This is a genomic window from Variovorax sp. YR750, from assembly GCF_900109805.1.
In the GTDB taxonomy this organism is placed as follows: Bacteria; Pseudomonadota; Gammaproteobacteria; order Burkholderiales; family Burkholderiaceae_C; genus Variovorax; species Variovorax gossypii.
Genome location: NZ_FOBJ01000003.1, coordinates 223411 through 450506, shown reverse-complemented (window position 1 = coordinate 450506; position 227096 = coordinate 223411). Strand labels below are relative to the sequence as shown.

The window sequence follows — 227096 nt, the reverse complement described above, 5'->3', positions numbered from 1 at the left end:
TCGCGCTGGCGCTGTGGCTCACGCAGCTCGACGTCGACGCCGGCGGGGTGCAGCGACGCGTGGGCATCTATCTCTGGGCCGCGCTGGCGGAGATCTTCTGGGCGGCGCGCATGGTCGACGGCCTGATCGCCGAGCCGCCGCTGTCCTGGGGGCCGTGGGGCGTGCTGATGGCGGCCTGCTATGCCGGCTGGGCGGCCGCCTCCATGATGTTCGTCTACCACCTCGCGGGCTGGGCCAACGAGCGCGGCCATCGCTGGGTGCGCTGGCCGGTGGCGGGCATCGTGGTCGGAACGGTGATCTTCAGCGCGCTGTCGCTGCAGCGGGACGAGCCGGCGTGGTTCACCGGCTGGCTCGCCGTCGAGCTCGTGTTCGTCGCCGCCTTCGTCGGCGCCTTCGCCGTCGCCACGCTGCGCAACCCGAACGACGACCGCCTGCTGATGGCCGGCGCGGCGCTGGTCACGGTGGCCCTGGCCGCGCGCGACTGGCTGGTGATCCGCCTGAGCGACGCCTACGGCGAAACCACCTGGGTGCGCTATTCGTCGGTGTTCTTCGGCGCGGTGCTGCTGCTGATCGTGCTGCGGCGCTTCCGCGCGGCGACGCTGCAGGCGCGGGGCTCGGTCGCCGCCCTGGCCGAGCGGGTGGCGCAGCGCGAGCGCGAACTGGCGGCCACCTATGCCGAGCTCGAGGCGGCGGCGCAGGTGCAGGCTCGCACCCACGAGCGCGAGCGCATCCTGCGCGAGATGCACGACGGCGTGGGCTCGCACATCAGCTCGGCCATCCGGCAGCTGCAGTCGGGCCAGAGCAGCTCGGGCGACCTGCTGCGCACGCTGCGCGATTCGCTGGACCAGCTCAAGCTGCAGATCGATTCCATCCACCTGCCGCCGGGCGACGTGGGCGCGTTGCTCGCGGCCGCACGCTACCGGCTGGAGCCCCGCCTGGCGTCCGCCGGCATCGAGTTCGAATGGGCGGTGGACGAGGTGGAGCCGGTGGCCGGGCTCGACGCGCACGGCATGCGTCAACTGCAGTTCCTGCTGTTCGAGGCCATCTCCAACGTGCTGCAGCACGCCGAGGCCACCGTGCTTCGCTTCGAGGCCGGCATGCAGGGCAAGACGGTGCAGCTGCGGGTGATCGACAACGGCAAGGGCTTCGACGCGGCCAAGCACAGGCCGCGGTCGCTGGCGGAGCGCTCCGGGGCCATCGGGGCCCGGCTGACGGTCGAAAGCCGACCGGGGCGCACGGTCGTTCAGCTCGAATTCGATTGAGGCGGCCGGCGGGGCGGAGATAATCCGCCTTCATGTCCGCCGTGTTCAATCAGCCCTCCCTGGCGCGTCGAATTGCGCCCATCTTCCAGGGCTTCGACGGCTTCCTGGCCTTTGCCGTCCTGCTGCTCGCCTTCGCCGGGCTGCTGACCATGTATTCCTCGGGTTACGACCACGGAACCCGTTTCGTCGACCATGGCCGCAACATGCTGCTGGCCGGTTTCATCATGTTCGTGGTGGCGCAGGTGCCGCCCCAGCGGCTGATGCTGGCCGCCGTGCCGCTCTACACGATGGGCGTGGCGCTGCTGGTGGCGGTGGCGCTGTTCGGCATCACCAAGAAGGGCGCCCAGCGCTGGATCAACGTGGGCGTGGTCATCCAGCCCAGCGAGATCCTGAAGATCGCCATGCCGCTGATGCTGGCCTGGTGGTTCCAGCGGCGCGAAGGCCAGCTGAGGCCGCTCGACTTCGTGGTGGCGACCGCGCTGCTGGCGGTACCGGTCGGGCTCATCATGAAGCAGCCCGACCTGGGCACCTCGCTGCTGGTGCTGGCGGCGGGGCTGTCGGTGATCTTCTTCGCCGGGCTGCCCTGGAAGCTGATCGTGCCGCCGGTGGTGATCGGCGCGGTGGCCATCACGCTGATCGTCGGATTCGAGTCGAGGCTCTGCGCCGACGGGGTCGACTGGCGCGTGCTGCACGACTACCAGAAGCAGCGCGTGTGCACGCTGCTCGACCCGAGCAAGGACCCGCTGGGCAAGGGCTTCCACATCATCCAGGGAATGATCGCCATCGGCTCGGGCGGCGTGGGCGGCAAGGGCTTCATGCAGGGCACGCAGACGCACCTCGAATTCATCCCCGAGCGCACCACCGACTTCATCTTCGCCGCCTATTCCGAGGAATTCGGGCTCATGGGCAACCTAGCGCTGATCTCGGCCTTCATCCTGCTGATCTTCCGGGGGCTGGTGATCGCGGCCAACGCCGGAACGCTGTTCTCGCGCCTGCTGGCGGGGGCGGTGACCATGATCTTCTTCACCTACGCCTTCGTGAACATGGGCATGGTCAGCGGCATCCTGCCCGTGGTGGGCGTGCCGCTGCCCTTCATCAGCTACGGCGGCACCGCGATGGTGACGCTGGGGCTGGGGCTGGGCATCCTGATGTCGATCGCCCGGGCCAGGAGGCTGGCGCAGAACTAGCGCCGGAGTGTCCTTCGGGGCAGCGCGGAAGAGGGTGGCTGCCTAGAATGGGGGGATGATCTCCCGCGAACCCACCATCGAGCGCCTCGCCACGGCGCAACAGCTCCTTCTCACGCCGTTCGGCCTCGACGAATCGCACCTGAGCAAGGCCCTGGCCGAGATCACCGCGCACCGGGTGGACGACGCCGACCTGTACTTCCAGTACACCCGCAGCGAGGGCTGGAGCCTCGAGGAAGGCATCGTCAAGACCGGCAGCTTCAGCATCGACCAGGGCGTCGGCGTGCGCGCGGTCAGCGGCGAGAAGACCGCTTTTGCCTATTCCGACGACATTTCCGAGGCCTCGCTGCTCGACGCGGCGCGCACCGTCCGCTCCATTTCTTCAGCCGGCCGTGCCGGCAAGGTGAAGACGGCGGCCCGCAAGATCGCCTCCAGCCGCTCGCTCTACCAGGGCATCGACCCCATTTCCACGCTCGACAGCACCGCCAAGGTGAAGCTGCTCGAGAGGGTCGAGAAGCTCGCCCGTTCGCGCGATCCGCGCGTGGCGCAGGTGATGGCGGGGCTGGCCAGCGAGTACGACGTGGTGCTGGTGGCCCGCGCCGACGGCACCCTGGCCGCCGACGTGCGGCCGCTGGTGCGCCTGTCGGTCACCGTGATCGCCGAGCAGAACGGCCGCCGCGAGATCGGCTCCGGCGGCGGCGGCGGGCGTTTCGGCCTGGCCTATTTTTCCGACGAGCAGATCGCCGAGTACGTCGACCATGCCGTGAAGGCCGCCCTGACGAATCTCGACGCCCGTCCGGCTCCGGCTGGCGAAATGACCGTGGTGCTCGGCTCCGGCTGGCCCGGCATCCTGCTGCACGAAGCCATCGGCCACGGGCTGGAGGGCGACTTCAACCGCAAGGGCTCGAGCGCCTTCTCGGGCCGCATCGGCCAGCGCGTGGCGGCCAAGGGCGTGACCGTGCTCGACGACGGCACCATCGCCGACCGCCGCGGCTCGCTGAACGTGGACGACGAGGGCAACGCCAGCCAGCGCAACGTGCTGATCGAGGACGGCATCCTCAAGGGCTACATCCAGGATGCGCTCAACGCCCGCCTGATGAAGGTCAAGCCCACCGGCAACGGCCGCCGCGAAAGCTATGCCCACGTGCCGATGCCGCGCATGACCAACACCTACATGCTCGGCGGCGACAAGGAACCCGAGGAGATCGTCGCAAGCATCAAGAAGGGCCTGTACGCCACCAATTTCGGCGGCGGGCAGGTCGACATCACCAGCGGCAAGTTCGTGTTCTCGGCCAGCGAGGCCTACTGGGTCGAGAACGGCAAGATCCAGTACCCGGTGAAGGGGGCGACCATCGTGGGCAACGGCCCCGACGCGCTCACCCGCGTGACCATGATCGGCAACGACATGGCGCTCGACTCGGGCGTCGGCACCTGCGGCAAGGAAGGCCAGAGCGTGCCGGTCGGCGTCGGCCAGCCCACCCTGCGCATCGACGGCCTGACTGTAGGTGGAACGGCTTAGGACTTTCGGCACTTGCCGGCTGTTTCCTTCGGTTGCTAAGCTGCGCTCCTTTTTTTGCGAACGACGAATCAAGGAGCATTTCAATGGGGAACAGGATCAATTCGCCCGCCGTGCTGTGGGCCGCGACCGCCATGGTGGTGCTGGCCACCGTCGGTTGCGCATCGCGCGGCAGTTCGGGCAGCCAGCCTGAGGCGGCCCCCGCGGCCGCTGCTCCGGCACCCGCCGCGCGTGGCGGTGCCAAGGCCGGCATGGATGCCCAGGGCAACGTGACCGATTCGTCCAAGGTCGAGGCCGGCAGCGGCCGCACCGTCAAGGGCCTGAACGGCTACGAAGGCGAGATCACCGGCAATCCGGCGCGCAACAGCAAGTTCGCGCGCCTGCAGATCGGCATGAGCGCCAGGCAGGTCACCGACATCGCCGGCCAGCCCACCGACCAGGGCGCATATGTAACCGGCAAGGCCTTCATTCCCTTCTATTTCGGCAGCGACCGCCATCGTTTCGAGATGACCTACAAGGGCCAGGGCCGCCTGATCTTCGCGGGTGGCGGCATGGGAGATTTCTCCTCCGGCAACCTGATCTGGATCATCCACAACGCCAACGAATCGGGCTACCGGTAAACAACAGCGAGCCCGGTTCCTTGACCGGGTTTTGCTTTTCCGTGCTACATTGCCAACCCATGTCCGCTCTCCGCGCTTACTTTTTTGCCTACTTTTGGTTCCCGGTTTCCGGCGGACGAGAGGCGAGCGCGTAAAAAGCACACACGAATACCCTCCCAAAACCGCCGGTGGCCTCAAGCCCCGGCGGTTTTTTCTTGGCCCCTCGATTCCAACTCCAGCACACAAGGAAGAAGCACCATGAGCACGAACAACTCCCCCACCAGCGACAGCTGGTATGCGCGCGTCGAAAAAACCAGCAAGACCGACGACGAACGCATCAAGGACATCAACGTGCTCCCCCCTCCAGAACACCTCATCCGCTTCTTCCCCATCCGCGGCACCGCGGTCGAGACGCTGATCGAGGACACCCGCCGGCGCATCCACAACATCATGGCCGGCAAGGACGACCGGCTGCTGGTGATCATGGGCCCGTGCTCGATCCACGACCCGGCCGCCGCGATCGAATACGCCCGCCGCCTCAAGGTCGAGCGCGAGAAATACGCCGGCACGCTGGAAATCGTGATGCGCGTGTACTTCGAGAAGCCGCGCACCACGGTCGGCTGGAAGGGCCTCATCAACGACCCGTACCTGGACGAGAGCTTCCGCATCGACGAAGGCCTGCGCATCGCGCGCCAGCTGCTGATCGACATCAACCGCCTGGGCCTGCCGGCGGGCAGCGAGTTCCTCGACGTGATCTCGCCGCAGTACATCGGCGACCTGATCTCCTGGGGTGCCATCGGCGCGCGCACCACTGAAAGCCAGGTGCACCGCGAACTCGCCTCGGGCCTGTCGGCGCCCATCGGCTTCAAGAACGGCACCGACGGCAACATCCGCATCGCCACCGACGCCATCCAGGCTGCGGCGCGCGGCCATCACTTCCTTTCGGTGCACAAGAACGGCCAGGTCGCGATCGTGCAGACCAACGGCAACCGCGACTGCCACGTGATCCTGCGCGGCGGCAAGGCGCCCAACTACGACGCCGCCAGTGTCGAAGCGGCGTGTAAAGACCTCGAGGCCGCCAAGCTGCCGCCCACGCTGATGGTCGACTGCAGCCACGCCAACAGCTCTAAGCAGCACCAGAAGCAGATCGACGTGGCGAAGGACATCGCCGGACAGATCGCAGACGGCTCGAAGCGGGTCTTCGGCGTGATGGTCGAGAGCCACCTGCTGCCGGGTGCCCAGAAGTTCACGCCGGGCAAGGACCAGCTCTCGGGCCTCGAATACGGCAAGAGCATCACCGACGCCTGCCTGGGCTGGGACGATTCGGTGCAGGTGCTGGACACGCTCTCGCAAGCGGTCAAGCGTCGCAGGGGCTGAAAAACGGGCTAGAGCAGGCCAGCCAGGTCGGGCCAGTGGTGCCGCATCGACGCAGCCTCGTCGCTGTCGGGCGGCACTAGGGAAAAATCGGCGAAGTCGAAGCCCGGCCCAACCATGCAGGCGACCAGCGTGTAGTCGCCCGAGCTGTGACCCTGGATCGGCTGCGCCGCCTGCCACTGGCCGGCCGGCACCACGTGCTGGGGGCGGGTGCCATGCACGTCGACCGGGCCCAGCCGCACGTGGGCCGGCGCCGTGCGCATCGCGGCGTCGCAGGTCCACAGCGCGAGCGGCACGCCTTCCAGGTGAACCCAGACCTCGTCGGACAGCACGCGATGCCAGCGCGAATGCTGGCCCCCCTCGAGCAGGTAATAGATGCTGGTCAGCGCACTGCGCGGAGCGCGCCCATCGGCAGGCGTGACGCTCGACGCGGAGCGGAACACTTCGCTGTACCAGCCGCCCTCGGGGTGGGGCTGCAGCTTCAGGGTCTCGACCAGTTCGCGCGCGCGTGCGATGGGCATGGCGGTCATGATGCCGTCGGCGCCCGTAGCGCCGCAAGCAGTTTGTCGTGCACGCCGCCGAAGCCGCCGTTGCTCATGCAGACGATGTGATCGCCCGGCCGGGCGGCGGCAACGACCTGCTCGACCAGGGGTTCGATGGCTCCGGCGACCTTCGCGCGCTCGCCCATGGGCGCGAGCGCCGCGGCGGCGTCCCAGTCGAGTCCGGCCGTGTGGCAGAACGACAGGTCCGCCGATTCCAGGCTCCAGGGCAGCTGCGCCGCCATGACGCCCAGCTTCATCGTGTTGCTGCGCGGCTCGAAGGCAGCGAGGATGCGCTCACTTTTTCGGCCGGCGGCGTCCAGCTTCTTGCGCAGGCCGTCGAGCGTGGTGCGGATCGCGGTGGGGTGGTGGGCGAAATCGTCGTAGACCGTGATCGCGCCGCCTTCGCGCTCGACTGTGCCGCGCAGTTCCATGCGGCGGCGCACGTTGCGGAAGCTGCCGAGCGCACGGGCGGCATCGGCCGGCGCAACGCCCACATGCTCGGCCGCGGCGATGGCGGCCAGCGCGTTCATCTGGTTGTGCAGGCCGGAGAGTTCCCATTCGACCCGGCCGACTGTCTCGCCGCGCAGCAGCACGTCGAAGGCGTCGTGCGTGCCGCTGGCCTGCCATTCGCCCTTGGCGCCGAAGCGCGCGAGTTCGCTCCAGCAGCCCCGGGCCAGCACGCGCTGCAGGCTTTCCTCGGTGGCATTCACCACCAGCCGACCCGTGCCCGGCACGGTGCGCACCAAGTGATGGAACTGGCGCTCGATGGCGGCCAGATCGTCGAAGATGTCCGCGTGATCGAACTCGAGGTTGTTCAGCACGGCGGTGCGCGGTCGGTAGTGAACGAACTTGCTGCGTTTGTCGAAGAAGGCCGTGTCGTACTCGTCGGCCTCGATCACGAAGGCGGGGCCGTCGCCCAGCCGGGCCGAGACGCCGAAGTCCAGCGGCACGCCGCCCACCAGGAAGCCGGGGGCCTTGCCTCCTTTTTCGAGGATCCAGGCCAGCATCGAGGTGGTGGTCGTCTTGCCGTGCGTTCCGGCCACCGCCAGGACATGGCGGCCCAGCAGCACATGTTCGGCCAGCCACTGCGGGCCGCTGGTGTAGGGCTTGCCGGCGTCGAGGATGGCTTCCATCAGCGGGAACTTTGGGCTCCCGTCGGGCAGCCGGGCACGCGACACCACGTTGCCGACCACGAAGATGTCGGGCGCGAGCGAGAGCTGATCGGCGCCGAAGCCTTCGATCAGGTCGATGCCGAGGGCGCGCAGCTGGTCGCTCATCGGGGGGTACACGCCGGCGTCGCAGCCCGTGACCCGGTGGCCGGCTTCGCGAGCCAGGGCGGCCACGCCGCCCATGAAAGTGCCGCAGATACTGAGGATATGAATGTGCATCGGTCGATTCTAGGGAAGCGATGTGCGGCACCCTTGGCTCGCTCGCGCGCTTGTCCCGGGCTTCGTACTGATGTTCATGTGAGGGGCGCCTACTGCGGGCAAAATGCCCCGATGGACACGTCCAAGCGCGAAATCGCCGCCGCAGCAGCCCGCCTCGTCGTCGAGGAGGGGCTCGAGTACGGGCCGGCCAAGCGCCGGGCCCTGCGCGACCTGGGGCTTCCGACGCGCACCGCGCTGCCGAACAACGACGAGGTCGAGGCCGAGGTCCGCGAGTACATCGAGCTTTTCTGTGCCGACACCCAGCCGCAGGAATTGCATGCATTGCGCCTGCTCGCGCTCGAATGGATGGAGCGCATGGCGGCCTTCCGCCCTCATGTGGGTGGTGCCGTGTGGCACGGAACGGCCACCCGCCTGTCGGACATTTATATTCAGTTGTTCTGCGATGATTCCAAATCGGCCGAGATAGCGCTGATCGATCACCATGTGGACTACGAGCCGCGCATGGTGACCGGCTTTCATGGCGAGCAGGTCGAGGCCCTGAGCGTGCATGCATCGAGCCGGGCGCTCGGCGAGGAAATCGGCGTGCATCTGCTGGTGTACGACCTCGACGACCTTCGCGGGGCCCTGAAGCCCGACGCGCAGGGGCGCGTGCCGCGCGGCGACCTGCCCGCACTGCGCCGACTGATTGAACGAGAAAAGGACAAGTGAATGACTTCTTCGCCCACCCGACGCGGCATGCTCTATGCCGGCGTGGCGGCTGTGGCCGCGGCCGCCGGGGTCGGCGGCGCCTGGTGGAAGGAGCGCGGTGGCAGCGCGGGCGGGGGCGAGATGCTCGACGCGGCCTTCTGGGCCCAGAGCTTCGAGCGTCCGGAGGGCGGTAGCCTCGTCCTGTCCAGCCTGCGCGGCAAGCCGCTGCTGCTGAACTTCTGGGCGACCTGGTGCCCGCCATGCGTCGAGGAAATGCCGATGATCGACGCCTTCTTCCGCCAAAATGGCGCGAATGGATGGCAAGTGGTCGGATTGGCCATCGATCAGCCCAGCGCCGTACGCAAATTCCTGCAGCGTACGCCGGTCAGCTACCCGACCGGCCTGGCTGGCCTGCAGGGCACCGAGCTGGTCAAGAACCTGGGCAATACGGGTGGCGGATTGCCCTTCACGCTGGTCCTGAATGCGAACGGCTCCGTGGCCGCCCGTAAAATGGGCAAGCTCGAGACGACCGACCTGGACACTTGGCGGCGTGAACTGGTTCATGGTTAGAATCAGTCGCTTACGCTGGCGTTAGACGCCGAACGCCGAAAATCACCGATTTTCGAACAAGTTATGCCCTGAAGACCGGCACAGCCGGCACTGGAGTCTCATGGATCTGCGCAAACTCAAGACACTGATCGATCTGGTGTCCGAATCGAATATTTCCGAACTGGAAATCACGGAAACCGAAGGCAAGGTTCGCATCGTCAAGGGCGGCGGTGCTGCTCCGGTGCAGTATGTGCAGACCCTGGCCGCTCCCCAGGCCACCGCGGCGGCGCCCGTCGCGACTGCCGGCGCTCCGGCGGCTGCAGCCGTGGCCAGCGCTCCGGCGGCCGAGGCCGCGCCGGCCGGCCATGCCGTGAAGTCGCCGATGGTCGGCACCTTCTACCGTTCGTCGAGCCCGGGCGCCCCGGCGTTCGTCGAGGTCGGCAGCAAGGTCAACGAGGGCGACACGCTCTGCATCATCGAGGCGATGAAGATCCTCAACGAAATCGAGGCCGACAAGTCCGGCACCATCACCCAGATCCTCGGCGAAAACGGCCAGGCGGTCGAATACGGACAGCCGCTGTTCATCATCGAGTAAGCATGTTCAAGAAGATCCTGGTTGCAAACCGGGGGGAAATCGCCCTCCGGATTCAGCGCGCCTGCAGCGAGCTCGGCATCAAGGCCGTGATGGTCTATTCCGAGGCTGACCGCGACGCCAAGTACATCAAGCTCGCCGAAGAGGCCGTGTGCATCGGCCCGGCCCCCTCGTCGCAGAGCTACCTCAACATGCCGGCGATCATCTCGGCGGCCGAGGTGACGGACGCCGAGGCGATCCACCCCGGTTACGGCTTCCTGAGCGAGAACGCCAACTTCGCCGAGCGCGTGGAGCAAAGCGGCTTCCAGTTCATCGGCCCGACGCCCGACAACATCCGCACGATGGGCGACAAGGTGTCAGCCAAGCAGGCGATGATCAAGGCCGGCGTGCCCTGCGTGCCCGGCTCGGAGGGTGAGCTCTCGGACGACGCGGCCACCAACAAGCGCATCGCGCGCGCCATCGGCTACCCCGTCATCATCAAGGCGGCAGGCGGCGGCGGTGGTCGCGGCATGCGCGTGGTGCACACCGAGGCTGCGCTGGTCAACGCGATCCAGATGACCAAGGCGGAGGCCCAGGCGGCCTTCAACAATCCGGCCGTGTACATGGAGAAGTTCCTCCAGAACCCGCGCCACATCGAGATCCAGGTGCTTGCCGACAAGCACAAGAACGCGGTCTACCTCGGCGAGCGCGACTGCTCCATGCAGCGCCGCCACCAGAAGGTGATCGAGGAATCGCCTGCGCCCGGCATCCCGCGCAAGCTGATCGAGAAGATCGGCGAGCGTTGCGCCGCGGCCTGCAAGAAGATCGGCTACCGCGGCGCCGGCACCTTCGAGTTCCTCTACGAAAACGGCGAGTTCTACTTCATCGAGATGAACACGCGCGTGCAGGTGGAGCACCCGGTGACCGAGTTCACCACCGGCATCGACATCGTCAAGACGCAGATCATGGTCGCCGCCGGCGAGAAGCTGCCGTTCACGCAGCGCCAGATCCAGATGCACGGCCACGCCATCGAGTGCCGCATCAACGCGGAAGACGCCTGGAAGTTCACCCCCTCGCCGGGCCGCATCACCATGTGGCATCCGCCGGGCGGCCCGGGCGTTCGCGTCGACTCCCACGCGTACACCAACTACTTCGTGCCGCCGAACTACGATTCGATGATCGGCAAGATCATCGTGTACGGCGACACGCGCGAGCAGGCCATGGCCCGCATGCGCACAGCGCTGAACGAGACGGTGATCGAAGGCATCCAGACCAACATCCCGCTGCACCGCGAGTTGATGGTCGACGCCAAGTTCATGAGCGGCGGCACCAATATCCACTACCTCGAAGAGTGGCTGGCTGCGCACAAGCGCTGAGCCTGGAATATCGCGATGTTTGAACTCCGCCTGATGGCGCCGGAAGACCGGGTCGATACGCTGTGCGAGGCGCTCGATGCACTCGATGCATTGAGCGTGTCGGTGGAAGACGCCGACGCGCAGACCGACGCCGAGCAGGCGCTGTTCGGCGAGCCGGGCATGCCGCCGCCGAAAGAGGGCTGGCAGCGCTCGCGCGTGATCGCTCTGTTTCCCGACGAAGCCCAGGCGAAGGAAGCCTCGTCCGTGCTCGCGCTGCAGGATTTCTTCGAAGGCTGCGAGGTGCTCGGCATCGCGCCGGTGCCCGAGCAGGACTGGGTGCGCCTGACGCAGTCGCAGTTCGCGCCCGTCGAGGTCACTCCAGAGTTCTGGATCGTGCCGACGTGGCATGAGCCGCCCGGGCAGGCGAAGCAGGTGATCCGGCTCGATCCGGGCCTGGCTTTCGGCACCGGCACGCATCCCACCACGCGCATGTGCCTGCGCTGGATCGCGACCCAGGGCGAGGGCGCGCTGGCCAACCTGCGCGTGCTCGACTACGGCTGCGGCTCCGGCATCCTGGCGATCGGCGCGGCGAAGTTCGGTTCGACGGACATCGACGCCGTCGACATCGACGAGGCGGCGGTTTCCTCGACCGTGCTCAATGCCGAGGCCAACGGCGTGAAGCTGAAGGCCGGGCTGCCCGAAGCCGCCAAGGGCGAATACGACATCGTGCTCGCCAACATCCTGGCCACGCCGCTCAAGGTGCTCGCGCCCCTGCTGCGCAGCCACGTGAAGGCGGGCGGATCGCTCGTCATGGCCGGCATCCTCGAGCGCCAGGCCGAGGAGCTGAAAGAGGCCTACGCGCCGTACGCCACGCTCGAAGTCAGCGACGCCGAGGACGGCTGGATCCTCATGACCGCTCGCTGCTGAGCGGCCGCTGCGCGCGGCTGGCCGGCTTTTTGCGTCGCCTTGCAGCCCTCCCGCGGCGAGGGCGCAACCCTACAATCGCCCGGTCATGAGCCTTGTCACGCGCTGCCCCGCCTGCACCACCACCTTCAAGGTGGTGCGAGACCAGCTTCGCATCTCGGATGGCTGGGTGCGCTGCGGCCGCTGCAGCAATGTGTTCGATGCCACGCTCGACCTGCACGAGACGGGCGACGGTTCGCCGGCACCGGTGCAGGGCAGCGGCTACATGCCGGGACTGGTCGAGCAGCAGCCTGCCCCTGAGTCCGCGCCACCCGCGTCTCTGCCTGAGCCCCCGATCGAAGAGAAAGAGCCGGCACCCGCTGCGTCGACGACCGAGGACGCGGATTTCTTCGACGACGAGCCCGAGCATCAGCATCGGTCCCGTGAGGAAGAGGATCTGCTGCCGCCGGATGCCCTGGTGCTCGCGCCGGCCCCGGCGGTCGTGTCGCCCCCGGCGCAAGACCGCCCGCCACCGCCACCGTCCGCACCGCTGCCTGCGTTCTCGCTGACCCTGCCCGAGCACGGCATCGCCGCCGACGAGCCGTGGTCCGACCTCGATGTCAGCGAGCCTGCCTGGAGGCCGCCGCCGAGCACGCTGCCGCCGTTCCCGAACATCGACCTGAATCTCGCGGCGCCGCCTCCTGCACCGCCACCCCCGGCTCCGCCGCTGCCTGTCGCTTCGCGCGCCAAGGCGACGACGATGCGCACGCTGATCGAGCGTGCCAGCGACGAAGGCGAAGATGCGGAGCGGGAGAGGGCACGCGAGCAGCAGGAGAAAGAGCACGACCAGGTACAGATGCAGAAGGCGTTGCGCCGTGCACGCGCCAAGTCGGCCAAGATCGCGAGCGCCAAGGCGCGCGAGGAGCGCGTTGCTGCGCAGGCTCCGGCCATCGTGGTGCAGGCGGAGAGCGAGCCCGAGCTGAATGCGCGCGCTTCGGATTTCGAACTGCCAGTGGGGCATCCCTTTGCCGACGAAGACGATTCCGCGGAAAAGCCGACGGGCTTCTGGCAACGCAAGGGCGTGCGCGTCGTGCTGGTCCTGCTGGTGGTGCTTGCCGCGTTGCTGCTCGTCCTGCAGATCATCCACCACGAGCGCGACGGCATCGTCGCGCGCCAGCCCAACCTGCGGCCCGCGCTGGCGGCGCTGTGCCAGTACACGGGCTGCGAACTCGGCGCGCTGCGCCAGATCGGCGACATCGTGATCGAAGGCGCGGCCTTCGCGCGCGAGAAGAGCGGCGGCAACGACTACCGCCTGAGCTTCACCCTGCGCAACGGCGCCACCGTGCCGCTTGCGATGCCGGCCGTCGAACTCTCGCTGCTCGACACGCAGGAGCGCGCCGTGGTGCGTCGCGTGCTGATGCCGGCGGACTACGGTGCCCCGGCGGTGCTGGCTGCGCGCGCCGATCGCGCTGCCTCGCTGCCTCTCTCCCTGTCTGCCTCCGAAGCGGCGGCACTACCGCCTGTCGCGGGTTATCGCGTCGAGGCTTTCTATCCCTGAGCGGGGCGCGTGCACGCATGCGTCCCTCTCGTTTTCATCCACTCAACACAACCAACGGCTAACCATGGCAGCAGTGATTTGCGGTTCCCTCGCATTCGACACCATCATGACTTTCGAGGGCCGGTTCGCCGACCAGATCCTTCCGGACCAGCTGCACATCCTCAATGTGTCTTTCCTGGTGCCGACGCTACGCCGTGACTTCGGCGGCTGCGCGGGCAACATCGCATACAGCCTCAATGCGCTGGGCGGCGCCGCGCTACCCATGGCCACGCTCGGCAGCGACGGCGCCACGTACCTCGAGCGCATGCGCTCGCTGGGCATCAGCACGGAGTTCGTGCGCCAGCTCGACGACACCTTCACCGCGCAGGCGATGATCATGAGCGACGTCGACAACAACCAGATCACCGCCTTCCACCCCGGCGCGATGCAGCAGGCGCACATCACCAAGGTGGCGGCGCGCGACGACATCAAGCTCGGCATCATCGCGCCCGATGGCCGCGACGCCATGCTGCAGCACGCGGAGCAGTTCGCCGCCGCCGGCATTCCCTTCGTGTTCGATCCGGGCCAGGGCCTGCCGATGTTCGACGGCGAGGCGCTGCGCCATTTCGTCGAGCTCGCGAGCTGGGTGGTGGTGAACGACTACGAAGGCAAGATGCTGTCGCAGCGCACCGGCTGGAGCCTGGCCGAGATCTCGAAGCGCGTGCGCGGCCTGGTGGTCACGCTGGCGGCCGAGGGCTGCGAAGTGTGGACGAACGGCAAGCGCGAGCACGTGCCGGGCGTGGTGGCCACCGAGGTCGTCGAGCCCACGGGCTGCGGCGACGCATGGCGCGGCGCGCTGCTCTTCGGGCTGGAAAAGGGTTGGTCGCTCGCGCAATGCGCGGCGCTGGGCAACAAGGTGGGTGCGATCAAGATCGCGCAGCGTGGCCCGCAGAACTACGAGATCGATCGCAAGGCGCTGGGTCTCTGATACTTCTTTCCACCAGCGTCCCGGCGAGGCTGGGGCGATGAGGGAATAAAAAAAGCCCGGCACCGTGAGGTGCCGGGCTTTTTGCCTTCAAGGCCGCTGAGAAGCTCAGGGCTTGCTGGCCGTGGGGAACGGCCAGGCTGCCTGGGGATTCAGCGTCGTTTGCGCCGCAGGGGCAGGCGCTACGGCGGCAGCCTTGGCAGGGGCAGCGGCCTTGGGAGCCTTCTTCGCAGCAGGCTTCTTGGCAGCAGGCTTTTTCGCGGCTTTCTTGGCCGCAGCCTTTTTGGCAGGGGCCTTCTTGGCAGCAGCCTTCTTCGCAGGCGCCTTCTTGGCAGCGGCCTTCTTCGCCGGGGCCTTCTTGGCAGCAGCCTTCTTCGCAGGCGCCTTCTTCGCTACGGCCTTCTTCGCCGGAGCCTTCTTGGCAGCGGCCTTCTTGGCCGGTGCTGCCTTCTTCGCTGCTACCTTCTTGGCAGGAGCCTTCTTGGCAGCGACCTTCTTGGCCGGTGCCTTCTTGGCGGCTACCTTCTTGGCAGGAGCCTTCTTGGCGGCCACGGCCTTCTTTGCCGGAGCCTTCTTTGCAGCGGCTTTCTTAGCCGGAGCTTTCTTTGCAGTTGCCATTTCTATTTCTCCTTGATCAAGTTGAAAAAATCAACCTATTGAAGCACTCCACGCACGTTGGGTAACGTGAAGCGATTCATGGTGTTGGAATCTTTGCTCCAGCACCATGAACACCTGAGCCCTCGTCCATGCCGCGCTCTTCGGCGCGATCGGTGGCAAGGGCAATTCTTGAATTCATTAATTCTTGTCGAAAGATTCAATCCCAGGAGAGCGCGCCACCCGACTGGTATTCGATCACGCGGGTTTCGAAGAAATTGCGCTCTTTCTTCAGGTCAATCATTTCGCTCATCCACGGGAACGGATTTTCTTCGTTCGGGAAGAGCGTTTCGAGGCCGATCTGCTGTGCACGCCGGTTGGCGATGTAGCGCAGGTAGCCCTTGAACATGGAGGCGTTCATGCCGAGCACGCCACGGGGCATGGTGTCTTCGGCGTATTTGTATTCGAGCTCGACGGCGCGCAGGAAGAGCGCCTTGATCTCCGCCTTGAACTCTGCCGTCCAGAGGCCGGGGTTCTCGAGCTTGAGCTGGTTGATCAGGTCGATGCCGAAATTGCAGTGCATCGACTCGTCGCGCAGGATGTACTGGTACTGCTCGGCGGCGCCGGTCATCTTGTTCTGGCGGCCCAGCGCGAGGATCTGCGTGAAGCCGACGTAGAAGAAGAGGCCTTCCATCAGGCAGGCGAACACGATGAGCGACTTGAGCAGCTTCTGGTCGGCCTCGGGCGTGCCGGTCTTGAAGTTGGGGTCGCTGATGGCGTCGATGAACGGGATCAGGAACTGGTCCTTCTCGCGGATCGACGGCACTTCGTTGTAGGCGTTGAAGATCTCGCTCTCGTCCAGGCCGAGCGACTCGACGATGTACTGGTACGCGTGCGTGTGGATCGCTTCCTCGAAGGCCTGGCGCAGCAGGAACTGGCGGCATTCGGGGGCCGTGATGTGGCGGTAGGTGCCCAGCACGATGTTGTTGGCGGCCAGCGAGTCGGCGGTCACGAAGAAGCCGAGGTTGCGCTTGACGATGCGGCGCTCGTCTTCGCTCAGGCCGTTCGGATCTTTCCACAGCGCGATGTCGCGCGTCATGTTCACTTCCTGCGGCATCCAGTGGTTGGCGCAGGTGGCGAGGTACTTCTCCCACGCCCACTTGTACTTGAACGGCACCAGCTGGTTGACGTCGGTCTGGCCGTTGATGATGCGCTTGTCGGAAGCCTTGACGCGCTGGGTGGATTGGGTGGTGGTGGCGGCAGGCGTTGCTGCTGCCGCTGCAACCGGGCGCACTGCAGCGCCGTCATCGAGCGTGCTGAATGTGCGGAGTGCGGGTTGCGCGATCGACGAAGTCGGAGCGTCCACCGAACGGCCTGCGGGCAAGCCGCTGGTCGATGCGTTGTGGTGCTGCAAACCTTGTTGCATATCCTTTGGTAAGGAGGGCTTGACTTCTTCGTCCCAGGTCAACATAGAAAAATCCAATGCTCAAATTATCGGAGTAACGATGTGAGTTGCAAAGTGCCCGTTCACATCGCACGCCATTTATGTGGTTGTTATGTTGCTCGCATGCATCGCGCGATGTCAGTCGATGGCTTCATTGAATGAACGTCGCGCGATTTTTCGCATGCACCTCACTGACTGACTGTCGCGAGCATCGACGCGTTTATTGGCACGCTTCGCAGGTCGGATCGTCCACGCCGCAGAACGCGATGTCGGTAGCGGGAATCGCGCTCATCTGAGCCTTCGCTGCAGCCGCTGCTGCTTCGAGTGCGCTCATGCCCGAGGGTGCGTCGCCGCTGCCCGACGACACCGCGTTGAGGCGGCCCGACTGCACCGTCGACTTCTCGGCGTGCGTCGCGCTCTGCGTGCGCAGGTAGTAGGTGGTCTTCAGGCCGCGCAGCCATGCGAGCTTGTAGGTGTCGTCGAGCTTCTTGCCCGATGCGCCGGCCATGTAGATGTTCAGCGACTGCGCCTGGTCGATCCACTTCTGGCGACGCGCGGCGGCTTCCACCAGCCAGGTGGTCTCGATCTCGAACGCGGTGGCGTAGAGCGCCTTCACGTCCTGCGGCACGCGGTCGATGGGGCGCAGCGAGCCATCGAAGTGCTTCAGGTCCATCACCATCACGTCGTCCCACAGGCCCAGGCGCTTCAGGTCGCGCACCAGGTAGTGGTTGATCACGGTGAATTCGCCCGACAGGTTCGACTTGACCGAGAGGTTGCCGAAGCAGGGCTCGATCGAGGCGTCCACGCCGATGATGTTCGAGATGGTCGCGGTCGGGGCGATGGCCACGCAGTTCGAATTGCGCATGCCGTCGGCCTTGATCTTCGAGCGCAGCGCGTCCCAGTCGAGGGTGGCCGAGCGGTCGACCTCGACGTAGCCGCCGCGTTCCTTTTCCAGCAGATCGAGCGAGTCGATCGGCAGGATGCCCTTGTCCCACAGCGAGCCCTTGTAGCTCGAGTACTTGCCGCGTTCCTTGGCCAGCTCGGTCGATGCCCAGTAGGCGTGGTAGCAGATGGCTTCCATCGACTCGTCGGCGAACTGCACGGCTTCCTGCGAGGCGTAGGGAATGCGCAGCTCGTACAGCGCGTCCTGGAAGCCCATCAGGCCCAGGCCGACCGGACGGTGGCGCAGGTTCGAGTCGCGCGCCTTCTTCACGGCGTAGTAGTTGATGTCGATCACGTTGTCGAGCATGCGCATCGCGGTCGACACGGTCTTCTTCAGCTTCTCCTGGTCGACCTTGCCGTCCTTCAGGTGCTGCAGCAGGTTCACCGAGCCCAGGTTGCACACGGCGGTTTCGGTGTCGCTGGTGTTCAGCGTGATCTCGGTGCAGAGGTTCGACGAGTGCACCACGCCGGCGTGCTGCTGCGGCGAGCGCACGTTGCAGGCGTCCTTGAACGTGATCCAGGGGTGGCCGGTCTCGAACAGCATCGTGAGCATCTTGCGCCACAGGTCGGTCGCCTGGATGGTGCGGCTCGGCTTGATCTCGCCGCGGGCAGCCTTCTCTTCGTAGGCGACGTAGGCCTTTTCGAAGTCGGCGCCGAACAGGTCGTGCAGGTCAGGCACGTTCGAAGGCGAGAACAGCGTCCAGGTGCCCTTTTCCATCACGCGGCGCATGAACAGGTCGGGGATCCAGTTGGCGGTGTTCATGTCGTGCGTGCGGCGGCGGTCGTCGCCGGTGTTCTTGCGCAGCTCCAGGAACTCCTCGATGTCGAGGTGCCAGGTTTCGAGGTACGTGCAGACGGCGCCCTTGCGCTTGCCGCCCTGGTTCACGGCCACGGCCGTGTCGTTCACCACCTTCAGGAACGGCACCACGCCCTGCGATTCGCCGTTCGTGCCCTTGATGTGGCTGCCCAGCGCGCGAACGCGGGTCCAGTCGTTGCCCAGGCCGCCGGCGAACTTCGACAGCAGCGCGTTTTCCTTGATCGACTCGTAGATGCCGTCCAGGTCGTCGGGCACGGTCGTCAGGTAGCAGCTCGACAGCTGCGAGCGCAGCGTGCCGGCGTTGAACAGCGTCGGCGTGCTCGACATGAAGTCGAACGACGACAGCACTTCGTAGAACTCGATGGCGCGCGCTTCGCGGTCGATCTCATTGAGCGACAGGCCCATGGCCACGCGCATGAAGAAGGCCTGCGGCAGCTCGATGCGGGTCTTGCGCACGTGCAGGAAGTAGCGGTCGTACAGGGTCTGCAGGCCGAGGTAGTCGAACTGGTTGTCGCGCTCGGGCTTCAGGGCCGCGCCCAGGCGGGCCAGGTCGTACTGCAGCAGCTTCTCGTCGAGCAGGTCGTTGTCCACGCCCTTCTTGATGAACTGCGGGAAGTAGTCGGCGTAGGCGGTGGCGCGGTCGGCGGGCAGCACTTCGCGGCCGATGATCTCCTTGAAGATCGTGTGCAGCAGCAGGCGCGCGGTGGCGAAGGTGTAGTCGGGGTCCTTCTCGATCAGCGTGCGGGCAGCGAGGATGGAGGCCTTGTAGACCTCGTCGAGCGGCACGCCGTCGTACAGGTTGCGCATCGTCTCGGCGACGATGGGCGCGGCCGTGATGCTGTCGCCCAGGCCCGTGCAGGCGGATTCGATCAGGCCCTTGAGCTCGTTCAGGTCGAGAGCGACCAGCTCGCCGTTGTCCAGCACGTGCAGCGCGGGCGCGGCCGGCACTTCCTGCTCGCCCTGCTTCGAGCGCTCCTGGGTGCGGCGCTCGCGGTACAGCACGTAGGCGCGGGCGATCTCATGATGGCCGCCGCGCATCAGGCCGAGCTCGACCTGGTCCTGCACGTCCTCGATGTGGAAGGTGCCGCCGCCCGGACGCGAACGCACCAGCGCGCGGATCACGCCCTGCGTGAGCGTGTCGACCGTCTCGCGCACGCTGGCCGAGGCCGCGCCCTGGGTGCCGTGCACGGCCAGGAAGGCCTTCATCATCGCGATGGCGATCTTGTTCGGCTCGAAGGGAACGACGGCGCCGTTGCGGCGGATGATCTGGTAGTGGGCCAGGTTCTGGCCGGAGGGAGAGCCAGCAGTGTCTCGCTGCTGTTGCGGTGGCGTCGAGGGAACGGCACGCGGGGTCGATTGGGGGTTCAGGGCTGTTTGCATTCGCTTCCTCTCGGTTGGCAATTCTTGTTGGATGGCGGCACCTGTTCCAGCGCCGCACCGGTGTACGGGACCGGACGGAGGACACTATATCTAGGGTGCAGGGGGCATACAACCCACTAGATGTAGCGTTTTCCAATGGATACACGGATTGCCGGTATTACTTCCGCAATAGGCCACGGGCGAAGATGCCGCGTGAATACTGGCCTATGGTCACGCAACCCGCATGGGGCGTGGCTTGCAGGCCGATTTGGGCCTGCAGGGCGCATGGTTGCTGCATCGCGCGTTTGCGATTTTCGCATTGTTGCGCCGCGGGAACGGCGCATCGCGAGGCGTCGCGCGATTGAAAAAATTAGAGCTGCCTGACCTGCTCAGGGAACATCTGTGGATTCCAGCCCAGTTGTTCGCGCAGCAGACGCCAGTCGAAGCCCGCGCCCGGGTCTTGCTTGCGGCCCGGCGCGATGTGCTCGTGCCCGGCGACGTGGGCGACCGGAAATCGCTGTGCGATGGCGGCGCACAGGCTCGCGAGCGTCTCGTATTGCGGCTCCTCGAAGAGCTGGCCTTCGAGGCCCTCGAGCTCGATGCCGATGGAGTCGTCGTTGCAGTTGCCGCGGCCGCGCCACGACGACACGCCGGCATGCCACGCGCGGTCGTCGCAGCTCACGAACTGCCAGAGCTCGCCGTTGCGCCGCACGTAGAAATGCGACGAAACCTCCAGCCCGCGGATCGACTGGAAATAGGGATGCGCATCCCAGTCGAGCCGGTTGGTGAAGAGCCGCTGCACCGCGTCGCCGCCGTATTCGCCGGGCGGCAGGCTGATCGAGTGCAGCACGATGAGGTCGATCTGCGCGCCTTGCGGCCGGGGCCCGAAGTTGGGCGAGGGCAGGGCCTTCGCGAAGCGGTACCAGCCGGCCTGCCAGAGTCCGTCTTCGGCTCGGGCTTCTTCAGTCGTCGGCATGGCTGCTGCTCGCGCCGTCGTCACCGTTGGGCGTGGTGATGCCCAGCCGCGCGATGCGGTAGCGGATCTGGCGCAGGCTCATGCCGAGCCGCGCGGCGGCCGCTGTGCGATTGAAGCCGCTCTCGTGCAGCGCGCGCACGAGGATCTCGCGCTCCTGCTGGTCGAGGTAGGCCTGCAGGTCGGAGGGCAGCGGCGGGGGCGCGACCTTCGCAGGCGCGACCGGTGCGGCGATCGGCAGCGCAGCCGCGGGGACGACGGGCGCGTCGGCAGCGGGAGAGAGCGGAGCCGGCGCGGATGCCGCTGCTTCGGCCGCGGCCGTGAAGCCACCCATCAGGTCGAGGTGCAGCTCGTCGCCGTCGTTCAGCGCCACCGCGCGGTGCAGCAGGTTCTCGAGTTCGCGCACGTTGCCGTTCAGCGGATGCTGCGCGAGGCGGCGCAGCAGGTCGTCCGACAGGTGTGGCACCGGCAGCCCGCCGTCCTGCGCGATGCGAGAGAGCAGCGCGTTGCACAGCGCGGGCAGGTCCTCGCGGCGGTCGCGCAGCGCGGGCACCGCGATCTCGATCACGTTGAGGCGGTAGAAAAGATCCTGGCGGAAGCGGCCGGCCTGCACTTCGGAGTGCAGGTCTTTATGAGTGGCGCTGACGATGCGCACGTCGACGGCGTCTTCCTGAGTCGAGCCGATCGAGCGCACGCTGCGCTCCTGGATCGCGCGCAGCAGCTTCGACTGCATGGCCAGCGGCAGGTCGCCGATCTCGTCGAGAAAGAGCGTGCCGCCGCGCGCGGCCTGGAAGTAGCCGTCGCGGTCCTGCGACGAGCCGGTGTAGGAGCCCTTCTTCGCGCCGAAGAACTCGGCCTCGAGCAGGTTCTCGGGAATCGCGCCGCAGTTCACCGCGACGAAGGGGCCTTCGCTGCGCTGGCTGCAGGCATGCACCGCGCGCGCAACCAGTTCCTTGCCGGTGCCTGATTCGCCGCGCACCAGCACCGGTGCCATGCCGCGTGCCACCTTGGCGATGCGCGACTTGACGAGCCGCATCGGCTCCGATTCGCCCACGAGGCGGTCGAGCGCGGCGATGCCGGTGCCGGAAGTGACCGGCGCTGCCTCGCTTGCCGCGTTGCCGGTGTTCGCAGGCGCCGCCTGCGCGGGCTTGACCACCGGCTGCGGCGCCGTCCGCGCCTGCACTGCGGAGGCCACGACCGCGCGGAACTGCTTCAGGTCGACCGGCTTCGTGAGGTAGTCGAAGGCGCCGGCCTTCAGCGCCTCGACCGCGTTCTCGGCCGAGCCGTAGGCCGTCATCACCACGCAGCGCTCGCTGCGCTGGTCCTTCTGGATGCGGTGGATGATCTCCATGCCCTGCCCGTCGGGCAGCCGCATGTCGGTGATCACCGCGTCGAAGCGGCCGGCCTCCAGGTGCTGCCAGGCTTCGGACACGCTGCCCGCCGCCTCGACGCGATAGCCCTCGCGCAGCAGCGTCAGCTCGTAGAGCGTGCGCAGGTCGGGCTCGTCGTCGATGACCAGGATCTGCGCCGGTCGCTGGGTGGAAGAGGAGGTCGGGGTGCTCACGGCGCTATTGTGTCAGCCGGTTTTCGCTGGCGGCGAAGCTGACGAAGAATTCGTTGCCCTCGGGCCCGCCCGGCACCAGCGCGCGCCGCTCGTAGCCGATGGTGGCGCCGTGCCGCCGGCACAGTTCGCGGCAGAGGAACAGGCCGAGCCCGCTGGAGCGGCTCTCGGAAGAAAAGAAGGGCTCGAACAGGTGCCGCTGCACCGCCGGCTCCAGCGGCGCGCCGTCGCTCCACACCATCAGGCTCGGGCGGCTGCTGCCGCTTCGCTGCTGCGCGGTCAGCACCTGGATCGCGCCCTCGCGCGTGCTGGCGTAGCGCGAGGCGTTGTCCAGCAGGTTCACGATCAGGCGGCGCAGGTGCTCGGCGTCGAAGCGCACGTCGCAGTTGGGCGCGTCGAGCGACACCAGCACGCCCTTGCGCTGGGTCTGGCGCACCCATTCCTCGGCCAGCACCTGCACGGCCGGGTCGAGCACCAGCTGCTCGCCCAGCGACAGCACGCGCTGCTGGCGCGCGCGGGAAACGTCGAGCACGTCGTCCACGATGCGCGCGAGGCGCTGGGCGTTGTGCTGCACCATGCTCGTGAGCTTGCGGTGGGCCGGGTCGGTCAGGTCCTCGTTGAGCAGCGCGCTGGCCTGCGTGATGGCGGCCAGCGGGTTGCGGATCTCGTGCGCCACGGCCGCCGACATGCGGCCCATCGCCGCCAGCTTCTCGGTGCGGATGCGGGCCTCGAGCTCGCGCAGGTCCTGCAGGAACATCACGCAAAGGCTGTCCGCGCGCTTCTCGCTGGTGGGTGTGAGCCGCGTGCGCACGCGCACCTCGCGCGCCGCGCCGCGCGCCTGCGCCACCGGGATTTCTTCCGACTGCGGCGCTCGCCGCGCGAAGGTCTGCCGCGCCAGCGCCGCAAGCGCATGCCAGGCGGGTTGGGCATGCAGCGGGAACGGCAGCGTCAGCTTCGCCAGCCCCTGGCCGAGGATGGCGTCGGCTGCCGGGTTGGCCGCATGCACCAGGCCCTCGGCATCGATCACCAGCACGCCTTCGCTCAGCGTCTCGATCACCAGGTCGTTGACCTGTGCCTGCATCTGCGCGCTGCTGCGGTTGCGCTGCGCCACGGCCTCCTCGCGGGCCAGCCGGCGCGCCATCTCGTGCGCGAGCAGCGCCACCACGAAGAAGCCGGTGCCGGTGAGCGCCGCCTGCACGAAACGCGGCGACGAGTCGCCCGACTGCTGCAGCCAGTGCCAGCCCGCGTCGGCGAGCAGCAGCAGCGTGACGGTGGCGGAGGTGCCAAGGCTCACGATCATGGTGCCCAGCACCGCGCTCATGAGCACCGGCAGCGCGAACAGCGGCGTGTAGTTGACGTTGCCGCCCTGCAGCACCTGCAAGGCGGTGAAGGCCGCCAGGTCGATGCCGATGGTCAGCAGCCACAGGGTGGTGAAGCCGCGGATCGGCGGCTGGAAGCGCGTGTAGCGCATGCCCAGCCAGGCCGTGGCCAGATACAGCGCCGAGGTGGCGATGGCCGCCGGCTGCATCGTCTGCCCGATTGCGAAGGCCACGCCCTGCAGCAGCATCAGCACCAGCGCGACGAAGCAGCGCGCGCCCATGAAGCCGCGCCAGAGCCGGCCCAGCGCCGTGGTTTCGCCGGGGCCCTGGTCGAGCACGTCCCAGTCGGTGACCGGCTCGCCGCGCGACCAGATCGGGGAGCTCATTGCCTTGCTGCGGCTTCGCGGTGCGCGGTGCTGCAGTAGACCGCGCCGCCGGGTCCGGCGATGGCCTCGGTCGCGGGCAGGTGCAGCCCGCAGTGGGCGCAGCGCACCATGGCCTGCGGCGTGCCGGCCGCCGTGCGCTGCTGTTGTTCCTGCGCCTTGGCCGCGCGCTCGCGCATGGCGTCGCGCATCTCTTCGCGCCGGTTCTTGCGCCAGAGCCAGATCGCGACCCATAGCACCGCGAGGACGAGTAGGTATTTCATTTCAACTGGCCATTGCGCTTTCCGCCGCTTGCACGCCATGGAACCGGCATGGCCAGTTCAAGGGACAACGCGGAGCCGGCTTTGCCGGGCCGCAGGTGTCGCTCCCGGTGAGGGGGGTGGCGAAGCGACACGCAGTGCGCGGAGCCTGGGGGAGTTTCATACAGGAGGGCGCGCAAGGACGACTTCGAGCACGAAGCGTGAGCCCACGTAGGCCAGCAGCAGCAGCGCCGAGCCGGCGTAGAGCACGCGGCGCGCGGTACGGCCGCGCCAGCCGAAGCGGGCCCGGCCGATCAGCAGGATCGCGAAGGTGATCCAGGCGAGCACCGAGAAGATGGTCTTGTGGTCCCACTTCCAGGCGCGGCCGGCGGAGCCGTACAGCTGCTCGCTGAACAGCAGGCCCGCCAGCAGCGTGGCCGAGAGCAATACGAAGCCCGCGGTGACGAAGCGGAAGGTGAGCCGCTCGAGCGTGAGCAGTGGCACGCCGCCCTGCGGTTCGGCGGCAGCGGCCAGGCGGATCTGCTTTTCGGCGCGGGTGATCAGCCAGGCATGCACCACGGCCGCGCCGAAGAGACCATACGAGGCGATGCCCAGCGCCAGGTGCAGCGGCAGCCACGGCGAGGCCGTGACATGCAGCGGCGTGCCCGGAAACAGGATGGCCAGCAGCACGGCGGCCGCGCCCAGCCAGGCGAGCGCGCGCCGCACCTTCAATTGGGGATACATGCGGCTTTCGACCGCGTAGACAGTGAGCACCAGCCATGCCGTGACCGACAGCGCGGGGGCGAAACCGAAGCGCGGCTGGCTGCCGATGAGGCCGTGGCCCAGCGCGGCGGCATGCAGGAGCCATGCGATTCCCAGGGCCCACTGGGTCGATTGGCGGCTCAGTCGGGTGCCCGCGGCGGCTACGAATCCGTAGGCAACCGCGGTGGCGATGCCCAGTGCCACGCCGAGCGGGGAGGGGATCGCTAAAATCATCGGCCGGAGTTTAGCGTCTCGCTCTTGCGTTCCCGGCGCCCGGCTTCAAGTTCTTTCCCGTCTCCCAGGCTTCTCATCCGGCCCGCACCGCAGCGGGCAGCAAGGCATTCCCCTCATGGCCACCGCCCTCACAGAAAAGTTCTCCCGCCTCGTCAAGACGATGAGCGGCCAGGCCCGCATCACCGAAAGCAACGTGCAGGACATGCTGCGCGAGGTGCGCATGGCGCTGCTGGAAGCCGACGTGGCGCTGCCCGTGGTGCGCGACTTCGTCGCCCGCGTGAAGGAAAAGGCGCTCGGCCAGGAAGTGCTGGGCTCGCTCAAGCCGGGCCAGGCGCTGGTGGGCATCGTCAACCGCGAACTCGCCGCGACCATGGGCGAGGGCGTGTCCGACATCAACCTCGCGGCCCAGCCGCCAGCGGTGATCCTGATGGCCGGCCTGCAGGGCGCCGGCAAGACCACCACCACCGCCAAGCTCGCCAAGCACCTGATCGAGAAGCGCAAGAAGAAGGTGCTCACCGTGTCGGGCGACGTGTACCGGCCCGCCGCCATCGAGCAGCTCAAGACCGTCACCAAGCAGGCCGGCGCCGAGTGGTTCCCGAGCACGCCCGACCAGAAGCCGCTGGACATCGCGCGCGCCGCGCTCGACCACGCCAAGCGCCACTACTTCGACGTGCTGCTGGTCGACACGGCCGGCCGCCTGGCCATCGACGAAGTGCTGATGGCCGAAATCAAGCAGCTGCACGCGGCGCTCGACCCGGTCGAAACGCTCTTCGTGGTCGATGCCATGCAGGGCCAGGACGCGGTCAACACCGCCAAGGCCTTCAAGGAAGCGCTGCCGCTGACCGGCATCATCCTGACCAAGACCGACGGCGATTCGCGCGGCGGCGCGGCGCTGTCGGTGCGCCAGGTGACGGGCGTGCCGATCAAGTTCGCCGGCGTGAGCGAGAAGATCGACGGCCTCGAAGTGTTCGACGCCGAGCGCCATGCGGGCCGCATCCTGGGCATGGGCGACATCGTCGCGCTGGTCGAGCAGGTCACGGCCGGCGTCGACGTGGCGGCGGCCCAGAAGCTCGCGGCCAAGGTCAAGAGCGGCGCGGGCTTCGACCTCAACGACTTCCTCGGCCAGCTGCAGCAGATGAAGCAGATGGGCGGCCTCTCCAGCCTGATGGACAAGTTGCCCACGCAGATGGCCGCCAAGGCCAGCGAGGCCGACCTGAGCCGCGCCGAGCGCGATATCCGCCGCAAGGAAGGCATCATCAACAGCATGACGCCGCTGGAGCGTCGCAAGCCCGAGCTGCTGAAGGCCACGCGCAAGCGCCGCATCGCCGCCGGTGCCGGTGTTCAGGTCCAGGAAGTGAACCGCCTGCTCAACGAGTTCGAGCAGATGCAGGGAATGATGAAGAAGATGAAGGGCGGCGGCCTCATGAAGATGATGAAGCGCATGGGCGGCATGAAGGGCATGGGCGGAATGGGTGGCCCCGGCGGGCCCAAGCTGCCGTTCTGATCGGACGCCACACACATATATATAAGCAAAGCAAGAAGGCCCGCCGGGATGAACCGGCGGGCCTTCTGTCTTTCAGGTCTGCATTTCAGGTCGATACCTCGTAGACCGTCTCGTGCGCCTCGACCGGCGCCGGCAGCTCCCAGCGATGCAGCATGCGCTCGATGCCCGCGTTCGACAGCGTGGTGTCGCGCTCGCGGTTGCGACGCATCAGCTCCGCGTGCGGCACCTCGAGGTACACCAGCTCGATATGCGCGTGGTAGGCCCACAGCAGGTCGAGCGTCTTGGTGCGCATCTGCTGGCTCAGGTGCGTGGCGTTCCAGACGAAGCGCTCCTGCCTGCGCAGCAGCGCCTTCGCCTGGTCGACCGCGTGGTGCGCAGCGAGCCCGTCGTTCTCGCCGTGCTTCAGGCCCAGTTCGGCGCGCGCATCGTCGAAGGACACCACCGGCCAGCCCTTGCGGTGCTGCGCCACCCAGTGGTTCTTGCCGCTGGCAGGCAGGCCGCACATCACCGTCACCTGCGAGCCCGCGTTCTGGAACAACGCGTAGTCGGGGCTGGTGTCGGCGCCGCGGAAGTAGGCCAGGCGCGTATGGGCGTCGGCCATCTTTCTCGGGCCTTCCCAGCAGCCTTCCTCCTGCGCCAACTGCTCGAAGAGCGCGATGTCGGCCATGCTGTCAGCACGCTTCTCGTAGTGGCGGCCCAGCATGTCGCAGCGCGCCACGCAGCACAGGTCGGGCAGGCTCAGCTCCCACGAGAGCTTGTGCACCAGCCACTCGGGCCGCACGCCCTTGCGCGAGGCGAAGGCATGGAAGGGCACCTGGTGCACCGCGATGATCCGGCACACCGCCTCGCGCAGCGCGAAAGGCACGCGGGCCTTCCACATCAGCACGCGCACGTCGACTGCGCCACGGCGCGAATGGCCGGGCTGGCCGATGCGGCCGCTGGCCTCGTCGATCACGGTGGTGTCGGGCTTGGCGATGTCGTGCAGCAGGCAGGCCATGAACAGCACGAAGCGGCCGTCGGCATCGGCGCGCTGGTAGTGGTCGTCCTGCATGAGCGCGTCGAGCACCATGCGCGTGTGGATGCCGACGTTGCCTTCGGCGTGGTAGTACGGGTCCTGCGGCGTCTCCTCGAGGCGCAGCAGGGCCGGCAGCAGGTCGCAGCATTGCGCCCAGTCGGTGTCCTTGCCGGGAGCTGGCACCAGGGAGCGCAGATCGTCGTATGTCATCGCTGCCTCCCTTGGGTTGCCAGTTCGGCGGGATCGCGCAAGGTGCGCAGGCCCAGGTCCTGCCATGTCAGCCGCGGCGCCGGCGCGTAGAGGTCCACGCCCGGCGCGAGCTGGTTCGGCAGCACCGGCCGGCGGCTGTGATGCGAGCCCGAATCGAGGATGGTCTGGACGAAATCCGGGCGCACCCACTTGTAGCGGCCCGTCACCCGGCCGTCCGATTCGGTCTTGAGGTACAGGCCCTCGGCGAGGTCCGACAGATCGGTCTGCTGCCGCACGAGATCGAGCGGCTGGCCTTCCTGCGTCACGGCCTGCTCGAAGGCCGTCTTCCAGTCCGCGCTGCGCGCCAGCGAAGGCCGCACGAGCGAGCGCAGAGCCTTTGCATGGCGCGGTATTTCGCCCTCGTAGAGCACGGGCACCGGCAGCACCGGGCCGCCGTCGAGCAGCGCGTGCCGCGCCGGCGTCGAGAGAAAGCACTGCGACTGCCGGTCGTAGATGTCGAACTCCAGGAAGAAGGCCGGCAGCCGGTCGTACCAGCAGCTGTGCTTGGCGAAGCACCATTCGCCGTACATCACGTAGCGGTCTTCGAGCCGCTCCAGCAGCGCCGCTTCATGAGCGGCGGCCCAGTGCTTGAACAGGTTGAACTGGCGCTCGCCGGCCCCGCCCGCGAGGTAGTGGCCGCGCGACTGCAGCAGCAGTTCGCCCGCCGAGGTGAACGACACGGCTGCGTTGGCGCCATCGAGCTTTTCCTCGATGACGACGTGCATGCCGTGCAGTTCCGACAACGGCGTCTGGCCGTCGTCGCTGTCGCCGGCCTGCAGCCGCGAGTCTTCCAGGTGCGCAGTACGCGGGTACTTGAGCAGCGGAATCGATGAAAGAGAAGAGAGAGGAAACACGTTTGTTCTCCGGATGGAAACCAGGAAGAACCGACAACGTGCGGGAGCGAAGCTGGAAGCTGGGGAACGGATTGCGGTCAGCGGAAAGCGCAGCTTGGCGCCCGACATGACCGGCAATGAAGCGGTGTTGTCGGCGTCAGAGAGTGATGACGGCGAAACGGGGCACTTGGCGCTCCTGTGGATCGAAGGGATCCGTGGGTGGATGAAAAAAGAAGTGCGCGATTCTAGCCACGCGCCATGAAAAAAGCCGGCCCAGGGGCCGGCTTTTCGAGGCGGTGTGTCTTCAGCGCATCAGGCGGTTGCCAGCGCTGCCGGACGAGCCAGGCGCAGCGCGTGCATCCATGCGCGGCGCAGCACGGCCGGCGAGCGCGATTCCTCGGGAATCAGAAGGTAGCCGCGGTCGCGCAGCGTGGTGCCCAGCGCGATCTGGCTGGTCAGCACGGTCAGTGGAATCGCCAGCAGCAGCGGCAGGCCGACAGGCATGAGCCAGACCAGCGCGCTCGGATCGATCATCGCGACGCCGACGGCCAGCATGGCGATCACCAGCGTCATGGGAGCCAGCTGCGAGGCAGCGACCTTCCACGGCACGGCGGCGGCTTCGCGGGGAGGCGACTTCCAGTCGAGCTTGATGCCGGTGAGGGCGACCAGCACGAAGAGCGAATGAGCCAGCATGCGGACCGGAGCCTGCACGATGGCCAGGCCGGCTTCCATCGCCGAGCTCTTCACCAGGCCCCACAGGCCCCCGTACTGGCGTTGCTCGCCGCGCATCAGCACGGCGGCGATGCCCAGCACGCGCGGCAGGAACAGCAGGCACAGGGTCCAGACCCACAGGCCGGCCAGTTCGGCGGGCAGCACGTTCCAGCTCGAAACCAGGCTCGAACCGCTTAGCCACAGGGCCGTGCCCAGCGTCAGGAACGCGAGCCACAGGGGGGCCGAGACGTAGGCCATGGTGCCGGTCACGAACATCGCGCGGTGCACCGGGTGGATGCCGGGCTCGGCCATCAGGCGGGCGTTCTGCAGGTTGCCCTGGCACCAGCGGCGGTCGCGCTGCAGTTCGGCCAGCAGGTCCGGCGGTTGCTGCTCGTAGCTGCCGACCAGGTCGGACACCAGCCACACGTTGTAGCCGGCACGGCGCATCAGCGCGGCTTCGACGAAGTCGTGCGACATGATGCCGCCCGACATGCCGCCGGTGCCCTTGATCGGGGCCAGCGCGCAGTGCTTCATGAAGGGCTCGACGCGGATGATCGCGTTGTGGCCCCAGTAGTGCGACTCACCCAGTTGCCAGTACTGCATGCCCAGCGTGAACAGGCGGCCGGTGACACGCGAGGCGAACTGCTGTGCGCGGGCGTGCAGCGTGACGTGGCCGATGGCCTGCGTCGCGGTCTGGATGATGCCGGCGGTCGGGTTGGCTTCCATCAGCTTGACCATCGAGGTCAGGCAGTCGCCGCTCATCACGGAGTCGGCGTCGAGCACGACCATGTAGCGGTAGTCCTTGCCCCAGCGGCGGCAGAAGTCGGCCACGTTGCCGGCCTTGCGGTGCGTGCGGCGGGTGCGCAGGCGGTAGTACACCTCGACCTGCGGCTGGTTCGGGCTCTCGGCCAGCGCGGCGCGAAGGTCTTCCCAGGCGGCGCGCTCGGCGGCGGCGGTCTCGGGGTTGTAGCTGTCGGACAGCACGAACACGTCGAACTGCTTCGCGTGGCCGGTGGCCGCGACCGATTCGCAGGTGGCGCGCAGGCCGGCGAACACGGTGGCCACGTCCTCGTTGCAGATCGGCATGATGATCGCGGTGCGTGCCTCGGGGTTCATCGGGTGGTGGGCCACCTGCTTCGCCGAGAGGGAGTACTTGTCACCGCGCACGGAAACGTAGAAGCCCATGAGCGCGGTCACGAAGCCGGTCACGACCCAGCCCGACAGCAGGCCGTACAGGCCGATCTGGCCGTATTCGAGCCAGAGGTTGTCGTAGTCGGGTTGCACGCTGGCGAAGAGCGAGGACGCTATCACGGTGCTCAGCAGCGTGAGCATCATGAAGGCGAAGCGGCGGCGCGCGGCGGCGCGCTGCCAGGGCTGCTTGGCTTCGGTGGTGGGGTGAGCGCCGGCTTCGGCGTCACGGCCCGCGCCGAGCTTGACCAGCGCGGCGGTGCCGAGGCTGTTCCAGAAACCGCGCCAGGGGCGGGGCGTCATGGAGCCGCGGTTGACCGGGGGGGCGGTGACGGAGTTGGGGTGGCGTTCTTCGCGAACCTGGCTGCGGCGCGAGAAATCGGTGTCGGCCAGCACGTTCAGTTGGGAGAAGTCGTTCGGCTTCATGCGGTTTACCAACGTTGCTTGTCGAGGGAGGGGGTGTCGCCAATGGCCGGAAGGCGCTTGAAGACGCAATCCGTTGCGGCGCCGCCAGCGCTTGCGAGCGCGGCCAGCGAATGGCCCGCGGCGCGGGGCCGCGAGGGGGAAAACTGCTTTTGACGCAGGCCGTCGCGCTGCTGGCGCAGTGCGAAAGATGGGCTGGTAAGTGCTGTCATGCCAGTACAGGGGCAAACCCTGTGCCAGGCTGGAAAAACGCTTTCAGATCAACAGCTTAGGGCGATCCGAAGGCATTTTTCGGGGGCTGGACCCGCCAGAGGGCCTCAAAAACCCTGTTTTTGTCGCCGAATCCCGACAAGCCGCCAGGGCAGGTGGGCATACGCCATACAAATCAACGACTTAGAGGCGTCGCTACTCGGCGACAGCGTCGTTGCCCCCAGCGACAGCGTCGGCCTTGAAGTGTCCCGGGGTGAGCTCGTGCTTCTGCAGCAGCCGGTAGAACTCCGTGCGATTGCGGTCGGCCAGGCGGGCGGCGTCGGCCACGTTGCCGTCCGTCAGTTTCAGCAGGCCGACGAGGTAATCGCGCTCGAAACGCTGCTTGGCCTCGGCATAGGTCTGGACCTCCACAGTCGGCACGCGCAGTGCCCGCTGCACCAGCGCCAGCGGGATCAGCGGCGAGCTCGACAGCGCGCAGACCTGCTCCACCACGTTGTAGAGCTGGCGCACGTTGCCCGGCCAGGCGGCCATGGTCAGCGCCTTCAGCGCCTCGGGCGCGAAGCCCGACAGCCGCTTGCCGTACTTGGTCGACAAGCGCTGCAGGAAGTGGTTGGCCAGCAGCGGAATGTCTTCGCGGCGTGCCGACAGCGGCGGCAGCGTGAGCGTCACCACGTTCAGCCGGTAATACAGGTCCTCGCGGAACTGGCCGGCCTCCATTGCGGCGTCGAGGTCGCGGTGCGTGGCCGAGACGATGCGCACGTCGACCTGGATCGACTGGCTCGCCCCCAGCGGCCGCACGGCGCGCTCCTGCAGCACGCGCAGCAGCTTGACCTGCAGCGCGGGCGGCATGTCCCCGATTTCGTCCAGCAGCAGCGTGCCGCCGTCGGCCTGCTGGAACAGGCCCTTGTGATTGGCGTGGGCGTCGGTGAAGGCGCCCTTCATGTGGCCGAAGAGTTCCGACTCGAGCAGCGCCTCCGGAATGGCGCCGCAGTTGACCGCCACGAAGGGCTTGTCGGCGCGCGCGCTGGCCTTGTGGATGGCGCGCGCCAGCATTTCCTTGCCGGCGCCGGAGTCGCCGCGCAGCAGCACAGATGCGTCCGACTTGGCGACCATGCGCGCCTCGGCCAGCAGCTCGGCCATGCGGTTGCTGCGGCTCACGATCTCGGAGCGCCAGCTGTCGTCCCCGGCCTTGCTCGGCGTGGCGGCGGGGGCGCCGAGTGCCAGCGCCTGCGCGATCTTGTCGAGCAGCTCGCGGCCGTCGTAGGGCTTGGTGAGGTAGGTGAAGACGCCGCGCGCGGTGGCCTCGACCGCGTCGGGAATGGTGCCGTGCGCGGTCAGCAGGATCACCGGCAGCGAGGGATGGCGCTTGCGGATCTCGTCGAAGAGCTGGAGGCCGTCGCGCCCCGGCAGGCGGACGTCGCTCAGCACGAGCTGCGGATGTTCGATCTCGAGCTGGGTGAGCGCTGTCTCGGCCGAAGTGACGGCCGTGACCTGGTAGCCCGCCGAACTCAGCCGCATCGACAGCAGCCGCAGCATGTCCGGGTCGTCGTCGACCACGAGAAGGCGGGCGCCGGTGGTACTCATCGAAAAACCTCCGTGCTTCGCACTGCGGTGCGAGCTTGCTTGGGGCGGCCCGGCGCTGCGCTCATTGATTCGGTTTGCCTGTGTTGGGCGGCGCGGCAGGCATGGCCGGCGCCGGGTTGGTGTTGGGCCGCGCGAAGCTGCGCTCGATGGCGCGCAGGGCTTCGATGCGGTCGTTGAGCTGGTCGATGCGGCGCTGGCTGTCGCGCAGTGCCTGCACCTGCTTGTCGCGGTCGTCCTCGACGCGGCGCTGCTCCACGTAGCGTGCGGCCAGCGCGCGCGCCAGCGGCTGCAGCGCCTGCGCCTCGGGCGCGGGGTTGGAGATCACGCGCTGCAGCAGGCCCAGCGCGCGGGCCAGGTCGGCCGGCACGCGGGTCTGCGAGAGCAGCAGCGCCACCTGCATCTGCGCCGTGGGCGAATCGCCGGGGTCGCCCACGCGGGCGATCTCGGCGCTCAGGTCGGCGCCGTTGAGCGGGCGCACCTTGTCGGCGTACGACAGCATCGAGGCCACCGGCCCCTGCGTCATCAGCGTGAAGAGCGAGGCCGCGGGCTGCGTGGCCGGCGCCTTGGGCTCGGCCTCCACCGGCATCACGCGCGGCATGACCGGAGGCGGCGGCAGCGCATCGGCCTCCGGGGGCGGCTTGGGCTGCGAGGCGCAGGCGGCCAGCAGCAGGACGAAAGGCACGGTCATCGCCCCGGCGAAGGAGGAACGGCGGACGAACGGAAAAGACATGGGTCGAAGAAAGGACGCGAGGCGGTCGGACAGTATCTGGAGGGGGACGCCGGGGCGGTCAGGCCGTGCGCGGCAGTTCGATGCGAAAGCGTGCACCGGGACCGCCGGGCTGCAGGGTGATGCGGCCCCCGTGGGCTGCAATGTACTCCTGCACGATGGAAAGTCCGATGCCCGTGCCCTTCACGGTGTGTTCGGGCTGGCGCTCGCCGCGGAAGAAAGGTTCGAAGATCCGGTCGCGGTCACCCTCGGCGATGCCCGGCCCGGCGTCGTTCACGTCGATGTGCACCGCTTCCGGCGTCTGCGACACGGCCAGCGTGATGACACCGCCCGTTACCGAAAAGCGGATGGCGTTGCTCAGCAGGTTGGCGATGGCGGTGCCGAGCTTGGAGCGGTCGACCGTGGCCGTGACGGGGTCGCCCTCGGCCCGCACGCGCAGGCCGTGCGACTGCCACTGCAGGCGCTGGGCCTCGATCTGCTCCTCGATCAGCGGCAGCAGCTCGGTGCGCTCGCGGCGCAGTTCGCGCGCCTCGAAGGCGGCGGCGTTGAAGCGCAGCAGCGCCTCGATCTGGCCCTGCAGCGACACCGTGTTCTGGTTCAGGATCTGCGCCACTTCGAGCTGCGCCGGGTTCAGCGGGCCGGTCACGCCGTCTTCCAGCAGCGAGACGCCCTCGCGCAGTGCAGCCAGCGGCGTCTTCAGCTCGTGCGACACATGGCGCAGGAAGCGCGCCTTGTCGGCGTCGAGTTCGGTCAGGCGCAGCCGCAGCCATTCGAGCTGCTGCGACACGCGCCGCACGTCGGCCGGGCCGCGGATGTCGATGGGCTCGTCGAGCCGGTTCTGGCCGAGGCCGACGATGGCCTGTTCCAGCCGCTTGAAGGGCCGCGCCAGCCAGATGCCGAAGGCCAGCGCCAGGGCCGCGGCCAGCACGCTGGCGGCCACCACCTCGCGCATCAGCCGGCGGCGCGCGTTCTCGATGCGCCGGGCCAGCGCGTCGTTCTGCGTCTCGATGAGGAACTGCGCCTGCTGCGCGATGTTGGTGTTGAGGGCGTCGAGCTCGCGGAACTGCATCGCCATCGTGCTCTCGCGGGCGAGGGCGCTGTCGGCGCTGCCGCTCATCAGGCCCTCGATCACGCCGAGCTGGTTGCGCCACATGTCGATGCCGGCGGGCGGCAGGCCGTTCTTCTCGAGGCGCTCGAGCACCTGGTGCGCCTCGCGCGCGGCGTCGTCGAAGCGGCGGCGCAGCACGGCGTCGTTCAGCACCAGCGACTGGCGTCCGGCGCGCTCCATGGCGGCGCTGCGCTCGGCCAGCGACTGGGAGGCGCCCGACAGGCGCAGCGCGCGCGCGGCCGCGTCGCGGCTTTGCGTCATGAGCGCGTCGTACTGCAGCACGGAGCGCAGCGCCACGCCGACCAGCAGCGCGGTGATCAGGAGAAAGGCGAAGAGGAGGAGCTGCTGGAACGAGCCCCGTATGGACGGTCGCTTCGCCATCAGTGGTGGGCGAGCGCCATTGGCGATTCGTTGGTCGCTACCTCGCCGCGCAGCGTGTAGGCCAGCGAGCGGGTGATGCGCAGGTCGATCATCCGGCCGACCAGCCGGGCGTCGCCCTCGAAGTTGACGACGCGGTTGCAGGCGGTGCGGCCCATGAGCTCGTTCGCGTCCCTGCGCGAGGCGCCTTCCACCAGCACGCGCTGCGTGGTGCCCACCAGCGCCTGGCCGAAGCGCTTCACGTTGACGTCGATCACGGCCTGCAGCTTCTGCAGGCGCGCGAGCTTCACCTCGTGCGGGGTGTCGTCGTGCAGCGCGGCGGCCGGCGTGCCGGGACGCGGGCTGAAGATGAAGCTGAAGCTGGCGTCGAACTGGCAGTCGTCGATCAGCTTCATCATCTTGTTGAAGTCGTCCTCGGTCTCGCCGGGGAAGCCGACGATGAAGTCGCTGCTCAGCGCGAGCTCGGGGCGGATGGCGCGCAGCTTGCGCACCGTGCTCTTGTATTCCATGGCGGTGTAGCCGCGCTTCATGGCCATCAGGATGCGGTCGCTGCCGTGCTGCACCGGCAGGTGCAGGTGGCTCACGAGCTGCGGCACCTTCGCGTAGGCCTCGATCAGGCGCGGCGTGAACTCGTTCGGGTGGCTGGTGGTGTAGCGGATGCGCTCGATGCCGGGGATCTCGGCCACGTACTCGATGAGCAGCGCGAAGTCGGCGATCTCGGCGGTGTCGCCCATCTTGCCGCGGTAGGCATTCACGTTCTGGCCCAGCAGCGTGATCTCGCGCACGCCCTGGTCGGCCAGGCCGGCGATCTCGACCAGCACGTCGTCGAGCGGGCGGTTCACTTCCTCGCCGCGGGTGTAGGGCACCACGCAGTAGCTGCAGTACTTGGAGCAGCCTTCCATGATCGACACGAAGGCGGTGGCGCCTTCCACGCGCGCGGGCGGCAGATGGTCGAACTTCTCGATCTCGGGGAAGCTGATGTCCACCTGCGGGCGGTCGAGCCGTTCGCGGTCGCTCAGCATCTCGGGCAGGCGGTGCAGGGTCTGCGGGCCGAACACGATGTCGACGTAGGGTGCGCGCGCGATGATGGCCTCGCCCTCCTGGCTCGCCACGCAGCCGCCCACGCCGATCTTCACGCCCTTGGCCTTCAGGTGCTTCACGCGGCCGAGGTCGGAGAACACCTTTTCCTGTGCCTTCTCGCGCACCGAGCAGGTGTTGAACAGGATGAGGTCGGCCTCGTCCACGTTCTGCGTGGGCTCGTAGCCCTGGGCGGCGTTCAGCACGTCGGCCATCTTGTCCGAGTCGTACTCGTTCATCTGGCAGCCGAAGGTCTTGATGAATACTTTTTTCATGGGGAGCTCTCTCTCGTGGCCCGGCGCGGCGGCGGGGCGCAACGGCATATGGCGCGCAGCGCAAGAGGCTGCGCCGCCACCCGTCTCTTTCTTACTGCGTGTTGAGGGTGTCGTTCGAGGTGAACGGCCAGACGTTCAGGAACGGCTTGTTCAGCGATTCGCGGCTGGCGGTGGCTTCGTCGGGCGTGAGGATCCACACCTCGCGCAGCAGCCCGGCGGCGTCGCGCGTGTAGTTGACGAGGTACTTCTGGCCAATGATGGCGCCGGGCATCACCAGCATGTTCTGGCCGCTGCGGATGCGCGCGCCGGCGCCCAGGCGGTCGGGCTTGCCGTCGAGCTCGACGTCGGGCGCATTGGTCACCATGAACTTGCCGCGCAGGGTGCCGACGGGGAAGACGCGGCCGCCCACGAGCGATTCGTTCTGGGTCTGGGGGCGGGGCACTTCGTCCTGGGCACTGGCGGCGAGCGGGAAAAGGCCCATGGCCGCCATGGCTGCTGTGCAAAGCGCTATGTAAGTGAGAGCATTCGTAGGTTTCTTGCAGCGGTTCATGGGGTTTATCCAGAGGCTGTGGACCGGGGATTTTAGCGAGGGGGTGTGTTTCCTCGCGTCGGCCACAGGGTGTTGAGCGGGCTTCGGGTTGACCTGCTTTACATTTCTTTACAGAGGGCGTGATCCTCGGAAGTCAGCTGCTGATTCAATAGCTGCTGTCAGCCCAAAGTGCACAAGAACCCATGAAGAAAAGTGTCGCCGTCGCCCTTTCGGGCGTGTTGATCGTAGCCGTCGCAGGCGGGTGGTGGAGCATGTCCGCGGACAAGTCCGCCACAAAGAGCGCCAAGGCCCCGAACGCGGGTGCCGGCGGCGGCATGCCCGCGCTGGTGACGCTGGCCACGGCGAAGAAGCAGGACGTGCCCGTGACCGTGCAGGTCAACGGCAGCGTGGTGTCCCTCAACAGCGTCGACCTGCGCCCGCAGGTGACCAACACGGTGAGCGCGGTGCATGTGAAGGAGGGCCAGTTCGTCAAGGCCGGCCAGCTGCTCTTCACGCTCGACGACCGCAACGACCAGGCCAATCTCGCGCGCGCCCGCGCCCAGCAGCAGAAGGACGAGGCCACGCTGGCCGATCTCGAGCGCCAGTACAAGCGCAGCCAGGACCTGGTGGCGCAGAACTTCATCGCCAAGAGCGCGGCCGACGCCACGCTCTCGCAGCTGGAGGCGCAGCGCGCCGCCGTGGCCGCCGACCGCGCGGCCGTGCAGTCGGCGCAGGTGGCGTTGGGCTACGCCACGCTGCGCGCGCCCATCGCGGGGCGCATCGGCGCCGTGAACATCTATCCGGGCACGCTGGTGCAGCCGACGCTGTCGCTGGTGACCGTCACGCAGCTCGACCCGATCGCCGTGAGCTTCCCCGTGCCCGAAGGCAACCTGCAGGACCTGCTGGAGGCCGCGCGCTCGCGCTCGAAGGTCGAGGCGGTCGTCACCGGCCGCAAGGAATTGCTGACGGGCACGCTCGATTTCGTCGACAACACCGTCGATCCGCAGATCGGCACGGTGCGCGCCAAGGCCGTGTTCGCAAATGCCGACCAGAGCCTGTGGCCCGGCCAGTTCGTCGGCACGCGCATCACGGTGCGCACGCTCAACGGCGCCACGGTGGTGCCGGCCGCGGCGCTGATGATGCTGTCCGATGGTGCTTCGCTCTACGTCGTCGACGAGGCCAAGACCGCCACGCGCCGCAAGGTGAAGGCGCTTCACACCTTCGGTACGCAGGTGGCCGTGAGCGGCGTGGAGCCCGGTGAGCAGGTGGTGATCGAGGGCAGCCAGAACGTGCGACCCGGCGGCAAGGTGCGCGTGGATGCGAAGGCTCCCGTCGCGGCGCCGGGCGCTCCCGGTGCTCCGTCCAACGGCACCACGGGCGTCACGCCCGGCAGCGCGGCGTCCTCCGACGGCACCGACATCAAGCCGCCGCGCAAGGAACGCGCATGAACATTTCCGAGCTCTGCATCCGCCGTCCGGCGATGACGGTGCTGCTGTCCGCCGCCGTGGTGGTCATCGGCATCTTCGCGTACTTCAGCATCCCCGTCGCCGCGCTGCCCAGCTACAACACGCCGGTCATCAACGTCAACGCGCAGCTGCCGGGCGCGAGCCCGGACACCATGGCGTCGTCGGTGGCGCTGCCGCTGGAGAAGCAGTTCTCGACCATCCCGGGCCTGCAGACCATCAGCTCGGTGAACACGCAGGGCGTGACCTCGCTCACGCTCGAATTCGTGAGCAGCCGCGACATCGACGCCGCCGCCGTCGACGTGCAGGCCGCGCTGCTGCGCGCCCAGCGCCAGTTGCCGCAGGAGCTGACGCAGCTGCCTTCGTACCGCAAGGTGAACCCGGCCGACGCGCCGGTGCTGTTCATCGCGCTGATCTCGCCGTCGATGAATCCGTCGGAGCTCAACGACTACGCCGAGAACCTCATCTCGCCCACGCTCTCGACCATCGACGGCGTAGCGCAGGTGGGCGTGTACGGCCGCAAGGCCTTCGCGGTGCGAATCAAGGCCAATGCCGACCTGCTCAACGCGCGCAACATCACGCTCGATGAGCTTGCCAAGGCGGTGAACTCGGCCAACGCCAACACGCCGGTCGGCGTGCTCGACGGCCCGCGCCAGACGCTCACCATCCAGGCCAACCGCCAGCTCATGAAGGCGGCCGATTTCGCCAAGCTGATCGTCGGCCAGCGCAACGGCGCGCCGGTGCGGCTCGACGAAGTCGCCACCATCGAGGACAGCTTCGAGTCGGTAAAAACCGCCAGCAGCTTCAACGGGCAAGACTCCATCTCGCTGGCCGTGCAGCGCCAGCCCAATGCCAACACCGTGCAGGTGGTGGACGCGGTGCGCGCGCTCATCCCGCGCTTCAAGGCCGAGCTGCCGCAGTCGGTCGAGATCCAGATGGTGAACGACCGCTCGCTGTCGATCCGCGAGGCGGTGCACGACGTGCAGCTCACGCTGCTGGGCACCATCGCGCTGGTGGTGCTGGTGATCTTCCTGTTCCTGCACCGGCTGGTGGCCACGCTGATCCCGGCCGCGACCATCCCGATCTCGCTGATCGGCGCGGTGGCGCTGCTCTACGCCTTCGGCTACAGCCTCGACAACATCTCGCTGCTGGGCATCACGCTGGCCGTGGGCCTCGTGGTGGACGACGCGATCGTGGTGCTGGAAAACATCATGCGCTACGTCGAGAAGGGCATGGACCCGTTCGCCGCCGCGCTGCGCGGCGCGCGCGAGGTGGGCTTCACCATCGTGTCGATCTCGATCTCGCTGGTGGCCGTGTTCATCCCGATCTTCTTCATGCCGGGCGTGATCGGCCTGCTGTTCCACGAGTTCGCGGTGGTGGTGGCGCTGGCGGTGCTGGTGTCGGCCGTGGTGTCGCTCACGCTGGTGCCGATGCTCGCGAGCCGGCTGCTCAAGCAGGTGCCGCGCAAGGAAGGCGCGATCGACCACGAGGAAGAACACCCAGAGCCCGGCACCGCCATCGGCCGTGCCTTCGAGCGCGGCTACCGCAAGGTGCATTCGACCTACATGAGCACCCTCGACTGGACGCTGATGCACCGCAAGGTGATGCTGCTGGCGGCGGCGCTGACCTTCGTCGTCACCGGCTGGCTGTTCGCGACCATCCCGAAGGGCTTCTTCCCCGAGGAAGACATCGGCCAGATCCAGATCACGACCGAGGCCGCCGAGGACATTTCCTTCACCGCCATGAAGGCCCTGCAGGACCGCGTGGCCGCCGCGCTCAAGGACGACCCGAGCGTCGACTACGTGAGCTCCTTCGTCGGCGTGGGCGGACCCACGGCCACGCAGAACTCCGGCCGCCTGTTCGCCGTGCTCAAGCCGCGTAGCGAACGCCCGCAGATGTCGAAGGTGCTCGAATCATTGCGCCAGCGCTTCCGCGAGATCCCGGGCATCGCCGTCTACATGCAGCCGGTGCAGAACCTGCGACTGGGCGGCCGCCAGAGCAAGGCGCGCTTCCAGTACACGCTGCAGAGCGTGAACGCGGGCGAGATGGTGCCGTGGGCCACGCGGCTCATGGAGCGCATGCGCGCCGACCCCGACTTCCGCGACGTGACCAGCGACTCGCAGAACCGCGGCCTGCAGGCCACGCTCGACATCGACCGCGACAAGGCCGGCGTGCTCGGCGTGGCGGTGGGCGACCTGCGCACCGCGCTCTACAACGCGTACGGCGACCGCCAGATCGGCAGCATCTACGGCTCGAGCAACACCTACCAGGTGATCCTCTCGGCCGCAGACAACGACCGCCAGTTCGAGGAAGACGTCTCGCGCCTGTCGGTGCGCAGCACCACCGGCAAGCTGGTGCCGCTGTCGGCTTTCTCGACGGTCAAGCGCACCGTGGGCCCGACCGCGGTCAACCACCAGGGCCAGTTGCAGGCGGTGACGGTGTCGTTCAACCTCGCGCCCGACGTGCCGCTGGGCAACGCGACCGCGAAGATCGACCGCTTCAAGGACGAGCTGAAGATGCCGCAGTCGATCATCACCACCTACGGCGGCGATGCGGCGGTGTTCCAGAGCTCGCAGTCGAGCCAGGCCGTGCTGCTGGTGCTGGCGGTGCTTGTCATCTACGTGCTGCTGGGCGTGCTCTACGAGAGCTACATCCACCCGATCACGATCCTGGCGGGGCTGCCGTCGGCGGCCGTGGGCGCGCTCATTTCGCTGAAGCTCTTCGGCTTCGACCTCACGCTGATCGCGACCATCGGCATCCTGCTGCTGATCGGCATCGTGAAGAAGAACGCGATCATGATGATCGACTTCGCCCTCGAGGCGCAGCGCACCGAGGGCATGAAGCCTGTCGAGGCGATCCGCGAGGCCTGCCGCCTGCGCTTCCGCCCGATCCTGATGACCACGCTGGCCGCGCTCATGGGCGCGCTGCCGCTCGCGCTGGGCCTGGGTGCCGGCGCAGAGCTGCGCCAGCCGCTGGGCGTGGCGGTTGTGGGCGGGCTGATCTTCTCGCAGGTGATCACGCTGTACATCACGCCGGCCATCTACCTTGCACTCGACCGCTACAGCGGCACCGGCCCGATGGTGGACCTGCCGGGCGAGGAGAAGACGCCGCAGGCGAGCCAGGGCCCGGGGCACGCTGCCTCGCACGCCTGACGGCGCCTTGCGCCGCGCACCTGCCGCTCACTCGCCGGGCGTCAGGCCGGTGGCTGCGCGGCGATGCCCAGCTTGCGCAGCAGGCGATGGAAGTTGCTGCGGTCCATGCCGGCCTGGGCAGCCGCCCGGCTGAGGTTGCCGCCGTGACGGGCCACGCAGGCGGCCAGCCACTCGCGCTGGAAGGCTTCGGTGGCCTCCCGCAGCGTCACCGGCGTTCCGGTTTCGGCAGCCGCCGCCGTGGCCGGCAAATCGACGGGCGACGGCTGCAACGGCGCTTCCTCCAGCAACAGGTGCCGCGGCTCGATCGCCACCCAGCGCGCGCGAGGCGCGTGCTCGCGGTAGGCGCGCAGCGCGGCACGGCTGATCGTGTGTTCGAGTTCGCGCACGTTGCCGGGCCATGAATGCGCCAGCAGCGCGGTCCGCGCGGCGGGCGACAGGCGCAGGTTGCGCGCGCCCAGCCGGTGCTGGTTCTCCTCGAGGAAACCGCCGGCTAGCGCGAGCACGTCGCGGCCGCGCGCGCGCAGCGGCGGCACCACCAGCGGATAGACCGACAGCCGGTGGTACAGGTCGGCCCGGAACCGCCCCTGCGCGATGGCGGCGGGCAGGTCGCGGTTGGTGGCCGCGATCACGCGCACGTCCACGCGCAGCGTGCGATCGCTGCCCGGGCGTTGCAGCTCGCCGCCCTGCAGCACGCGCAGCAGCTTGGCCTGCACGCCCAGCGGCAGCTCGCCGACCTCGTCGAGGAACAGCGTGCCGCCGTCGGCCAGCTCGAACTTGCCGGTGCGGTCCTGGATGGCACCGGTGAAGGCACCCCGGCGATGGCCGAAGAGCTCGCTGTCGGCCAACGTCTCGGGCAGCGCCGCGCAGTTCACCTGGACCAGCGGCTGGGACCTGCGCCGCGAGCACGCATGCAGCCGCTGCGCCACGAGGTCCTTGCCCACGCCGGTCTCGCCCAGCAGCAGCACGGTGAGGTCGGAGGCACCCACGGTGTCGATCTCGCGGCGCAGCTGCTGCATCGCCGCGCTGGTGCCCACCAGTTCGCGCACGGCGGCGCGGCCGGACTGCCAGGCCTCGGCCAGCACCTGTTCCTGTGCCGTGCGCCGGGCCATGTCGCGTGCCGCATGCGCAGCCTCGATGCCCGACTCGACCAGCCGCACCAGCGCTTCCATCCGCGCGGGGCCGACGGCGTCGAAGGCCGAAGGCTCCAGCGCGTCGAGCGTGAGCAGGCCCCAGGTGTCGCCGCGCAGGCGCAGCGGCGCGCCCATGCAGTCGTGCACCGGCAGGATCTCGGGTTGGCCCGAGACGAGCCCGTCGTAGGGATCGGGCAGATCGCAATCGGGCGGAAAGCGCACGCCCGCCGGACTCTCGAGCAGGCGGGCGAAACGCGGGTGCGCCGCCACCGCGAAGCGGCGTCCCAGCGCCTCGTCGCTGAGGCCGTCGACCGCGACGGCGCGCAGCATGCCGTCCTCCAGCCGCAGCAGCGCCACCGCGTCGCAGCGCACGAGTTCGCGCACGGCCTTGAGGAGGGCGCCGAAGCGCTCGCCCTCGCTGGGGTGGTCGGGCCCCTCGGATGTGGTCATTTCTACGCTCATGGTGGTCGATTTGACAACATTTCTTGTGGTCGATTTGACTGTGTCGGAAAAAAAATGTTCAAAAACAAGGGCTTGCGAAGGCACGACGGCAGGCACGCTTCATGAGAAGGAAGAACGTTCCTTCACTACCTTCGAGTTTTCCAGCCATGTTTTCCGAACGCACCATCGCCCTCGTCAAGGCCACCGTTCCGCTGCTGCAGACGCAGGGGGAGGCGATCACCTCCCACTTCTATCGCGTCATGTTCGCGAACCATCCCGAGGTGAAGACCTTCTTCAACGAAGCGCACCAGGCCAGCGGCACGCAGGCGCGCGCGCTGGCCGGCGCGGTGCTCGCCTATGCCGCGAACATCGACCGGCTCGAGGCGCTGGCGGGCGCGCTGCCGCGGATCATCCAGAAGCACGTCGCGCTCGGCGTGCAGCCCGAGCACTACCCGATCGTCGGCAAGTGCCTGCTGCAGGCCATCCGCGAGGTGCTGGGCGACGTCGCGACCGACGAAATCATTGCCGCCTGGGCAGAGGCCTACGAGGCGCTGGCCGGCCTGCTGATCGCCGCCGAGGAAGATGCGTACGGCGCCAACGAGCGGCGCCCCGGCGGCTGGCGCGGCACGCGCCGCTTCGTCGTGGCGCGTCGCGAGCCGGAGAGCGAGCTCATCCTCTCGCTGTACCTAGAGCCCGAGGACGGCGGCCCGCTGCCCGCGTTCCTGCCGGGCCAGTACCTCACGCTGGTGCTGGAGATCGACGGCGAGACCGTGCGGCGCAACTATTCGCTTTCCGATGCGCCTGGCAAGCCCTGCCTGCGCATCAGCGTGAAGCGCGAGGAGGGCGGGCGCGTGTCGAACTGGCTGCATGCCCATGCCCGCCCAGGCACCGTGCTCGACGTGCTGCCGCCCAGCGGCGACTTCGTGCTGCAGCCCGCGCCCGCCGAAGGCCGCCCGCTGGTCCTCGTGACCGGCGGCGTGGGCATCACGCCGGCGATGAGCATGCTCGAAACCGCAGCGCCCACGGGGCGGCCGATCCGCTTCATCCATGCTGCGCGCCACGGCGGCGTGCATGCCTTCCGGGCGCGCGTCGACGCACTGGCGGCCGCGCATGCGAACGTGGAGGCGCTCTACGTGTACGACGCGCCGCGCGACGCCGACCGGCCGCACGCGACCGGCTTCGTCACGAAGGAGCTGCTCGCGCAGGCCTTGCCGCCGGACCGCGACGTGGACTTCTACTTCCTCGGCCCGAAGCCCTTCATGAAGGCGATGTACGCGAACAGCGTGGCGCTGGGCGTGCCCGCGCAGCAGATCCGCTACGAGTTCTTCGGGCCGCTGGAGGACCTGAGCGCGGATTGCTGATGCGGGGCGGGGAGCGAGGCTTCAGCTCGTGGTTTCGTCGAGCGGGCTGCCGGCCGAGAGGTGGGCGGTGTCGCTCCAGCCCACGAGGCTGAAGCCTTCGGGCGTCCACAGCATGCGGTTGATGGCCGCGTTGCCGAGCTGCCAGGTGCGTGGCGCCTGCAGCTCCTGGCGGGTGGCGGCGCGGTAGAGCACGTCCATCACGCCGCCGTGCGCGACCAGCACGACCAGTTCGCCCGGATGGCGCGCCGCGAGTTCGGCGGCCACGCCCGTCACGCGGTCGCGGAAGGTGAGAAGGCTTTCGCCGCCCTCGGGCTCGAATTCGGGATCGCGTTCGCGCCAGAGCCTGGCCTGCACGGGCAGAGTGGCCTCGATCTCGGCGAAGCTCATGCCCTCGAAGGTGCCGAATGCCCGCTCGCGCAGGCGCGGCTCGGGTTGCACGGCCAGGCCATGGGGCTCGGCGATGGCCTGCGCGGTCTGCCAGGCGCGCGACAGGTCGCTGGCATAGACGACGCCGATGGGCTCGTCGGCCAGCGCCGCGCCCGCGCGCTGCGCCTGCCAGACGCCGGTGGCGTTGAGCCCGATGTCGAGCTGGCCCTGGATGCGGGTGTCGACGTTCCAGGCGGTCTCGCCGTGGCGAACGGCGATCAGGCGGGTGGGTTCTTCCATCCGGGGAATTTTAAAAGCCGCTATTTCCGGGCCTGCGCCGTCGGCAGCTCGATGTTGACCCGGCGCTCGCCCTGCGGCGGGTTCGGGAAGCCCTGCAGCGCGGCCTGGAACATCACCGGCAGGATCGCCGCGCTCGAGGTGTAGGGGCCGTCGTTGCGGGCGCGGGTCTCGTAGACCACGCGGTTGGAGCCTGCCTCGCGAAGCACGATGCTCACCTCGCGCTCGTACCAGGGGTTGGCCGGTGGCGCGAACATGGGGCCGCCATACCAGCCGCCGCCGTACCAGCGCCGGCCGTAGTAGCCATAGCCGCCGTAGCCGTAGCCCCCGGGGCCGTTGTAGAGCCACGGGTCGGCCCAGGGCGAGAGGCCGGCCGTCACGCGCGCGCCGATCTGCGCGATGTACTGGGCCTTGGCATCGTCGCGGCGCAGGCCGACCTTGTCGAGCGCCGCGCCGGCCATGGCTTCGAGCGATTCCTGCCGCGCGCCGTCGGCCTGCTGCGAGGGCAGGCGGTCGAAGCGGTAGGTGGCGCCGGGCGCGATGGCGCCCGGGGAGGCGAAGCTCTTCACGTCGCTGTCGACCACCCAGGAGGTGGCGCAGCCTGTCAGGGTTACTGCAAGAAGAAGAGCCGGGATCGCAGATTTCATGAGGGTCTCCGGGCACTGTTGCCCAAAATTCCCCTGGGTTGCCCGTTCAGCCCTGGACGATGCGCAGGGCGGCAGGTGCCTGGGAGAGCAGATCGAAGGAAGGCGGGTCGAAGGCCTTGTCGCCCTCGTCGTCCGCCACGCCGGTCGCCTTCAGACCCTTGAAGTCGTGCCGCGTTCCGTCGAGCAGGTGCGAAGGCACCACGTTCTGCAGCGCGGTGAACATGTTCTCCACGCGGCCGGGATACTTCTTGTCCCATTCGTGCAGCATTTCTCCTACCTGCTTGCGCTGCAGGTTCTCCTGGCTGCCGCAGAGCGTGCACGGAATGATCGGGAACTCGCGGTGCTGGGCCCAGCGGATGGTGTCCTTCTCGGACACGTAGGCCAGCGGGCGGATAACGACGTGCCTGCCGTCGTCGCTCACCAGCTTGGGCGGCATGCTCTTCAGCTTGCCGGCGAAGAACATGTTGAGGAAGAAGGTCTGCAGCATGTCGTCGCGGTGGTGGCCCAGCGCGACCTTGGTGGCGCCCAGCTCGTCGGCCACGCGGTAGAGGATGCCGCGGCGCAGCCGGCTGCACAGGCCGCAGGTGGTCTTGCCCTCGGGAATCACGCGCTTGACGATGCTGTAGGTGTCCTGGTTCTCGATGTGGAAGTCCACGCCCAGTTCGCTCAGGTACTTGGGCAGCACTTCCTCGGGAAAGCCGGGCTGCTTCTGGTCGAGGTTGACCGCCACGATGTCGAAGTGGATGGGTGCGCGCGCCTTCAGCTTGAGCAGGATGTCGAGCAGCGCATAGCTGTCCTTGCCGCCCGAGACGCACACCATGACCTTGTCGCCCTCTTCGATCATGTTGTAGTCGACGATCGCCTGCCCGACCTGGCGGCACAGGCGCTTCTCGAGCTTGTGCGTCTCGCGCTCGATCTTCATGGAATTGGCGGGAGAGGAGGCGGTGGCGTCGGCGGTGGCGGGCGCCTCGTCGATCCAGACGGCGTTCATGGGCAGGCTGCTTCGGGGAGTCGGGGGAAGGGGGTGATTGTCCCCGATCCCCATTTCACCCGCCATCGGGCCCGTTTACGGTTGCTCCGGCTACCCCGATCACCCCGGCCGCGGGCAACGGGGATTCCGGGAAGGCCTGCCGCATCGCCTCCACGAAGAGCCGCAGCCGCGCCGGATAGAAGCGCGCGTACGGATACACGATGTACACCGGCGCGGGCGTGCCGTGCCACTGCGGCGCCAGGTGCACCAGCCGCCCCGCAGCCAGCTCCTCGGTGAGCATCCAGGCCGACGACACCCCGACCCCCACGCCCAGCACGGCCGCGCTGCGCAGGGCGTAGAGGCTGTCGGTGATCATGCGCGGGCGGATCGGCACCCGGCACACCTCGCCGGTGCTCTCGTGCGTGAACACGACCTCGGTCCGGTAGAAGTTGCGCGCCGCCAGCCAGGGCAGGGCTTCGAGCTCTCTGGCGTGCACCGGCAGCGGCGTGCCGGGCCCGAAGAGGGAGGGCGCCCCGACCGCGATGCGTGGCACGTCGAACAGGCGGATCGCCACGGCGTTGGGGTCCGTCACCTCGCCGACGCGGATCGCGCAGTCGACGCCCTCGGCGATGAAGTCGGGCGTTTCGTCATGCGGGCTGTCGTGCAGCAGCCACTCGACCGTCACCTGCGGATGGCGCTGCAGGTAAGAGGCCAGCGGCCCGACCAGCAGCTGCTGCCCGAAGGCATGCGGCGCCACCACGCGCAGCCGGCCCTCGGGCTGGTCGCCCACGCCGCGCAGCTCGGCCTCGAAGGCGCCCCAACTCAGGATCAGCTCCTTGGCGCGGTCGAAGCAGCGCTCGCCGTCTTCCGTGAGCTTCATCGCGTGGGTGGAGCGCTGCAGCAGCCGCACGCCCAGCGAGCGTTCGAGCGCCTGCAGGCGGCGGCTCACGGTGGGCTGGGTGGTGCCCATCTGGGCGGCGGCGGCCGACAGGCTGCCGGCCTCGACGATGCGAACGAAGGTCTGCATCAACTCGATGCGGTCGGCCGGAGGCGGGGGTGGGAGTGGCTTGGCCATGCGCCGAGCGTATATCAATTGTTCGACACGCAGGCCTACCTTCAGAGTGGAGGGGCCCGCAAACTCCAGCCTTCGTTTCTCGAATCCAAGGGTTTACACCATGTCTTCCATTCAAAACACGCATGAAAAGCTGCCAGGGTCGCTGATCCTGCTGCTGGCCGCCAGCGCCGGCTTCGGCGTGGCCGCGCTGTACTACAGCCAGCCCATGCTGGGCGTGCTCGGCCCTGACATCGGCGCCTCGGCCCGTTCCGTGGGCTTCGTGCCCACGCTCACGCAGCTGGGCTACGCGCTCGGCATCCTGCTGCTCGCGCCGCTGGGCGACCGCTTCGACCGGCGCCGCATCATCCTCGTCAAGGCTTCCGTGCTGGTGCTCGCGCTGTTGGGCGCGGCGTTCTCTCCTTCGGTCGCGCCGCTGCTGGCGGCGAGCCTTGTCATCGGCCTCGCGGCCACGATGGCGCAGGACGTGGTGCCCGCCGCCGCCACATTGGCGCCCGAGGCGCATCGCGGCCGGATCGTCGGCACGGTGATGACCGGGCTGCTGCTGGGCATCCTGCTGTCGCGCGTGCTCGCGGGCTTCGTGGCCGAGCACTTCGGCTGGCGCGCGATGTTCGTCGTCGCGGCAGTGAGCATCGCGCTCATCGGCGCCGCTGCTGCGCGCGGACTGCCGCGCCTGCGCCCGACCACGCACCTGGGCTACGGCGCACTGCTGGGTTCGCTGGCCGGCCTGTGGAAGCGCCATGGCGCGCTGCGCCGCGCGACCTTCGCGCAGGCCCTGCTGTCGGTGGGCTTCAGCGCCTTCTGGTCGACGCTGGCCGTGATGCTGCATGGCGCACCGTTCCACCTGGGCAGCGCGGCAGCCGGCGCCTTCGGCCTTGCCGGCGCGGCGGGTGCGCTGGCCGCGCCCATCGCCGGGCGCCTCGCGGATCGCCGCGGTCCCGAGTTGGTGATCCGCATGGGTGCCGCGCTGGTCGCCGTCTCCTTCGCGGCGATGCTGTTCGCGCCGCTGCTTGCGGCTCCGGCCGCGCGGCTGGGGCTGATCGTGGTTGCCGCCATCGGCTTCGACTTCGGCCTGCAGGCCGCGCTGATCGCGCACCAGACGGTGGTCTACGGCATCGACCCCGGCGCGCGCAGCCGGCTCAACGCGGTGTTCTTCACGGGGGTGTTCGTCGGCATGGCCACGGGCTCCGCGCTGGGTGCCCTGGTGCTGGCGCAATGGGGGTGGTCGGGCGTGGCGGCGATGGCTTCGGTATCGGCGCTCGGCGCGCTGGCCGTGCGCATGTGGCCGGCGGCAAAGAGGTCCGCGGTGGCCTGCGGCTCAGCGGCCTGAGTGCCGCGGATGGCTGCGGCTCAGCTCACCACTCGCCGGCTTCCATGCGGATCGCCACTTCGCAGTCGTCGAAGATCTCGAGCTTGGCGATCTTCACGCGCACGCCCAGCACGCCGGGCAGCTGCAGCAGGCGCTGCACCAGCTTGCCGATCAGGCTCTCGAGCAGGTTGACGTGCTCGGCGGTGCACTCGTCGATGATGATGAGGCGCACCTTGCCGTAGTCCAGCACATGGAAGATGTCGTCGTCCTGCGGCAGCAGCGGCTGCTCCCCGAGGTTGAGTTCCGCATCGACCTGGATCGGCTGCGGCGCGACCTTTTCGTGGTCGAGGATGCCGAGGTTCGCGTCGAAGCGCAGGCCCATCAGGGTGAGGGTCTGGTGGCCGTGGGTGTGCTTGGTGGAAGACATGGAGGTGCTCACATGAGCGAGAAATCGCGCTCGAATTTCATCAGGTGCTGGCCGCCGTCCACCAGCAGCGTGGTGCCGGTGATCGAACGGTTCTCCAGCGCGAACTTCACCGTGGCGGCCACGTCCTCCGGAGTGGACGAGCGGCCCAGCGGCGACAGCTTGTGCAGTTGCGCGAACTTGTCGTCGTCCAGCATGTGGCTCGCCAGCGTGAGGCCGGGCGCCACGCCCACCACGCGCACGCGCGGCGCCAGCGCCAGCGCCAGCATCGGCGTGGCGGCCTCGAGCGCGGCCTTCGACAGCGTGTAGCTCAGGAAGTCGGGGTTCGGGTTCCAGAGTTTCTGGTCGAGCAGATGGACCACCGCGCCCTGCGCATCGCGCGCCGCCAGGTGCTCGTGCAGCGCCTGCGCCAGCAGGATGGCCGCGCCGGTGTTGCTGCGCGCATGGCGTTCCATGAGCGCGTAGCCGAAGGTGGCGGCCTCGTCGTGCTCGAAGAGGGCGGCGCTGTGGACCACGGCATCGATGCCGCGGAAGCGCGCGACCACGCGGGGCAGCAGCGCGCGCGTGGCCTGTTCGTCCTCGAGGTCGGCCGAGAACAGGGCCGAGTCGCCCGAGAGCGCGGCGCAGTCGGCGACCGTCTGCTCGGCCTCGGAGCGCGAGTTCCGGTAGTGCACCGCCACCTGCCAGCCGCTCGCGGCGAGCGCCAGCGCAATCTCGCGGCCGAGCCGACGGCCTGCGCCCGTAACGAGGACCGTGCGGGGAGAGGTGGAGGCTGGGGAGGCGGGGCTCATGCGGGGAGAGAGGGGAGAATGGCGCTGTGACGACAAAGACGACCCCCAGCAGTTTACCCACCGCCCTCGACCATCTCATCGCGCGTTCCGTCGAGCGCGCGGGCGGCTGGATAGGCTTCGACCGCTTCATGGCGCTCGCGCTGTACGCGCCCGGCCTGGGCTACTACGCCAACACGCTGGCCAAGTTCGGCCACATGCCTTCTTCGGGCAGCGACTTCGTGACCGCGCCCGAACTCACGCCCATGTTCGGCCAGACCCTGGCGGTGCAGGTGGCCGAGGCACTGGAGAAGACCGGAACCGACACGGTGTGGGAATTCGGCGCCGGATCGGGGGCGCTCGCGGTTCAGCTGCTGCATGCGCTCGACGAGATGGGGCGCGGCGACGTGCGCTATCGCATCGTCGACCTGTCGGGCACCTTGCGCGAGCGGCAGCAGCAGGCGCTCGCTCGCCATGCAGGCCGCGTCGAATGGCTCAACGAGCTGCCGGAGGCGATGGAAGGCGTGGTCGTCGGCAACGAAGTGCTCGATGCGATGCCGGTGCAACTGCTGGCCCGCGTGGGTGGGCAGTGGTTCGAGCGGGGTGTCGTGCGCAATGTCGCCGGCGATGGATGGGCCTGGGCCGACCGCGCGACAGAACTGCGTCCGCCGGTGGAGGTGCCTGGCGCGCACGATTACCTCACCGAGATCCATCCGCAGGGGAAGGCCTTCATCGCGACCCTGGCGGACCGGCTGAAGAAGGGGGCCGCGTTCTTCATCGACTACGGGTTTCCCGAGGCCGAGTACTACCACCCGCAGAGGCACATGGGGACTGTGATGTGCCATCAGGGGCACAAGGCCGATGGCGATCCGCTGGCTGATGTCGGGTTGAAGGACATCACGGCGCATGTCGACTTCACCGGGGTTGCGCTGGCTGGGCAGGATGCGGGGCTTGCTGTGCTTGGCTATACGAGCCAGGCGCGGTTTCTGTTGAATTGCGGGTTGCTTGCCAGGATGGAGCAAGGGTCTGTTGGTGAGCGGGGGATGGCGGCTCGGCTCATTCATGAGCATGAGATGGGGGAGTTGTTCAAGGTTTTGGGGTTTGCTGTGGGGGAGGGGTGGGATGCGATGGGGTTTGTTGAAGGGGATCGCAGTCATACGCTTTGAGTGGCTGCTCTTGGTTTGCTTTCCGAGGCCGGGACTCGCCCCGGCGGGCGACCTACTTTCTTTTGCTTCGCCAAAAGAAAGTAGGCAAAGAAAAGGCGACCCCACTGTCTGCGACCCTTCGCTTCGCTACGGGCAACCTGCGGTGCTCGCGTTTCGCGGGGTCTCGCAGAACTCGCTTCGCTCAGACAGCTGCGAGCCCTGATCCGCGAAACGCTGCGCTCCTCGGCGCAGCCAGAGGGGAGGGGGAACACCCGGGCCATCGCTTTGCTCGGCCCCCAAGGCACTGCAAGCGCTTCGCGCCTGCAGTGCTTAGAATGAGGTGCTGGGTTCGCTAAAACCGTCGCGATTGAATTGAGATTCCGGGCCGAGCGAAGCGAAGGCCAGTCCAGGCAGTTCGGTAGCCGAGCGCAGCGATGGCCTGTTCGGTCTCCAACTCCCTTCTGGCTGCGCCGAGGAGCGCAGACGTAGGAGGGACAAGGGCCGCAGCTGTTTGAGCGAAGCGAGTTCTGCGGACCCCCTCCTACGTCGAGCACCGCAGGTTGCCCGTAGCGAAGCGAAGGGTCGCAGACAGTAGGGTCGCCTTTCTTTTGCCTACGTTTCTTTGGCGAAGCAAAGAAAAGTAGGTCGGCCGCCGGGCCGAGACCCGGCCCCGGAACCCAAACCAAACTCCGGCGAAATTACATAGTCATAAGCTAGCAACGAAGAGTTCGTTGGCGAACGACACCCCGCCCCCTACATTCCCGGCATGACTGCCGTCCCCTCCAGCAGCGTTGCCAACACCGCAGCGCAGCACTTCGAGATCCGCCCCTTCCCCGCCCCCGTAGGAGCCGAGGTCGTAGGCCTCGACATCTCGAAGCCCATCACCACCGAAGACTTCGCCCGAATCCACAAGGCCCACCTCGACCACCACGTCCTAGTATTCCGCGACCAGCAGATCACCCCCCAGGAGCACATCGATTTCAGCCGCCGCTTCGGCCCTCTCGAAATCCACGTCCTCCATCAGTTCCAGCTCAAGGACCACCCCGAGATCCTCATCGTCTCCAACATCAAGGAGAACGGCGAGCCCATCGGTCTCGGCGACGCCGGCGTCTACTGGCACTCCGACATCTCGTACAAGCCCAAGCCCAGCCTCGGCTCGCTGCTGCACGCGCAGGAGCTTCCGAGCGAAGGCGGCGACACGCTCTTCGCCGACCAGCATCTCGCATGGGAATCGCTGAGCCCCGAGCTGCAGCAGCGGATCCTGCCGCTGAAGGCCGAGCACAGCTATCTCGCCAAGTACGAAGAGCTGCGCGCCAAGAACCCGTGGCGGCCCAAGCTCTCGCAGGCGCAGATCGATCAGGTCGCACCTGCGGTGCAGCCCGTGGTGCGCACGCACCCGGAGACGGGGCGCAAGGCGCTCTTCGTCAGCGAGCATTTCACGACGCGCATCGTCGGCCTGCCGCAGGACGAGAGCGACGCGCTGCTCGCGGAGCTGTTCGCGCACAGCGTCAAGCCCGAGTTCGTGTATCGCCACACATGGGCGCCGCACGACCTCGTGTTCTGGGACAACCGCTCGCTGATGCATCTCGCGGCCGGCACGCCCGACCACCTGCGCCGCCGCCTGAACCGCACCACCATCGTCGGCGACACGCCTTTCTGATTCTTCTTCTCTCTCGATTCCCAATCCAATGAACCGCTTCACCCGCAAAGCCGCGGCGCTCGTCGCCGGCCTCGGCCTCCTGGCCGGCAGCCTTTCCGCGCATGCCGAAGGCCAGATCCGCATCGCCGAGCAGTTCGGCATCGTCTACCTGCTGCTGAACGTGGCGCAGGAGCAGAAGCTCATCGAGAAGCACGCGAAGGCCGCGGGTGTCGATGCCAAGGTCGAATGGGTCAAGCTCTCGGGCGGCTCGGCGGTGAACGACGCGCTGCTGTCGGGCAACATCGAGATCGCAGGCGCCGGCGTGGGGCCGCTACTCACGCTGTGGGACCGCACCAAGGGCAAGCAGAACGTGAAGGGCGTGGCCTCGCTGGGCAACTTCCCGTACTACCTGGTGACCAACAACCCGAACGTGAAGTCGATCGCCGACTTCACCGACAAGGACCGCATCGCGCTGCCCGCAGTGGGCGTGTCGGTGCAGTCGCGCGTGCTGCAGTTCGCCTCGGCCAAGCTCTGGGGTGACAAGGAGTTCAACAGGCTCGACAAGATCAGCGTGGCGGTGCCGCACCCCGATGCGGCGGCGGCCATCATCAAGGGCGGCACGGAGATCACGGGGCATTTCGGCAATCCGCCCTTCCAGGAGCAGGAACTCGCTGGCAATCCGAACGCGCGCATCGTGCTCAACTCGTACCAGGTGCTGGGCGGCCCGTCGTCGGCGACGGTGCTCTACGCCACGGAGAAATTCCGCAGCGAGAACCCGAAGACATACAAGGCTTTCGTCGATGCGCTCGACGAGGCGGCGAAGTTCGTCACCGCCAACCCCGAGAAGGCCGCGGACATCTACCTGAAGGTGAGCAACGCGAAGCTCGACCGCGACCTGCTGCTGAAGATCATCAAGAACCCCGAGGTGCAGTTCAAGACCACGCCGCAGAACACCTATCCGCTGGCCGAGTTCATGCACCGCGTCGGCGCGATCAAGAACAAGCCGGCTTCGGTGAAGGACTACTTCTTCGACGACGCGCAAAACGTGTCGGGGAATTGAGTGAGCACGGCAGCGGTTCTGGATTCGCGGGTTGACTCCCTCTCCCATCGGGAGAGGGCGGGGGTGAGGGGGGAGCCCCCGGCATCGCCGCCAGCCCTCACCCCGAGCCTCTCCCGCGAGCGGGAGAGGGAGCAAGACAGTGCACCGCTGCTGCAGGTTGACAACGTCAGCCTCGAATACCGCACCCCCGAGCGCGTCGTGCGCGCCACGCATCGCGTGAGCTTCGATGTCCATGCCGCCGACCGCTTCGTACTGCTCGGCCCCTCGGGCTGCGGCAAGTCCACGCTGCTGAAGGCGGTGGCCGGTTTCATCCCGCCGGTCGAGGGCGAGATCCGCCTCGACGGCCGGCGCGTGGCGCAGCCCGGGCCCGACCGCATCGTCGTGTTCCAGGAATTCGACCAGCTGCCGCCGTGGAAGACGGTGAAGCAGAACGTGATGTTCCCGCTGCTGGCCTCCCGCACGCTCGGCAGGAAGGAAGCGGCCGAGCGCGCGCTGCACTACCTCGACAAGGTCGGCCTCTCGAAGTTCGCCGACGTGCATCCGCACCAGCTTTCGGGCGGCATGAAGCAGCGCGTGGCGATCGCGCGTGCGCTCGCGATGCAGCCGCGCGTGCTGCTGATGGACGAGCCTTTCGCCGCGCTCGATGCGCTCACGCGCCGCAGGATGCAGCAGGAGCTGCTCGAGCTGTGGGACGAGGTGCGATTCACGCTGCTGTTCGTCACCCACTCCATCGAGGAGGCGCTGGTGGTGGGCAACCGCATCGCGCTGCTGTCGCCGCATCCGGGGCGCATGCGCGCCGAGATCAATAGCCACGCCTTCACGCTCGACAGCCTGGGCGGCGCCGAATTCCAGGGTACGGCGCAGCGCATCCACGACATGCTGTTCGAGGAAGAGAAGCAGGCAGTAGAGGAGACCGTGGCATGAGCGCCATCGTCCCGCCCATCCGCCCCGAGTACGAGCGCACGCTCGAGCCCTTCACCGAAGTGCCGCTCGAGCGCCGGCTGCCGCTGGGCGAGCGCATCTGGTCGCAGGCATGGCTGCGCAAGGGCCTGATCCTCGCCGTCATCGCCGCTCTGTGGGAGCTGGCCGCCCGCTGGCAGAACAACGACCTGCTGCTGCCCACCTTCACCGCCACGGCGGCGGCGCTGTTCGACGGCCTCGCGAGCGGCGAGCTGATCGAGAAGGTGCGCATCTCGCTGGCCGTGCTGCTGCAGGGCTACATCGCCGGTGTGCTGCTGGCCTTCGCGCTCACCACGCTCGCCGTGTCCACGCGCATCGGCCGCGACCTGCTGGACACGCTCACTTCCATGTTCAACCCGCTGCCCGCCATCGCGCTGCTGCCGCTGGCGCTGCTGTGGTTCGGGCTGGGGCGCGGCAGCCTGGTGTTCGTGCTGATCCACTCGGTGCTGTGGCCGCTGGCACTCAACACCTATGCGGGCTTCCAGGGCGTGCCCGACACGCTGCGTATGGCGGGGCGTAACTACGGGCTCAGGGGCCTGCGCTACGTGCTGCAGATCCTGGTGCCGGCGGCGCTGCCGTCGATCCTGTCGGGGCTGAAGATCGGCTGGGCCTTTGCCTGGCGCACGCTGATCGCGGCGGAGCTGGTGTTCGGGGCCTCGTCGGGCAAGGGCGGGCTGGGCTGGTACATCTTCCAGAACCGCAACGAGCTCTACACCGACCGCGTGTTCGCGGGCCTCGCGCTGGTGGTGCTGATCGGCCTGCTGGTCGAGAGCCTGGGCTTCAGGACGCTGGAGCGGCTGACGGTGCGGCGCTGGGGGCAGCAGCGCTAGCTGTTCGGCTAGCCGCCCGTCTTCTTCGGCCCTGCGGCCTGCCGCAGCGCGCGCAGCTCGCCGTTGAGGAATTCGTTGGCGTCGCGCACCGTGCCGTTGGTGAGCTTCACCTTGTAGGCCTGCCCGGTCATTTCCGAGCGCGAGGCGCAGCGCTCGATGAAGTCCTCGGCCGTGAGCAGTTCCTTTTTGAAATAGTCGTACTTCGCCTGCATGTGCTTGGCGGCGTCGGCGGCGTTGTATTCGCTGCCGTTGCGCAGGAAGATCATCGAGCTCATCCTCGAGACGCGCTGGATCAGCGTGTCGATCAGTTTGTCTTCCGTATCGGAGGGCGTGGCGTGGGCCAGCAGGGTCGAGGCGCCGAGCACGAGGGCCAGCAGCGCCGAGCGAAGGTGGGGGAAAGAAGCCATTTGTCGTAGTCCCTGGCAAATTTCGGGCCATGCTAGGGCTGGCCGGCCCGGCGTGTCAAACCCGGCCCGGCTCGGGTCTAATTGCACGTTTTGGCACGCGTTTCCCACTCTTCCATGAGCTCTTCCATTTCCGACCTCTCGCCGATCGCCGAAGCGCTGGCCGATGCCGCCGCCGCCAAGTCGATGCACTACTTCCGCACGCCGCTGGACATCATCACCAAGGCCGACGAAAGCCCCGTCACTCTGGCCGACCGCGCCGCCGAGACGGCCATGCGCGAGATCCTCGGCGCACGCGTGCCGGCCGACGGCATCTACGGCGAGGAGCACGGCCCCGAGCGGCTCGATGCCGACCGTGTCTGGGTGCTCGACCCCATCGACGGCACGCGCAGCTTCATCACCGGCTCGCCGCTGTGGGGCACGCTGATCGGCGTGCTGCAGGGCGGTCGCGTGGCGCTGGGCATGATCGACATGCCGGTGCTCAAGGAGCGCTGGATCGGCGTGGCAGGCCAGGGCGCCACGCGCGACGGCCAGCCCGTGCGCGTGAGCGGCTGCACCGAAGTGGCCAAGGCCCGCATCGTCACCACCTCGCCCGACATCTTCGCGCCGGCCGACTGGAGCGCCTTCGACAGGCTCAGCCGCCAGTGCGCGATGCGCCGCTTCGGCGGCGACTGCTACGGCTACGCCCAGCTGGCTGGCGGCACCATCGACCTCGTGGTCGAGACCGGCCTGCAGCCCTACGACTACCTCGGCCCGGCCGGGTTGATCGAGGCGGCCGGCGGCGTCATCACCGACTGGCAGGGCCAGCCGCTGGGCCTGAAGTCCGACGGACGGGTGATCGCCGCGGCAACACCCGAACTCCACCGGCAAGCCATGGCCATTCTCTCGGCCTAGACTGTCGCCTTATGTTCCGCTGGCTGATCGTCGTCGTCCTCGCGCTGGTGCTCATGAGCGGCCTGACCGCCTGGCTGCGCCGCTTCGGCTTCGGTCGCCTGCCGGGCGATTTCGAGTTCCGTGCCTTCGGGCGCGAGTGGCAGCTGCCGATCGCGAGCACCATCGTGCTCAGCATGATCGCGGCGCTGGTCGCGCGCCTCCTGTAGAGACGAGAAACAAGGAAAAGACAAACTGCGATGAGAGCCTGCGTAGACATCGGCGGCACCAAGGTGGCCGTGAGCCTTTCCGCTTCGAGCGACGCGCCGCTGATCGGCCGCCGCAGCGAGCCCACGGCCAAGACCGGCGACAACGACGCGGTGGCTGTGCAGATCATGCGGATGATCGACGAGGTCTGCGCGGAGCAGGGGGTCGATGCTGCGTCCATCGACCGCGTGGGCGTGTCGTCGGCCGGACCTTTCGAGCTGCGCGACGGCAAGGTCGAACTGGCCACGCCCAATATCTGTGGCGGCATCGCCGGCCCGGCTCGGGGCCTGCCCAACAACTGGATGACCGCGCTGGTCGAGGCCCCGCTGGCTAAACGCTTCGCCCGCGTGCGGGTCGAGAACGACGCGGTGGCCGCGCTGGAGGCCGAGCGCCACTGGGGCGCGCTCAAGGGCATGGACGACTGCGCCTACGTCACCTGGAGCACCGGCGTGGGCGTCGGCCTGTGCGTGGACGGCCGCGCGCTGCGCGGAAAGAACGGCAATGCCGGCCACGCGGGCCACAGCTTCGTGGTCGACGACGCCAGCGGCGCGCTGTGCGGCTGCGGCAACGTGGGCGACGTCGAGGGGCTGATCGCCGGCAACTCGATCGCGCGGCGCTTCGGCCAGCCCGCGGCCGATCTCTTCAGTTCGGCGGCGGCCGGCGAGCGGCATTCGCTGGAAATCGTCGATGCGCTGTGCCGCGTGATGGGCCGCATGCTCTACAACCTGATCGCCACGCTCGACCTGCAGCGCATCAGCCTGGGCGGCAGCGTGTTCTGGCACCACCGCGACTTCCTGCTGCCGAAGCTGCAGGCGCAGGTCGACGGCAAGCTGCCGCCGCTCACGCAGGGCGTGCGCCTCGTCCCGGCGGGCCTGGGCGACAAGGTCGGCGACTACGCGGCGCTCGCGCTGCTCGACTGACCGGCACCGGCGGCACGCAACACCAGAACCATCGGCGGAACCATGACCCCGTCGCCTCGCCGCTCCTCCTTCGCCTGGCTGCTGTGGCTGGTGGGAGGCTTCATCGGAGCGCATCGCTTCTATCTGGGGAGCTACCTGGGCGGCGCGGCGCAACTGGGGCTGCTGCTCTACGGGCTCGCGGGCCTGCCGGGTTCGCGCTTCTGTCTCATGGTGCTGCTGCCGTGGCTGTTGTTCGATCTCTGGTGGGTTCACCGGCGCCTGAAGCAATTGAAGGAAGGCGGAACCGGAGCAATGGACGGCGATGGCGATGAGGCCCCCGCCGCGCGCCAGGCCACCCGCCGCCCCGCGCCGAGGGACGCAGCAAAGGACTTCGACCTCGCCGCCCTGGCCGAAGCCAACAAGCTGCAGGAGCGCTTCGTGGCCGCCGCCGAGGCTGGCGACTGGGGGCAGGCCGTCGCCATCGGCGAGCAGATCGTCACGGCCATGCGCCGCGTGTTCAGGGGGCCGCACCAGAACCTCGCCATGACCCTGTGCATGCTCGGCCAGGCCTGCTACCGCGTCGATGCCTTCGACAAGGCGCGGGCCAGCCTCGAGGAAAGCCTCTCCATCGGCCGCAAGATCGGCATGCCCGCCGAGGACATGGACGTCGCCCGCAAGGCACTCGACCTGACGCTGGTCGGCATCGAGCAGCGCAAGGCGCGCGGCGCGACCTCCGACGAACAGGGCGCGCTGCTGAACCTGCTCGACGATCGCGAGGCGCGTTACCGCGATGCGCTCGCCCAGGGCGACCTGCAGAGCGCCGAGAAGCTCTGCGCCGAAGCCGTCGCCGCCAGCCGGCGTCTGCACGGCGGTCCCGACAAGACCGTGGTGCTGCACCTGTCCAGCCATGCCGAGCTGTGCCGCCGGCTGCGCTGGAACGAAAAGGCCCAGGCATCGGCGGACGAAGCCATCGCGATGATCGGCCAGCTGGGCCTCGACGACAGCTGGCGACGCGGGCCGACCAACACGCTCGCGCTGCTGCACGCCGCGGCCGGGCGGGCCGACGAGGCCGAGGCGCTCTACAAGAAGACCATCGCCATGGCGGTGTCCGAGGCCGGGGGCGGCTCCAGCGACGGCGTGGTGCGCGCCTTCAACAACCTGGCGTTCCTCTATGCCGAGTCAGGGCAGGACGTGAAGGCCGAGCTCTGCTATGCCCGCGCCCTGGTGCATCTCGACAAGCTCCCGCCGGGCGAGGGCGACACCGAACTGCACTCCGACATGCTCAACAACTTCGCCAGCCTGCACATGTCGCGCCGCGACTTCGTCCGGGCTCGGGAGCTGTTCGAGCGCTCGCTCGACATCCAGCAGCGCAGCTGCCGCGGCATTTCCGCGACGGCCGCCAATGCCCACAACGACCTGGGCCTGATCGCGCAGGAAGAGGGCGACCTGCGCCAGGCGCTGCTGCACTTCAAGCGCACGCTGCTGCTCAACCAGATCTGCACGCCCGATCATTTCCGGAACATCGACAACGCGCAGCGCAACATAGAAAGCGTGAGCATCGCGCTGGCGGCCGTGGCGCGTGCGGCGCGCATGGAACCGAGTACATGAGCATCGGCGCCGCCTTCTACGCCCTCGACCGCTACCGGCTGCGCGCGCTGGTGATCGACCCGTCCACCGTCTCCGGCTTCCTGAACTCGCCCGCCGCGCAGGGCGGACCGCACGACAGCCAGACGGTGGAGCAGGCCTGGGACGTGGTGCGCACACTGATGCCCGAGGCGATCGACGGCGAGGAACTCGACGGCACCGACGGGCTGGGCTGCATCTATCTCACGGCCGCCCACGTGGAGCGCGCGGCGGCGCGGCTCGCGCAATGCGACGTCAGCGAACTCGTGGGCCGCTTCACGGGCGAGCCGGCGAAGTTCGGCGAGCTTTACTGGGCCAAGGTCTGGCAGGACGGCGCGCAGGACCTCGCGGACTTCATGGAAGGCGTCAAGCGCTTCTTCGCCGGCGCAGCCTCGAGGCGCGACGCCGTGGTGTTCTACATCGTCTGAACGGGGTTAGCCGGGTCGACCGGCCCTAGCTCGCCGGCCGCACGGCCGACACGATCTCGCCGAGCCGCCGCAGCCCGGCCTCGACGGCATCGGAATACGGCCAGCCGCAGTTGATGCGCAGGTAGTTGTCGAAGCGCCCCGAGTTCGAGAACTGCGCGCCCGGCGCCACCAGCATCTGCTCGCGCAGCGCGGCATCGAAGACGTTCACCGACGAGCGCTGCCCCGGCAGCTCCACCCACAGCTGGAGCCCGCCGCGCGGCAGGTTCATGCGCGTGCCCGCCGGGAAGTACCTGGCGATGGCGTCGGCCGTCTGGTCGCGCTGCACGTGCAGCCGCTCGCGCAGCCGGCGCAGGTGGCGGTCGTAGGCGCCGCCCGCGATGTACTCGCCCGCGGCGATCTGCGCCAGCGCCTCGTTGTTGCGGGTCTGGGCGTACTTGAGCATCTCCACCTGCGCGTGCCAGCGCCCGGCGGTGATCCAGCCCAGCCGCAGCCCCGGCGCCAGCACCTTGTGCAGCGAGGCGCAATAGATCACGTTGCCCGTGCGGTCCCACGACTTCAGGGCACGCAGCGGCGCGTCGCTCTCCACGAGGTCGCTGTAGGTGTCGTCCTCGACGAGCGCGATGCCGTGGCTCTCGCACAGGTGCGCGAGTCGCTGCTTGTGGCTGTCGGGCATCACGCTGCCGATGGGGTTCTGCAGGTGCGGCACCACCACCACGGCCTTGATGTCGTCGTAGGTGTGGATGGCGAGGTCGAGCGCTTCCAGCGAGATGCCGGTCTGCGGGCTGGTGGGAATCTCCAGCGCGCGAAGGCCCAGGCTCTCGAGCACCTGCAACAGGCCGTAGAAGGTGGGCGATTCCACGGCCACCGTGTCGCCGGGCTTCGCGATGGCGCGCAGCGCGAGGTTCAGCGCCTCGATGCAGCCGTTGGTGACGAGCACCTCGTCGGGCGGCACCGTCATGCCGATGCGCAGGCTGCGCTGCGCCACGGCCTCGCGGAACTGCTCGTGGCCCTTCTGCGACGAGGCGGTGGTCAGCAGCTCGGGCCGCTGGCGCAGCGCGCGCGTCATCGAGTTGCGCAGGGCCTCGGCGGGATACAGCTCGGGCGCTGCGCGGGCGATGGCGAAGTTGAGCTTCACGCCGGTGTGCCGGCCGCGCGCCATGAAGTTGGCCATGCGCGCGCGCATGCTGACGAACTGCGCCGGATCGGGCGGCACGTCGGCCACGGGCTCTTCCATGGGCGCGATGGCCAGCCGCTGCGGCCGGCGCACGAAATACCCGGAGCGGTCGCGCGCCTCGACCCAGCCGTCGCTTTCCATGGCGCGGCAGACCTGCAGCGCGGTCGACAGGCTGATGTCGTGCAGCCGCATCAGGCTGCGCAACGACGGCAGCTTGTCGCCCTGCTTGAGCGAGCCGGTGTGGATCGCATCCACGTAGTGCGCGGAAAGCTGGCGGTAGAGCGGTAGCGAATCCATGGCGTCGATGTTCCCCGCATCGGGCATCCGAAAACAGATGCAGTTGGCTGGGAAAACGACCATAACAGATGCGTTTCCAGCTCGGCTGTTACGGCTGCAATAGCCGCTGCGTGTGCCTGTTTTTCGGGCGCCCGGATTCCTACGATGAAGCCTCGTTCTTCCGAGGTCCGCCATGATCACCACACTCTCCCAAGCGCCCGATTCCATCGTTCTCGAGCCAGGCCAGTCCCTGCGCCTGCCGGTCGATGCCGGCGCATGGCTGCACCTGGCCGAAGGACGCGCCCGCGTGGTCTCGCCGCCCGGCTGGCTGGGCGAGACCGTGTTCATGACCGAGACGCCGCTCGAGGAGGGCGACGTGCACCGGCTGCCGCACGGCGGCTGGATCGAGGTGTCGGCGCTGACGCCGGTGCACCTGAGGGTGCACGCGCCGCTGTCCGTGCAGCGGGCGCCGAGGGCAGCGGTGGCCGAGGCGCGGCCCGTGATGCGGTTCGTGCGGCTGCTGACCGGCTGGTAGCCGGCGAGGGGCTCAGCGCTCGCTCGCCGCCTCGCGCAGCGCATCGAGAAAGCTGCGCCGCCACCAGTGGATGTCCTGCTCGCGGATGCGCGACAGCAGCTTCTGGTGCCGCTCGCGCCGCTCTTCCAGCGGCATCTGCAGCGCCTGCTGCACGGTCTCCGCCGTACCGTGCGTGTCGTAGGGGTTCACCAGCAGCGCTTCCCTCAGCTGCTCGGCCGCCCCCGCGAAGCGCGACAGCACCAGCACGCCCGGGTCGGCCGGGTCCTGCGCCGCGATGTATTCCTTCGCGACGAGGTTCATGCCGTCGCGCAGCGGCGTCACCAGCCCCACGGCCGCCGCGCGGCACAGGCCCGGCACCCGCTTGCGCGCCACCATGCGGTGGATGTAGCGCACCGGCATCCAGTCGAGCTCGCCGTAGTCGCCGTTGATGGCACCGCACAGCGATTCGAGCTCGCGCCGGATGTCGGCATACGCGTCGACCGTCTCGCGCGTGGGCGAGGCGATCTGGATCAGCGTGGCGCTGCGCCGGTTCTCGGGGTAGTTCGCCAGCAGCTCGCGGAACGAGCGCACGCGCTGCGGAATGCCCTTCGAATAGTCGAGCCGGTCGATGCCCAGCAGCAGCCGGCGCTGCGAATACTCGCGCTTCATGGTCTCGTACATGTCGCGCGACTCCTTCGCATGCGTGAGCGCAGCGAACTCGTCCACGTCGATGCCGATGGGGAAGGCGGCGGCGCGCACCGTCTGCCCGTAGGCTCGGTACATCTCGTCGCCCAGGTACTCGCCGTTGGCCTCGTTGCGCACGTAGTGCTCGAAGTGCTGCACGTCCTGCTGCGCCTGGAAGCCGATCAGGTCGTAGGCGAACAGCGAGCGCATCAGCCACTCGTGCTGCGGGATGGCCGCGGTGATGATCTGCGGCGGCAGCGGAATGTGCAGGAAGAAGCCGATGCGCTGCCTGCAGCCCATGGCGCGCAGCTCGGCCGCCAGCGGGATCAGGTGGTAGTCGTGCACCCAGATGATGTCGTCGTCCTTCAGCAGCGGCAGCAGCTTGCGCGCGAACAGCTGGTTCACGCGCCGGTAGCCGCCGACGAAGCCGGCGTCGAAGTGCGCCAGGTCGAGCCGGTTGTGGAACACCGGCCAGAGCACGTCGTTGCTGTAGCCGAGGTAGTAGCTGTCGTGGTCCTCGCGGCTCAGGTCGAGGGTGGCGAGCGTGACCTTGCCGGCCTGCTGCCTGTGCAGCTCGCCTTCGCCGGTCGGGCCGCCCTCTATGACCTGTCCGCTCCAGCCGAACCAAAGGCCGCCGCTTTGCTGCAGGCTCTCGCCCAGCGCCACGGCCAGGCCGCCGGCGGCGGGCTTGCGCGGGTCGGCCACGCGGTTGGAAACTACGACGAGACGGCTCATGGAGCCTCCTTGCGGCCGCCGCCGGGCCGCCCCAAGGCGGGCCGTGCCTCCCCTCCGGGGGGTGGAGTTGCACGAGCGAAGCGAGTGAAAAGCCGGGGGGCCTGTTTCATATGCAAGAGTCCCAGGGAGCGGACAGTCGCACGGCCGCGTTGATGATGCCGACCATCGAATAGGTCTGCGGAAAGTTGCCCCACATCTCGCCCGTGACCGGGTGCGTGTCCTCCGACAGCAGGCCCAGCGGGTTGCGCGCCGCGAGCATGGTCTCGAAGATCTGGCGGGCCTCGGCCTTGCGGCCGATCTTGGCCAGCGCGTCGATGCGCCAGAAGGTGCAGATGTTGAATGCGGTCTCGGGCTTGCCGAAGTCGTCGGCGGCCTCGTAGCGGCGCATGTAGGGGCCGTCGCACAACGACTTCTCCATCGCGTCGACGGTGGAGATGAAGCGCGGGTCGCGCGCGTCGATCAGGCCCACTTCCACCATCAGCAGGATGCTCGCGTCGAGCTCGTGCCCGCCGAAGCTCTCGGCGAAGGCCTGGCGCTCCTCGCACCACGACTTGGCGAGGATCTCTTCCTTCATGCGCGAGGCATGGCCGTGCCAGTAGGCGGCGCGCTCGGGCAGCTGCAGCGTGCGCGCGATCTTCGCGAGCCGGTCGCAGGCGGCCCAGCTCATCAGCGCCGAGCTGGTGTGCACGCGCGCGCGGGTGCGCAGCTCCCACATGCCGGCGTCGGGCGTGCCGTAGACGCGCACCGCCCGCTCGCCCACCGCCTCCAGGTGCGGGAACTCCGCCAGTCCCGCGCGGCTGAGCAGCCGCTGGTCGTGGAAGGCCTGCGCCGCGCCGAGCACGATGTTGCCGTACACGTCGTGCTGGAAGTGCTCCTGGGCCTGGTTGCCCACGCGCACCGGGCCCATGCCGCGATAGCCCGGCAGCCCGTCGACGAAGGACTCGGGCAACTCGCGCTCCAGTCCGATGCCGTACAGCGGCTGGATGTGCTCGCCGTGCGAGCCGATCACCACGTTGCCGAGCCAGCGCAGGTAGTCCTCCATGGTGCCTACCTCGCTGAGCGAGTTGAGCGCGCGCACCACGAAGAAGGCGTCGCGCAGCCAGCAGTAGCGGTAGTCCCAGTTGCGCTGGCTGCCCGGCGCCTCGGGAATGCTGGTGGTCATGGCCGCGACGATGGCGCCGGTGTCCTCGTACAGCGAGAGCTTCAGCGTGATGGCCGCGCGGATCACCGCGTCCTGGTACTCGAGGGGAATGGCCAGGCGCTTGCTCCAGGTGCGCCAGTAGGAGATGGTCTCCTGCTCGAAGCGGCGCGCGGTGTCGGCGATGCCGTCCATCAGCGTCTCGTCCACGCCGAACATGAAGTTGTACTCGCGCGAGAGCACGAAGGGCTGGCGCGAGAGGATGTGCGAGATCGACGCGTCGGTGTTCAGCCGCAGCGTCACGTCGGGGCCGACGTAGCGGATGTGGTTGCTGCCGCGCGTGACCTCCACCGGCGCCGACGAGCCCCACTGGAAGCGCGGGTCGAGCGACACGCGGATGCGCGGCGCGCCCGCGATGGGCCGCACGCGGCGCACGATCATCAGCGGGCGGAAGTAGCGCGAGCGGCTGTAGAAGCGCGGCGCGAAGTCGGTGATCTCGATGCCCTGGCCCGCGCTGTCGAAGAGCTGCGTGCGCAGCACGGCGGTGTTCGGCTCGTACCACTGCTTCGCCTCGGCGAAGTTCTCGATGTCGATGCTCCAGGCGCCGGCATCCTCGCCGGGATGCAGCAGGGCGTTGAACACCGGGTCGCCGTCGAAGCGCGGCAGGCAGCACCACACGGCGCGGCCGCGCGCGTCGATGAGCGCGCTGTAGGCGCAGTTGCCGATCACGCCCACGTCGAGAGAGGGCTCGGCCGGCGGCGCGAATCCTCGCGGTCCGGGGGCGGCGGCCGCCTGCGCGTCGACCGGCGCGCGATCGTCCGGGCCGGCCGCGCCAGCCAGCGCCTGGCCGGCGCGGTCCTCGGGCGCCACCGGCAGTTGTTGTTCGCTCATCGGGGGCTCCTCGGTGATTCTTCGGGTTGGCTTGCGGTGTCCTGCGGCCGTGCAGCGAGCATGTCGCGTGCCTGCACGAGCCATTCGTACACGGCGCGCGGCGATTCGAGGCGGTGCAGCGCCAGGCTCGGCCCCGAGCCGACCTTCACGGCGATGCCTCCGCGCGGCTGCACCACGGCGAAGCCGCTCTCGTCGGTGGTGTCGTCGCCGAGGAAGACGGGCGTGCGGCCCGCGAAGGGCGCCTCGGTCATGAAGGCGTCGATGGCGATGCCCTTGTTGACGCCCGCGGGCTTCACCTCGAACACGAACTTGCCGTGCATCAGCTCCAGCTGCGGATGGTTCGCGATGGCGCGCGACATCGCGTCGCGGCACACCGCCTCGAGCTGCGGCGCGAGCCGGTAGTGCAGGGCGATGGCGGCGTGCTTGCGCTCCACCAGCAGGCCTTCGTGCACGCGCGCGAGTTCGTTGGCGACGTCGAGGATGGGCACGAGGTCGGGCGGGCGCTGCTCCTGCATGCGGCCCTCGGCGTCGCGTCGCTGCACGCCGTGCTCGCCGGCAGCGGGCAGGCGCAGCGGCGCGAGGAAACGGTCGATGGAATCGATCTGGCGGCCCGAAACCACGGCGAGCGCGCCGCCCAGCTGGTCGCGCAGGTCGGCCAGCAGGGGCACGAGGGCCGGCGGAATCTCGATGGCTTCAGGCGTGGGCGCGAGCCCGACCAGCGTACCGTCGAAGTCGAGGAAGAGGGCTGCGTCCCGGCCCAACGGAGGTGGCAACTGCGAGTTGCTGGAGGACTTTGGCATCGGGGAAAACCTTAACACGCACCGTGCGCGGCGCTTGTCGGCGAAAGCCCAATCTCCCCGGATCATCCCCGGGGCCTGCCCGGGCGATCCCCCGAAAGCAGCTCAGTGAGCCGTTTCCGTCTCCGCCTGGGGGATCAGCTCGGCGAGCACGCCCAGCAGCGTCGTGGCGCTCACCGGCTTGAACAGCACCGGCACGCCCGAGGCGCGCACGCGCTGCAGCCGCTCGGGCGAGGTCTCGCCGGTCACCAGCAGCAGCGGCGCCTGCAGATCGAAGCGGCGCTGCAGCCGCTGGCCGACGTCGAGCCCGTTGTCGCCGTCGGCGAGGCGGTAGTCGCACACCAGCAGCGCGAACGGGTGCTCGCGCGTCTCGGGCCGGGCGAGCAGCTCGGCGGCCTCGGCTTCGTCGGCCGCGGTCTCCACCGCGAGGCCGTGGGCCTGGAAGAAACCGGTCATGGCCTCGCGCACCTCCGCCTCGTCGTCGATCAGCAGGATGCGTCCGCGTGTCGCGAGGGGCGTGCGTACGGTGCGCACCGGATCGGGCATGGCCCCGGCGGCGAAGGGCGTTGCAAGGCCGGCCGAGGGCGTCGTCGCCTCGTCCGCGGCCGAGGCCGGCAGGCGCAGGCGGAAGCGGCTGCCGCGGCCCGGGCGCGACTTCAGCTGCACCGGGTGCCCCAGCAGCCGCGAGAGCCGCTGCACGATCGACAGGCCGATGCCCAGGCCCTGCGTGCGGTCGCGGCCCGGGTTGTGCACCTGGTAGTACTCCTCGAACACGCGCTCCTGCTGCTCGGGCGCGATGCCGATGCCGGTGTCGAACACCTCGATCCACACCATGTCGCCGCGCGCGCGGGCCCGCACCGCGACGCCGCCGCGTGCCGTGTACTTCAGCGCGTTGTCGACGAGGTTCGAGAGCATGCGAAACAGCAGCTGCGGATCGCTGCGCACCCACAGGCCGCTGGCCTGCACGCGCAGCTGAAGCTGCCGCTGCTCGGCCCGCGCCGCGAACATGTGGTTGAGCGAGCGGAACAGCGCGTCGAGCGGCACGGGCACCACGGTGGGCGTGACCACGCCCGCGTCGAGGCGCGACACGTCGAGCATGGTGTCGAGCGAATTGCCCAGCGCGTTCACCGCGCGCATCAGTTGCCGCGCATTGCGCCCGCCGTGGTGCTCGCGCAGTTCGTTTTCCAGCGCCGCGCCGAAGAGAGCGATTGCATGCAGCGGCTGGCGCAGGTCGTGGCTGGCGGTGGCGAGGAAGCGCGTCTTCTCCGCGCTGGCGCGCTCGGCCACCGCGATCTGCCTGCCGAGCTGCCCGGCCAGCGCCTCGTTCTCGAAGCGAAGCACCAGCGAATCGGTCAGCAGCCTGTGCTGCTGGTTGCCCACGCGCAGCGTGAACAGCAGGTAGCCCAGGCTGAAGATCGCAAGGAAGAAGTGCATGGCGTCGCCCTGCCAGGCCAGCACGGCGATCAGGCTCAGCATCATCGGCAGGGTGTAGCCGTACAGCGCGGGCTTGAGCGGCCACAGCAGCTGCATGGCGCGGGCGCAGCTGCCGATGATGACCACCGTCACCACCGAGGTCACGGGCAGGTCGTCGGGGGAGATGAACAGCAGCGGCGCGCTCGCCATGCCCACGCCCACGGCGGTGACGGTGCGCGAGTGCCGGCGTGCCCAGCGCGTGGTGTCGGCGAGCGGCACGCCCGGGTGCCAGCGCGGCATGAGGAACAGGAACAGGCCGAGCGAGAGATGCACCGCCATCCAGACCAGGATCCAGGTGCGCGGCTGGTGCACGTACATGGCGGTGCCCAGTGCCGCGCCCAGGCCGAAGTGCACGAACACCGACGCGTTGTAGGCCGCGTACACCGAGGCCACGTGCTCGCGCAGCACGCGCAGGGCCAGTTCGTCCGGCCCCGAGGGGAGCGGGAAGTCGGCGGATTCGCGTGACGGCTTCGGCGCGGTGGCATTCACCCGGCCGATGCTATCGACAGGGCCTGCACCGGGAAGTGCCAGAAGTCATGTCCCGGCGGGCGGTCTTCAGGCGGTGTTCCGCCAGCGAGGCTCAGGCCGGCGATGCCGCGACGGCCTCGACCCGCGCCCGGTGGATGGCCTCGCCGATCTTCGGGCCGGTGGCGCCGGACTGCTGGGCGGCCCTGGCCACCACGTCGGTGGGTACGGCCGCCGCCGTGGCCAGCACCGCGAGCAGGTGCTGGCGCGGCGCGTAGGGTGCCTCGCCGCCGCCTGAGCTGCGCGCATCGCACTCGCAGGCCTGCAGCGCCTCGGCGAAGCGCGCCGGCTTGCGGAAGGCATCGCAGCGCTCCAGCAGGCGGACCAGGCCGGAGGCGTCGAGCGTGCCGCTGTCGTCGATGTGGCCCTGTTCGCGCGCCACTACCTCGGCCAGTTCTCGGATCTCCACCGGCACGCGCCAGCGTTCGCACACCGCATGCAGTGCCTTCAGACCGGGTGGCCCGCTCCGGCCGAGGCCGCCGGTCAGGCAGGCGAAGCGCACGGCCAGCGACGCCTTCTGCCCCGCGGCGATGTCGATCGCCTGCATGGTCCGCGCGTCGGCTTCGATCTCGGGCAGCAGCACCGCCAGCGCCCCGCATTCGCGCAGCACCTCGAACATGCGGGAAGGGCGCGTTTCCATCAGGCCGCGCGACAGCTCCTGCCACACGCGCTCGGGCACCAGCGCGTCGACTTCGCCGGCCGCGACCATCTCGCGCATCAGCGCCTTGGTCTCGGGAGCGACGCCGAAGTCGTCGAAGCGGGCCGCGAAGCGCGCCACGCGCAGGATGCGCACCGGGTCCTCGCGGAAGGCGTCGGTCACGTGGCGCAGCACCTTGTCGCGCAGGTCGCGCTGACCGTGGAAGGGATCGGCCAGCGTCCCGGGCGTGGGGTCGAAGCGGCCGTCGGCGCTCACCAGCTCCGACGGCAGCGCGATGGCGTTGACGGTCAGGTCGCGGCGCGCGAGGTCCTGCTCGAGCGTGACGTCGGGGGCTGCGTGCACGGTGAAGCCGCGATAGCCCGGCGCGCTCTTGCGCTCGGTGCGGGCGAGCGCGTATTCCTCGCGCGTCTCGGGGTGCAGGAACACCGGAAAGTCGCGCCCCACGGGCAGGTAGCCGCGGGCCACCATCTCCTCGGGCGTGGCGCCGACCACCAGCCAGTCGTGGTCGGATACCGGGCGGTCCAGCAGGCGGTCGCGCAGCGCGCCGCCGACGAGAAAGATTTTCATGGCCGCAGTGTAGGGATACTCCTTGGATTGAAAATAGAACGGTCGTTCGATAATCCGGCGATCGGACCGGGCAATCTTTCGTCATACGGAAGATTTACAGCGGCGGTCACAGCCGACGCCCGTATCCGTAGAGGGATATTTCAATCAAAGGAGCAATTCACATCATGAAGAAAACAACGATTGCGCTTGCAGCCCTGGGCGCCCTGGCGTCCGGCAGCGCCATGGCGCAACAGGCCGGCGACTGGGTCGTCGGGGCAGGGTGGTTCCATCTGTCGCCGCAGGACTCGAGCAAGCCGCTGACCGTGACTTCGCCCATCCCGAGCGTGCTGGCCGGTTCCGGCGCCAGCGTGAGCGACTCCGACACCCTCGGCCTCAGCGCCACCTATTTCCTCGACAGCCACTGGGCGGTGGAAGGCGTGTTCGGCGTGCCGCCGAAGTTCAAGCTCAACGGCACCGGCACCCTCGGGCGCGTGGGCCAGCTCGGCGAGGCCCGCCAGTGGAGCCCCACGATCCTGGGCAAGTATTTCTTCAACGAAGGCAACGACGCCTTCCGCCCGTTCGTGGGCCTGGGCGCCACCTACGTCTGGTACAGCGACGTCAAGCTGACCTCGAACCTGCAGGGCGCGCTGGCCACGCAGTTCCACCAGTCGCCCTTCGCCGTGAACACCACGGCCAAGCTCGACAGCTCGTTCGCACCGGTGATCAACGTGGGCGCGGCCTACCAGTTCGACAAGCACTGGGGCATCTCGTTCTCGGTGTCGTACATCCCGCTGAAGACCAAGGCCAAGCTGACCACCACCTCGGTCTACGGCCTGCCGGTGGCCACCAGCGAGGCCAGCCTGAAGCTGAACCCGATCGTCACCTACGTGTCGGCAACGTACAGGTTCTGAACCTGGCTCGCCCCAGGCTGCGCGCACTTCGTGTCGCTTCGCCAACCCCCTACCGGGGGCGACACCTGCGGCCCGGCAAAGCCGGTTCCGCGGTGTCCCGCGATTCCCCTCGCAAGGGCACGCCACTCTTGTTCGAAGAGCCCTATCGCCCCGTGCGGTAGGGCTCTTCGAATTGCAGGAAGTCCTTTTCCGCGAGCCCGGCGTCGATCCACGCCTTGACGCCCGGCAGCGCCTGCACGCGCTCGATGTAGTCGGTGATCCGCTGCGGAACCGGCAGCCCGTAGGTCTTTATGCGCGTGCCCACGGGCGCGAAGTAGGCGTCGGCGATGCCGAACTCGCGGCCGAACAGCATCGGGCCGCCGTGCGCGTCGAGCAGGCCGCTCCACATCTGCACGATGCGCGCGAGGTCGCTGGCGACTTCGGGCACTTCCTTCATCAGCCGCGCGCCCACCTCGGGCAGCGAGGCCTCGAGGTTCATGCCGCAATGGCCGCGCAGGCCGCCGAAGCCCGAGTGCATCTCGGCGCAGACGCTGCGGGCGCGCGCCCGGTCGGCCGCGGCGCGGGGCCAGAGCTGCTTTTCGGGAAAGGTCTCGGCGAGGTATTCGGCGATGGCCAGCGTGTCCCAGATGACGAGACCGTCGTCTTCCACCAGCACCGGCACCTTGGCCACCGGGTTCAGCGCGCCGATGGTGTGCTTGAACTGCGAGTCGGCCTCGAAGGAGTCGAAGCGCACGGCGACTTCCTCGAAGTCGATGCCGGCCTGTTTCATCAGCACCCAGGGCCGCATGGACCATGACGAGTAGTTCTTGTTGCCGACGTAGAGCTTGCGCATGAGGGGTCTCCGGTCCGTTGCGGGGTTCTGAAACAAAGCCTTCAATGCTAGCCGTGCGCCGCACGGCGATTGATGCCGAACGCGGCGCGAATTGATGCCGCGGCCTTCGTTCAGCGACGGCGGCTGTCGTCGTCCTTGTCGCCGTCGCTGTTGTTCTTGCTGCTCTGCTTCTTCGGCCCGGACGCGCGCTCGATCAGGCTCACGAGGCGCGGCACCAGCGCCAGCACCGCGAGTGCGAGCAGCGCGCTCGTCACGGCGGTCACTTCGCGGCCGAGCCCGCAGGCCATGCCGATGGCGGCCGTCATCCACAGGCCAGCGGCCGTGGTCAGGCCCTGCACGTGGCTCTCGTCCTTGCCCTGCTTGAGGATGGTGCCGGCGCACAGGAAGCCCACGCCCGCCACCAGCCCCTGGATGACGCGGCTCATGTCGGCCGGGACGATGCCGGTCTGCTGCGGGATCAGCACGAACAGCGCCGAGCCGATCGCCACCAGCATGTGGGTGCGCACGCCCGCGGCCTTGCCCTGCTGCTCGCGCTCGAAGCCGAGCACGAAGCCCAGCGCGCCCGCGAGCGTGAGGCGCAGCACGATGCGCGTGAGCTGCGCGACGTCGCCCGCATCCGAGAACTCGGACGCGATGGTGTCGAGGACCTCGTCGCGCCAGCTCATGTCAGGCGGACTTCAGGGGAGGTCCTTGTTCGGCTCGGGCTCGGAGGCGTCGCGCGGGCCGACGCGGCCCAGGCGCTCCTTCAGCGACTGCGGCCGGCCGCTGATGATGGCGGCGTAGTTGGTGGTGTTGGCCAGCACCTTCTTCACGTAGTCGCGCGTCTCGTTGAACGGCACGTTCTCGGCCCAGATGGCGGCGTCGAGCACCGGGCCGTTGCGCCAGTTGCGCGGCCGGCCGGGGCCCGCGTTGTACGCGGCGGCGGCCAGCGCCATGGAACCGTCGAAGTCGTCGAGCGCGAGCTTCAGGTAGTTGGTGCCGATGGTGATGTTGGTCTCGCGGTCGTTGATCTGGCTGGGCGAGAAGTCGGTCATGCCGATCTTGCGGGCCGTCCAGCGCGCGGTGGCGGGCATGACCTGCATCAGGCCCGAGGCGCCGACGCCGGAGCGCGCGTCCATGATGAAGCGGCTTTCCTGGCGGATCAGGCCGTAGACGTAGGCCGGGTCGAGGCCGATGTCCTGGCTCTTGCGCAGCACCGTGTCGTGGAAGGGCATCGGGAAGCGCTGCTCCACGTCGACCACGCCCTTGGTGCGCTCGCTGGTGTTGATGCAGCGGTCCCACACCTCGCGCTGGCAGGCGAAGTCGGCGGCGGCCAGCAGCGCGCGGTCGTCCATGCCGCCCTTGTCGTGCAGGTTGGTGGCGTAGTTCCACTCGCGCGTGCCTTCGGGGCGCAGGCCGATGGCGATGGCGTAGAGGCCGCGGGCGAGCGAGGGGTTGTTGCGCGCGGCGGCCTTTTCCTCGGGCGTGAGCGGGGCCGGGCGCGTGGCCGCCACGGTACGCTGGCCCAGCTCCTCGAGCGCCAGCATCTCGTAGAAGCCGCGCGAGCCGGCAATGCTCTGGTAGAGCTCGCGGGCCTGGGCACGGCGTTCGTCGCCGCCGGCATTGGACAGGGCGCGGGCCTTCCAGTAGACCCAGGTGGGGTCGAGCTGGGCGGTCTCGCTCATGGCGTTGATGGCGGGCGCGACTTCCTTCCACTGGCCGGCGCGCAGGGCGGCGCGCACGCGCCAGGCGAGCATGTCGTCGGACAGGTCGCTGTTCTTGGTGACGTTGGCGTAATAGGCGCCGGCCTGCGGCCAGAGCTTCAGCGCGGCGGCGCGGCCGATGGTGCCCCAGAGCCAGTTGCGCTCCTCGGCGGAAAGCATCGGGCCCCACTTGCTGTCGAGCTGCGAGGCGGCCAGTTCGGGGTCGGCGATGGCGATCTTGATGAGCGCCAGCACCACCAGCTCCTTGCGCGACTTGGCGGCCACGAAGGCGCGGCCTGTCAGGAACTTGGCCGAGCTCGCGTTGAGCTCCTCGAACAGCGGCAGCGCGTCGGGCGCTGCGATGGTGACGGCGGCGCGCGCGGCCGACGGGCGGTTGGCCTCCATGGCCAGCCGCGCCTTCTTCCAGACGTCGTTGGTCGACATCAGGCGGGCGGCGACCATGCGGTCGGCGGCGGTGAGGCAGCCGTCGTCCAGGTCTTTCTGGGCGAGCCAGTTGCGGCGCACCTCGTCGGCCTGTGCCTGGGTGGCGGTGCCGTTGCGCAGCGTGTCGACCAGGATCGCGTAGCAGCGCACCTGCGCGTCGTCGCCCATGCGGAAGCCGTCGACCGAGGCGGAGAAGTTGTCCCAGTCGCGGCGCTGGCCGGTGAGCAGCAGCCAGTCGTTGCGCAGGCGATCTTCCTGGTAGGTGCCGGGGTAGCGGGCGTAGAAATCTTGTACCTCGTTGGGGGCGGCCTCCTGCAGGCGCGCCTTGAGTTCCCAGTAGGCAGCCCAGGGTTCGAGCGCGTGGCCGCGGGCCTGCGGAAGCAGGGCAGTCAGCCGGGCCTTGTCGCCGCGCTGGAAGGCCTGCTTCATCTGGATCAGAACGTCGTCGTTGGTGTTGCTCTGCGCGGCGGCGGGCTGCTGCGAGAGCAAGGCGGCGAGGGCCAGGACCGCGGAAAAAACCAGTGCGGGTGCCGCTTTGCGCGGGCGATGGCTCTTGGATGCCAAAATGCTTGGGAACTGCATCGGGGGATTATGGACAAGTCAAAGGGTGCCGACACTTCGGCAACGGCGAGTTTTCTTAAGGAACAGTTGAGAAAAGCACTCATCGAGCAACGTCTTGCGATGCCCGATCGGCTGACACGCGCCGACCTTCTGCAGCGCGTGATGCGGATCTGGCTGGTGGGCCGGCCCGATACCGTGATCGGCGCCTACTGGCCGATCAAGGGCGAATTCGATCCGCTTCCCGCCCTGCACCGCTGGAAGGAGGACGGCGAACTCATGGAAGAGCCCCAGCGCCGCCGCATCGGACTGCCGGTGATCGACAAGGTTCACAAGACCCTGACCTTCCACGCCTGGTATCCGGGCTGCCAGATGGAAGAGGACGCCTACGGCATTCCCAAGCCCAAGGACACCGAGCTGATCGTGCCCACCCTGCTGTTCGTGCCCTGCGTGGGCTACAGCGCCGGCGGCTACCGCCTGGGCTACGGCGGCGGCTTCTACGACCGCACGCTGGCCGCGCTGGAGCCCCGGCCGTTCACGGTGGGTCTGGGCTTCACCAACGGCTTCGTCGCGGACTTCGAGCCAGAGGCGCACGACCTGCCGCTGGACGCCATCCTGAACGACAACGGCGTGGTCTGGCCGGTAGCTTGACTCTCCCCCAGGCTGCGCGCACTTCGTGTCGCTTCGCCAACCCCCTCGCCGGGGGCAACACCAGCGGCCCGGCAAAGCCGGTTCCGCGGTGTTCCTGGAAAAGGCGGTCAAGCCGCCATTCCTTTTGAATCTCAGTCGATGTTGTCGACGGTGTCCGGATCGGGCACCTCGCCGATGGTCTCGCGCGTGGTCACGGCCTGCAGCTGCAGCCAGTCGCAGAAGGCCCTGATTTCCGGCCGCTGCACGCTGCGCGGCCCCGCGATCAGCCAGTAGGACATCGGCGAATCCATACGATGCTGCGGCAGCACCTCGACCAGGTCGCCGTTGGCCAGGCTCTCGGCGATCAGCGAGCTGCGCGCCAGGGTCACGCCCTGGCCGGTGAGCGCGGCCTGCACCATCTGGTAGGCGTAGTTGAAATAGAGCCAGCGCTTGGGCTGCGCGCGCTCCAGCCCGTTCACCTCGAACCAGCGGCGCCAGGTCAGCCATTCGAGGTGGGTGCGGTGGGCGTCGCCCGCCTCGATCAGCGTGAACCGGGTCATGTCCGCCGGCGTCTTGATCGGCGGGCTGCTCTTCAATAGCCAGGGGCTGGCCACGGGGGTGAGCGTTTCACCGAACAGGCGCACGGCGCCGGAGGGCATCACCTCGCGCGGGCCGTAGCGCAGGGCGATGTCCACGTCGGCCACGTCGAGGTCGACGGCGACGTCGCTGGCGTCGATGCGGATGTCGATCTCGGGGTTGTCGCGCTGGAAGGCCTCCAGCCGCGGGATCAGCCACATCGAGGCGAACGAGGCGAAGGTGGTCAGCGACACGCTCTGCCGCCCCGCGCTCTGGCGGATCTGGCGCACGGCCGTGTCGATGCGCGGCAGCGACTGCTGCACCGCCAGCAAGAGCAGCGCGCCCGCGCTGGTGAGCTCGACCGCTCGGGTATGGCGCAGGAACAGGGCCACGCCCACTTCCTCTTCCAGCGACTGGATCTGGCGGCTCACGGCCGACTGGGTCAGCGCCATTTCTTCCGCCGCCGCCCGGAAATTCAGGTGCCGGGCCACCGCCTCGAAGGCGCGCAGGTGCCCGGCGGAAATGGGGCGGGAGCGCAGATGAGTCTGGGAATGTTGCATGGATATGAATCGAGGGCGGTTCCCGGCCGATCAATTGATGCGGAACCAGCATCAGTAGGCTACCTCGTTTTCATTGGACCGCCAACGCCGGAGAAACGATCATTCATTCCCGAACTGCGCTATTGCCTCTTTCTGTCAAGCGCCTCGGCAAAGCCCTAAGGAGTTACATCATGTCCACCGCCGTCTGCACCACCGAATCGCTCTCGTCCCTGTCCGTCCCGGCTCGCGCCGCCACCGTTCCGCCGGCCGTCCGCCGCGGTGCATGGCAGATCGCTCCCGGCGAGGCGATGAGCCTGAAGGCGCGGGCGGCCAGCATCCTGCGCGTGAGGCAGGGCCGGGTGTGGATCACGCCCGACGCCACGCTCGCCAACCCCAGCGAAGACCTGGTGCTCGCACCCGGCGAATCGCTGATGGTGGCCGCGGGCCAGCGCATCGTGATGGAGGCCTGGGACGGCTACGGCGCCACCTACAGCTGGGACAACGCCTGATCGTTCCCCAGTCCTCCAGGTGCTGAAAAAGGCGGCTTCGGCCGCCTTTTCCTTTTCTGGGGCTGTTCTTTCGGGGCCGATCAGCCGTTGATGTCGAAGCTGGGCAGCAGCGCCAGGAAGTGCCGCAGCGCCACCTCCCCGTCGAGCGCATGCACGCCGGCCATCAGGTCGGGCCCCTCGCACTCGGCCAGCCCCATGCCGAAGCCGCTGTAGCGGCGGGCTCCCAGCGGGGCTTCGTGGACCACCCTGACGCCGACGTGGCGCGGATCCTTCCCGATGCGCTGCATCAATGCACCGACGGCCTCGGGCGGGCCTTCCAGGTGCTGGCAGAAGCGCAAGCCGTCGAACACCAGCAGGCCGGTGATGCCGTGCAGCGCGTTGTGCGCCCGGGCCCGCGAGGCGATCAGGCCCACGGTGTCCGGAGGCAGGCCTTGGGCGAGCGTGCTGCAGTAAAGAATCTCATGAAGCGGGGGCGTTTCTTGTTCTGTCATGCGTCTTGGATGGGGAAACGGTGCGCAGTGTAGGCAGCGCCCGGGCGCCGGGAAATGTCAAAAGACACAGGCCGGGCGCCAGTGCGGGCGCCTATAGTGAGGCGTGAAGTTCGAGGACTACCCCGCAGCCATGGCGCCTCCGCAGGGCGCGAATCCGTGCGACCAGTGCGCATTGCGCCGGCTCGACGCATTCCTGGCCCCGTCCGGCGACGAGCTGCGGACGATCCAGTCGTTTCGTGTCGGCGCCCGGAGGGTGGAGGCCGGCAGCTCGATCATCGACGAGCACCGCCCGAGCCCGCAGCTCTTCACTCTCTATTCGGGCTGGGCCTTTCGCTACAAGACGCTCAGCGACGGCCGGAGGCAGATCCTGAGCTTCCTGCTGCCCGGCGATTTCCTCGGCCTGCAGGACGAATTCGCCGACGGTCAGACGCACGGCGTCGAGGCGGTGACCGACGTCACGCTGTGCGCCTTCCCCCGCGAGCGGCTCTGGGGCCTGTTCCACGCCCAGCCCAAGCTGGGCTACGACATCACCTGGCTGGCGGCGCGCGAGGAGAAGATGGTCGACGACAACCTCGTCACCACCGGCCGGCGCAATGCCGGCGAGCGGGTGGCGATGCTGCTGATGCACCTGTACCGCCGCGCCCTGCGCGTTGGCATGGAGCGCGACGGCTGGGCCGAATTCCCGTTCAACCAGCAGCACATCGCCGACGCGCTGGGGCTTTCGCTGGTGCACACCAACAAGACGCTGCGGCGCCTGCAGCGCCTGGGGCTCTACAGGATCGACGGCGGGTGGCTGCGCATCATGGAGCCGCGCGCGCTGGAAGCGCTGGGCGACTACTTCGAGCGTCCGATGCGGCCGACGCCGCTTATCTAGAACCCCAGACTCCGGAGCTCCATTCCGGCGCCTTCAGCGCGCCGCCACCAGCTCGCGCAGGTCGTCCTGGTAGGCCTGCAGCCGGCGCACCGCCTGCGCGCGCTGGCTGGCGCTCGTGCCGTTGTGCATGGCCGCGGTGTTGCGGCAGCCTTCCTGCAGCAGGGCCTGCTGGTGGTCGCGCCAGGGCCCGGGCGGCGGCTCGGCGATGCGCTGGATGTAGTCGTGCAGCGCGGCGCGTGCCTCGGCGGGCGAAGGCTTGCCGGCGACGAAGCCGCGCAGCAGCCTGAGCGCCTCCTGCTGGCGCTTGCGGCGCTCGGCATCCGCCAGCTTCGGGTCGAACACCGACTGCGCGACCTGCTGCTTCAGCAGCTCGCGCTGCTCGGCGCTCAGGCGGCCGTAGAAATCCTCGGTGCGGTCGAGGAACTGGTCGTAGCGCTTCTCCTGCACCTGGGCCGGCGTGCGGTCGAGCCAGTCCTTGCGGTACTCGGCGTTGTTCTTGGCGTACTTGCGTTCCAGCTGCTGCAGCTGCGCCTCGTTCAGGCTCAGCGCCAGCTCGGTGCCGGCGGGCTCGGCGCGCGCGGTCACGGCCAGCAGGCGCTCGCGGATGCGGTCGGCCATGGCGCAGACCTGCTCCGGCGTCACCTCGCCCGGAGCCATCGCCTGGGCCTCCTTCAGCAGCGATGCGAGGCGCGGCAGCTCGTTCTGCCGGTGCCAGGCCAGCAGCTGGGCGAGCTCGTCGCGCACCTTCGGGGTCTGGGCGCCGTCGAAATCGAGGTAGCCGTCGAGCCACCAGTAGCTCACCGTCGGCAGGTTGTTGTAGGCCAGCTGGATCGCGCTGCAGGCGCCCAGGGCGGCCACCACGAGCAGCGCGCCGATAATTCGGGTCACTGCAGAGATTGCCGAGCAAGTCGAGCAACGAATCCTGGAAAAGAAACGCATGAATCAGCCTCCGCAACAGAACCACGACGCCGGACCGATCGACGTCGTCATCATGGCCGCCGGCAAGGGTACCCGCATGAAGAGCCGGCTGCCCAAGGTCCTGCACCGGTTGGGCGGCCGCGCCCTGCTGGCGCACGTGGCGGGCACCGCCGCGCGCATCGGGGCACGCGACGTGGTGGTCGTCACGGGCCATGGCGCGGCCGAGGTCGAGGCCTCCATGGCCGGCGGCATCGGCAACGCCACGGTGCGCTTCGCGCGCCAGGAGCCGCAGCTGGGCACCGGCCATGCCGTGCAGCAGGCCGCGCCGCTGCTGGCGGACGACGGCACGGTGGTCGTGCTCTCGGGCGACGTGCCGCTGATCGGCGAAGAAACCCTGCGCGCGCTCGTCGCCGCCAGTGCCGGCGGTAAGCTGGCGCTGCTGACCATCGCATTCGACGACCCCACGGGCTACGGCCGGGTCATCCGCTCAGGCGGCACGGGCGACGTCCAGGCCGTGGTCGAGCACAAGGACGCCACCGAGGCCCAGCGCGCGGTGCGCGAGATCTACAGCGGCGTAATGGCCGTGCCCGCGCGCCTGCTCAAGGGCTGGCTCGGCCGGCTGGACAACGACAACGCCCAGGGCGAGTACTACCTGACCGACGTGGTGAAGCTCGCGGCCGCCGACGGCGTGCCCGTGGTCGCGCACATCACCACCGACGCGTTGCAGGTGGCCGGCATCAACAGCCCCGCCCAGCTAGCGGCGCTGGAACGTGCCTGGCAGCTGCGCCAGGCGAATGCGCTGATGGAGCAGGGCGTGCGCCTGGCCGACCCGGCGCGCTTCGACCTGCGTGGCACGCTCGAATGCGCGGCCGACGTGGAGATCGACGTCAACTGTGTGTTCGAGGGCGCGGTGTCGCTGGGCGAGGGCGTGCGCATCGGCGCGAATTGCGTCATCGCCAATGCGCGCATCGAGGCCGGCGCGGTGATCCATCCGTTCACCCACATCGAGGGCGAGAAGGCCGGCGTGAGCGTCGGCGCGGGCTCGCTGATCGGCCCCTTCGCCCGCCTGCGCCCCGGCGCGCAGCTGGGCGCCGAGGTGCACATCGGCAACTTCGTGGAAGTGAAGAACTCCACGCTGGCCGCCGGCGCCAAGGCCAACCACCTGGCCTACCTGGGCGACGCCACCGTGGGCGAGCGCGTGAACTACGGCGCGGGCAGCATCACCGCCAACTACGACGGCGCCAACAAGCACCGCACCGTGATCGGCGACGACGTGCACGTGGGCAGCAACTGCGTGCTGGTGGCGCCCGTCACCATCGGCGCGGGCGGCACCATCGGCGGCGGCTCGACCATCAACAAGTCGACCGAGCCGGGCGCGCTTACCGTGGCGCGCAGCAAGGCGGTGAGCTTCCCCAACTGGAAGCGGCCCCAGAAGAAACCGAAGGCCTGAGGGCCTTCCTTTCCTTGTTCTCTATGCCCGGGGCGCCAGCGGCACCCGGGGTTCGAACTTCGCGCGCTTCAGGCTGAAGAAGGCCTTGACGTTGCGAACGTTCGCATCGGCCGTGAACAGGCGCTGCGTAAGGGTGCCGTAGTCCTGCATGTCGCGCGCCGCCACCACCAGCACGAAGTCCGGGCCGGGCGACACGCGCCAGCATTGCTGGACCGCGTCGTCGGCGATCACGCGCGCCTCGAAGGCATCGAGCGAGGCGGCGTCCTGCCGGTCCAGCGAGATCTCGATCACCGCCTGCAGGCCGTGGCCCAGCACCGTGGCGAGCCTGTCGGGCGACAGCAGCGCGACCTGGCGCTCGATCAGCCCGATGTCGCGCAGCCGTTGCACGCGGCGCAGGCAGGTGGGCGGGGAGATGCCCACGTCTGCGGCCAGGCGCTGGTTGGTCTGCGAGGCGTCGCGCTGCAGGGCGTCCAGCAGGCGCAGGTCTGTTGAATCGAGGGAGATTGATTCCATATATGAAGAAATTATGGAATAAAACTCCATATGTATGGAGTGGAGAAATAAAAGTCCGAAATCAATTGAATTTCGAATGCATATTTCTTTCGTGCCTTCCTACCATCGAGCCTCTTCTTCATTCAAAGGCAGCTCACCATGTGCGGCATCGTCGGGGCAGCGTCCCATCGCAACATCGTTCCGGTCCTCGTGCAGGGCCTTCAGCGGCTCGAGTACCGCGGCTATGACTCCTGCGGCGTGGCGGTGCATGCAGGCGGCCTGACGCGGGCGCGCACCACCTCGCGCGTGGCCGACCTCGTGGCGCAGGTGCGCGACGACAAGGTCGAGGGCCTCACCGGCATCGCCCATACGCGCTGGGCCACGCACGGCGCGCCGGCGGTGCACAACGCGCACCCGCATTTCAGCCATGGCCCAGGCGCCGACGCGCAGGCCGCGCGGCCGGGCCGCATCGCGCTCGTGCACAACGGCATCATCGAGAACCACGAAACGCTGCGCGCCGCGCTCGAAGCCAAGGGCTACGCCTTCGAGAGCCAGACCGACACCGAGGTCATCGCCCACCTCGTCGACAGCCTCTACGACGGCGACCTGTTCGAGGCCGTGAAGGCGGCCGTGCTGCAGCTGCACGGCGCCTACGCCATCGCCGTGATCTGCCGCGACGAGCCGCAGCGCGTGGTCGGCGCGCGTGCGGGTTCACCGCTGATCCTGGGCGCGGGCAAGGACGGCGCCGAGAACTTCCTCGCCAGCGACGCGATGGCCCTGGCCGGCGTGACCGACCAGATCATCTACCTGGAAGAGGGCGACGTGGTCGACGTGCAGCCCGGCAAGTACTGGATCGTCGACAAGAACCACAAGCCGGTCACCCGCCAGGTGCGCACCGTGCTGGCACACAGCGGCGCCGCCGAGCTCGGCCCCTACCGCCACTACATGCAGAAGGAAATCTTCGAGCAGCCGCGCGCCATCGGCGACACGCTCGAAGGCGTGGAAGGCATCGTGCCCGAGCTGTTCGACGGTATCGGCCAGGACGGCGCCACGGGAGCGAGCGCGCATCGCGTGTTCCAGGACATCGACAAGATCCTCATCCTGGCCTGCGGCACCAGCTACTACAGCGGCTGCACCGCCAAGTACTGGCTGGAGGGCATCGCGAAGATCTCCACGCAGGTTGAGATCGCGAGCGAGTACCGCTACCGCGAATCCGTGCCCGACCCGAAGACGCTGGTCGTCACCATCAGCCAGTCGGGCGAAACGGCCGACACGCTGGCCGCGCTGAAGCACGCTCGTTCGCTGGGCATGGAGCAGACGCTGACCATCTGCAACGTCGCCACCAGCGCGATGGTGCGCGAATGCAAGCTGGCGTACATCACGCGCGCCGGCGTGGAAATCGGCGTGGCCTCGACCAAGGCCTTCACCACGCAGCTGGCGGGGCTCTTCCTGCTCACGCTCGCCATCGCGCAGGCCAAGGGCCGCTTGAGCGAGGCCGACGAGGCGCGCTACCTGAAGGAGATGCGCCACCTGCCCGTCGCGCTGCAGTCGGTGCTGGCGCTGGAGCCGCAGATCATCGGCTGGGCCGAGGACTTCGCGCGCAAGGACAACGCGCTCTTCCTGGGCCGCGGGCTGCACTACCCGATCGCGCTCGAAGGCGCGCTCAAGCTCAAGGAAGTGACGTATATCCACGCCGAGGCGTATGCCGCCGGCGAACTCAAGCACGGCCCGCTCGCGCTGGTGACCAGCGAGATGCCCGTGGTGGCCGTGGCCCCCAACGACGCGCTGCTCGAAAAGCTCAAGAGCAACCTGCAGGAAGTGCGCGCGCGCGGCGGCGTGCTCTACGTGCTGGCCGACGGCGACACCAAGATCACCAGCAGCGAAGGCCTGCACGTGATCCGCATGCCCGAACACTACGGCGCGCTCTCGCCGATCCTGCACGTGGTGCCGCTGCAGCTGCTGGCGTATCACACGGCCTGTGCGCGCGGGACCGATGTGGACAAGCCGCGCAATCTGGCGAAGAGCGTGACGGTGGAGTGAGCGCGGAGGCCGGCGGGTGCGCTACTGCAGCATGCGCGCCGGCACCAGCCCCAGCGCGCGCAGCTTGGGCTCCTCGTAGACCGAGTCCTCCGCCGGATACCGCAGACCCGGAATCTGCGCCGCCTTGGCGCTGGCCCATATGACGCTTTCGCCCGCCGGCAGGGTGTCGATCTGCGCGGTGTAGATCGGATCATCGAAGGCCGCTTTGGCGGCGATGAAGGACCACCCTCGCGCCCGGAACGCCGCGATCAGCTCCCCGAGAGCAGCGGCGTTGATCCTGCTCGTGTGCAGCAGCATCACATGGGCGGGGCTGCGGCCGAGGACCCGCCGGGCCAGGCCGTCGTAGTAGGCAGCACGGTCCAGCAGATGCTCGATGTAAGCGGCCTTCACGCGATCGGCCTTGTCGGCATTGCCTTCGTCCAGCCAGGCCGCATAGAGCTGGTTGTAGTACCAGTCGCTCGCGTCGATCGAAACCGGCGCCGCCCTGTAGCCCGCTGCCTGCATCCAGAGGCGCATGCCGTCTCGCTTGGCGAGCGTGTTGCCCTCTTTCAGATACGGAAAGCGCAGCATCTTCGTCCAGCCCGGGATCCGGCTCAGCACGGCGTCGGCCTCCTTGACGTCGCCGATGAAGTCCGCGAGCGGCACTTGAGGCGATCCCAGGCTGCGGTGCCGGGAGGTGTGGTTGCCGATCGCGTGGCCCGCGTGCGACCAGTCCCGGATGAGGTCCAGTCCCTGGGCCCGGCCGGTGCGCACGAGTGCTGGAAACACCATCGACGTGATGCCCGCATCGTGGAGCGTTTCCAGGATCTGCCGGTTCCACGACGGAGCCGCGGGTTCCTTTTGGGGATCGAGGCCGTCGTCGAATGTCAGCGCCAGGGTCTGGGCCAGCCCGCAGGACGAGCCGAGAGCGAAGAGAAGCGCGGCAAGTGCGCGACGCAATGCGGTCATGGCGCAGCGGCCGGCAGAAGCTGGAGCAGCTCGTCGCGCGCGCGCAGGCCCGCGTTGGGCTTGAGGGCTTGCTCGTCCTGGATCAGGCGTGCGAATACCAGCCTTCTCTCGCCCTTCGTAGCCCAGCCCACGTACCAGCCATAAGCGCGGCTTGCGTCATAGCGGTTGTCGCTGCCCGGCGACCCGGTGCCCGTCTTGCCATGCACGGCCCAGCCGTCGACCGGTGCGCCGTAGCTTGCGATGAGTGCGGTCATATCGAAAGCATGCGCACTCACCGGCAACTGGCGGCGCACGATCCTGCGCATGAACGCGAGCTGTTCCTCGGCGGAGATGCGCAGGGAGCTCATCACCCAGACGCCGTTCTGCCCGGGGTCATCGACCGGCACCGCAGAGACATCTGCATTGCCATACTGAAAAACCTTCGCGTAGTGCGCGAAGCGCTCCTGCCCCACGCGCTTCACGACCTGCTGCGAGTACCAGAAGACGGAGTCCCTGATCCACGTAGTCGGCGTGACGTCACGCCGCCAGGCATCGCCACCCCAATCCGGATATCCCGCCTGATACGACAGGGCAGGCTGTGCAGCGTCCTTCAGCACGCCTGCGTCGTAGCCCATGAGGCTGATGGCGAGCTTGAAGGTCGAGGCAGGCGTCACGCGCTCGGAGCAGGAGGGGCCACGCTGCAGGACGACCTTGCCGGAATCGGCATCGGCAATCAGCGTGCACAGCTCGTGCGCGGTCGCGAAAGGAACCGAAAGAAGGGCGGCCGCTGCTGTCGCGGCAACCCGGAGGACGCGGTTGAGCACGTTGCTTGTTTCTGCGGGGAAGGAGAGGAGGAGTGTGGTGCCGGGCGTGCTTCCGGGGCATCCCGTGGCACTGAGGCATCGAAGATGCCGGCGCGGTATTCACGCGTGGTGCAGGACCCTCGGCCAGCGCGATGAGTCTAGCGTTCCGCGCCGTTAGTGCTTGTCGCGGGAGAGCGAAAAGGCTCGGGTTCGTACCGCGAGGAGAAGTGACGACAAACCATGGGGTTCACCTACGAACGGCAGCCCTTCGCCGAACAACCCCCGCTGTCCTTTCACGCTGTTCGTGCGCGAGATCCACGCCGGCGTTCGTCCCGTCGCGCGAGCCGGATCGCGGGCATCCGCCGAAATGAATTCTTAAGCTCTCCGACAGGGTGAAATAGGGTGAAATCCATAGTTCTCCGCTATGGACTCAATTCACTCAATTGGATTGAACAGCGGGAAATCCAAACCTAGACTGGGTCCGGCCCCCGCGTGATCAACTACCAAAGGAGAACCCCTTGTCCGATGAAACCAAGTGCCCCTTCCCGGGCCATGCGCGCAAGCACACCTTTTCCGGTGCTCCTGCCAATACAGACTGGTGGCCCAACCAGCTGAACCTGAAGCTCCTGCACCAGCACTCCGCCGAGTCCAACCCGATGGGCGAGGCGTTCGACTACGCCGAGGAGTTCAAAACCCTCGACCTCGATGCCGTGATCAAGGACCTCCACGCCCTGATGACCAATTCGCAGGACTGGTGGCCCGCCGACTACGGCCACTACGGACCTCTCTTCATCCGCATGGCCTGGCACTCTGCCGGCACGTACCGCACGGCCGACGGCCGCGGCGGCGGCGGCCACGGCGCGCAGCGCTTCGCGCCCCTGAACAGTTGGCCGGACAACGGCAACCTCGACAAGGCACGCCGCCTGCTGTGGCCGATCAAGCAGAAGTACGGCCGCAAGCTCTCGTGGGCCGACCTGATGATCCTGACCGGCAACGTCGCGCTGGAGTCCATGGGCTTCAAGACCTTCGGCTTCGCCGGCGGCCGCCCCGACATCTGGGAGCCGGAAGACGACATCTACTGGGGTCCCGAAGGCAAGTGGCTGGGCGACGAGCGCTACAGCGGCGACCGCGACCTCGCCAACCCGCTGGCCGCCGTGCAGATGGGCCTGATCTACGTGAACCCCGAAGGACCGAACGGCAACCCCGATCCGCTCGGGTCGGCCCGCGACATCCGCGAGACCTTCGCCCGCATGGCGATGAACGACGAGGAAACCGTGGCGCTCACCGCCGGCGGCCATACCTTCGGCAAGGCCCACGGTGCCGGCGATCCGACCAAGGTCGGCGCGGAGCCGGAAGGCGCCGACATCGAGGAGATGGGCCTGGGCTGGCGCAACAGCTTCGAGAGCGGCATCGGCGTGCACGCCACCACCAGCGGCATCGAGGGCGCATGGACCCCCACGCCCACGAAATGGGACAACAGCTACTTCGAGACGCTGTTCGGCTACGAATGGGAGCTCACCAAGAGCCCGGCCGGCGCCAACCAGTGGAAGCCCAAGGGCAGCACCGGCGCAGGCACCGTGCCCGACGCGCACGACCCGTCCAGGCGCCACGCCCCGATGATGACCACGGCCGACATGGCCATGCGCATGGACCCGGCCTACGAGAAGATCTCGCGCCGCTACATGGCCAACCCGCAGGAGTTCGCCGACGCCTTCGCCCGCGCCTGGTTCAAGCTCACGCACCGCGACATGGGGCCGCGCGCGCGCTACCTCGGCGCGCTGGTGCCGAAGGAAGAGCTGATCTGGCAAGACCCGATCCCCGCCGTCAACCATCCGCTGGTCGACGACAAGGACGTCGCGGCGCTGAAGGCCAAGGTGCTCGCCTCGGGCCTGGGCATCTCGCAGCTCGTGGGCGCGGCATGGGCCTCGGCCTCCACCTTCCGCGGCAGCGACAAGCGCGGCGGCGCCAACGGCGCGCGCATCCGCCTCGCGCCGCAGAAGGACTGGGAAGTCAACCAGCCGGCGCAGCTCGCGAAGGTGCTTTCCACGCTCGAGGGCATCCAGAAGGAGTTCAACGGCGCGCAGTCGGGCGGCAAGAAGATCTCGCTGGCCGACCTGATCGTGCTGGCGGGCAACGCGGCGGTCGAGGCCGCCGCGAAGAAGGCAGGCCAGGACGTGACGGTGCCCTTCTCGCCGGGCCGCGGGGACGCCTCGCAGGAGCAGACCGACGTCGAATCCTTCGCTCCCCTGGAGCCGAAGGCCGACGGGTTCCGCAACTACCTGAAGAAGGGTGTCGACGGATCGCTGGCCGCCGCGCTGCTGCTCGACAGGGCGCAGCTGCTGACGCTGAGCGCGCCCGAGATGACGGTGCTGGTCGGCGGCCTGCGCGCCCTGAACGCGAACTTCGGGCAGTCGCCCAACGGCGTGTTCACCAAGCGCCCCGAGACGCTGAGCAACGACTTCTTCGTGAACCTGCTCGACATGAACACCGGGTGGAAGAAGTCCGCCGCGAACGACGGCGTGCTGGAAGGCCGCGACCGCAAGACCGGCGAAGTCAAGTGGACGGCCACCATCGTCGACCTCGTGTTCGGCTCGAACTCGCAGCTGCGCGCGCTCTCGGAGGTCTACGGAGCGGCCGACTCGCAGAAGGCCTTCGTGACCGACTTCGTGGCCGCCTGGGCCAAGGTGATGAACCTCGATCGCTTCGACCTCGGGAAGAAGTGATCGAACGGTGACCGCGGGCGGGCCGGTTGCGGTTGCCCGCGGTGAGTGAGTGAATGAGCTCAGTACGCATCGGCCTGGCTCCGGATGATTCCGGGCCAGGCCGGGACGCATAAGAAATGACGGCAGGAGACAACCATGCTAGTCGTGAAGAAGACATCGCCGCCGGTGCCCATGGAGTTCTTCCAGCCCGAGCAGTGGATGCATCTGCTCGAGCAGCTCGACATCATCCTGGCGACGGTGCAGGGCGACGACTCGAATCCCATACTCCGCCGCTTCGGCGCGCGCCGCCGTTCGGCCATCGTCAGGCGCCTCATGCAGGAGCGGCGGCGCCTCGTGAAGGAGATCGAGGCGTTCGGCCAGGAAGGGCTCCTCGCCTTCGCGAAGAACCAGACGACGCCGGATGCATCGGCTTCGCGCCGTCATCTCGACGTCGAGTTCAGGCTGCTCGGCGAAGCCTTCGACCAGTGCTCCAGGGACTTGTCGCCCGACACGCAGGCCGCGTTGAAGAGTTGGCTGGTCGCGCGTTCGCACATGCACCGGGAGCACGCCAGGTTTCTCGAAACCTATTGAAAAAGGCGAAAGGCCCCGGAGGCTGGTACCGTTGCCGGCAACCTCAGGAGCCCTCAATGAAACCCCAGCCCATCGAATACGCGGCCGCATCCGACGAGGTGCGCGCCGTCTTCGACGACATCAAGGCCACGCGCAACGTGCCCGACGTCAACAACTTCTGGAAGTACCTCGCCAACGACCCCGTCACGCTCAGGCGCACCTGGAGCAGCCTGAAGGAAGTGATGGCCCCCGGCGCGCTCGATCCGGTGGTGAAGGAAATGGTCTACCTCGCCGTGAGCGTCACCAACAGTTGCGGCTACTGCATCGCGAGCCACCATGCGGGCGCGGAAAAGGCCGGCATGACGCCCGCGATGTTCGCCGAGCTCATGGCGGTGGTCGGCATGGCGAACGAGACCAACCGGCTCGTGAACGGCTACCGCGTGCCTATCGATCCGGCCTTCGACAAATAGCCGCGGGTGCGGGCGGCGCTCAGCCGATCGTCATCAGGCTCGCGTTGCCGCCGGCCGCCGCGGTGTTGGTGCTGATCGCGCGCTCCACCACCAGGCTTTCGAGGGGAATGCGCGCGTCGCCGGAAGCGAAGCCGCGCACGCCGACGATCGGGCCCGGCCGCGCCGCGATGCGCCGCATCGCATCCGACAGGCCCTGCGCGCTGCCGTGATGCAGCGCCGCGTCGAATGCCACCGTGTCGGAGGTCCAGTCGTTCGCGACGGCCACGCACTGGCGCACCTCGGCCGGCAGCGAAGCGCGCAGGCCCTGCGCCGCGGCGTCGGTGGGCCAGATCGCGGTGCTGCCCACCGACAGCACCGCGGCCAGCTGCGCCAGCCGGTCGGCCTCGGCATCGGCGAGACACAGCACCGCCTCGCGCGGCTCCAGCGTGTAGACATTGCGCTCGCCGGTCGGGCCGGCCAGCGTGCGCGAGCTGCCGGCGCGTGACTGCTCGGCGAACGCCGCGCACTGCGCCGCGAGCGCAGTGCGGCCGGTTTCCCGGGCCCATCGCGCCAGTGCCGACAGCGGCGTCCGCGGCACTGCGGTACCGCCGGCCACCGCGCGCACCATCGCGTCGTCCGGACGCGCCGACAGCATGCGCAGCATGTACAGCGGCCCGCCGGCCTTCGGCCCCGTGCCCGAGAGTCCTTCGCCGCCGAACGGCTGCACGCCCACCACCGCGCCGACGATGTTGCGGTTCACGTAGACGTTGCCCGCCCTGGCGTGCTCCACGATCTGCGCGATGGTCTCGTCGATGCGCGTGTGCACGCCCAGCGTGAGCCCGTAGCCCGTGGCGTTGATCTGCCCGACCAGCGCGCCGAGGTCGCGACGGCGGTAGCGCACGACGTGCAGCACCGGCCCGAACACCTCGCGCTGCAGCTCGGCGATGCCGTCGAGCTCGATCAGCGTCGGCATCACGTAGGTGCCGTCTTGCGTGTCGTGCGCGTATTCGCGGCCCTGGCGGAAGACCGCGTGGCCGCGCGAGCGCATGGCCTCGACGTGGCGCTCGATGCCGTCGCGCGCCTCGGCGTCGATCACCGGGCCCACGTCCACCGCCAGCCGCGCGGGATTGCCGATGCAGGCCTGCGCCATCGCGCCCTTGAGCATCACGACCAGCCGGTCGGCCGCTTCCTCCTGCACGCACAGCACGCGCAGCGCCGAGCAGCGCTGGCCCGCGCTGTCGAAGGCCGAGGCCATCACGTCGGCGACCACCTGCTCCGCGAGCGCGGACGAGTCGACGATCATCGCGTTCTGCCCGCCGGTCTCGGCGATGAGCGGCACCGGCGCACCGTGCGCGCCGAGCCGCTGCGACAGCGTCTTCTGCAGGATGCGCGCGACCTCCGTCGAGCCGGTGAACATCACGCCCTGCACGCGCGCGTCGGCCACCAGCGCGGCGCCGACGGTCTCGCCGCGGCCCGGCAGCAGCTGCACGGCGGCACGCGGCACGCCGGCCTCCCACAACACGCGCACCGCCTCGGCCGCCACCAGCGGTGTCTGCTCGGCCGGCTTGGCCAGCACCGGGTTGCCCGCAGCGAGCGCGGCAGCCACCTGGCCGGTGAAGATCGCGAGCGGAAAGTTCCACGGACTGATGCAGGCCATGGGGCCGAGCGCGCGATGCGTGTCGTTCGAGAAATCGCTGCGCGCCTGCGCCGCGTAATAGCGCAGGAAGTCGACCGCCTCGCGCACTTCGGCGACGGCGTTGGCATATGTCTTTCCAGCCTCGCGCGTCAGCAGGCCGAGCAGGCGCGGCATGTCCTGCTCCAGCTTCGACGCGGCGCGTTCGAGCAGTGCGGCGCGCGCGGCGGGCTGCGTGGCCGCCCAGTCCGCCGCGAAGCCGTGGGCCTGCGCGACGGCTGATTCGACGTCGGCCTGCGTGGCTTCCCGAACCCGCCCGACGATGTCGCGATGATCGGCCGGGTTTCGCACATCGTTCGCCTCGCCTGTCTGCGGTGCGGCCCCGGCGAGCATCGGCGCGGCTTGCCAGTTCTCGCCCGCGCTTTCGCGCAGCACCCGGCCCAGCGCGCGCAGGCTGTCATCGCTCGCGAGATCGAGTCCGTGCGAATTGGCGCGCTGCGTTCCGTACAGCGCGACGGGCAGGGCGATGGCCGGGTGCGGAAGGCCCGTGGCACCTTCCTGCACCGCCATGTGCTCCACCGTGGCGACCGGGTCTTCCACCAGCACCTCGAGCGGGATCGCCGGGTCCGCGATGCGGTTCACGAAGGACGTGTTCGCGCCGTTCTCCAGCAGCCGGCGCACCAGGTAGGCCAGCAGCGTCTCGTGCGTGCCCACGGGCGCATAGATGCGGCAGGGCCGCGCTAGCGGGCCCACCACCTGCTCGTAGAGCGGCTCGCCCATGCCGTGCAGGCACTGGAATTCGTACTGCCCCGGCTCGTAGCGCGACGGGTCCGCCATCGTGTAGATGGCCGCCAGCGTGTGCGCGTTGTGCGTGGCGAACTGCGGGTACACGGCCTCCGGCGCATCGAGCAGCTTGCGCGCGCAGGCGAGGTACGACACGTCGGTGTAGGCCTTGCGCGTGTAGACCGGATAGCCGTCGAGGCCGTCGACCTGCGCGCGCTTGATCTCGCTGTCCCAGTAGGCGCCCTTCACCAGCCGCACCATCAGCCGGTGCCCGCTGCGGCGCGCCAGTTCGATCACGAAGTCGATCACGAAGGGGCAGCGCTTCTGGTAGGCCTGCACCACGAAGCCGATGCCGTTCCAGCCCGCGAGCGCTGGCTCGAGGCACAGCCGTTCCAGCAGGTCGAGCGAGAGCTCGAGGCGGTCGGCCTCCTCCGCGTCGATGTTCAGGCCGATGTCGTACTGCCGCGCCAGCAGGGCGAGGTCGCGCAGCACCGGGTACAGCTCGGCCATCACGCGGGCATGCTGCGCGCGGCTGTAGCGCGGGTGCAGCGCCGAGAGCTTGATCGAGATGCCAGGGCCCTCGTACACGCCGCGGCGGTCAGATGCCTCGCCGATGGCGTGGATCGCCTCTTCATATGCGGCGCGGTAGCGCTTCGCGTCCTCCATGGTCAGCGCCGCCTCGCCGAGCATGTCGTACGAATAGCGGAAGCCCTGCGCCTCCAGCTCGCGCGCGTTGCCCAGAGCCTGCGCGATGGTCTCGCCGGTGACGAACTGCTCGCCCATCATCCGCATCGCCATGTCCACGCCCTTGCGGATCAGCGGCTCGCCGCCCTTGCCGATGAGGCGCGTGAGCACCGCCGACAGGCTGCTCTCGCTGTGCGTGGCCACCAGCTTGCCCGTGAGCAGCAGGCCCCATGTCGCGGCGTTGACGAACACCGAGGGGCTGCGGCCCGCGTGCGACTGCCATTGGCCGTGCGCGATCTTGTCGCGGATCAGCGCGTCGCGCGTGCCGGCATCGGGAATGCGCAGCAGCGCCTCGGCCAGGCACATCAGCGCCACGCCTTCCTGCGACGACAGCGCGTATTCCTGCAGCAGGCCCTGCACGAGGCCGGCGCGGCCGCCTGCGTTCCTGCGCTCGCGCAGCTGCCGGGCGATGCGGAATGCGAGCTTCCGGGCTTCCTCCGCCTGCCCGTCCGGCAGGCGGGCCTGCGCGAGCAGCGGAGGCACCGCCTGCGGCTCGGGGCGACGGCAGGCCGCTGTGATGCGGGCGCGCAGCGGCGCGGGATCGGGTTGCAGTCCGTCGGCGAATGCTGCAAAGGAAGAGGGCAGGGGGGCGGGGTTCATGGGCGGCTGGTGCTTGCGATATATGTTGGATGATCCGCGCACCGCGGCCGAATATGTGTTCGAAGAGTGACGTTTCCGCTGAGTAAATCGCTGGTAAATCAGCGCGCAAGTCAGCTTGGGTGCTGCATGGCGGGCAGAGAATCCGCGTTCCATTCCGGGAGTCGCACGAACATGTCCAGCTTCAGATGGTTCTTCCCCCTGGCTCTCGCGGCCGCGTGCATCGCGCCCTGGCCGGCGCATGCGGCAACCGCCGATGCCTCCGCCTGCCTGGACTCGGCCGCCGCGGAGTGCTTTCGCGGCTTCACGCCGCCCGGGGCCGGAGGCGCGCTTCACTACTACTCGTCGCTCGATCCCGATGCGGCGGCCGGAGCCACCGCCGGGCCTACCAAAGCGCTGATCGCCATGCATGGCCACTCGCGCGACGCCAACAAGACATTCGAGGCGACGCTGCGCACCGTGCGCGATGCCGGCGTGTTGGGCGACACGCTGGTTGTCGCGCCGCTCTTCCAGGTGCCCTCCGACAAGGCGACCGCCGGCCGCTGCACCAGCCCGGGCCTGCCCGCGCCTCAGACCGGCGACCTGCTGTGGAGCTGCGGCTCGTGGCTCGAAGGCGGCCGCTCGGCATCGGGCAGCCGCATCGGCTCGTTCGCGGTCATGGATGCGCTCGTGGCCGACATCGCGCAGCGCTGGCCCAGCCTGCGCACCATCACCATCGCCGGCTTCTCGGCAGGCGGGCAGTTCGTGCAGCGCTACGCCGCCTTCGCGCGCAACGACGCCGTGACGGGCAAGGTCGCCATGCGCTTCGTGGTGGCCGACCCGAGCACGTGGCTCTATTTCGACCCGGTGCGCCCGCGGCTCTCGCCCGACGGCGCGTCCGTCTCGGGCTTCGCGGTGCCCGATGCCGCCGCGTGCCCCGAAATGAACCGCTGGAAGTACGGCACAGACGACCTGCCCGCGCACCTCGGCCGCAGTGCCGAGCAGGCGCGCCGGCAGTACGCGCAGGCCGACATCGGCTACCTCGAAGGCGCGCTGGACAGCAACGACGCCAGGGGCACCGCCTACCGCGTGCTCGACAAGTCCTGCGCCGCCATGGCGCAGGGCTCGTTCCGCCTGCAGCGCGGCCTGGCCTATGCGCAGTACGACCGCACGCTGCTCGCGCCCGACAAGCGCCGTGAAGTCGTGGTGGTGCCGGGCTGCGCGCACGACGTGGCCTGTGTCTTTCCGTCGGAGGCCGCGCGCGCCACGCTGATCGGCCCTTCGCGATGAAGATGCTTCGCGGGGAGGATGGGCAGAGTCGGGAGGGTTGACGGAATTTCCTTCATGGTGGATATTTCATCCAATATGAAGGAAATAGAAGAAGCACCCGGCGCCGGGGCATCCGGCCTCAACGACCGCATCGCGCAGCGCGTGCGAGACCTGCGCGCGGCCAGCGGCCTCTCGCTCGACGCGCTGGCCACGCACTGCGGCGTCAGCCGCTCCATGATCTCGCTCATAGAGCGCGGCGAGAGCAGCCCCACTGCCGTGGTCCTGGAAAAACTCGCGACCGGCCTCGGCGTGTCGCTGGCCTCGCTGTTCGAGGCACCGGCTCCCGCGGCCGATCCGGTGTCGCGGCTGGCCGACCAGCTGCAGTGGCGCGATCCGCATTCAGGCTACGTGCGGCGCAACGTGTCGCCCGGCGGCTTCGCTTCGCCGATACAGATCGTCGAGGTGCTGTTTCCGCCGAAGGCCCGCGTGGCCTACGAGACATCGGCGCGCGAGCCGCTCATCCACCAGCAGGTGTGGGTGCTCGACGGCGTCATCGAACTCGCGCTGGGCGACGAGAGCCACCGGCTCGAGACCGGCGACTGCCTGGCCATGGTGCTCGACCGCCCCATGAGCTACTACAACCCCTCGCGCAAGAACACCCGCTACGTGGTCGTGATCGCGACCATGCCTTCCGCGCCCGCTTCCTGGAGATGAGATGAACCGAACGACGAATTCCGACGACAGCAGCCCGCGCATCCGCCTGCTGGACACCGTCACCGATGCGCAGTTGCGCGAGCTGGCCGCCGTGCTGGCCGATTGCGTGGAGGGCGGCGCATCGGTGAGCTTCATGCAGCCGCTGACCGAGGCCCGCGCGCAGGCCTTCTGGCGCCATGTGGCCGACGGCGTGGCGAGCGGCGAGCGCGCGCTGCTGGTGGCGGAGGACGAAGAAGGCATCCTCGGCACCGTGCAGGTCGTGCTGGCCCAGCCCGAGAACCAGCCGCATCGCGGCGAGGTGGCGAAGATGCTCGTGCACCGCCGCGCGCGCCGCAGGGGCATCGGTGCGCTGCTGATGAAGGCGGCCGAAGAGCTGGCGCGCGAGCGCGGCAAGACGCTGCTGGTGCTCGACACATCGAGCGCCGATGCCGAGCGGCTCTACGAGCGCTCGGGCTGGGTGCGTGTCGGCTCGATCCCGGGCTACGCGCTGCTGCCGCAGGGCGAGCCTTGTGCCACCACCTACTTCTATCGCGACCTGAAGTGAACGACGCGATGGATGGCCGCTTCGACGAGCTGCTGCGCGAGGCACGGGACCGGCCCCTCGTCGGCTGGGATCTTTCGTACGGTGGCCGCATCACGACGACGGCCACGCCATGGAACTTCGAGCAGGTCGTAGAACGGCATGCGCGCCGCTCGCCCGACATGCTCGACATGGGCACGGGCGGCGGCGAGTGGCTCAGCCGGCTGGCTTTTCGTCCGCCACGCACTGTGGCGACCGAGGGCTGGGCGCCCAACGTTGCCGTCGCGCGCGAGCGGCTGGCTCCGCTGGGTGTCGAGGTGGTGGAGGTCGAGGGCGCCGAGGACAACGCGCTGCAGGACGACGACAGCGAAGAACCGGCGAGGCTGCCGTTCGCGGATGCGTCGTTCCATCTGGTCGTCAACCGGCACGAGTCCTTCGTCGCGAGCGAGGTCCGCCGCATCCTCGCGACGGGAGGGCGCTTCGTCACTCAGCAGGTCGCGTCCGACTTCAATGCCGATTGCCACGAGCTGCTGGGCCTGCCGATGCCCGAACTTCCGCGCTGGAAGCTCGACACGGCCGTTGCGCAACTGGAGCGCGCGGGCCTCGCCGTCGAAGAAAGCGCGGAGGGCGCCGAGCTGATCGCCTTCGCCGACATCGGCGCCTTCGCGTGGTACCTGAAGCAAGTGCCGTATGTCTGTCCGGCGTTCGGCATCGACGAATGCCGAAACGCGCTTGAGCGCCAGCACCGGCGCATGGAGAATGGCGAGCCGCTGACGATGCGCCAGAAGCTGTTCTGGCTGGAGGCAGTGCGCCGCTGACGGTATCGCCGTCTGCCTTTCAGCGCGCGCCGAACATCGCGTTCTCGAACAGGTCCTTGAACTCGCGCGGCTGCGAGCGCCAGTACTGGTGCGGCGCCTTCACCTGCGCGCCGAGCTCGGCGGCCGCATGCCAGGGCCAGCGCGGGTCGTAGAGGATCGCGCGCGCGAGCGACACCGCATCGGCCTGGCCCCTGGCGACGATCTCCTCCGCCTGCCGCGGCTCGGTGATCAGGCCCACGGCGATGACCGGCATGCCGACCTCCGACTTCACGCGCTCGGCGAACGGCACCTGGTAGCCCGCGCCGAGCGCGATCGCCTGCTTCGGCGACACGCCGCCGCTGGAGACGTGGATGGCCGCGCAGCCGCGCGCCTCGAGCGCCCTGGCGAAGGCGACGGTGCCTTCGAGGTCCCAGCCGCCCGGCACCCAGTCGATGGCCGAGACGCGCACCCATACCGGGCGGTCGGCGGGGAAGGCTTCGCGCACGGCGTCGAACACCTCGAGCGGAAAGCGCATGCGGTTCTCGAGGCTGCCGCCGTATTCGTCCTCGCGGTGGTTGGCAAGCGGCGAGAGGAACTGGTGCAGCAGGTAGCCGTGCGCGGCGTGGATCTCGATGCCGTCGATGCCGAGTCGCGCGGCGCGCCGGGCGGCATCGACGAAAGCATTGCGCACGCGGGCCAGGCCGGCGGCGTCGAGCGCGACGGGCGGGTCTTCGGTCGGCGCGTGCGGTACGGCCGAGGGCGCGCATGCCTTCCAGCCGCCGGGCTCGTCCGGCCGGATCTGCCTGCCGCCTTCCCACGGCGCGCGGCTCGATGCCTTGCGCCCCGCATGCCCCAGCTGCACGGCGATCTTGATGGGCGAGTGGGCTCGCGTCGCCGAGAGCACGCGCGCCAGTCCTTCTTCATTCGCGTCGCAGTAGAGCCCCAGGTCGCCGGGCGAGATGCGCCCGTCGGCCTCCACAGCCGTCGCCTCGAGGATCAGCAGCCCCGCGCCGGAAAGCGCCAGGTGCCCCAGGTGGATCAGGTGCCAGTCGCCCGGCGTGCCATCGGTGGCGGAGTACTGGCACATCGGCGCGATGACGATGCGGTTGTCGATCCGGAGGGGGCCGAGCTGCAGGGGCTCGAAAAGATGGCTTCGGGGGCTGTCGCTGATGCTCATGAGGGTGTGGCTCCACAGGTCCGGTAATTCTGCTGTGGCAGCGCGATCGGTGCAGCCGCGGCGGCGGAAGCCTTGCGGCTCGATGCGGTATGGATCAGGAGCGCCGCGATCACCATCGCCATGCCGGCCGCCTCGCCCGCCGTGGGCAGGCGGCCCATCGCCGCGCTCATCAGCAGCGCCGACACCGGAACGAAGTTGAGGAAAGCCGTGCCCGTGACGGCGCCGAGCGCGCGCACGCCGTAGTTGAAGGCCAGCACCGAGATGGCCGAAGGCACCACGCCCACGAAGAGCAGCGCATGCCACGACAGGCGCAGGCCTTCCATGCTCGGCACGGCGGACCAGCCGAGCAGCGAAGCACCCACGGCCGCCGCCAGCAGCACGGGCCACGAGGCCAGCACCGTGAGCGCGGTGTACTCGATCACGTCGAGCTCCGGAAAGCGCGTGGTGCCGCGCGTGTACCAGACCCAGCCCAGCGTGCCGCCGAAGGCGATCGCGTCGCCGAGCAGCGTGCTCGCGCCGGCCAAAGAGCCCGCGCTGCCGGTCAGCAGGCCGGAGACCGTCGCCACGCCCAGCAGTGCCAGCGCGCTGGTCAGCAGGGTGGTGCGCGTGGGGCGCACGCCGTCGAGCAGCCACCGCACGATCTGCGTGGTCATGGGCGTGGTGGCGATGATGACCGCGCCATGCGAGGGCACCGAATGCGCCAGCCCCACCAGCAGCATCACGCTGAACACGCCGAAGCCCGCGGCGCCGCGCAGCGCAAGCGGCCCCGCGTGCCGGCGCAGCTTGCGCCAGGGAGCCGCGCCGCGCGGCAATACCAGCAGCACGAAGAGCAGCGCCGACAGCGTGTAGCGGATCAGCGTGAACCACACGGGTTCGACATGGTGGAGCACGCCCTTGCTCACGAGGAACAGGGAGCCCCACCCGGAGGTGGCGAGCAGCAGCGCGGCGGTGCCGGCGATGCGTTGGCGACGGGACATGGAAAACCAGCCTTTTCTTGCGATGAATCGATGTCCCGAGGATGGGCGCCCGACGCTCCGAATGCCATTCGCTTCTTTGGACAGGGGGCTCCAAAAAAGCGAACGGACCGGTCCGGCCCCGAAGCTCACAATCCGTTCCCATGGAGCTCTACCAACTGAAGACCTTCGTCGCCATCGCGCGCGAAGGCAGCCTCACGCGGGCCGCCGAGCGCGTGTTCACCAGCGCGCCGGCGGTGAGTGCCCAGCTCAAGGCGCTGGAAGACGAGCTCGGCGTGAAGCTGTTCGAGCGCACGCCGCGCGGCATGTCGCTCACCGAGGCCGGCACCGGCCTGCTCGAGGAGGCCGAGCGCACGCTGGCCTCGGCGATGCGCATGCGCTCGGCGGCCGACCAGCTGCGGGGCGCGGCGCAGGGCGTGGTGCGCTTCGGCACGGTGGTCGATCCGGTGGCGCTGCGGCTGGGCGAGGTGCTGGTGAAGCTGGCGGAGCGGCATCCTCAGGTCGCGCTGCAGCTCAGGCAGGGCCTCTCGTACGAAACGCTTTCCGCCGTGCAGCGCGGCGATCTCGACTGCGCCTATGTGCTCAGCGACGGCGAGCGCATCGAAGGGCTGGAGCTGCACCGGCTCGGCGTCGTCGATCTCGTGGTGACGCTGCCGCCTCCGGTGGCCGAGGCGCATCCCGACCTCTCGCTCGACGAACTCACGAACCTGCCGTGGGTCGGCACGCCGCCTTCGTGCATCCTGCGCGTGCATCTCGAGAAGCTCTTCGCCGGCGCGGGCCGCGAATACCGACAGGGCCGCACGGCCGACGGCGAGAGCGCCATCCGCAGCATGGTCGCGAGCGGCATGGGCGCGGGGCTGATGCGGCTCGACCAGGCGGAGCAGGGCGAGCGCAACGGCGAGCTCGCGATCTGGAAAGGGTGGCGCTCGCACACATGGCTTTGCTGGGTTGCGCCGGCGGAGGACAGGAGGGCCGTAGCGGTCGATGCGGTGCGCAGTGCCGTGATGGAAGCCTGGGCCTGAAACCGGTACGCGAAGAAGCCGGCGACACACCACGCGTTGGTGCTAGTTGCGCCATCTCGCGATCGTTCTTAGGAGCTTCTTCTTAACAGGCATATCGAACGGCGTATTGCCCGCCCACCGAGCCGCCGATACCTTCGATGCGCGCCTCACCCGAGGCGCTATTCGCCTGGAAAACGGACAACCACATGGCTCATTCGATCTCCGCGCTTCGCCTCGTCGCAGGCTTGCGCTGGCAACAACTCCTGGCTGGCGCCGCACTGCTCGCGGCCGCTGCTTTTTCGTCGGCAGCAGAGCCCGCGAAAGACCACCCGCTGGTCGGCCGCTACGAAGGCTCCGTGATGGATGCCTTCCAGAGCAAGAACTACGACGAGGTCGGACTCATCCGCGAACCCATCCAGACCTGGGGCGACCCCAGGCCCGTGCCCAACCGGTTGCAGGTGGCGGGCAAGGTATCGCTCTACTACTACCACCTGCCTGAAGGCCGCTCGCTGCTCGAGGTGCAGCGCAACTACGAGGCCAGCCTGAAGGCCAAGGGCTTCCAGATGCTGTTCTCCTGCGCTAGCAACGACGGCAGCTGCTACAGGAAGGACCCGGACCGCAGCGGCCCCAACACCGACGTCTCCGCGCTGGCCGATGCGGTCGACACGCCCGAGTGGCCCATGATCGGCCTGGGCCGCAACTACGTGAGCACCTATTTCGGCACCGGCGGTCGCTACCTGCTGGCCCAGTACGACAGCCCGAACGGCGGCAAGGTGTACGCCAGCATCGCGCTGGCCGAAGGCAACTTCCGCGGCAACTTCGCCTTCGTGAAGGTGGTCGAGGCCAAGGCCATGGAGACCGGCAAGATCGTCTTCGTCGATGCCACGGCCATGCAGAAGAGCCTTGCCGAGAGCGGCCGCGTCAACCTCTACGGCATCCACTTCGATCTCGACAAGGACAACATCAAGCCCGACTCGCAAGCCACGCTCGACGAGATCGCCAAGCTCATGCGCAACAACCCGCAGCTGCGCGTGCAGGTGGTGGGCCACACCGACGCGCAGGGCGAGGAAGGACACAACGCCGACCTGTCGCGGCGCCGCAGCGTGGCGGTCATCGCGGCGCTCGCGAAGACGGGGCTCGATGCGCGGCGCTTCAGCTCGCGCGGCGCGGGCTCGAAGGAGCCGGTGGCGCCCAACACCAGCGAGGACGGACGCGCGAAGAACAGGCGCGTGGAGCTGCTGCGGCTGTAGCAGGTCAGCCAGTCGTCAGGCTGCGAGCAAATTCCATGGATTGACGGGATGGCGGGCCGCGCCGTGGCCTGTCATCATTCGCGGCTGCATGAATCAAGACCAGAAGAATCCTCTTGCAGATCTGTTGAACCGCGCCAGGCAGGCCCTGGCGGACCCGGCGGGTGTTCTGCCCGCCACGGCGCCTGCCACCGGCGAGGCGGGTTGCGTGGTCTTCTTCGCCATCGGCGACAGCGGCAGCCGGGCCCGCGTGGCCTCGGGCCGCGGCGGCGACATCGAAGCCGCATGGCGCGCCGCCGCCGATGCCGTCACCACGCAGGCCAGGCGAGCCGCGCAGCAGCCGCAGCGCCTGCGCGCCGAAGTGGTCGACAAGGTCGTGCCCATGAGCTGGGGCGAGCTGAAGGCGAGGCTCGCGCAGACCAAGCGCAACTACTTCAACGAGGGCATCGCCTTCGACGCGCGCTTCGAGTTCGCGCTGCTCGCGCAGGAGATGCACGGCAGCGCGATCCTCTACAACGGCGACGTGGACCATGCCGAGCCCAACGCCGGCAACCTGCGCCTGCACACCAAGCGGCGCTTCGGCCGCGAGCTCAACTTTCCGGCGGACGATGCCGCGCCCGTCTGGTGCTTCACGACGCGGGCGGTCTACGTCGACGCGAAGGGCGCATGGCCGGTCACCGCCGAAGGGCAGGCGGCAGGCTTTCGCGAGCTGCGTGAATGGAACGCACAGCAGGTGCACGCACTGATCGACGACGCGGGCAACTACCTCGCCGAACAGGTCAAGCCCACGGGCGAATTCCACTACGGCTGGTTTCCCTGCTTCGACCGCACCATCCCCACCTACAACACGCTGCGCCACGCGAGCTCGACCTACGCGATGCTCGAGGCGTGGGAGCTCACGCGCAACGACGCGCTCAAGGCCGCCATCGACCGCTCGCTGGCCTTCCTCACCGGCACGCTGATCCGCCCGGCCAACCTGCCCGACGGCACGCGCGCGGCCTACCTGCTGGACATCGGCAGCGAGATCAAGCTCGGCGGCAATGCCGTGTGCCTGCTCGCGCTGGTCAAGTACACCGAGCTCACGGGCGACGAGCAATACCTGCCGCTGCTGGAGCAGCTCGCGCTGGGCATCCGCCACATGCAGGACCCGGAGACGGGCAGCTTCGTGCACGTGCTCAATGCGCCCGCGCTCGACGTGAAGGACAGGTTTCGCGTCATCTACTACGACGGCGAGGCGGCCTTCGGGCTGATGCGCCTGTACGGCCTCACGCGCGACGAGCGCTGGCTCGCGGTCGTCGAGAAGGCCTTCGAGCACTTCATCGCGGCCGAGCACTGGCGCGCGCACGACCATTGGCTGAGCTACTGCGTCAACGAGCTCACTCGCTACCGGCCCGAGCTGCGCTACTACCGGTTCGGCCTGCAGAACGTGTCGGGCTATCTCGACTTCGTGCTGGAACGCATCACCACCTTTCCCACGCTGCTTGAGCTGATGATGGCCGCGCGCGACATGGTGCTGCGGCTGGAGGCCGACCCCGAGTTGCGCCCGCTGCTGGAAGGGCTCGACCGCGACAGGTTCGACCGCGCGCTGGAGTACCGCGCGCGCTACCTCGCCAACGGCCACTTCTGGCCCGAGCTGGCGATGTTCTTCCGCAACCCCGCGCGCATCGCCGGCTCCTTCTTCATCAAGCACCACAGCTTCCGCGTGCGCATCGACGACGTGGAGCACTACCTCTCCGGCTACGTGGCCTACCACCGCATGCTGAAGGAGAACGAGGGCCGCGCGGCGGGCACCGGCACCGTCGCATGGGGCGGCGACGTGAACCTCGCGCGCCGCCAGCACTACCGGTTGAAGGAGCTCGGCGGCGCGCACAGGATGCTCGGCGACATCGCCGCGCTGCGCGAGGCCGACCTTCGCATCGCGAATCTCGAATGCGTGGTCGCCACCGTGGGCGAGCAGGGCGTGGACAAGGGCGAGGCCGGCCCTTACTACTATCGCGCGCGCCCCGAGATGCTCGCGGTGCTGACCGAGGCCGGCATCGGCATGGTCGCCACCGCCAACAACCACAGCGGCGACTACGGCCCCGAGGCGCTCATGGAGCAGCAGGCCCTGCTGCAGGTCGCGGGCATCGCCCATGCGGGCACCGGCCGCACGCCCGAGGCCGCGCTGCGCCCGGCCTTCCGCCGCGCGGGCGGCGTGCGCGTGGCGCTGTTCTCGCTCGACGCCACGCAGCCGAGCTTCGCCGCGACGGCGGCGCGCGCGGGTGCGGCCTGGCTTCCGCTCGACGATCCCGCCGCATGGACTGCCACGCTCACGCCGCGCATCGAGGCCGCGCGCCGCGAGGCCGACGTGGTGCTGGTGGCGGTGCATTGGGGCGCCAATCTCGAAACCGAGCCCACGCAGGCCGAGATCGCCGTCGGCCACGCCATCGTCGACGCCGGCGCGGACGCGGTGCTCGGCACCTCGGCGCACGTGCTGCAGGGCATCGAGCTCCATCGCGGCCGGCCGATCCTGCACGACGCGGGCGACCTGCTGTTCGACTCGGTGCGCAACGACTTCGGCGACTCCGGCGTCTTCACGCTGGCGCTGAGCCCGCGCGGCGTGGAGGAGGTGACGTTCACGCCCATCGGCGTCGGCTTCGGTTTCTCGCGGCAACTCGAGGGCGACGAGGCGCAGGCGCTCGGCGAGCGCTTCGCCGCGCAATGCCGCGCGCTCGGTACCGAGATGGTTCCGCTGCCTGGCGGCCGTTGCGTCGCGAGGCTGTCGCCACCGGACCGGCAGGCGTTCCAGGCCGGCACCACAGACGCTGCTGCGCCAGCACAGCAGCCCGCGCCGGTCATCGCTGCGCTGTCCGCGCCAAGGCCCGAATGGCTGGTCGACGCCGTGCCCGACGACGCGCGCATCGCGCCGCTGCAGATCGGCCCGCTGCGCCTCGTGGGCCTGCGCTGCACGCCGAAGCAGATCGTCGGGCGCCGCCTGCTGTGGGTCGAGTCGTTCTGGTCCGTCGACGAGCCCGTCGCCGCCGACCTGCGCGTGGGCTTCCGCGCGATGCCGATGCGCAGCAGCCGCATGCCGCCGTGGGGCGAGGGCATGGACCACGACCCCTGCGACTGGATGTGGCCCACCAGCCGCTGGGAGCCCGGCCGCATCTACCGCGACCGCTACGGCCTGAGGCCGCCGCGCGCGGGGCTGCTGGAAAGCGACGTGCTGCAGCTCGAGGTGAGCGTGCGCGGCGATCTTCCCGACCTGCCGCCTCCGCGCCGCCTGCCGTTCTGGTGCGGCCTGCGCGTACCGGAACTGCCCGCGCCCCTGCCCGAACGTCCCGCGCCCGTGCTCTCGGCCGACCGGCACGGCGCGGCTGCGCACCCCGCGCCCGTGTGGACCGCCGAGGAGGTGCAGCGGGCCACCGGCGGGCACTGGCTGGTCGAGCCGCCGGCGGGCTGGTACGCCAACTCGGTGGTGCGCGGCCCGGTGCACATGGGCGTGCTGCCGCAGCCGTCTCTTTTCGTCGCTTCCGACTACCGCACGCTGGCCGTTCACGAGAGCTACAGCAAGCCAGGCTCCGACAACTGGGACCGCCATCTCGAGCTGCCCCGCCTGCAGTTCACGCTGGCCGGCGCCGTCGTGGCCCGCACGGTGGAGGGGCTCGATCCGGCCTTTCCGCTGCTGCAGGCCGATGATCCGATTCGCGCGATGCTCGCAATGGGCGAGGCCGCGCGGGCGCGCTTCAAGGGCCTGGTGGTCGGCGTGACCGGCACGGTGGGCAAGTCGTCCACCATCGCTATGTTGCGCGACCTGCTGCCGGAGCGCGCGCGCGTTCACACCACCGTCTACAACTACAACTCGCGCGTCGGCGTGCCGGCCACGCTGGCGAACCTCGGGCCCGACGTGGACGTGTGCATCCTCGAAATGGCGCAGAGCGGCCTGTGGATGGACCGGGGCCCCATCTCGCTGATGGCCCGGCCGCATGTGGCCATCCTCACGGAGGTGGGGCTCTCGCAGACGCGGCAGGCGCCGACGCTGGAGCTCACGGCTCAATACAAGTCGCGCATCTTTCTCGGGCTGGAGCCCGGCGGCGTGGCGATCGTGCCCGATCACATTCCCTGCCTGCGCCAGGTGGTGGAGGCGGCCGCGCGCACGGCCGGCGCGATCTGGGTGGTGGGCAGCGGGCCCGACGCCAACGTGCGCATGCTCGACGCCCGGCCCGAGCCCGGCGGCGGCTGCCGTGTGCGCGTTGCCGTGCCGGGGCGAACGCACGAGTACCTGTTCCCGGTCGAGAGCGCGGGGCTGGTGCGCAATTCGGTGCTCGCCTTCGCGGCGCTGCTGGCCATGGGCTTCGACGGCGAGGCCGCCTGCGCGCGCATGCCGCATGTGCGCCTGCCGGCCTCGGTGATGCAGGTGCGCGCGCTGCGCACGCTGGGCGGCGTGCAGGCCACGCTGATCGACGACAGCTGGAACGCGGAGGTCATGTCGATGCGCAACGCCATGGAGTTCGTGCGCACCTGGCAGCGTGCCGATGCCGGCCCGGTGCTGCGCAAGATCGGTGTGCTGGGGCGCATCGTCAACCTCGACAAGGACGCCGAGGCCATGCACCGCGGCCTGGCCGAGCCGCTGCTGGCCTCGGGCATCCAGCACCTCGTGACGCACGGCGCCGAGATGCGCTGGCTGCGCGAGGAAATGCCCGCCGAGCTGCTCGGCCCGCACTTCGACGATGCCGTGCAGCTCGCCAACTACCTCGGCACCTTCCTGCGCGACGGCGACCTCGTGCTGGTGAAGGGCGACCGCGACCGTTCCGACTTCGGCAGCATCCCCGGGCTGCTGCAGCGGCTATGACGACGCCGGCCTTCCTTCGCCGTTGCGCGCGCGGCGCGCTCGTTCTGCTCGCGCTGGCGCAGGCGGCTTGCGCGCAGCGCACGGGGCCGGACGTGCCCCGCCTCTTCGCCGCCGGAAACGACGAGGTGCTGTACTGGAACCAGCCCGCCGACCGCAGCCGCTGCCCCGACCGCAACGGCTTCCTGTGGGTGCAGGCCGTAGAGGGACCGTCCTGCATCCGCTATTTCGCGAGCGACGACATCGACGGGGCGCGCATCGCCATCGTGCAGTTCTCGGGCGACCGCGACGGCGTGATGGACCAGGCGCCCACGCGCATTCCCGAGAACACCGACGAACTGCGCACGCTCGACGCGCAGCGCAGCCGCGACCGCGCGGGCGTGCCGTGGATCTTCATGGCACGGCCCGGCACCTACGGCTCGTCGGGCGACCACCGCAAGCGCCGCCAGCTGGTGGAGTTCCACGCGCTCGATGCCGCGCTCGACGCGCTCATGCAGCGCCACCGGCTGCAGCGCATCGTGATCGTCGGCCACAGCGGCGGCGCCACAGCGGGCGCCGCGCTGCTCACGATGGGGCGCACGCGCGTGGCCTGCGCGGTGCTCACTTCGGGTGCCTACGGCCTGCTGGAGCGCGCGCGCATGCTGGGCCGCTCGAAGGACGGCCGCACCGACACCACCGGCAGCACGCAGTTCTACGACCCGCTCGACCACGTGGGCGGCATCGCGCGCGATCCGTCGCGGCGCATCGTGCTGATCGGCAACCGCGAGGACCGCAACACGCCTTTCGTGCTGCAGGAGCGCTTTGCCGACGCGGTGACGAAAGCCGGCCACCGCATCGAGCTGCGCACCCATGCGGCCGAGCCGCCCGACTTTCACGACCTCAAGGACCGCATCGCGCTGCGCACCGCCTCGCAGTGCGCGCGCGAGGCGCTGTTCCCCTGAACCACAGGAGACACATGAGCATCAGCCACGGCAACAGCATCACCTCGCGCGAGTTCGGCCGCATGCCCGACGGCCGCGCGGTCACCGAATACATGCTCGACAACGGCCTGGGCCTGAGCCTGAGTGCCATCAACCTCGGCGGCATCGTCACCGCGCTGCGCGTGCCCGATCGTCATGGGCACAGCGCGAACATCGTGCTGGGCCTGCCCACGCTGGCCGACTACCTCGGGCCGCATCCGCACCTGGGCACCATCGTCGGGCGCTACGCCAACCGCATCGCGGGCGGGCGCTTCACGCTCGACGGCAAGGCGTACCAGCTGGGGCTTAACAACGGGCCGAACTCGCTGCACGGCGGAGCGACGGGTTTCGGCAAGCGCTACTGGGAGATCGCGCCGGTGCCGGCCCGGCAAGCCGGCGACGACGCCATCGCCATCGAACTGAGCTACACCAGCGCCGACGGGGAAGAGGGCTACCCGGGAGAGGTACGGCTGGTGGTGCGCTACACGCTGGGCACGGAGGCGAACACATGGCGCATCGACTACAGCGCCACCACCGACAGGCCCACGGTGCTGAACCTGAGCCATCACGACTACTTCAACCTCGCGGGCAGCGGTTCGGTGATGGACCACCGATTGACCCTCGCCGCAAGCCGCTACTGCCCGGTGGACGCGACGCTGATCCCGCTGGGCATCGCCGAGGTGGCGGGCACGCCCTTCGACTTTCGCGCGGCGACGCGCATCGGCGAGCGCATCCGCGAAGGCCACGAGCAGCTGCTGCGCGCGCACGGCTACGACCACAACTGGGTGCTCGACCGCGATCCGGCGCAGCAGGGGCTGGCGCTCGCGGCGCGGCTGGAGCACGAGGCCTCGGGCCGCGTGATGGAAGTGCACACCAGCGAGCCGGGCGTGCAGTTCTATTCGGGCAACTTCCTCGACGGCAGCCTGCTGGGCAGCGCGGGCGCGAGCCTGCGGCAGGGCGACGGGCTGTGCCTCGAAACGCAGCACTTCCCCGATTCGCCGAACCGGCCGGACTTTCCTTCAACAGTGCTGCGGCCGTCCGAGGTTTTCCGCGGCGCGACCGAGCATCGCTTCGGCATCGCCGGCTGAGTCTTCCGGCAGGGTGCCGAAGTCGGTCGCCGCGAATTCTGGCGACACGTGCACGGCCTCGCCGTCGCGCCGCAGCAGGCCGCGGCTTTCCATGTCGCGCATCGTCTTGTTGACCACCTCGCGAGAGAGGCCCGAGTACGAGGCGATCAGCGACTGCGAGATCCGCTTGTCATAGCCGCCCGCGGGAGCCGGCGCCAGCTCCGTGAGCTGGTAGAGCACGCGGCGCACCAGGTCTTCGGAGGGCAGCGTCGTCACGCGCCGCATCTGGCCGCGCAGCATGCTCATGCGCTTCATGGCCAGGCCCAGCAGCGCCATCGCGACGGCGGGATGCCTCACGCACAGCTCGCGCATGGCGCGGATGGGCACGAGATACACCGATGAAGGCAGCGCCGCCACCAGCGCCTGGGACGAGGTGTAGCGGTCTTCCCGGATCGACAGGTCGAAGAAGAAATCGTCCCGGCGGATGAACTCGCTCGTGAACTCCGCGTCGGGGTCGCGCCCCGGCGCGGCCACCCGCAGCAGGCCGCTGGCTACGCAGTAGATGCTGTCCGTGGGCTCGTCGATGCGCAGCACGGTCTGGTTGCGCTTGAAGTAGCGAAGCTGGCTCTGGCGGGCGAGCGCCTCCCGCTCCGCCGCCGGCAGGCCGGCTGTCAGGGGATGCAGATACATGCCGCGGATGATTCGCGAAGGCGCCTCGCCCGTCTTCTCAATGCGCGCAGGCGCCCCTATTTATTGGTACTTCTGTTTTCGAAAGTACGGTGCCGAAGGCGTCACCCGCCCTGCGCCGCCGCCCGCGCGTCGCGCGGCGTCATGGCGTAGGCCGCGCGGAACACCCGGTAGAAGGTGGCGATGCTGTCGAAGCCGCAGAGATAGGCGATGTCGGTGACGGAACGCTCCGGCGCCTCGGCCAGCATCCTGGAGGCGTCGGCGAGCCGCATGGACGTGAGCGTGCGCGCGAAGGACAGCCCCGTGGGCTCGAACAGCACGTGCACCTGGCGCAGCGAGATGCCCAGTTCGCGGGCAACCCTGGCCGGCGAAAGCTCGGGCAGCCGCAGGTCGCGCGCCAGGATCTCGCGCGCCGCATGCAGGAAGCCCGAGCGCAGCGCGGCGCGGCTTTCCGGCAGGCCCGGTGCCAGGCGCCCGCGCGCCAGCAGCGCCAGCCGGGCGGCGTGGGCGACTTCGGTCTCGGCGCCAGGGATGTCCGCCGGGTGCCGCGTGAGCGCCTGGAACTGCGCCATCAGCGGCCGCAGGAAGGGCGCGGCGCGGTCCAGGGGTTCGGCGAACAGGTCGTCGGCCCGCGCGCCGAGCAGCAGCTCGGGCGTCAGCGGGATCCGCATCATCCGGAAGTCGAAGCCGTCGGTGCGCACCGGCGTGCCGGCGTAGGGCAGGTCGGAGTGATTGACGACGAGGTCGCCCTCGCGTATCTGCAGGCCGGAAGCCCGGTCGGTGTTCATCAGCCCCGGCCCGCGCACCTGCAGGCCGATGCACAGGCTCTGGCTGGCGACCCGCGCGATGTCGGCGCGGGTGCGGCTGATCTGATAGGACGAGGCGCTCATGTTCGAGACAGTCGCGCCGCCGACCGGAATGGCGTGGAAGCGGCCCTGGAAATCGGGCCGGCGCTCGCGCGGCAGCTCGATCGTGACGCCGAACATGTGCCGCCCGCGAACCTCGCACCAGTGGTCGAAGCGGTCCCGCGGGTGGATGTCGTCGGTCGAGAAGTTCAGCATGGCCATCGGCGTCAGAAAGTCCGAATGTCCGACAACTGCGCGCATCCTGCGCACTTGCGGGCGCTACGTCCCTCGACGGCCGTGGGATTTAGCCCGCGAACAGCGCCGCCGGCACGCCGGGGCTGTCGACGCGCACCCTGAAGAGCCCTCCGGCCAGCGGCTCGGCGGCCTGCTGCTCGGGCGTGAGGCTGTTGCGCGCGGTCGTGATGTAGAGCGTGCGCAGGTCGGCGTCGCCGAAGGCGCAGTCGGTGACGTGGCTCGCGGGTATCGCGATGCGGCACAACTCGGCCGCGCTCACCGGGTCGTGGCAGGTGACGCAGGAGCCTCCCCAGTGCGCGATCCAGAGCCGGCCGGCGGCGTCGGTGGTCATGCCGTCCGGCAGTCCGTCGGGCTTGGGGAAGCGGTGCCATACGCGGCGGTTCGACACGGTGCCGGCTTCCATGTCGAAGTCGTAGGCATACAGGTTGTCGAGCACCGTGTTGTTGAAATACATGGTGCGGCCGTCGGCCGACCAGGTCGGGCCGTTGGTCACCTCGAAGCCGTCGTCGTGCTTCGTGCAGCGGCCATCGGCGTCGTAGCGGTAGAGCGCGCCGGTGGGCGCCTTGCAGTCGAAGTCCATGCTGCCGGCCCAGAAGCGGCCGCGGGCATCGCACTTGCCGTCGTTGAAGCGGTTGCCGGTGCGCTCGGGCTCGGGCTGGTGCAGGTAGCGCGGCTTCGCTTCGTTGCCGGGCGCGGTGGTGTCGAACAGCGCGAAGCCGCGGCGCAGCGTGATGAAGAGGCCCGGTGCCGAGGCGCGCTCGGCGATGGCGGTGATCTCCTCGTCGAAGGTCCAGGTGCGCTGCGCGCCGGTGGCGGGGTCGTAGCGGAAGAGGCGCGGCGTGAGGATGTCGATCCAGTACAGCGCCTGCTCGCGCTGCGACCACATCGTGCCTTCGCCGAGGTTGGCGCCGGCGGGCCAGATGCATTCGGCTTCGCCGATGACGGCAGGGGAGGAGAGGGGAGAGGGAACGGGGCTTGTCTCTTTGCTCATTGGTCTTGTTTCCTGTTCAAGTGTCTTCTTGACGCGGCGGATCGTATCAAGGCATATTGATAACGGAAATTAAAAATCCATGCATTGATCGATATGCATATTGCAATGTCAGATGCAGGGCACTCCGGAGACTTTTCTTGAATTCCCCCCAGCTTTCCATCCATCCCAGCCTGGCGGGCCGCACGGTGTTCGTCACGGGCGGCGGCAGCGGCATCGGCGCGGCCATCGTGTCCGCCTTCGCGGCCCAGGGCGCGCGCGTGGCCTTCGTCGACATCGCCGAGGGCGCCAGCGCGGCACTCGCACGGCAGATCGAAGAGGCCGGCCATGCGGCGCCGTGGTGGCGCGCCTGCGACGTGCGCGACATCGCCTCGCTGCAGAAGGCCATTGCCGATGCCGCCGCCGAACTCGGCGACTTCGCGGTGCTGGTCAACAACGTGGCCAGCGACGACCGCCACACGCTCGAATCGGTCACGCCCGACTACTACGACAACCGCATGGCCATCAACGAGCGGCCCGCGCTCTTCGCGATCCAGTCGGTGGTGCCGGGCATGAAGCGACTGGGCTTCGGCTCGGTGGTCAACCTGGGCTCCACGGGCTGGCAGACCAAGGGCTCGGGCTATCCCTGCTACGCGATCGCCAAGTCGTCGGTGAACGGCCTCACGCGCGGGCTCGCGGTGGAACTGGGCCGCGACCGCATCCGCATCAACACCGTTTCTCCCGGCTGGGTGATGACCGAGCGGCAGGTGAAGCTGTGGCTCGACGATGAGGGCGAGCAGGCGCTCAAGCGCAACCAGTGCCTGCCCGACAAGCTGATGCCGGAAGACATCGCGCGCATGGTGCTGTTCCTCGCTTCCGACGACGCGAAGATGTGCACCGCGCAGGAGTTCACCGTCGACGCCGGCTGGACCTGACCAGGTCCACGGATCGATCCGGTCAGTCGATCTCGAGCTTGCGTCCGTAGACGCTCATGCTCGCGGTCTTCAGCGCCTTCATCATCACCTTCGCCGCCGGCGACAGCAGCCGGTCGGTGCGCGTGATGATGCCGAAGGCGTCCATGTGGCAGGGCATGTCCAGCGGCAGCAGCGACACGATGCCGTGCGACGCGTAGTAGCGCGCCACGTCGGTCGCCAGCACCGCCACCATGTCGCTCTGCTGCAGCATGCGCGTGATGAAGAGCAGGGCCGAGCTCTCGATGGTGTTGCTCGGCGGCGCGAGGCCTTCCTCCTGGAACATCAGCTCGAAGCGGTGGCGCAGCACGCTGCCCGCGGGCGGCACGATCCAGCCGGCGCTCACCACGTCGCGCAGCGTGAGGCCGCTTACGCCCAGCAGCGGATGGCCGGGGCGCACCAGCGCACACACGGGCTCCTCGCTCAGGGCTTCGTAGCGCAGCTGCGACTTGTCGTGCTCGGCGAACAGGCGCGCCACGAGGATGTCGAGCTTGCCCTGCTCCAGCCGCTCGATCAGCACCGGGCTGGTCTCGATCTCCAGCGACACGCGCAGGTCGGGCTGCTCGCGCTTCACCATCGCCACGGCCGGCGGCATCAGCGTGAGGCCGGGCGCGGTGATGGCGCCCACGCTCACCTGGCCGAAGCGGCCTGCCTTGAGCGCGGTGAGCTCGTCGTGCGCCTGGTTCAGGCTCGCGAGCGCCACGCGGGCGTGGCGGATCATGGTCTCGCCGTACCAGGTCGCCCGCATGCCGCGCGGCAGGCGCTCGAACAGCGGCACCTCCAGCACGTCCTCCAGGTCCTTCAGCAGCTTGGACGCGGCCGGCTGCGTCATGTTGAGCACCTGCGCCGCGCGATGGATGTTGCCCTCCTCGGCCAGGGCCACGAGCAGCAGCAGCTGGCGGGTCTTGAGGCGGGCGCGGATGAACCAGTGGTTGTAGTTGGTCATGTCTCTGGAGCTTGAAACAAAGGACTGATCGGGTTTTCCAGAATCCGGCGATCGATATCCATTTTGCTTAAAAAACGATTGGATCGATATCAAATCTATACATAGACTGCCGGCACTTCAAGAACAACAGAGACAAGGTCCACGCCCCGGTGATCCATGGCGAGATCCATCAGAACGTGCGGCTCTACATCAACGGCCGCTGGGAAACCAGCGCGACCACCGGTGTGAGCGCCAATCCCTCGGACACCAGTGAAGTGGTGGCCGAGTACGCACGTGCCGATCGCCGCCAGGCCGAAGCGGCCATCCGCGCCGCCACCGAGGCCTTTCCCCACTGGAGCCACAGCACGCCGCAGCGGCGCGCCGACGTGCTCGACCGCATCGGCACCGAGCTGCTCGCACGCAAGGACGACCTGGGCCTGCTGCTGGCGCGCGAGGAGGGCAAGACGCTGGCCGAGGCGGTGGCCGAAGTGGCCCGCTCCGGCCAGATCTTCAAGTTCTTCGCGGGCGAAGCGCTGCGCGGCGGCGGTGGCGAGAACGTGGCCTCGGTGCGCGCGGGCGTGCAGGTCGACGTCACGCGCGAACCGGTCGGCGTGGTGGGGCTCATCACGCCGTGGAACTCGCCTTTCGTCGTTCCTGCGTGGAAGATCGCTCCCGCGCTGGCCCACGGCAACAGCGTGGTGTTCAAGCCGGCCGAGCTGGTGTCGGCCTGCGGCTGGGCGCTGGCCGAGATCATCAGCCGCGCCGCGCTGCCGGCCGGTGCCTTCAACCTCGTGATGGGCAGCGGCCGCGAGGTGGGGCAGGCGCTGGTCGACAGCCCGCTGGTCGATGCGCTGAGCTTCACGGGCTCGATGGCGAACGGCGAGCGCATCCTGCAGGCGGCGGCCGCGCGGCGCGCCAAGGTGCAGCTGGAGACGGGCGGCAAGAACGCGCTGGTGGTGCTGGCCGATGCCGACCTCGACCGCGCCGTCGACTGCGCGGTGCAGGGCGCCTACTTCTCCGCCGGCCAGCGCTGCACCGCGTCGAGCCGGCTCATCGTGGAATCGGCGGTGCACGACGCCTTCGTGGCGAAGCTGCGCCAGCGCCTGAAGACGCTGAAGATCGGCCACGCGCTGGAGCGCGGCGTCGACATCGGCCCGGTGGTCGACGAAGAGCGCCTCGCGCAGGACCTCGCGTGGGTCGACGTGGCGCGCGAAGAGGGCGCCGAGCACGTGTGGGGCGGCGAGGCGCTGGAGCGCGCCACCGCCGGCCACTACATCAGCCCCGCGCTGTTCCTCGCCAAGCCCTCGCACCGCATCGCGCGCGAGGAGATCTTCGGGCCGCTGGCCTGCGTGCTGCGTGCCGACGACTACGACGAGGCGCTGGCGCTGTGCAACGACACGCCCTTCGGCCTGTGCGCGGGCATCTGCACCAATTCGCTGAAGCACGCGATGCATTTCAGGCGCCATGCCGTGGTCGGCATGACGATGGTCAATCTGCCGACCGCGGGGGTGGACTTTCACGTGCCCTTCGGCGGCCGCAAGGGGTCGGGCTACGGGCCGCGCGAACAAGGGCGCCACGCCGCGGAGTTCTACACGACGGTGAAGACCGGCTACATGCTGGCCTGACCGGACGGGGTTTCAGCACGTCAACCGCCAACGCCAACCGGCAAATCCTCGGAATCATCAAGAAGGAGACATCCCATGACCATGAATCGCCGCACCCTCAACACCGCCCTGGCCGCAGCCGCGCTCGGCGGACTGCTGCCCGCCTCCGTGCTCGCGCAGAAGAAACTCGTGCTCGGCTTCGCGCAGGTGGGCGCGGAGAGCGAATGGCGCACCGCCAACACCGAGTCGATCAAGTCTTCCGCCAAGGAGGCTGGCATCGAGCTGAAGTTCTCCGACGCGCAGCAGAAGCAGGAAAACCAGATCAAGGCCATCCGCTCGTACATCGCGCAGAAGGTCGACGTGATCGCCTTCTCGCCCGTGGTCGAGTCGGGCTGGGAGACCGTGCTGCGCGAGGCCAAGGCCGCGAAGATCCCGGTGGTGCTGACGGACCGCTCCGTCAACACCAAGGACGACTCGCTCTACGTGACCTTCATGGGCTCCGACTTCACCGAGGAAGGCCGCAAGGCCGGCCGCTGGCTGGTCGAGAAGATGAAGGACCAGAAGGGCGAGGTGAACATCGTCGAGCTGCAGGGCACCGTGGGCTCGGCGCCTGCCATCGACCGCAAGAAGGGCTTCGAGGAAATCATCAAGGCCGACCCGAAGTTCAAGATCATCCGCTCGCAGACCGGCGACTTCACGCGCGCCAAGGGCAAGGAGGTGATGGAAGCCTTCCTGAAGGCCGAGGGCAAGAAGATCAATGTGCTCTACGCGCACAACGACGACATGGCCATCGGCGCGATCCAGGCCATCGAGGAAGCGGGCCTGAAGCCGGCGAAGGACATCGTGATCATCTCCATCGACGGCGTGAAGGGTGCCTTCGAGGCAATGATCGCCGGCAAGCTCAACGTGTCGGTCGAGTGCAGCCCGCTGCTCGGGCCCCAGCTGATGCAGGCCGTGAAGGACATCAAGGACGGCAAGACGCTGCCCAAGCGCATCGTGACGGTCGAGAGCATCTTCCCCATGGAAGTTGCCGCCAAAGAGTTTCCCAATCGCAAGTACTGAGAGCCCACACCCATCATGAAACGCAACTTCCTCAAGGCATCGCTCGCGGGCATCGCACTGGCCGTGGTCGGCTTCACGCCGTTGGCCAATGCGCAGGACAAGGGCCTGATCGCCATCTCCATGCCCACCAAGTCGTCGGCGCGCTGGATCGCCGACGGCGCCAACATGGTCAAGTACTTCAAGGACAAGGGCTACAAGACCGACCTGCAGTACGCGGACGACGACATCCCGAACCAGCTCGCGCAGATCGAGAACATGGTGACCAAGGGCTCCAAGGTGCTGGTCATCGCGGCCATCGACGGCACCACGCTGTCCGACGTGCTGCAGAAGGCCGCCGACAAGGGCGTGAAGGTCATCGCGTACGACCGCCTCATCAAGGGCTCGAAGAACGTCGATTACTACGCCACCTTCGACAACTTCCAGGTCGGCGTGCTGCAGGCGCAGTCGATCGAGTCGGCGCTGGGGCTGAAGAGCGGCAAGGGCCCGTTCAACATCGAACTCTTCGGCGGCTCGCCCGACGACAACAACGCCTTCTTCTTCTACAACGGCGCGATGTCGGTGCTCGACCCCTACATCAAGAGCGGCAAGCTGGTGGTGCGCAGCAAGCAGATGGGCATGGACAAGGTCGGCACGCTGCGCTGGGACGGCGCGGTGGCGCAGGCGCGCATGGACAACCTGCTGTCGGCCTTCTACACCAAGGACCGCGTCGACGCGGTGCTGTCGCCGTACGACGGGCTTTCGATCGGCATCCTGTCCTCGCTCAAGGGCGTGGGCTACGGCTCGGGCTCGCAGCCGATGCCGGTGGTGTCGGGGCAGGACGCGGAGATCCCGTCGGTGAAGTCGATCCTGCGCAAGGAGCAGAGCTCTACCGTGTTCAAGGACACGCGCGAGCTGGCCAAGGTGACGGTGTCCATGGTGGACGCGATGCTCTCGGGCAAGACGCCCGAAGTGAACGACACCAAGACCTACAACAACGGCATCAAGGTCGTGCCTTCGTACCTGCTCAAGCCGGTGAGCGTGGACGCGTCGAACTGGAAGACGGTGCTGGTCGACAGCGGCTACTACAAGGAAAGCCAGATCAAGTGAGCGTCGACGGTCGCACAGCCGATGCCGCCATCCTCGAGATGCGCGGCATCACCAAGACGTTTCCCGGCGTGAAGGCGCTGAGCAACGTCAACCTCAGCGTGCGCGCGGGGGAGATCCACGCGGTGGTCGGCGAGAACGGCGCGGGCAAGTCGACGCTCATGAAAGTGCTGAGCGGCGTCTACCCGTGCGACTCGTACACCGGCGAGATCTTCTTCGAGGGCGAGGAGCGCCGCTTCAGGGGCATCGCCGACAGCGAGAAGCTCGGCATCATCATCATCCACCAGGAGCTGGCGCTGGTGCCGCTGCTGTCCATCGCGGAGAACATCTTCCTGGGCAACGAGATCGCCAGCGGCGGCGTGATCGACTGGTTCGCCGCCTATGCGAGGACGCGCGAGCTGCTCGCCAAGGTGGGCCTGAAGGAGCCGCCGACCACGCTGGTGACCGACCTGGGCGTGGGCAAGCAGCAGCTGGTGGAAATAGCGAAGGCGCTGGCCAAGGAGGTGAAGCTGCTGATCCTCGACGAGCCCACCGCCAGCCTCAACGAGAACGACAGCGACGCGCTGCTGATGCTGCTGCTGGAACTCAAGCGCCAGGGTATCGCTTCGATCCTCATCTCGCACAAGCTCAACGAGATCGCCAAGGTGGCCGACTCCATCACCGTGCTGCGCGACGGCGCGACGGTGGAGACCATGGACTGCCGCGGCCAGCCCATCAGCGAGGACCGCATCATCCGCGGCATGGTCGGGCGCGACATGGCGCACCGCTACCCGCAGCGCGACCCGAAGATCGGCGAGACCGTGTTCGAGGTGCGCGACTGGCGCGTGCACCACGCGCTGCACGCCGATCGGGAGCAGATCAAGGGCGTGAGCCTGAACGTGCGCCAGGGCGAGATCGTCGGCATCGCGGGCCTCATGGGCGCGGGCCGCACCGAACTGGCCATGAGCGTCTTCGGCCGCTCCTACGGCCAGCGCATCAGCGGCTCGGTGTTCATGCATGGCAAGCAGGTGGACGTGAGCACGGTGCGCAAGGCCATCGACCACGGCATCGCCTATGTCACCGAAGACCGCAAGGGCCTCGGGCTGGTGCTCGAGGAAGACATCCGCAAGAACATCAGCCTCGCGAACCTGGATGCGATCGCCGACAGGTCGGTGATCGACAACGGGCGCGAGTTCAAGGTGGCCAATGAGTACCGCAAGGCGCTCAACATCCGCTGCTCGGGCATCGAGCAGCTGGTGGTCAACCTTTCAGGCGGCAACCAGCAGAAGGTGGTGCTGAGCAAGTGGCTCTTCACGAAGCCCGAACTGCTGATCCTCGACGAGCCCACGCGCGGCATCGACGTGGGCGCCAAGTACGAGATCTACACCATCATCGACAGGCTTGCCGGCGAGGGCAAGGGCATTCTCATGATTTCTTCGGAACTGCCGGAGCTGCTCGGCATGTGCGACCGCATCTACGTGATGAACGAGGGGCGCTTCGTCGCCGAGTTTCCGGCTGCGCAAGCTTCGCAGGAGCGCATCATGCACGCCATCGTGAGTTCAGGGAGTTCCGTTCATGTCGCAGCCTGAAGTCAACGCGGTGAAAGCCGCCGTTCCCGCGGCGGAGGGCGCATCGGCGAAGCTGCATGCCGGCTTCCTGAAGAACAACCTGCGCGAATACGGCATGCTGATCTCGCTGGTCGCGATCATGGTGCTGTTCCAGGTGCTGACCGACGGCACGCTGCTGCGGCCGCTGAACCTCACCAACCTGCTGCTGCAGAACAGCTACGTGGTCATCATGGCGCTGGGCATGCTGCTGGTGATCGTGGCGGGCCACATCGACCTGTCGGTGGGCTCGGTGTGCGGCTTCATCGGCGCGCTGGCTGCGGTGCTGATGGTGGAGTACGACTGGCACTTCGTGCCGACGGCGCTGGTGAGCATCCTCGCGGGCGCGGTCATCGGCGCGGCGCAGGGCTGGTTCGTGGCGTTCCGCAAGATCCCGTCGTTCATCGTCACGCTCGCGGGCATGCTGGTGTTCAAGGGGCTCACGCTGGCGCTGCTGGCGGGGCAGTCGGTGGGGCCGTTTCCGGTGGAGTTCCAGCGCCTGAGTTCGGGCTTCATTCCCGATCCGCTGGGCGGCGACACCTTGCGCACCACCTCGCTGATCGTCGGCGCGCTGGCCGCGGCGGCGCTGGTGTTCTTCAAGCTGCGCGGGCGTGCCAGGCTGGCAGCGCACGGCATGGAGCAGGAGCCGTACGCCTTCTTCCTGGTGAAGAACCTGTTCTTCGCGGCCATCATCCTGTTCTTCAGCTACCTGCTGTCCACCTACAAGGGCCTGCCCAACGTGCTGATCGTGATGGCGGTGCTGATCGTGGTGTACGACTTCGTCACCAACCGCACCACCGTCGGCCGGCGCATCTATGCGCTGGGCGGCAACGAGAAGGCGGCGCGGCTTTCGGGCGTGAAGACGCAGCGGCTGGCCTTCCTCACCTTCGTGAACATGGGCGCGCTGGCGGCGCTGGCGGGCCTGGTGTTCGCGGCGCGGCTCAACACGGCAACGCCCAAGGCCGGCCTGGGCTTCGAGCTCGACGTGATCGCGGCCTGCTTCATCGGCGGCGCATCCGCTTCGGGCGGCGTGGGCCGCGTGATGGGCGCGGTGATCGGCGCCTTCATCATGGGCGTGATGAACAACGGCATGTCGATCCTGGGCATCGGCATCGACTACCAGCAGGTCATCAAGGGGCTTGTACTGCTGGCGGCGGTTTTCATCGACGTCTACAACAAGAACAAGTAACGGGCAGCGGCACGACATGGCAGAAGACGGAAGCACCGCCGGCCCCGTACTCCAGCTCAGGGGCATCCACAAGCAGTTCGGCGGCATTCCGGTGCTGCGCGACGTGCGGCTCGACCTGCATCCGGGCGAGATCCACGCGCTCATGGGGCAGAACGGCGCGGGCAAGTCGACGCTGATCAAGGTGCTGACGGGCGTGCTGCCGTCCAGCGGCGGCGAGATGCTGCTCGAAGGCCGGCCGATCCGCCCGCACTCACCGCTGGAGGCGCAGAAGCTGGGCATCAGCACGGTCTACCAGGAAGTGAACCTGTGCCCGAACCTCTCCGTGGCGGAGAACGTGTTCGCCGGGCGCTATCCGCGCAAGGGCGCGGCGCAGGGCTTTCGCATCGACTGGGCGGCGGTGAACCGGCGCGCCGAGGAGCTGCTGGCGCGCATCGGCCTCGACATCGACGTGACGCGGTTGCTGTCGAGCTACTCGGTGGCGGTGCAGCAGATGGTGGCCATTGCGCGTGCGCTGGGCGTTTCGTCGAAGGTGCTGATCCTCGACGAGCCGACTTCCAGCCTCGACGACGACGAGGTGGAGAAGCTGTTCGAGGTGCTGCGCAGGTTGCGCGGCGAGGGGCTGGCCATCGTCTTCGTGACGCACTTCCTCAACCAGATGTACGCGGTGTCGGACCGCATCACCGTGCTGCGCAACGGTGCGTGGATCGGCGAGTGGCGCGCGGCCGATCTCGGGCCGCAGGCGCTGATCGCCGCGATGCTGGGCCGCGAGCTGGCGGCGCAGTCCGCGCGGCCGGCGGCCTTGCCCGCGTTCGACGAGGCCGCGCCCGCGCTGCTGCAGATCGAGGGGCTGGGGCAGGCGGGCCAGCTGCAGGCGACCGACCTGCGCGTGCGCGCGGGCGAGGTCGTCGGCATTGCGGGGTTGCTCGGTGCGGGCCGCACGGAGCTCGCGCGGCTGCTGTTCGGGTTGGAGACGCCGGATCGCGGCGTGCTCAAGGTCGACGGCCGCAGCGTCTCTTTCTCGAACCCGGCCGATGCGATCCGCGAAGGCCTGGCGCTGTGTCCCGAGGAGCGCAAGACGGACGGCATCGTCGCCGAGCTGTCGGTGCGCGAGAACATCGCGCTGGCCTTGCAGGCACGGCTGGGCACCAGGCGCTTTCTCTCGCATGCCGAGCAGACGGCGATGGCGGAGAAGTTCGTCGCGTCGCTGGGCATCAAGACCGCGAGCGTCGAGACGCCCATCGGCCTGCTGTCGGGCGGCAACCAGCAGAAGGCCATGATCGCGCGCTGGCTCGCGACCGAGCCGCGCCTGCTGATCCTCGACGAGCCCACGCGCGGCATCGACGTGGCGGCCAAGCAGGAGATCATGGAAGAGATCCTGCGACTCGCGAAGGCCGGCATGGCGGTGATCTTCATTTCCTCGGAGATGAGCGAGGTGGTGCGCGTGGCGCATCGCATCGTGGTGCTGCGCGACAGGAAGAAGGTGGGCGAGCTGCCGGGCGGCTCGACCGAGGACGAGGTCTGCGAAATGATCGCCGCGGCATGACGAACCCGAAGAAGAACCTTTTCTCGGCGGCGATGCATCACCGCCTCGCCTGGCCCATCGTCACGCTGGTGCTGCTGCTCGCGGTGAACACCGTGTTCAACGCCAGCTTCCTGCATCTCGAATGGCGCGACGGCCATCTCTACGGCAGCCTGGTCGACATCCTGAACCGCGCGGCGCCGCTGGTGCTGGTGTCGCTGGGCATGACGCTGGTGATCGCCACGCGCGGCATCGACATCTCGGTGGGCGCGGTGGTGGCCATCGCGGCGGCGCTTGCGGCCTGGATGATCGGCGGTTCGGTGTCCAGCGACACGAGCCGCTTTCCGATGCCGCTCGCGATCCTCGCGGCCATCGGCATCGCGCTGGTGTGCGGGCTGTGGAACGGCCTGCTGGTGGCGAAGGTGGGCATGCAGCCGATCATCGCGACGCTGATCCTGATGGTGGCGGGGCGCGGCATCGCGCAGCTGATCGCCGACGGGCAGATCATCACCATCTACTACAAGCCCTTCTTCTTCCTCGGCAGCGGCTACCTGCTGGGGCTGCCGTTCTCGCTGTTCATCGTGGCGGCGGTGTTCGCGCTGCTTTACCTGGCGATCACGCGCACGGCGCTGGGGCTGTTCGTCCAGGCGGTGGGCATCAACCCGACGGCGGCGCGCGTGGCGGGCGTGCAGGCGCGGCGGCTGATCGTCGGCGCTTATGCGTTCTGCGGCGCCTGCGCGGGCGTGGCGGGGCTGCTGATCAGCTCCAACGTGAAGAGCGCGGACGGCAACAACGCGGGCCAGCTCATCGAGCTCGACGCGATCCTCGCGGTGACGCTGGGCGGCACGGCACTGACGGGCGGACGCTTCAGCCTCGTGGGCAGCGTGATCGGCGCGCTGATCATCCAGACGCTGACCTACGCGATCTACTCGCTGGGCGTGCCGCCGGAGATCAACCTCGTGGTGAAGGCGGGCGTGGTGTTCGTGGTGATGCTGCTGCAGTCGCCGGAGTTCAGGTCGCAGGTGCGAATGCTGGTTCAGCGGCCGGTGCATGAAGGAGCGCGGCCATGAGCGCGGTGATCGAGAGCGCCGCTTCGCCGAAGCCTGCGCCCGGGCGTACGAACGGCAGGAGCAACGGAAGACTCAACCCGAAGTACCTCCCGCTGGTCGCGACCATCTCGCTCTTCGTGCTGGTGGCGACGCTGGGTTCGGTCTTCTACGACGGCTTCTTCTCGGCGCAGGTGTTCCTCAACCTGCTGATCGACAACGCCTTCCTCATCGTCGTTGCCGTGGGCATGACCTTCGTGATCCTCTCGGGCGGCATCGACCTGTCGGTGGGCTCGGTGATCGCGCTCACCACGATGGTGTCGGCCTCGCTGGTCGAGAAGCACGGCTGGAGCCCCGGTATCGTGATTCCGCTGGTGCTTGCGATGGGCACGGCCTTCGGCGCGTTCATGGGCGTGCTCATCGAGCGCTTCAGGCTGCAGCCCTTCATCGTCACGCTGGCGGGCATGTTCCTGGCGCGCGGCCTTTGCTACCTGATCAGCATTGACTCGATCAGCATCACCAACGAGTTCTACTCGGAGGTCTCGCAGATCCGCATCCCGGTGTGGGGCGAGGCCTCGGTGTCGATCAGCGCGGTGATCGCCATCGTGGTGCTGCTGGCGGCGATCTTCATCGCGCACTGCACTTCGTTCGGCCGCGCGGTGTACGCCATCGGCGGCAGCGAGCAGTCGGCGATCCTGATGGGCCTGCCGGTGCGCCGCACGCTCATCGGCGTGTACACGCTCTCGGGCTTCTGCTCGGCGCTGGCGGGCGTGATCTTCACCTTCTACATGCTCTCGGGCTACGGCCTGCACGCGATGGGGCTGGAGCTCGACGCCATCGCGGCGGTGGTGATCGGCGGCACGCTGCTCACCGGCGGCGTGGGCTACGTGGCGGGCACGCTCTTCGGCGTGCTGATGCTCGGGATCATCCAGACGCTCATTTCCTTCGACGGCACGCTGAGCTCGTGGTGGACGCGCATCGTCGTGGGCGCTCTGCTCTTCGTGTTCTGCCTGCTGCAGCGTTTCTTCACCTCGCGCGCACCACGGCGCTGACTTTCAATCTTTTCCCTCAGGACAACCCGCATGCCGGACACCCCTCCGAAGAAACTGCGCTCGACCGAATGGTTCGGGTCTGCCGACAAGAACGGCTTCATGTACCGAAGCTGGATGAAGAACCAGGGCATTCCCGATCACGAATTCGACGGCCGGCCGATCATCGGCATCTGCAACACCTGGTCTGAGCTCACGCCGTGCAACGCGCACTTCCGCAAGATCGCCGAGCACGTGAAGCGCGGCATCTCGGAGGCGGGCGGCTTTCCGGTGGAGTTTCCGGTGTTCTCGAATGGCGAATCGAACCTGCGGCCCACGGCGATGCTCACGCGCAACCTCGCGAGCATGGACGTGGAAGAAGCGATTCGCGGCAACCCGGTCGACGCGGTGGTGCTGCTCACCGGCTGCGACAAGACCACGCCTGCGCTGCTGATGGGCGCGGCGAGCTGCGACATCCCGGCCATCGTGGTCACGGGCGGGCCTATGCTCAACGGCAAGCTCGAAGGCAAGAACATCGGCTCGGGCACGGCCGTGTGGCAGCTGCACGAGTCGCTGAAGGCGGGCGAGATCAACCTTCACCAGTTCCTTTCGGCCGAAGGCGGCATGTCGCGCTCGGCCGGTACCTGCAACACCATGGGCACGGCCTCGACCATGGCCTGCATGGCCGAGGCGCTGGGCACCTCGCTGCCGCACAACGCGGCGATTCCGGCGGTCGATGCGCGGCGCTACGTGCTCGCGCAGATGTCGGGCATGCGAGCGGTGGAAATGGCGAAGGAAGGGCTCACGCTGTCGAAGATCCTCACGCGCGAGGCTTTCGAGAACGCGATTCGCGTGAACGCGGCCATCGGCGGATCGACCAACGCCGTGATCCACCTGAAGGCGATCGCGGGGCGCATCGGCGTCGAGCTGGAGCTGGAAGACTGGACGCGCATCGGCAGCCACACGCCGACCATCGTCGACCTGATGCCCTCGGGGCGCTTCCTGATGGAGGAGTTCTATTACGCGGGCGGCCTGCCGGCGGTGCTGCGCCGGCTCGGCGAGGCCAAGCTGCTGCCGCACCCCGGCGCGCTGACGGTGAACGGCCATTCGCTCTGGGACAACGTGCGCGATGCGCCCAGCCTCGACGACGAGGTCATCCGCCCGCTGGACAAGCCGCTGATCGCCGACGGCGGCATCCGCATCCTGCGCGGCAACCTGTCGCCGCGCGGCGCGGTGCTCAAGCCCTCGGCCGCGTCGCCCGAGCTGCTGAAGCATCGCGGCAAGGCGGTGGTGTTCGAGAACCTGGAGCACTACAAGGACCGCATCGTCGACGAGAACCTCGACGTCGATGCCAGCTCCATCCTCGTGATGAAGAACTGCGGCCCCAAGGGCTACCCCGGCATGGCCGAGGTCGGCAACATGGGTCTGCCGCCGAAGCTGCTGCGCCAGGGCATCAAGGACATGGTGCGCATCTCGGACGCGCGCATGAGCGGCACGGCCTACGGCACGGTGGTGCTGCACGTTGCACCTGAAGCGGCGGACGGCGGCCCGCTCGCGGCCGTGCGCGACGGCGACTGGATCGAGCTCGACTGCGACGCAGGGCGCCTGCATCTGGACATCAGCGACGAGGAGCTTGCTTCTCGGCTGGCTTCGCTATCCGCGTCCGACAAGCAGCCGATGAGCACGCGCGGCGGCGGCTACCAGAAGCTCTACGTCAACCATGTGCTGCAGGCCGACGAAGGCTGCGACTTCGATTTTCTCGTCGGCTGCAGAGGCGCCGCCGTTCCCCGTCACTCGCACTGATCAACACCCGTACACCATGACCCCCAGATACCGCGGCATCTTCCCGGTGGTGCCCACCACCTTCACCGAACAGGGCGCGCTCGATCTCGAGAGCCAGAAGCGTTGCGTCGATTTCATGATCGATGCAGGCTCGGACGGCCTGTGCATATTGGCGAACTTCTCCGAGCAGTTCGTGCTGTCCGACGAGGAGCGCGAGGTGCTCACTCGAACCATCCTCGAACACGTGAAGGGCCGCGTGCCGGTGATCGTGACCACCACGCACTACAGCACCAAGGTGTGCGCCGAACGCAGCCGCCGCGCGCAGGACATGGGCGCCGCGATGCTGATGGTGATGCCGCCGTACCACGGCGCGACGTTCCGCGTGCCGGAGCCGCAGATCTTCGAGTTTTATGCGCGGCTGTCGGACGCGGTGGGCATTCCCATCATGATCCAGGACGCGCCGGCGAGCGGCACGGTGCTGTCGGCGCCGTTCCTCGCGCGCATGGCGAAGGAGATCGAGCAGGTGGCGTATTTCAAGATCGAGACGGCGGGTGCGGCCTCGAAGCTGCGCGAGCTGATCCGTCTCGGCGGCGATGCCATCGAGGGACCATGGGACGGCGAGGAAGCCATCACGCTGATGCCCGACCTCGACGCCGGCGCGACCGGGTCGATGACGGGCGGGGGCTATCCGGACGGCATCCGGCCGATCATCGAGGCGCACCGCTCGGGCGACCGCGAGAAGGCCTTCGCGCTGTACCAGCAGTGGCTGCCGCTCATCAACTACGAGAACCGCCAGGCAGGCCTGCTGGCCTGCAAGTCGCTGATGAAGGAGGGCGGCGTGATCGCCTGCGAGGCGCCGCGCCATCCACTGCCGGCCATGCACCCCGACACGCGTGCCGGGCTGATCGAGACCGCGAAGCGGCTCGATCCGATGGTGTTGCGCTGGGGGAAGTAGGGCGGCGGGGAGAGGGAATACCGGGCGGGGCGCCCGGAGTCGCCGGGGTTCAGGAGGCGGTGGAGTTCTTTTCGAGTTCGCTGACTTGCAGCGACAGGTCGAACAGCTTGGACTTGCTGGCGTAGTAGCGGTCGAGCCGCCACTCCTTCAGGATGTCCATTGCGAGCTGGAAGCTCTTGTAGTCGAGGTCGTAGAGGGTAATCAGTTCGAAGCTGCGTTCGGACTCGAGAGCCAACACGAGCTGGGCCAGGATCTTGGCCGATTCGTTGGCCGGGTCCGTTTCGATGAATCGGCGAGCGACCTTGATGGCATTCATGAGAAAGGGTTCCTCGGTGGGCAGAGAGCGGGAACTATAGCTAGCATGTCGCAGCCTTTTATGACAGAAATATGACAATAGGGGCATCGCCATCTCCGTGGAAATGGCAATGCCCCTGGTGCAAAAAACCTGTCAGGTCAGCGGATCGGAGCCGGCATCGGCCGTGGCATGGGCATCGGCATCGGCTGCGGTTCCATGGGCGCAGGCGCCACCGGCACCATGGTGGTGGTGACCGATTCGCGGATCAGCCCGCCACCCATCACGCTGCCGTCCACGTTGGTCGTGGTGTTGCCCATGCTGCCGAGCACGCGAGCCTCGCATGCGGGGCGATCGGCCGGCTGCTGCAGGCCGCAGCGCGCGAGTGCGTTGGCACGGTAGTCGGGGGCGCTCGTGAGGCCGCCGCGCGCGGCCGCCTGGCGTGCCGCTCCTGCTTCGCGGATGCAGGCTGCGCGGTCCTGCTGGTTGTGGCCGCAGACGGCCAGCTCCTGTTGATAGATGCCGGGGGCGTCCCCGCGGGCCGGCGGAGCCGCGAAAGCGGCGGTGGTGGCTGTCAGTGCGCCGGCAGCGAGCATTGTGAAGAGCATCGAACGGGTGTTGCTTTTCATGGATGACTCCTTGAGGTGAGCTGGAAAACCAGGGAAAGGTTGGAGCGCCCGGCGCAGGCCGGGTTCGCATTCATCGCTCAGCGTGCGGGTGCGGGCACGGTCTGCGGGGGCAGGGGCGTCACGGTCTCGCGGATCACGCCGCCGCCCATCACGCTGCCTTCGGTGGTGGTGCGCGAGCCGCCCTTGATGCGGGCTTCGCAGTCGGGCTGCTCGGCGGCGGGCAACTCGCCGCAGCGGGCGAGGGCGTTGACCTGTTCCCGCGCGGGGCTGGGGCTGGTGAGGCCGCCGCGCCCGGCTTCCTGGCGTGCGGCGCCGGCTTCGCGCAGGCAGGCTGCGCGGTCCTGTTGCACGCCGTCGCAGGTGGCGCGCTCCTTCTGCATGCGGGCATCGCTGCCCGGCGCCTGCGCGCTGGCCGTCTGCGCGCCGAAGACGATGAAGCCACTGGCGGCGAAGAGTGCCGTGGCGGAAAGAATGGAACGAAGGCTTGTTCTCATGAGGGCTCCTGTGAATGCACGCCCCTCCGGGAGGGTGCGTGACCGGAGCCTCAGTGTGCTGTCGCCGGTGGGCGGCGGTCTGTGGGACAGCCGCACGCCGCCGACCGGGCCGGACTCGCCCCTGCTTGTGGGACGTGTCCGGCAAGGCCGGCTTCAGCCGGCAGCGATGCGCTGGGCCAGGTGAGCGAGCGCTTCCTCGACCTGGTCGACGAGGATCAGCGAGAGGTCGCCCGGCTGCAGGCGCGCCAGCGCGGCGTCGATGGCCACGAACTCGCCGCGGATCTCGTCGACGTAGCGCGTGCGCGCCGCACCCTGCAGGCCCTGGCGCAGCAGCGCCATGACTTCACCGTCGGCACGGCCGCGCTGGGCCGCGTCCTGATAGAGGATCACGTCATCGAAGGCTTCGCCGAGGATGGCCGTCTGGTCGCGGATGTCCGAGTCGCGCCGGTCGCCCGCGCCGCTGATCACCACCGAGCGCTTCTTCGCCGGCATGGTGTCCACGGCCGACACCAGAGCGCGCATGGCGTCGGTGTTGTGGCCGTAGTCGGCGATCACGGTGGCGCCGCGGTAGTCCATGACGTTGAAGCGCCCGGGCACGCCGGCCGCGTCGTTCATGAAGCTCGCGAGGCCGCTGCGGATGGTGTCCCAGTCGAGGCCCACGCCCCATGCCGCGGCCACGGCGGCCATCACGTTGTCGACCTGGAAGCCGATGCTGCCGCCGCGCGTGATGGGCACGTCGCGCAGCGCGATGCGTTCGCGCCACGAGCCTTCGGCGGCCACCAGCGTGTCCTGGTCGACGTACACGGTGCGCTTGCCTTGAGCGCGGTGCGTGGCCATCACCGGGTGCATGCGGTCGGCGGTGAAGAAGATCACGTTGCCGGGGCAGCCGGCGGCCATGGCGGCGACGTTGACGTCGGCCGCGTTGAGCACCGCGTAGCCATCGGGCGCCACGTTGCGCACGATCACGCGCTTGAGCACCGCGAGGTCTTCGACGGTGGTGATGTAGTTCAGACCCAGGTGGTCGCCGCTGCCGATGTTGGTGACGACCGCCACCTGGCAGCGGTCGAAGCCGAGGCCCTCGCGCAGGATGCCGCCGCGGGCCACTTCGAACACGGCCGCGTCGACGTCGGGGTGCATCAGCACGTTGCGCGCGCTCTTGGGGCCGCTGCAGTCGCCGCTGTCGGTCTGGCGGCCGTCGACGTACACGCCGTCGGTGTTGGTCATGCCGGTGCGCAGGCCGCTCGACGCGAGCAGGTGGTTGATCAGGCGCGCGGTGGTGGTCTTGCCGTTGGTGCCGGTGACGGCCACCACGGGGACGCGGCCGTCGTCGCCGTGGGCGAAGAGGGTGTCCATCACCGCCTCGCCCACCGCGCGGCCACGGCCGAAGGAAGGCGAGATGTGCATGCGCAGGCCGGGCGCGGCGTTCACTTCGACCACGCCGCCGTGCTGCTCCTCGAGCGGGCGCAGCACGTTCTCGCAGACCATGTCGACGCCGCAGATGTGCAGGCCGACCATCTGCGCCGCGTCGACGGCGCGCGCCGCGACTTCGGGGTGCACGGTGTCGGTCACGTCGGTGGCGGTACCGCCGGTGGAGAGGTTCGCGTTGTTGCGCAGCACCACGCGCTGGCCGCGCGCGGGCACGCTGTCGGGCGTGAGGCCCTGCGATTCGAGCCGGCCGATGGCGATGTCGTCCAGGCGGATCTTGGTGAGCGAGGTGGCGTGGCCCTCGCCGCGGCGCGGGTCGAGGTTCACCGTGTCGACCAGCTGGCGCACGGTGGAGCTGCCGTCGCCGATCACCTGCGGCGGATCGCGGCGAGCGGCGGCCACGAGGCGGTCGCCCACCACCAGCAGGCGGAAGTCGAAGCCGGGGAGGAACTTCTCGACCATCACCTCGCCGTAGACGGCGGCCGAGTCGTAGGCCGCGAACAGCTCTTCGCGCGAGTTGATGTTGACCGTGACGCCCTTGCCCTGGTTGCCGTCCTGCGGCTTCACCACGACCGGCAGGCCGATCTCGTTGGCGGCGGCCCAGCCGTCCTCGGCGCTCGTCACGGGGCGGCCCAGCGGCACCGGCACGCCGGCGGCGTTGAGCAGCTGCTTGGTCAGTTCTTTATCTTGCGCGATCGACTCGGCCACGCCGCTGGTGCTGTCGACCTCGGCGGCCTGGATGCGGCGCTGCTTGGAGCCCCAGCCGAACTGAACCAGGCTGCCGCGCGTGAGGCGGCGGTACGGAATGCCGCGCGCAACCGCTGCATCGACGATGGAGCCGGTGCTCGGGCCCAGGCGCTCGGATTCGTCGAGGTCGCGCAGTTCGGCGATGGCGGCTTCGGCGTCGAAGGGCGTGTCGGCCTGCGCGGCGGCGATCAGCTGCTCGGCCAGTTCGGCGGCGCGGCGGCCCACGGCCTCCTCGCTGTACTGGAACACGACCTGATAGACGCCTTCTTCCATCGTGGGAGAGGTGTGGCCGAAGTTGACGGCACAGCCGGCCTGGGCCTGCAGCGCGACGGCGGCGTTCTCCAGCACGTGCGCCAGCGCCAGCGGCTGGCCCAGCACCATCGGGTGCAGTTCGCCGATGGTGGGGAAGCGCGCGCGCAGGCGGTCTTCGAAACCGGCCAGCTTGCTGATGGCGTTCTCGTCGCCCTGGCAGGCCACGACCGCCTCGATGGCGGTGTGGCGGCTCCAGAGATTAGGCCCGCGAAGGGCTCGGGTGCGGGTGACTTTCATGGGGCTGCGAGAGCTGCTGCTGTCTATCTGGCGAGGCGAAGGTGCCTCAGGCGAATTGGGGTTGTTGGAGAGGCTGGGTCTGCGAGAGCTGCAGCGAGGCCAGCGCGGCCTGCAGGTCGGCCTCGAAGGCTTCGACGCCGGCGCCGATCAGGTTCAGCGGAATGCCCATGGCCCAGGCCGCGGCCACGGCGGCCAGCAGGCTCTCGAGGCTCACGCCGGCATGGGTGGCGCGCCACACGGTCAGGCGGCCGAGGCCCGGCAGGAACGATTCGCTGCTGCCGTTGGCCAGCACCACGCGGTCCTGCCGCACGAGCACGGCCTTGCCGCCGGCGGTCTGATGTGCAGTGAGTTCAGGAGCCTGCGCGTCGGCCGAATAGAGGATGACCGCGCCATCGCACAGCGGCGCCAGGCCGGCCACGCGCGGGTCGGCGGCATTCAGCACGGCCGTGCCCTCGGGCAGCACCACGTCGACCTGCGTGCGCAGCACCTTGACCATCTGGTCGCTCTCGGTGATGTCGTAATCAGCCAGTGCTTCCGAGCCTTCGAGGTCGGTGACGATGCCGACTTCGCAGCGGTCGTAGGAGAGGCCGTCGCGCAGGATGGTCTCGGCGCCGTTCTCGATCACCACGGCCTGCACGGCGCGGTTCACGAGCAGGCGGTGGCCGGCTTCCCAGTTGGCGCTGTCGCGCGCATCGACGCGGCGGCGCTCGAGGAACAGGCCGTCGCGGCAGGCCAGGCCGGTGTGGCGGCCGCCCAGGTTGATGAGCCAGGCCACCAGGCGTGCCAGCACGGCGGTGTCGCGCGAGCCGGCCACGCCGACCACGGGAATGCGCCCGGGCGCGTCGTTGGGGAACAGGTGGTCGCAGATCGCGCGGCCCACCGGGCGCGGCGAGCCGACGGCCGGCTTCAGGTGCATCAGCAGGCCGGGGCCGGCGTTGACTTCGACGATCGCGCCGCCCTGCGGGCCGAGGGGCTTGGAAATGTCCTGCGCCACGAGGTCGATGCCGGCGATGTCCAGGCCCACCACGCGGGCGGCCAGCACGGCGGCGTGCGCGACTTCGGGGTGGACCAGGTCGGTGCAGTCGTTGGCCATGTTGCCGTTGCGCTGGATCGTGACCACGCGGCCGGCGGCGGGCACGGCGTCGGCGTTCAGGTCCTGGCGCTTGAGCTCGAGCTGCAGCTTGGCGTCGGTGTCGACCACGATCACGTCGAGCGGGAACTCTTCCTCGGCGCCGCGGCGCGGGTCGCTGTTGAGCTGCTTGTCGATGAGCTCGCGCACGCTGGCCTTGCCGTCGCCGGTCACGGTGATGATCTCGCCGCGCGCGGCCGCCACCACCTCGCCGCCCACCACCAGCAGGCGGTGCTCGTGGCCGCGGATGAAGCGCTCGACCATCACGTCGCTGCCCTCGGGCTCGGCGACCGCGAAGGCGGCCATGACTTCCTCGCGGGTCGTCAGCTCGAGCGAGACGCCGCGGCCGTGGTTGGCATCCGACGGCTTCACGACCACGGGCAGGCCGATGTCCTCGGCGGCTTCCCAGGCCTTTTCGGCGTCGGCGACCACCTGGCCTTCGGGCACGGGCACGCCGCAGCTCGCGAGCAGGGACTTGGTCAACTCCTTGTCGCTGGCGATCGATTCGCCGATGGCGCTGGTGTAGTCGGTCTCGGCGGTCCAGATGCGCTGCTGGTTGGCGCCGTAGCCCAGCTGCACCAGGTTGCCGCTGTTCAGCCGCATGTGGGGAATGCCGCGGTCGGTGGCGGCTGCCACGATGGCGGCGGTGCTCGGGCCGAGGTAGCAGTCTTCGACCTTGGCCTTGACCGCGTCGACGGCCTTCTGTACGTCGGCGGCGGTGAACGGGTCGTTGTTGATGGCAGCCATCAGCAGGCGGTGGCCCTCGGCCAGCGCCACGCGGGCGACCTGCTCGTCACGGGCGCGGAACACCATGCGGTAGACGCCGTGCTCCGAGGTGCTGCGGGTTTGCCCGAAGCCGGTCGGCATGCCCGCGAGGTTCAGCAGTTCGATGACGACGTGCTCGAGCACGTGGCCCGACCAGGTGCCTTCGGTCAGGCGCTGGATGAAGCCGCCGCGCTCGCCCACGCCGCAGTGGTGCTCGATCAGCGCCGGCAGCAGGGCGGTCAGGCGGTCGGTGAAGCCGTCGATCTTGTTGGAGGGGAAATCTTCGAGCTGGCCCAGGTCGAGCCAGACTTCGAGGACCGGGCGGTAGGTCCAGAGGTTGGGGCCGCGCAAATAATTGATGCGCAGCAGTCGGATGTCGTCGAAACGGGTCATGCAAACGTTCGATGTGCTTTGGCCGAGCACCACGGCGCCTTCAAGTGCGCCCATGGCTATCAGTCAGAATCGGCGCCCGACTTGAGGCGCCATGACGCGGTCCATGAGGCCCGCGACGGGCAAGAGTCAAAGAAACACAATGCAACATCACGATCCAGTCGGCACCCGCGAGGGCGAAACAGAAGCGGTACTCAAAAACCGCCTCGCAGTCGCGGAAAACGTTCTGGTAACACTGACGGTTGACCTCGACGACCAACTTCGCTTCGCTTCCGGCCTAGTCGCCTTGACTGACCGGAGGCTGATTTCGCTCGATCCTGGCGGTGATTGGCGTGAGTGGCCGCTAACCGACGCGGCCTTGGAATTGCGCCTTTCCGACCATTCGGGCGTCGGAACGCTCGATCTGACGGGCCCCTCGGGCCGCCTCGCGCGCTGGCGCTACACCCTGGCCGGGCAGGTTGCGGCCTTGCGGTTGCTGAAGCTGTTCGGCCAGCGCATGGCAGGTGTCTCCAAGGAGACACCCGAGGCCGTCGAGACGGCCGACGGCGAGGATTCCGCCGACACCGAGCTCCAGACCCCGCCCTCGACATGGGTCCTGCTGCGGCTCGGCCGCTTCGCCAAGCCCTACCGCAAGCAGTTGATCGCAGGGTTTCTGCTGACCCTGTTCTCCACGGCCGCCACCCTGGTGCCGCCGTACCTGACCATCCCGCTGATGGACGACATCCTGATCCCGTTCCAGAACGGGCAGAAGATCGACACCATGCGCGTCGGCCTGTACCTGGGCGGCCTGCTGATCGCGGCGCTGGTCGGCTGGGGGCTGGGCTGGGCACGCACCTACCTGCTGGCGCTGGTGTCCGAGCGCATCGGCGCCGACCTGCGCACCACCACCTACGAGCACCTGCTGACCCTGCCGCTGGACTATTTCGGCGGCAAGCGCACCGGCGACCTGATGGCGCGCATCGGCTCTGAAACAGACCGCATCAACGTCTTTCTCTCGCTGCACGCCCTCGATTTCGCCAACGACGTGCTGATGATCGTGATGACCGCGGTCATCCTGATCTCCATCAACCCGCTGCTGGCGGTGGTCACGCTGGTGCCGCTGCCCTTCATCGCCTGGATGATCCACGTCGTGCGCGACCGCCTGCGCACCGGCTTCGAGAAGATCGACCGCGTCTGGTCCGAAGTGACCAACGTGCTGGCCGACACCATCCCCGGCATCCGCGTGGTGAAGGCCTTCGCCCAGGAACGTCGCGAGGCCGAGCGCTTCCGCGTGGCCAACGTCTACAACCTGCAGGTCAACGACAAGCTCAACCGCACCTGGTCGCTGTTCACCCCGACCGTGTCGCTGCTCACCGAAATCGGCCTGCTCGTGGTCTGGGCCTTCGGCATCTGGCAGGTGGCGCGCGGCAGCATCACGGTGGGCGTGCTCACCGCCTTCATCGCCTACATCGGCCGCTTCTACACCCGGCTCGACTCCATGAGCCGCATCGTCTCGGTCACGCAGAAGGCCGCGGCGGGCGCCAAGCGCATCTTCGACATCCTCGACCACGTGAGCAACGTGCCCGAACCGGCCAACCCGGTGAAGGTGGAGCGGGTGCAGGGTCGCATCGACATGAGCGGGCTGGGCTTCCGCTACGGCTCGCGCGCCGTCATCCACGACCTCGACCTGACCATCGAGCCCGGCGAGATGATCGGCCTCGTGGGCCACAGCGGCTCGGGCAAGAGCACGCTGGTCAACCTGATCTGCCGCTTCTACGACGTGACCGACGGCGCCATCAAGGTCGACGGCACCGACATCCGCCGCTTCGCCGTGGCTGACTACCGCCGCCACGTCGGTCTGGTGCTGCAGGAGCCTTTCCTTTTCTTCGGCACCATCGCGCAGAACATCGCCTACGGCAAGCCCGACGCCACGCGCGAGGAAATCGTCGCCGCCGCGCGCGCCGCGCATGCGCACGACTTCATCCTGCGCCTGCCGCACGGCTACGACTCGCTGGTGGGCGAGCGCGGGCAGGGCCTGTCGGGCGGCGAGCGCCAGCGCATCAGCATCGCGCGCGCGCTGCTGATCGACCCGCGCATCCTGATCCTCGACGAGGCCACCTCGGCCGTGGACACCGAGACCGAGAAGGAAATCCAGAAGGCGCTCGACAACCTCGTGCAGGGCCGCACCACCATCGCCATCGCGCACCGCCTGTCGACGCTGCGCAAGGCCGACCGGCTCGTGGTCATGGACCGCGGCGAGGTGGTCGAGGTCGGGCCGCACGACGCCCTGATGGCGAAGCAGGGCGCCTACTGGCGGCTCTACCAGGCGCAATTGCGCCAGGGCGACGACGACGCGAGCGAAGGTGCGGCCAACGAGCGCGCCAATGCGCAGGCGCCGGTCGCCATCGCCCACGCAGCCCATCCGGCGGGGGACGCATGACCAACGACAACAACAACGACTTTCAACTGGAGCGCGATCCCTTCGGCCGCCTCGTGCTGACCGATGCACAAGGCGAGCGCCATGTCGGCGTCGTGCCCGTGCGGGCCTTTCCGCTGAGCGCGCCCGGCCATGGCATTTCAATGGTCGGCAGCGAAGGGCGCGAGCTGGTCTGGATCGACAGCGTCGATCAGCTGCCGGCGCAGGCCAAGGCCCTGCTTGAGGAAGACCTCGCGGTGCGCGACTTCGCGCCCACGCTGCTGAAGCTGCACGGCGTGTCCAGCTTCGGCGTGCCGAGCACCTGGACCATCAGCACCGATCGCGGCGAAACCAGCTTCGTGCTCAAGGCCGAGGAAGACATCCGCCGGCTCGAGGGCGGCGCGCTGCTGATCGCGAGCGCGCACGGCGTGCAGTTCCGCATTCCGGACGTGAAGACGCTCGACCGTACCTCGCGCAAGCTGCTCGAGCGTTTCCTCTAGCAGAAGAATCCCGCCGCGCCTTCAGCGCCGTGCGAACCGGTGCAATGCGGTGGCACCTGCCGCCGCCGCCGCGCCGCTCACCAGCGTGCCCCAGGCCATGTCGATGAACGACAGCGCCACCGGCCAGTCGCGCACCACCGCCAGGTTGGTGAGGTCGTAGGTGCCGTAGCAGAAGAGGCCGAACAGCCCGCCCATCAGCGCCGCCCGCATCGTGCCTCCCGCTCGCAGGCCGGGCACGATCGCGAACACCAGCAGGCCGACGGGGTAGGCCAGGTAGAACACGGCCGCGAAGCCCAGCCGCGGGTTCGGCGACATCAGCCCGCCCATGCCCTGCTGGTACATGTCCTTGGCCACGACGCCGAGCCAGACCATGTCGAGCGCCAGCAGCACCGCCAGGGTGACGACCCATGCAACCAGGTGTTTGGCACTCATGCGCGGGATCGTATCCGCGGCCTCGCGCAGCCTGCGAAAATTGCGCCTTTGGACTACAGCGGCCCCGCCGTTGACGGATATGCCTCTGCACACCACCGCCCTCGTTCTGTTTTCCGGCGGCCAGGACTCGACCACCTGCCTCGCCGATGCGCTCTCGAAGTACCAGCGCGTCGAAACCTTGGGCTTCGACTACGGGCAGCGCCACCGTGTGGAGCTCGACGTGCGCGGCAACATCCTCGCGAAGATGCGCGAGCGCTTTCCCGACTGGGCGCCCCGCCTGGGCGAGGACCACGTGCTCACGCTCGCCGCGCTGGCGCAGCTGGGCGGCTCCTCGCTCACCGAGGAGGTCGCCTTCGCGATGCAGGCCGACGGCCTGCCCAACACCTTCGTGCCCGGGCGCAACCTGCTGTTTCTCACGCTCGCGGGCGCGCTGGCCTACCGGCGCGGGCTGCAGGTGATCGTGACCGGCGTCTGCGAGACCGACTTCTCCGGCTACCCCGACTGCCGCGACGACACCATGAAGGCGATGCAGCTCGCGCTCTCGCTCGGCCTGGAGCGCCGCCTCGTCATCGAGACGCCGCTGATGTGGATCGACAAGGCCGAGACCTGGAGCCTGGCCCATCGCCTGGGCGGCGAGCCGCTGGTCGACCTGATCGTGGAGGAAACCCACACCTGTTATCTCGGCGATCGCGTGCACCGCCATGCGTGGGGCTACGGCTGCGGCGAGTGCCCTGCCTGCGACCTGCGCAAGAAGGGCTGGGAGCGCTACGCGGCTGCGCTGCCCGCCGGCGCCGCCACGACTTCCACGCGGTAGCGCGCCGTGGCGCCCTCGGCTTCCGGCACCAGCGTCCAGCGCTGGTTGTGGAACTCGCCCACCGCCGCTCGATGGGCCACCGAGACCATCGCGCCGCCGCCCGCGCGCACCATCTCCGAAAGCCGCTGGTACAGCGTGCGCTCGGCCGGCGCATCCAGTGCGCTGCTGATCTCGTCGGCAAAGACCCAGCGGGGTTTCTTCAGCAGGACGCGCGCGATGGCGAGCCGCTGCTGCTCGCCGCCCGACAGCTTCTGGCTCCATGCATCGCTGTCGTCCAGCCGGTTGGCGAACTCGGGCAGCAGGGCGTCCTTCAACGCCCGGCGCAGCTGTTCGTCGTCGTATTTCGCGGCGTCTTCCGGATAGGCCAGGGCAACGCGTAGCGGGCCGTCCGGCATGTAGGGCCGCTGCGGCACGAACATCGCATCGGCCGGCACCTGCACCCGTCCGCGCGCGAACGGCCAGATGCCCGCGAAGGCGCGGAACAGGGTCGACTTGCCGCTGCCCGAGGGGCCTTGCACGAGCACGCTGTCGCCGGCTTTCGCGGTGAGTGCCGCGTTGGCCAGAAGCGGCGTGCCGTTCGGCAGGTTCAGCGAGAGGCCGTCGGTATGAAGCCCGGCTGCATCGCTGCGCTCGAGGGCGTTCTCCTGCGCGGCATGCGCGCGGATTGCATCGTCGAAGCTGGTGAGACGGTCGGTCGTGGCGCGCCACACGGCCACGCTGTCGTAGTTGTCGACGAACCAGCTCAGCGAATCCTGCACCTTGCCGAAGGCCGACGAGATCTGCATCAGCTGGCCGAGCTGGATCGCGCCGCTGAAAAAGCGCGGCGCGGCGACCACGAACGGGAAGATCACAGCGGCCTGCCCGAAGAACGCAGTAAAGGTCACGAGATTCTTCTGCTGCTTGATGAGCTGCAGGTAGTTGCGCAGCACGGAGCCGAAGCGCAGGTCGAGCTGGCCATGCTCCACCTTCTCGCCGCGGTCGAGCGCGATCGCCTCGCTGTACTCGCGCACGCGCACGAGGTGGTGGCGGAAGTCGGCCTCGAAGCGCTGCTGGCGGAAGTTCAGCCCGATCAGCGGCCGTCCGATGTAGTGGGTGATGATCGTGCCGACCACGCAGTAGGCCACCGCCAGCCAGACCATCGCGCCCGCGACCTGGTAGGTGGTGCCGTTCAGCGAGAGCTCCGTCGTTCCCGAGAGTCCCCAGAGGATGCCGACGAAGCTGACGAGCGTGACCACGGCGTTCAGCAAGCCCATCGACAGCGTCATGGTCGCGCTGGTGAACAACTGCATGTCTTCCTGGATGCGCTGGTCCGGGTTGTCCGGCGTCGTGCCGTCCTTGCCGGCATAGCGGGCCAGCTCCATCTCGTAGAAGGTGCGGTCCGCCATCCAGCGGCCGAGATAGTCGCGCGTGATCCAGGCGCGCCAGCGCAACTGGAGCAGCTGCGTCACATAGAACTTGAGCACCTGCAGCGCGATGTTGAAGAAGGCCAGCACGACGAACACGCGGATCTCGCGCCAGAACACCGTCACGTCCTTGTTTTGCAGCCCGTCGTAGAAGCGTCCGTACCACTGGTTGAAGAGCACCAGCGCGTAGACGTACGCCAGGTTGAGCGCGACGATGGCGGCGAACATGGTCCGCGCGCGCCATTTCTCCTCGGACTGGAAGTAAGGCGCCGCAAGCCTGAAGACGCGGCGCAGCACCTGGATGAACGAGCCCGCGCGAGCTGTGATGGATGGGGACATGCTGGTTTCCTCGAACGCGCCCGGGCGGCGCTGGTCATCTTGAGGAGACCATCGTAGACAAATGTTTCTTAAACCGGCCTGAAACGGGCCGCGAACCTGCCCGGACGCCCCGAAAAGAACTCGTCAGCGCAGCATGACCCTGGCTGCAGTCGTCAGGAAGTGGGCCAGAGGCGGCGTCTGCAGCTTCTCGATCTTCGCCTCCTCGTCCCACAGCCGCAGCCGGATCGCATCGCCGGACCATTGGTGGGAGGCGAAGCGCTGGGCCGCCTCGGTGTCCATCACGCCGCCCTGCAGGGCGAGGCTGCGCACCGAATCGGGCGAGAGCCTGGAGAAATAGTCGGGCCGGGTCGCGCACAGGTAGCGCTTGGCGTCCACGTGCAGCCGGATCGGCTCGCGCACCTCGACGTCGAACACGCCGCGCAGCAGGGGCAGGGCGATGTACTGGTGCCGGTCGTCGATGCCCAGCTCTGTAGGAGAGTGCGAAAGCGTCTGGTGCTCGGCGATCAGCAGGTGCCCCAGGTCATGCAGCAGCGCCGCGGTGACCAGCGAGTCGCTCGCGCCGGCCTGTTCGGCGAGCCAGGCGCATTGCAGCGCATGTTCGAGCTGCGACACCGGTTCGCCCGCGTATGCGACTCCACCGCGCTCGGCGAACAGGCGGGCGATCTCGGCGAGGTCGAGTGTCATGAAAGTGAAACCGAACGGACGGGGCGAAAGCACAGGCAATAAGTCCGTGAGTCTGCTGCGCCACGGTGACACCTGGATGACGCTGTCGTGGCAGGACTGCCGGGAATCGTCACTCTCCGGCGCATTTTTGGGTATTTGAGTTTTTTTGAGGCATTTTGACAAATCTCTGTCATATGCCGCTGCCAACATCGCCCCCATTCGTCGCCGGGCGGAATCTGCGTACTTTCGAATTCGCGTCCGGTTGCTCCCCCGCTGCGTCCTTTCTTCTTTCCACTTTCTCCCAAGGAAACCCCGTCCATGCTGCATCGTTCCATCCGCTGGGCCGCCGTGCCGGCCGCTCTGCTCTCGCTGGCCTTCGCCGCATCGGCCCAGGGCCGCACCGAGCTGCTGGTCTACACCGCGCTCGAAGCCGACCAGGTGCAGGCCTACAAGGCTGCCTTCGAAAAGGAGAACCCGAGCATCGAGCTGAAGTTCGTGCGCGACTCCACCGGCATCGTCACCGCCAAGCTGCTCGCCGAAAAGGCCAACCCGCAGGCCGACGTGGTGTGGGGCCTGGCCGCCACCTCGCTGATGCTGCTCGACAAGGAAGGCATGCTCCAGCCCTACGCGCCCAAGGGCCTGGACGCCATCAAGGCCAACATGCGCGATCCGGCCAACCCGCCCAAGTGGGTCGGCATGGACGTGTGGTCCTCGGCCATCTGCTTCAACACCGCCGAAGCCACGAAGAAGAACCTGCCCAAGCCCACCAGCTGGGCCGACCTGACCAACCCGGTCTACAAGGGCCAGATCACCATGCCCAACCCCGCCGCCTCGGGCACGGGCTACCTGATGGTGTCGGGCTGGATCCAGATGATGGGTGAAGAGAAGGCGTGGAAGTACATGGACGCGCTGCACCAGAACATCGGCATCTACAGCCAGTCGGGCAGCAAGCCCTGCCGCCAGGCCGGCGCCGGCGAGTTTGCGCTCGGCATGTCCTTCGAATACCGCGCCAACAAGACCAAGCGCGACGGCGCTCCCATCGACATCGTGCTGCCCAAGGAAGGCCTGGGCTGGGACATGGAAGCCACCGGCATCATCAAGACCAGCAAGAAGCAGGAAGCCGCCAAGGCGCTGGCCGACTGGGCCGTGACGAAGCAGGCCAACGAGCTGTACGCCAAGAACTTCGCCGTGCTCGCGCTGCCTGGCATCCAGGAGAAGCTCGAGTTCGTGCCGGGCGATGTCGAGAAGCTGCTTGCCAAGAACGACTTCAACTGGGCCGCCGCCAACCGCGAGCGCATCCTGACGGAGTGGTCGAAGCGCTACGAATCGAAGTCGGAAAAGAAGCCGCTCTGATCCCGGCATCGAAGCAAGACGGTATCCGGCCATGACGAGCAGCAGCTTTCTTTCCCTCCGCGGCATCGGCAAGTCCTTTGGCGCCACACGCGTGCTCGACGGCATCGATCTCGACATCGAGCCCGGCGAGTTCGTGTGCCTGCTCGGCCCCTCGGGCTGCGGCAAGACCACGCTGCTGCGCATCGTCTGCGGCATCGAGCGTGCCGACAGCGGCCAGATCCTGCTCGGCGGCCAGGACATCGCGGGCCTGCCGCCCGCGGCGCGCGGCTTCGGCGTGGTGTTCCAGTCGTACGCGCTCTTTCCCAACCTGACGGCCGCGCAGAACATCGCCTACGGCCTGCATCCCACGGGCGCGCTGGCCCGCGAGATGGCCAAGCGCTCGCGCGAGATGCTCGACCTGGTCGGGCTCGCCGCGCATGCCGACAAGTACCCCGTGCAGCTCTCGGGCGGCCAGCAGCAGCGCATCGCGCTGGCCCGTGCGCTCGCGCCCAATCCGCGCCTGCTGCTGCTCGACGAGCCGCTCTCCGCGCTCGACGCGCAGGTGCGCGCCACGCTGCGCAGCGAGATCCGCGCGCTGCAGAAGCGCCTGGGCATCGTCACCATCATGGTCACGCACGACCAGGAAGAAGCCCTCTCGATGGCCGACCGCGTCGTGCTCATGCACAACGGTCGCATCGAGCAGGCCGGCACGCCCGACGAGCTCTATCGCCAGCCGCGCACCCGCTTCGTGGCCGGCTTCGTGGGCCGAATGAACATGCTGCCCGCCACGGTGCTGGCCGACGGCAAGGTGCGCGTGCGCGACAGCGAGCTGCTGTGCGCGCCCGGCAACCTCAGCATCGGCTCGCAGGCCACGGTGGGCATCCGTCCCGAGCACGTGGTGGTGAAGCGCTTCGGCACCGAGCTCGGCGCCAACAGCTTCGCCGCGCGCCTGCTCGACACCGAGTTCTTCGGCAACCGCACGTCGGCCCGGCTGGCCTGCGAGCCGCTGGGCATCGAGATCGAAGCCGAGCTGCCCGCCGATGCCCGCAGCGGCGGCGACGAGCCGCTGGTGCCCAGCAGCATGGTCCACATCCAGCTGCCTTTGAACGCGCTGTCGGTCCTGGCGCATTGAGCATGAGCAGTTCTCCCGACGCCATCGCCGTCGCGCCGGTGGTGGCGATGCGCCGCAGCACCTTCGACCGCGAGCGCTGGCTGACGGGCGCCGCCGTGCTGCTGGTCGTGCTGCTGCTGGTGGTGATCGTCGCGCTGCCCGTCGGCGCACTGGTCGGCCAGAGCTTCTTCGATCGCGATGGCGCCTTCGTCGGCCTTGCCAACTTCGCGCGCTACCTCGAGAACCCCGCGCTGGTGCAGTCGGCATTCAACAGCGTGGGGCTCGCGGCGATCAGCGCGGTGATCTGCACCGCCATCGCCTACGTCTATGCCTACGGGCTTACGCTGTCCTGCATGCCGGCCAAGGGCGTGCTGCGCGCGGTGGCGCTGATGCCGCTGCTCGCGCCTTCGCTGCTTCCCGCGATCAGCCTCGTCTACCTGTTCGGCAACCAGGGCCTGTTCAAGGGGCTGCTGGGCGACGTGTCGATCTACGGCCCGCTGGGCATCGTGCTCGGCTCGGTGTTCTGGACGCTGCCGCACGCGCTGCTGATCCTCACCACCGCCATGGCCACCTCCGACGGCCGGCTCTACGAGGCCGCGCAGACGCTGGGCGCCTCGCGCTGGCGCATCTTCCGCACGGTGACGCTGCCTTCCTCACGTTACGGCCTCATCGTGGCCGCGATGGTGGTGTTCGTGCTGGTCGTCACCGACTTCGGCGTGCCGAAGGTGGTGGGTGGCCAGACCGGCGTGCTCGCCACCGACATCTACAAGCAGGTGGTCGGGCAGCAGAACTTCCAGATGGGCGCGGTGGTCGGTCTCGTGCTGCTGATTCCCGCCGTGCTGTCCTTCCTCGTCGAGCGCCATGTGCGCGGCAGGCAGGCAGCGGCGCTGTCGGCGCGCGCCACGCCTTATCACCCCGAACCCGTGAAGACACGCGACCGCGCGTTGCTGGCGTTCTGCGTGCTCACTGCCCTCGCCATCCTCGTGATGATCGGCATGGCGGTGTTCGCGTCGCTGGCCACCTACTGGCCCTACAACCTCGTGCCGTCGTTCAAGAACTACGACTTCAGCAACATGGACGGCGGCGGCTGGGGCAGCTACTTCAATTCGCTGCGCATGGCCGTGTGCGCGGCGGTGGCGGGCGCGCTCGTCACCTTCGTATCGGCCTACTTCGTCGAGAAGCCGCGCCACTTCGGGCTGCTGCGCGAGCTGCTCAACCTGCTGGCCAACCTGCCGCTGGCGGTGCCGGGGCTGGTGCTGGGCGTGGGCTACATCTTCTTCTTCATCTCGCCTTCGAACCCGCTGCGCGCCATCTACGGCAGCATGACCATCCTCGTGGTCTGCACGGTGGCGCACTTCTTCTCGGTGGCGCACCTCACTTCGCTCACCGCGCTGCGCCAGCTCGACCGCGAGTACGAGCTGGTGTCGGAATCGATGGGCGTGCCGTTCTGGCACACGCTGTGGCGCGTGCACCTGCCGGTGGCGCTGCCCACCGTGCTCAACGTGGGCGGCTATTTCTTCGTGAACGCGATGACGACCGTGTCTGCCGTCGTGTTCCTCTACTCGCCGCAGACCACCCTCGCCGCCATCGCCGTGCTCAACATGGACGACGCCGGCGACGTGGCGCCCGCCGCCGCCATGGCCTCGCTGATCATGCTCACGGCCGCCATCGGCCGGGGCCTGTTCGCGCTGGCGGGGCATTGGGCACTCGAGCGCACCCAGACCTGGAGACATCGTTGACAAGCGCAACCCCGCAAGCAAGCAACCCCGACAGTTTCGACCTCATCGTGGTCGGCGCCGGCATCGTCGGCCTGGCCCATGCCTACACCGCCGTGCAGCGCGGCCTCAAGGTCTGCGTGATCGAGCGCGACGCGGCCGCCATCGGCGCGTCGATCCGCAACTTCGGCTTCATCACCATCACCGGCCAGGCGCCGGGCGACATGTGGCGCCGCGCCATGCATGCACGCGGCGTGTGGAACGAGGTCGCACCGCAGGCCGGCATCGAGGTCGTGCACCGCAACCTGTGGCTCGCGGCTTATCGCCCGGAGGCGCACGACGTGCTCGAAGCATTCATGCGCACGCCGATGGGCAAGGGTTGCGAGCTGCTCGATGCCGCTGACGCGCAGGCCAGGGCGCCCGCGCTGAGCCTTGCAGATGCGCGCTCGGTGCTCTTCAGCCCGCATGAGCTGCGCGTCGAATCGCGCACCGCCATCGGCCTGCTCACGAAGTGGCTGGCCGAGGCGCACGGCGTGACCTTCCGCTTCGGCGAAACCGTGCACGAGGTGGAAACGCCGCGCGTGCGCACCTCGCGCGGCACGCTGCACGCGGAGCGCGTGGTGGTCTGCACCAACACCGACCTGCACGGCCTTTTCTCCGACCGTATCGTCACGCACGACCTCACGCTGTGCCGCCTGCAGATGCTGCGCGTGAAGCCCGAGGAAGGGTTCCGCCTGCCGGGCTCGGTGATGATGGACCTGAGCCTCGCACGCTACGAGGGCTACAGCACGCTGCCCGAGGCCGCCGCGCTGCGCGCGCGCCTGGAGCAGGAAGAGGCCGCGTCGCTCGCGCACGGCATCCACCTGATCGTGGTGCAGAGCGCCGACGGCTCGCTGGTGGTCGGCGATTCGCATCACTACGCCGACGCGCCCGAGCCCTTCGCGATGGAGGAGGTCGACCAGCTCATCCTGCGTCACCTGCGCAGCACGCTGAACCTCGAATCCGCGCAGATCGTCGAGCGCTGGACGGGCGTGTACCCTTCGTCGAAGACCACGCCCTGCGTGATCGACGCGCCCGACGACGCCACGCGGCTGGTGCTGGTCACCAGCGGCAGCGGCGCGAGCACCGGCTTCGGCATCGCGCACGACGTCTTCAATGCATGGTGACCTCCGGCCCGCCGCAACCTTTTCAGCCAGCCACTCACACTCCGCCGCCATGAACGCCCACAACCACTCGCAACTCAAGGCCGTCGTCTTCGACTGGGCCGGCACCATCCTCGACTTCGGCTCCTGCGCGCCCATGGGCGCCTTCGTGAAGCTGTTCGAGCAGTTCGGCGTCGACATCACCATCGCCGAGGCGCGCGGCCCGATGGGCATGGCCAAGTGGGATCACATCAAGGCGCTGGGCACGCTGCCGCGCATCGCCGCGCAATGGGAAGCCAAGCACGGCCACGCCTTCAACGACGCCGACGTCGACAGGCTCTACGAGGTGTTCACGCCGATGAACGCGGCCAGCGTGCGCGACCATGCCGACTTCATTCCCGGCGCGCTCGAGGCGGTGAAAGCGGCGCGCGAGCGCGGCCTGAAGATCGGCTCCACCACCGGCTACAACCGCCCGATCATGGAAGTGGTCGTGCCCATCGCCGCGGCCGGCGGCTACTCGCCCGACAACCTCGTGTGCGCCGGCGACCTGGCCGAAGGCCGCCCGTCGCCGCTCATGATGTACCGCTGCTTCGCCGACCTCGGCGTGTGGCCGCCGCACACCGTGGTGAAGGTCGACGACACCGGCGTCGGCCTGCAGGAAGGTCTCAACGCCGGCACCTGGGCCGTGGGCCTCGCGGTCAGCGGCAACGCCAACGGACTCACGCTGGCCGAGTGGCAGGCGTTCGACGAAGCGCAGCAGCAGGAGCGCCGCGCGCGCGCCACCGCCGACCTCGAAGCAGCCGGCGCGCACTACGTGATCGACAGCGTCGCCGACCTGCCGCAGGTGCTGGAAGACATCGAGCGCCGCCTGCAAGCCGGCGAACGGCCCGCCGCCACTGCCGTCTGAGCGACGAAGAGAAAGCGGCAGCGTCCGACTTGACGCGCCGCCTCGCGGGCCTAGCATGGCCCGCATGCGAAGCACAGCCTTTGTCCTTCTCTTCTGCCTCGGCCTGCTGACGGCCGCGTGCGACGAAAAGCCGACGAAGCCCGGCGTGCCGGTGCCCAAGGCTTCGACGAGCATCGTCGCCGCGCCTGCGTTGGTCGCGCATCGTTGAGCGCAAGCCGCTCCTGACGGTGGTCCGGCACCACCGGGCTCCTCGCTTGTCTCGCGTTTCCGCGCCAGGGGGTATCCTCGCCGCGGAGAAAACAATGACGACAAACGAGACAACCACCCACCAGCACCAGCCCGATTCACGCTACGCCATGGTCCGCCTGGGCCTCACGCTGCTGATCATGACGGTCGGTAGCAGCGGCATGTACGTGGTGTCGGTGATGCTGCCGGCGGTGCAGGCAGAGTTCGGCGTGGCGCGCGCCGATGCCTCGCTGCCCTACACGTTGCTGATGCTCGGGTTCGGCTTCGGCGGCGTGCTGATGGGCAAGCTGGCGGACCGCATCGGCGTAATGAAGCCGCTGCTGATGGGGGCGATCTTTCTGGGTGCGGGCTATGTCGCCACGGGCTTCTCCAGCGGCATTGTCAGCTTCACCATCGTGCAGGCCCTGCTGGTCGGCCTGCTCGGCAGCTCGGTGGCTTTCGCGCCGCTGGTGGCCGACACCTCGCTTTGGTTCGTCAAGCGGCGCGGCATTGCGGTCGCAGTGTGCGCGAGCGGCAACTACCTGGCGGGCGCTGTATGGCCGCCGATCGCGCAGCACTTCGTCGAAACGGTGGGCTGGCGCCAGACCTACATCGGCATGGGCATCTTCTGCGGCGTGACGATGGCGCTGCTGGCCATGTTCTTTCGCGCACGGCCACCTGCGCTGGTCGTGGCGGCACCGGCCAACGCGGCAGCGGGCACCGTGGCTGCGCGCGACATGACGCGCCCCTTCGGCCTGAGCATGGGCACGGCGCAGGGCCTGCTGTGCGTGGCCGGCGTGGCCTGCTGCGTTGCCATGGCGATGCCGCAGGTGCACATCGTGGCCTACTGCGGCGACCTGGGCTACGGACCGGCGCAGGGCGCGATCATGCTGTCGCTGATGCTGGGCTTCGGCATCGTGAGCCGGCTGGTGTCGGGCGCCATCTGCGACCGCATCGGCGGGCTGCGCACGCTGTTGCTGGGCGGCGTGCTGCAGTGCGTGGCGCTGCTGCTGTTCCTGCCTTTCGACGGGCTGGTGCCGCTCTACGTGATCTCGGCGCTGTTCGGGCTGTTTCAGGGCGGCATCGTGCCGTCGTACGCGATCATCGTGCGCGAGCACTTCCCGCCGAAGGAAGCGGGCGGACGCGTGGGCACGGTGCTGATGTTCACGCTCTTCGGCATGGCGCTGGGCGGCTGGATGTCGGGCAAGGTGTTCGACCTCACGGGCAGCTACCACGCGGCCTTCATCAACGGCATCGGCTGGAACCTGGTGAACGTGAGCATCGCGTCCTTCCTGCTGTTCAGGACGCTTCGGCGATCAGGCGGCCGAGTGTTTGCATTGCCTGCTCGCTGACCGCGTCCCATGGGTGGCCGTAGTTCAGCCTGAGGCAGTTGGAGAAGGCGCGCGTGGCCGAGAAGATCGGACCCGGCGCGACGCTGATGCCGAGTTCCAGCGCCTTGCGGTGGATCTCCAGCGCGTTGGCCCGAGCCGGCAGCTCGACCCACAGGAAGTACCCGCCCAGCGGCCGTGTCGCGCGTGTGCCCGGCGGAAAGTAGTGCCCCACGGCCTGCGCGAAGCTGGCCTGCTGCACCGCCAGCGTCTGGCGTAGCTTACGCAGGTGCTTGTCGAGCCCGCCTTTCTCCAGGTAGCCCGCGAGCGCCAGCTGCGCCGGCGCAGAGGTGCTGAGCGTGCTCGACAGCTTCTGCCGCGCGACCTTGCGCGCGAAGCGGCCGGCCGAGGTCCAGCCGATGCGATAGCCCGGCGCCAGGCATTTCGAGAACGAGGAGCAGTGCAGCACCAGCCCCTGCGTGTCGAAGGCTTTCGCGGGCGCGGGACGGCGTTCGCCGAAGTAGAGCTCGGCGTACACGTCGTCCTCGATCAGCGGCAGGCCGTGGCGTGCGAGCAGCTCTACCAGCGCCTTCTTCTTCGCGTCGGGCATCAGGCTGCCGAGCGGGTTCTGGAAGGTGGTCATCAACCAGCATGCGGTGGGCCTGTGCGCCGCGATGGCCAGCTCCAGCGCTTCGAGGTTGATGCCCTCGCCGGGATGCGTCGGCACCTCGACGGCGCGCAGGCCCATGCGCTCCAGCGCCTGCAGCGCCGCGTAGAAGGTGGGCGATTCGACGATCACCGTATCGCCCGGTCGCGTCACCGCCGAGAGGCAGAGGTTGAGCGCCTCCAGTGCGCCGTTGGTGACAACGATCTCGTCGGCTGCCACCTGCATGCCGTCGGCCAGGTAGCGCAGCGCGATCTGCCGGCGCAGCGCCGCGCTGCCGGGCGTGAGGTCGTCCACCGTGCTCCACGGGTCGAGCGACCTGGCGCTTGCGGCCATGAATTGCCCGAGCCGCGCCAGCGGAAAGAGCAGCGGGCTCGGAAAGGCCGAGCCGAAGGGCACGACCTTGCGTGACATGCTGGCTTCGAGGATGTCGAACACCTGGTCGCTCACGTCGAGCGACTTCGGCCCGCCGGCGGGGCGCGAGGTGAGTGTGGATTCGGGCGGCGCGTCGCGCAGGCCGCCGCCCGTGACGTAGTAGCCCGAGCGGTCGCGCGCCCGCACCAGGCCGCGCGCCTCGAGCAGGTAGTAGGCCTCGAACACGGTCGACGCGCTGACTCCGCGGCTCTGGCCGGTGTGGCGCACCGAGGGCAGGCGGTCGCCGGTCTTCAGCGTGCCGTTGCGGATCGAGGCCTCGATGTCGGCGGCCAGGGCTTCGTATCTCTTCATCGCTGGGGGTGTTCGTTCGGAGGCACTTTATCTGCACCGGTCAATTGGAGCGAATCTGCATCTGTTTTTTCTAGCCGGCCTGGGCCACACTCGACCCATGTCGAATCTCTTGCGCGCGCTGCGCGCCGTTCTCTGGAGTTTCATCGGGCTGGGAGGCCGCCGGGCCGACGCCGAGAGGCGGACGGCGCAGGTCGGCATCCTGCCGCTGATCGGCGTGGCCCTCGTGATGGTGCTGCTGCTGATCGCGGGGCTGATCACGCTGGCGCACTACGTTGCCGGCACATGAAGAAGCGCGCGCTCAGGCTCTTCGCGCTCGGGCTGCTGCTTGTCGTGCAGGGCATGGCGAACGCGGCCACGCCCGCCATCGTGCCGGACACCATCGAGCAGCGCGTGGCCGCCTGCATCGCCTGCCACGGCCGCGAGGGCGCGACCACCAACGCAGGCTACTTTCCGCGGTTGGCGGGCAAGCCGGCCGGCTACCTGTTCAACCAGCTCGTGAGCTTTCGCGACGGCCGCCGCTTCAACAGCGACATGGCGTACATGGTGCAGCACCTGTCGGACGCCTATCTGCGCGAGATGGCCGATTACTTCGCCGGGCTGCAGCTGCCGTATCCGCCCATTTCCCCCAACAGCGACGCCACGCCCGAGCAGCTCCAACGCGGCCGCCAGCTGGTGCGCGAAGGCGACGCCGCGCGCGGCATCCCCGCCTGCGTGCAGTGCCACGGCGCGGCGTTGACCGGCGTACAGCCGGCCATCCCGGGGCTGCTGGGGCTGCCGCGGCTGTACGTGTCGTCGCAGCTCGGTGCCTGGCTCACGAAGGAGCGGCACGCGCCGGCGCCCGACTGCATGGCCGACATCGGCCGGCGCATGAGCACCGCCGACATCAACGCCGTCGCGAGCTGGTTCGCCGTGCAGCCGATGCCGGTCGACACGAAACCCGCGACCTCGCTGCCCGCGCCGCTGCCCATGACCTGCGGCGGCATGCCGAAGTGACGGAGCCGCGCCCATCATGAAACTGCGACACCTCGCCTGGACGCTGCTCGCGCTCGTCGTGCTCGGCGCCGCTGCCGCCGGCGGCATCGTGGCGATGAACCTGCGCGGCGAAGACCCGTTGCCCGCGCAGGCCGAGGCCTTCCAGTCCACGCCACAACTCGTCGAGCGCGGGCGCTACCTCGCGCTGGCCGGCAACTGCGCGGGCTGCCACACCACGCGCGGCGGCGAGCCCTACGCGGGTGGCATGCCGATCGACACGCCCTTCGGCACCGTCTATTCGAGCAATCTCACGCCCGACGACAAGGCCGGCATCGGTAGCTGGAGCAGCGCGCATTTCTGGCGCGCGATGCACAACGGCCGAAGCAAGGATGGGCGGCTGCTGTATCCGGCGTTCCCGTATCCCAGCTTCACGCAGGTGACGCGCGAGGACTCCGACGCGATCTACGCCTACCTGCGCAGCGTGCCGCCCTCGGCGGTGCCCAACCGGGAGCACCGGCTGCGCTTTCCGTACGACACGCAGGCCGCGCTGGCCGTGTGGCGCGCGCTCTCGTTCAAGCCCGAGCCATTCGTCGCCAATGCCGGCAAGCCCGCCGAATGGAACCGTGGCGCCTACCTGGTCAACGGCCTGGGCCATTGCATCGCCTGCCACGGCAGCCGCAACTCGCTGGGGGCGACGGAGACGAAGCTGGGGCTATCGGGCGGCCTCATCGCGGTCGAGAACTGGTATGCACCTTCGCTCACCGATCCGCACGAGGCGGGCTTGGCCGATTGGCCTGCAACCGAGGTGGTGGCGCTGCTCAAGAACGGAACCGCGCCGCGCGGATCGGTCATGGGGCCGATGGCCGACGTGGTGTTCCGCAGCACGCAGTACCTGAGCGACGCCGACCTTGCGGCGATGGCGAACTACCTCAAGGATCTGCCCGACGCGCCGAAGGCCGAAGCCCCGGCCGTCGCAGCAGCGAAGGCCCCGATCCGCCGCGATGCCGGCACCATGGCGCGCGGCGCGAAGATCTACGACCAGCGCTGCGCCTACTGCCATGGCGACCAGGGGCAGGGCGCGGCTGGCGCCTATCCGCCGTTGGCGGGCAATCGCGCCGTGAACATGGCGCGGCCCACCAACCTGATCCAGGTGATCTCGCACGGCGGCTTCCTGCCATCGACCTCCGGCAATCCGCGTCCCTACGGCATGCCGCCGTTCGGCCAGACGCTGGACGCAGCCGAGGTAGCGGCAGTGCTCACCTACGTGCGCGGCTCCTGGGGCAACGACAGCCCGCCCGTCACGCAGCTCGACACCATGCGGCGCTGAGTCAGATGTTCGTGCTGGACGGAATCCGGCTCGGCAACAGGTGCTCGTAGGGCCGCACGCGCGTGGTGTTGCGCTGGCCGATGGTGGCCTCGATGCCCGCGAGCGCATTACGAAAGCGCTCCAGCGGCCCGCCTTGCCCCGCGATGGCAGGGTCCAGCAGCACCGGCAGATGCGGGAACACGTTGTCCTTGTATTCGCCCAGCGGCCGGTAGTACACGCCGCCGAGGATGTGGAACAGCAGGATCTGCTCCTGCGCCGCCAGTCGCGAGGGCAGCATCTGCGACCAGCTCGCCTCGTTCTGCCCGGTGCTGCTCGTCGGCGCCGGTGTGCCTTCGGTGCCCGCGCTGAAGGGCGCATAGGTCATCACCGAATACTGCGGGAAGTTCACCGCCGCGTGCTGCGCGCTGGCGTTGAAGATGATGGCGGTGAGCACGTCGATCAGCTGCGCGCGCGTGGTGATCGCGCGGAAGCCGTGCACCTTGCCGCTGGTGGCCAGCTCGGTGGCCCAGGCCTTGAGCTCGTAGTCGCCGGTCACGTCGGCGTCGCTCAGGTAGTAGGTGGCTACGTAGTCGCCCACCCACTGCGCGATCGCGTTCCACACCAGCAGCGCGTCGTCGCGGTACGGGTAGTCGGGCAGCGCGGTCGCATCGTCCACGCCGCGCGTGCGCAGGTCGTTGGGCAGCATCATCCGGTCGTAGAAGTCGTAGGCCAGCCGGTCGCGGCCACACTGCTGCTGCAGCGTCTCGATGGGCGCGGCGAGGATCACGTCGCCCGTGGTCAGCGGCGCCATGATGATCAGCGTCGCGGCCTCGTTGATGAACATCGCGCCTTCCAGGTGCGGCGACAGCAGCCGGCTCAGCGGGTGCGCGGTCGCGAGCTGGCGCTGCGTGGCCATCGCGAAGGCTTCCGACATCAGGTGCGTGCGGCCCAGGTGCACGAACATCTCGTGGTAGTTGAAGTCGGCCACCTGCACCACGGTCTTGGCCGACTGCCAGGCCCAGTAAGCCTCGGCGTTCGCGGTGTCGTCCACGCGCAGGAAGATCGCGTTCGCGGCCGGGTCCTGCCCGCATTGAATGGCGACCGGCACCAGCGAGCGGCCGGTCTTCGGCCGTGCGAACAGCGCGATGGGCGCGTGGATGTAGCCCGTGCCCGTGAGCGGCTTGATCTGCGGGCCGGCGGGCGCCATGTCGCCCAGGCCTTCGTAGTCGAGGATGTAGAGCCGGCCCGAGGCGGCAGCGTCGGCGAGGCTGTCGCCCGCGCCCATCACCTGCCGGTATTGCGCGTCGCCCAGCGGGAACTTCGCCGGCAGCGTGGTAGCGCGCTGTATCAGCATCGGGTTGGGCCCCGACACGCGCATGGCGGCGAACAGGTCGTTGTCGTGCAGCAGTTGCGCGATGGCGGGCTTCTCGATGGTGACGAAGAGGGCGTCGTATTGAGCCACCGTCTTCGGACCGTTCAGTGCGCCCAACGGGCCCTGCGACAGCAGGTCGTGGTGGATCTGCTTGAGCTGCGTGGCGATGTCGCCCGCCGTGCCGGTGAGCGTGCCCAGCAGCGCCAGCACCGCGGCCGGCAGCGTCGCCAGCCCGCCGTTGGCGGCCAGCAGCTGGTCGAAGCTGGCCTGCAGGCCGGCCAGTCGCGTGCGCAGGTTATCGAGCGACTGCAGGCTGCCCGAGGCCAGCGCGCTGGTGGCGAACGAAGCCGCGAAATTGGTGACGGCTTCCAGCGCCTTCGCGATCGTCTTGAGCTGGTGCTCCAGCGCAGGCAGCTCGGTCGCGGGCACCACAGCGCCCATCGGCACGCCGGCCAGGTTGATGTGCGACTCGGTCCAGAGATAGGTCGCCTGCCGCCCCACCAGCTCGAGCCGCCGCAGCGTGGCGCTGATCGGGTCGATCTTCTGCGGCAGCGTGGGCTTGGGCACCGGCAGCGCGGCCGAGGCGGTGGAAGTCTTGCCGGCCAGCAGGCCCAGGCCGCCCGCCGAGGCGGACCATTTGAGGATGTCTCTGCGCTTCATCGGGGAGTTCCCTGTCGTTATGAATCTTGGGAAGGCCGACGGGGTGGTTGGCCACAAAATCGAACGCTCGTTCTATTTGTGGCCGGATTCTGCGGAGGGGCTCCGGCGTTGGCAATCAGGGTTGCTGCCTACCTCGAAGGTGCACAGCAACCGCGCCGGAAGCGGGTCAGGATGCAGTCAGGCGGCAGTATGCGGATGACGCGCGGCTTCGTACAGCGTGTGCGCCAGGTCGCGGTGCCTTGCCAGCAGCGGTGACAGCTCGAGCCCGGTGAATTCGCCATTGCGGATGCGGACCGTGCCGCCGATCACGCTCAGCGACACCGAGGCCGGCGTGCAGAACACCAGCGCAGCCACCGGGTCGTGCCCCGCGCCCGCGTGCGCGACGCCGCGCATGTCGAAGGCCACGATGTCTGCCGACATGCCGGGCGCGATTGAGCCGATGTCGTCGCGGCCCAATACTTTCGCGCCCCCAAGCGTGGCGATTTCGAGTGCCTCGCGCGCAGTCATCGCGGCCGGGCCGTAGCCCACGCGCTGCAGCAGCATGGCCTGCCGAGCCTCGCCCAGCATGTGCGCGCCGTCGTTCGACGCGCTGCCGTCCACGCCCAGCCCCACGGGCACGCCCGCGCGGCGCATCGCACCGATGGGCGCGATGCCCGAGGCCAGCCGCATGTTGGAGCAGGGGCAGTGCGCAACGCCGGTGCCGGTGCGGCCGAAGAGCGCGATGCCAGCCTCGTCGAGCTTCACGCAGTGCGCGTGCCAAACGTCGCGGCCGACCCAGCCAAGGTCTTCGGCGTACTCGGCCGGCGTCATGCCGAACTTCTCGCGCGAATAGGCCACGTCGTTGTCGTTCTCGGCCAGGTGCGTGTGCAGCGACACGCCGCGCTCGCGCGCGAGTTCGGCCGACAGGCGCATCAGGTCGCGCGACACCGAGAAGGGCGAGCAGGGCGCGAGCACGATGCGGCGCATCGAATGGCGCGAGGCGTCGTGCCAGCGGTCGATGAGCCGCTCGCTGTCGCGCAGGATCGCTTCCTCGGTCTCCACCACCTCGTCGGGCGGCAGGCCGCCGGCGCTGCGGCCCACGCTCATGCTGCCGCGCGCCGCGTGGAAGCGCATTCCCATTGCGTCGGCTGCCTCGATGGAGTCGTCGAGCCGCGAGCCGTTGGGAAACAGGTAGAGATGGTCGCTGGTGGTGGTGCAGCCCGAGAGCATCAGCTCTGCCATCGCGGTCTGCGTGGACACGCGGATCATCTCGGGCGTGAGGCGCGCCCACAGCAGGTACAGGTTGGTGAGCCAGCCGAAGAGCTCGGCGTCCTGCGCTTCGGGCACCGCGCGCGTGAGGCTCTGGTACATGTGGTGGTGCGTGTTGACCAGTCCGGGCATCACGACGTGGCCGTGCATGTCGATGGCTTCGGCGCGGCCCTCGCGCAGGGCGTCGAGGTACACCGCCGGCAGCTGCGCTGTCTCTCCGACCCAGGCGATTGCGGGCCCTTGCATCACCACCGCACCGTCGCGGATCTCGCGCCGCGCGGCGTCCATGGTGACCAGCACGTCGGCGTGCCGGACGATACGCAGCGGGGAGGGCGTGGCGGTGGTGGATGTGTTCATGATGTCATTCGGTCCCATGCGAGGTGCGCGCCGCCAGTGTGAAGGATCGCTCCCTCGACAGCACGCCGTTGTAGAAAAGATTGAGCAGCACCGCGGCGCAGGTGCCGAGCACGATGCCGCTGTGCGTCAGCGGATGCGTCCAGGCCGGAAAGTGCTGGAAGAAGTTCGGCGACAGCGTGGGGATCAGCCCCAGGCCGATGGAGATCGCGATCACGTACAGCGCATGGCGGTTCTGCGAATGGTCGATCTCGCCGAGGATGCGCACGCCCGTGGCCGCCACCATGCCGAACATCACGATGCCCGCGCCGCCGAGCACGAACTGCGGCACCGAGGCCACGATGTGCGCGATCTTCGGGAAGAGCGCGAGCGCGATGAGCAGCACGCCGCCGCCGGCCGCCACGTAGCGCGAGCGCACGCCGGTGACTGTCACGAGCCCCACGTTCTGCGAGAACGAGGTGTACGGGAATGTGTTGAACACGCCGCCGATCACCGTGCCCAGGCCGTCGGCGCGCAGGCCGCGCGTCAGCGCATCGGTGCCCACCTTGCGGCCGGTGATCTCGCCGAGCGCGAGGAACATGCCGGTGGATTCGACCAGCGTGATCAGCATCACGATGCACATCGAGGCGATGGCCGTGAGCTCGAAGCGCGGCATGCCGAAGTGAAAGGGCGTGGTCACCGCGACCCAGCTTGCCTCGGCCAGCCCGTCGAAGTGCATGCGCCCGAGCGCCAGCGACAGGCCGACGCCGAAGACGATGCCCAGCAGTACCGCGATGTTGGCAACCAGGCCCTTGCCGAAGCGCGTGATCGCGATGATCACCAGCAGCACCGCCGCCGCGATCGCCAGGTTCACCGGCTCGCCGTAGGCGGGGTTCGCCACCGCATGCGCCACGCCGTCGACCATGCGGGTCGCGGTGGGCTGCCCGCCCGCAGCCCAGTTGATGGCCACGCCCATGAGCGACACGCCGATCAGCGTGATGACCGTGCCCGTCACCAGCGGAGGAAACACGCCCAGCACGCGCCCCATCAGCGGCGCGACCAGCATGCCGAACACCCCCGCCACGATGGTGGCGCCGTAGATCGCTGGCAGGCCCAGCGAAGGATCGATGCCGATGGCGATCATCGGGCCGACCGCCGCGAAGGTCACGCCCATCATCACCGGCATGCGGATGCCGAAGCGCCAGAAGCCGATGGCCTGCACCAGCGTGGCGATGCCCGCGGCCAAGAGGTCGGCATTGATGAGGAAGGCGATGTCGGCTTTAGAGAGGCCGAGCGCGCCGCCCACGATGAGCGGCACCGCCACCGTGCCCGCGTACATCACGAGCACGTGCTGCAGGCTCAGCGCGCCGCAGCGGCCGAGGGGAAGCTTCTGGTCGACCCCTTCGCCGTCTCCTGCGGGGGTCTTTTTATCGTTCGAAAGCATGTGGACCTTTCTTTCCTGCCGATGAACCGGCGCGGCAGTCTAGGAGCGATGCATTCGCACGCGCAAAGTCAATAAATGACCCGCCCTGTGCACAAAAAGTGGACGGACTTGGGCGGCGCGATCAGGACGCCAGCAACTCGTCGAGGCTGGCCACCAGGTGGTTGGCAAACAGCTCAGCCGCGGGGCTCGGAGGCTGCGAGGCACGGGTCTCGAGTGTGAGCGTCTGGGCGCGCAGCGCGGCGTCGCGCAACGGAACGAAGACCAGCGAGCCCTCCTGCCGCTCCTCGTCGACGTCGAGCCGGTTGAGCAGCGTGATGCCGCCGCCCTGGCGCACCAGCCGGCGCATGAGCGCGGTGGAAGTGGTTTCGACGACCGGCGAGGCGCTGACCCCCGAGAGCCCGAAGGCCGCATCGAGGATGGGCCGGATCGACAGCAAAGGCGCCGGCAGGATCAGCGGATAGCCGACGCACTCGGCCAGAACCGTCGTCGCATGGGCAGTCAGCGGGTGGCCGGGCGGCACCACCGCGCCGATCGGCCACTCGCTGGCGAACAGCGTGCGAAAGCCGGCGGTGCCGGGCACGTCGTAGGCCAGCGCCAGGTCGGCGTCGCCCTCGCTCACGCTGCGCAGCACCGCCGCGATCGGCAGGCCTAGCAGCTTCAGCTGGATACCGGGATGCGCCTCGCGAAAGCGCTGCACCACGGCCGGAAGGAAGGAGTCGGCCAGGCCCGCCGTGGTGGCGAGCGTGACCTCGCCCTGGCGCAGCCCTCGCACGGCCTCGATGCGCTGGCGCACCAGGTCGAACTCGTGCAGCGTGCCGCGCGCGTGGGCCAGCACGATCTCGCCCACGGGCGTGAGCTTCAGCGTGTTGTGGATGCGCTCGAAGAGCGGGGCGCCCAACTCCTCCTCGAGATTCAGGATCTGCCGGTTGACCGCCGTGGGCACCACATGCAGCTGCTCGGCCGCCTTGCGGATCGAGCCCGCGCGAACCACCTCGACGAAATAGCGAATGACCTTGGCGTGCATGTTTCCCCCGCGCCGCTGGGGGCGCGGGGCGAATCATGCATGCGGGTTCAGAGGTCGGGCAAGCCCATGGCCGGGTCGCTCACCGTGTGCTTGCCGGTTTCGACGCGGCCTGCGAAGCGGCGGTAGTAGGCGGGGTCGGCGTCGTAGGTGACCGCGAAGTCGTACCACTGGCCGCTGGCTGCGAGATCCCAGGGCTGGTCTGCGTTGGTGCCGCCGTTCACGGTTGCGGTCCAGGGCCCGTCGTTGCGGTAGGCCTTGGCGGTGACGGTGAACCTGCACGCGGCCTTGCCGTCGTTGCGCATGTTCAGGTAGACGTTGCCGTTGGTGATGTCGTAGCACACGCGCACCTCGGGTTGCGCCGCACCGCCCGCGCGCAGGGTGTTGAGGTTGCCCTTGAAATGGCGGTGGAAGCCGTTGGGGCCGAGCACCCACAGGTCGTAGGCACCGGCGTCGTCGGCCATCGCGGCCCAACTGTCGTCGAGTGCCTTGCCGGCCTCGAGCATGTAGCGGCGCGGCAGGCGGTCGAGATGCAGCCTGTCGTAGACGTGGAACACGGCGGCGGCCTTGCCGGTGTTGAGGAAGAGCAGCTTGAGCTTTCCTCCGACCGCATCGGCGAGGGCGCTGGTGTGCAGCTCGTAGGGCAGCGCGCGCGAGGGCCGCGTGCCGGTGGGCTGGCGCGGCAACTGCGGATCGGGCGGCAGCGGCACCTGCGTCAGCGCCTCCTGGTCGAGGCGCAGCTTGTCGGCCTCGGTCCTGTTCCTGCGGCCGGTGAGCGTGGGCAGAGTCTCGCTGTTGGGCGTGGCGAAGTTGAAGGCGCTCGTGAGGTCGCCGCACACCGCGCGGCGGAATGGCGAGATGTTCGGCTCCTTCACGCCGAATCGTGCCTCGATGAAGCGCAGCACCGAGGTGTGGTCGAACACCTGCGAGTTGACCCAGCCACCGCGGCTCCACGGCGAAAGCACGTACAGCGGCACGCGCGGACCGGGGCCGAACACGCGACCGTCGGGCGCGGGCTGCGAGGTGCTGCCTTCCGGCGGCGGTTGCGTGAAGTACTCGTGCGCCATGTCGGCATCGGCGAGCGTGGTCTTGCCGGCCTTCGACTTGTCGGGGTTGACCGAAGGCGCGGAAGGCGAGGGCACGTGGTCGAAGTAGCCGTCGTTCTCGTCGAAGTTGACCAGCAGCACGGTCTTGCTCCAGACCTCGGGCACGGCCGTGAGCGCGTCCAGGATTTCCTGCAGGAACCAGGCGCCCTGCACCGGGCTGGAGGGGCCGGGGTGTTCGCAATAGACGGAGGGCGCGTTGATCCAGCTCACCTGCGGCAGGCGGCCGGCCTTGATGTCGCGCCTGAAGGCGTCGAGGTATTCCTCCGGCTTGCTGCCCGGCAGGGTGTTGGCGATGCCCTTGTAGAGCGGGTTGCCCGGGTTGTCGCTGGCGGCGTCGTAGGCGTGATAGGGTGCTGCCTGGCCGCTGTCGGAATAGGGCACGTTGGGCTCGCCGCCGCTGGAGACGGGGAAGGGCGAGGCCCGGTTGGCGCGCCTGAACTGGCGGAATGCGCCGAGCATGTTGTCGCCCCATTCGTCGGGCATGTTCTGGTAGCAGATCCAGCTCACGCCGGCATCTTCGAGCCGTTCGGCGTAGGTCTTCCACGTGTAGCCGGTGTTCACCGCCGATGCACGCCCGTCGAGCCAGTCCCACTCGTTGGTGACGTAGGCCACGCCCTGGGCGGTCGGCCCGTTGGTGCCGGTCAGGTGGAAGGAGCGATTGGCGTCGGTGCCGGTGTGCATCGCGCAGTGGTAGCTGTCGCACAGCGTGAAGGCGTTGGCCAGCGAGAACTGGAACGGCACCTCGGCTTCCTTGAAGTAGCCCATGGCCGCGCTCGTCTTGTGGCGCGCCCACTGGGAGATGCGGCCGTTGTCCCATGCGTCCTGGCTGTCGCCCCAGGAGTGCGGCGTGCCGCTCACGCGCTGCGCGTTGCCCTTGGTCTGGTCGAGGTGGTAGGGCAGCACGATCTTGCCGTCGGCATCGCCCTGCTGCCAGACGTTGCGCCCGCCTGGCAGCGGAACGGTGAAGCGGTCGCCGAAGCCGCGAACGCCCGGCAGCATGCCGAAGTAGTGGTCGAAGGAGCGGTTCTCCTGCATCAGGATGACGATGTGCTCGACGTCCTTGATCGTGCCGGTCTTGTTGTTGGCCGGAATGGCGAGCGCACGGCGGATGCTCGGCGGAAACGCACTGAGTGCGAGGGCTGCGGCGCCGGTGGTGGCGGTGCCGGTGAGGAACTTGCGGCGTGAATTCATGGGGAAGGCTTCTTGTCGTGTTTCTTCGGGCGCTCAGGGTGCGCAGCGCTTCTCGGGCTTGACGCCGGTGTCCGGTGGCGGCGTCGTGGTGGGTGGTGTGACCGTGCCGGGCAGGCCGGCAAAACCGCCGCCGCCACCGCTTCCGCCGCAGGCGGAAAGTGCGCAGGCAACGAAGAGCAGCGCGCAGGCGTGACGCGCGCGCGAGATGACGAGTCGCATGGGGAGATCCTCTCTCGGTGTTGTGCCGCAGAGGCTAGAAAGGCTCAATGACGTCGGGATGAATTCCGCGATGTCAGGGATGTAAGCGCGCGTTGCACGCGCTCGTGCGCCGCCTCAGGACTCGTTGCTGATCCCGCTGCTCACATGCCCCGCAGGCACGTGCCGCGAGGCCGCATCCACATGCCCCGTCTGGTCGTCGAAGAAGAAGTCGGGCTCGAACTCGCGCAGGAACTCGCCCTTGGGCAGGCCGCCGAGGAACATGGCCTCGTCGACGCGGATGTTCCACTTCATCAGCGTGCGGATGGCGCGCTCGTGCGCCGGCGCGCTGCGTGCGGTCACCAGCGCGGTGCGGATGCGCATCTGCGCGTTGCCGGCCATCTGCAGGCGGTGCAGCGCCATCAGCAGCGGCTTGAACGGGCCTTCGGGCAGGGGCAGGTCGGCCTTGCTGAGTTCGTGCGCCTGGAAGGCGTCGAGGCCATCTTTCTGGTACACGCGCTCGGCCTCGTCGGAGAACAGCACCGCGTCGCCGTCGAAGGCGATGCGCACTTCGTTCGGCCATGCGTCGCTGGCCTTCACCGATTCGACCAGCACGCGAGCCGCCGGAAAGCCGGCGTTGAGCGCCTCGCGCACGTCCTGCGCGTTGACCGACAGGAACAGGTGCGCGCGCAGCGGACGCAGGTAGCCGAAGGGCGGGCGGCCCTGGGTGAAAACGCCGCGCTGAAGCCGGATGTCGGCAGCCGCGCTCGACTTGAAGATGCGCATGCCCGAGACCGGGTCGTTGCGCGAGAGGATCACCACCTCCACGCGCTGCACGCCGTCGTCGTTGAAGCGCAGCAGCTTGCGGATCAGCGAATAGGCGATGCCGGGCGCGGCCGGCACGTCGATGCGGTCGAGCTGCAGCTTCATGTAGCCCTCGTTGTCGCCGGCCTCGAAGACCTTGTTTTCTTCTTCGAGGTTGAACAGGGCGCGCGAGGAGATCGCGACCACGAGCTTGTCTTCGAGGGTTACGGGCATGTTGCGTGCGTCCTGCTCTGCGGGCCGACCGTCGTCACTTGACGAACTGGTTCAGCTGGATGATAGGCAGCATCACGGCCAGCACGATCAGCATCACCACGCCGCCCATCGCCACGATCAGGAGCGGCTCGAGGATGGTGGCGAGGTGCATCGCGCGGCGCTGCACTTCGGCGCCGAGCTGGTTGGCGGCGCGCTGCAGCATCAGCGGCAGCGTGCCGGTCTGCTCGCCGAGCCGGGCGAACATCGACACCAGCCCGGGAAAGCGTTTCTTCTGCGCCAGCGCCGAAGCCAGCGGCGCACCCTCGCGCACCAGCACCAGCGCGTCGAGCGCGTCGGCGCGCATCGCGCGGTTGCCCAGCGTCTCGGAAGCAGCCTGCAGCGCGCGCAGGATCGGCACGCCGGCCGTGGCCAGCATGGCGAGCGTGCTCGCGAAGCGCGCCGCGTTGTAGCCGCGCGAGAGCTTGCCCACCAGCGGCAGCTTGAGCCAGGCCGCGTCGAACTTCAGGCGCAGCGCTTCCTGCGCCAGCGCGAGCCGCGTGCCGATGGCGGCGAGCACCACGCCGGCCAGCATCCACCAGCCGTAGTTGCGCACGCCGGCGCTCAGCGAAAGCATCACGGTGGTGAGAAAGGGCAGCGAGCGCTTGGTGCCCGCGAACACCTGCGCCACCTGCGGCACCACGTAGCTCACGAGGAAAATCACGATCACGATCGCAACCAGCGTGACGATGGCCGGGTACAGCGCCGCACCGATCAGCTTCTGCTGCAGCGCCTGCCGTTCCTCGAGGTCGTCGGCGAGGCGGTCGAGCACGAGGCCCAGGTTGCCGCTCTGCTCGCCGGCGCCGATCACGGCGGTATAGATGGGCGAGAACTCGCGCGGATGCGCCGACAGCGCACGCGCGAACGGCGAGCCCGCGTTGACTTCGGCGCGCAGCGAGGCGACGAGGTTGCGCTGCTGCTCGGATTCGGCCTCGTCGGTGAGGGCGGTGAGAGCACGTTCCAGCGGCAGGCCCGAAGAGACGAGGCCTGCGAGCTGCCGCGTCCACACCGCGAGGCCGGTCGAGTTGAAGACGCGCTTGCCGCCGCCGAGCCATCGTCCGAGGCCGCTGCGCTGGCCTGCACCGCCGGCATGCTCGCTGCCCACCGGCTTGACCGACAGCGGAATGAGCGCCTGCGCCCGCAGCAGGCTGCGCGCACTGCGGGCGGTGTCGGCTTCCAGCACGCCTTCGCGCGACTGGCCGCTGGCGTCGATGGCTTCGAATGCGTAGGCGGGCATCTCTTTTTTTCTTGCTCGCTACTCGCGGGTGACGCGCAGCAGCTCGGCGCGCGAGGTGATGCCGGCCTGCACCAGTCGCTCGCCGTCCTCGCGCATGGAGCGCAGGCCGCCGCGTTCGCCGGCCTCGAAGAGCTGGCTTTCCGCAGCCTTGCCGTGGATGAGCGCCTGCACTTCGTCGTCCGCCACCAGCAGTTCGAAGATGCCGGTGCGGCCCTGGTAGCCGGTCTGGCCGCAGGCTTCGCAGCCCGCGCCGCCGCACGAGGTGCAGACCTTGCGCACGAGGCGCTGGGCGAGCACGCCCAGCAGCGACGAGCTCAGCAGGAAGGGCTCGACGCCCATGTCGGTGAGACGCGTGACGGCGCTGACGGAGTCGTTCGTGTGCAGCGTGGCCAGCACCAGGTGGCCGGTCAGCGAGGCCTGGATGGCGATCTGCGCGGTTTCGAAGTCGCGGATTTCGCCGATCATGATCACGTCCGGGTCCTGCCGCAGGATGGCGCGCAGGGCCTTGGCGAAGGTGAGCTCGATCTTCGCGTTGATCTGCGTCTGGCCCACGCCCGGCAGCTCGTACTCGATGGGGTCTTCCACCGTCATGATGTTGCTGCGGCTTGCGTCGAGCCGGGCCAGCGCGGCGTACAGCGTGGTGGTCTTGCCCGAGCCGGTCGGGCCGGTCACGAGGATGATGCCGTGCGGCTGCGCGATGAGCTTCTCGAAGCGCTCCAGCGTGTCGCCCTGCATGCCCACCGATTCGAGCGTGAGCTTCGATTCGCTCTTGTCCAGCAGGCGCAGCACGGCGCGTTCGCCGTGCGCGCTCGGCAGCGTCGACACCCGCACGTCGACCGCGCGAGTGCCGATGCGCAGCGAGATGCGCCCGTCCTGCGGCAGCCGCTTCTCGGAGATGTCGAGGTCGGCCATGATCTTCAGGCGCGAAATCAGCGCCGCGTGCAGCGCGCGGTTGGGCTGCACCACCTCGCGCAGCGTGCCGTCGATGCGAAAGCGCACGGACGAAGTGCGCTCGTAGGGCTCGATGTGGATGTCGCTCGCGCCGTCGCGCGCGGCCTGCGTGAGCAGCGCGTTCAGCATGCGGATGATGGGCGCGTCGCCCGCGCTTTCCAGCAGGTCTTCGACCGCCGGCAGCTCCTGCATCATGCGCGAGAGGTCGGCGTCGCTCTGCACCTCGCTCACCACCGCGGCGGCACTCGACTCGCCCTGCGCGTAGGCCGCGCTGATGCGCTGCGCCAGCGGGCCGTCGGCCAGCACCTCGAAGGCCTGCACGCCATATTTGCGCGAGACCTCGCCGACCGCGCTGCGCGCCGGGTTGGGCGACATCCACAACGTGTAGCGGCCGTCGTCGGTCTCCTCGAGCAACAGCTGCTGGCTGCGTGCGAAGGCGTAGGGCAGGGGATAGCGCATGGACATCAGGTCAGTATCAAGGCATTTCCCGCGAGCTCACCGGGTCGGCGGTGGGGGGCAGGGCGCCGCGCAGCGGGCTCGGCGCCAGCTTGCGGGTGTCCGCCGCGGGCTGCGATGGCGGGATCAGCTGGGTGCCTTCGAGGCGCGAGCCGCCGCGCGAGACGGTCGCGGCCGACGAGGTCGACGAATTCGACGACGTGGGGGCCGTCGTGCGTGCCGGAGGCGCCAGCTCGGGCAGGATGTTCGAGCCGTCCACGCCGCGCAGCATCACGTTCGAGGTGTCGGGCTGCGAGCGCTGCTGCATGCCGCGGATCTCGTCGTAGCGGTCGTACGAGAAGGCCTCGGTGGCAGCGGCATCGCGCATCACCGCGGGGCGCAGGAACATCATGAGGTTGATCTTCTCGCGCGTGCGGGCCTGGCTCTTGAACAGGTTGCCGAGCACGGGAATGTCGCCTGCGAGCGGCACCTTCTCGATCGTGTTGCCGTAGGTGTCCGACAGCAGGCCCCCGAGCATGACGAGGCCGCCGTCTTCCACCAGCACGCTCGATTCGATCGAGCGCTTGTTGGTGGTGGGGCCGTTCTGGTTGTTGGCAGTGTTCTGGTCGACCGTGGACGTCTCCTGGAAGATCGTCAGCTTCACGGTGCCGTTCTCGTTGATGGTCGGGCGCACGCGCAGCGTGAGGCCGACGTCCTTGCGCTCGACGGTGGTGAACGGGTTGACGCCGACCGAGCCCGAGGTGCTGGCGTACTGGCCGGTGACGAAGGGCACGTTCTGGCCGATCACGATCTTGGCCTCTTCGTTGTCCAGCGTCAGCAGGTTGGGCTTGGACAGCACGTTGGCGTCCTTGTCGCTGTCGAAGAAGCTGGCGATCGCACCCAGGATGTACTGGCCGCCGACCTTGCCGGCGATGCCGAGGTTCATGCCGGGCGTGATCGCGCCGGCCAGGCCGGAGGCGTTGCGCGTGGCCAGTGCCTGGGTCAGCGTCAGCAGGTTGGCGCCGGCCACCGAGGAGTTGGTGCCGAGCACAGCGTTGTTGCCCAGCGCGCTCTGCCACTGCACGCCGAACTTCGCGGCGGCCGTGTCGCTCACCTCGACGATCAGCGCCTCGATCATGACCTGCGCGCGGCGGCCGTCGAGCCTGTCGATCACCGCGCGCATCTGGCGGTACTGCGGTTCGGGCGCGGTGATGATCAGCGAGTTGGTCGACGGGTCGGCCTGGATCTGGCCGCCGGTGGAAGGCTGGTTGGCGTTGTTGAGCGGTGCGCTGGCGGCGGCCGAGGCCCCGGACTGGCTGCCGCTGTTCAGGTTCACCTGCATCGCCTGCGGCGCGCTCTGCTGCGGCGCCGCGCTGCCGGTGGCGCCAGGCGTGCCCGGCGTGGTGCTCACCTGGTTCGCCGCCATCGCGGCGCGCAGCGTGGCCGCCAGGCGCACTGCGTCGGCGTTCTTCAGGTACACCACGTAGATGTTGCCGGCCGCGCCGTTGCTGCTTTCGGCGGCGGGGCGGTCGAGCTTGTCGACCAGCGTGCGCACCAGCGCCACGCGCGCCGGGTTGGCCGCGCGCAGGATCAGCGAGTTGCTGCGCGGGTCGGCCATCAGGGTGGTGCGGAACGACGCATCGGCCGCGCCCGGGGCCGCCGCCGCGCCGGGCGCGCCGGAGCCGCCGCCGTCGACCAGCCGCTGCACCAGCGGCACCATGTCGGTGGCGACCGAGTGCTTGAGCTGGATGACCTCGATGTCGGAGGCGTTCGGCACGTCGAGCGACGCGATGATGCGCGCCAGCCGGCGCATGTTGTCCGCGTAGTCGGTGATCACGAGCGAGTTGTTGCCCGGGTTCACGTTGATGGTGTTGTTCGGCGGGATCAGCGGGCGAAGCACCGGCAGCAGGTTGTTCGGCGACTCGTAGTTGAGGCGGAAGATCTGCGTGACGATCTGGTTGCTGCCGCTGGACGCCGTGGCGCTGATGGAGGTGTTGACGGTGCTGCTCTGCAGCTTGGCGTCGGCCTCGGGCACCACCTTGTAGAGACCGTCGGCCTCCACCACCGCGAAGCCCTGCAGGCGCAGCGCCGAAGCGAACTGGTTGAAGGCGGCCGCCGGCTGGATGGCGCGGTCGGTGACCAGGTTCATCGTGCCCTTCACGCGCGGGTCGACCACCACGTCGCGGCCGGTGACCACAGCCATGGTGCGGGCGACGGCCTCGATGTCGGCGTTGGAGAAGTTCAGCGTGATCGGCTCGCCGCGGCGCGGCGCGTCGCCGGTCTGCGCGAACGCGAGCGGCGCGCCCTGCAGGAACGTGGCGGCGATCAGCACGCGCACGGCGAGTGCGACGGTGCCGGTCGAAAACAGTGGCTTCATCATGAGGATCAACCCAGGGTGATGATCGAACGCGCGTTGTCGCGCCGCCCGATGATGTTCAACAAATTGGAAAGAGCGTCTTCGCGGCCGGGCGCGGCACTGGCTTCGCCGTTGAAACGGAAGGAGGTGCCGTTCCAGCTGCCGCTGCCGTTCAGTTCGAGGCTGCCCTCGCGCGTGCTCAGCAGCAGCGTGGGGCGGCTGCCGCCTTCGAGCGTGAGCCGGTAGCTGCCCATCGGCCGCAGGGTCGACAGGCTGGAGGAAACATCGGTGGCGTCGAGCGTGGCCTGGCCGGCGATGCGCAGCGCCGGGCCGTCCCACTGCATCGAGAAGGCCTTGGTTGTGAGGTCGAGCGCGCCTTCGAGCTTGAGCGTGTTCCACGGCGCGCCCAGGCCCGTGAGCAGGGTGGCGGGCCAGCGCGAGCGGCTGTCCTGCCAGGCGAGCTGCATGCCGCCCGCGCGCGGGCTTGCCTTGAGTTCGAGCGGCTGCGCGGCGCAGCACTGCAGGTCGAGGCTGGCGGAGATGCCGCCGAAGCCGGGGCGCATGCGCCAGTGCACCAGGCCGGGCAGCGACACCGCCTGCGTGCCGCCCGCGCCGCTGGCGAGGACCACCGCGGCCGTGCCGTTCCAGACGGTGCCGCGCGGGTTGGCCAGCACCAGGCGGCCCTGGCTCCAGCTCGACAGCGCCGCCGACAGCCAGCGCGCCGGCGCGAACAGCACCACCGCCAGCAGCAGGCCGATGGCGGCGCCGAGCAGCGCCCAGCGCCAGCCGCGGCGCGGTCGGGCTTCGGGGATGGGGGTGCGGCTCAGCATGCGGGGCGCTTGTTGCTGCTCATCGCGCCGCGGGCAGCGCCATGACGACGGTGCCGTCCCAGCGGACGGGCGGCGTCTTCGGTGCGTCCTTGGCTGCGGGCGACGATGGCGGCGTCGATGCCGACGTCGAGGCCGGTGCGCGGGTCAGGTGGACTTCGCGCGGCACCGCGTGCGCATTGCCGCGGGCCTGGCCGAGCCATTGCGCGACGGTGGAGGCGGGTGCCCCGCGCAGCGAGACCGTGGCGGCGCCGTCGCCACCGGATGCCATGAGTTGCGCATTGCTTGTGCCCAGGCCTTCGCGAACCGAGGTCTCGAGCGCGCGCAGCGCATCGTCGCGGTTCAGGCGGGGCTGCGACTGCAGCGCCTTCGCGCGGGCCTGCAGGGTGGCCATCTGCTGCAGCTGCGCGTCGAGCCGCGCATGCTCGGCAGGCGCCGCCGACAGCGTGCGCAGCGCGGGAGCGAGCGCGATCCACCACAGCAGCGCCAGTGCCACGAGCGCGGCGGCGGCGTAGACCATGCGGCGCTCGCGCGCTTCCAGGGTGGCCCAGCGGGCCTTGAGCTGTTCGCTGAAGTTCATCGGTTGGCCTCGGCCTGTACCAGCAGGAGGTCGCCCTCGGTGCGCACGTTGTAGCCGCGCGGCGCCATCGCGCCGGTGATCTGCGAGACCTCCGACGGCTGCAGCCCGAGCCCGCGCAGGCGCAGCTGGCCTGCGTTGTAGTCGACGGCGCTCGGCACCTTGCCGGGAGGAAGGACTGCGGCGAGCGCGCCGACCATGGGTTCGAAGTCGCTGTTCGCCACGTCGCCCACGGCCTGCTGCAGCGAGGCGACCTCGCGCTGCATCTGCAGTGGCGCGTCGACCACGACCCTCACCGAGGGGAAGGTCGCCGTCAGCATCGCCTTGGCGGCCTGGCGCTTCGATTCGAGCGCGTTGCGTTCCTTCCAGGCCCAGGCGTTGAGGCCGATGAGCTGGGTGAGCAGCAGCGCGACCACGCCCCAGCGCGCTGCGCGCCACTCGGGCGCGTAGCGCAGCGTCTGCACCACCGACGCGAATTTCTTGCCGGCACGCGCGCGACCGGTCACCGCAAGATCGAACTGGGCGAGCTCCCAGGGGGTGCGCGCGGCCTGCAGCCAGCGCTGCGGCGACTGCACGATGGGCACGCGGCGCTGCAGCAGGTGCTCGGCGGCCTCGGCGACGGCGGGTTCGGTGGTGATCACCGCGGTGTCAAGCGGAAGGCCGTCCGACAGCGCCACGCCCGCGCCGGCCAGCGGCAGCGAGACCACGCCGTCGGCGTCGCAGACCGTGAGCCGCGGTGCCTCGGGCTCGCCGGTGACCAGCAGCATCGGCGGACCGTCGGCCGGCTGCGGCGCGAATTCGGGGACGATGCGCACCACGCGACGGCCGGCGGCCTCGAGCCCCTGCACCAAGCTGCGCAGCCAGATGCGGTTGCAGGCCGCGACCCACACGGGTGCGCCGGCCTTGGCATCGGGCTCGAGCGCGAAGTGCAGGGCTTCGGGTTCGTCGAGCAGGTGTTCCTCCAGCAGGCCGTCGAGCACTGCACGCAGCTTCGACGCACTGCCCATGCTGCCCTTGGGCAGCGTCACTCGGTGCCACGAGAGAGCCGCGGAAGGAATGCCGAGCATGACCTCCGCGCTCGAGGGCAGCAGCGCCAGCAACGCACGGCCCTGGTTGCGCAATGCAATGCCGTCGTCGCCTGCCTGGGCCCAGTCGTACTCGCCCGCGGCATCGGCCGGAGGGAGGGGAGCAATGAGCAGCAGGGGAGTCATGTGGATCTTGGAAAAGCCGGTGATTGTAGGTGCGCGTCTGACATGGTGGCGCTCTGTTTTTCATAGCGTATCACGCTGATGTGACGCGCTCTGGAAGGCTTTTTGGCTACAAATAATGCATCGAAATCAGGGTTTGACCGGAGTGTTCGTTGCGCCGGCGCCGCGTGTGCGCCAGATCGTCGTCACCGTGACACCGCTTCGCTGTAGCAACGAGCGTTCCTCCACGTAGGTGCGATCGAGCCGCAGCTTGCCGTAGACCTCGAAGAACTGGGTGCCCACGCCGTGCTGGGCCGCGTTGAATGGGGCGGTGCCGCTGGGCAGCGCGGCATTGGCGGCGGCGATGTCCTTGAAGAAGGTGCGCGAGCGGCGGTCCACCAGCTGGCGCGCGCTCGCGATGTTGAGCGACTCCATGCTCGCGCTGATGGCCTCGGCGCTCGCGGTGTTGAGGTTGAGCGTGGTCTTCACCGGCAGGATCGTCACGTACGGCTCGAGCGCCGAGGCGGTGGAAGGTGAGAGGCCCAGCCACACCAGTTGCGAAACCTGCTGCGGCAGCAGCGGCGCGGCACCGGAATCGCCCCCATCGCCACCGCTGCCGCTGCCATCGGTCGAGGTGCCCGTGGCAAGGGCCGCCGCGAGGCGCGTGGTCATCAGGCTGAGTTCCGACACGGGCAGGCCCAGCAGGTTGAACAGCCGGGTGAAGGTGGCAACGCCCGCGGGCGACGGCTTGCCGTTGTCGACCAGCGCGAGCACGTTGAGCTTGGACTGCGCATCGACGATGCGGCCCGAGAGGAAGGCGTCGGGCAGTCCTTCGAGGTTGTCGCTGGCCACGTTCTTCTCGGCCGAGAGAAAGCTGTTGAGCCGCGCTTCCTCCAGCGGAACGGCCCAGGGCTCGCCCAGGTGGTCGGGGCCGCCGGCGCGGCCGTCCTCGCCGAGGATGAGGCGCGACCAGTCGAGCGCGCCGATCAGCACCCAGGCGGCCTGCACGCGTGCCCGCTCGGCGCCTTCGACCTCGGCCGAGCGCCACTGCTGCCACAACGCCGCGGCGGCGAAGGTGGCCACGAGCATCACGGTCAGCATCGCGGCGAGCAGGGCGGCGCCCGACTGGCGCCCTCCTTGCTGCTGCTTCTTGCTGTGCGCTGTCATGACGTCTTCGGCGCCCCCACGGTCGGCTTGACCCAGTCGCGCGTGAGCGTGCCCGAGAGGCCATCGCCCGGCGGCAGCGTGATGACGAGGCGCACGCCGTCGGGCATGGCGACGATGGGGCCCGAGGGGTTGTTGGGGTTGGGCTGGGTAGTGGGCAGCTGGCTGGCCGGCACCCAGCTGTTGTCGCGGAAGAAGAAGATCTGCCAGCTGTTGGCCGGCACCAGAGCCACGTCGCTGTAGCCGCCGTTCGAGCCCACGCCGCCGTCCTGCGCCCAGGCGGCCGCGAGGTTCCAGGCCTGCTGCCATTCGCCGCGCGTGGTGAACGGCAGCGATTGCCAGCGCCGCCAGCGCACGCCGTCGGGGCCGGACTTCAGCGTCCATGCCACCACCTGCACCGAAGGCGCCGTGTCGTCGCTGCCGCGGCGCGTGAGCCGCAGCACCCGGCCGTCCCAGTCGACGGGGCGGGTCTGCGCGAGCGTGGTCACTGCGTCGAGGTCGGCGCCCCATTGCGCGAGCGTGGCCTGCAGAGTGAGCACTGCATCGGCTCGCTGCTGGTTGTGCGTGGTGGCGCGCGACATGCTCTCGAGCCCGCGCCAGCTCACGAGCGAGAGCAGCGCCATCACCGCGATGGCGACGAGCAGCTCGATCAGCGTGAAGCCGCGTGCGGCGCGAACGCCAGCGTGTTGCCGCATCGATCAGTACCTCCCCACCACGGTGGAGATGCGCAGGATCGGCCAGTCGGCCTCGTCGCGCACCTGCACGTCGACGCGCCGGAAGTTCGGGTTGAGCGTCGGGATGGTCGAGGTGGTCACGTTGAACGAGACGCCGGCCTGCAGGCAGATGGACCCGGAGTCGCCCACCGCCGGCATCTGCCTCGAGAGGCGGGCCTTGGCGAGCTCGTTCTCGGCGCACAGGTCGGCCAGCACGAGGTCGGACTGGCGCTGCGCGTTGCGCGTGAGCGACATGGTGGCCTGGGAGCCCGCGGCCAGCGCGATCGCGACGATGCCGAGCGCGATCAGCACTTCGATCAGCGTGAAGCCGCCGATGCGCGAGGGCGAAGCAGGAGGGCGTCGTCGTGCGCTCATGTCACTGGACCGCCGAGACGGTGAAGGGACGCACCCCATCGGTCGAGACGCGCAGCGCCCGCGCGGGCGGTCCGGCGGAATGGAGCATGACCTGCTGCGCCGCGATGATGGGGTCGGGCCCGAGCTGCAGCGCGGGAACCAGCGTGCCGTTGGCGAGCGAGGCCTGCGCGGTGATGCCCTCGGCGGCCCAGCCATCGGGCAGCGAGCCGGGCAGGAGGCCGTCGAACCTGAAGCTGCCCTCGACCGGCCGCCACCTCACCACGATGCCGCTGGCGCGCGACTGGGCGCGGGCTGATTCGAGCAGGGCCGCGAGGCGGTCGGCCTCGCGGTCGAGGTTGGCGGCGCTGGTGTCGCGTATGGCGAAGCTCACGGCGGCGGTGGCGATCGCGATGATTGCGATCACCACGATCAGCTCCAGCAGCGTGAAGCCGCCGGCCCGGTGGTGGCGCTGGGAGCGTGGCTGCGGGTTGTCGGGCGGCGAGCCCTTGCCGCTATTGCCAGCTGCCGATGTCGGCATTCTTGCCCTCGCCGCCGCTCTGGCCGTCGGCGCCGAACGAGAACACGTCGATCTCGCCCTTGATGCCAGGGTTCATGTACTGGTACGGATGGCCCCAGGGGTCGTTGGGCAGCTTCTCGACGTAGGCCTTCCAGTTGGGCGCGGCCGGGCCGGCGGTGGGGCGCGTGAGCAGCGCCTGCAGGCCCTGCTCGGCGGTGGGGTAGCGCTGGTTGTCCAGGCGGTAGAGCTTGAGCGCCTGCATCAGGTTGTTGATGTCGGTCCGGGCTGCCGTCACGCGGGCGTCGTCGGCGCGCTCGATCACGTTCGGCACGATGAGCGCCGCCAGCACGCCGATGATGACCAGCACCACCATCAGTTCGATCAGCGTGAAGCCGCGTTGGGCGGTACGGGTAGCGGCACGGAGGAATTTGTTCATAGCTTGTGCGGACATGATTCGGAAGGCGCGCTGCATGATAATCCGCGGCCATGACAAGTCCTTACTCCGCAGCCCGCTGGCATGCCCCACTTGCAACGACGGGGCTTTGGGCGCTGGCGGCCGGTGCCGCGGTGTTCTGGGCGCTTCGCCTGGCCTCGCCGACCGACGTGGTCGCGGCGGCTGCGACGATGCCCCGGCCTTCGGTGGCGGCGGACTCGGACTCGGTGGCGCGGCTGCTGGGCGTGCTGCCCGCCTCCCGCACGGCACCCGTCGCCCCGGAGGCGGCCAGCCGCTTCGCGCTGTCGGGCGTGGTGGCGGACCCTTCGAAGCAGGGTGCCGCACTGATTTCCATCGATGGCAAGCCGCCGCGGCCTTTCCGTGTCGGCTCGACGATCGGCGAGAGCTATGTGCTGCAGTCGGTGGGCCTGCGCTCCGCGACGATCGGCATGCAGGTCGACGGGCCGGCGGCTTTCACGCTGCAGCTGCCGGTGCGCGCGCCGATCAGCGTTTCGAGCCCGGCGATGCCGATGACCGCTCCGGCCGGGCCCTTGCCGGCGACGATGCCGGCCGTGGCTGCTCCGCCGCAAATGCCTCCGCAGCAGATGCAGCCACCGCAGTCCGGTAGCCTGTTGCAGCAATCGACGGCGACGGAGCCTCCGCCGCAACAAGCTGTCGCCCAGTAGGCAGCAGTCTCCCGATGAAGGATGGAAGCCGGCCTTGCGCCGGCTTCTGCTTTTTCAGGCCTGCAGGAAGAGCCGGTACGCCGGGTTGGCGGTCTCCTCCACGTAGGGATAGCCCAGCGTCTTGAGGAAGGCGTCGAACTCGGCGGATTCGGCGGCCGGTACCTGCAGGCCGACGAGGATGCGGCCGTAGTCGGCGCCCTGGTTGCGGTAGTGGAACAGGCTGATGTTCCAGCTCGGCTGCATCAGGCTCAGGAACTTGAGCAGCGCGCCCGGCCGCTCGGGGAACACGAAGCGCAGCAGGCGTTCGTCGTGCGCGAGGCCGGTGCGGCCGCCCACGAGGTGGCGCAGATGCTCCTTCGCGAGTTCATCGTGCGTGAGGTCGAGCGCATCGAACCCGTGCTCGTTGAAAGTCCGCGCTATGACGGCCGATTCGCCGCGCGTCGAGGTCGTGAGGCCGACGAACACATGGGCCTTCGCCGCATCGCTGATGCGGTAGTTGAACTCGGTCACGTTGCGCAGTGCGCCGCCGCCGGTGCCTGGAGCTTCCGAATCGCTCGCGGGCATCTCGCCGATCAGTTCGCAGAAGCGGCGGAAGCTGCCGCGCTCTTCAGGGATGGTGACGGCGAACAGCGCCTCGCGCTCCTCGCCGACCTCGGCGCGTTCGGCGACAAAACGCAGCCGGTCGAAGTTCATGTTCGCGCCGCACAGGATCGCCGCGTAGGTCTCGCCATGACGGCCGTGCTGGGCGACGTATTCCTTGATGGCAGCAACCGCCAGCGCACCGGCGGGTTCGACGATGCTGCGCGTGTCCACGAAGATGTCCTTGATGGCGGCGCAAACGGCGTCGGTGTCGACGGCGATGTAGTCGTCGACCAGGTCGCTCGCGATGCGGAAGGTTTCCTCGCCGACGAGCTTGACTGCAGTGCCGTCCGAGAACAGGCCGACGTCGGGGAGGTTCACGCGCTGATGCGCCGCGACCGATTGCATCATCGCGTCGGAGTCGTTCATCTGCACGCCGATCACCTTGACCTCGGGGCGCACGGCCTTGATGTAGTTGGCGACGCCGGAGATCAGGCCGCCTCCGCCGATCGCGACGAACACCGCGTCGAGCGGGCCTTGATGCTGTCGAAGGATTTCCATGGCGATGGTGCCTTGGCCAGCGATGACATCGGGATCGTCGAAAGGATGAACGAAGGTCAGGTTCTGCTTCGTCTGCAATTCGAGCGCGTGCAGATAGGCATCCGAATAGCTGTCGCCATGCAGCACGATTTCTCCGCCGAAACCACGCACCGCATCGATTTTCAGTTTGGGTGTTGTCACCGGCATCACGATCACGGCGCGCGTACCCAGCTTGCGTGCGCCCAATGCAACGCCTTGCGCGTGATTGCCTGCAGACGCGCAAATCACGCCGCTCGCCAATTGCGCGGGACTCAAATGCGCCATCTTGTTATAGGCACCGCGAAGCTTGAAGCTGAAGACCGGTTGCTGGTCTTCGCGCTTCAATAGAACGGTGCTGCCGAGCCGTTCGCTAAGGGCGCGTGCCTTCTCGAGTGCGGACTCGACAGCAACGTCGTAGACCCGGGCGTTAAGTATTTTTCTGAGATAGTCGGCGGGCGTCAGCGCTGTTTTAAGAGGTGCGTTTTGCACGATTTTTTCCAAGGGAGTTTTCATTTGCTAACTGCCGATGATAAGAGGCATCGAGATTGCATGCGAGATATGACATGGACACAAATGTCATAAACCTCTTCAACAAAGCCCCAGCTGCAAATGATTCGGGATTTTTTGGACGCAGCTATCCCGCGATTCATCCGACCGCCGATCAAATTACAAATGAGCAGAATCTGTTATCAATTTCTGTCAGGGACCTTTCGAAGAGGCTGATGCAAGCGGAGGCCGCGCGCGTTCAGCGAAAGGAAATTGGGCGTGCCACATGGCAGGTGATGGGCAACAGATTGCGCGCGCACATCGTTCCGTTGCTGGGCGATGTGCCGGCGCAGTCGTTTGCAACGGCCGATGCGCAACGCTTGATTGATCACCTCGGCGAGCAGGGCTTCACGAGCACGACGATTGCCCAGTACCTGGTGCTGTTGCGCAAGGTCGTGATGCATGGCGTGCACATCGGTGTGCTTCGCGATGCGCCTGCGTTTCCGAAGGTCAAGGTACGTAGCCAGCCGCGCGGCAGCTTCAGCGTTGCGGAGTACCGCTCTATCATCAGGACCGCGCGCAGCTTGCGCGGACACTCGCATCCGGTGCTCGATCAACTCGGAGCGGGCGAGCGTTTCTGGATTGCGCGCGAGCTGCTCGTGATGCCGGACGAACTGCCCTGGCTTGTCCGATGGATGGTCAACACTTTCGTGCGTCCGAGCGACATCAAGTTCATGAAGCACAAACACATCGAGGTCGTGCGCGGCAAGCATGTCTATCTGCGGATGAACCTGCCAGAGACCAAGAGACACAGTCAGCCCATCGTGAGCCTGTGCCCAGCTGTACGGGTCTATGAATGTCTGCTCGCCTATCGTGAAGAGCACGGATACGGTGGAGCGGAAGACTATGTCTTCATGCCGCAGTTGAAGAACCGCGAACACGCGCTCGCGGTGCTCAACTTCTTCTTTCACTGGGTGCTCGAGAAGGCAGGGCTCGAAAAGGGACCACTGGGTCAATCGAGGACGCTGTACTGCCTGCGCCATACCGCGATCACGCTGCGGCTTTTGTACGGGCAAGGTATCGACATGTTGACCTTGGCACGCAATGCGCGCACGAGCGTCAACATGGTCGAGCGTTTCTACGCATCGGTGTTGAGCGGAGAAATGAATGTGGGGTTGCTGCAGAGCCGGCGCAGCCGGGCGAGCTGAAGGGCAGAAAGAGAAAAAAGCCGCCCGGCATTGGCCGGGCGACTTGAGGCTTTGTTGCCGCGTCGAACTGGCGAGAGCCAGCATCGGGGTCAAACAGAAAGCGTGAAAGGCACGACGATCAGAAGGCGTGGCGAATGCCGAAGTCGTAGCCCGTCGAGGTCTTCGGCGTGAACACGCCTTCCGAGGCCTTGTAGAAACCCGGGCCGCCTACCGTCAGCGCTGCACCGTTCTTGTTGCTGACGCGAGCGATCGTTGCGTAGAGGGCCGTGCGCTTGGACAGGTTGTGCACGTAGCCCAGGGCCAGCTTGTTGGCTCTCGGATCCGCTGCTCGCGGCGTGAAGAGGACGGCGGGTCGGTTGTAGTCGTACTTGACGGCCGAGTAGGAAGCACGAATGAGCCCTGCGCCGACGGGTACGGTGACGCCGAGCAGGTAGCCATTCAGGTCCACGTCAGGGCGAGCTCCGGTGACGGGCGTGACCTCGTAGTCGCGCGAGTTCTTGGCGCGCGACAGTTCGCCGAACAGCTTCACAGGACCGAAGTCGTACGAAGCGCCCAGGTTGAAGGTCTTTACCGAGTCGGTGGTGCCTGCGTAGTACTGATCGGCAACCGTGCTGTTGCCGTAAGACACAGCCACGTCCAGAGGGCCGTTCGCATAGCCGAAGCGCCCACCGATGTAGCGGCCCGCGCGGCTCTTCGAAGTTGCGCTGTCCTTGGGGGTGAAGCCGCCATTGCTGTACTTGTCGTTCTCGTGGAACGCGTACATCACCTGACCATAGAAGCCGCCGAGGTTGGATGGCAGGAAGTAGCCGATCGAGTTGCTGGCGCGGGCATAGTTCTGGTTACCGCCGAAGCCGCCGGTGTCCTTGGCTCCGTAGGTGTCGGCATTGAAGCCGTTGGCCGTGTTGATCAGGTTGGCGCCGACGCCGTTGGTGCCGAACGGGTCGAACACGGTGTCGTTCCAGAACGTCGGGGTGTAGTCGCGGCCCAGTCGGATTTCGCCGAAGCCACCCGACAGGCTCACGGTGGAACGACGTACGAAGCTGGCAACGCCGGTGGCGCCGTCGTCGTTGGTGATGGGGGCTTCGAGCCAGAAGCTGGCTGCCAGACCGCCACCCAGGTCTTCCGTGCCGCGGAAGCCCAGGCGGCTGGAGTTGTAGCCGGAGTTGGCCAGCGCGGTGCGGCGAACCTTTACGCTGCCCTGGTTCGTATAGGTGGGAGCGCCGAAGCTGTTGCGCAGGACGGTAGGCTTCAGGTCGCGCGAGCTGGACGAGTAACCGCTGATCGACGCGTCGACCACACCAAACAGCGTGACGGACGACTGAGCCGAGGCAACACCGGCAACAGCCAGGGCAGCCAGAGCAACTGCCCTTCCGGTGCGGAAACTAGAGTGGTTTCCGGGGCGGTCGGAGTGGTCCGGGCAGAAAAAAGCCCCGAGCTTTGCAGCTCGGGGCTAAATCCACCAATTGGAAGGGTGGAGGAGACAACTGGGTGCGCATACGTTTGCGCAATGAAATAAAGTATATCGGCTGTTTGTTGCGTTGCAACAAGCGAGTGATGCTTTTCCCACACATAAATGGATGCTGGCGTGCATTTTGCCCTGCATCCCACACCTGGAAGCCCGAAAAACCATGGAATGCACAGTAAGTTGGACCGGAGACGCAGGCACGCGATCGGCCATGGGCTTTGTTGCCGAGACCGGTAGCGGCCACGTCCTGATGATGGATGGCGCCCCTGACGCCGCGAAACCCGAGAACGGCGGCCAGAATCTTGCGGCAAGGCCGATGGAGACAGTCCTGGCTGGTACCGGGGGGTGCACCGCCTATGACGTCGTGCTCATCCTGAAGCGCGGGCGGCATCGCGTCGAGCGCTGCAGCGTCAAGCTGACCAGCGAGCGCGCCGAAAAAGACCCCAAGGTCTTCACGAAGATCCACATGCATTTCACCGTGGCGGGCAAGGGGATTCCGACTTCGGCCGTGGAACGCGCGATTGCCTTGAGCCACGAAACCTACTGCTCCGCCAGCATCATGCTGGCGAAGACGGCCGAGATCACCACCAGTTTCGACCTGATCGAAACCTGAGCCGGGCGGTCTAGATGCGGTGCGCCAGCGTGGTCATCACGCGGGACGCCACTCGCATCAGTGCCTTGGCCGGCGCCGGGAGTTCCGCCGCGCCGGCGTCGACGGCCTGGGATGCGTGGCGGGCTTCGTCGAGCTTCATCTGCTCCACAACCGCCCTGGATGAACTGTCCCCGGGTGGGAGGCGGTCGAGATGGCTGTCCAGATGGGCCTCCACCTGGCGCTCGGTTTCCGCGACGAACCCCAGGCTCAGCGGATCCCCGAGACGGCCCGCGACCAGGCCGAGGCCGAAAGCGCCTGCATACCAGAGTGGATTCAGGATCGACGGGCGGGCGCCCAACTCATCCAGTCGCTGCCGGGTCCATGCGAGGTGATCTGTTTCTTCGTGTGCCGCCTCCATGAAGTGAGCGCGCAGTGCCGGATCGCGTGCCACGGCCGCCTGGGCCGTGTAAAGCGCCTGGGCGCAGACCTCGCCGACATGATTCACTCGCATCAGCGCCCCGGCTTCCCGGCGATCTGCCTCGCTCAACTCGCCCGTTGCCTGGGAGGGGGCAGGAGTCGCCCGGGTTGCATGGGGACGGGCAAAAAGCGTGCGCAACGCCGAGTCCGCCGCGGTCAGAACTGAGTCGATCATGAGCGTCATGGGGCTATTTGAACGCACACGCGAAATGCCTCGCCGCAGCCCATGATTTTTCACATTGTGGTGTTTTGCGGGGCATAAGTCCTTTGTTGCAGGCGTGCAACGAAACGCGAGGGCCATCCAAGATTTCGGGCGATTTGTTTTGCCCTGCCGCAGCGGCTCTGGTGCAATAGCATCAACTTCCCAAAAGGAGGTTGGCCCGGGGTCCGGTGGGAGCACAAAAGTGCCAGTCACGGTGAGCCCTTCGCACCGGAGCCCTATGTTTAACCTTGGAGAAACTTGCAATGAAAAAATCTCTAGTTGCTCTGGCTGCCCTGGCTGTTGCCGGTGTTGCCTCGGCTCAGTCGTCCGTCACGCTGTTTGGTGTGGTCGACGCGTCGATCAGCGGCTACTCGAACACCGCGCGCGACAACCGCGCGACCGTTTTCCCCAACGCCTTCGGCATTCCCGTCTACCTGAACCAAGGTTCGGTCAAGACCAGCAGCCGTGGGCTGGCTAACTCGGGTTACAACTCGAGCCGTCTGGGCTTCCGTGGTACGGAAGACCTGGGTGGTGGCCTGGCAGCCAGCTTCTGGCTCGAAGCTCCGATCTCCAATGACGACGGCCAGCAAGGTATCGCGACGTTCGCTCGTCGTTCGACCGTGAGCCTGTCGGGCGGTTTCGGTGAAATCCGTCTGGGCCGTGATTACACCCCGACGTTCTGGAACGACACCGTGTTCGATCCGTTCGGTACCAACGGCGTTGGTACCAACCTGATCTCGACGGCCAACACCCCGTTCGGTAATTTCGGCACCCCCGCAGCTTCGACCGGCGCGTTCACCAACGTCGGCACCAGCAACTACGTTCGCGCCAGCAACTCGATCGGCTACTTCCTGCCGCCGAACCTCGGTGGTTTCTATGGCCAGGTTCAGTACGCCTTCGCCGAGAAGACCAAGTACAGCTCGGGCATCTACACGCCTGACGTTGCTAACAGCCAGCGCCAAGGCCGTTACATCGGTGGCCGCTTCGGCTACGCAAACGGTCCTCTGGACGTTGCACTGGCTTACGGCAGCAGCACGGTTGGCGACAACTACTACGCTGGCACGACCACCAAGGTCAACACCCTGAACCTGGGCGCTTCGTATGACTTCGGTCCCGTGAAGCTGTTCGGTGAACTGTCGAAGGCCAAGAACAAGATCGACTACGAAGTGACCCCGCTGGCTGGCGGCCGTCCCGACATCGATCTGACCGGCTACCTGCTCGGCGTGACCGTGCCGGTCGGCGCTGGCCTGATCCGCGCTTCGTGGTCGCACGTCAAGTACGACACGAACCAGCCGTTCAACCCGTTCGCTGTGAACAACGCCGATCCGAAGGCTAACAAGATCGCCCTGGGCTACGTGCACAACCTGTCGAAGCGTACGGCTCTGTACGCAACGATCGCTCGCGTCAGCAACAAGAACGGTGCTGGCCTGACCGTTGGCGGCCCGTCGTTCTACAACAACACCGCTGGCGCCTTCACCCCGAAGAGCTCCACCGGCTACGACTTCGGTATCCGTCACGCTTTCTAATCTGACGCTGGCGCAAGCCAGCTTCTGGTGAAAAGCTCGAAAGCCACTCGACGAAAGTCGAGTGGCTTTTTTTCGTCCTGCCCCGAGCCGTATCCCCCGGGAAAGCACGATGCGCACCCCCGGGGAACCACCGTGCGGGCACGCACCTTGCACTGCTAGCATGCCCGTTCACTTTGCTTGCTGAATGATTGCCTTTGTACTGCGCCGCCTGATCCAGGCCGTGATCGTGATGATCGCGGTCGCGTTCATCGCCTTCCTCCTTTTCCAATACGTCGGCGATCCCGTCGTGTTCCTTCTTGGCCAGGATGCCAAGCCCGAGCAGATCCGCGAACTGCGCGCCGCATTGGGGCTCGACCAACCCTTCTTCGTGCAGTTCTGGCACTTTCTCGTGAACGCGGCGCAGGGCGAGTTCGGCCTGAGCCTGCGCCAGGGCGCGAAGGTGTCGCGACTGATCGGCGAGCGCTTCCCCGCCACGCTCGAGCTCGCGCTGGTCGCCGCAGTGCTGGCGCTCTTCATCGGTATTCCGATGGGCGTCTACACCGCGCTGCGCCGCGGCACCTTCATGAGCCAGGTGTTCATGACCGTGTCGCTGCTTGGCGTGTCGCTGCCGACCTTCCTGATCGGCATCCTGCTGATCCTCGTCTTCGCCGTCACGCTGGGCTGGTTCCCGAGCTTCGGCCGGGGCGACACGGTGAAGATCGGCTGGTGGACCAGCGGCCTGTTCAGCGCCGACGGCTGGCAGCACATCGTGCTGCCGGCGGTGACGCTGGCGATCTTCCAGCTCACGCTGATCATGCGGCTGGTGCGCGCCGAGATGCTCGAGGTGCTGCGCACCGACTACATCAAGTTCGCGCGTGCACGCGGTCTCTCGAACCGTGCCATCCACTTCGGCCATGCGCTCAAGAACACGCTGGTGCCCGTGATGACCATCACCGGCCTGCAGCTCGGCGGCCTGATTGCCTTCGCCATCATCACCGAGTCGGTGTTCCAGTGGCCCGGCATGGGCCTGCTCTTCATCCAGGCCGTGACCTTCGCCGACATCCCGGTGATGGCCGCCTACCTCTGCCTCATCGCCCTGATCTTCGTGGTGATCAACCTCGTGGTCGACCTGCTGTATTTCGTGGTCGATCCGCGCCTGCGCGTCGGCAAGGCGGGAGGGCACTGACATGGCGGCAGCCACGCCCATGGTTCCGCGACTGAAGGCCTCCGGCCGCGCGTTCGCGCACATCGCGAACTTCTATCCCGAGATCACAGCCTTCCGCCGCGACCTGCACGCCCACCCCGAGCTCGGCTTCGAGGAGGTCTACACCTCCGGCCGCGTGCGCGAGGCGCTGCGCGCCTGCGGCGTCGACGAGATCCACGAAGGCATCGGCAAGACCGGCGTGGTCGGTGTCATCCGCGGCCGTTCGACGGCCAGCGGCCGCATGATCGGCCTGCGCGCCGACATGGACGCGCTGCCCATGCGCGAGGACAACGACTTCGGCTGGCGCTCCGCCTGCGACGGCCTCATGCACGGCTGCGGTCACGACGGCCACACCGCCATGCTGGTCGGCGCCGCGCGCTACCTGGCCGAGACGCGCGACTTCGACGGCACGACAGTGCTCATCTTCCAGCCCGGCGAAGAAGGCTTCGCCGGCGCGCGCGTGATGATCGAGGACGGCCTGTTCGACCGCTTCCCGGTCGACGCCGTCTACGCGATGCACAACTGGCCCGCCATGCCGGCCGGCACCGTCGGCATCAACCGCGGCGCGATGATGGCCGCGGCCGACCGCATCACCATCGAGATCAAGGGCAAGGGCGGCCACGGCGCGCACGCCTACCAGACCGTCGACCCGGTGATCGTCGCGGCGCACATCATCACCGCGGCCCAGACCATCGTCTCGCGCAACGTGCGTCCGATCGACGCGGCCGTCATCAGCATCTGCGCGATGCAGGCGGGCGACCTCGGCGCGATGAGCGTGGTGCCCGGAGAGGCAACACTGGTCGGCACCGTGCGCACCTTCAGCTCGCGCGTACAGGCGCAGGTCGAGCAGCGGCTCAACGAGCTGTGCACCGCCATCGCCTCGGGCTTTGGCGCCACGGCCAGCATCAAGTACGAACGCATCTATCCGGCCACCATCAACACCGCGCCCGAGGCGATGTTCGCGGCCGACGTGGCCGAGTCGCTGGTCGGTGCGCGCAACGTCGAGCGCAGCATGGAGCCCAGCATGGGCGCCGAAGACTTCTCTTTCATGCTGCAGAAGAAGGCCGGCGCCTACCTGCGCATCGGCCAGGACGTGCGCGAGGGCGCGTACCTGCACAACAGCCGCTACGACTTCAATGACGAGATCCTGCCGCTAGGCGCCGCGCTGCATGCCGGCCTGATCGAGCAGGGCATGCCGCTTGCCGCTACCCGCGGTGCGCAGCCAGGGAAAGCCGCCGCCACCGCGGTGACGTGATTTGTTTGATTCCAACCCGAGGAGTGTTCCCATGAGTTTCAAGAAGAATGTGGCCGCGGCCGCCGTTTTGTGCGCCTTGAGCGCCGTCAGCATGGTCGCCGGCGCGCAGACCATCCGCATCGCGAACCAGGGGGACGCGCTATCGCTGGACCCGCACTCGCTCAACGAGTCGCTGCAGCTGAGCGTCACGGCCAACGTCTATGAAACCCTCGTGGGACGCAACAAGGACCTGAGCCTTGCCCCCCTGCTGGCCACCAGCTGGAAGCAGACCTCGCCGAACGTGTGGCGCTTCGAACTGCGCAAGGGCGTGGTGTTCCACGACGGCACGCCGTTCACCGCCGACGACGTGGTGTTCAGCTTCGCCCGCGCCCAGGGCGACGGCTCCGACTTGCGAGCCACGCTCAGCGACATCAAGGCCGTGCGCAAGGTCGGCGACCTCGCCGTCGAGATCGAGACCAACGGTCCGTTCCCCATCCTGCCCGACGTGATCTCGCTCACCATGATCATGAGCAAGAAATGGTGCGAGGAAAACCAGGCCACCAAGCCCGTCGACCGCCGCAAGGGCATCGAGAACACGGCCTCGTTCAAGGCCAACGGCACCGGTCCGTTCCGCGTGCGCGAGCGCCAGCCGAACGTGCGCACCGTGTTCACGCGCAACGGCACCTACTGGGGCAAGATCGAAGGCAACGCGCAGGAGATCGTCTTCACGCCCATCGCCAACCCCGCCACCCGCGTGGCCGCGCTGGTCTCCGGCGAAGTCGACGTGATGGAACCGGTGCCGGTGCAGGACATCGCCCGCATCAACGCCGCGCCCAACGCCCGCGTGATCACCGGCCCCGAGCTGCGCACCATCTTCCTGGGCATGGACCAGAAGCGCGACGAGCTGCAGTACTCGAACATCAAGGGCAAGAACCCGTTCAAGGACAAGCGTGTTCGCCAGGCCTTCTATCAGGCCATCGACATCGCCGGCATCCAGCGCACCGTGATGCGCGGCGCCTCGCGTCCCACCGGCCTGCTGGTCGGCCCCGGCATCAACGGCTGGAGCGCCGAGCAGGACAAGCGCCTGCCCTTCGACGTCGATGCCGCCAAGAAGCTGCTGACCGAAGCCGGCTACCCCAACGGCTTCGAGGTGTCGCTCAACTGCCCGAACGACCGCTACGTGAACGACGGCCAGATCTGCCAGAGCGTGGCCTCCAACCTCGCGAAGATCGGCGTGAAGATCAACCTCGTGGCCGAGACCAAGGGCACCTACTTCCCGAAGGTGCTGCGTCGCGACACCAGCTTCTACATGCTGGGCTGGACCCCGACCACCTACGACGCGCACAACGCGCTGAGCTCGCTCACCTCCTGCCCCGACGACAAGGGCACTGGCCAGTTCAACCTGGGCGCCTACTGCAACCCCAAGCTCGACGAGCTGACCAAGAAGATCCAGTCGGAAACCGACAAGACCAAGCGCAACGAGATGATCAAGGAGGCTTTCAAGCTCCACTCCGACGACATCGGCCACCTGCCGCTGCACCAGCAGTCGCTGGCCTGGGGCGTGAGCAAGAAGGTCGAGCTGGTGCAACTGGCCGACAACTTCATGTACTTCAAGTGGATGAGCATCAAGCCCTGATGCCGCCGGCCGCTTGCTGGTTGAACAGGGCGGCCTGACCATGGGCCCGCTTCTTGCGGGCCCATTCCTTTTGCTTCACGATGAAAAATAACCCCCACGCTCCCCTTGCTGCGCAAGGTCCGCTGCCCCCCGAGGGGGCAGCTTTTCATCTTGGGGCGGCCCGGCGATGAAAAAAACACTCGCCCGTTGGCTCGACAGCGATGTCGGCTACAGCTTTCGCACATCGCCCGTGGCCATGGCCGCGGCGGTGATCGCGCTGGTCTGCGTGTTCTGCGCGGTGTTCGCAGGATGGGTCTCTCCGCACAACCCCTTCGACCTCGCCACCCTGGAACTCGGCGACGCGCGGCTACCGCCCGCATGGAGCGCTGAAGGCTCCTCCAAGTACCTGCTCGGCACCGACGACCAGGGCCGCGACATCCTGTCAGCCGTCATCTACGGCGCGCGCATCTCGCTGATCGTCGGCCTGGTGTCGGTGGTGTTGTCGGTGGTGGTCGGCGTGGTGCTGGGGCTGCTGGCCGGCTTCTTCGGCGGCTGGCTCGATTCCTTCCTCATGCGCGTGTGCGACGTGATGCTGTCGTTTCCGCCCATCCTGGTGGCGCTGCTCATCGCGGGCGTCGGCCGGGCGCTCTTTCCCGGCGCGCACGAATCGCTGGCCTTCGGCGTGCTGATCATCTCCATCTCGCTGACCGGCTGGGTGCAGTACGCGCGCACGGTGCGCGGCTCCACGCTGGTGGAGCGCAACAAGGAATATGTGCAGGCCGCGCGCGTCACCGGCGTGGCGCCGCTGCGCATCATGCTGCGCCACGTGCTGCCCAACGTGCTGGGGCCGGTGACCGTGCTCGCCACGATCCAGGTGGCCACGGCCATCATCACCGAGGCCACGCTGTCCTTCCTCGGCGTCGGCGTGCCGCCCACTTCGCCTTCGCTGGGCACGCTCATCAGCATCGGCAACCAGTACCTGTTCTCGGGCGAATGGTGGATCACGGTGTTTCCGGGCCTGATGCTGGTGCTCATCGCGCTCAGCGTGAACCTGCTCGGCGACTGGCTGCGCGACGCGCTCAACCCGCGCCTGCGCTGAAGAGACAGAAGAAAGATAAGGAGAACGCCACCATGACGCTGCTCCAGGTCAAAGACCTCGTCGTCGAATTCCCGAACCGCCGGGGCACGCTGCGCGCGCTCGACCGCATTTCCTTCGACATCGCGCCGGGCGAAATCCTCGGCGTGGTGGGCGAATCGGGCGCCGGCAAGTCGCTCACGGGCGCGGCCATCATCGGCCTGCTCGAGCCGCCGGGCCGCGTGGCCGGCGGAGAGATCCTGCTGGAGGGCCAGCGTATCGACAACCTCGGCTTCGAGGCGATGCGGCCCATCCGCGGGCGCAAGATCGGCGCGATCTTTCAAGACCCGCTGACTTCGCTGAACCCGCTCTACACCGTGGGCCGGCAGCTGGTCGAAACCATCCGCTCCCACCTGCCGGTGAACGAGTCCGAGGCGCGCAAGCGGGCCATCGGCCTGCTGCAGGACACCGGCATTCCCGCCGCCGAGCAGCGTATCGACCACTTTCCGCACCAGTTCTCCGGCGGCATGCGGCAGCGCGTGGTGATCGCGCTGGCGCTCGCGGCCGAGCCAAAGCTCATCGTGGCCGACGAGCCGACCACCGCGCTCGACGTGTCGATCCAGGCGCAGATCATCCAGCTGCTCAAGCAGGTCTGCAAGGAACGCGGCGCGGCGGTGATGCTGATCACGCACGACATGGGCGTGATCGCCGAAACCTGTGACCGCGTGGCCGTGATGTATGCCGGCCGCATCGCGGAGATCGGCCCGGTGCACGAAGTGATCCACCAGCCCGCGCACCCCTACACCTCGGGCCTGATGGGCTCGATTCCCGACATGACCAGCGACCGCGAGCGGCTCAACCAGATCGATGGCGCGATGCCGCGGCTCAACGCCATCCCGACGGGCTGCGCCTACAACCCGCGCTGCCCGCGCACCTTCGCGCGCTGCCTCGTCGAGCGGCCCGAACTCATGCATGCCGGTGCCACGCGCGCCGCCTGCTGGCTGCACGACGCGGCCGACCCGCACGCGGGCCAGGCCGAGATCGCCGCGAGGCACCACGACGCGCTGGCGGCCGGCGAGCGCGCCACGCCCGAGGCGGCCGAACCCATTGTGGAGGTGACGCGATGAACGCCGTGGCAAGCGAACCGCTCGTCGTCGCCCAGGACCTCGCGCGCACCTTCGACGTTTCCCCGCCCTGGCTCAACCGCGTACTCGAGCGCAAGCCGCGCGTGCTGCTGCACGCGGTGGACGGCGTGAGCTTCTCCATCGAGCGCGGCAAGACGCTGGCGCTGGTGGGCGAATCGGGCTGCGGCAAGAGCACGGTGGCGCGGCTGCTGGTGGGCCTGTATGCGCCCACGCGCGGCGGCCTGACCTTCGACGGGCAGGACGCGCACGCCGCGTTCAAGACCCCCGAGGGCCGCAAACTGCGCCGCCGCATCCAGATGATCTTCCAGGACCCCTACGCGAGCCTCAACCCGCGCTGGATCGTCGAAGACATCATCGGCGAGCCGCTGCGCGAGCACGACATCCTGAGCGACAAGGCAGCGCTGCGCGAGCGCGTGGGCGAGCTGCTCAAGTCGGTCGGCCTGTCGCCGCTGGACATGAGCAAGTACCCGCACCAGTTCTCGGGCGGCCAGCGCCAGCGCATCTCCATCGCGCGCGCGCTCACCACGCAGCCCGAGTTCCTGGTGTGCGACGAGCCCACCTCGGCGCTCGACGTGAGCGTGCAGGCGCAGGTGCTCAACATCATGAAGGACCTGCAGCGCGAGCGGGGCCTGACCTACCTTTTCATCTCGCACAACCTCGCGGTGGTGCGCCACGTGGCCGACCAGGTCGGCGTGATGTACCTGGGCCGGCTGGTCGAGGTGGCCGACAAGCAGAAGCTGTTCGCGGAACCGCAGCATCCGTACACCCGCATGCTGCTCGACGCCATTCCGCAGATGAAGCACACGGGCCGTTCGCGCACGCCCGTGCAGGGCGAGGTGCCCAATCCGCTGAATCCGCCCACGGGCTGCGCCTTTCACCCGCGCTGCCCGCACGCGAATGCGCGCTGCTCTTCCGAGCGGCCGAAGCTGCTGAGCCTCAAGGGCGTGCAGGTGGCCTGCCACGCGGTCGAGGAGGGGCGCATCTAGCGTGCGCTGATCCGAGCCGTTGCCCGATCTCCGGAAAAGTGTGCGTAAAGGCACTGCCTTGCGCCGGAAGCCGTTGCAGAGTCCCGCCATGCCATTGACGACGACTCTCGCAACGACCGAACTCGGCCGCCGCGGCTTCCTGATGGGAACAGCCGTGGGCGCGACCGTGGTGCTTGCCTCCCTGGCTTGCAGCGTGCAGGCCGCCGGTGCCGCCACTCGCCGCATGCCGGTGATCTTCATCGGCCATGGCTCGCCGATGAACGCCATCACCGACAACGCCTTCACGCGCCGGCTGGCGGCATGGGGCAAGGAGCTGCCCCGGCCGTCGGCGATCCTCAGCGTGTCGGCGCACTGGCTCAGCCGGGGCGCCACCGGCGTCGGCATCCAGGAGCGCCCGAAGACGATCCACGACTTCGGCGGCTTTCCTCAGGCGCTGTTCGACATCGAATACCCGGCGCCCGGCCACCCGACGCTGGCCCGCGAGACCGTCGGCGTGGTGAAGCAGGCGCCGGTGATCGCCACCGATCAATGGGGCCTGGACCACGGAACGTGGACGGTGCTGAAGCACCTCTACCCCAAGGCCGACATCCCGGTGTTCCAGCTCAGCATCGACTACGACAAGCCGGCCGCCTTCCACTATGCGGTGGGCCGGGACCTGGCCGCACTGCGCGACAGGGGCGTGCTGGTGATGGGCAGCGGCAACGTGGTGCACAACCTGCGCGCCACCGACCGTGGAACGCCGGACGGCCCGAGCGCCAGCCGGCCGTGGGCGCAATCCTTCGACGATGCCGTGAAGTCGGCGCTGGCGGGCCGCGACGACCGTGCGCTGGTCGACTACGCGAAGCTGGAAGGCGCGTCGACCGCGGTGGCGACGCCCGACCACTACTTCCCCTTCCTCTACGCCCTCGGCGCCGCCGGCAGCAGCGAGCGCGCGAAGACGGTCTACGAGGGATTCCAGTCGGGCACGCTCAGCATGCGCTGCCTGCAGTTCGGCTGAGCAGCGCGCCGAAGGCGGGAGAGGGCGTTACTGCTCCTCGCCCCAGGAGAAGCCGTCGCGCGCGATCATCGCGCTCGAGGCGCTCGGCCCCCAGGTGCCCGCCGCATAGGGGCGCGGGCCGCCGTCCGATTCCCAGTTGTCGATCAGCGGCTCGACCCAGCGCCATGCTTCTTCCTGCTCGTCGCTGCGCACGAACAGGTTGAGGCGGCCGTCGATCACGTCGAGCAGCAGGCGCTCGTAGGCGCCCACGCGCTCGGAGCCGAAGCGCTTGTCGAAGTCGAGGTCGAGCTGAACCGGTGCCAGCTGCGCGGCCGAGCTCTGGTGGCCGTTGCGCTGGCGGTTGTCCTGGGCCTGCGCGAGCATGTGCAGCTCCAGTCCGTCCTTGGGCTGCAGGTTGATCACCAGCTTGTTGACGTTGCCGGCCGGCGCGCGGTAGATGGCGTGCGGCGTGGGGCGGAAGTTGACCTCGATGCGCGCATCGCGCGAGGCCAGCCGCTTGCCGGTGCGGATGTAGAAGGGCACGCCGGCCCAGCGCCAGTTGGCGATCTCGGTGCGCAGCGCCACGAAGGTCTCGGTGCGGCTGTCGGGGTTCACGCCCGCCTCGTCGCGGTAGCCCGGCACCCGTTCGCCGTAGGCCGTGCCGGCCGTGTACTGGCCGCGCACCGCGTGCAGGCCCAGGCTCTCCGGCGTCCAGGGCTTCAGCGCCCGCAGCACCTTGAGCTTCTCGTCGCGGATGGCGTCGGCGTGCGCGTTGATGGGCGGCTCCATGGCCACGGCGCACAGCAGCTGCAGCGCGTGGTTCTGCACCATGTCGCGCAGCGCGCCGGTCTGGTCGTAGAAGGCGCCGCGCTTTTCCACGCCCAGGTCTTCGGCGATGGTGATCTGGATGTTGGAGATGTGCTCGCGGCGCCAGATGGGCTCGAACAGCGCATTGCCGAAGCGCATGGCGAACAGGTTCTGCACCGAGGGCTTGCCGAGGTAGTGGTCGATGCGAAAGACCTGCTTCTCCTCGAGCACCTTGCCCACGGCGGAGTTGATGGCGCGGTTGGAGGCCAGGTCGTGGCCCAGCGGCTTCTCGAGCACGATGCGGGTGCGCGGGCCGTTGAGGCCGGCCGCGGCGATCTGCTCGACCACCTGGGTGAAGAGCGCGGGGGCGGTGGCCACGTACATCACGACCGTCTTGGCGTCGCGCTGGTTGAGCAGGCCGGCCAGGCGGGCGTAGTCGTCGGGCTTGGAGAGGTCCATGCGCAGGTAGTGCAGCATGGAGGCGAACTTCTTGAACTCCTCCGGCGAGGGGCGCTTGGCGCCTTCGACCGCGCTGAAGCGCGACTGGATCAGCTCCCGGTACTGGTCGTCCGACAGGTCGTCCCGCGCTACGCCGACGATGCGGCCCTCGGGGGGAAGGCTGCCGTGCCGGAATGCCTGGAACAACGCGGGCATCAGCTTGCGCCACGCGAGATCGCCAGTACCGCCGAACAGAACGAGATCGAAGCTCATGAGAAAACTTTCCTTCCTTGTCTGAATGCCGAGCCGGGCCGCCTTGGTCGCGGATGCGACATGCCCCAGGCACGATGGTACTTGTACGGATTCGCCGGGCCTGTACTAAAGCTACGCTGGCCGATGGCCGCGAGGCCTTTTTTTATTGCCGAGAGCAGTACAGAGGAAGAGAGACCAGATGAAAAAAAGCAAGATTCTTACCGCAGCGGCACTGCTGGGCCTGTCGGCCGCGGCCTCGGCCCAGACCGTCAACGTGATCTGCTCGGTCCAGGCCGAATGGTGCAACGTGATCGCGACCGTCTACGCCCGCACCACCGGCGTGCGCATCAACATGGCGCTCAAGGGCTCGGGCGAGGCGCTGGCCCAGCTGATCGCGGAAAAGGACAACCCCAAGACCGACGTCTGGTTCGGCGGCACCGGCGACCCGCACCTGCAGGCGGCCGAGCAGGGCCTCACGCTCGAATACAAGTCGCCCACGCTGTCGCAGCTGCATCCCTGGGCGCAGCAGCAGGCCAAGCAGTCGGGCTACAAGACGGTGGGCATCTACTCGGGCCCGCTGGGCTTCGGCTACAACCCCGAGCTGCTGGCCAAGAAGAAGCTGCCCGTGCCCAAGACCTGGGCCGACCTGCTCAAGCCCGAGTACAAGGGCGACATCCAGGTGGCCAACCCGGCCTCCAGCGGCACGGCCTACACCATGATCGCCACGCTGGTGCAGCTCATGGGCGAGGACAAGGCCTTCGACTACCTCAAGGCGCTGCACAAGAACGTGGGCCAGTACACCCGCTCGGGCACCGGCCCGATCAAGGCGGTGGCGCGCGGCGAGACGGCCGTGTCGATCAGCTTCGTGCACGACGGCCCCGGCGAGAAGATGCAGGGCTTCCCGGTCGAGACCATCACCCCGAGCGACGGCACCGGCGCCGAGATCGGCTCCATGAGCATCGTCAAGGGCGCGCGCAACCTCGACGCCGCCAAGAAGTTCTACGAGTGGGCCCTGACGCCCGGGGCGCAGGAGCTGGGCGCCGCCAACAAGCAGTTCCAGCTGCCGAGCAACGTCAACGCCAAGCTCGACCCGCGGATTCCCGACTTCAAGAAGATCAAGTTCATCAACTACGACTACGCCAGGTACGGCGCCAGCGCCGAGCGCCGTCGCCTGATCGCGCGCTGGGAAAAAGACGTCAATTCGCTGCCCCGATAAGTGGAAGCGCGTTCCATCGAAGGCGCGCCGGTCAACCCGGCGTCGCTGGCGGCGGCCCGGCGTTCGCAGCGCTGGGTCTGGGCGTGGGTCGCGCTGGGCCTGGCGGCCTACCTGCTGCTGCCCTGGTATGCGATCCAGGACTCGACCTGGTACGAGGCCGTTCCGCAGGTGTTCGGCCAGGCGGAGGGCGCCAACGGCCTGATGCAGGCCGCGACGCAGGGCCGCAGCTGGCTCTTCGTGGGGCTCGCCGGGCTGCTGCTGTGCGCCGTGGGGGCGTGGCTTCCGGCCGGCAGGGCGCAGGGGCGCTGGCTGCTCGCCGGCGGCCTGATCGGCGCCCTCGGGCTCGCCGCCACCGGCTTCACCATCGGCGCGCGCGGCTGGAGCGTGGCCGCGCTCAACACGCAGTTCGGCGAGCTGGCTGTCAACCAGTTCGGCATCGGCGCGGGCGGCTTCGTGGCGCTCACGGCGCTGGTGCTGCTGGCGGCCTTCGGCATCGCGCGGCTGGGGCTCTTCAAGGGCGACCTGTTCGTTGCGGCGGCCGTCGTCGGCTGCGGCGTGCTGATGGCGCTGTTCATCGCCTACCCGGTGAGCAAGGCGCTGTCGGGCGCGTTCTTCAATGAAGACGGCCAATGGTCGATCGGCGCCTTCGTCGCCCGCGTGTTCACCGAGCGCATCTGGGGCCTGGGCTGCCTGTCCGGCGGCGTGCGCTGCGGCGTGGCGTGGAACACGCTGGTGCTGGCGCTGCTCACGGCCGCCGGAACCACCTTCCTCGGCACGCTGATGGCGCTGATGGCCGAGCGCGGCAGCAAGCGCGGGCAGGGCGCGCTGCGGGTGCTGGCGCTGCTGCCGATCATCACGCCGCCCTTCGTGGTGGGGCTGGGGCTGATCCTGCTGTTCGGCCGCGCCGGCATCGTCAACCAGGTGCTGGAGAGCGTCTTCGGCATCGAGCCCACGCGCTGGTTCTACGGCATGCCGGGCGTGCTGGTGGCGCAGCTCTTCGCCTTCACGCCCATTGCCTTCATGATCATGCGCGGCGTGGTGCAGGGCATTGCGCCCAGCCTGGAGGAGGCCGCGCAGATGCTGCGCGCCGACCGCCGCCGGGCCTTCTTCACCATCACGCTGCCGCTCTTGAAGCCCGGGCTGGCCAACGCCTTCCTGGTGGGCTTCATCGAAAGCATCGCCGACTTCGGCAATCCGGTGGTGGTGGGCGGGCAGTTCTCGGTGCTGTCGACCGACATCTTCTTCGCCATCGTCGGCGCGCAGTACGACCAGGGCCGCGCGGCCTCGCTGGCCTGGGTGCTCACGCTCTTCGCGCTCGGCGTGTTCGCGCTGCAGCGCGGGCTGCTCGGCAAGCAGAACTACACGACCGTCAGCGGCAAGGGCGACGCCGGCATCCCCATGGCGCTGCCCGACGGGGTGCGTCGCACCATTTACTGCATCGCGATGCCGTGGATCGCGTTCACCGCCGTGGTCTACCTGTTCGCCTTCGCGGGCGGCTTCGTGCAGACCTGGGGCCGCGACTACACCTTCACGCTGAACCACTTCAAGACCGCGTTCTCGCTGGAGTGGGGCCAGTTCGGGCTGGTGTGGGCCGGCACGGCGTGGAACTCGCTGATCACCACGCTCAAGCTGGCGGGCATCTCGGCGCCCATCACAGCGGCGCTGGGCCTGCTCATCGCCTGGCTGCTGGCGCGCAACGAGTTCAGGGGGCAGGGCCTCTTCGAGTTCGGCGCGCTGCTGGCCTTCGCCATTCCGGGCACCGTGCTGGGCGTGAGCTACATCCTGGCCTTCAACGTGCCGCCCCTCGAGCTCACGGGCACGGGGCTCATCATCGTGCTGTGCTTCATGTTCCGGAACCTGCCGGTGGGCGTGCGCGCCGGCACCGCGGCTTTCAAGCAGCTCGACCGCTCGCTCGACGAGGCCTCGCTGATGCTGCGCGCATCGACCTCGCAGACGCTCTTCAAGGTGGTGCTGCCGCTCTTGAAGCCGGCGCTGGTGGCCGCGCTGGTCTACAGCTTCGTGCGCGCCATGACGACGGTGAGCGCGGTGATCTTCCTGGTCACGGCCGAGAACGAGCTCGCCACCACCTACATCATCGGCCGCGTGGGCAACGGCGACTACGGCATCGCGCTGGCCTACTGCACGGTGCTCATGATCCTGATGTCGCTGGCCATCGCGCTGGTGCAGTGGGTGGTGGGGGAGCGCAAGCTGGGGCGGCGAGGGTCCGCACAACAACACCAGGGACATCACAAGATGGAGGGGCTGACATGAACGGCATCGAATTCCGCAATGTCACCAAGCGCTACGGCGCGGACAAGAACGCGCCGCTGGCCGTCAAGGGCATCAGCTTCGAGGTGCCGGTGGGCACGCTCACCACCATCCTCGGGCCCTCGGGCTGCGGCAAGACGACCACGCTGCGCATGATCGCGGGGCTGGAGTCGCCGACCTCGGGCTCGATCTTCATGGGCGGGCGCGACGTCACCACGCTGGGGCCGGCCGAGCGCAACGTGAGCATGATGTTCCAGAGCTACGCGCTGTTCCCGCACATGAACGTGATCGAGAACGTGGCCTACGGCCTGCGCATGAGCGGCGTGAAGAAGGACGAGGCCGCGGCGCGGGCGCGCGAGGCGCTGCGAGGCGTGGGCCTGGTCGGCTTCGACGAGCGGCTGCCCAGCGAGCTCTCGGGCGGCCAGCAGCAACGGGTGGCGCTGGCGCGTGCGCTGGTGCTGGAGCCGGCGGTGCTGCTCTTCGACGAGCCGCTGTCGAACCTCGACGCCCGGCTGCGCCGCGAGATGCGCGAGGAGATCCGCGCGCTGCAGCAGCGGCTGAAGCTCACGGTGGCCTATGTCACGCACGACCAGAGCGAGGCGCTGGCGGTGAGCGACCAGATCATCGTGATGGACCACGGCGTGATCGCCCAGCGCGGCACGCCCGAGCAGCTCTACGGCCGGCCCGAGAGCGAGTTCGTGGCCGGCTTCATGGGCGAGGCGATGGTGTTCCCGGCGGTGGCCGAGGTCGACGGCAGCGTGGCGCTAGGCCCGCTGCGCCTGCAGCCGCGCTATGCGGTGGCGCCCGGTACGGTGAAGGTGGCGGTGCGGCCCGAAGCCTGGCAGATCGGTGCCGGCGGGGCAGTCGGAGCCTCGGGCGGCCTGCCGGCCACGCTGCGCAAGGCGGCCTACCTCGGCAGCTTCTACGAATACGGCTTCGATACCTCCCTGGGGCCGGTCTTCGTGGTGTCGACCGACCTGTCCAGCCCGCTGGCGGCCGGCGCGCAGGCCACCCTGTCCCTGGGAGCCCATGGCGTGAGCGTGGTGCCCGGCGCATGAAACAATGGCGCCATGAACGTGGTTTTCGATCTGGGCGCCGTGCTGTTCGCATGGGAGCCCACGCGGCTGGTACAGGCCCATCTCGCCCAACACGCCCCCACTGAGGCCGCCGCGGCCGCCATGGGCCGCGCGCTTTTCCATCACGACGACTGGACCAGCTTCGACTGCGGCACCCGCACGCTGGCCGACTCCATCGCCCGCATGTCGGCCCGGCTGGCGCTGCCGCCCGAGCCGCTGTACGCCATGCTCGACGGGCTGGGCGAGCGGCTGGAGCCCATCGGCGTCACGGTCGAGATGCTCGGTGAGCTCATGGCCCACCGGGATGCCGGCCAGCCGCTGCGCCTGTATTACCTTTCGAACATGCCTTCGCCGTACGCGCGGGCCATCGAGCGGCGGCACGACTTCATGCGGCGCTTCGACGGCGGCGTGTTCTCGGGGGACGTGAAGTTCCTCAAGCCCGAGCGGGAGATCTACGAGGTGCTGGCCATGCGCCACGGCCTCGACCCGGCGCAGACCGTGTTCATCGACGATTCCGCCGCCAACGTGGAAGCGGCGCGCGCCTTCGGCTGGCAGGCCATCCACTGCACCGCGCCGGCCATGCTGCCGTCGCAGCTGCAGCGCTACCTGCCGGTCAGCGTCACCTTGCCCGTGTCGAACCCCAGGCTGCGGGCGTAGTCCAGCTCGGCCTGCAGCAGCGCGTCTTCCAGGCGCGGGGCGCGCGACAGCACCCAGAGGTACTCGCGGTCGGGCGTGCCGACCAGCGACACCTGGTATTCGCGGTCGAGCTTCAGGATCCAGTAGTCGCCCCAGACCATGGGCAGCCAGCCGAGCCACGCCGGCGCGAATCGCACCTCCAGCCGGCCCGCGCCGGGCTGGCCCGCCACGGGCACCACACGTGCGGTGCCGACGGCTTCGTCGAAATTCCCGTCTTCCCTGACGCAGCGGTTGCGCACCTGCACGGTGCCGTCCGGCTGCAGCGTGTATTCGGCGGTCACGGGGCCGGCGCACTGTTTCTGGAAGCGGTTCGGCAGGCGGGCCTGCTCGTGCCAGAGACCCGCATAGCGCTCCAGGTCGACCGGTGCCACCACCTGCAGCGGCGCGCGCATCAGCGGTGCGCCGTCGGCCGGGCCGGCTGGTCTGCTCAAGCGGGCGCGGGCGGCGCTGCGTGCCGCGCCCATCGTGAACCACGCAGCCACGCCCCCGACGACGAAGGCCGTGGCCATCGCGCCTATCGCGTTGCTGGTACGGCGGTCATCGAAGGGCTGGACGGCGGTGGCGCCGGGGCGCGGGCGTTGGGTCATGGAGGCACTCCTGAGGCTGAAGACATTCGGCGTAAGCCTCAGGCTAGCCAGCGCAGGTGCGCGCGACCGTAAGCCACGGACCACAGGCGCTGTAGGGCACGGGGGCGGGAAGACGGGCCGGGAAGATCCGACAACCCCACCGGCCGCAGGCTGATGGAGCCGCGTGGAAACCCGTGCTACGGTGCGCATGAAAACATCGGCCGGCGCGCAACTGCGTGCAGGTCTTGTCACAACCGGCACAGGATAATGATTTCATGAACCAACTCGATGCCCTCCGCCAGTGGACCACCGTCGTCGCAGACACCGGTGACTTCAAACAGCTCAGCATTTCCAAGCCGCAGGACGCGACCACCAATCCGTCGCTGATCCTCAAGGCCGTGCAGAAGCCCGAATACCGGCCGCTGCTCGACGAGGCCGTGAAGAAGCACGCAGGCAAGCCGCTCGACGAGGTCATCGACCGCCTGCTGGTGCGCTTCGGCACCGAAATCCTTTCCATCATCCCGGGCCGCGTCTCCACCGAGGTCGACGCCCGCCTGTCCTTCGACACCGCCGCGACCATCGCGCGCGGCGAGCGCATCGTGGCGCTCTACAAGGCCGAAGGCATCGACACCGAAAAGCGCCTGCTCATCAAGGTGGCCTCCACCTGGGAAGGCATCGAGGCCGCGCGCCAGCTCGAGCGCAAGGGCATCCGCACCAACCTGACGCTGCTGTTCTCGTTCGCGCAGGCCGTGGCCTGCGGCGCGGCGGGCGTGCAGCTCATCTCGCCTTTCGTCGGCCGCATCTACGACTGGTACAAGAAGTCGGCCGGCGCCAATTGGGACGAGGCCGCGAACGCCGGCGCCAACGACCCGGGCGTGAAGTCGGTGCGCCAGATCTTCGCGTACTACAAGCAGCACGGCATCAAGACCGAGGTCATGGGCGCGAGCTTCCGCAACGTGGGCCAGATCAAGGCCCTGGCCGGTTGCGACCTGCTGACCATCAGCCCCGAGCTGCTGGCCGAGCTGACCGCGAGCAACGAGCCGCTGCAGCACGCGCTCGACGCCAAGGCCGCCGGCGCCGACATCGCCAAGGTGAGCTACGACGAGGCGGGCTTCCGCTTCGCGCTCAACGAGGACGCCATGGCCACCGAGAAGCTGGCCGAAGGCATCCGCGCCTTCGCGGCCGACGCCGTGAAGCTCGAGAAGCTCATGCAGGAAAGCGGCAAGTAAAGATGGCCATGACCCTTCGCTGCGACCGCGCGCCGGCCTGGGCGCAACTGCAGTCCGCCTTCGAGACCTCCGGCCGCCAGTTCGACCTGCGCCATGCCTTCGTCGACGACGCGGGCCGCTTCGAGCGCTTCAGCCAGGAGGCTCCCTACGTCTTCGCCGACCTGTCGAAGAGCCTGATCGACGCGCGCACCGAGGAGCTGCTCTTCAAGCTGGCCCGCGAATGCGGCCTCGAGGCGCACCGCGACGCCATGTTCGCCGGCGAGCACATCAACAACACCGAAGACCGCGCCGTGCTGCATACGCTGCTGCGCGCCCCGGCCGATGCGCCCACGGGCCCGAAGACGGCCAGCGAGCTGCGCGAGGTGCACGCCACGCTCGACGCGATGCTGGCCTATGCCGAGAAGGTGCGCGCCGACCACACGATCACCGACGTGGTCAACATCGGCATCGGCGGCTCCGACCTCGGCCCGCAGATGGCGGTGCTGGCGCTGGCCGAGTTCGCCGCGCCGGGCAAGCGCTTCCACTTCGTCTCGAACGTCGACGGCCACGAGCTGGCCGGCGTGCTGCAGGGCCTGGCGCCGGAGCACACGCTGTTCCTCATCGCCTCCAAGACCTTCACCACGGCCGAGACGATGACCAACGCGCAGTCGGCCAAGCGCTGGTACGAGCAGTCGGGCGGCACCGACATCGCGGGCCACTTCGCGGCGCTCACCACCAATGTGGAAGCCGCGAAGAAGTTCGGCATCGACACCACCTTCGGCTTCTGGGATTGGGTGGGCGGGCGCTATTCGCTGTGGTCGGCCATCGGGCTGCCCATTGCGCTGGCCATCGGCGCGGAGGGCTTCCGCCGGCTGCTGGCGGGCGCGCACGCGATGGACGAGCACTTCCGCACCGCGCCGCTGGAGCGCAACCTGCCGGTGCGCCTGGGCCTGCTCGACGTCTGGTATCGCAACTTCCACAAGTTCACGAGCCGCAGCATCGCGCCGTACCACAGCGCACTGAAGCGCGTGCCGGCCTACCTGCAGCAGCTCGAGATGGAAAGCAACGGCAAGCAGGTCGATGCGAGCGGCAAGCCGCTGGCCTTCGGCACTTCGCCGGTGCTGTGGGGCGAACCGGGCACCAATGGCCAGCACGCCTACTTCCAGATGCTGCACCAGGGCACCGACGTGACTCCGCTCGAGTTCGTGGCGGTGCGCGATGCCTCGCACGACCTCGAGGGCCATCACCCCAAGCTGCTGGCCAATGCGCTCGCACAGGCGCAGGCGCTGATGGTGGGCAAGCTCGACGAGGGCGGCCACAAGAACTTCCCGGGCAACAGGCCGAGCACCTTCTTCGTGTTCGAGAAGCTCACGCCCGAGGCGCTGGGTGCCTTCCTCGCGATGTACGAGCACCGCGTGTTCACCAGCGGCGCGCTGTGGGGCATCAACAGCTTCGACCAGTGGGGCGTGGAGCTCGGCAAGGTGCTCGCCAAGGACATCGAACCGCGCCTCGCATCGGGCGACATCACGGGACTCGATGCCTCGACCGCGGGCCTGCTGAAGCGGCTCTCGCGCTGATCCGGAGACGGCCGCAAGGCCGTTTCGGAGTCTTTTGTTTTAAGCCTGGCTATGGCTTCCGGCCGTATTTGCCGTTGAAAGACGCGTCGATATGATGGCCCGGGGAAATTTCCCTGGGACCAATCACAAAAGAGGAGTCGATCAATGGATTTTCAAACAGCGGTCAAGACCTGCCTGAGCAAGTACACGGACTTCACCGGGCGCGCATCGCGCTCGGAGTTCTGGTGGTTCGTGCTTGCGCAGCTGGTCATTCTCATCGTGGCAAGCCTGATCCATCGCTTCGTGTACGGCATCGCGGCCCTGGGCCTGCTGCTGCCCGCACTGGCCGTGGGAGCGCGCCGCCTGCACGACATCGGCAAGAGCGGCTGGTTCCTGCTGCTGGCGCTCATCCCGCTCGTCAACCTCGTGCTGATCTACTTCTACGTGCAGCCGACGCAGCCCGAGTCGAACAGCTACGGCGAGCCGCCGACCGCCTGAGTTTCAAAAGAAGAAGAAAAGAAGAAGGGGCCGCGCAAGCGGCCCTTTTTCATTGGGTCCGACGCACCTGCCGATGCGGTTCAGGCCGCGGCTTCCGCTGTCGCCTGCGCCGCGACGCGCACCGGCGCGCCGCCCGCCATGCGCACGCACAGGTCGAAGGCCTGCTGCAGTCCTTCGATCTTCGCGATGCCCTTGCCCGCGATGTCGAAGGCACTGCCGCTGGCCGAGGTGGCCACCGGCACCGGCAGGCCGCCGTGCAGCGTCACGCCCTGCTCGAAGCCCATGAGCTTCATCGCGATCTGGCCCTGGTCGTGGTACATCGAGACCACCGCGTCTACGTCGCCACGCCGCGCGCCGATGAACACCGTGTCGGGCGAGAAGGGCCCGCGCGCATCGAAGCCCTCGGCGCGCAGTTGCTCGATGGCGGGCGCGATGATCTCGATCTCTTCCATGCCGATGGAGCCGCCGTCGCCCGCGTGCGGGTTGAGCCCCGTCACCGCAATGCGCGGCTGCGCGACGCCCGCGCGGCGCAGGGCACTGGCGATGATCTTCACCGCATCGCCCACGCCCTGCACCGTGATGTGGCTCGCCACGTCCTTCAGCGGAATGTGCGAGGTCACGCGCGAGGTCCACAGCGAGCCGGTGAGGTTGAACTCGCAGACGAAGCCCTTCACCGCGAAGCGCTCCTGCATGTAGCGCAGCTCGTCCTCGTGCACCAGTCCGCCCAGGCGCAGCGAGTGCTTGTTGAGCGGCGCGAACAGGATTCCGTCGGCCTGCCCCTGCAGCACCGCCTGCGTGGCCAGCTCGAGGGCCTCGAACGAAGCCCGGCCCGATTGCTCGTTCGATTCGCCCGGCACGGGCTCCTGCCCCGCCATCCAGTCGCATGCGAGCAGGGTGGGGCGGCCGTCCTCGAAGCGCAGCGCGTCGAGGCTGTCGATGCGCAGTGGATCGAGCTTCGCGTCCGCCGCGCGTTCGCCGGCCGCGAGCACCACCGGGTCGGCGATCAGCAGCACGTGCGCGGCGTCGAGGTTGCGCTGGCGCGCCAGCAGCTTCACGGCCATCTCGGGGCCGACGCCGCTCGGGTCGCCGAGCAGCACGGCGATGCGGGGCTTGGCGGAGGTCACGCTCTGGGTCTTGGGGGAAGGGGTGGACATGGTGTCGGTCGGATGCGGTTGGTGAGGAGAAGAGAAGGAACGTCCGGCCGTTTCATTCGGCCTTGATGTTGGCGTCGCGCACGAGCTGGCCGTAGTGGTCGAACTCCTGCCTGTTCATGGCCGCGAAGGGTTCGCCGGTCAGCCCGCCGGGCTCTCCGCCCAGCGCCTTGATGCGCGTCTGCACGTCGGCCAGCTTCAGCGTGCGCGAGAGCTCGGCGCTCAGCCGCTCGACGGCGGGGCGCGGCGTGCCGGCCGTGACGTAGAGGCCGTACCAGGTTGACACGTCGGCGCCCTTGATGCCCTGCTCGGCGAGCGTGGGCACGTCGGGCAGCTCGGGCGAGCGCTGCGGCGCGCTCACCGCCAGCGCGCGGAACTTGCCGGCCTTGATCTGGCCCATGGCCGAGGAGGTGCTGTCGAACATCATGTCGACCTCGCCCGCGATGATGTCGACGTGCGCCTGCGAGCTGCCCTTGTAGGGCACATGGATCGACTTCATGCCCGTGGCCAGGTTGAAGGCCTCGCCGCCCACGTGCTGGGTGCTGCCGATGCCGGAAGAGGCGTACTTGAAGCTGCCCGGCTTCGCGGCCATGGCCGCCACCAGGTCCTTCACCGACCTGTAGGGCGAGCTGGCCGACACCACCAGCACGTTGGGCATCACGGCCACAAGGCCCACGGGCTGCAGGTCCTTCAGCGGGTCGTACTTGAGCTTGAGGATGTGCGGCGCCACCGCCTGCGCCGTGTTGGTGGCCAGCAGCAGCGTGGCGCCGTCGGCCGGCGCGCGGGCCGTGAGCTCGCCCGCGATGGTGTTGGAGGCGCCGGGCCGGTTCTCGACCACCACGGGCTGCTTGAGCGCGGGCGAGAACTTGTCGGCCAGCACGCGCGCCAGGATGTCGGTGCCGCCGCCGGGCGAGGCGCCGACCATGATGCGCATCGGCTTGTCGGGATAGGCCTGCTGCTGTGCGCCGGCCGGCATCGCCGCCAGCACGGCGACGGCCGCCAGCCCTGCCGCGCGGGCGAGAAAGGAAGTCTTCATCGGGTTTGTCTCCTGCTTGTAGTGGTGCCCAGCGTACGGAGCTTTGCCCGTGCGATCCAATCGAAAAAGCCGGGAGCTCCATATACTTTTGTGCATGACTCAAGGCCCTTCCGATGCCTCGCTGATGCTCCTCGTGCGGCCGCGCCAGCTGCTTCTGCTCGCCCGGCTCGACACCCACCGCCACCTCGGCCGGGCGGCCGAGGCCATGAACATCAGCCAGCCCGCGGCCACCAAGCTGCTGCAGCAGCTGGAGGATTCGCTGGGCGAGAAGCTCTTCGAGCGCCTGGCGCGCGGCATGGAGCCCACGCCCTACGGTGAGATCCTGATCCGCTATGCCCGCCGCGTGCTCAGCGACTTCGGCACCGCCCGCGAGGAAATGCTCGCTTTGCGCTCGGGCCTCAGCGGCGCCTTGCGCGTGGGCAGCGTGCCCGGCGCGGTGCCGGGGCTGCTGGCGCCGGCTCTCGTGGAGTACCACCGCAGGCACCCGCAGGTGGCGGTGTCGGTGGTGGTCGAGACCAGCGACGTGATCCAGGCGCAGCTGGAGCAGGGCGACGTCGATTTCGTGCTGGGCCGCCTCACCGACGGCCACGACGAGGCGAGGTACGCGAGCGTGCCGCTGCTGGGCGAGCTGCAGGTGGTCGTGGTGCGCGCCGCCCACCCGGTGTTCGAGCGTGCCACCGTCACGCTGGCCGAGATGGCGGGCTGGTCGTGGGTGCTGCAGCCGCCGGGCTCGCCGCAGCGCGGGCGCTTCGAGGCGGCGATGCGCGAGGCGGGCATCTCCGAGCGGCTCGACATCATCGAAACGGCATCGCCCATCGCCATCACAGCCTTGCTCGAGAGCTCCGACATGGCGGCCGTGATGCCCGCCTCGCAGGCCGACCACTACGCCCGCCTGGGCGTGCTGCGTGCCGTTCCGATCGAGCTGCCGGTGCGCGTGCCGCCCATCTGCCTCATCACCCGCACCGACCGGGCGCTGTCGCCCGCGGCCGCGCAGCTGCGCCGCCAGCTGCTGGGCGGCGCTTGAAGCCTTTGTGCTGCTGTTTTCCATGCTGTATTGCGTTAACTAGGGAATTCACTAGCCAACTGGTGCATGAAAGTACTGGTGATGGCGGCGGCAGTACCAAAACCGCAGGCGTGCTTCTCCAGAATTCGCGGCACGGCGACCCGACAGGACCTGGGCGTCGCTCACCTCTAGGAGACAAACATGAAGCGTTTTCTGAAAGCGGGCCTCGTCCTCGCACTCATCGGTACGGGCGTCGTCTCGCAGGCCGCCACCGAACTCGTGATCGCGACCGTGAACAACGGCCACATGATCGAGATGCAGAAGCTCACCCCCTTCTTCGAGAAGGCCAACCCCGACATCAAGCTCAAGTGGGTCACCCTTGAAGAAGGCACGCTGCGCCAGCGCGTGACCACCGACATCGCCACCAAGGGCGGCCAGTTCGACGTGATGACCATCGGCCTGTACGAGACGCCGATCTGGTCGAAGAAGGGCTGGCTCAAGCCCATCGCCACCGACGCCGCCTACGACGTTGACGACCTGCTGCCCGCCATCCGCGACGGCCTGTCGAACGAAGGCAAGCTCTACGCCGCGCCCTTCTACGGCGAGAGCTCGATGCTCATGTACCGCAAGGACCTGGCCGACAAGGTGGGCGTGAAGTTCTCCGAACAGCCCACCTGGGCGCAGGTGAAGGAGTTCGCCGACAAGGCCAACGACCCGAAGGCGGGCGTGTACGGCATGTGCCTGCGCGGCAAGCCGGGCTGGGGCGACAACATGGCCTTCCTGACCACGCTGGTCAACACCAACGGCGGCCAGTGGTTCGACATGCAGTGGAAGCCGCAGATCGACACCAAGGCCTGGAAGGACGCGATCGGCTTCTACGTCGACCTGATGAAGAAGGACGGCCCTCCGGGCGCGTCGGCCAACAGCTTCAACGAGAACCTCGCGCTCTTCAACGAAGGCAAGTGCGCGGCCTGGGTGGACGCGACCATCGCGGCCTCGTTCATCAGCGACCCGAAGCAGTCGAAGGTGGCCGACAAGGTGGCCTTCGCGCAGGCACCCACCGCCGTCACGCCGAAGGGCGCCAACTGGCTGTGGTCGTGGAACCTCGCCATTCCGGCCAGCTCGACCAAGGACGAGGCGGCGCAGAAGTTCATCAAGTGGGCCACCTCCAAGGACTACATCGCCCTCGTGGCCAAGGAAACCGGCTGGGCCTCGGTGCCGACCGGCACGCGCAAGTCGACCTACGCGAACCCCGAGTTCCAGAAGGTCGCCAAGTTCGCCGCGGCCGAGAAGAAGGCGATCGACAGCGCCAACCTCACCGACAGCACGCTGCCCAAGTCGCCGTACGCCGGCGTGCAGTACGCGGCCATTCCCGAGTTCCAGGCCATCGGCGTGGCGGTGGGCCAGCAGATGAGCGCGGCGCTGTCGGGCAAGGTCACGGTCGACCAGGCGCTGAAGACCTCGCAGACCGCTGCAGAGCGCGAGATGAAGAAGGCCGGCTACTACAAGTAAGCCGCTTCCTTCCCCTCTCCCCTCGGGGAGAGGGCCAGGGTGAGGGGCAGCGCGTCCACAGCCGGCGACGATTGCCCTCACCCCAACCCTCTCCCGCAAGCGGGAGAGGGGGCAACAGCCTCAGAGAGGAACACACAATGAAAAGACTCCTGCCACGCGCCCTCATGGCGCCCGCCGTGCTCACGCTCTTCGCCTGGATGATCGTGCCGCTGGTGATGACGTTGTACTTCTCGTTCGTGAACTACAACCTCATGCAGCCCGGCGAGCGCACATTCGCGGGCATCGAGAACTTTCACTACTTCATCACCGACCCCGACTTCTGGCCGGCCACCTGGAACACGCTGCTGCTGATCGGCAGCGTGATCGTCATCACCGTGGTGCTCGGCGTGCTGCTCGCGCTGCTGGTGAACGAGCCCTTCCCGGGACGCGGCATCGTGCGCGTGCTGCTGATCTCGCCCTTCTTCGTCATGCCCGCGGTCAATGCGCTGCTGTGGAAGCACATGATGATGAACCCCATCTACGGCATCCTGGCCGACGTGTGGCGCGCCTTCGGCGCGGAGCCGGTCGACTGGCTCACCGACGTGCCGCTGCTGTCGGTGATCATCATGGTGGCCTGGCAGTGGCTGCCCTTCGCCTGCCTGATCTTCATCACCTCGCTGCAGTCGCTCGACCGCGAGCAGATGGAGGCCGCGCGCATGGACGGCGCGAGCGCGTTCCAGCGCTTCTTCTATCTCACCGTGCCGCACCTCGCGCGCCCCATGGCGGTGGTGATCATGATCGAGATGATCTTTCTGCTCAGCGTGTTCGCCGAGATCGCCATCACCACCAACGGCGGCCCGGGCAACGAGAGCACCAACATGACCTACATGATCTTCAAGCAGTCGCTCATGAACTTCGACGTGGGCGTGGCTTCGGCGGGTGCGCTGTTCGCGGTGGTGCTGGCCAACATCGTGGCCGTGTTCCTCATCCGAATCATCGGCAAGAACCTGGACTGAGGAGCCGCACGCCATGCAACAGACACAAGCTCCCAGCAACTTCCTGCCGCAACTGCTGCGCACCATTGGCGCGTGGGCCGTCGCGCTGCTGCTGTTCTTTCCGCTCGGCTGGCTGTTCCTCACGGCCTTCAAGACGGAGCTGCAGGCCATCCACGTGCCGCCGCTCTTCATCTTCGAGCCCACGCTCGACAACTTCGGCGAGGTGCAGCGTCGCAGCGACTACCTGCTGTACGCGCGCAACTCGCTCATCACCAGCCTGGGCTCGACCATCCTGGGCCTGCTGATCGCGGCGCCGGCCGCGTACTCGATGGCCTTCTTCCGCACGAAGAAGACGCGCGACATCCTGATGTGGATGCTCTCCACCAAGATGATGCCGGCCGTGGGCGCGCTGGTGCCGATCTACGTGATCGCGCAGACCGCGGGCATGCTGGACTCGCTCACCGCGCTGACCATCGTGTTCACGCTGTCGAACCTGCCGATCATGGTGTGGATGCTCTACAGCGCCTACAAGGACATCCCGCCCGAGATCCTGGAGGCCGCGCGCATGGACGGCGCCAACCTCTGGACCGAGTTCCGCCACGTCGTGATGCCGCTGTCGGTGGGCGGCCTCGCATCCACCGGCCTGCTGTGCCTGGTGCTGAGCTGGAACGAGGCCTTCTGGGCGCTGAACCTCACCTCCGCCAAGGCCGGCACGCTGGCCACGCTCATCGCCTCGTACTCCAGCCCCGAGGGCCTGTTCTGGGCAAAGCTGTCCGCGGCTTCGCTGATGGCCATCGCGCCCATCGTGGTGTTCGGCTGGTTCAGCCAGAAGCAGCTCGTCCAGGGCCTCACCTTCGGTGCCGTGAAATGAACACCACCCCCAGTCTTCGCGCACTGCGTGTCGCTTCGCCAACCCCCTCGAGGGGGCGCTGCCAGCGGCCCGGCAAAGCCGGTTCCGCGGCAGCTCCCGGATTGCGCCGCGCGCTTTCGAACAACGTCGGCGCATCGGTCGCCTGCCGGCAAAACATCAAGGAGTCGTGAATGGCCTACCTCGAACTCAAGAACATCAAGAAGAGCTTTGGTGAAGTCAACATCATCAAGGGCGTCGACCTGCAGATCCAGAAGGGCGAGTTCATCGTCTTCGTCGGGCCCTCGGGCTGCGGCAAGTCGACGCTGCTGCGGCTGATCGCAGGGCTGGAGCCCATCACCAGCGGCAACCTGCTGCTCGACGGCAAGGACATCACTTGGGCGCCCTCGGGCAAGCGCGACCTCGCGATGGTGTTCCAGAGCTACGCGCTCTATCCGCACATGAGCGTGTACGACAACATGTCCTTCGCGCTCAAGCTGGCGGGCGTGTCGAAGAGCGAGATCAAGACCAAGGTCGAGTACGCGGCGAAGACGCTGAACCTCACGCAGTACCTCGACCGCACGCCGAAGGATCTCTCGGGCGGCCAGCGCCAGCGCGTGGCCATCGGGCGCGCCATCGTGCGTGCGCCGAAGGTGTTCTTGTTCGACGAGCCGCTGTCGAACCTCGACGCGGCGCTGCGCGGCAACACGCGGGTGGAGATCCACAAGCTGCACCGCGCGCTGGGCGCGACCACCATCTACGTGACGCACGACCAGGTCGAGGCCATGACGCTGGCAGACCGCGTGGTGGTGCTGAAGGACGGGCTCATCGAGCAGGTCGGCACGCCGCTGGAACTCTACGACCGCCCGGCCAACCAGTTCGTCGCGCAGTTCATCGGCATGCCGTCGATGAACATGGTGGCGGCGAACGCCATTCCTTCCTTCTCCGCCGCCACCGGTGGCCGGCTGCCGTCCGACGGCTTCCTGGGCGTGCGGCCCGAGGGCCTGCGCGTGCATCCGAAGCAGGGCGCGCCGGTGTCGGACGTGCTGGGGCGCGTGGAGCTGATCGAGGCGCTGGGCGCCGACACGCTCATCCACGTCGACGTGGCAGGCGTGCCGCTGATCGCGCGGCAGAACGAGCGCACGCCGCTGCAGGCCGGCGACGACGTGGCCGTGGAGCTCGATCCGTCGGTGCTGCATCTGTTCAACCGCGAGGGCCGTTCGGTCCTGGCGTGATCCCCAACCATCCACCGTCTTTTCAACGGACATCTTCGTGACCATTGCGCAAACTCCACCGGCTCTTTCCGAGTTCACGGTGCTTCACCTCGGCCTCGGCTCGTTCCACCGAGCCCACCAGGCCGTGTACCTGCAGCGGCTGATCGATGCGGGCGACACCCGCTGGTCGCTGTCGGGCGCCAACATCCGGCCGGACATGGCCGACGTCGTCGCGGCGCTGAAGGCGCAGGGCGGGCGCTACACGCTGGAGACCGTCTCGCCCGCGGGCGAGTACCGCTACGAGGAGATCGGCGCCATCCGCGAGGTGCTGCCCTGGGAGCACTCGCTGGCCAACGTGATCGCGCGCGGCGCGGCGCCCTCGACGCGCATCGTCTCGTTCACCGTGACCGAGGCGGGCTACTACCTCGACGACAAGGGCCGGCTGGACTTGTCGTTCCCCGACCTGGCAGCCGACGTGGAACGCGCCCGGCGCGGCGAGACCGGCGGCGACGGTGTGACCATCTACGGCGCCGTCTGCGCCATCCTGCGCGCGCGCAAGGCCGCGGACGCGGGCCCGGTCACGCTGCTGAACTGCGACAACCTGCGCCACAACGGCGACCGCTTCCGCGTCGGCCTGCTGGAATTCATCGAGCTGGCGGGCGATGCCGATCTGCTGGCCTGGGTCAACGCGAACACGCGCTGTCCGAACGCCATGGTCGACCGCATCACGCCGCGCCCGCCGCCCGAGCTGCGCGCGCGCGTGAAGGCGGCCACCGGGCGCGACGATGCGGCTGCCATCACCGGCGAAAGCTTCATCCAGTGGGTGATCGAGGATGACTTCATCGCCGCCCGGCCCGACTGGGGCCGCGTGGGAGTGGAGCTGGTCGAGTCGGTGCAGCCGTACGAAGAGGCGAAGATCCGCATCCTCAACGCCACGCACAGCTGCATCGCCTGGGCGGGCACGCTGGTGGGGCTCGGCTTCATCCACGAGGGCACGCACGACGCGGCCATCCGCAAGATGGCTTTCGACTATGTCACCGACGATGTCATTCCCTGCCTGAGCCCCAGCCCCATCGACCTCGCGGCGTATCGCGACGTGGTGCTCGACCGCTTCGGCAACCCCGCCATCCGCGACACCAACCAGCGCGTGGCGGCGGACGGCTTCTCGAAGATTCCGGGCTTCATCGCGCCGACGGTGCGCGAGCGCCTCGCCGCCGGCCAGCCCATCGAGAGCGTGGCGATGCTGCCGGCGCTGTTCCTGGTCTTCCTGCAGCGCTGGCACAAGGGCGCGCTGCCCTATGCCTACCAGGACCAGGGCATGGACGAAGCGGTGGCGCACGCCATCTGCGATGCGGCCGACCCGGTCGTCGCGCTGTGTTCCGACGCGGGGCTGTGGGGCAATCTCGCGGGCGATGCCCGGCTGATCGACACCGTGCGCCGGGCGGGCGGACGCGTCGCGCGCTTCGTGCAGAAGGCCGCGGAGCGCAAGTCATGAGCGGCCGCCTGCAGGACCGGCACGTGCTGCTGACCGGCGCGGGCGGCGGCATCGGTCTGGCCGTGGCCGCGGCCTGCATCGCCGAAGGCGCGCGCTGCACGGTGATCGACCGCGCGGCGGCCGCGCCCGAAGCCGTGCGCGCGCTGCAGCAGCGCCATCCCGACAGGCTGGCCTACATCGCGGCCGACGTGACCGACACCAAGGCCATCGCGCACATGCTGGCCGAGGCGCAGGTCGCTTTCGGGCCGATCCACACGCTGTTCAACAACGCGGCGGTGTTCGACCTCGCGCCGCTGCTCGACAGCGACGAGGCTTCGTTCGACCGGCTGTTCGCAGTCAACGTGAAGGGCATGTTCTTCGTGATGCAGGCCGTGCTGCGCCACATGGTGGAGGCCGGCACGCAGGGCGCGTCGGTCATCAACATGGCCTCGCAGGCGGGGCGGCGCGGCGAGGCGCTGGTGTCGCACTACTGCGCGACCAAGGCGGCTGTCATCAGCTACACGCAGAGCGCGGCGCTGGCCATGGCGCCGCACGGCATCCGCGTCAACGGCATCGCTCCCGGTGTGGTCGACACGCCGATGTGGGACCATGTCGACAGCCTGTTCGCCAGGGCCGAGGGGCTGCCGCCCGGAGAGAAGAAGCGGCAGGTCGGCCTGGCGGTGCCGCTCGGACGCATGGGCGTGCCGGACGACATCGCGGGGGCGGCGGTGTTCCTCGCCAGCGACGAGGCGCGCTACATCACGGCGCAGACCCTCAATGTCGATGGCGGCAATGTCATGAGCTGAAGATTCCTTTCCTGCGTGCGATGAACGAAGACTTCCACCTGTACCTCGACAGCGCGGACCTGTCCGAGCTGAAGACCTGCCTGCCGCACCCCGTGGTGCACGGCGTGACGACCAACCCCACGCTGCTCAAGCGCGCCGGCATCGGCCGCGGCGAGCTGCCCCGCCTGCTTCAGCGCTGCATCGAACTGGGCGCGCGGCAGGTGCAGGCGCAGGTTTATTCGGAGGACGCCGACGGCATGCTGGAGGACGCGCGGGAGCTGTTGTCGCACTTCGAGCCCGGCCAGCTGGTCGTGAAGATTCCCGCCACGCGCCAGGGACTCGCCGCCGGCGCGCAGCTCATCGCGCAGGGCGTGCCGGTCACCTGGACGGCCGTGTACGCGCCGGAGCAGGCGCACTTCGCGGCGCAGCTCGGCGCGGCCTATGCTGCGCCGTACCTCGGCCGGCTGGAAGACTCCGGCGTCGACGGCCTGGCGCTGATCGCACAGATGCAGGCGCTGGTCGCGCAGCGGCCTTCTTCCGGCACGCGGCTGCTGGTGGCCAGCATCCGTTCGCGCGAGGCCTACCTTTCGCTGCTGAAGCTGGGCGTGGGCGCGATCACCATCCCGCCGCGGCTGTTTTCCGAACTGCTCGATCATCCCGCCACGCTGGCCGCCGAACGCGGCTTCCTGGCCGACGCGCGCGACCTGCCCTGATCCAGACAGAATCCAGACACCATGCGCATTGCACTCACGGGCGAAGCCCTCATCGATTTCACCGCCAGCGAGGCTGGCACCCTGGCGTTCCTGGGGCACGAGGGCGGCTCGCCGCTCAACACGGCCGTGGCCTGCGCGCGGCTGGGGCAGCCGACCGGTTTTCTCACGCAGCTCTCGACCGACCTGTTCGGCGAGCGGCTGATGGGCTTCCTGCAGCGCAACGGCGTGGACACCAGCTTCATCCTGCGCAGCAGCGCACCATCGACGCTGGCCTTCGTCGAGCGCACGCCGCAGACCAACCGCTACGCCTTCTACACGAGCGGCAGTGCCGACGCCACCTGGGCGCCCGAGCCGCTGCCGCAGCTGCCGCCGGAGTGCCGCTTCCTGCACTTCGGCTCGATCTCGCTGCTGCAGGACCCGGCCGCCACGCGCATCGCCGACCTGGTCGCGGCGAACCGGGGACAGCGCGTGATCGTGTTCGACCCCAACGTGCGGCCCAGCCTGATCACCGACATGGCCGCCTATCGCGAGCGCGTGAACGGCTGGTTCGGCATGGCCGACCTGGTCAAGCTCAGCGACGAAGACGCGGCGCTGCTCGCGCCTGGCCAGCCGGTCGATGCGCTGGCCGCCGAGTGCCTGAAGGCCGGCGCGCGCGCCGTGATCGTCACGCGCGGCGGCGACGGCGCGACGCTCTGGCGCACGGGTCATGCGCCGCTGAGCGTGGCCGCGCCGCGCGTCACCGTGGTCGACACCATCGGCGCTGGCGACACCTTCACGGCCGGCCTGTCGGTGTCGCTGCTCGCGCACGGCGTCGAACGGCCCGGGCAGCTCGACGGGCTGCGCGACGAAGACTGGAAGGCCGTGATGGGCTTCGCCGCCACCGCCGCCGCCCTCAACTGCACCCGCGAGGGTGCCGATCCACCGACGCTGGAGGCGGTTCACGCCGCGCTGGCGAAGGCACAAAATACCGCTGTTGCTGCTGCTTCCCGGCCTTGAGCCGGGCTGTCATCATGACGACGTCCACCCGCAAGCGTTCGATTCCCCGCCAGCGCCAGCCCGAGCTGGAACGCGACTTCACGCGCTCTCCCTCGCTGGGCTACGAGACCCCCGAAGAGACCGGCCTGGTGCGATGTCTTGCGCACGGCTTTCCGAGCCCGCTGGTGCGCTGGCACTTCCATGAGGACTACGAGCTGCACCTGATCACCGAGACCTCGGGCAAGGCCTTCATCGGCGACTGGATCGGGCCGTTCCAGCCCGGGCACCTGGTGCTGTGCGGGCCACGGCTGCCGCACAACTGGATCTCGCTCGACGTGCCCGAAGGCGGCGCGGCGGGGCGCGACAGGGTGATCCAGTTCCGCCACGAGCCCATCGAGCACGCGGCGGCGCAGATTCCCGAGCTGCGCGAGGTGATGCAGCTGCTGGAGCGTGCGCGCCACGGCATCGAGTTCTTCGGCATGTCGCAGCAGGCGCAGGCGCACTGGGACAGCATCAAGGCCGCGCGCGGCGTGCGCCGCCTGGGCCTGTTCCTCGACTTCATGGCCGACCTCGCGCAATGCACCGACTACCGGCTGCTGTCGAGCGTGCAGATGCAGGGCGCGCAAGGCGCGGACGGCGACGCGCAGGTTGACCAGATCAACGGCATCGTCAACCGCATCACCAACAACATGGCCGACCCGATCTCGATGTCGGACGTTGCGGCCGAGCTGGGCATGAGCGAGAGCCGCTTCAGCCGCTTCTTCAGGCGCTCCACCGGCAACAGCTTCACCGATTTCGTCAACCGCGTGCGCATCAACAGCGCCTGCCACCTGCTGATGCAGACCGACCACTACGTGACCGACATCTGCTACCAGGTGGGCTTCAACAACGTGGCGAACTTCAACCGCCGCTTTCTAGAGATCAAGGGCATGACGCCCAGCGAATTCCGAAAGCAGGCCGACACGCGATTCGGCAGCGGCATTCCTTCCTAAGCACCGACACAAAACCAGGGGGTTCATCTTGTATCTGGGACTCGACCTCGGCACGTCCGAGCTCAAGGCGCTCTTGCTCGCCGACGATCACCGCATCGTGGGCGTGGCCCGTGCACCGCTCACCGTCGATAGGCCGCAGCCGTTGTGGTCGGAGCAGGCGCCGCAGCAGTGGTGGCAGGCGCTAGAGGAGGTGATGCGTGCGCTCGGCAAGTCGCATCCCGAAGAGCTCGCGGCGGTGCGCGCCATCGGCCTTTCGGGCCAGATGCACGGCGCCACGCTGCTCGACGAAGCGGGCGAGGTGCTGCGCCCCGCGATCCTGTGGAACGACGGCCGCAGCGGGCCGCAGTGCGAAGCGCTCGCGCGTGCCGTACCCAGGCTGGGCGAGATCGCCGGCAACCTCGCGATGCCCGGCTTCACCGCGCCCAAGCTGCTGTGGGTGCGCGATCACGAGCCCGAAGTCTTCAGCCGCGTCGCGCGCGTGCTGCTGCCGAAGGACTGGCTGCGCTTCATGCTCAGCGGCGAGGCCGTCAGCGAGATGTCGGATGCGGCGGGCACGCTGTGGCTCGACGTGGGGGCTCGCGACTGGTCCGACGAGCTGCTCGCGGCCACGGGGCTCACGCGCGCGCACATGCCGCGGCTGGTCGAGGGCAGCGAGGTTTCGGCGCGGCTCAAGCCCGAACTTGCGGTGCGCTGGGGCCTGCGCGACGACGTGAAGATCGCGGGCGGCGCCGGCGACAACGCAGCGAGTGCGGTCGGCATGGGGCTGGTCGAGCCGGGGCAGGGCTTCGTGTCGCTCGGCACTTCGGGCGTGGTGTTCGTGTCGACCGACCGCTTCCTGCCGAACCCCGCGCAGGCGATGCACGCCTTCTGCCATGCGCTGCCGAAGCGCTGGCACCAGATGTCGGTGATGCTCTCGGCCGCGAGCGCGGTGAGCTGGGCCGCGAAGACATTCAAGTTCGCCGACGAGGCAGCGCTGCTCGAAGCGGCGGCGAGCGTTTCTCCGGCGCAGCGAGAACGCTGCCCGCTGTTCCTGCCGTACCTCTCGGGCGAGCGATCGCCGCACAACAACCCGAACGCGCAGGGCGTGCTTTTCGGCCTCACGCACGCGCATGGCCCGGCGGAGATCGCCTACGCCGTGGTCGAGGGCGTGAGCTTCGGCCTGCGCGACGGCTTCGACACCCTGCGGCTGCCTGCCGACATGCCGCTACGCGAGATGGCGCTTGTAGGCGGCGGTGCGCGCAGCGTGTGGTGGGGGCAGCTGCTGGCCGACATCTTCGGCGTGACGCTCACTCTCTACGCGGGCAGCGAGACGGGCGGGGCGCTGGGGGCGGCGCGGCTGGCATGGCTGGCCGATGGCGGCGAGGTCGCAAAGGTGTGCACGCTGCCGCCGGTGAAGCAGCAGTTGATGCCGTCGACCGAGGGTGCCGATGTCCGCAGGACAAGGCACGCGCGCTTCCAGGCGCTGTACAAGTCACTGCGAGACCAGTTTCAGTAAACGGCACGATTGCCACGACCATGAAAAAAGCCCGTCGGAGACGGGCTTTTTTCATTTCGCGGGACACCGCGGATCCGGCTTGGCCGGTCCGCAGGTGTCGCCCCCGGTAGGGGGTAGGCGTAGCGGACACGAAGTGTCCGCGCAGCCTGGGGGCGAGCCAATTACATGCCCATGCCGCCCATGCCGCCCATGCCACCCATGTCGGGCATGCCGCCGCCGGCAGGAGCGTCGTCCTTCGGAGCGTCAGCCACCATGGCTTCGGTCGTCAGCAGCAGCGAGGACACCGAGGCGGCGTTCTGCAGTGCGGTGCGGGTGACCTTCGTCGGGTCCAGGATGCCCAGCTCGAGCATGTCGCCGTACGTGTCGTTGGCGGCATTGAAGCCGTAGTTGCCCTTGCCGGCCAGAACCGCGTTCACCACCACCGAGGCTTCGCCGCCGGCGTTGTTCACGATTTCGCGCAGGGGAGCTTCGATGGCCTTCAGCACCAGCTTGATGCCGGCGTCCTGGTCGGCGTTGTCGCCCTTGACCTTGTCGCCCACGGCTTGCTTGGCGCGCAGCAGAGCCACGCCGCCGCCGGCAACCACGCCTTCTTCCACTGCAGCGCGGGTGGCGTGCAGGGCGTCTTCGACGCGAGCCTTCTTTTCCTTCATTTCGACTTCGGTGGCAGCGCCAACCTTGATCACGGCAACACCGCCGGCCAGCTTGGCCACGCGCTCTTGCAGCTTTTCACGGTCGTAGTCGCTGGTGGCTTCCTCGATCTGCACGCGCACTTGCTTCACGCGGGCTTCGATGTCGGCAGCAGCGCCGGCGCCGTCGATGATGATGGTGTTTTCCTTGCCCACTTCGATGCGCTTGGCTTGACCCAGGTCGGCCAGCGTCACCTTCTCGAGCGTCAGGCCCACTTCTTCAGCGATGACCTTGCCGCCCGTCAGGATGGCGATGTCTTCCAGCATGGCCTTGCGGCGGTCGCCGAAGCCAGGAGCCTTGACGGCCACGACCTTCAGGATGCCGCGGATCGTGTTCACGACCAGCGTAGCCAGGGCTTCGCCTTCGACTTCTTCGGCAATGATCAGCAGGGGACGGCCAGCCTTGGCGACTTGTTCCAGCGTGGGGAGCAGGTCACGGATGTTGCTGATCTTCTTGTCGAACAGCAGCACGAAGGGGTTGTCGAGCAGCGCCGATTGCTTCTCGGGGTTGTTGATGAAGTAGGGCGACAGGTAGCCGCGGTCGAATTGCATGCCTTCGACGACGTCCAGTTCGCTTTCGAGCGACTTGCCGTCTTCGACAGTGATCACGCCTTCCTTGCCGACCTTGTCCATCGCGTCGGCGATGAGCTTGCCGATGGTTTCGTCGCTGTTGGCCGAGATCGAGCCGACTTGAGCGATTTCCTTCGACGTGGTGGTGGGCTTCGAAGCCTTCTTCAGCTCTTCGACCAGGGCCGACACGGCCTTGTCGATGCCGCGCTTCAGGTCCATCGGGTTGATGCCGGCGGCCACGTACTTGAAGCCTTCGCGAACGATGGCTTGTGCCAGCACGGTCGCGGTGGTGGTGCCGTCACCAGCGTTGTCGCTGGTCTTGGAGGCCACTTCCTTCACGAGCTGGGCGCCCATGTTCTGCAGCTTGTCCTTCAGTTCGATTTCCTTGGCGACCGACACGCCGTCCTTCGTGACGGTGGGGGCGCCGAACGAGCGCTCGAGCACCACGTTGCGGCCCTTGGGGCCCAGGGTCACCTTGACTGCGTTGGCCAGGATGTTCACACCCTCGACCATGCGTGCGCGGGCTTCGCCGCCGAAGACTACGTCTTTTGCTGCCATGTTCTATTACTCCGAATGGGGATCTGTTGAATTACTTCTCGACGACTGCGAACAGGTCGTCTTCCTTCATGACGAGCAGCTCGTCGCCGCCGACCTTGACGGTCTGGCCGCTGTACTTGCCGAACAGGACGCGGTCGCCGACCTTCACGGTCAGTGCGGCCAGTTCGCCCTTGTCGTTGCGCTTGCCCGGGCCCACGGCCAGGACTTCACCCTGATCGGGCTTCTCGGCGGCTGCGTCGGGGATCACGATGCCCGATGCGGTCTTGGTTTCGCTGTCAACACGCTTGACGATCACGCGATCGGCCAAAGGACGAAGTTTCATTGCATCTCCTGGATGTATGGATAAGAAACGGGTTTGTGGTCGGGTGCCGGACCGGAGCCCGGCAGCCCATCGGCTGGAAGCGAGGGCTGTTAGCACTCATCAGCAGCGAGTGCTAATCATAAGGGCAATCGATGACGTTTCAAGGATGCGGGGTGGTTGCGGGCGCCATTGGGCCGTCCAATCTTGGCTTTAATTTGCCCGGGTAAAATTGGAGCCAGAGGAAAGCCGCCGGCGCTGCGCAGGCCTGCTCCCTTCAGCCAGCCCTACCGCAATACCAGAACCGGCAGCGATGATCGAACGAGAACCTGCTGCGTCTCGCTTCCCAGCAGGAGGCGCTTGAGACCCTTGCGTCCATGGGAGGCCATCACGATCAGGTCGCTCCTGTGCTTCTTCGCCGCGGCGACGATCGATTCGGCGACCAGGTCGGAGCTGGCCTGAGCCGTCCTGATCCGCACGCCGCGTTCCCGCGCGCGGTCCCGAATCTTGTCGAGCATCGCCTGCGCCTTGTCCGCCCACTGCTTCTCGATGCGGCCGATGTCCTCGGCGGAGAAGCTCATCAAACCTTCGAAATAGCTCTTGGGGTAACGGGGAACGACGGTCAATGCGACCAGGTCCGAGTCGTTCTGCACCGCCAGCGCGATGGCGCTGTCGACGGCCTTCTTGGAAAGGGCCGTGCCGTCGGTGGCGACGAGGATGCGTTTGAACATGAGGGGCTCCACGTTGTGTGCGGCCGAGCTTAGGCAGGCACCGCGCCATGCGGCTTGATTCAGATCAAGCGCCTCGCGTGGTGCGCCTCTTAGGCTCGGCCGATGAATGCCACGCTCGCCCCCGACCGCGCCGCGATCCCCGTACTTCCTGCCCCAGCCGGCGACCCGGCCTGGCAGGTGCTGGATGACCCGGCCGAATGGCCCGCGTTCGGCCGCGAGCTGGATGCCGCCGACGGCGGCCGCTGGGAGTCGCAGGTCGTGGTCGAGGGCATGCACTGCGCGGCCTGCGCGTTCACCGTCGAGGCCGCGCTGCGCCAGGTGCCGGGTGTGATCGATGCGCAGGTCAACGCGGCGAGTCGGCGCGCCCGCGTTGTCTGGTCGCCTGCGCAGACCCGTCCTTCGCGGTGGTTCGAGGCCTGCGCGAAGGCCGGCCATCCGCTGCTGCCGGGCGGCGACCGTTCCGCCAGGGAACTGCGCCGGCGCGAATCGCGGCTGGCGCTGTGGCGCTGGCTGGTCTCGGGCTTCTGCATGATGCAGGTGATGATGTACGCCTATCCGGCCTACGTCGCACGGCCCGGCGACATGAACGCCGATTCGGCGCAGCTGCTGCGCTGGGCTTCGTGGGTGCTGACCCTGCCCGTCGTGCTCTTCTCCTGCGGCCCCTTCTTCCGCAGCGCCTGGCGCGACCTGCGCATGGGCCGGGTCGGAATGGATCTTCCGGTGGCCTTCGGCGTGCTCGCGACTTTCGCGGTCAGCACTGCCGCCACCTTCGATGCCACGGGACCGCTCGGCCACGAGGTCTACTTCGACTCGCTGACCATGTTCGTCTTCTTCCTGCTCACGGGCCGCTGGCTCGAGGCGCGCCTGCGCGAGCGCACCGCCGGCGCCCTCGACGCCTTGATGAACCGGCTGCCCGACAGCATCGACCGCCTCGCTCCCGACGGCAGCTGGAGCCGGGTGGCCGTGCGGCGGCTGGTGGCGGGAGACGTGGTGCGCGTGCGCCCCGGAGAAGCCTTTCCCGCGGACGGCGTAGTGATCGAGGGCGACACCAGCGCCGACGAGGCGCTGCTGACCGGCGAGTCCCGGCCCGTGCCGCGTCCTCGCGGCGACCGCGTGCTGGCCGGCAGCCACAACCTCTCGGCGCCGGTCCGGGTGCGGATCGAGTCGGTGGGCGAGGGCACGCGCTTTGCGCAGATCGTCCGCCTGATGGAGAGCGCCGCCTCGCGCAAGCCTCGGCTCGCGCTGCTTGCCGACCGGGTGGCGCGTCCCTTCCTCGTCGCGGTGCTCGCATCGGCGGCAATGGCGGCGGCGTTCTGGTGGCCGACGGATCCGGGCAAGGCGCTGATGGTCGCCGTGGCGGTGCTCATCGTGACCTGCCCATGCGCGCTCTCGCTCGCGACGCCGGCCGCCATGCTCGCCAGTGCCGGTGCGCTGGCGCGCGGCGGAGTGATGACTTCCAACCTGCAGGCGCTGGAGGCGCTCGCGTCGGTCGACACCGTCGTGTTCGACAAGACGGGAACCCTGACCGGCGACATGCCGCGGCTGGAGCGCATCTACTGCCGCCAGGGCATGCGGCCCGGCGATGCGCTGGAGATGGCTGCCGCGCTCGGCGCGCAGTCGCTGCATCCTGTCGCGCAGGCGCTGGTGAACGCGTGGAACGCGCAATTCCGTTCTGCGCCCGGCTGGACAGCGGACAAGGTCGCCGAGACGGCGGGCCAGGGCATCGAAGGCCGGATGCTGCGCGTGCGCGCGGCTGTCGAAACGAGCCGCCGCGTGCGCCTCGGCTCGCCGGCTTTTTGCGGCGTGGCGCCGCTGGATGTCGATGCCGCGCAGGTCCATCTCGCGGACGAGCAGGGGTGGCTCGCCAGCTTCGTGCTGGTCGAGGAATTGCGCGCCGATGCCGCGGCTGCCGTGGCGTTGCTGCGCGAGCAGGGCCTCACGGTGCGCCTGCTGTCGGGCGACAGGGAGTCGGCCGCGCGGGAGATCGGTGCGCGTTGCGGCATCGACTTCTCGCAGGGCGGCTGCACGCCCGAGGACAAGCTCGACGTGCTGTGGCGGCTGCAGGCCGAGGGGCGCCAGATCGCGATGGTGGGCGACGGCCTCAACGACGGCCCTTCGCTGGCGCGCGCGAACGCCTCGTTCGCCTTCGGCCGCAGCGTGCCGCTGTCGCGCGCACATGCCGACTTCGTCGTGCTGGGCGACAGGCTCGCAACCATCCCGCAGGCCATCGCGCAGGCGCGCAGGACGCTGCGCGTGGTGCGCCAGAACCTCCTGTGGGCGGCGGGCTACAACGCGCTGTGCGTGCCGCTCGCGATCGCCGGCTGGCTGCCGGCATGGCTTGCCGGCCTCGGCATGGCCGCGAGTTCACTCGTGGTGGTCCTCAATGCGACGCGGCTCGCATCCGGTACGGGGGAGGCGCACTGATGGACATCCTCTTCCTTCTCGTTCCGCTGTCCGTGGCGCTGGTCCTCGCGATCCTCGGCGGTCTGTGGTGGGCCATCGAGCGTGGCCAGTTCGACGACGTCGACGCCGAGGGCGAGCGCATCCTGCACGGCGATTGATCTGCATCAACCCACAGGGCAGGGTGCCCACGGAAACTGCCCGCAACTCAATCAAGGGCACCACGATGCAACCACCGAACCCACCCGCCGCGGAATACGACGACGCCGTCGTGCGGCAATTCGCGCTCATGTCCGTGGTCTGGGGCGTGGTCGGCATGCTGGTCGGCGTGGTCATCGCTTCCCAGCTGACGTGGCCCGAGCTCAACCTCGGCATCCCATGGCTCAGCTACGGAAGGCTGCGGCCGCTGCACACCAACGCGGTGATCTTCGCGTTCGGCGGATGCGCGCTGATGGCGACGAGCTTCCACGTGGTCCAGCGTACCTGCCAGGTGCGCCTTTTCGCGCCGAGGCTCGCGTCCTTCGTCTTCTGGGGCTGGCAGGCGGTGATCGTGGCTGCCGCCATCAGCCTGCCCATGGGCTACACCAGCGGCAAGGAATACGCCGAGCTGGAGTGGCCCATCGACCTGCTGATCGCGGTGGTCTGGGTGGCCTACGCCGTCGTGTTCTTCGGCACCATCGGCATGCGCAAGGTGCGCCACATCTACGTGGCGAACTGGTTCTTCGGCTCCTTCATCATCGCGGTGGCCCTGCTGCACATCGTCAACAGCGCCGAGATCCCGGCGGGCTGGATGAAGAGCTACTCGGCCTACGCCGGCGTGCAGGACGCGATGGTGCAGTGGTGGTACGGCCACAACGCCGTCGGCTTCTTCCTCACGGCGGGTTTCCTCGGGATGATGTACTACTACATCCCCAAGCAGGCGGGCCGGCCGGTGTATTCGTACCGGCTGTCCATCGTTCACTTCTGGGCGCTGATCTTCACCTACATGTGGGCGGGCCCGCACCACCTGCACTACACGGCGCTGCCCGACTGGACGCAGTCGCTGGGCATGGTGTTCTCGCTGATCCTGCTGGCCCCGAGCTGGGGCGGCATGATCAACGGCGTGATGACGCTCTCGGGCGCGTGGCACAAGCTGCGCACCGACCCGATCCTGCGCTTCCTGATCGTGGCGCTGTCGTTCTACGGCATGTCGACCTTCGAGGGGCCGATGATGTCCATCAAGACCGTCAACGCCCTGAGCCACTACACCGACTGGACCGTCGGCCACGTGCACTCCGGCGCGCTCGGCTGGGTGGGCTTCATCACCATGGGCTCGCTCTACTACCTGATCCCGCGCATGTACGGCCGTACCGCCATGTACAGCACGAGGGCCATCGAGGCGCATTTCTGGATCGCCACCATCGGCATCGTGCTGTACATCGCGGCGATGTGGATCGCCGGCGTGATGCAGGGCCTGATGTGGCGCTCCATCAATCCCGACGGCACGCTCACCTATACCTTCGTGGAGAGCGTGAAGGCCACCTTCCCGTTCTACCTGGTGCGCGTGATCGGCGGCCTGCTCTATCTCAGCGGAATGCTGCTGATGGCCTGGAACGTCTGGATGACCGTCATCTCCGGCCGCGCGGTGCGCGCCGAGATTCCGCCCCCCGCCATGGCCCATGCCTGAGGACGCACGATGAACCAGAACACCTCCAGCTCGAGCTCCAGTTCCGGCGGCTTCACGCACGAGAAGATCGAGACAAACAACCTGCTGATGATCGTGCTGATCCTCGTCGTGGTGGCCGTGGGCGGCCTCGTCGAGATCGTGCCGCTGTTCTTCCAGAAGTCGACCACCGAGGCGGTGCAGGGCGTCAAGCCGCTCACGCCGCTGCAGCTCGCCGGGCGCGATGTCTACCTGCGCGAGGGTTGCTACAACTGCCACTCGCAGATGATCCGCCCCTTCCGCTCGGAGACGCTGCGCTACGGCCACTACTCGGTGGCGGGCGAGTTCGTCTACGACCACCCGTTCCAGTGGGGCAGCAAGCGCACCGGTCCCGACCTGCACCGCGTGGGCGGCAAGTACAGCGACGAGTGGCACCGCATCCACCTGAACAACCCGCGCGACGTCGTGCCCGAGTCGAACATGCCGGCCTACACCTGGCTGGAGAAGACCCCGGTCGACGCCGAGGCGCTGCCGGCCCACATGCGCGCGCTGCGCCGAGTCGGCGTGCCATACACCGACGAGCAGATCGCCGCAGCCACGGAAGAAGTCCGGGGCAAGACGGAGATGGAAGCCACGGTCGCCTACCTGCAGTCGCTGGGCCTGGCCCTCAAGTAAGCAAGGCGGCAAAGGAACCAAACCATGATCGACCTCACAACACTGCGCATCGCCGCCACAGTCGTCTGCTTCGCGCTCTTCATCGGCATCGTGATCTGGGCGTACTCGCGCCGCAACGCGTCGCGCTTCCAGGAAGCGGCCCGGCTGCCCTTCGAGCAGGACTGAAGGGAGAAGCACGATGAGCGATTTCATCAACCGTTTCTGGTCGGACTACGTGGCGGTGGTCTCGCTGCTGAGCATCCTCGGCTGCGTGATCCTGCTGTGGCTCACGGCCCGCAAGCGCGTCGCGGCCAGCGCCGACAACACCACCGGCCACGTGTGGGACGAAGACCTGCGCGAGGCCAACAATCCGCTGCCCATGTGGTGGGTCGGCCTGTTCGTGCTGACCATCGTCTTCGGGCTGGGCTACCTCGCGGTCTTTCCGGGCCTGGGGAGCTTTCGCGGGCAGTCCGACTGGACTTCGCGCGGCGAGTACGAGGCGGAAGTCGCCCGGGCCACGCAGGAGCTCGCGCCGGTCTACGCGAAGTACGCCGCCATGCCGGTCGAGGAGGTCGCCAGGGACCCGCAGGCCCGGGCCATCGGCGAGCGCCTCTTCATGGGCAACTGCGCCCAGTGCCACGGCTCCGATGCGCGCGGCAGCAAGGGCTTTCCCAACCTGACCGACAAGGACTGGCTGCACGGCGGCACGCCCGAGAAGATCATCGAGACGATCACCAAGGGGCGCGTGGGCATGATGCCGCCCATGGCGGCCGCCGTCGGCTCGCCCGACGACGTGAAGAACGTCGCCAACTACGTTCTGAGCCTGTCCGGCGAGCCGCACGACTCGGTGCGCGCCGGCCTCGGGAAGTCGAAGTTCACGGCCTGCGCCGCCTGCCACGGCATCGGCGGCGTCGGCAACCAGGCGCTCGGTGCGCCAAACCTCAGCGACAGGATCTGGCTCCACGGCTACGGCGAGGCCGCCATCATCCAGATGATCAACTCGGGCAAGCACAACGAGATGCCCGCGCAGGAAGGCCGCCTCACAGAAGCGCAGATCCGCATGGTCGCGTCGTATGTCTGGGGGCTCTCCAACAACAGCGCGGTCGCGTCCACGCCCTGAAGCCGGCGGCCAGCCATGACCCGGAAGATCATTCCCATTGCAAGCACGAGCGTGAACGCGGGCGGCGGCGAGGAGGTCGGCCTCTACGAGGCCACGAAGAAGATCTACCCCCGCACCGTGCGCGGCATGTTCGCGCGCTGGCGATGGGCCATGGTCTTTCTCACGCAGCTGGTGTTCTACGGCATGCCGTGGATGGAGTGGGGCGGACGCCAGATGGTGCTGTTCGACCTCGCGGCGCGGCGCTTCTACATCTTCGGGCTGGTGCTCTATCCGCAGGACCTGATCTATCTCTCGGGCCTGCTGGTCATCAGCGCGCTGTCGCTCTTCCTGTTCACCGCGGTGGCGGGACGGCTGTGGTGCGGCTATGCCTGCCCGCAGACCGTCTACACCGAAATCTTCATGTGGGTGGAGCACCGGATCGAGGGCAACCGCGTCGCGCGCATGCGGCTGGACGCCGAGCCGATGTCGCTCGAGAAGCTGGTGAAGAAGTGGTTCAAGCACATCGTCTGGATCGGCATCGCGATGTGGACCGGCTTCACCTTCGTGGGCTACTTCACGCCCATCCGCGAGCTGGGCATGGCCTTCCTGCAGACGCAGATGGGCTCGTGGGAAGTCTTCTGGGTCTTCTTCTACGGCTTCGCGACGTACGGCAACGCGGGCTTCATGCGCGAGCAGGTCTGCAAGTACATGTGCCCCTACGCGCGCTTCCAGAGCGCGATGTTCGACCGCGACACGCTGATCGTCAGCTACGACCCGAAGCGCGGGGAGCCTCGCGCTCCGCGCCGCAAGGGCCCGGATCCGCGCACGCTGGCGCTGGGCGACTGCATCGACTGCGGCCTGTGCGTGCAGGTGTGCCCGACCGGCATCGACATCCGCAAGGGTCTTCAATACGAATGCATCGGCTGCGGCCTCTGCGTGGATGCGTGCGACACCGTGATGCAGAAGATGGCCTATCCGCGCCGGCTGATCCGCTACGACACGCAGAACGGCATGGAAGCCGGCTGGTCGCGCAGGCAACTGTTGCGGCGCGTGCTGCGGCCGCGCGTGCTGGTCTACGCGGCGATCCTGGTGGTGCTGGTGGCCGGGCTGCTGGCGAGCCTCGTCGTGCGCACGCCGTTCAAGGTCGACGTGGTGCGCGACCGCGCCTCGCTGGCGCGCATCGCCGAGGGCGGGCGGCTGGAGAACGTCTACCGCCTGCAGATCATGAACGCCACCGAGCAGCCGCAGCGCTACCGCATCGCGGCCACGGGCCTGGAGGGGCTGAGCGTGTCGCCGGACGAGCCGGTGACCGTCGATGCGGCCCAGTCGCGGTGGGTCGCCGTGCGGCTCCAGGTGCCGTATGGCGCGGTTCCTGCCGGCTCTCACGCGGTGCACTTCAGCATCCGCGAAGAGGGCGGTGGAGCGCAGGTTTCCGAAAAGGCGGCCTTCCTTGTGCCGCGCTGAGAGGTCGACATGAATGCAGCAGCAACCACGATGAACGCACAGGCAAAGGACAGCACGCAAGGGCCGGCAGCCCGGCCCTGGTGGCGCTATCCGCTGTTGTGGATGGTGATCGGCGGCCCGCTGGCCGTGATGGTCGCGAGCTTCGTGACCTTCTGGCTCGCATGGCGCAGCCCGGACGCGCTGGTGTCCGAGGACTACTACCGCGAGGGCGTCGAGATCAACAGGACGCTGGCCGCGAAGAAGCTTCTGCCCGCGCTGGCCGGCCGCAACCACGCGACCACGCCGGCGGACGACGTGCCGCTGCCGGCCCGGAAGGCGGCGCCATGAACGGTTTTCGCCAGTTCGCGGCCGTGTTGTGGCCTTCCTTCCTGGTGGCCTGCGGCATGGAGGTGCTGGTGTTCGCGCTCGTCGATCCCATCAACACGTTCTGCGGCGCCGACGCGCTGCGCATGTCGCGCCAGGGCATCTACACCGGTGCCTTCTTCGTCTTCTGGCTGATGGCGGCGGCGTCGAGCGCATGCACCGCGCTGCTCGCAGGCCCTCTTGCGCCTGAAGGCTCCGAAGCTTCCCTTGGGACGCCCCTGCAATGACTTCCGCCGCTTTCGCTCCTGTTCCCGCCGCCACCGCCGATGCCGGACCGGTTGCGCTGCCCGTCGACCTGCTGCGGCAGTTCGACGTTCCCGGACCGCGCTACACCTCTTACCCCACGGCGGACCGGTTCGTCGAGGCCTTCGGGGCCGACGAATACGCGCAGGCGCTGCGCCGACGGCGCGAGGCGGGCACGCTGGCGCCGCCGCTGTCGCTGTACGTCCATATTCCGTTCTGCGAGTCGCTGTGCTACTACTGCGCGTGCAACAAGATCGTCACCCGGCACCATGAGCGCGGCCGCCAGTACCTGGCCGACCTGGCGCGCGAGGCGGAACTCCAGGCCGCGCAGCTGGGCCGGGGCGCCACCGTCGGCCATCTGCATCTGGGCGGAGGCTCGCCCACATTCCTGGACGATTCGGAGCTCGGCGAACTCATGGCGCTGCTGCACCGGTCCTTCGCCTTCGTGCCCGGCGGCGAGCGCTCCATCGAGATCGATCCGCGCACGGTGGACGCGAGCCGGCTCTCGAACCTCGCCGCGCTGGGCTTCAACCGCCTGAGCTTCGGCGTGCAGGACTTCGATCCGGCGGTCCAGCAGGCCGTGCATCGCATCCAGCCGGCGCACCAGGTCTTCGCACTGATGGCCGCCGCGCGCGAGCTGGGCTTCGAGTCGATCAACGTCGACCTGATCTACGGCCTGCCGCGCCAGGACGACGCTTCGTTCGCGCGCACGCTGGCGCAGATCCGCGAGCTGAGGCCCGATCGCATCGCGCTCTACGCCTATGCGCACCTGCCCGAGCGCTTCAAGCCGCAGCGGCGCATTTCCGTCGCGGAGCTGCCGGACGCCGCCGCACGGGTGCGCATGCTCGCAAGCGCGATCGCGCGGCTCACCGAGGCAGGCTATGTCTACATCGGCATGGATCACTTCGCGCTGCCCGACGATCCCCTGGCCGTCGCCAGGAAGGAAGGCCGGCTGCATCGCGACTTCCAGGGTTACGGCACCCGGCCCGACGGCGACCTGATCGCCCTGGGCGTCTCGGGCATCGGCCGAGTCGGCGCCACCTACAGCCAGAATGCCAAGAGCCTCGACGAGTACCGCGATCTTCTGGACCAGGGCCGCCTGCCGGTGGTGCGGGGCCTCGCGCTCTCGCGCGACGACCTGCTGCGGCGCGAGGTGATCATGGCGCTGATGTGCCGCGGCCGGATCGACTTCGACACCATGGGCGAGTCGTTCGCCATCGACTTCCGGCGCTACTTCGCGGTCGAGTTCGCGGCGCTCGGGCCGCTGGTCGCCAATGGCCTGGTGCGGCTGAGCGACCACGACCTCGTCGTCACGCCGCAGGGCTGGTTCCTCGTGCGCGCGGTCGCCATGGTGTTCGACCGGTACTGCCGCGCGAACCGCTCGCGCTTTTCCCGAGTGGTCTGAGCATGCAACTCGCGCTTGCCGGTGCCGCGCTTCTCATGGGCCTCGCAGGAGGACCGCACTGCGTCGCGATGTGCGGCGCGGCTTCGTCGGCGGTGATCCGGATCGTGCCGCTCGCGCCGGCGGGGCAGGGCGGGGCGACGGCATTCGCGGCGCCCGGGGCGTTCCATCTGGGGCGCATCGCGAGCTACGCGATCGCAGGCGCCATCGCCGCGGCGAGCGTCGACAGCCTGGCGCTGGCCAGCACCCGGGTCGCCGCGCTGCGGCCGCTCTGGGTGCTGCTGCATGTCTTCGTGTTCGCCTGGGGTGCGATGCTGGCCGCCACCGGACGGCAGCCGCTGTGGGCGCAGCGCATCGGCCGTTCGCTCGAATCGCGCCTTCGCCCGCACGCGGGCGGCACCTGGCTGGGCGTGCTTGCGACCGGACTTCTGTGGGTGGCGCTGCCGTGCGGGCTGCTCTATTCGGCGCTGATGCTGGCGGGGCTGGGCAACGGGCCGCTGCAGGGCGCTGCGCTGATGGCGTTGTTCGCGACCGGCAGCGGCATCTCGCTGCTCGCCGGGCCATGGCTCTGGCAGCGCCTGCGCCTGGCCGGCAACGGCATGCGCCAGGGCTGGGGTACCCGGGTGGCCGGCATGCTGCTGGCCGGCGTGGCGGTGCATGCCCTGTGGTCGGATCTCGTCCGGCAGATCGACGCCTGGTGCCGCTGAAGGAGCCTTGCGGGTGATTCCTGCCGACGTCAGTCCAGCGTGATCCACCGGATGAACAGCTGCAGCACGAACCACAGGAAGGCCGCGCCCAGCGCGGCGCAGACGGCGGCGAGAAGCACGAGGTAGATGGACATCCGGGTTCCCTTGGTACGTCGGTGCGGGTTCATTCCCGCCCTCGGCGCCCGTCGCGCGGCCCGGTGCTGAAGCCGAAGAGGGAGTAGACCGGGCAATTGCCGACCACGCCCGTCAGCAGCGCCACCACGCCGAAGTAGCCCCAGAACCCGATGATTCCCTTGGCCGCCAGCGCGATCAGCAGCACGCCCGCACCGATGCGCAGCGCGCGGTCGAGGAGTCCGACATTGTTCGACAGGAAGGGCATGGACTTTCTCCTTGGGCGGTGTGGAGAACATCTTGCGCGCGCGGGCATCGGGTGATGTTGAGATGGATCAAGCACCGGCATCCGCGCCATCGCCTCGCGGCATGCGGCGGTTGATGCAGCGCAAGCCCGCGCGGGACGCGCGGGCCTAAGGTCGCTCCCATCGCATTCCGCGCGTCCAAGGAGAGCCTTCATGCAGACCCCGAAATCCATCCTGCTTCACCTCGACGGCTCGGCCCGCACGGCGGAGCGCATCAGGCTGGCCCGGCAGCTCGCCGAGGCCTTCGACGCCGAGGTGACCGCGCAGCCGTGCACCCTGTCCGCGCTCATGCGCTACCCGTACGCCATCGAGGCGGCGGCCGAGGCGGTCGCGATCATGCAGGAGATCGACAAGGAGGCGCGCGACAGGATGCATGCCGCATTCATGACGCACGGCGCGGGCTCGCCGCGCCTGCACTGGGCCGAACCTGAGAGCGACGGCCCCTGGGCATTCGCGCGGCGTGCCCTCTATGCCGACCTGCTGGTCCTCGGCCAGCGCGACCGCAACGACCCGATGGACGGAGAGCTGCCCGGCGACTTCCTGCCCAGCGTGCTGGTGGACAGCGGCCGGCCGGCGCTGGTGCTGCCCTATGCGGGCCCGGTCGGTCCCATCGGCCGCACCGTGCTTGTCGCCTGGAAGGAAACCCGCGAGTCCGCGCGCGCGGTGACGGCCGCGTTGCCATGGCTGCGCAAGGCGGCCCGCGTGCATGCCGTGGCCTACGGCGAGGGCGCGCAGGCATCGCTCGGGCGCCTGCAGGACTATCTCCGGATGCAGGGTGTTCACGACCTCTCCCTGCATCCCGGCGGCGACAAGGAAGACGATGTCGGCAACAGGCTGCTGTCCTTCGCCTCCGACGTGTCGGCCGACATGCTGGTGATGGGCTGCTACGGCCACAGCCGGGCGCGCGAATGGGTGCTGGGCGGAGCCACGCTGTCCATGCTCCAGTGGATGACGCTGCCCGTGCTGATATCGCATTGAGGCCGCCGTGCGCATCGACTTTCTCGGCGGCACGGGCACCGTCACCGGCTCGAAGTACCTGCTGACGCACGAAGGACGGCGGCTGCTGGTCGACTGCGGGTTGTTCCAGGGCCTGAAGCAGCTGCGCCTGCGCAACTGGGACGAGCTGCCGGTCGACCCCGCCGGCATCGACGCCGTCCTGTTGACGCATGCGCACATGGATCACAGCGGCTTCGTGCCGCGGCTGGTCCGGCTCGGCTTCAAGGGCAGGGTGTACTGCAGCGCGGCCACCCGTGAACTCTGCGAACTGCTGCTGCCCGACTCGGGCCGCCTGCAGGAAGAAGACGCCGATTTCGCCAACCGCCACGGCCGCTCGAAGCACAAGCCCGCGCTGCCTCTCTATACGGAAGAGGACGCCCGTGCCGCCCTGAAGCGCTTCGAGCCCGTCGGGTTCGCACAGGAGTGCTCCCCGTGGCCGGGCTGGTCCTGGCAGCTGCGAAGGGCCGGCCACATCCTCGGCGCGGCCAGCCTGCGCATCGGCTGGGAAGGCTCCAGCATCCTGTTCTCGGGCGACCTGGGGCGCAGCGACGACCTGCTGATGCGTCCGCCCGAGGCGGCAGCTGCCGCGGACTACGTGGTGGTGGAGTCGACCTACGGCGACCGCAGGCATCCCGCCGCGGACACGCTCTCCGAGCTGGCCGGCGTGATCAACCGCACGGCCGCGCGCGGAGGCATCGTGGTGATACCGGCCTTTGCCGTGGGGCGCGCGCAGACGCTGCTGCATTGCACCCAGCTGCTCAAGCAGGCGCGGCGCATTCCCGACATGCCGGTCTACCTGAACAGCCCGATGGCGGCGGACGCCACGCGCATCTACCGCAGGCATCTGGATGAACACCGCCTGAGCGCCGAACAGTGCGCCGCGATGCAGGGAAAGACCATCATCGTCAACACGATCGAGGAGTCCCGGCGGCTGAACAGCCTGGGCTTTCCGTCGATCATCGTCTCGGCCAGCGGCATGGCCACCGGCGGACGGGTACTGCATCACCTGAAGGCCTATGCGCCCGATGCCCGCAACACGATCCTGTTCGCGGGCTTCCAGGCCGCGGGCACGCGAGGCGCGGCCATGGTGGGCGGCGTCGACGCGATCAAGATCCACGGCGCCTATGTGCCGGTGCGCGCGGAGGTCGCGAACCTCGAGACGCTGTCGGCCCATGCCGACCGCGACGAGCTGCTCGCCTGGCTCGGCACCCAGCGCGCGCCCCGCCGGGTGTTCGTGACCCATGGGGAGCCGGTGGCCGCTGATGCCCTGCGGCTGGCCATCGAGGAACGCCACGGCTGGCCGTGTACCGTGCCCGACTATCGCGAGTCGCGCGAACTCTGAAGCATGCCGGGGCTTTTCCCGGTCAGGGCACCAGGACTGCGGCTCCCTCGATGCGGCCGGCGCGCAGGTCGGCCAGCGCTTCATTGGCCTGCGAGAGCGGATAGGTCCTGACGTGCACCTGCAGCGGATGCGCCTGCGCGAAGTCGAGGAACTCCCTTGCATCGGCGCGCGTGAGGTTCGCCACCGACACCACGCTGCGCTCCTCCCACAGCAGCCGGTAGGGAAAGGCCGGAATGTCGCTCATGTGGATTCCTCCGCACACGACCCGGCCGCCCTTGCGCACCGCGCGCAATGCGGCCGGCACCAGCTCGCCGGCGGGCGCGAAGACGATGGCCGCGTCAAGCGGCTCGGGCGGGTGCTCGTTCGAGCCGCCGGCCCATGCGGCGCCGACGCGGCGCGCGAAGTCCTGGGTCCTCGGGTCTCCCGGGCGGGTGAAGGCGAAGACCGTGCGCCCCTGCGCCACTGCGGCCTGCGTCATCAGGTGCGCCGCGGCGCCGAAACCGTAGATGCCCAGCCGATGCGCGTCTTCGCCTGCCGCCTTCAGGCTGCGCCAGCCGATCAGGCCCGCGCAGAGCAGCGGGGCGATGCGGGCGGCATCGGTTTCATGCATGTCCAGCGGCAGGCAGAACGCGGCCTCGGCGATCACGTGGCTCGCGAAGCCGCCGTCGCGGTGGTAGCCGGTGAATCGCGGCGCGTCGCAGAGGTTCTCGTGGCCGTCCTCGCAGAACGCGCAGCAGCCGCAGCTGTGGCCCAGCCAGGGCACGCCCACGCGGTCGCCCAGCCTGAAGCCCGTTGCGCCGGAACCGATGGCCTCCACCACGCCCACGATCTCGTGGCCCGGAACGATCGGCAGCACCGGCAGCGGCAGTTCGCCGTGGACGATGTGCAGGTCGGTGCGGCAGACCGCGCAGGCCAGCACGCGCAGGCGCAACTCGCCCGGGCCGGGTTCGGGGATGTTGCGTCTCTCCATCTCCAGCGGGAGCAGTGCGGCGCTCAGCGTCATGGCGCGCATGGTCGGCACGCTTCGCAAGCCGTGGGCCGGGGCGGCCTGCACGGAGGAGGTCGCACGCATGTCGGCTCGCCCGGATTCAGGCGTCCACGAGCAGGTCGTTCACCACCACGGTGACACCCGGGGTGGCCCACGCGGCACCCTGCACCGCGTCGCGCTCGGTCCAGGAGTGCACAGTGCCGCGCAGCGTGACATGCGAGCCGTCGACCAGGATGGAGAGCTTGCGGGCCTCGCGGTCGGCCTGGCGCGAGAGCGCCTCGTGGATCTTCTGCTCGACGTCGGCGGGCGTCACCTTGGACTTGACCTTCACGAGGTTCGACACGCCGGTCACGCCCATCAGGTTGCGCACTGCGATCTCGGCGGCGCTGCGCTGGTACTCCCACTCGACCTCACCGCTGAGCGTGAGCCAGCCTTTCTCCACCATGGGGCGGATCTTGCCGTCGGGCACGAGCACGTTCCATTCGAGCGCGCGCTCGGCCGCAAGGGCGATGTCGGCGTCGGTGCGCTGGTTGTCGAAGGGCAGCTTCACCGTCAGCTCGACGGCCAGTGCCTTCACGCCGTGCACGCGCTGCGCGGCGCGTTCGACGGCATATTTCTCGGCGTAGCTGGCGAGGTGGCCGGTGAGGGTGGCCACGCCGTCCTTGACGATCACGCCGATGTCGGAGGACTTGACGTCGGGTGCCCAGGTGAGTTCGGCCTGGATGTCGTCGCGCAGTTGGGTATCGGTCTTCATGAAGATTCCTTGCAATGGATGGATGAAGGGCGGTCGTCGCGCAAGCCGTGGCAACCGTGGAATCCACTGTAGGAAGGGCGCGCCCGGTCCGTCTTGCGCTGGATCAAGGGGCATGGGGGCGGCGAGCGCGCGGCGCGGGACGTGCCCGCCGGGCTCAGGCGATGGCGTCCAGCAGTAGCGCCTGCAGCACGAAGCGCCGGTTGTCGGCCAGCGGCA

202 protein-coding genes (2 of these 202 only partly in view) are annotated in these 227096 nt (G+C 68.4%); 113 read left to right on the top strand and 89 right to left on the bottom strand.

The genetic code is table 11. The features are described 5' to 3' along the window. From BMY35_RS08560 to BMY35_RS08540, 5 genes are all read left to right on the top strand, one after another. Positions 1–1262, top strand: partial view of a sensor histidine kinase gene (locus BMY35_RS08560; RefSeq protein ID WP_093196900.1) — the 3' portion only. Its footprint begins 583 nt before the window's first position; the window shows 1262 of its 1845 coding nt (coding positions 584–1845); its start codon lies off the left edge, out of view; it ends in the stop codon at positions 1260–1262. A gap of 32 nt (positions 1263–1294) precedes the next feature. Next, positions 1295–2449, top strand: a complete 1155-nt coding sequence (gene rodA, locus BMY35_RS08555) for a rod shape-determining protein RodA (protein WP_093196898.1) — start codon at positions 1295–1297, stop codon at positions 2447–2449. A gap of 55 nt (positions 2450–2504) precedes the next feature. Next, positions 2505–3965: a metalloprotease TldD gene (gene tldD / locus BMY35_RS08550; protein WP_093196897.1), complete on the top strand. Its 1461-nt coding sequence runs from the start codon at positions 2505–2507 to the stop codon at positions 3963–3965. An 83-nt stretch (positions 3966–4048) separates the two neighbouring features. Next, the gene (locus BMY35_RS08545) at positions 4049–4582 is read left to right on the top strand and encodes a hypothetical protein (RefSeq protein WP_093196895.1); all 534 of its coding nucleotides are present in this window, start codon (positions 4049–4051) and stop codon (positions 4580–4582) included. A 237-nt stretch (positions 4583–4819) separates the two neighbouring features. Further along, entirely contained in the window at positions 4820–5938 is a 1119-nt protein-coding gene (locus tag BMY35_RS08540) for a 3-deoxy-7-phosphoheptulonate synthase (RefSeq protein ID WP_093196893.1), read from the top strand. A gap of 8 nt (positions 5939–5946) precedes the next feature. Here BMY35_RS08540 and BMY35_RS08535 read toward each other — a convergent pair whose 3' ends face one another. Together BMY35_RS08535 and mpl are read right to left on the bottom strand one after the other, a co-directional pair. Further along, positions 5947–6465 (bottom strand): cupin domain-containing protein, encoded by a 519-nt coding sequence (locus BMY35_RS08535; protein WP_093196891.1) that lies wholly within the window; start codon positions 6463–6465, stop codon positions 5947–5949. Then, a complete protein-coding gene (gene mpl / locus BMY35_RS08530) occupies positions 6462–7865 on the bottom strand; it encodes a UDP-N-acetylmuramate:L-alanyl-gamma-D-glutamyl-meso-diaminopimelate ligase (protein WP_093196889.1) in 1404 nt (467 codons plus the stop codon). Before mpl ends, BMY35_RS08535 begins: the two co-directional genes overlap by 4 nt. 111 nt (positions 7866–7976) lie before the next feature. Between mpl and BMY35_RS08525 the strand changes: the two genes are divergently transcribed. From BMY35_RS08525 to BMY35_RS08495, 7 genes are all read left to right on the top strand, one after another. Further along, positions 7977–8573 (top strand): hypothetical protein, encoded by a 597-nt coding sequence (locus tag BMY35_RS08525; protein ID WP_093196887.1) that lies wholly within the window; start codon positions 7977–7979, stop codon positions 8571–8573. Continuing rightward, positions 8574–9122: a TlpA family protein disulfide reductase gene (locus BMY35_RS08520; RefSeq protein WP_093196885.1), complete on the top strand. Its 549-nt coding sequence runs from the start codon at positions 8574–8576 to the stop codon at positions 9120–9122. 100 nt (positions 9123–9222) lie between these two features. After that, positions 9223–9696 (top strand): acetyl-CoA carboxylase biotin carboxyl carrier protein, encoded by a 474-nt coding sequence (accB, locus tag BMY35_RS08515; RefSeq protein ID WP_093196883.1) that lies wholly within the window; start codon positions 9223–9225, stop codon positions 9694–9696. A 2-nt stretch (positions 9697–9698) separates the two neighbouring features. Beyond that, positions 9699–11048 (top strand): acetyl-CoA carboxylase biotin carboxylase subunit, encoded by a 1350-nt coding sequence (accC, locus tag BMY35_RS08510; protein ID WP_093196881.1) that lies wholly within the window; start codon positions 9699–9701, stop codon positions 11046–11048. Positions 11049–11063: 15 nt separating this feature from the next. Next, a complete protein-coding gene (gene prmA, locus BMY35_RS08505; protein ID WP_093196879.1) occupies positions 11064–11954 on the top strand; it encodes a 50S ribosomal protein L11 methyltransferase in 891 nt (296 codons plus the stop codon). Between the two features lie 85 nt (positions 11955–12039). Further along, positions 12040–13488 (top strand): zinc-ribbon and DUF3426 domain-containing protein, encoded by a 1449-nt coding sequence (locus BMY35_RS08500; RefSeq protein WP_093196877.1) that lies wholly within the window; start codon positions 12040–12042, stop codon positions 13486–13488. Positions 13489–13552: 64 nt separating this feature from the next. Further along, positions 13553–14455: a carbohydrate kinase family protein gene (locus BMY35_RS08495; protein ID WP_093196875.1), complete on the top strand. Its 903-nt coding sequence runs from the start codon at positions 13553–13555 to the stop codon at positions 14453–14455. A 105-nt stretch (positions 14456–14560) separates the two neighbouring features. On the opposite strand, the gene BMY35_RS08490 is transcribed toward BMY35_RS08495, so the two are convergent. From BMY35_RS08490 to BMY35_RS08455, 8 genes are all read right to left on the bottom strand, one after another. Continuing rightward, positions 14561–15070, bottom strand: a complete 510-nt coding sequence (locus tag BMY35_RS08490; protein WP_019656794.1) for a histone H1-like DNA-binding protein — start codon at positions 15068–15070, stop codon at positions 14561–14563. A 196-nt stretch (positions 15071–15266) separates the two neighbouring features. Next, positions 15267–16517, bottom strand: a complete 1251-nt coding sequence (locus BMY35_RS08485; protein WP_093196873.1) for a ribonucleotide-diphosphate reductase subunit beta — start codon at positions 16515–16517, stop codon at positions 15267–15269. 193 nt (positions 16518–16710) lie between these two features. Further along, on the bottom strand, positions 16711–19629 hold the full coding sequence (locus BMY35_RS08480; RefSeq protein WP_093196871.1) for a ribonucleoside-diphosphate reductase subunit alpha: 2919 nt from the start codon (positions 19627–19629) through the stop codon (positions 16711–16713). Positions 19630–19978: 349 nt separating this feature from the next. Beyond that, entirely contained in the window at positions 19979–20584 is a 606-nt protein-coding gene (gene ampD, locus BMY35_RS08475) for a 1,6-anhydro-N-acetylmuramyl-L-alanine amidase AmpD (RefSeq protein WP_093196869.1), read from the bottom strand. Beyond that, positions 20571–22145: a sigma-54-dependent transcriptional regulator gene (locus BMY35_RS08470; protein WP_093196867.1), complete on the bottom strand. Its 1575-nt coding sequence runs from the start codon at positions 22143–22145 to the stop codon at positions 20571–20573. The genes ampD and BMY35_RS08470 overlap by 14 nt, the downstream gene beginning before the upstream one ends. Before the next feature lie 4 nt (positions 22146–22149). After that, positions 22150–23847: a two-component system sensor histidine kinase NtrB gene (locus BMY35_RS08465; RefSeq protein ID WP_093196865.1), complete on the bottom strand. Its 1698-nt coding sequence runs from the start codon at positions 23845–23847 to the stop codon at positions 22150–22152. Beyond that, positions 23844–24107, bottom strand: a complete 264-nt coding sequence (locus BMY35_RS08460) for a PP0621 family protein (protein ID WP_093196863.1) — start codon at positions 24105–24107, stop codon at positions 23844–23846. The genes BMY35_RS08465 and BMY35_RS08460 overlap by 4 nt, the downstream gene beginning before the upstream one ends. A 156-nt stretch (positions 24108–24263) precedes the next feature. Beyond that, positions 24264–25079, bottom strand: coding sequence for a cytochrome C assembly family protein (locus BMY35_RS08455; RefSeq protein WP_093196861.1), 816 nt, complete (start codon positions 25077–25079; stop codon positions 24264–24266). Positions 25080–25194: 115 nt separating this feature from the next. Here BMY35_RS08455 and ffh point away from each other — a divergent pair, with 115 nt between their 5' ends. Then, positions 25195–26583: a signal recognition particle protein gene (gene ffh, locus BMY35_RS08450; protein ID WP_093196859.1), complete on the top strand. Its 1389-nt coding sequence runs from the start codon at positions 25195–25197 to the stop codon at positions 26581–26583. An 85-nt stretch (positions 26584–26668) separates the two neighbouring features. On the opposite strand, the gene BMY35_RS08445 is transcribed toward ffh, so the two are convergent. Together BMY35_RS08445 and BMY35_RS08440 are read right to left on the bottom strand one after the other, a co-directional pair. Continuing rightward, the gene (locus BMY35_RS08445) at positions 26669–27808 is read right to left on the bottom strand and encodes an AAA family ATPase (protein WP_093196858.1); all 1140 of its coding nucleotides are present in this window, start codon (positions 27806–27808) and stop codon (positions 26669–26671) included. Beyond that, positions 27805–28701 (bottom strand): RNA ligase family protein, encoded by an 897-nt coding sequence (locus tag BMY35_RS08440; protein ID WP_093196856.1) that lies wholly within the window; start codon positions 28699–28701, stop codon positions 27805–27807. Before BMY35_RS08440 ends, BMY35_RS08445 begins: the two co-directional genes overlap by 4 nt. 13 nt (positions 28702–28714) lie before the next feature. Here BMY35_RS08440 and BMY35_RS37600 point away from each other — a divergent pair, with 13 nt between their 5' ends. Continuing rightward, the gene (locus BMY35_RS37600) at positions 28715–28942 is read left to right on the top strand and encodes a hypothetical protein (protein ID WP_093299759.1); all 228 of its coding nucleotides are present in this window, start codon (positions 28715–28717) and stop codon (positions 28940–28942) included. A gap of 50 nt (positions 28943–28992) precedes the next feature. Here the strand turns inward: BMY35_RS37600 and mdoH are convergent, their stop codons facing one another. The 6 genes from mdoH to BMY35_RS08405 all read right to left on the bottom strand — a co-directional run bounded on the left by mdoH (position 28993) and on the right by BMY35_RS08405 (position 36842). Continuing rightward, positions 28993–31005 carry a glucans biosynthesis glucosyltransferase MdoH gene (gene mdoH / locus BMY35_RS08435; protein ID WP_093196854.1) on the bottom strand — a complete coding sequence of 671 codons (2013 nt, stop codon included), beginning with the start codon at positions 31003–31005 and terminating at the stop codon, positions 28993–28995. Between the two features lie 402 nt (positions 31006–31407). Beyond that, positions 31408–32796, bottom strand: coding sequence for a sigma 54-interacting transcriptional regulator (locus tag BMY35_RS08425; RefSeq protein WP_093196852.1), 1389 nt, complete (start codon positions 32794–32796; stop codon positions 31408–31410). Between the two features lie 61 nt (positions 32797–32857). Further along, entirely contained in the window at positions 32858–33526 is a 669-nt protein-coding gene (locus BMY35_RS08420; protein ID WP_093196850.1) for a hypothetical protein, read from the bottom strand. 58 nt (positions 33527–33584) lie between these two features. Next, positions 33585–35012, bottom strand: a complete 1428-nt coding sequence (locus tag BMY35_RS08415; protein WP_093196848.1) for a sensor histidine kinase — start codon at positions 35010–35012, stop codon at positions 33585–33587. After that, a complete protein-coding gene (gene miaB, locus BMY35_RS08410) occupies positions 35012–36361 on the bottom strand; it encodes a tRNA (N6-isopentenyl adenosine(37)-C2)-methylthiotransferase MiaB (protein WP_093196846.1) in 1350 nt (449 codons plus the stop codon). Before miaB ends, BMY35_RS08415 begins: the two co-directional genes overlap by 1 nt. Positions 36362–36452: 91 nt before the next feature. Further along, positions 36453–36842 carry a hypothetical protein gene (locus BMY35_RS08405; RefSeq protein WP_240652098.1) on the bottom strand — a complete coding sequence of 130 codons (390 nt, stop codon included), beginning with the start codon at positions 36840–36842 and terminating at the stop codon, positions 36453–36455. 320 nt (positions 36843–37162) lie between these two features. Here BMY35_RS08405 and BMY35_RS08400 point away from each other — a divergent pair, with 320 nt between their 5' ends. Together BMY35_RS08400 and BMY35_RS08395 are read left to right on the top strand one after the other, a co-directional pair. After that, positions 37163–38338 carry an efflux RND transporter periplasmic adaptor subunit gene (locus tag BMY35_RS08400; RefSeq protein WP_256228265.1) on the top strand — a complete coding sequence of 392 codons (1176 nt, stop codon included), beginning with the start codon at positions 37163–37165 and terminating at the stop codon, positions 38336–38338. Further along, on the top strand, positions 38335–41505 hold the full coding sequence (locus BMY35_RS08395; RefSeq protein ID WP_093196840.1) for an efflux RND transporter permease subunit: 3171 nt from the start codon (positions 38335–38337) through the stop codon (positions 41503–41505). Before BMY35_RS08400 ends, BMY35_RS08395 begins: the two co-directional genes overlap by 4 nt. Before the next feature lie 41 nt (positions 41506–41546). On the opposite strand, the gene norR is transcribed toward BMY35_RS08395, so the two are convergent. Beyond that, positions 41547–43085 carry a nitric oxide reductase transcriptional regulator NorR gene (gene norR / locus BMY35_RS08390; RefSeq protein WP_256228264.1) on the bottom strand — a complete coding sequence of 513 codons (1539 nt, stop codon included), beginning with the start codon at positions 43083–43085 and terminating at the stop codon, positions 41547–41549. Positions 43086–43243: 158 nt separating this feature from the next. Here norR and hmpA point away from each other — a divergent pair, with 158 nt between their 5' ends. Further along, positions 43244–44437, top strand: a complete 1194-nt coding sequence (hmpA, locus tag BMY35_RS08385) for an NO-inducible flavohemoprotein (protein ID WP_093196836.1) — start codon at positions 43244–43246, stop codon at positions 44435–44437. Positions 44438–44458: 21 nt separating this feature from the next. Here the strand turns inward: hmpA and BMY35_RS08380 are convergent, their stop codons facing one another. The 4 genes from BMY35_RS08380 to BMY35_RS08365 are packed head-to-tail and all read right to left on the bottom strand — an operon-like array spanning position 44459 to position 47792. Beyond that, positions 44459–45103 carry a histidine phosphatase family protein gene (locus BMY35_RS08380; RefSeq protein ID WP_093196834.1) on the bottom strand — a complete coding sequence of 215 codons (645 nt, stop codon included), beginning with the start codon at positions 45101–45103 and terminating at the stop codon, positions 44459–44461. Positions 45104–45123: 20 nt separating this feature from the next. Further along, positions 45124–45747: a DUF4136 domain-containing protein gene (locus BMY35_RS08375; RefSeq protein WP_093196832.1), complete on the bottom strand. Its 624-nt coding sequence runs from the start codon at positions 45745–45747 to the stop codon at positions 45124–45126. A 46-nt stretch (positions 45748–45793) separates the two neighbouring features. Continuing rightward, entirely contained in the window at positions 45794–46738 is a 945-nt protein-coding gene (gene ttcA / locus BMY35_RS08370; RefSeq protein ID WP_093196831.1) for a tRNA 2-thiocytidine(32) synthetase TtcA, read from the bottom strand. Positions 46739–46793: 55 nt separating this feature from the next. Further along, positions 46794–47792 (bottom strand): LysR family transcriptional regulator, encoded by a 999-nt coding sequence (locus BMY35_RS08365; protein ID WP_093196829.1) that lies wholly within the window; start codon positions 47790–47792, stop codon positions 46794–46796. A 100-nt stretch (positions 47793–47892) separates the two neighbouring features. On the opposite strand from BMY35_RS08365, the gene BMY35_RS08360 reads away from it, so the two are divergent. Then, complete coding sequence (locus BMY35_RS08360; protein ID WP_093196828.1) at positions 47893–49119, top strand: MFS transporter; 1227 nt, start codon at positions 47893–47895, stop codon at positions 49117–49119. Positions 49120–49144: 25 nt separating this feature from the next. Here BMY35_RS08360 and BMY35_RS08355 read toward each other — a convergent pair whose 3' ends face one another. Together BMY35_RS08355 and BMY35_RS08350 are read right to left on the bottom strand one after the other, a co-directional pair. Further along, on the bottom strand, positions 49145–49525 hold the full coding sequence (locus BMY35_RS08355; protein ID WP_093197242.1) for a dihydroneopterin aldolase: 381 nt from the start codon (positions 49523–49525) through the stop codon (positions 49145–49147). An 8-nt stretch (positions 49526–49533) separates the two neighbouring features. Next, positions 49534–50313, bottom strand: a complete 780-nt coding sequence (locus BMY35_RS08350; RefSeq protein ID WP_093196826.1) for an SDR family oxidoreductase — start codon at positions 50311–50313, stop codon at positions 49534–49536. Positions 50314–50339: 26 nt separating this feature from the next. Here BMY35_RS08350 and BMY35_RS08345 point away from each other — a divergent pair, with 26 nt between their 5' ends. The 5 genes from BMY35_RS08345 (at position 50340) to BMY35_RS08315 (ending at position 55923) form a co-directional block, all read left to right on the top strand. Next, positions 50340–51455, top strand: a complete 1116-nt coding sequence (locus BMY35_RS08345) for a class I SAM-dependent methyltransferase (protein WP_093196824.1) — start codon at positions 50340–50342, stop codon at positions 51453–51455. A 745-nt stretch (positions 51456–52200) separates the two neighbouring features. Further along, complete coding sequence (locus BMY35_RS08330) at positions 52201–53094, top strand: TauD/TfdA dioxygenase family protein (RefSeq protein WP_093196822.1); 894 nt, start codon at positions 52201–52203, stop codon at positions 53092–53094. 28 nt (positions 53095–53122) lie between these two features. After that, positions 53123–54133 carry an ABC transporter substrate-binding protein gene (locus tag BMY35_RS08325; RefSeq protein ID WP_093196820.1) on the top strand — a complete coding sequence of 337 codons (1011 nt, stop codon included), beginning with the start codon at positions 53123–53125 and terminating at the stop codon, positions 54131–54133. A 63-nt stretch (positions 54134–54196) separates the two neighbouring features. Beyond that, positions 54197–55057 (top strand): ABC transporter ATP-binding protein, encoded by an 861-nt coding sequence (locus BMY35_RS08320; RefSeq protein WP_371287137.1) that lies wholly within the window; start codon positions 54197–54199, stop codon positions 55055–55057. Further along, positions 55054–55923 (top strand): ABC transporter permease, encoded by an 870-nt coding sequence (locus BMY35_RS08315; RefSeq protein WP_093196818.1) that lies wholly within the window; start codon positions 55054–55056, stop codon positions 55921–55923. Before BMY35_RS08320 ends, BMY35_RS08315 begins: the two co-directional genes overlap by 4 nt. Before the next feature lie 8 nt (positions 55924–55931). Here the strand turns inward: BMY35_RS08315 and BMY35_RS08310 are convergent, their stop codons facing one another. After that, entirely contained in the window at positions 55932–56330 is a 399-nt protein-coding gene (locus BMY35_RS08310) for a DUF5329 family protein (RefSeq protein WP_093196816.1), read from the bottom strand. A gap of 114 nt (positions 56331–56444) precedes the next feature. On the opposite strand from BMY35_RS08310, the gene hisN reads away from it, so the two are divergent. Genes hisN through BMY35_RS08285 form a run of 5 tightly spaced genes read left to right on the top strand, consistent with a single transcriptional unit; the run spans position 56445 to position 60414 of the window. Further along, positions 56445–57221 (top strand): histidinol-phosphatase, encoded by a 777-nt coding sequence (gene hisN, locus BMY35_RS08305; RefSeq protein ID WP_093196814.1) that lies wholly within the window; start codon positions 56445–56447, stop codon positions 57219–57221. An 11-nt stretch (positions 57222–57232) separates the two neighbouring features. Continuing rightward, on the top strand, positions 57233–57427 hold the full coding sequence (locus BMY35_RS08300) for a DUF2905 domain-containing protein (protein WP_093196812.1): 195 nt from the start codon (positions 57233–57235) through the stop codon (positions 57425–57427). Between the two features lie 30 nt (positions 57428–57457). Further along, the gene (locus tag BMY35_RS08295; RefSeq protein ID WP_093196810.1) at positions 57458–58384 is read left to right on the top strand and encodes an ROK family protein; all 927 of its coding nucleotides are present in this window, start codon (positions 57458–57460) and stop codon (positions 58382–58384) included. 42 nt (positions 58385–58426) lie between these two features. Then, on the top strand, positions 58427–59971 hold the full coding sequence (locus tag BMY35_RS08290; protein WP_093196808.1) for a tetratricopeptide repeat protein: 1545 nt from the start codon (positions 58427–58429) through the stop codon (positions 59969–59971). Continuing rightward, positions 59968–60414, top strand: coding sequence for a DUF1877 family protein (locus BMY35_RS08285; RefSeq protein WP_093196806.1), 447 nt, complete (start codon positions 59968–59970; stop codon positions 60412–60414). Before BMY35_RS08290 ends, BMY35_RS08285 begins: the two co-directional genes overlap by 4 nt. A gap of 25 nt (positions 60415–60439) precedes the next feature. Here the strand turns inward: BMY35_RS08285 and BMY35_RS08280 are convergent, their stop codons facing one another. After that, the gene (locus tag BMY35_RS08280; protein WP_093197237.1) at positions 60440–61885 is read right to left on the bottom strand and encodes an aminotransferase-like domain-containing protein; all 1446 of its coding nucleotides are present in this window, start codon (positions 61883–61885) and stop codon (positions 60440–60442) included. 172 nt (positions 61886–62057) lie between these two features. Here BMY35_RS08280 and BMY35_RS08275 point away from each other — a divergent pair, with 172 nt between their 5' ends. Next, positions 62058–62399, top strand: a complete 342-nt coding sequence (locus tag BMY35_RS08275) for a hypothetical protein (RefSeq protein ID WP_093196804.1) — start codon at positions 62058–62060, stop codon at positions 62397–62399. Between the two features lie 12 nt (positions 62400–62411). On the opposite strand, the gene otsA is transcribed toward BMY35_RS08275, so the two are convergent. The 5 genes from otsA to BMY35_RS08250 form a co-directional block, all read right to left on the bottom strand. After that, positions 62412–63797, bottom strand: a complete 1386-nt coding sequence (otsA, locus tag BMY35_RS08270; protein WP_093196802.1) for an alpha,alpha-trehalose-phosphate synthase (UDP-forming) — start codon at positions 63795–63797, stop codon at positions 62412–62414. Between the two features lie 106 nt (positions 63798–63903). Next, the gene (locus BMY35_RS08265) at positions 63904–65826 is read right to left on the bottom strand and encodes a glycoside hydrolase family 15 protein (protein WP_093196800.1); all 1923 of its coding nucleotides are present in this window, start codon (positions 65824–65826) and stop codon (positions 63904–63906) included. Further along, complete coding sequence (otsB, locus tag BMY35_RS08260; protein ID WP_093196798.1) at positions 65823–66626, bottom strand: trehalose-phosphatase; 804 nt, start codon at positions 66624–66626, stop codon at positions 65823–65825. The genes BMY35_RS08265 and otsB overlap by 4 nt, the downstream gene beginning before the upstream one ends. 102 nt (positions 66627–66728) lie before the next feature. Further along, positions 66729–68585, bottom strand: a complete 1857-nt coding sequence (locus BMY35_RS08255; RefSeq protein WP_093196796.1) for an ATP-binding response regulator — start codon at positions 68583–68585, stop codon at positions 66729–66731. Positions 68586–68676: 91 nt separating this feature from the next. After that, on the bottom strand, positions 68677–69846 hold the full coding sequence (locus tag BMY35_RS08250) for a multifunctional CCA addition/repair protein (RefSeq protein WP_093196794.1): 1170 nt from the start codon (positions 69844–69846) through the stop codon (positions 68677–68679). A 164-nt stretch (positions 69847–70010) separates the two neighbouring features. Between BMY35_RS08250 and BMY35_RS08245 the strand changes: the two genes are divergently transcribed. Further along, positions 70011–70736, top strand: a complete 726-nt coding sequence (locus BMY35_RS08245; protein ID WP_093196792.1) for an OmpW/AlkL family protein — start codon at positions 70011–70013, stop codon at positions 70734–70736. Between the two features lie 142 nt (positions 70737–70878). Here the strand turns inward: BMY35_RS08245 and BMY35_RS08240 are convergent, their stop codons facing one another. The 3 genes from BMY35_RS08240 to BMY35_RS08230 form a co-directional block, all read right to left on the bottom strand. Next, positions 70879–71568 carry a glutathione S-transferase family protein gene (locus BMY35_RS08240; protein ID WP_093196790.1) on the bottom strand — a complete coding sequence of 230 codons (690 nt, stop codon included), beginning with the start codon at positions 71566–71568 and terminating at the stop codon, positions 70879–70881. A 110-nt stretch (positions 71569–71678) separates the two neighbouring features. Beyond that, the gene (locus BMY35_RS08235; protein WP_093196788.1) at positions 71679–72233 is read right to left on the bottom strand and encodes an MgtC/SapB family protein; all 555 of its coding nucleotides are present in this window, start codon (positions 72231–72233) and stop codon (positions 71679–71681) included. Positions 72234–72245: 12 nt separating this feature from the next. Then, the gene (locus BMY35_RS08230) at positions 72246–74276 is read right to left on the bottom strand and encodes a lytic transglycosylase domain-containing protein (protein ID WP_093196786.1); all 2031 of its coding nucleotides are present in this window, start codon (positions 74274–74276) and stop codon (positions 72246–72248) included. 9 nt (positions 74277–74285) lie between these two features. Here BMY35_RS08230 and BMY35_RS08225 point away from each other — a divergent pair, with 9 nt between their 5' ends. Next, positions 74286–74903, top strand: coding sequence for a 5-formyltetrahydrofolate cyclo-ligase (locus BMY35_RS08225; RefSeq protein WP_093196784.1), 618 nt, complete (start codon positions 74286–74288; stop codon positions 74901–74903). A gap of 131 nt (positions 74904–75034) precedes the next feature. On the opposite strand, the gene BMY35_RS08215 is transcribed toward BMY35_RS08225, so the two are convergent. Next, positions 75035–76018 (bottom strand): LysR substrate-binding domain-containing protein, encoded by a 984-nt coding sequence (locus tag BMY35_RS08215; protein WP_093196782.1) that lies wholly within the window; start codon positions 76016–76018, stop codon positions 75035–75037. 170 nt (positions 76019–76188) lie between these two features. Here BMY35_RS08215 and BMY35_RS08210 point away from each other — a divergent pair, with 170 nt between their 5' ends. Continuing rightward, positions 76189–76506 (top strand): DUF2917 domain-containing protein, encoded by a 318-nt coding sequence (locus tag BMY35_RS08210; RefSeq protein ID WP_093196779.1) that lies wholly within the window; start codon positions 76189–76191, stop codon positions 76504–76506. Between the two features lie 80 nt (positions 76507–76586). Here BMY35_RS08210 and BMY35_RS08205 read toward each other — a convergent pair whose 3' ends face one another. After that, positions 76587–76997, bottom strand: a complete 411-nt coding sequence (locus tag BMY35_RS08205) for a BLUF domain-containing protein (protein ID WP_093196777.1) — start codon at positions 76995–76997, stop codon at positions 76587–76589. Positions 76998–77100: 103 nt separating this feature from the next. Here BMY35_RS08205 and BMY35_RS08200 point away from each other — a divergent pair, with 103 nt between their 5' ends. Beyond that, complete coding sequence (locus tag BMY35_RS08200) at positions 77101–77871, top strand: Crp/Fnr family transcriptional regulator (RefSeq protein ID WP_256228263.1); 771 nt, start codon at positions 77101–77103, stop codon at positions 77869–77871. A gap of 33 nt (positions 77872–77904) precedes the next feature. Here BMY35_RS08200 and BMY35_RS08195 read toward each other — a convergent pair whose 3' ends face one another. Beyond that, entirely contained in the window at positions 77905–78759 is an 855-nt protein-coding gene (locus BMY35_RS08195) for a DUF6279 family lipoprotein (protein ID WP_256228262.1), read from the bottom strand. 49 nt (positions 78760–78808) lie between these two features. Between BMY35_RS08195 and glmU the strand changes: the two genes are divergently transcribed. Further along, entirely contained in the window at positions 78809–80239 is a 1431-nt protein-coding gene (gene glmU / locus BMY35_RS08190; RefSeq protein ID WP_093196773.1) for a bifunctional UDP-N-acetylglucosamine diphosphorylase/glucosamine-1-phosphate N-acetyltransferase GlmU, read from the top strand. A 21-nt stretch (positions 80240–80260) separates the two neighbouring features. Here glmU and BMY35_RS08185 read toward each other — a convergent pair whose 3' ends face one another. Next, positions 80261–80752, bottom strand: coding sequence for an Lrp/AsnC family transcriptional regulator (locus tag BMY35_RS08185; protein ID WP_093196771.1), 492 nt, complete (start codon positions 80750–80752; stop codon positions 80261–80263). Positions 80753–80890: 138 nt separating this feature from the next. On the opposite strand from BMY35_RS08185, the gene glmS reads away from it, so the two are divergent. Beyond that, positions 80891–82771 (top strand): glutamine--fructose-6-phosphate transaminase (isomerizing), encoded by a 1881-nt coding sequence (glmS, locus tag BMY35_RS08180; RefSeq protein ID WP_093196770.1) that lies wholly within the window; start codon positions 80891–80893, stop codon positions 82769–82771. A 21-nt stretch (positions 82772–82792) separates the two neighbouring features. Here glmS and BMY35_RS08175 read toward each other — a convergent pair whose 3' ends face one another. Both BMY35_RS08175 and blaOXA read right to left on the bottom strand, forming a co-directional pair. Further along, on the bottom strand, positions 82793–83719 hold the full coding sequence (locus BMY35_RS08175; RefSeq protein WP_093196768.1) for a polysaccharide deacetylase family protein: 927 nt from the start codon (positions 83717–83719) through the stop codon (positions 82793–82795). Next, entirely contained in the window at positions 83716–84522 is an 807-nt protein-coding gene (gene blaOXA / locus BMY35_RS08170) for a class D beta-lactamase (RefSeq protein WP_093196766.1), read from the bottom strand. Before blaOXA ends, BMY35_RS08175 begins: the two co-directional genes overlap by 4 nt. Before the next feature lie 497 nt (positions 84523–85019). Here blaOXA and katG point away from each other — a divergent pair, with 497 nt between their 5' ends. From katG to BMY35_RS08155, 3 genes are all read left to right on the top strand, one after another. Next, complete coding sequence (katG, locus tag BMY35_RS08165; RefSeq protein WP_093196764.1) at positions 85020–87224, top strand: catalase/peroxidase HPI; 2205 nt, start codon at positions 85020–85022, stop codon at positions 87222–87224. Between the two features lie 135 nt (positions 87225–87359). Next, on the top strand, positions 87360–87794 hold the full coding sequence (locus BMY35_RS08160; RefSeq protein ID WP_093196762.1) for a hypothetical protein: 435 nt from the start codon (positions 87360–87362) through the stop codon (positions 87792–87794). Positions 87795–87850: 56 nt separating this feature from the next. Further along, the gene (locus BMY35_RS08155; protein ID WP_093196760.1) at positions 87851–88243 is read left to right on the top strand and encodes a carboxymuconolactone decarboxylase family protein; all 393 of its coding nucleotides are present in this window, start codon (positions 87851–87853) and stop codon (positions 88241–88243) included. Positions 88244–88262: 19 nt separating this feature from the next. On the opposite strand, the gene putA is transcribed toward BMY35_RS08155, so the two are convergent. Further along, a complete protein-coding gene (gene putA, locus BMY35_RS08150) occupies positions 88263–92006 on the bottom strand; it encodes a trifunctional transcriptional regulator/proline dehydrogenase/L-glutamate gamma-semialdehyde dehydrogenase (RefSeq protein ID WP_256228271.1) in 3744 nt (1247 codons plus the stop codon). A 147-nt stretch (positions 92007–92153) separates the two neighbouring features. Between putA and BMY35_RS08145 the strand changes: the two genes are divergently transcribed. From BMY35_RS08145 to BMY35_RS08130, 4 genes are all read left to right on the top strand, one after another. Beyond that, positions 92154–93248, top strand: coding sequence for a hypothetical protein (locus BMY35_RS08145; RefSeq protein ID WP_093196756.1), 1095 nt, complete (start codon positions 92154–92156; stop codon positions 93246–93248). Positions 93249–93323: 75 nt separating this feature from the next. After that, positions 93324–93941: a helix-turn-helix domain-containing protein gene (locus tag BMY35_RS08140; RefSeq protein WP_093196754.1), complete on the top strand. Its 618-nt coding sequence runs from the start codon at positions 93324–93326 to the stop codon at positions 93939–93941. Between the two features lies 1 nt (position 93942). Further along, the gene (locus tag BMY35_RS08135; protein ID WP_093196752.1) at positions 93943–94485 is read left to right on the top strand and encodes a GNAT family N-acetyltransferase; all 543 of its coding nucleotides are present in this window, start codon (positions 93943–93945) and stop codon (positions 94483–94485) included. Beyond that, the gene (locus tag BMY35_RS08130; protein ID WP_218152977.1) at positions 94482–95279 is read left to right on the top strand and encodes a class I SAM-dependent methyltransferase; all 798 of its coding nucleotides are present in this window, start codon (positions 94482–94484) and stop codon (positions 95277–95279) included. The genes BMY35_RS08135 and BMY35_RS08130 overlap by 4 nt, the downstream gene beginning before the upstream one ends. Before the next feature lie 19 nt (positions 95280–95298). Here BMY35_RS08130 and BMY35_RS08125 read toward each other — a convergent pair whose 3' ends face one another. Together BMY35_RS08125 and BMY35_RS08120 are read right to left on the bottom strand one after the other, a co-directional pair. Next, a complete protein-coding gene (locus tag BMY35_RS08125) occupies positions 95299–96435 on the bottom strand; it encodes an NADH:flavin oxidoreductase/NADH oxidase (RefSeq protein WP_093196750.1) in 1137 nt (378 codons plus the stop codon). Continuing rightward, positions 96432–97412 (bottom strand): DMT family transporter, encoded by a 981-nt coding sequence (locus BMY35_RS08120; RefSeq protein WP_093196747.1) that lies wholly within the window; start codon positions 97410–97412, stop codon positions 96432–96434. Before BMY35_RS08120 ends, BMY35_RS08125 begins: the two co-directional genes overlap by 4 nt. A gap of 140 nt (positions 97413–97552) precedes the next feature. On the opposite strand from BMY35_RS08120, the gene BMY35_RS08115 reads away from it, so the two are divergent. The 5 genes from BMY35_RS08115 (at position 97553) to BMY35_RS08095 (ending at position 106532) form a co-directional block, all read left to right on the top strand. After that, positions 97553–98431, top strand: coding sequence for a LysR family transcriptional regulator (locus BMY35_RS08115; protein WP_093196745.1), 879 nt, complete (start codon positions 97553–97555; stop codon positions 98429–98431). A 185-nt stretch (positions 98432–98616) separates the two neighbouring features. After that, a complete protein-coding gene (locus tag BMY35_RS08110; RefSeq protein ID WP_093196743.1) occupies positions 98617–99660 on the top strand; it encodes an OmpA family protein in 1044 nt (347 codons plus the stop codon). Between the two features lie 88 nt (positions 99661–99748). Continuing rightward, the gene (locus BMY35_RS08105; protein WP_093196741.1) at positions 99749–104488 is read left to right on the top strand and encodes a CapA family protein; all 4740 of its coding nucleotides are present in this window, start codon (positions 99749–99751) and stop codon (positions 104486–104488) included. Then, a complete protein-coding gene (locus BMY35_RS08100) occupies positions 104485–105426 on the top strand; it encodes an alpha/beta hydrolase family protein (RefSeq protein ID WP_093196739.1) in 942 nt (313 codons plus the stop codon). The genes BMY35_RS08105 and BMY35_RS08100 overlap by 4 nt, the downstream gene beginning before the upstream one ends. Positions 105427–105440: 14 nt before the next feature. After that, positions 105441–106532: an aldose epimerase family protein gene (locus BMY35_RS08095; protein ID WP_093196737.1), complete on the top strand. Its 1092-nt coding sequence runs from the start codon at positions 105441–105443 to the stop codon at positions 106530–106532. On the opposite strand, the gene BMY35_RS08090 is transcribed toward BMY35_RS08095, so the two are convergent. The 3 genes from BMY35_RS08090 to BMY35_RS08080 form a co-directional block, all read right to left on the bottom strand. Next, entirely contained in the window at positions 106464–107201 is a 738-nt protein-coding gene (locus tag BMY35_RS08090; protein WP_093196735.1) for a Crp/Fnr family transcriptional regulator, read from the bottom strand. The two genes, BMY35_RS08095 and BMY35_RS08090, sit on opposite strands and share 69 nt — an antisense overlap. A 101-nt stretch (positions 107202–107302) precedes the next feature. Continuing rightward, positions 107303–108265: an AraC family transcriptional regulator gene (locus BMY35_RS08085; protein WP_256228261.1), complete on the bottom strand. Its 963-nt coding sequence runs from the start codon at positions 108263–108265 to the stop codon at positions 107303–107305. A gap of 82 nt (positions 108266–108347) precedes the next feature. After that, positions 108348–109289: an SMP-30/gluconolactonase/LRE family protein gene (locus tag BMY35_RS08080; protein ID WP_093196733.1), complete on the bottom strand. Its 942-nt coding sequence runs from the start codon at positions 109287–109289 to the stop codon at positions 108348–108350. Between the two features lie 137 nt (positions 109290–109426). Between BMY35_RS08080 and BMY35_RS08075 the strand changes: the two genes are divergently transcribed. Next, entirely contained in the window at positions 109427–110200 is a 774-nt protein-coding gene (locus tag BMY35_RS08075) for an SDR family NAD(P)-dependent oxidoreductase (protein ID WP_093196731.1), read from the top strand. Between the two features lie 22 nt (positions 110201–110222). Here the strand turns inward: BMY35_RS08075 and BMY35_RS08070 are convergent, their stop codons facing one another. Next, entirely contained in the window at positions 110223–111182 is a 960-nt protein-coding gene (locus tag BMY35_RS08070; protein ID WP_093196729.1) for a LysR family transcriptional regulator, read from the bottom strand. A 149-nt stretch (positions 111183–111331) separates the two neighbouring features. On the opposite strand from BMY35_RS08070, the gene BMY35_RS08065 reads away from it, so the two are divergent. From BMY35_RS08065 to BMY35_RS08020, 10 genes are all read left to right on the top strand, one after another. Then, positions 111332–112786: an aldehyde dehydrogenase family protein gene (locus BMY35_RS08065; protein ID WP_093196727.1), complete on the top strand. Its 1455-nt coding sequence runs from the start codon at positions 111332–111334 to the stop codon at positions 112784–112786. Positions 112787–112861: 75 nt separating this feature from the next. Next, entirely contained in the window at positions 112862–113827 is a 966-nt protein-coding gene (locus BMY35_RS08060) for an ABC transporter substrate-binding protein (protein WP_093196725.1), read from the top strand. 15 nt (positions 113828–113842) lie between these two features. Beyond that, a complete protein-coding gene (gene chvE, locus BMY35_RS08055) occupies positions 113843–114913 on the top strand; it encodes a multiple monosaccharide ABC transporter substrate-binding protein (protein WP_093196723.1) in 1071 nt (356 codons plus the stop codon). Positions 114914–114951: 38 nt separating this feature from the next. Further along, on the top strand, positions 114952–116478 hold the full coding sequence (gene mmsA / locus BMY35_RS08050; RefSeq protein WP_093197227.1) for a multiple monosaccharide ABC transporter ATP-binding protein: 1527 nt from the start codon (positions 114952–114954) through the stop codon (positions 116476–116478). Then, positions 116465–117682, top strand: a complete 1218-nt coding sequence (mmsB, locus tag BMY35_RS08045) for a multiple monosaccharide ABC transporter permease (protein ID WP_093196721.1) — start codon at positions 116465–116467, stop codon at positions 117680–117682. The genes mmsA and mmsB overlap by 14 nt, the downstream gene beginning before the upstream one ends. Before the next feature lie 16 nt (positions 117683–117698). Beyond that, positions 117699–119225, top strand: coding sequence for a sugar ABC transporter ATP-binding protein (locus tag BMY35_RS08040; RefSeq protein ID WP_093196719.1), 1527 nt, complete (start codon positions 117699–117701; stop codon positions 119223–119225). Further along, a complete protein-coding gene (locus BMY35_RS08035) occupies positions 119222–120271 on the top strand; it encodes an ABC transporter permease (protein WP_093196716.1) in 1050 nt (349 codons plus the stop codon). Before BMY35_RS08040 ends, BMY35_RS08035 begins: the two co-directional genes overlap by 4 nt. Continuing rightward, entirely contained in the window at positions 120268–121299 is a 1032-nt protein-coding gene (gene yjfF, locus BMY35_RS08030; RefSeq protein WP_093196713.1) for a galactofuranose ABC transporter, permease protein YjfF, read from the top strand. The genes BMY35_RS08035 and yjfF overlap by 4 nt, the downstream gene beginning before the upstream one ends. 30 nt (positions 121300–121329) lie before the next feature. Further along, complete coding sequence (locus BMY35_RS08025) at positions 121330–123078, top strand: IlvD/Edd family dehydratase (protein ID WP_093196711.1); 1749 nt, start codon at positions 121330–121332, stop codon at positions 123076–123078. Positions 123079–123094: 16 nt separating this feature from the next. Continuing rightward, entirely contained in the window at positions 123095–124012 is a 918-nt protein-coding gene (locus BMY35_RS08020; protein ID WP_093196709.1) for a dihydrodipicolinate synthase family protein, read from the top strand. 49 nt (positions 124013–124061) lie between these two features. Here the strand turns inward: BMY35_RS08020 and BMY35_RS08015 are convergent, their stop codons facing one another. The 5 genes from BMY35_RS08015 to cphA (BMY35_RS07995) all read right to left on the bottom strand — a co-directional run bounded on the left by BMY35_RS08015 (position 124062) and on the right by cphA (BMY35_RS07995) (position 130489). Beyond that, on the bottom strand, positions 124062–124328 hold the full coding sequence (locus tag BMY35_RS08015) for a hypothetical protein (protein ID WP_093196707.1): 267 nt from the start codon (positions 124326–124328) through the stop codon (positions 124062–124064). A 137-nt stretch (positions 124329–124465) separates the two neighbouring features. After that, entirely contained in the window at positions 124466–124933 is a 468-nt protein-coding gene (locus tag BMY35_RS08010) for a hypothetical protein (RefSeq protein WP_093196705.1), read from the bottom strand. Between the two features lie 77 nt (positions 124934–125010). Next, positions 125011–125427: a hypothetical protein gene (locus tag BMY35_RS08005; RefSeq protein WP_093196703.1), complete on the bottom strand. Its 417-nt coding sequence runs from the start codon at positions 125425–125427 to the stop codon at positions 125011–125013. Positions 125428–125580: 153 nt separating this feature from the next. Beyond that, positions 125581–128148, bottom strand: coding sequence for a cyanophycin synthetase (gene cphA / locus BMY35_RS08000; protein WP_093196701.1), 2568 nt, complete (start codon positions 128146–128148; stop codon positions 125581–125583). Positions 128149–128194: 46 nt separating this feature from the next. Continuing rightward, positions 128195–130489 (bottom strand): cyanophycin synthetase, encoded by a 2295-nt coding sequence (cphA, locus tag BMY35_RS07995; RefSeq protein WP_093196699.1) that lies wholly within the window; start codon positions 130487–130489, stop codon positions 128195–128197. 85 nt (positions 130490–130574) lie between these two features. Between cphA (BMY35_RS07995) and BMY35_RS07990 the strand changes: the two genes are divergently transcribed. Beyond that, positions 130575–132851 (top strand): cyanophycin metabolism-associated ABC transporter, encoded by a 2277-nt coding sequence (locus BMY35_RS07990; RefSeq protein WP_093196697.1) that lies wholly within the window; start codon positions 130575–130577, stop codon positions 132849–132851. Beyond that, positions 132848–133327, top strand: coding sequence for a cyanophycin metabolism-associated DUF1854 family protein (locus tag BMY35_RS07985; protein WP_093196695.1), 480 nt, complete (start codon positions 132848–132850; stop codon positions 133325–133327). Before BMY35_RS07990 ends, BMY35_RS07985 begins: the two co-directional genes overlap by 4 nt. 21 nt (positions 133328–133348) lie before the next feature. Here the strand turns inward: BMY35_RS07985 and BMY35_RS07980 are convergent, their stop codons facing one another. Further along, positions 133349–133759 (bottom strand): DUF2177 family protein, encoded by a 411-nt coding sequence (locus BMY35_RS07980; protein ID WP_093196693.1) that lies wholly within the window; start codon positions 133757–133759, stop codon positions 133349–133351. Positions 133760–133838: 79 nt separating this feature from the next. Here BMY35_RS07980 and queC point away from each other — a divergent pair, with 79 nt between their 5' ends. Then, positions 133839–134573, top strand: coding sequence for a 7-cyano-7-deazaguanine synthase QueC (gene queC / locus BMY35_RS07975; protein WP_093196691.1), 735 nt, complete (start codon positions 133839–133841; stop codon positions 134571–134573). Here the strand turns inward: queC and BMY35_RS07970 are convergent. After that, positions 134525–136315 carry an ABC transporter ATP-binding protein/permease gene (locus tag BMY35_RS07970; RefSeq protein WP_093196690.1) on the bottom strand — a complete coding sequence of 597 codons (1791 nt, stop codon included), beginning with the start codon at positions 136313–136315 and terminating at the stop codon, positions 134525–134527. The two genes, queC and BMY35_RS07970, sit on opposite strands and share 49 nt — an antisense overlap. A gap of 123 nt (positions 136316–136438) precedes the next feature. Further along, entirely contained in the window at positions 136439–136999 is a 561-nt protein-coding gene (locus BMY35_RS07965) for a phosphonate degradation HD-domain oxygenase (RefSeq protein ID WP_093197224.1), read from the bottom strand. Positions 137000–137296: 297 nt separating this feature from the next. On the opposite strand from BMY35_RS07965, the gene BMY35_RS07960 reads away from it, so the two are divergent. From BMY35_RS07960 to BMY35_RS07935, 7 genes are all read left to right on the top strand, one after another. Further along, entirely contained in the window at positions 137297–138331 is a 1035-nt protein-coding gene (locus tag BMY35_RS07960) for a putative 2-aminoethylphosphonate ABC transporter substrate-binding protein (protein WP_093196688.1), read from the top strand. A gap of 31 nt (positions 138332–138362) precedes the next feature. Continuing rightward, on the top strand, positions 138363–139442 hold the full coding sequence (locus tag BMY35_RS07955) for an ABC transporter ATP-binding protein (RefSeq protein WP_093196686.1): 1080 nt from the start codon (positions 138363–138365) through the stop codon (positions 139440–139442). Positions 139443–139444: 2 nt separating this feature from the next. Beyond that, positions 139445–141160: a putative 2-aminoethylphosphonate ABC transporter permease subunit gene (locus BMY35_RS07950; protein WP_093196684.1), complete on the top strand. Its 1716-nt coding sequence runs from the start codon at positions 139445–139447 to the stop codon at positions 141158–141160. Next, positions 141157–142302, top strand: coding sequence for a TIGR03364 family FAD-dependent oxidoreductase (locus tag BMY35_RS07945; protein WP_093196682.1), 1146 nt, complete (start codon positions 141157–141159; stop codon positions 142300–142302). Before BMY35_RS07950 ends, BMY35_RS07945 begins: the two co-directional genes overlap by 4 nt. 49 nt (positions 142303–142351) lie before the next feature. After that, positions 142352–143185: a phosphonoacetaldehyde hydrolase gene (gene phnX, locus BMY35_RS07940; RefSeq protein ID WP_093196680.1), complete on the top strand. Its 834-nt coding sequence runs from the start codon at positions 142352–142354 to the stop codon at positions 143183–143185. Positions 143186–143249: 64 nt separating this feature from the next. Further along, the gene (locus tag BMY35_RS38255) at positions 143250–143393 is read left to right on the top strand and encodes a hypothetical protein (protein WP_170217084.1); all 144 of its coding nucleotides are present in this window, start codon (positions 143250–143252) and stop codon (positions 143391–143393) included. 94 nt (positions 143394–143487) lie between these two features. Then, positions 143488–144762 (top strand): MFS transporter, encoded by a 1275-nt coding sequence (locus tag BMY35_RS07935; RefSeq protein WP_093196678.1) that lies wholly within the window; start codon positions 143488–143490, stop codon positions 144760–144762. Here BMY35_RS07935 and BMY35_RS07930 read toward each other — a convergent pair. Then, positions 144710–146128 carry an aminotransferase-like domain-containing protein gene (locus tag BMY35_RS07930; RefSeq protein ID WP_093196676.1) on the bottom strand — a complete coding sequence of 473 codons (1419 nt, stop codon included), beginning with the start codon at positions 146126–146128 and terminating at the stop codon, positions 144710–144712. The two genes, BMY35_RS07935 and BMY35_RS07930, sit on opposite strands and share 53 nt — an antisense overlap. 97 nt (positions 146129–146225) lie before the next feature. On the opposite strand from BMY35_RS07930, the gene BMY35_RS07925 reads away from it, so the two are divergent. The 3 genes from BMY35_RS07925 to BMY35_RS07915 are packed head-to-tail and all read left to right on the top strand — an operon-like array spanning position 146226 to position 148427. Further along, positions 146226–146414: a DUF2970 domain-containing protein gene (locus tag BMY35_RS07925; RefSeq protein ID WP_093196674.1), complete on the top strand. Its 189-nt coding sequence runs from the start codon at positions 146226–146228 to the stop codon at positions 146412–146414. Continuing rightward, positions 146411–147121, top strand: a complete 711-nt coding sequence (locus BMY35_RS07920; RefSeq protein WP_093196672.1) for a c-type cytochrome — start codon at positions 146411–146413, stop codon at positions 147119–147121. The genes BMY35_RS07925 and BMY35_RS07920 overlap by 4 nt, the downstream gene beginning before the upstream one ends. 16 nt (positions 147122–147137) lie before the next feature. Continuing rightward, complete coding sequence (locus BMY35_RS07915; protein WP_093196670.1) at positions 147138–148427, top strand: c-type cytochrome; 1290 nt, start codon at positions 147138–147140, stop codon at positions 148425–148427. Position 148428: 1 nt separating this feature from the next. On the opposite strand, the gene BMY35_RS07910 is transcribed toward BMY35_RS07915, so the two are convergent. The 18 genes from BMY35_RS07910 to gspG all read right to left on the bottom strand — a co-directional run bounded on the left by BMY35_RS07910 (position 148429) and on the right by gspG (position 168804). Further along, positions 148429–150438 (bottom strand): lipoxygenase family protein, encoded by a 2010-nt coding sequence (locus BMY35_RS07910; RefSeq protein ID WP_093196668.1) that lies wholly within the window; start codon positions 150436–150438, stop codon positions 148429–148431. 177 nt (positions 150439–150615) lie between these two features. Continuing rightward, positions 150616–152043: an 8-oxoguanine deaminase gene (locus tag BMY35_RS07905; protein ID WP_093196666.1), complete on the bottom strand. Its 1428-nt coding sequence runs from the start codon at positions 152041–152043 to the stop codon at positions 150616–150618. Positions 152044–152047: 4 nt separating this feature from the next. Continuing rightward, positions 152048–153463 (bottom strand): nucleobase:cation symporter-2 family protein, encoded by a 1416-nt coding sequence (locus BMY35_RS07900; RefSeq protein WP_093196664.1) that lies wholly within the window; start codon positions 153461–153463, stop codon positions 152048–152050. 121 nt (positions 153464–153584) lie between these two features. Next, positions 153585–154487, bottom strand: a complete 903-nt coding sequence (locus BMY35_RS07895; RefSeq protein ID WP_093196662.1) for a LysR substrate-binding domain-containing protein — start codon at positions 154485–154487, stop codon at positions 153585–153587. Between the two features lie 47 nt (positions 154488–154534). Further along, entirely contained in the window at positions 154535–156781 is a 2247-nt protein-coding gene (locus BMY35_RS07890; RefSeq protein WP_093196660.1) for a phosphocholine-specific phospholipase C, read from the bottom strand. Positions 156782–156814: 33 nt separating this feature from the next. Beyond that, a complete protein-coding gene (locus tag BMY35_RS07885; RefSeq protein WP_093196658.1) occupies positions 156815–157000 on the bottom strand; it encodes a hypothetical protein in 186 nt (61 codons plus the stop codon). A 114-nt stretch (positions 157001–157114) separates the two neighbouring features. After that, positions 157115–158014, bottom strand: coding sequence for a 5'-nucleotidase (locus tag BMY35_RS07880; protein WP_093196656.1), 900 nt, complete (start codon positions 158012–158014; stop codon positions 157115–157117). Positions 158015–158048: 34 nt separating this feature from the next. Beyond that, positions 158049–159287 (bottom strand): type II secretion system inner membrane protein GspF, encoded by a 1239-nt coding sequence (gspF, locus tag BMY35_RS07875; RefSeq protein WP_093196654.1) that lies wholly within the window; start codon positions 159285–159287, stop codon positions 158049–158051. 18 nt (positions 159288–159305) lie between these two features. Further along, complete coding sequence (locus tag BMY35_RS07870) at positions 159306–160697, bottom strand: GspE/PulE family protein (RefSeq protein ID WP_093197221.1); 1392 nt, start codon at positions 160695–160697, stop codon at positions 159306–159308. Positions 160698–160713: 16 nt separating this feature from the next. Next, on the bottom strand, positions 160714–163053 hold the full coding sequence (gspD, locus tag BMY35_RS07865; RefSeq protein WP_093196652.1) for a type II secretion system secretin GspD: 2340 nt from the start codon (positions 163051–163053) through the stop codon (positions 160714–160716). Positions 163054–163058: 5 nt separating this feature from the next. Beyond that, positions 163059–163859 carry a type II secretion system protein N gene (gene gspN, locus BMY35_RS07860; protein ID WP_093196650.1) on the bottom strand — a complete coding sequence of 267 codons (801 nt, stop codon included), beginning with the start codon at positions 163857–163859 and terminating at the stop codon, positions 163059–163061. A 19-nt stretch (positions 163860–163878) separates the two neighbouring features. Then, positions 163879–164436, bottom strand: a complete 558-nt coding sequence (gene gspM, locus BMY35_RS07855; protein ID WP_093196648.1) for a type II secretion system protein GspM — start codon at positions 164434–164436, stop codon at positions 163879–163881. Continuing rightward, a complete protein-coding gene (gene gspL, locus BMY35_RS07850) occupies positions 164433–165644 on the bottom strand; it encodes a type II secretion system protein GspL (RefSeq protein WP_093196646.1) in 1212 nt (403 codons plus the stop codon). Before gspL ends, gspM begins: the two co-directional genes overlap by 4 nt. Before the next feature lie 126 nt (positions 165645–165770). Continuing rightward, positions 165771–166787, bottom strand: a complete 1017-nt coding sequence (gene gspK / locus BMY35_RS07845) for a type II secretion system minor pseudopilin GspK (protein WP_093196644.1) — start codon at positions 166785–166787, stop codon at positions 165771–165773. Then, positions 166784–167479 carry a PulJ/GspJ family protein gene (locus BMY35_RS07840; RefSeq protein ID WP_093196642.1) on the bottom strand — a complete coding sequence of 232 codons (696 nt, stop codon included), beginning with the start codon at positions 167477–167479 and terminating at the stop codon, positions 166784–166786. Before BMY35_RS07840 ends, gspK begins: the two co-directional genes overlap by 4 nt. A gap of 3 nt (positions 167480–167482) precedes the next feature. Beyond that, the gene (gspI, locus tag BMY35_RS07835; protein ID WP_093196640.1) at positions 167483–167872 is read right to left on the bottom strand and encodes a type II secretion system minor pseudopilin GspI; all 390 of its coding nucleotides are present in this window, start codon (positions 167870–167872) and stop codon (positions 167483–167485) included. Position 167873: 1 nt separating this feature from the next. Continuing rightward, positions 167874–168389: a prepilin-type N-terminal cleavage/methylation domain-containing protein gene (locus tag BMY35_RS07830; RefSeq protein WP_093196638.1), complete on the bottom strand. Its 516-nt coding sequence runs from the start codon at positions 168387–168389 to the stop codon at positions 167874–167876. After that, positions 168364–168804 carry a type II secretion system major pseudopilin GspG gene (gene gspG / locus BMY35_RS07825; protein WP_093196636.1) on the bottom strand — a complete coding sequence of 147 codons (441 nt, stop codon included), beginning with the start codon at positions 168802–168804 and terminating at the stop codon, positions 168364–168366. The genes BMY35_RS07830 and gspG overlap by 26 nt, the downstream gene beginning before the upstream one ends. A 50-nt stretch (positions 168805–168854) precedes the next feature. On the opposite strand from gspG, the gene BMY35_RS07820 reads away from it, so the two are divergent. Beyond that, positions 168855–169487, top strand: a complete 633-nt coding sequence (locus BMY35_RS07820) for a hypothetical protein (RefSeq protein ID WP_093196634.1) — start codon at positions 168855–168857, stop codon at positions 169485–169487. Between the two features lie 54 nt (positions 169488–169541). On the opposite strand, the gene ilvA is transcribed toward BMY35_RS07820, so the two are convergent. Then, positions 169542–171158 (bottom strand): threonine ammonia-lyase, biosynthetic, encoded by a 1617-nt coding sequence (gene ilvA, locus BMY35_RS07815; protein WP_093196632.1) that lies wholly within the window; start codon positions 171156–171158, stop codon positions 169542–169544. Between the two features lie 50 nt (positions 171159–171208). Here ilvA and BMY35_RS07810 point away from each other — a divergent pair, with 50 nt between their 5' ends. Beyond that, entirely contained in the window at positions 171209–172339 is a 1131-nt protein-coding gene (locus BMY35_RS07810; RefSeq protein WP_093196630.1) for a hypothetical protein, read from the top strand. Positions 172340–172457: 118 nt separating this feature from the next. On the opposite strand, the gene BMY35_RS07805 is transcribed toward BMY35_RS07810, so the two are convergent. After that, on the bottom strand, positions 172458–173696 hold the full coding sequence (locus BMY35_RS07805) for a porin (RefSeq protein ID WP_093196628.1): 1239 nt from the start codon (positions 173694–173696) through the stop codon (positions 172458–172460). Positions 173697–173967: 271 nt separating this feature from the next. Here BMY35_RS07805 and BMY35_RS07800 point away from each other — a divergent pair, with 271 nt between their 5' ends. After that, positions 173968–174417: an OsmC family protein gene (locus tag BMY35_RS07800; protein WP_093196626.1), complete on the top strand. Its 450-nt coding sequence runs from the start codon at positions 173968–173970 to the stop codon at positions 174415–174417. 10 nt (positions 174418–174427) lie between these two features. Here BMY35_RS07800 and coq7 read toward each other — a convergent pair whose 3' ends face one another. Beyond that, positions 174428–175057 carry a 2-polyprenyl-3-methyl-6-methoxy-1,4-benzoquinone monooxygenase gene (gene coq7 / locus BMY35_RS07795; protein WP_093196624.1) on the bottom strand — a complete coding sequence of 210 codons (630 nt, stop codon included), beginning with the start codon at positions 175055–175057 and terminating at the stop codon, positions 174428–174430. A gap of 281 nt (positions 175058–175338) precedes the next feature. Here coq7 and BMY35_RS07790 point away from each other — a divergent pair, with 281 nt between their 5' ends. From BMY35_RS07790 to ygiD, 8 genes are all read left to right on the top strand, one after another. Beyond that, positions 175339–176601 (top strand): porin, encoded by a 1263-nt coding sequence (locus BMY35_RS07790; protein ID WP_093196622.1) that lies wholly within the window; start codon positions 175339–175341, stop codon positions 176599–176601. A gap of 184 nt (positions 176602–176785) precedes the next feature. Next, a complete protein-coding gene (locus BMY35_RS07785) occupies positions 176786–177766 on the top strand; it encodes an ABC transporter permease (RefSeq protein WP_093196620.1) in 981 nt (326 codons plus the stop codon). Between the two features lies 1 nt (position 177767). Beyond that, on the top strand, positions 177768–179039 hold the full coding sequence (locus BMY35_RS07780; protein ID WP_093196618.1) for a M20 aminoacylase family protein: 1272 nt from the start codon (positions 177768–177770) through the stop codon (positions 179037–179039). A gap of 31 nt (positions 179040–179070) precedes the next feature. Continuing rightward, positions 179071–180654, top strand: a complete 1584-nt coding sequence (locus BMY35_RS07775; RefSeq protein WP_093196616.1) for an ABC transporter substrate-binding protein — start codon at positions 179071–179073, stop codon at positions 180652–180654. A 166-nt stretch (positions 180655–180820) separates the two neighbouring features. Beyond that, positions 180821–181732 (top strand): ABC transporter permease, encoded by a 912-nt coding sequence (locus BMY35_RS07770; RefSeq protein WP_093196614.1) that lies wholly within the window; start codon positions 180821–180823, stop codon positions 181730–181732. Positions 181733–181764: 32 nt separating this feature from the next. Beyond that, complete coding sequence (locus tag BMY35_RS07765) at positions 181765–182835, top strand: ABC transporter ATP-binding protein (RefSeq protein ID WP_093196612.1); 1071 nt, start codon at positions 181765–181767, stop codon at positions 182833–182835. Then, positions 182832–183839 (top strand): ABC transporter ATP-binding protein, encoded by a 1008-nt coding sequence (locus tag BMY35_RS07760; protein ID WP_093196610.1) that lies wholly within the window; start codon positions 182832–182834, stop codon positions 183837–183839. The genes BMY35_RS07765 and BMY35_RS07760 overlap by 4 nt, the downstream gene beginning before the upstream one ends. 88 nt (positions 183840–183927) lie before the next feature. Continuing rightward, positions 183928–184836 (top strand): 4,5-DOPA-extradiol-dioxygenase, encoded by a 909-nt coding sequence (ygiD, locus tag BMY35_RS07755; protein ID WP_093196608.1) that lies wholly within the window; start codon positions 183928–183930, stop codon positions 184834–184836. Between the two features lie 27 nt (positions 184837–184863). Here ygiD and zwf read toward each other — a convergent pair whose 3' ends face one another. Next, positions 184864–186333, bottom strand: coding sequence for a glucose-6-phosphate dehydrogenase (gene zwf / locus BMY35_RS07750; protein WP_093196606.1), 1470 nt, complete (start codon positions 186331–186333; stop codon positions 184864–184866). 178 nt (positions 186334–186511) lie between these two features. On the opposite strand from zwf, the gene BMY35_RS07745 reads away from it, so the two are divergent. The 4 genes from BMY35_RS07745 to BMY35_RS07730 are packed head-to-tail and all read left to right on the top strand — an operon-like array spanning position 186512 to position 191529. Further along, the gene (locus BMY35_RS07745) at positions 186512–187528 is read left to right on the top strand and encodes an ABC transporter substrate-binding protein (protein WP_093196604.1); all 1017 of its coding nucleotides are present in this window, start codon (positions 186512–186514) and stop codon (positions 187526–187528) included. Continuing rightward, entirely contained in the window at positions 187529–189799 is a 2271-nt protein-coding gene (locus BMY35_RS07740) for an ABC transporter permease (protein WP_093196602.1), read from the top strand. Continuing rightward, complete coding sequence (locus BMY35_RS07735) at positions 189796–190854, top strand: ABC transporter ATP-binding protein (RefSeq protein WP_093196600.1); 1059 nt, start codon at positions 189796–189798, stop codon at positions 190852–190854. Before BMY35_RS07740 ends, BMY35_RS07735 begins: the two co-directional genes overlap by 4 nt. A gap of 12 nt (positions 190855–190866) precedes the next feature. Further along, on the top strand, positions 190867–191529 hold the full coding sequence (locus BMY35_RS07730; protein WP_093196582.1) for an HAD family hydrolase: 663 nt from the start codon (positions 190867–190869) through the stop codon (positions 191527–191529). Here the strand turns inward: BMY35_RS07730 and BMY35_RS07725 are convergent. Beyond that, on the bottom strand, positions 191475–192155 hold the full coding sequence (locus BMY35_RS07725; RefSeq protein WP_093196580.1) for a lipocalin family protein: 681 nt from the start codon (positions 192153–192155) through the stop codon (positions 191475–191477). The genes BMY35_RS07730 and BMY35_RS07725 overlap by 55 nt on opposite strands. 254 nt (positions 192156–192409) lie before the next feature. Between BMY35_RS07725 and tal the strand changes: the two genes are divergently transcribed. The 3 genes from tal to BMY35_RS07710 all read left to right on the top strand — a co-directional run bounded on the left by tal (position 192410) and on the right by BMY35_RS07710 (position 195396). Further along, positions 192410–193363 carry a transaldolase gene (gene tal, locus BMY35_RS07720; RefSeq protein WP_093196578.1) on the top strand — a complete coding sequence of 318 codons (954 nt, stop codon included), beginning with the start codon at positions 192410–192412 and terminating at the stop codon, positions 193361–193363. Positions 193364–193365: 2 nt separating this feature from the next. Beyond that, positions 193366–194919 (top strand): glucose-6-phosphate isomerase, encoded by a 1554-nt coding sequence (pgi, locus tag BMY35_RS07715; protein WP_093196576.1) that lies wholly within the window; start codon positions 193366–193368, stop codon positions 194917–194919. Between the two features lie 144 nt (positions 194920–195063). Further along, positions 195064–195396 (top strand): DUF805 domain-containing protein, encoded by a 333-nt coding sequence (locus BMY35_RS07710; protein ID WP_093196574.1) that lies wholly within the window; start codon positions 195064–195066, stop codon positions 195394–195396. A gap of 80 nt (positions 195397–195476) precedes the next feature. On the opposite strand, the gene BMY35_RS07705 is transcribed toward BMY35_RS07710, so the two are convergent. After that, positions 195477–196550, bottom strand: a complete 1074-nt coding sequence (locus BMY35_RS07705; RefSeq protein WP_093196572.1) for a 4-hydroxythreonine-4-phosphate dehydrogenase PdxA — start codon at positions 196548–196550, stop codon at positions 195477–195479. Positions 196551–196602: 52 nt separating this feature from the next. Then, complete coding sequence (locus BMY35_RS07700; RefSeq protein ID WP_093196570.1) at positions 196603–197583, bottom strand: Bug family tripartite tricarboxylate transporter substrate binding protein; 981 nt, start codon at positions 197581–197583, stop codon at positions 196603–196605. Between the two features lie 94 nt (positions 197584–197677). On the opposite strand from BMY35_RS07700, the gene BMY35_RS07695 reads away from it, so the two are divergent. From BMY35_RS07695 to xylB, 11 genes are all read left to right on the top strand, one after another. Continuing rightward, positions 197678–198607: a LysR family transcriptional regulator gene (locus tag BMY35_RS07695; RefSeq protein ID WP_176947384.1), complete on the top strand. Its 930-nt coding sequence runs from the start codon at positions 197678–197680 to the stop codon at positions 198605–198607. 180 nt (positions 198608–198787) lie between these two features. Next, positions 198788–200098, top strand: coding sequence for an ABC transporter substrate-binding protein (locus tag BMY35_RS07690; RefSeq protein WP_093196568.1), 1311 nt, complete (start codon positions 198788–198790; stop codon positions 200096–200098). Between the two features lie 137 nt (positions 200099–200235). Beyond that, positions 200236–201093, top strand: coding sequence for a carbohydrate ABC transporter permease (locus BMY35_RS07685; protein WP_093196566.1), 858 nt, complete (start codon positions 200236–200238; stop codon positions 201091–201093). A gap of 13 nt (positions 201094–201106) precedes the next feature. Next, a complete protein-coding gene (locus BMY35_RS07680) occupies positions 201107–201943 on the top strand; it encodes a carbohydrate ABC transporter permease (RefSeq protein ID WP_093196564.1) in 837 nt (278 codons plus the stop codon). Positions 201944–202113: 170 nt separating this feature from the next. Next, positions 202114–203154: an ABC transporter ATP-binding protein gene (locus BMY35_RS07675; protein ID WP_093196562.1), complete on the top strand. Its 1041-nt coding sequence runs from the start codon at positions 202114–202116 to the stop codon at positions 203152–203154. A 79-nt stretch (positions 203155–203233) separates the two neighbouring features. Then, positions 203234–204628 (top strand): D-arabinitol 4-dehydrogenase, encoded by a 1395-nt coding sequence (dalD, locus tag BMY35_RS07670; protein ID WP_093196560.1) that lies wholly within the window; start codon positions 203234–203236, stop codon positions 204626–204628. After that, entirely contained in the window at positions 204625–205413 is a 789-nt protein-coding gene (locus tag BMY35_RS07665) for an L-iditol 2-dehydrogenase (protein WP_093196558.1), read from the top strand. The genes dalD and BMY35_RS07665 overlap by 4 nt, the downstream gene beginning before the upstream one ends. Before the next feature lie 20 nt (positions 205414–205433). Beyond that, a complete protein-coding gene (locus BMY35_RS07660) occupies positions 205434–206105 on the top strand; it encodes a transaldolase family protein (RefSeq protein WP_093196556.1) in 672 nt (223 codons plus the stop codon). Positions 206106–206126: 21 nt separating this feature from the next. Then, a complete protein-coding gene (locus BMY35_RS07655; protein WP_093196554.1) occupies positions 206127–207101 on the top strand; it encodes a carbohydrate kinase family protein in 975 nt (324 codons plus the stop codon). A gap of 14 nt (positions 207102–207115) precedes the next feature. Beyond that, complete coding sequence (locus BMY35_RS07650) at positions 207116–208072, top strand: AraC family transcriptional regulator (RefSeq protein WP_093196552.1); 957 nt, start codon at positions 207116–207118, stop codon at positions 208070–208072. A 28-nt stretch (positions 208073–208100) separates the two neighbouring features. Further along, positions 208101–209567, top strand: coding sequence for a xylulokinase (xylB, locus tag BMY35_RS07645; protein WP_093196551.1), 1467 nt, complete (start codon positions 208101–208103; stop codon positions 209565–209567). A gap of 161 nt (positions 209568–209728) precedes the next feature. On the opposite strand, the gene groL is transcribed toward xylB, so the two are convergent. The 3 genes from groL to BMY35_RS07630 form a co-directional block, all read right to left on the bottom strand. Next, positions 209729–211381, bottom strand: coding sequence for a chaperonin GroEL (gene groL, locus BMY35_RS07640; RefSeq protein WP_093196550.1), 1653 nt, complete (start codon positions 211379–211381; stop codon positions 209729–209731). A 31-nt stretch (positions 211382–211412) separates the two neighbouring features. Then, positions 211413–211703, bottom strand: a complete 291-nt coding sequence (locus BMY35_RS07635; protein WP_007835162.1) for a co-chaperone GroES — start codon at positions 211701–211703, stop codon at positions 211413–211415. A gap of 263 nt (positions 211704–211966) precedes the next feature. Further along, entirely contained in the window at positions 211967–212410 is a 444-nt protein-coding gene (locus BMY35_RS07630) for a universal stress protein (protein WP_093196549.1), read from the bottom strand. A gap of 102 nt (positions 212411–212512) precedes the next feature. Between BMY35_RS07630 and BMY35_RS07625 the strand changes: the two genes are divergently transcribed. From BMY35_RS07625 to BMY35_RS07575, 11 genes are all read left to right on the top strand, one after another. Further along, complete coding sequence (locus BMY35_RS07625) at positions 212513–214834, top strand: heavy metal translocating P-type ATPase (protein WP_093196547.1); 2322 nt, start codon at positions 212513–212515, stop codon at positions 214832–214834. Next, positions 214834–214971, top strand: coding sequence for a cbb3-type cytochrome oxidase assembly protein CcoS (ccoS, locus tag BMY35_RS07620; protein ID WP_093196545.1), 138 nt, complete (start codon positions 214834–214836; stop codon positions 214969–214971). The genes BMY35_RS07625 and ccoS overlap by 1 nt, the downstream gene beginning before the upstream one ends. Before the next feature lie 65 nt (positions 214972–215036). Continuing rightward, a complete protein-coding gene (gene ccoN / locus BMY35_RS07615) occupies positions 215037–216476 on the top strand; it encodes a cytochrome-c oxidase, cbb3-type subunit I (RefSeq protein WP_093196543.1) in 1440 nt (479 codons plus the stop codon). 9 nt (positions 216477–216485) lie between these two features. Then, a complete protein-coding gene (gene ccoO, locus BMY35_RS07610; RefSeq protein ID WP_093196541.1) occupies positions 216486–217127 on the top strand; it encodes a cytochrome-c oxidase, cbb3-type subunit II in 642 nt (213 codons plus the stop codon). Between the two features lie 24 nt (positions 217128–217151). After that, positions 217152–217292: a cbb3-type cytochrome oxidase subunit 3 gene (locus BMY35_RS07605; protein WP_240652107.1), complete on the top strand. Its 141-nt coding sequence runs from the start codon at positions 217152–217154 to the stop codon at positions 217290–217292. A gap of 13 nt (positions 217293–217305) precedes the next feature. Further along, positions 217306–218226 (top strand): cytochrome-c oxidase, cbb3-type subunit III, encoded by a 921-nt coding sequence (gene ccoP, locus BMY35_RS07600; RefSeq protein ID WP_093196539.1) that lies wholly within the window; start codon positions 217306–217308, stop codon positions 218224–218226. A 15-nt stretch (positions 218227–218241) separates the two neighbouring features. Beyond that, positions 218242–219669: a cytochrome c oxidase accessory protein CcoG gene (ccoG, locus tag BMY35_RS07595; RefSeq protein ID WP_093196537.1), complete on the top strand. Its 1428-nt coding sequence runs from the start codon at positions 218242–218244 to the stop codon at positions 219667–219669. 30 nt (positions 219670–219699) lie between these two features. Then, positions 219700–219996 (top strand): FixH family protein, encoded by a 297-nt coding sequence (locus BMY35_RS07590; RefSeq protein WP_093196535.1) that lies wholly within the window; start codon positions 219700–219702, stop codon positions 219994–219996. Next, positions 219993–220259: a hypothetical protein gene (locus BMY35_RS07585; RefSeq protein ID WP_093196533.1), complete on the top strand. Its 267-nt coding sequence runs from the start codon at positions 219993–219995 to the stop codon at positions 220257–220259. Before BMY35_RS07590 ends, BMY35_RS07585 begins: the two co-directional genes overlap by 4 nt. Further along, entirely contained in the window at positions 220256–221680 is a 1425-nt protein-coding gene (gene hemN, locus BMY35_RS07580; RefSeq protein WP_093196509.1) for an oxygen-independent coproporphyrinogen III oxidase, read from the top strand. The genes BMY35_RS07585 and hemN overlap by 4 nt, the downstream gene beginning before the upstream one ends. 2 nt (positions 221681–221682) lie before the next feature. Then, complete coding sequence (locus BMY35_RS07575; RefSeq protein ID WP_093196507.1) at positions 221683–222384, top strand: sulfite exporter TauE/SafE family protein; 702 nt, start codon at positions 221683–221685, stop codon at positions 222382–222384. 163 nt (positions 222385–222547) lie between these two features. On the opposite strand, the gene BMY35_RS07570 is transcribed toward BMY35_RS07575, so the two are convergent. Next, positions 222548–222763, bottom strand: a complete 216-nt coding sequence (locus BMY35_RS07570; RefSeq protein WP_176947385.1) for a YgaP family membrane protein — start codon at positions 222761–222763, stop codon at positions 222548–222550. 190 nt (positions 222764–222953) lie between these two features. Here BMY35_RS07570 and BMY35_RS07565 point away from each other — a divergent pair, with 190 nt between their 5' ends. Further along, positions 222954–223778 carry a universal stress protein gene (locus tag BMY35_RS07565; RefSeq protein ID WP_093196505.1) on the top strand — a complete coding sequence of 275 codons (825 nt, stop codon included), beginning with the start codon at positions 222954–222956 and terminating at the stop codon, positions 223776–223778. A gap of 7 nt (positions 223779–223785) precedes the next feature. Continuing rightward, positions 223786–225138 (top strand): MBL fold metallo-hydrolase RNA specificity domain-containing protein, encoded by a 1353-nt coding sequence (locus BMY35_RS07560; protein WP_093196503.1) that lies wholly within the window; start codon positions 223786–223788, stop codon positions 225136–225138. A 22-nt stretch (positions 225139–225160) separates the two neighbouring features. Here the strand turns inward: BMY35_RS07560 and BMY35_RS07555 are convergent, their stop codons facing one another. The 3 genes from BMY35_RS07555 to BMY35_RS07545 form a co-directional block, all read right to left on the bottom strand. Continuing rightward, positions 225161–226150: a zinc-dependent alcohol dehydrogenase family protein gene (locus BMY35_RS07555; RefSeq protein WP_093197209.1), complete on the bottom strand. Its 990-nt coding sequence runs from the start codon at positions 226148–226150 to the stop codon at positions 225161–225163. A gap of 76 nt (positions 226151–226226) precedes the next feature. Then, on the bottom strand, positions 226227–226880 hold the full coding sequence (locus BMY35_RS07550; RefSeq protein WP_093196501.1) for a BON domain-containing protein: 654 nt from the start codon (positions 226878–226880) through the stop codon (positions 226227–226229). A 154-nt stretch (positions 226881–227034) separates the two neighbouring features. After that, positions 227035–227096: the final stretch of a Rossmann-fold NAD(P)-binding domain-containing protein gene (locus BMY35_RS07545; protein WP_093196499.1), read on the bottom strand. It continues 442 nt past the right edge of the window; the window shows 62 of its 504 coding nt (coding positions 443–504); its start codon lies beyond the right edge, outside the window; the stop codon is at positions 227035–227037.

Coding starts and splice junctions, on each gene's coding strand:
- rodA (WP_093196898.1), top strand. CDS start 1,295: ATGTCCGCCGTGTTCAATCAGCCCTCCCTGGCGCGTCGAATTGCGCCC.
- tldD (WP_093196897.1), top strand. CDS start 2,505: ATGATCTCCCGCGAACCCACCATCGAGCGCCTCGCCACGGCGCAACAG.
- BMY35_RS08545 (WP_093196895.1), top strand. CDS start 4,049: ATGGGGAACAGGATCAATTCGCCCGCCGTGCTGTGGGCCGCGACCGCC.
- BMY35_RS08540 (WP_093196893.1), top strand. CDS start 4,820: ATGAGCACGAACAACTCCCCCACCAGCGACAGCTGGTATGCGCGCGTC.
- BMY35_RS08535 (WP_093196891.1), bottom strand. CDS start 6,465: ATGACCGCCATGCCCATCGCACGCGCGCGCGAACTGGTCGAGACCCTG.
- mpl (WP_093196889.1), bottom strand. CDS start 7,865: ATGCACATTCATATCCTCAGTATCTGCGGCACTTTCATGGGCGGCGTG.
- BMY35_RS08525 (WP_093196887.1), top strand. CDS start 7,977: ATGGACACGTCCAAGCGCGAAATCGCCGCCGCAGCAGCCCGCCTCGTC.
- BMY35_RS08520 (WP_093196885.1), top strand. CDS start 8,574: ATGACTTCTTCGCCCACCCGACGCGGCATGCTCTATGCCGGCGTGGCG.
- accB (WP_093196883.1), top strand. CDS start 9,223: ATGGATCTGCGCAAACTCAAGACACTGATCGATCTGGTGTCCGAATCG.
- accC (WP_093196881.1), top strand. CDS start 9,699: ATGTTCAAGAAGATCCTGGTTGCAAACCGGGGGGAAATCGCCCTCCGG.
- prmA (WP_093196879.1), top strand. CDS start 11,064: ATGTTTGAACTCCGCCTGATGGCGCCGGAAGACCGGGTCGATACGCTG.
- BMY35_RS08500 (WP_093196877.1), top strand. CDS start 12,040: ATGAGCCTTGTCACGCGCTGCCCCGCCTGCACCACCACCTTCAAGGTG.
- BMY35_RS08495 (WP_093196875.1), top strand. CDS start 13,553: ATGGCAGCAGTGATTTGCGGTTCCCTCGCATTCGACACCATCATGACT.
- BMY35_RS08490 (WP_019656794.1), bottom strand. CDS start 15,070: ATGGCAACTGCAAAGAAAGCTCCGGCTAAGAAAGCCGCTGCAAAGAAG.
- BMY35_RS08485 (WP_093196873.1), bottom strand. CDS start 16,517: ATGTTGACCTGGGACGAAGAAGTCAAGCCCTCCTTACCAAAGGATATG.
- BMY35_RS08480 (WP_093196871.1), bottom strand. CDS start 19,629: ATGCAAACAGCCCTGAACCCCCAATCGACCCCGCGTGCCGTTCCCTCG.
- ampD (WP_093196869.1), bottom strand. CDS start 20,584: ATGCCGACGACTGAAGAAGCCCGAGCCGAAGACGGACTCTGGCAGGCC.
- BMY35_RS08465 (WP_093196865.1), bottom strand. CDS start 23,847: ATGAGCTCCCCGATCTGGTCGCGCGGCGAGCCGGTCACCGACTGGGAC.
- BMY35_RS08460 (WP_093196863.1), bottom strand. CDS start 24,107: ATGAAATACCTACTCGTCCTCGCGGTGCTATGGGTCGCGATCTGGCTC.
- BMY35_RS08455 (WP_093196861.1), bottom strand. CDS start 25,079: ATGATTTTAGCGATCCCCTCCCCGCTCGGCGTGGCACTGGGCATCGCC.
- ffh (WP_093196859.1), top strand. CDS start 25,195: ATGGCCACCGCCCTCACAGAAAAGTTCTCCCGCCTCGTCAAGACGATG.
- BMY35_RS08445 (WP_093196858.1), bottom strand. CDS start 27,808: ATGACATACGACGATCTGCGCTCCCTGGTGCCAGCTCCCGGCAAGGAC.
- BMY35_RS37600 (WP_093299759.1), top strand. CDS start 28,715: ATGGAAACCAGGAAGAACCGACAACGTGCGGGAGCGAAGCTGGAAGCT.
- mdoH (WP_093196854.1), bottom strand. CDS start 31,005: ATGAAGCCGAACGACTTCTCCCAACTGAACGTGCTGGCCGACACCGAT.
- BMY35_RS08425 (WP_093196852.1), bottom strand. CDS start 32,796: ATGAGTACCACCGGCGCCCGCCTTCTCGTGGTCGACGACGACCCGGAC.
- BMY35_RS08420 (WP_093196850.1), bottom strand. CDS start 33,526: ATGTCTTTTCCGTTCGTCCGCCGTTCCTCCTTCGCCGGGGCGATGACC.
- BMY35_RS08415 (WP_093196848.1), bottom strand. CDS start 35,012: ATGGCGAAGCGACCGTCCATACGGGGCTCGTTCCAGCAGCTCCTCCTC.
- miaB (WP_093196846.1), bottom strand. CDS start 36,361: ATGAAAAAAGTATTCATCAAGACCTTCGGCTGCCAGATGAACGAGTAC.
- BMY35_RS08405 (WP_240652098.1), bottom strand. CDS start 36,842: ATGGGCCTTTTCCCGCTCGCCGCCAGTGCCCAGGACGAAGTGCCCCGC.
- BMY35_RS08400 (WP_256228265.1), top strand. CDS start 37,163: ATGTCCGCGGACAAGTCCGCCACAAAGAGCGCCAAGGCCCCGAACGCG.
- BMY35_RS08395 (WP_093196840.1), top strand. CDS start 38,335: ATGAACATTTCCGAGCTCTGCATCCGCCGTCCGGCGATGACGGTGCTG.
- norR (WP_256228264.1), bottom strand. CDS start 43,085: ATGACCACATCCGAGGGGCCCGACCACCCCAGCGAGGGCGAGCGCTTC.
- hmpA (WP_093196836.1), top strand. CDS start 43,244: ATGTTTTCCGAACGCACCATCGCCCTCGTCAAGGCCACCGTTCCGCTG.
- BMY35_RS08380 (WP_093196834.1), bottom strand. CDS start 45,103: ATGGAAGAACCCACCCGCCTGATCGCCGTTCGCCACGGCGAGACCGCC.
- BMY35_RS08375 (WP_093196832.1), bottom strand. CDS start 45,747: ATGAAATCTGCGATCCCGGCTCTTCTTCTTGCAGTAACCCTGACAGGC.
- ttcA (WP_093196831.1), bottom strand. CDS start 46,738: ATGAACGCCGTCTGGATCGACGAGGCGCCCGCCACCGCCGACGCCACC.
- BMY35_RS08365 (WP_093196829.1), bottom strand. CDS start 47,792: ATGGCCAAGCCACTCCCACCCCCGCCTCCGGCCGACCGCATCGAGTTG.
- BMY35_RS08360 (WP_093196828.1), top strand. CDS start 47,893: ATGTCTTCCATTCAAAACACGCATGAAAAGCTGCCAGGGTCGCTGATC.
- BMY35_RS08355 (WP_093197242.1), bottom strand. CDS start 49,525: ATGTCTTCCACCAAGCACACCCACGGCCACCAGACCCTCACCCTGATG.
- BMY35_RS08350 (WP_093196826.1), bottom strand. CDS start 50,313: ATGAGCCCCGCCTCCCCAGCCTCCACCTCTCCCCGCACGGTCCTCGTT.
- BMY35_RS08330 (WP_093196822.1), top strand. CDS start 52,201: ATGACTGCCGTCCCCTCCAGCAGCGTTGCCAACACCGCAGCGCAGCAC.
- BMY35_RS08325 (WP_093196820.1), top strand. CDS start 53,123: ATGAACCGCTTCACCCGCAAAGCCGCGGCGCTCGTCGCCGGCCTCGGC.
- BMY35_RS08315 (WP_093196818.1), top strand. CDS start 55,054: ATGAGCGCCATCGTCCCGCCCATCCGCCCCGAGTACGAGCGCACGCTC.
- BMY35_RS08310 (WP_093196816.1), bottom strand. CDS start 56,330: ATGGCTTCTTTCCCCCACCTTCGCTCGGCGCTGCTGGCCCTCGTGCTC.
- hisN (WP_093196814.1), top strand. CDS start 56,445: ATGAGCTCTTCCATTTCCGACCTCTCGCCGATCGCCGAAGCGCTGGCC.
- BMY35_RS08300 (WP_093196812.1), top strand. CDS start 57,233: ATGTTCCGCTGGCTGATCGTCGTCGTCCTCGCGCTGGTGCTCATGAGC.
- BMY35_RS08295 (WP_093196810.1), top strand. CDS start 57,458: ATGAGAGCCTGCGTAGACATCGGCGGCACCAAGGTGGCCGTGAGCCTT.
- BMY35_RS08290 (WP_093196808.1), top strand. CDS start 58,427: ATGACCCCGTCGCCTCGCCGCTCCTCCTTCGCCTGGCTGCTGTGGCTG.
- BMY35_RS08285 (WP_093196806.1), top strand. CDS start 59,968: ATGAGCATCGGCGCCGCCTTCTACGCCCTCGACCGCTACCGGCTGCGC.
- BMY35_RS08280 (WP_093197237.1), bottom strand. CDS start 61,885: ATGGATTCGCTACCGCTCTACCGCCAGCTTTCCGCGCACTACGTGGAT.
- BMY35_RS08275 (WP_093196804.1), top strand. CDS start 62,058: ATGATCACCACACTCTCCCAAGCGCCCGATTCCATCGTTCTCGAGCCA.
- otsA (WP_093196802.1), bottom strand. CDS start 63,797: ATGAGCCGTCTCGTCGTAGTTTCCAACCGCGTGGCCGACCCGCGCAAG.
- BMY35_RS08265 (WP_093196800.1), bottom strand. CDS start 65,826: ATGAGCGAACAACAACTGCCGGTGGCGCCCGAGGACCGCGCCGGCCAG.
- otsB (WP_093196798.1), bottom strand. CDS start 66,626: ATGCCAAAGTCCTCCAGCAACTCGCAGTTGCCACCTCCGTTGGGCCGG.
- BMY35_RS08250 (WP_093196794.1), bottom strand. CDS start 69,846: ATGAAAATCTTTCTCGTCGGCGGCGCGCTGCGCGACCGCCTGCTGGAC.
- BMY35_RS08245 (WP_093196792.1), top strand. CDS start 70,011: ATGAAGAAAACAACGATTGCGCTTGCAGCCCTGGGCGCCCTGGCGTCC.
- BMY35_RS08240 (WP_093196790.1), bottom strand. CDS start 71,568: ATGCGCAAGCTCTACGTCGGCAACAAGAACTACTCGTCATGGTCCATG.
- BMY35_RS08235 (WP_093196788.1), bottom strand. CDS start 72,233: ATGAGCTGGCGCGACGAGGTCCTCGACACCATCGCGTCCGAGTTCTCG.
- BMY35_RS08230 (WP_093196786.1), bottom strand. CDS start 74,276: ATGCAGTTCCCAAGCATTTTGGCATCCAAGAGCCATCGCCCGCGCAAA.
- BMY35_RS08225 (WP_093196784.1), top strand. CDS start 74,286: ATGGACAAGTCAAAGGGTGCCGACACTTCGGCAACGGCGAGTTTTCTT.
- BMY35_RS08215 (WP_093196782.1), bottom strand. CDS start 76,018: ATGCAACATTCCCAGACTCATCTGCGCTCCCGCCCCATTTCCGCCGGG.
- BMY35_RS08210 (WP_093196779.1), top strand. CDS start 76,189: ATGTCCACCGCCGTCTGCACCACCGAATCGCTCTCGTCCCTGTCCGTC.
- BMY35_RS08205 (WP_093196777.1), bottom strand. CDS start 76,997: ATGACAGAACAAGAAACGCCCCCGCTTCATGAGATTCTTTACTGCAGC.
- glmU (WP_093196773.1), top strand. CDS start 78,809: ATGAATCAGCCTCCGCAACAGAACCACGACGCCGGACCGATCGACGTC.
- BMY35_RS08185 (WP_093196771.1), bottom strand. CDS start 80,752: ATGGAATCAATCTCCCTCGATTCAACAGACCTGCGCCTGCTGGACGCC.
- glmS (WP_093196770.1), top strand. CDS start 80,891: ATGTGCGGCATCGTCGGGGCAGCGTCCCATCGCAACATCGTTCCGGTC.
- BMY35_RS08175 (WP_093196768.1), bottom strand. CDS start 83,719: ATGACCGCATTGCGTCGCGCACTTGCCGCGCTTCTCTTCGCTCTCGGC.
- BMY35_RS08160 (WP_093196762.1), top strand. CDS start 87,360: ATGCTAGTCGTGAAGAAGACATCGCCGCCGGTGCCCATGGAGTTCTTC.
- BMY35_RS08155 (WP_093196760.1), top strand. CDS start 87,851: ATGAAACCCCAGCCCATCGAATACGCGGCCGCATCCGACGAGGTGCGC.
- BMY35_RS08145 (WP_093196756.1), top strand. CDS start 92,154: ATGTCCAGCTTCAGATGGTTCTTCCCCCTGGCTCTCGCGGCCGCGTGC.
- BMY35_RS08140 (WP_093196754.1), top strand. CDS start 93,324: ATGAAGGAAATAGAAGAAGCACCCGGCGCCGGGGCATCCGGCCTCAAC.
- BMY35_RS08135 (WP_093196752.1), top strand. CDS start 93,943: ATGAACCGAACGACGAATTCCGACGACAGCAGCCCGCGCATCCGCCTG.
- BMY35_RS08125 (WP_093196750.1), bottom strand. CDS start 96,435: ATGAGCATCAGCGACAGCCCCCGAAGCCATCTTTTCGAGCCCCTGCAG.
- BMY35_RS08120 (WP_093196747.1), bottom strand. CDS start 97,412: ATGTCCCGTCGCCAACGCATCGCCGGCACCGCCGCGCTGCTGCTCGCC.
- BMY35_RS08115 (WP_093196745.1), top strand. CDS start 97,553: ATGGAGCTCTACCAACTGAAGACCTTCGTCGCCATCGCGCGCGAAGGC.
- BMY35_RS08110 (WP_093196743.1), top strand. CDS start 98,617: ATGGCTCATTCGATCTCCGCGCTTCGCCTCGTCGCAGGCTTGCGCTGG.
- BMY35_RS08105 (WP_093196741.1), top strand. CDS start 99,749: ATGAATCAAGACCAGAAGAATCCTCTTGCAGATCTGTTGAACCGCGCC.
- BMY35_RS08100 (WP_093196739.1), top strand. CDS start 104,485: ATGACGACGCCGGCCTTCCTTCGCCGTTGCGCGCGCGGCGCGCTCGTT.
- BMY35_RS08095 (WP_093196737.1), top strand. CDS start 105,441: ATGAGCATCAGCCACGGCAACAGCATCACCTCGCGCGAGTTCGGCCGC.
- BMY35_RS08090 (WP_093196735.1), bottom strand. CDS start 107,201: ATGTATCTGCATCCCCTGACAGCCGGCCTGCCGGCGGCGGAGCGGGAG.
- BMY35_RS08085 (WP_256228261.1), bottom strand. CDS start 108,265: ATGGCCATGCTGAACTTCTCGACCGACGACATCCACCCGCGGGACCGC.
- BMY35_RS08080 (WP_093196733.1), bottom strand. CDS start 109,289: ATGAGCAAAGAGACAAGCCCCGTTCCCTCTCCCCTCTCCTCCCCTGCC.
- BMY35_RS08070 (WP_093196729.1), bottom strand. CDS start 111,182: ATGACCAACTACAACCACTGGTTCATCCGCGCCCGCCTCAAGACCCGC.
- BMY35_RS08060 (WP_093196725.1), top strand. CDS start 112,862: ATGACCATGAATCGCCGCACCCTCAACACCGCCCTGGCCGCAGCCGCG.
- chvE (WP_093196723.1), top strand. CDS start 113,843: ATGAAACGCAACTTCCTCAAGGCATCGCTCGCGGGCATCGCACTGGCC.
- mmsA (WP_093197227.1), top strand. CDS start 114,952: ATGCGCGGCATCACCAAGACGTTTCCCGGCGTGAAGGCGCTGAGCAAC.
- mmsB (WP_093196721.1), top strand. CDS start 116,465: ATGTCGCAGCCTGAAGTCAACGCGGTGAAAGCCGCCGTTCCCGCGGCG.
- BMY35_RS08040 (WP_093196719.1), top strand. CDS start 117,699: ATGGCAGAAGACGGAAGCACCGCCGGCCCCGTACTCCAGCTCAGGGGC.
- BMY35_RS08035 (WP_093196716.1), top strand. CDS start 119,222: ATGACGAACCCGAAGAAGAACCTTTTCTCGGCGGCGATGCATCACCGC.
- yjfF (WP_093196713.1), top strand. CDS start 120,268: ATGAGCGCGGTGATCGAGAGCGCCGCTTCGCCGAAGCCTGCGCCCGGG.
- BMY35_RS08025 (WP_093196711.1), top strand. CDS start 121,330: ATGCCGGACACCCCTCCGAAGAAACTGCGCTCGACCGAATGGTTCGGG.
- BMY35_RS08020 (WP_093196709.1), top strand. CDS start 123,095: ATGACCCCCAGATACCGCGGCATCTTCCCGGTGGTGCCCACCACCTTC.
- BMY35_RS08015 (WP_093196707.1), bottom strand. CDS start 124,328: ATGAATGCCATCAAGGTCGCTCGCCGATTCATCGAAACGGACCCGGCC.
- BMY35_RS08010 (WP_093196705.1), bottom strand. CDS start 124,933: ATGAAAAGCAACACCCGTTCGATGCTCTTCACAATGCTCGCTGCCGGC.
- BMY35_RS08005 (WP_093196703.1), bottom strand. CDS start 125,427: ATGAGAACAAGCCTTCGTTCCATTCTTTCCGCCACGGCACTCTTCGCC.
- cphA (WP_093196701.1), bottom strand. CDS start 128,148: ATGAAAGTCACCCGCACCCGAGCCCTTCGCGGGCCTAATCTCTGGAGC.
- cphA (WP_093196699.1), bottom strand. CDS start 130,489: ATGGGCGCACTTGAAGGCGCCGTGGTGCTCGGCCAAAGCACATCGAAC.
- BMY35_RS07990 (WP_093196697.1), top strand. CDS start 130,575: ATGCAACATCACGATCCAGTCGGCACCCGCGAGGGCGAAACAGAAGCG.
- BMY35_RS07985 (WP_093196695.1), top strand. CDS start 132,848: ATGACCAACGACAACAACAACGACTTTCAACTGGAGCGCGATCCCTTC.
- BMY35_RS07980 (WP_093196693.1), bottom strand. CDS start 133,759: ATGAGTGCCAAACACCTGGTTGCATGGGTCGTCACCCTGGCGGTGCTG.
- queC (WP_093196691.1), top strand. CDS start 133,839: ATGCCTCTGCACACCACCGCCCTCGTTCTGTTTTCCGGCGGCCAGGAC.
- BMY35_RS07970 (WP_093196690.1), bottom strand. CDS start 136,315: ATGTCCCCATCCATCACAGCTCGCGCGGGCTCGTTCATCCAGGTGCTG.
- BMY35_RS07965 (WP_093197224.1), bottom strand. CDS start 136,999: ATGACACTCGACCTCGCCGAGATCGCCCGCCTGTTCGCCGAGCGCGGT.
- BMY35_RS07960 (WP_093196688.1), top strand. CDS start 137,297: ATGCTGCATCGTTCCATCCGCTGGGCCGCCGTGCCGGCCGCTCTGCTC.
- BMY35_RS07955 (WP_093196686.1), top strand. CDS start 138,363: ATGACGAGCAGCAGCTTTCTTTCCCTCCGCGGCATCGGCAAGTCCTTT.
- BMY35_RS07950 (WP_093196684.1), top strand. CDS start 139,445: ATGAGCAGTTCTCCCGACGCCATCGCCGTCGCGCCGGTGGTGGCGATG.
- phnX (WP_093196680.1), top strand. CDS start 142,352: ATGAACGCCCACAACCACTCGCAACTCAAGGCCGTCGTCTTCGACTGG.
- BMY35_RS38255 (WP_170217084.1), top strand. CDS start 143,250: ATGCGAAGCACAGCCTTTGTCCTTCTCTTCTGCCTCGGCCTGCTGACG.
- BMY35_RS07935 (WP_093196678.1), top strand. CDS start 143,488: ATGACGACAAACGAGACAACCACCCACCAGCACCAGCCCGATTCACGC.
- BMY35_RS07930 (WP_093196676.1), bottom strand. CDS start 146,128: ATGAAGAGATACGAAGCCCTGGCCGCCGACATCGAGGCCTCGATCCGC.
- BMY35_RS07925 (WP_093196674.1), top strand. CDS start 146,226: ATGTCGAATCTCTTGCGCGCGCTGCGCGCCGTTCTCTGGAGTTTCATC.
- BMY35_RS07920 (WP_093196672.1), top strand. CDS start 146,411: ATGAAGAAGCGCGCGCTCAGGCTCTTCGCGCTCGGGCTGCTGCTTGTC.
- BMY35_RS07915 (WP_093196670.1), top strand. CDS start 147,138: ATGAAACTGCGACACCTCGCCTGGACGCTGCTCGCGCTCGTCGTGCTC.
- BMY35_RS07910 (WP_093196668.1), bottom strand. CDS start 150,438: ATGAAGCGCAGAGACATCCTCAAATGGTCCGCCTCGGCGGGCGGCCTG.
- BMY35_RS07905 (WP_093196666.1), bottom strand. CDS start 152,043: ATGAACACATCCACCACCGCCACGCCCTCCCCGCTGCGTATCGTCCGG.
- BMY35_RS07900 (WP_093196664.1), bottom strand. CDS start 153,463: ATGCTTTCGAACGATAAAAAGACCCCCGCAGGAGACGGCGAAGGGGTC.
- BMY35_RS07895 (WP_093196662.1), bottom strand. CDS start 154,487: ATGCACGCCAAGGTCATTCGCTATTTCGTCGAGGTGGTTCGCGCGGGC.
- BMY35_RS07890 (WP_093196660.1), bottom strand. CDS start 156,781: ATGAATTCACGCCGCAAGTTCCTCACCGGCACCGCCACCACCGGCGCC.
- BMY35_RS07885 (WP_093196658.1), bottom strand. CDS start 157,000: ATGCGACTCGTCATCTCGCGCGCGCGTCACGCCTGCGCGCTGCTCTTC.
- BMY35_RS07880 (WP_093196656.1), bottom strand. CDS start 158,014: ATGCCCGTAACCCTCGAAGACAAGCTCGTGGTCGCGATCTCCTCGCGC.
- gspF (WP_093196654.1), bottom strand. CDS start 159,287: ATGCCCGCCTACGCATTCGAAGCCATCGACGCCAGCGGCCAGTCGCGC.
- BMY35_RS07870 (WP_093197221.1), bottom strand. CDS start 160,697: ATGCGCTATCCCCTGCCCTACGCCTTCGCACGCAGCCAGCAGCTGTTG.
- gspD (WP_093196652.1), bottom strand. CDS start 163,053: ATGATGAAGCCACTGTTTTCGACCGGCACCGTCGCACTCGCCGTGCGC.
- gspN (WP_093196650.1), bottom strand. CDS start 163,859: ATGCTGAGCCGCACCCCCATCCCCGAAGCCCGACCGCGCCGCGGCTGG.
- gspM (WP_093196648.1), bottom strand. CDS start 164,436: ATGAACTTCAGCGAACAGCTCAAGGCCCGCTGGGCCACCCTGGAAGCG.
- gspL (WP_093196646.1), bottom strand. CDS start 165,644: ATGACTCCCCTGCTGCTCATTGCTCCCCTCCCTCCGGCCGATGCCGCG.
- gspK (WP_093196644.1), bottom strand. CDS start 166,787: ATGACAGCGCACAGCAAGAAGCAGCAGCAAGGAGGGCGCCAGTCGGGC.
- BMY35_RS07840 (WP_093196642.1), bottom strand. CDS start 167,479: ATGCGGCAACACGCTGGCGTTCGCGCCGCACGCGGCTTCACGCTGATC.
- gspI (WP_093196640.1), bottom strand. CDS start 167,872: ATGAGCGCACGACGACGCCCTCCTGCTTCGCCCTCGCGCATCGGCGGC.
- BMY35_RS07830 (WP_093196638.1), bottom strand. CDS start 168,389: ATGCCGACATCGGCAGCTGGCAATAGCGGCAAGGGCTCGCCGCCCGAC.
- gspG (WP_093196636.1), bottom strand. CDS start 168,804: ATGAACAAATTCCTCCGTGCCGCTACCCGTACCGCCCAACGCGGCTTC.
- BMY35_RS07820 (WP_093196634.1), top strand. CDS start 168,855: ATGACAAGTCCTTACTCCGCAGCCCGCTGGCATGCCCCACTTGCAACG.
- ilvA (WP_093196632.1), bottom strand. CDS start 171,158: ATGAAAACTCCCTTGGAAAAAATCGTGCAAAACGCACCTCTTAAAACA.
- BMY35_RS07810 (WP_093196630.1), top strand. CDS start 171,209: ATGGACACAAATGTCATAAACCTCTTCAACAAAGCCCCAGCTGCAAAT.
- BMY35_RS07800 (WP_093196626.1), top strand. CDS start 173,968: ATGGAATGCACAGTAAGTTGGACCGGAGACGCAGGCACGCGATCGGCC.
- coq7 (WP_093196624.1), bottom strand. CDS start 175,057: ATGACGCTCATGATCGACTCAGTTCTGACCGCGGCGGACTCGGCGTTG.
- BMY35_RS07790 (WP_093196622.1), top strand. CDS start 175,339: ATGAAAAAATCTCTAGTTGCTCTGGCTGCCCTGGCTGTTGCCGGTGTT.
- BMY35_RS07785 (WP_093196620.1), top strand. CDS start 176,786: ATGATTGCCTTTGTACTGCGCCGCCTGATCCAGGCCGTGATCGTGATG.
- BMY35_RS07780 (WP_093196618.1), top strand. CDS start 177,768: ATGGCGGCAGCCACGCCCATGGTTCCGCGACTGAAGGCCTCCGGCCGC.
- BMY35_RS07775 (WP_093196616.1), top strand. CDS start 179,071: ATGAGTTTCAAGAAGAATGTGGCCGCGGCCGCCGTTTTGTGCGCCTTG.
- BMY35_RS07770 (WP_093196614.1), top strand. CDS start 180,821: ATGAAAAAAACACTCGCCCGTTGGCTCGACAGCGATGTCGGCTACAGC.
- BMY35_RS07765 (WP_093196612.1), top strand. CDS start 181,765: ATGACGCTGCTCCAGGTCAAAGACCTCGTCGTCGAATTCCCGAACCGC.
- BMY35_RS07760 (WP_093196610.1), top strand. CDS start 182,832: ATGAACGCCGTGGCAAGCGAACCGCTCGTCGTCGCCCAGGACCTCGCG.
- ygiD (WP_093196608.1), top strand. CDS start 183,928: ATGCCATTGACGACGACTCTCGCAACGACCGAACTCGGCCGCCGCGGC.
- zwf (WP_093196606.1), bottom strand. CDS start 186,333: ATGAGCTTCGATCTCGTTCTGTTCGGCGGTACTGGCGATCTCGCGTGG.
- BMY35_RS07745 (WP_093196604.1), top strand. CDS start 186,512: ATGAAAAAAAGCAAGATTCTTACCGCAGCGGCACTGCTGGGCCTGTCG.
- BMY35_RS07735 (WP_093196600.1), top strand. CDS start 189,796: ATGAACGGCATCGAATTCCGCAATGTCACCAAGCGCTACGGCGCGGAC.
- BMY35_RS07730 (WP_093196582.1), top strand. CDS start 190,867: ATGAACGTGGTTTTCGATCTGGGCGCCGTGCTGTTCGCATGGGAGCCC.
- BMY35_RS07725 (WP_093196580.1), bottom strand. CDS start 192,155: ATGACCCAACGCCCGCGCCCCGGCGCCACCGCCGTCCAGCCCTTCGAT.
- tal (WP_093196578.1), top strand. CDS start 192,410: ATGAACCAACTCGATGCCCTCCGCCAGTGGACCACCGTCGTCGCAGAC.
- pgi (WP_093196576.1), top strand. CDS start 193,366: ATGGCCATGACCCTTCGCTGCGACCGCGCGCCGGCCTGGGCGCAACTG.
- BMY35_RS07710 (WP_093196574.1), top strand. CDS start 195,064: ATGGATTTTCAAACAGCGGTCAAGACCTGCCTGAGCAAGTACACGGAC.
- BMY35_RS07705 (WP_093196572.1), bottom strand. CDS start 196,550: ATGTCCACCCCTTCCCCCAAGACCCAGAGCGTGACCTCCGCCAAGCCC.
- BMY35_RS07700 (WP_093196570.1), bottom strand. CDS start 197,583: ATGAAGACTTCCTTTCTCGCCCGCGCGGCAGGGCTGGCGGCCGTCGCC.
- BMY35_RS07695 (WP_176947384.1), top strand. CDS start 197,678: ATGACTCAAGGCCCTTCCGATGCCTCGCTGATGCTCCTCGTGCGGCCG.
- BMY35_RS07690 (WP_093196568.1), top strand. CDS start 198,788: ATGAAGCGTTTTCTGAAAGCGGGCCTCGTCCTCGCACTCATCGGTACG.
- BMY35_RS07685 (WP_093196566.1), top strand. CDS start 200,236: ATGAAAAGACTCCTGCCACGCGCCCTCATGGCGCCCGCCGTGCTCACG.
- BMY35_RS07680 (WP_093196564.1), top strand. CDS start 201,107: ATGCAACAGACACAAGCTCCCAGCAACTTCCTGCCGCAACTGCTGCGC.
- BMY35_RS07675 (WP_093196562.1), top strand. CDS start 202,114: ATGGCCTACCTCGAACTCAAGAACATCAAGAAGAGCTTTGGTGAAGTC.
- BMY35_RS07665 (WP_093196558.1), top strand. CDS start 204,625: ATGAGCGGCCGCCTGCAGGACCGGCACGTGCTGCTGACCGGCGCGGGC.
- BMY35_RS07660 (WP_093196556.1), top strand. CDS start 205,434: ATGAACGAAGACTTCCACCTGTACCTCGACAGCGCGGACCTGTCCGAG.
- BMY35_RS07655 (WP_093196554.1), top strand. CDS start 206,127: ATGCGCATTGCACTCACGGGCGAAGCCCTCATCGATTTCACCGCCAGC.
- BMY35_RS07650 (WP_093196552.1), top strand. CDS start 207,116: ATGACGACGTCCACCCGCAAGCGTTCGATTCCCCGCCAGCGCCAGCCC.
- groL (WP_093196550.1), bottom strand. CDS start 211,381: ATGGCAGCAAAAGACGTAGTCTTCGGCGGCGAAGCCCGCGCACGCATG.
- BMY35_RS07635 (WP_007835162.1), bottom strand. CDS start 211,703: ATGAAACTTCGTCCTTTGGCCGATCGCGTGATCGTCAAGCGTGTTGAC.
- BMY35_RS07630 (WP_093196549.1), bottom strand. CDS start 212,410: ATGTTCAAACGCATCCTCGTCGCCACCGACGGCACGGCCCTTTCCAAG.
- BMY35_RS07625 (WP_093196547.1), top strand. CDS start 212,513: ATGAATGCCACGCTCGCCCCCGACCGCGCCGCGATCCCCGTACTTCCT.
- ccoS (WP_093196545.1), top strand. CDS start 214,834: ATGGACATCCTCTTCCTTCTCGTTCCGCTGTCCGTGGCGCTGGTCCTC.
- ccoN (WP_093196543.1), top strand. CDS start 215,037: ATGCAACCACCGAACCCACCCGCCGCGGAATACGACGACGCCGTCGTG.
- ccoO (WP_093196541.1), top strand. CDS start 216,486: ATGAACCAGAACACCTCCAGCTCGAGCTCCAGTTCCGGCGGCTTCACG.
- BMY35_RS07605 (WP_240652107.1), top strand. CDS start 217,152: ATGATCGACCTCACAACACTGCGCATCGCCGCCACAGTCGTCTGCTTC.
- ccoP (WP_093196539.1), top strand. CDS start 217,306: ATGAGCGATTTCATCAACCGTTTCTGGTCGGACTACGTGGCGGTGGTC.
- ccoG (WP_093196537.1), top strand. CDS start 218,242: ATGACCCGGAAGATCATTCCCATTGCAAGCACGAGCGTGAACGCGGGC.
- BMY35_RS07590 (WP_093196535.1), top strand. CDS start 219,700: ATGAACGCACAGGCAAAGGACAGCACGCAAGGGCCGGCAGCCCGGCCC.
- BMY35_RS07585 (WP_093196533.1), top strand. CDS start 219,993: ATGAACGGTTTTCGCCAGTTCGCGGCCGTGTTGTGGCCTTCCTTCCTG.
- hemN (WP_093196509.1), top strand. CDS start 220,256: ATGACTTCCGCCGCTTTCGCTCCTGTTCCCGCCGCCACCGCCGATGCC.
- BMY35_RS07575 (WP_093196507.1), top strand. CDS start 221,683: ATGCAACTCGCGCTTGCCGGTGCCGCGCTTCTCATGGGCCTCGCAGGA.
- BMY35_RS07570 (WP_176947385.1), bottom strand. CDS start 222,763: ATGCCCTTCCTGTCGAACAATGTCGGACTCCTCGACCGCGCGCTGCGC.
- BMY35_RS07565 (WP_093196505.1), top strand. CDS start 222,954: ATGCAGACCCCGAAATCCATCCTGCTTCACCTCGACGGCTCGGCCCGC.
- BMY35_RS07555 (WP_093197209.1), bottom strand. CDS start 226,150: ATGCGCGCCATGACGCTGAGCGCCGCACTGCTCCCGCTGGAGATGGAG.
- BMY35_RS07550 (WP_093196501.1), bottom strand. CDS start 226,880: ATGAAGACCGATACCCAACTGCGCGACGACATCCAGGCCGAACTCACC.